216 protein-coding genes, 7 tRNA genes, 3 rRNA genes and 1 riboswitch (1 of these 227 running past the window's edge) are annotated in these 230,686 nt (G+C 35.8%); of the genes, 113 read left to right on the top strand and 113 right to left on the bottom strand.

The genetic code is table 11. The features are described 5' to 3' along the window. From BST93_RS05160 to BST93_RS05150, 3 genes are all read left to right on the top strand, one after another. Positions 1-444, top strand: the 3' portion of a protein-coding gene (locus tag BST93_RS05160) for an HlyD family secretion protein (RefSeq protein ID WP_042280063.1). Its footprint begins 912 nt before the window's first position; 444 of the gene's 1,356 nt are visible here — the last part of the coding sequence; its start codon lies off the left edge, out of view; the stop codon is at positions 442-444. Positions 445-447: 3 nt separating this feature from the next. Further along, the gene (locus BST93_RS05155) at positions 448-1,896 is read left to right on the top strand and encodes a TolC family protein (protein ID WP_105018329.1); all 1,449 of its coding nucleotides are present in this window, start codon (positions 448-450) and stop codon (positions 1,894-1,896) included. Between the two features lie 63 nt (positions 1,897-1,959). Beyond that, positions 1,960-2,352 (top strand): DUF4870 domain-containing protein, encoded by a 393-nt coding sequence (locus BST93_RS05150; RefSeq protein WP_105018328.1) that lies wholly within the window; start codon positions 1,960-1,962, stop codon positions 2,350-2,352. A gap of 89 nt (positions 2,353-2,441) precedes the next feature. Here BST93_RS05150 and BST93_RS05145 read toward each other — a convergent pair. The 8 genes from BST93_RS05145 to BST93_RS05110 form a co-directional block, all read right to left on the bottom strand. Further along, positions 2,442-2,516, bottom strand: a tRNA-Val gene (locus BST93_RS05145). A gap of 61 nt (positions 2,517-2,577) precedes the next feature. After that, positions 2,578-3,750 (bottom strand): bifunctional folylpolyglutamate synthase/dihydrofolate synthase, encoded by a 1,173-nt coding sequence (locus BST93_RS05140; RefSeq protein WP_105018571.1) that lies wholly within the window; start codon positions 3,748-3,750, stop codon positions 2,578-2,580. A gap of 43 nt (positions 3,751-3,793) precedes the next feature. Then, the gene (locus BST93_RS05135; RefSeq protein WP_105018327.1) at positions 3,794-4,615 is read right to left on the bottom strand and encodes an energy transducer TonB; all 822 of its coding nucleotides are present in this window, start codon (positions 4,613-4,615) and stop codon (positions 3,794-3,796) included. Positions 4,616-4,618: 3 nt separating this feature from the next. Next, positions 4,619-5,008, bottom strand: coding sequence for an ExbD/TolR family protein (locus tag BST93_RS05130; protein ID WP_105018326.1), 390 nt, complete (start codon positions 5,006-5,008; stop codon positions 4,619-4,621). A 2-nt stretch (positions 5,009-5,010) separates the two neighbouring features. Next, the gene (locus tag BST93_RS05125) at positions 5,011-5,703 is read right to left on the bottom strand and encodes a MotA/TolQ/ExbB proton channel family protein (RefSeq protein ID WP_105018570.1); all 693 of its coding nucleotides are present in this window, start codon (positions 5,701-5,703) and stop codon (positions 5,011-5,013) included. Between the two features lie 89 nt (positions 5,704-5,792). Further along, positions 5,793-7,280: a sodium/proton antiporter NhaB gene (gene nhaB, locus BST93_RS05120; RefSeq protein WP_105018325.1), complete on the bottom strand. Its 1,488-nt coding sequence runs from the start codon at positions 7,278-7,280 to the stop codon at positions 5,793-5,795. A 2-nt stretch (positions 7,281-7,282) separates the two neighbouring features. Beyond that, positions 7,283-8,509, bottom strand: coding sequence for a Glu/Leu/Phe/Val dehydrogenase dimerization domain-containing protein (locus BST93_RS05115; RefSeq protein WP_042280030.1), 1,227 nt, complete (start codon positions 8,507-8,509; stop codon positions 7,283-7,285). A 65-nt stretch (positions 8,510-8,574) separates the two neighbouring features. Beyond that, the gene (locus BST93_RS05110) at positions 8,575-9,627 is read right to left on the bottom strand and encodes an anhydro-N-acetylmuramic acid kinase (RefSeq protein WP_105018324.1); all 1,053 of its coding nucleotides are present in this window, start codon (positions 9,625-9,627) and stop codon (positions 8,575-8,577) included. A gap of 78 nt (positions 9,628-9,705) precedes the next feature. Here BST93_RS05110 and BST93_RS05105 point away from each other — a divergent pair, with 78 nt between their 5' ends. Then, positions 9,706-10,848, top strand: a complete 1,143-nt coding sequence (locus BST93_RS05105) for an acyl-CoA dehydrogenase (protein ID WP_060523164.1) — start codon at positions 9,706-9,708, stop codon at positions 10,846-10,848. A 99-nt stretch (positions 10,849-10,947) separates the two neighbouring features. After that, the gene (gene galE, locus BST93_RS05100) at positions 10,948-11,964 is read left to right on the top strand and encodes a UDP-glucose 4-epimerase GalE (protein ID WP_105018323.1); all 1,017 of its coding nucleotides are present in this window, start codon (positions 10,948-10,950) and stop codon (positions 11,962-11,964) included. On the opposite strand, the gene BST93_RS05095 is transcribed toward galE, so the two are convergent. Beyond that, entirely contained in the window at positions 11,961-12,416 is a 456-nt protein-coding gene (locus tag BST93_RS05095; protein WP_105018322.1) for an XrtF-associated fRMsr-like GAF protein, read from the bottom strand. The two genes, galE and BST93_RS05095, sit on opposite strands and share 4 nt — an antisense overlap. Positions 12,417-12,488: 72 nt before the next feature. Here BST93_RS05095 and xrtF point away from each other — a divergent pair, with 72 nt between their 5' ends. Next, entirely contained in the window at positions 12,489-13,040 is a 552-nt protein-coding gene (gene xrtF / locus BST93_RS05090; RefSeq protein ID WP_105018321.1) for an exosortase family protein XrtF, read from the top strand. Then, a complete protein-coding gene (locus BST93_RS05085; RefSeq protein WP_181072546.1) occupies positions 13,024-13,464 on the top strand; it encodes an exosortase F system-associated membrane protein in 441 nt (146 codons plus the stop codon). Before xrtF ends, BST93_RS05085 begins: the two co-directional genes overlap by 17 nt. Here BST93_RS05085 and BST93_RS05080 read toward each other — a convergent pair. The 9 genes from BST93_RS05080 to BST93_RS05040 form a co-directional block, all read right to left on the bottom strand. Continuing rightward, positions 13,450-14,187, bottom strand: a complete 738-nt coding sequence (locus BST93_RS05080; RefSeq protein ID WP_105018319.1) for a hypothetical protein — start codon at positions 14,185-14,187, stop codon at positions 13,450-13,452. The genes BST93_RS05085 and BST93_RS05080 overlap by 15 nt on opposite strands. Positions 14,188-14,327: 140 nt before the next feature. Continuing rightward, entirely contained in the window at positions 14,328-16,853 is a 2,526-nt protein-coding gene (locus BST93_RS05075; protein WP_105018318.1) for a zinc-dependent metalloprotease, read from the bottom strand. A 78-nt stretch (positions 16,854-16,931) separates the two neighbouring features. Next, positions 16,932-17,039: ribosomal RNA gene (rrf, locus tag BST93_RS05070) — 5S ribosomal RNA — on the bottom strand. An 80-nt stretch (positions 17,040-17,119) separates the two neighbouring features. Continuing rightward, a 23S ribosomal RNA gene (locus BST93_RS05065) occupies positions 17,120-19,932 on the bottom strand. Between the two features lie 140 nt (positions 19,933-20,072). Further along, positions 20,073-20,146, bottom strand: a tRNA-Ala gene (locus BST93_RS05060). 133 nt (positions 20,147-20,279) lie between these two features. Further along, positions 20,280-20,353, bottom strand: a tRNA-Ile gene (locus tag BST93_RS05055). Between the two features lie 116 nt (positions 20,354-20,469). Continuing rightward, positions 20,470-21,995 (bottom strand): 16S ribosomal RNA (locus BST93_RS05050). Together the 16S, 23S and 5S rRNA genes with 2 tRNA genes alongside form the textbook arrangement of a ribosomal RNA operon. Positions 21,996-22,441: 446 nt before the next feature. Then, positions 22,442-23,941 carry a sensor histidine kinase gene (locus BST93_RS05045; protein ID WP_105018317.1) on the bottom strand — a complete coding sequence of 500 codons (1,500 nt, stop codon included), beginning with the start codon at positions 23,939-23,941 and terminating at the stop codon, positions 22,442-22,444. Continuing rightward, positions 23,941-24,642 (bottom strand): response regulator, encoded by a 702-nt coding sequence (locus BST93_RS05040; RefSeq protein ID WP_105018316.1) that lies wholly within the window; start codon positions 24,640-24,642, stop codon positions 23,941-23,943. Before BST93_RS05040 ends, BST93_RS05045 begins: the two co-directional genes overlap by 1 nt. 123 nt (positions 24,643-24,765) lie before the next feature. Here BST93_RS05040 and BST93_RS05035 point away from each other — a divergent pair, with 123 nt between their 5' ends. Beyond that, a complete protein-coding gene (locus tag BST93_RS05035; RefSeq protein ID WP_105018315.1) occupies positions 24,766-25,662 on the top strand; it encodes an anti-sigma factor in 897 nt (298 codons plus the stop codon). A gap of 84 nt (positions 25,663-25,746) precedes the next feature. Here BST93_RS05035 and BST93_RS14155 read toward each other — a convergent pair whose 3' ends face one another. The 3 genes from BST93_RS14155 to BST93_RS05020 all read right to left on the bottom strand — a co-directional run bounded on the left by BST93_RS14155 (position 25,747) and on the right by BST93_RS05020 (position 29,043). Next, entirely contained in the window at positions 25,747-26,643 is an 897-nt protein-coding gene (locus tag BST93_RS14155) for an early set domain-containing protein (protein WP_181072544.1), read from the bottom strand. A gap of 48 nt (positions 26,644-26,691) precedes the next feature. Beyond that, entirely contained in the window at positions 26,692-27,642 is a 951-nt protein-coding gene (locus BST93_RS05025; protein ID WP_105018314.1) for a hypothetical protein, read from the bottom strand. Positions 27,643-27,759: 117 nt separating this feature from the next. Next, positions 27,760-29,043: a multidrug effflux MFS transporter gene (locus BST93_RS05020; RefSeq protein WP_105018313.1), complete on the bottom strand. Its 1,284-nt coding sequence runs from the start codon at positions 29,041-29,043 to the stop codon at positions 27,760-27,762. A 108-nt stretch (positions 29,044-29,151) separates the two neighbouring features. Between BST93_RS05020 and BST93_RS05015 the strand changes: the two genes are divergently transcribed. The 4 genes from BST93_RS05015 to BST93_RS05000 are packed head-to-tail and all read left to right on the top strand — an operon-like array spanning position 29,152 to position 32,938. Continuing rightward, positions 29,152-29,850 (top strand): selenophosphate synthetase, encoded by a 699-nt coding sequence (locus BST93_RS05015; RefSeq protein ID WP_105018312.1) that lies wholly within the window; start codon positions 29,152-29,154, stop codon positions 29,848-29,850. Then, positions 29,843-31,105, top strand: a complete 1,263-nt coding sequence (kynU, locus tag BST93_RS05010) for a kynureninase (protein ID WP_105018311.1) — start codon at positions 29,843-29,845, stop codon at positions 31,103-31,105. Before BST93_RS05015 ends, kynU begins: the two co-directional genes overlap by 8 nt. Positions 31,106-31,124: 19 nt before the next feature. Further along, entirely contained in the window at positions 31,125-32,522 is a 1,398-nt protein-coding gene (locus BST93_RS05005; RefSeq protein WP_105018310.1) for an FAD-dependent oxidoreductase, read from the top strand. 2 nt (positions 32,523-32,524) lie between these two features. Next, a complete protein-coding gene (locus tag BST93_RS05000) occupies positions 32,525-32,938 on the top strand; it encodes a RidA family protein (protein WP_105018309.1) in 414 nt (137 codons plus the stop codon). A gap of 78 nt (positions 32,939-33,016) precedes the next feature. Here BST93_RS05000 and nqrF read toward each other — a convergent pair whose 3' ends face one another. From nqrF to BST93_RS04970, 6 genes are read right to left on the bottom strand one after another with little or no spacing between them, the layout of a single operon-like run. Further along, on the bottom strand, positions 33,017-34,303 hold the full coding sequence (nqrF, locus tag BST93_RS04995; RefSeq protein ID WP_105018569.1) for an NADH:ubiquinone reductase (Na(+)-transporting) subunit F: 1,287 nt from the start codon (positions 34,301-34,303) through the stop codon (positions 33,017-33,019). Positions 34,304-34,332: 29 nt separating this feature from the next. Further along, complete coding sequence (nqrE, locus tag BST93_RS04990; protein ID WP_042275862.1) at positions 34,333-34,947, bottom strand: NADH:ubiquinone reductase (Na(+)-transporting) subunit E; 615 nt, start codon at positions 34,945-34,947, stop codon at positions 34,333-34,335. Positions 34,948-34,967: 20 nt separating this feature from the next. After that, positions 34,968-35,663 (bottom strand): NADH:ubiquinone reductase (Na(+)-transporting) subunit D, encoded by a 696-nt coding sequence (locus tag BST93_RS04985; RefSeq protein WP_042275864.1) that lies wholly within the window; start codon positions 35,661-35,663, stop codon positions 34,968-34,970. Between the two features lie 53 nt (positions 35,664-35,716). After that, positions 35,717-36,442 carry a Na(+)-translocating NADH-quinone reductase subunit C gene (locus BST93_RS04980; RefSeq protein WP_105018308.1) on the bottom strand — a complete coding sequence of 242 codons (726 nt, stop codon included), beginning with the start codon at positions 36,440-36,442 and terminating at the stop codon, positions 35,717-35,719. 2 nt (positions 36,443-36,444) lie between these two features. Then, entirely contained in the window at positions 36,445-37,620 is a 1,176-nt protein-coding gene (locus BST93_RS04975; protein WP_105018307.1) for an NADH:ubiquinone reductase (Na(+)-transporting) subunit B, read from the bottom strand. A 3-nt stretch (positions 37,621-37,623) separates the two neighbouring features. After that, a complete protein-coding gene (locus tag BST93_RS04970) occupies positions 37,624-38,964 on the bottom strand; it encodes a Na(+)-translocating NADH-quinone reductase subunit A (protein ID WP_105018306.1) in 1,341 nt (446 codons plus the stop codon). Positions 38,965-39,146: 182 nt separating this feature from the next. Here BST93_RS04970 and BST93_RS04960 point away from each other — a divergent pair, with 182 nt between their 5' ends. From BST93_RS04960 to pruA, 4 genes are all read left to right on the top strand, one after another. Beyond that, complete coding sequence (locus BST93_RS04960; RefSeq protein WP_258150479.1) at positions 39,147-40,406, top strand: type IX secretion system plug protein; 1,260 nt, start codon at positions 39,147-39,149, stop codon at positions 40,404-40,406. A 23-nt stretch (positions 40,407-40,429) separates the two neighbouring features. Beyond that, positions 40,430-41,608 (top strand): DUF3667 domain-containing protein, encoded by a 1,179-nt coding sequence (locus tag BST93_RS04955; RefSeq protein ID WP_105018303.1) that lies wholly within the window; start codon positions 40,430-40,432, stop codon positions 41,606-41,608. Next, on the top strand, positions 41,605-41,991 hold the full coding sequence (apaG, locus tag BST93_RS04950) for a Co2+/Mg2+ efflux facilitator ApaG/CorD (RefSeq protein WP_042275874.1): 387 nt from the start codon (positions 41,605-41,607) through the stop codon (positions 41,989-41,991). The genes BST93_RS04955 and apaG overlap by 4 nt, the downstream gene beginning before the upstream one ends. Before the next feature lie 144 nt (positions 41,992-42,135). Continuing rightward, positions 42,136-43,764: an L-glutamate gamma-semialdehyde dehydrogenase gene (gene pruA / locus BST93_RS04945; protein ID WP_105018302.1), complete on the top strand. Its 1,629-nt coding sequence runs from the start codon at positions 42,136-42,138 to the stop codon at positions 43,762-43,764. Between the two features lie 69 nt (positions 43,765-43,833). On the opposite strand, the gene BST93_RS04940 is transcribed toward pruA, so the two are convergent. Beyond that, on the bottom strand, positions 43,834-44,865 hold the full coding sequence (locus tag BST93_RS04940) for an Omp28-related outer membrane protein (RefSeq protein ID WP_105018301.1): 1,032 nt from the start codon (positions 44,863-44,865) through the stop codon (positions 43,834-43,836). Positions 44,866-45,028: 163 nt separating this feature from the next. Here BST93_RS04940 and BST93_RS04935 point away from each other — a divergent pair, with 163 nt between their 5' ends. Together BST93_RS04935 and BST93_RS04930 are read left to right on the top strand one after the other, a co-directional pair. Next, positions 45,029-45,505, top strand: a complete 477-nt coding sequence (locus BST93_RS04935; protein WP_105018300.1) for a TlpA family protein disulfide reductase — start codon at positions 45,029-45,031, stop codon at positions 45,503-45,505. Positions 45,506-45,526: 21 nt separating this feature from the next. Next, entirely contained in the window at positions 45,527-47,167 is a 1,641-nt protein-coding gene (locus BST93_RS04930) for a DUF6029 family protein (protein ID WP_105018299.1), read from the top strand. Positions 47,168-47,226: 59 nt separating this feature from the next. Here BST93_RS04930 and rsmG read toward each other — a convergent pair whose 3' ends face one another. Then, entirely contained in the window at positions 47,227-47,868 is a 642-nt protein-coding gene (rsmG, locus tag BST93_RS04925) for a 16S rRNA (guanine(527)-N(7))-methyltransferase RsmG (protein ID WP_042275879.1), read from the bottom strand. Between the two features lie 95 nt (positions 47,869-47,963). On the opposite strand from rsmG, the gene BST93_RS04920 reads away from it, so the two are divergent. Next, positions 47,964-49,151, top strand: coding sequence for a pyridoxal phosphate-dependent aminotransferase (locus BST93_RS04920; protein WP_105018298.1), 1,188 nt, complete (start codon positions 47,964-47,966; stop codon positions 49,149-49,151). 46 nt (positions 49,152-49,197) lie between these two features. On the opposite strand, the gene BST93_RS04915 is transcribed toward BST93_RS04920, so the two are convergent. Together BST93_RS04915 and trkA are read right to left on the bottom strand one after the other, a co-directional pair. Further along, complete coding sequence (locus BST93_RS04915) at positions 49,198-50,694, bottom strand: TrkH family potassium uptake protein (RefSeq protein ID WP_105018297.1); 1,497 nt, start codon at positions 50,692-50,694, stop codon at positions 49,198-49,200. Further along, the gene (gene trkA, locus BST93_RS04910; protein WP_042275885.1) at positions 50,694-52,043 is read right to left on the bottom strand and encodes a Trk system potassium transporter TrkA; all 1,350 of its coding nucleotides are present in this window, start codon (positions 52,041-52,043) and stop codon (positions 50,694-50,696) included. Before trkA ends, BST93_RS04915 begins: the two co-directional genes overlap by 1 nt. A 199-nt stretch (positions 52,044-52,242) precedes the next feature. Between trkA and ubiE the strand changes: the two genes are divergently transcribed. Both ubiE and porT read left to right on the top strand, forming a co-directional pair. Next, positions 52,243-52,977 (top strand): bifunctional demethylmenaquinone methyltransferase/2-methoxy-6-polyprenyl-1,4-benzoquinol methylase UbiE, encoded by a 735-nt coding sequence (gene ubiE, locus BST93_RS04905; protein ID WP_042275886.1) that lies wholly within the window; start codon positions 52,243-52,245, stop codon positions 52,975-52,977. Between the two features lies 1 nt (position 52,978). Beyond that, positions 52,979-53,680 carry a type IX secretion/gliding motility protein PorT/SprT gene (gene porT, locus BST93_RS04900; protein WP_105018296.1) on the top strand — a complete coding sequence of 234 codons (702 nt, stop codon included), beginning with the start codon at positions 52,979-52,981 and terminating at the stop codon, positions 53,678-53,680. On the opposite strand, the gene BST93_RS04895 is transcribed toward porT, so the two are convergent. Further along, positions 53,667-54,404: a TrmH family RNA methyltransferase gene (locus tag BST93_RS04895; protein WP_105018295.1), complete on the bottom strand. Its 738-nt coding sequence runs from the start codon at positions 54,402-54,404 to the stop codon at positions 53,667-53,669. The genes porT and BST93_RS04895 overlap by 14 nt on opposite strands. A gap of 24 nt (positions 54,405-54,428) precedes the next feature. Here BST93_RS04895 and tamL point away from each other — a divergent pair, with 24 nt between their 5' ends. The 3 genes from tamL to accD all read left to right on the top strand — a co-directional run bounded on the left by tamL (position 54,429) and on the right by accD (position 59,115). After that, positions 54,429-56,987 carry a translocation and assembly module lipoprotein TamL gene (tamL, locus tag BST93_RS04890; protein ID WP_105018294.1) on the top strand — a complete coding sequence of 853 codons (2,559 nt, stop codon included), beginning with the start codon at positions 54,429-54,431 and terminating at the stop codon, positions 56,985-56,987. 103 nt (positions 56,988-57,090) lie between these two features. Further along, positions 57,091-58,158 (top strand): class II fructose-bisphosphate aldolase, encoded by a 1,068-nt coding sequence (gene fbaA / locus BST93_RS04885; protein ID WP_042275893.1) that lies wholly within the window; start codon positions 57,091-57,093, stop codon positions 58,156-58,158. Positions 58,159-58,257: 99 nt separating this feature from the next. Further along, positions 58,258-59,115 (top strand): acetyl-CoA carboxylase, carboxyltransferase subunit beta, encoded by an 858-nt coding sequence (accD, locus tag BST93_RS04880; RefSeq protein ID WP_042275894.1) that lies wholly within the window; start codon positions 58,258-58,260, stop codon positions 59,113-59,115. 82 nt (positions 59,116-59,197) lie between these two features. Here the strand turns inward: accD and BST93_RS04875 are convergent, their stop codons facing one another. After that, complete coding sequence (locus tag BST93_RS04875) at positions 59,198-60,778, bottom strand: 4Fe-4S binding protein (RefSeq protein WP_105018293.1); 1,581 nt, start codon at positions 60,776-60,778, stop codon at positions 59,198-59,200. 4 nt (positions 60,779-60,782) lie between these two features. After that, positions 60,783-62,075, bottom strand: coding sequence for an NAD(P)/FAD-dependent oxidoreductase (locus BST93_RS04870; protein ID WP_105018292.1), 1,293 nt, complete (start codon positions 62,073-62,075; stop codon positions 60,783-60,785). 294 nt (positions 62,076-62,369) lie between these two features. Between BST93_RS04870 and BST93_RS04865 the strand changes: the two genes are divergently transcribed. Then, positions 62,370-63,332 carry a glycoside hydrolase family 113 gene (locus BST93_RS04865; RefSeq protein ID WP_105018291.1) on the top strand — a complete coding sequence of 321 codons (963 nt, stop codon included), beginning with the start codon at positions 62,370-62,372 and terminating at the stop codon, positions 63,330-63,332. A gap of 47 nt (positions 63,333-63,379) precedes the next feature. After that, complete coding sequence (locus tag BST93_RS04860; protein ID WP_105018290.1) at positions 63,380-65,032, top strand: M1 family metallopeptidase; 1,653 nt, start codon at positions 63,380-63,382, stop codon at positions 65,030-65,032. Here the strand turns inward: BST93_RS04860 and BST93_RS04855 are convergent. From BST93_RS04855 to BST93_RS04840, 4 genes are read right to left on the bottom strand one after another with little or no spacing between them, the layout of a single operon-like run. Beyond that, a complete protein-coding gene (locus BST93_RS04855; protein ID WP_105018289.1) occupies positions 65,029-65,919 on the bottom strand; it encodes a TIGR01777 family oxidoreductase in 891 nt (296 codons plus the stop codon). The genes BST93_RS04860 and BST93_RS04855 overlap by 4 nt on opposite strands. A gap of 12 nt (positions 65,920-65,931) precedes the next feature. Continuing rightward, positions 65,932-66,339: a hypothetical protein gene (locus BST93_RS04850; RefSeq protein WP_060523197.1), complete on the bottom strand. Its 408-nt coding sequence runs from the start codon at positions 66,337-66,339 to the stop codon at positions 65,932-65,934. A 1-nt stretch (position 66,340) separates the two neighbouring features. Beyond that, positions 66,341-66,682: a hypothetical protein gene (locus BST93_RS04845; RefSeq protein WP_105018288.1), complete on the bottom strand. Its 342-nt coding sequence runs from the start codon at positions 66,680-66,682 to the stop codon at positions 66,341-66,343. Positions 66,683-66,732: 50 nt separating this feature from the next. Next, positions 66,733-67,239, bottom strand: a complete 507-nt coding sequence (locus BST93_RS04840; RefSeq protein WP_105018287.1) for a GbsR/MarR family transcriptional regulator — start codon at positions 67,237-67,239, stop codon at positions 66,733-66,735. A 102-nt stretch (positions 67,240-67,341) separates the two neighbouring features. Between BST93_RS04840 and BST93_RS04835 the strand changes: the two genes are divergently transcribed. From BST93_RS04835 to BST93_RS04825, 3 genes are read left to right on the top strand one after another with little or no spacing between them, the layout of a single operon-like run. Beyond that, positions 67,342-67,998 carry an HD domain-containing protein gene (locus BST93_RS04835; protein ID WP_105018286.1) on the top strand — a complete coding sequence of 219 codons (657 nt, stop codon included), beginning with the start codon at positions 67,342-67,344 and terminating at the stop codon, positions 67,996-67,998. Between the two features lie 18 nt (positions 67,999-68,016). Then, positions 68,017-68,832 (top strand): tRNA pseudouridine synthase A, encoded by an 816-nt coding sequence (locus BST93_RS04830; RefSeq protein ID WP_105018285.1) that lies wholly within the window; start codon positions 68,017-68,019, stop codon positions 68,830-68,832. 51 nt (positions 68,833-68,883) lie between these two features. Then, positions 68,884-69,468: a DUF2911 domain-containing protein gene (locus tag BST93_RS04825; protein ID WP_085774105.1), complete on the top strand. Its 585-nt coding sequence runs from the start codon at positions 68,884-68,886 to the stop codon at positions 69,466-69,468. 68 nt (positions 69,469-69,536) lie between these two features. On the opposite strand, the gene BST93_RS04820 is transcribed toward BST93_RS04825, so the two are convergent. The 6 genes from BST93_RS04820 to BST93_RS04795 form a co-directional block, all read right to left on the bottom strand. Further along, complete coding sequence (locus BST93_RS04820) at positions 69,537-69,860, bottom strand: 2Fe-2S iron-sulfur cluster-binding protein (RefSeq protein ID WP_105018284.1); 324 nt, start codon at positions 69,858-69,860, stop codon at positions 69,537-69,539. 6 nt (positions 69,861-69,866) lie between these two features. Beyond that, positions 69,867-70,937 carry an NAD(P)/FAD-dependent oxidoreductase gene (locus tag BST93_RS04815; protein WP_060525006.1) on the bottom strand — a complete coding sequence of 357 codons (1,071 nt, stop codon included), beginning with the start codon at positions 70,935-70,937 and terminating at the stop codon, positions 69,867-69,869. A gap of 272 nt (positions 70,938-71,209) precedes the next feature. Beyond that, on the bottom strand, positions 71,210-71,620 hold the full coding sequence (locus BST93_RS04810; protein WP_105018283.1) for an RrF2 family transcriptional regulator: 411 nt from the start codon (positions 71,618-71,620) through the stop codon (positions 71,210-71,212). Between the two features lie 40 nt (positions 71,621-71,660). Then, a complete protein-coding gene (locus BST93_RS04805; protein ID WP_105018282.1) occupies positions 71,661-72,743 on the bottom strand; it encodes a homoserine dehydrogenase family protein in 1,083 nt (360 codons plus the stop codon). A gap of 13 nt (positions 72,744-72,756) precedes the next feature. After that, the gene (locus BST93_RS04800) at positions 72,757-73,740 is read right to left on the bottom strand and encodes an alpha/beta fold hydrolase (protein WP_105018281.1); all 984 of its coding nucleotides are present in this window, start codon (positions 73,738-73,740) and stop codon (positions 72,757-72,759) included. A gap of 1 nt (position 73,741) precedes the next feature. Next, positions 73,742-75,031: an O-acetylhomoserine aminocarboxypropyltransferase/cysteine synthase family protein gene (locus BST93_RS04795; RefSeq protein WP_105018280.1), complete on the bottom strand. Its 1,290-nt coding sequence runs from the start codon at positions 75,029-75,031 to the stop codon at positions 73,742-73,744. Positions 75,032-75,153: 122 nt separating this feature from the next. After that, a riboswitch (SAM riboswitch) is annotated at positions 75,154-75,260 on the bottom strand. Between the two features lie 377 nt (positions 75,261-75,637). Here BST93_RS04795 and metK point away from each other — a divergent pair. Next, the gene (metK, locus tag BST93_RS04790; protein WP_105018568.1) at positions 75,638-76,894 is read left to right on the top strand and encodes a methionine adenosyltransferase; all 1,257 of its coding nucleotides are present in this window, start codon (positions 75,638-75,640) and stop codon (positions 76,892-76,894) included. Between the two features lie 69 nt (positions 76,895-76,963). Here metK and BST93_RS04785 read toward each other — a convergent pair whose 3' ends face one another. After that, a complete protein-coding gene (locus BST93_RS04785; RefSeq protein ID WP_258150478.1) occupies positions 76,964-79,264 on the bottom strand; it encodes a sodium-translocating pyrophosphatase in 2,301 nt (766 codons plus the stop codon). Positions 79,265-79,493: 229 nt separating this feature from the next. On the opposite strand from BST93_RS04785, the gene BST93_RS04780 reads away from it, so the two are divergent. Continuing rightward, the gene (locus tag BST93_RS04780) at positions 79,494-80,336 is read left to right on the top strand and encodes a bacteriorhodopsin (protein ID WP_105018567.1); all 843 of its coding nucleotides are present in this window, start codon (positions 79,494-79,496) and stop codon (positions 80,334-80,336) included. A 127-nt stretch (positions 80,337-80,463) separates the two neighbouring features. Here BST93_RS04780 and BST93_RS04775 read toward each other — a convergent pair whose 3' ends face one another. Beyond that, positions 80,464-82,977, bottom strand: a complete 2,514-nt coding sequence (locus BST93_RS04775) for a DUF5686 and carboxypeptidase-like regulatory domain-containing protein (protein WP_105018279.1) — start codon at positions 82,975-82,977, stop codon at positions 80,464-80,466. 137 nt (positions 82,978-83,114) lie between these two features. Between BST93_RS04775 and BST93_RS04770 the strand changes: the two genes are divergently transcribed. Then, on the top strand, positions 83,115-83,966 hold the full coding sequence (locus tag BST93_RS04770; protein ID WP_105018278.1) for a phage tail-like protein: 852 nt from the start codon (positions 83,115-83,117) through the stop codon (positions 83,964-83,966). A gap of 47 nt (positions 83,967-84,013) precedes the next feature. On the opposite strand, the gene BST93_RS04765 is transcribed toward BST93_RS04770, so the two are convergent. Continuing rightward, the gene (locus tag BST93_RS04765) at positions 84,014-84,994 is read right to left on the bottom strand and encodes a pyruvate dehydrogenase complex E1 component subunit beta (RefSeq protein ID WP_105018277.1); all 981 of its coding nucleotides are present in this window, start codon (positions 84,992-84,994) and stop codon (positions 84,014-84,016) included. A 259-nt stretch (positions 84,995-85,253) separates the two neighbouring features. Here BST93_RS04765 and BST93_RS04760 point away from each other — a divergent pair, with 259 nt between their 5' ends. The 15 genes from BST93_RS04760 (at position 85,254) to BST93_RS04690 (ending at position 97,624) form a co-directional block, all read left to right on the top strand. Continuing rightward, positions 85,254-86,000: an electron transfer flavoprotein subunit beta/FixA family protein gene (locus BST93_RS04760; protein ID WP_105018276.1), complete on the top strand. Its 747-nt coding sequence runs from the start codon at positions 85,254-85,256 to the stop codon at positions 85,998-86,000. Positions 86,001-86,072: 72 nt separating this feature from the next. Then, positions 86,073-87,041, top strand: a complete 969-nt coding sequence (locus BST93_RS04755) for an electron transfer flavoprotein subunit alpha/FixB family protein (RefSeq protein WP_042275934.1) — start codon at positions 86,073-86,075, stop codon at positions 87,039-87,041. A 98-nt stretch (positions 87,042-87,139) separates the two neighbouring features. Continuing rightward, complete coding sequence (locus BST93_RS04750) at positions 87,140-87,751, top strand: bifunctional nuclease family protein (RefSeq protein ID WP_105018275.1); 612 nt, start codon at positions 87,140-87,142, stop codon at positions 87,749-87,751. 12 nt (positions 87,752-87,763) lie between these two features. Then, positions 87,764-89,191 (top strand): NupC/NupG family nucleoside CNT transporter, encoded by a 1,428-nt coding sequence (locus BST93_RS04745; protein WP_105018274.1) that lies wholly within the window; start codon positions 87,764-87,766, stop codon positions 89,189-89,191. 72 nt (positions 89,192-89,263) lie between these two features. Further along, complete coding sequence (locus BST93_RS04740; protein WP_105018273.1) at positions 89,264-89,665, top strand: thymidylate synthase; 402 nt, start codon at positions 89,264-89,266, stop codon at positions 89,663-89,665. A 102-nt stretch (positions 89,666-89,767) separates the two neighbouring features. Then, positions 89,768-90,592: a thymidylate synthase gene (locus BST93_RS04735; RefSeq protein WP_105018272.1), complete on the top strand. Its 825-nt coding sequence runs from the start codon at positions 89,768-89,770 to the stop codon at positions 90,590-90,592. Next, positions 90,576-91,175: a hypothetical protein gene (locus BST93_RS14030; RefSeq protein WP_157539236.1), complete on the top strand. Its 600-nt coding sequence runs from the start codon at positions 90,576-90,578 to the stop codon at positions 91,173-91,175. Before BST93_RS04735 ends, BST93_RS14030 begins: the two co-directional genes overlap by 17 nt. An 81-nt stretch (positions 91,176-91,256) precedes the next feature. Beyond that, positions 91,257-92,414, top strand: coding sequence for an ergothioneine biosynthesis protein EgtB (gene egtB, locus BST93_RS04725; RefSeq protein ID WP_105018271.1), 1,158 nt, complete (start codon positions 91,257-91,259; stop codon positions 92,412-92,414). Then, positions 92,411-93,373, top strand: a complete 963-nt coding sequence (locus BST93_RS04720; RefSeq protein WP_105018270.1) for an L-histidine N(alpha)-methyltransferase — start codon at positions 92,411-92,413, stop codon at positions 93,371-93,373. Before egtB ends, BST93_RS04720 begins: the two co-directional genes overlap by 4 nt. A gap of 3 nt (positions 93,374-93,376) precedes the next feature. After that, a complete protein-coding gene (locus BST93_RS04715; protein WP_172792945.1) occupies positions 93,377-93,658 on the top strand; it encodes a DUF427 domain-containing protein in 282 nt (93 codons plus the stop codon). Between the two features lie 213 nt (positions 93,659-93,871). Further along, positions 93,872-94,327, top strand: a complete 456-nt coding sequence (rplM, locus tag BST93_RS04710) for a 50S ribosomal protein L13 (protein WP_042275954.1) — start codon at positions 93,872-93,874, stop codon at positions 94,325-94,327. Position 94,328: 1 nt separating this feature from the next. Continuing rightward, positions 94,329-94,715, top strand: a complete 387-nt coding sequence (gene rpsI / locus BST93_RS04705) for a 30S ribosomal protein S9 (RefSeq protein WP_042275957.1) — start codon at positions 94,329-94,331, stop codon at positions 94,713-94,715. A gap of 181 nt (positions 94,716-94,896) precedes the next feature. Then, positions 94,897-95,658 carry a 30S ribosomal protein S2 gene (gene rpsB / locus BST93_RS04700; RefSeq protein WP_042275960.1) on the top strand — a complete coding sequence of 254 codons (762 nt, stop codon included), beginning with the start codon at positions 94,897-94,899 and terminating at the stop codon, positions 95,656-95,658. 20 nt (positions 95,659-95,678) lie between these two features. Beyond that, a complete protein-coding gene (gene tsf, locus BST93_RS04695) occupies positions 95,679-96,641 on the top strand; it encodes a translation elongation factor Ts (protein ID WP_105018269.1) in 963 nt (320 codons plus the stop codon). 77 nt (positions 96,642-96,718) lie between these two features. Continuing rightward, entirely contained in the window at positions 96,719-97,624 is a 906-nt protein-coding gene (locus BST93_RS04690) for a hypothetical protein (RefSeq protein ID WP_105018268.1), read from the top strand. On the opposite strand, the gene BST93_RS04685 is transcribed toward BST93_RS04690, so the two are convergent. Then, positions 97,621-98,103, bottom strand: coding sequence for a rhodanese-like domain-containing protein (locus BST93_RS04685; protein WP_105018267.1), 483 nt, complete (start codon positions 98,101-98,103; stop codon positions 97,621-97,623). The genes BST93_RS04690 and BST93_RS04685 overlap by 4 nt on opposite strands. Then, entirely contained in the window at positions 98,100-98,669 is a 570-nt protein-coding gene (gene ruvC / locus BST93_RS04680; RefSeq protein ID WP_060523217.1) for a crossover junction endodeoxyribonuclease RuvC, read from the bottom strand. The genes BST93_RS04685 and ruvC overlap by 4 nt, the downstream gene beginning before the upstream one ends. Between ruvC and BST93_RS04675 the strand changes: the two genes are divergently transcribed. Continuing rightward, entirely contained in the window at positions 98,668-99,576 is a 909-nt protein-coding gene (locus tag BST93_RS04675; RefSeq protein WP_105018266.1) for a lysylphosphatidylglycerol synthase domain-containing protein, read from the top strand. The two genes, ruvC and BST93_RS04675, sit on opposite strands and share 2 nt — an antisense overlap. Then, positions 99,573-100,715, top strand: a complete 1,143-nt coding sequence (locus BST93_RS04670) for a glycosyltransferase (RefSeq protein ID WP_105018265.1) — start codon at positions 99,573-99,575, stop codon at positions 100,713-100,715. Before BST93_RS04675 ends, BST93_RS04670 begins: the two co-directional genes overlap by 4 nt. Here the strand turns inward: BST93_RS04670 and BST93_RS04665 are convergent. Continuing rightward, the gene (locus tag BST93_RS04665; RefSeq protein WP_146104976.1) at positions 100,696-101,178 is read right to left on the bottom strand and encodes a hypothetical protein; all 483 of its coding nucleotides are present in this window, start codon (positions 101,176-101,178) and stop codon (positions 100,696-100,698) included. The two genes, BST93_RS04670 and BST93_RS04665, sit on opposite strands and share 20 nt — an antisense overlap. A gap of 23 nt (positions 101,179-101,201) precedes the next feature. Beyond that, positions 101,202-102,332 carry a tetratricopeptide repeat protein gene (locus BST93_RS04660; RefSeq protein WP_105018263.1) on the bottom strand — a complete coding sequence of 377 codons (1,131 nt, stop codon included), beginning with the start codon at positions 102,330-102,332 and terminating at the stop codon, positions 101,202-101,204. Positions 102,333-102,373: 41 nt separating this feature from the next. Here BST93_RS04660 and BST93_RS04655 point away from each other — a divergent pair, with 41 nt between their 5' ends. Continuing rightward, positions 102,374-102,898 (top strand): dihydrolipoamide dehydrogenase, encoded by a 525-nt coding sequence (locus tag BST93_RS04655; RefSeq protein WP_105018262.1) that lies wholly within the window; start codon positions 102,374-102,376, stop codon positions 102,896-102,898. A gap of 59 nt (positions 102,899-102,957) precedes the next feature. On the opposite strand, the gene BST93_RS04650 is transcribed toward BST93_RS04655, so the two are convergent. Continuing rightward, positions 102,958-103,770 (bottom strand): Cof-type HAD-IIB family hydrolase, encoded by an 813-nt coding sequence (locus BST93_RS04650; protein ID WP_105018261.1) that lies wholly within the window; start codon positions 103,768-103,770, stop codon positions 102,958-102,960. Between the two features lie 170 nt (positions 103,771-103,940). Here BST93_RS04650 and BST93_RS04645 point away from each other — a divergent pair. Together BST93_RS04645 and BST93_RS04640 are read left to right on the top strand one after the other, a co-directional pair. Continuing rightward, positions 103,941-104,014: transfer RNA gene (locus BST93_RS04645), tRNA-Asp, on the top strand. Positions 104,015-104,264: 250 nt separating this feature from the next. Next, positions 104,265-105,350, top strand: coding sequence for a heparan-alpha-glucosaminide N-acetyltransferase domain-containing protein (locus BST93_RS04640; RefSeq protein WP_105018260.1), 1,086 nt, complete (start codon positions 104,265-104,267; stop codon positions 105,348-105,350). 51 nt (positions 105,351-105,401) lie between these two features. Here BST93_RS04640 and folE read toward each other — a convergent pair whose 3' ends face one another. Both folE and BST93_RS04630 read right to left on the bottom strand, forming a co-directional pair. Next, positions 105,402-106,109, bottom strand: coding sequence for a GTP cyclohydrolase I FolE (gene folE / locus BST93_RS04635; RefSeq protein ID WP_105018259.1), 708 nt, complete (start codon positions 106,107-106,109; stop codon positions 105,402-105,404). Positions 106,110-106,387: 278 nt separating this feature from the next. After that, positions 106,388-106,469: transfer RNA gene (locus BST93_RS04630), tRNA-Leu, on the bottom strand. Between the two features lie 111 nt (positions 106,470-106,580). Between BST93_RS04630 and BST93_RS04625 the strand changes: the two genes are divergently transcribed. Further along, on the top strand, positions 106,581-107,966 hold the full coding sequence (locus tag BST93_RS04625) for a dipeptidase (RefSeq protein ID WP_105018258.1): 1,386 nt from the start codon (positions 106,581-106,583) through the stop codon (positions 107,964-107,966). Positions 107,967-108,055: 89 nt separating this feature from the next. Here BST93_RS04625 and BST93_RS04620 read toward each other — a convergent pair whose 3' ends face one another. After that, positions 108,056-109,507, bottom strand: a complete 1,452-nt coding sequence (locus BST93_RS04620; RefSeq protein ID WP_105018257.1) for a phage tail-like protein — start codon at positions 109,505-109,507, stop codon at positions 108,056-108,058. A 391-nt stretch (positions 109,508-109,898) separates the two neighbouring features. Between BST93_RS04620 and BST93_RS04615 the strand changes: the two genes are divergently transcribed. From BST93_RS04615 to BST93_RS04605, 3 genes are all read left to right on the top strand, one after another. Then, complete coding sequence (locus tag BST93_RS04615; RefSeq protein WP_105018256.1) at positions 109,899-110,264, top strand: BlaI/MecI/CopY family transcriptional regulator; 366 nt, start codon at positions 109,899-109,901, stop codon at positions 110,262-110,264. Positions 110,265-110,266: 2 nt separating this feature from the next. Further along, complete coding sequence (locus BST93_RS04610; RefSeq protein ID WP_105018255.1) at positions 110,267-111,964, top strand: M56 family metallopeptidase; 1,698 nt, start codon at positions 110,267-110,269, stop codon at positions 111,962-111,964. A gap of 110 nt (positions 111,965-112,074) precedes the next feature. Continuing rightward, positions 112,075-113,175 (top strand): DUF4407 domain-containing protein, encoded by a 1,101-nt coding sequence (locus BST93_RS04605; protein ID WP_105018254.1) that lies wholly within the window; start codon positions 112,075-112,077, stop codon positions 113,173-113,175. Positions 113,176-113,291: 116 nt separating this feature from the next. Here the strand turns inward: BST93_RS04605 and BST93_RS14620 are convergent, their stop codons facing one another. Genes BST93_RS14620 through BST93_RS04595 form a run of 3 tightly spaced genes read right to left on the bottom strand, consistent with a single transcriptional unit; the run spans position 113,292 to position 115,574 of the window. Beyond that, positions 113,292-113,783 carry a phosphatase domain-containing protein gene (locus BST93_RS14620; protein WP_308736855.1) on the bottom strand — a complete coding sequence of 164 codons (492 nt, stop codon included), beginning with the start codon at positions 113,781-113,783 and terminating at the stop codon, positions 113,292-113,294. Continuing rightward, positions 113,774-114,319 carry a hypothetical protein gene (locus BST93_RS14615; protein WP_308736854.1) on the bottom strand — a complete coding sequence of 182 codons (546 nt, stop codon included), beginning with the start codon at positions 114,317-114,319 and terminating at the stop codon, positions 113,774-113,776. Before BST93_RS14615 ends, BST93_RS14620 begins: the two co-directional genes overlap by 10 nt. A 19-nt stretch (positions 114,320-114,338) precedes the next feature. Continuing rightward, positions 114,339-115,574 (bottom strand): ABC transporter permease, encoded by a 1,236-nt coding sequence (locus tag BST93_RS04595; protein ID WP_105018566.1) that lies wholly within the window; start codon positions 115,572-115,574, stop codon positions 114,339-114,341. Between BST93_RS04595 and BST93_RS04590 the strand changes: the two genes are divergently transcribed. After that, complete coding sequence (locus tag BST93_RS04590; protein ID WP_105018253.1) at positions 115,555-116,823, top strand: exo-beta-N-acetylmuramidase NamZ family protein; 1,269 nt, start codon at positions 115,555-115,557, stop codon at positions 116,821-116,823. The genes BST93_RS04595 and BST93_RS04590 overlap by 20 nt on opposite strands. 11 nt (positions 116,824-116,834) lie before the next feature. Next, positions 116,835-117,278 (top strand): DUF1569 domain-containing protein, encoded by a 444-nt coding sequence (locus BST93_RS04585; protein ID WP_105018252.1) that lies wholly within the window; start codon positions 116,835-116,837, stop codon positions 117,276-117,278. Between the two features lie 5 nt (positions 117,279-117,283). On the opposite strand, the gene BST93_RS04580 is transcribed toward BST93_RS04585, so the two are convergent. Genes BST93_RS04580 through BST93_RS04570 form a run of 3 tightly spaced genes read right to left on the bottom strand, consistent with a single transcriptional unit; the run spans position 117,284 to position 120,187 of the window. Beyond that, positions 117,284-118,042: a hypothetical protein gene (locus BST93_RS04580; RefSeq protein WP_105018251.1), complete on the bottom strand. Its 759-nt coding sequence runs from the start codon at positions 118,040-118,042 to the stop codon at positions 117,284-117,286. Beyond that, positions 118,012-119,028, bottom strand: coding sequence for a GTPase ObgE (obgE, locus tag BST93_RS04575; RefSeq protein ID WP_105018250.1), 1,017 nt, complete (start codon positions 119,026-119,028; stop codon positions 118,012-118,014). Before obgE ends, BST93_RS04580 begins: the two co-directional genes overlap by 31 nt. A 58-nt stretch (positions 119,029-119,086) precedes the next feature. Continuing rightward, positions 119,087-120,187 carry an adenylate kinase gene (locus tag BST93_RS04570; protein ID WP_105018249.1) on the bottom strand — a complete coding sequence of 367 codons (1,101 nt, stop codon included), beginning with the start codon at positions 120,185-120,187 and terminating at the stop codon, positions 119,087-119,089. A 72-nt stretch (positions 120,188-120,259) separates the two neighbouring features. Between BST93_RS04570 and BST93_RS04565 the strand changes: the two genes are divergently transcribed. Next, positions 120,260-121,405, top strand: coding sequence for a 5-(carboxyamino)imidazole ribonucleotide synthase (locus BST93_RS04565; RefSeq protein ID WP_105018248.1), 1,146 nt, complete (start codon positions 120,260-120,262; stop codon positions 121,403-121,405). 78 nt (positions 121,406-121,483) lie between these two features. Here BST93_RS04565 and BST93_RS04560 read toward each other — a convergent pair whose 3' ends face one another. Together BST93_RS04560 and BST93_RS04555 are read right to left on the bottom strand one after the other, a co-directional pair. Continuing rightward, positions 121,484-121,930, bottom strand: coding sequence for a ferritin-like domain-containing protein (locus tag BST93_RS04560; RefSeq protein WP_042276014.1), 447 nt, complete (start codon positions 121,928-121,930; stop codon positions 121,484-121,486). 167 nt (positions 121,931-122,097) lie between these two features. Then, complete coding sequence (locus BST93_RS04555; RefSeq protein WP_042276016.1) at positions 122,098-122,664, bottom strand: DUF3109 family protein; 567 nt, start codon at positions 122,662-122,664, stop codon at positions 122,098-122,100. A 140-nt stretch (positions 122,665-122,804) separates the two neighbouring features. Between BST93_RS04555 and pyrH the strand changes: the two genes are divergently transcribed. The 4 genes from pyrH (at position 122,805) to BST93_RS04535 (ending at position 125,691) form a co-directional block, all read left to right on the top strand. Beyond that, complete coding sequence (gene pyrH / locus BST93_RS04550) at positions 122,805-123,509, top strand: UMP kinase (RefSeq protein WP_042276018.1); 705 nt, start codon at positions 122,805-122,807, stop codon at positions 123,507-123,509. 46 nt (positions 123,510-123,555) lie between these two features. Next, positions 123,556-124,110: a ribosome recycling factor gene (gene frr, locus BST93_RS04545; RefSeq protein WP_085774069.1), complete on the top strand. Its 555-nt coding sequence runs from the start codon at positions 123,556-123,558 to the stop codon at positions 124,108-124,110. Between the two features lie 157 nt (positions 124,111-124,267). Then, positions 124,268-125,416 carry an Mrp/NBP35 family ATP-binding protein gene (locus BST93_RS04540; protein WP_105018247.1) on the top strand — a complete coding sequence of 383 codons (1,149 nt, stop codon included), beginning with the start codon at positions 124,268-124,270 and terminating at the stop codon, positions 125,414-125,416. Beyond that, positions 125,416-125,691: a NifU family protein gene (locus tag BST93_RS04535; RefSeq protein WP_042276023.1), complete on the top strand. Its 276-nt coding sequence runs from the start codon at positions 125,416-125,418 to the stop codon at positions 125,689-125,691. Before BST93_RS04540 ends, BST93_RS04535 begins: the two co-directional genes overlap by 1 nt. A 74-nt stretch (positions 125,692-125,765) precedes the next feature. Here BST93_RS04535 and BST93_RS04530 read toward each other — a convergent pair whose 3' ends face one another. The 6 genes from BST93_RS04530 to BST93_RS04505 all read right to left on the bottom strand — a co-directional run bounded on the left by BST93_RS04530 (position 125,766) and on the right by BST93_RS04505 (position 130,285). Then, complete coding sequence (locus tag BST93_RS04530) at positions 125,766-126,263, bottom strand: hypothetical protein (RefSeq protein ID WP_105018246.1); 498 nt, start codon at positions 126,261-126,263, stop codon at positions 125,766-125,768. A gap of 92 nt (positions 126,264-126,355) precedes the next feature. Further along, positions 126,356-127,132: a DUF3050 domain-containing protein gene (locus BST93_RS04525; RefSeq protein ID WP_042276029.1), complete on the bottom strand. Its 777-nt coding sequence runs from the start codon at positions 127,130-127,132 to the stop codon at positions 126,356-126,358. 71 nt (positions 127,133-127,203) lie between these two features. Continuing rightward, entirely contained in the window at positions 127,204-128,388 is a 1,185-nt protein-coding gene (locus tag BST93_RS04520) for an acyl-CoA dehydrogenase family protein (RefSeq protein ID WP_042276030.1), read from the bottom strand. Positions 128,389-128,499: 111 nt separating this feature from the next. Then, a complete protein-coding gene (locus tag BST93_RS04515; RefSeq protein ID WP_105018245.1) occupies positions 128,500-129,240 on the bottom strand; it encodes a tRNA1(Val) (adenine(37)-N6)-methyltransferase in 741 nt (246 codons plus the stop codon). Beyond that, positions 129,240-129,767 carry a ribosome maturation factor RimM gene (rimM, locus tag BST93_RS04510; RefSeq protein ID WP_105018244.1) on the bottom strand — a complete coding sequence of 176 codons (528 nt, stop codon included), beginning with the start codon at positions 129,765-129,767 and terminating at the stop codon, positions 129,240-129,242. The genes BST93_RS04515 and rimM overlap by 1 nt, the downstream gene beginning before the upstream one ends. Positions 129,768-129,778: 11 nt before the next feature. Beyond that, positions 129,779-130,285 carry a 30S ribosomal protein S16 gene (locus BST93_RS04505; protein WP_042277229.1) on the bottom strand — a complete coding sequence of 169 codons (507 nt, stop codon included), beginning with the start codon at positions 130,283-130,285 and terminating at the stop codon, positions 129,779-129,781. Between the two features lie 141 nt (positions 130,286-130,426). On the opposite strand from BST93_RS04505, the gene BST93_RS04500 reads away from it, so the two are divergent. Continuing rightward, the gene (locus tag BST93_RS04500) at positions 130,427-131,233 is read left to right on the top strand and encodes a DUF6252 domain-containing protein (protein WP_105018243.1); all 807 of its coding nucleotides are present in this window, start codon (positions 130,427-130,429) and stop codon (positions 131,231-131,233) included. 72 nt (positions 131,234-131,305) lie between these two features. On the opposite strand, the gene BST93_RS04495 is transcribed toward BST93_RS04500, so the two are convergent. Then, on the bottom strand, positions 131,306-131,743 hold the full coding sequence (locus BST93_RS04495; RefSeq protein WP_042276039.1) for a retropepsin-like aspartic protease: 438 nt from the start codon (positions 131,741-131,743) through the stop codon (positions 131,306-131,308). Between the two features lie 73 nt (positions 131,744-131,816). Here BST93_RS04495 and BST93_RS04490 point away from each other — a divergent pair, with 73 nt between their 5' ends. From BST93_RS04490 to BST93_RS04475, 4 genes are all read left to right on the top strand, one after another. Further along, entirely contained in the window at positions 131,817-132,584 is a 768-nt protein-coding gene (locus BST93_RS04490) for a TatD family hydrolase (protein ID WP_105018242.1), read from the top strand. A gap of 17 nt (positions 132,585-132,601) precedes the next feature. Continuing rightward, the gene (locus tag BST93_RS04485; protein WP_105018241.1) at positions 132,602-133,723 is read left to right on the top strand and encodes a 1-acyl-sn-glycerol-3-phosphate acyltransferase; all 1,122 of its coding nucleotides are present in this window, start codon (positions 132,602-132,604) and stop codon (positions 133,721-133,723) included. Beyond that, positions 133,723-134,787, top strand: a complete 1,065-nt coding sequence (locus BST93_RS04480) for an asparaginase (protein WP_105018240.1) — start codon at positions 133,723-133,725, stop codon at positions 134,785-134,787. Before BST93_RS04485 ends, BST93_RS04480 begins: the two co-directional genes overlap by 1 nt. 53 nt (positions 134,788-134,840) lie before the next feature. Next, a tRNA-Ser gene (locus tag BST93_RS04475) sits at positions 134,841-134,928 on the top strand. A 279-nt stretch (positions 134,929-135,207) separates the two neighbouring features. Here the strand turns inward: BST93_RS04475 and BST93_RS04470 are convergent. From BST93_RS04470 to BST93_RS04425, 10 genes are all read right to left on the bottom strand, one after another. Further along, entirely contained in the window at positions 135,208-136,050 is an 843-nt protein-coding gene (locus BST93_RS04470) for a universal stress protein (protein ID WP_105018239.1), read from the bottom strand. A 103-nt stretch (positions 136,051-136,153) separates the two neighbouring features. After that, the gene (locus BST93_RS04465) at positions 136,154-136,534 is read right to left on the bottom strand and encodes a DUF2237 family protein (protein ID WP_105018238.1); all 381 of its coding nucleotides are present in this window, start codon (positions 136,532-136,534) and stop codon (positions 136,154-136,156) included. Between the two features lie 77 nt (positions 136,535-136,611). After that, positions 136,612-136,950, bottom strand: coding sequence for a DUF4286 family protein (locus BST93_RS04460; RefSeq protein WP_042276080.1), 339 nt, complete (start codon positions 136,948-136,950; stop codon positions 136,612-136,614). 2 nt (positions 136,951-136,952) lie between these two features. Next, positions 136,953-138,749 carry a tetratricopeptide repeat protein gene (locus tag BST93_RS04455; RefSeq protein WP_146104975.1) on the bottom strand — a complete coding sequence of 599 codons (1,797 nt, stop codon included), beginning with the start codon at positions 138,747-138,749 and terminating at the stop codon, positions 136,953-136,955. A 3-nt stretch (positions 138,750-138,752) separates the two neighbouring features. Beyond that, positions 138,753-140,024: a serine--tRNA ligase gene (gene serS, locus BST93_RS04450; protein WP_105018237.1), complete on the bottom strand. Its 1,272-nt coding sequence runs from the start codon at positions 140,022-140,024 to the stop codon at positions 138,753-138,755. Positions 140,025-140,086: 62 nt separating this feature from the next. Then, the gene (locus BST93_RS04445; RefSeq protein ID WP_105018236.1) at positions 140,087-141,424 is read right to left on the bottom strand and encodes an HTTM domain-containing protein; all 1,338 of its coding nucleotides are present in this window, start codon (positions 141,422-141,424) and stop codon (positions 140,087-140,089) included. Next, positions 141,405-142,340: a bifunctional riboflavin kinase/FAD synthetase gene (locus tag BST93_RS04440; RefSeq protein WP_105018235.1), complete on the bottom strand. Its 936-nt coding sequence runs from the start codon at positions 142,338-142,340 to the stop codon at positions 141,405-141,407. Before BST93_RS04440 ends, BST93_RS04445 begins: the two co-directional genes overlap by 20 nt. Positions 142,341-142,441: 101 nt before the next feature. Next, entirely contained in the window at positions 142,442-143,008 is a 567-nt protein-coding gene (gene pth / locus BST93_RS04435; protein WP_152557365.1) for an aminoacyl-tRNA hydrolase, read from the bottom strand. Between the two features lie 166 nt (positions 143,009-143,174). After that, a complete protein-coding gene (locus BST93_RS04430; RefSeq protein WP_105018233.1) occupies positions 143,175-143,804 on the bottom strand; it encodes a 50S ribosomal protein L25/general stress protein Ctc in 630 nt (209 codons plus the stop codon). 20 nt (positions 143,805-143,824) lie between these two features. Beyond that, complete coding sequence (locus BST93_RS04425) at positions 143,825-144,766, bottom strand: ribose-phosphate pyrophosphokinase (RefSeq protein WP_042277238.1); 942 nt, start codon at positions 144,764-144,766, stop codon at positions 143,825-143,827. A 129-nt stretch (positions 144,767-144,895) separates the two neighbouring features. Here BST93_RS04425 and BST93_RS04420 point away from each other — a divergent pair. The 7 genes from BST93_RS04420 (at position 144,896) to BST93_RS04390 (ending at position 149,263) form a co-directional block, all read left to right on the top strand. Further along, a tRNA-Leu gene (locus BST93_RS04420) sits at positions 144,896-144,977 on the top strand. Between the two features lie 209 nt (positions 144,978-145,186). Beyond that, complete coding sequence (locus BST93_RS04415) at positions 145,187-145,966, top strand: MotA/TolQ/ExbB proton channel family protein (protein WP_105018565.1); 780 nt, start codon at positions 145,187-145,189, stop codon at positions 145,964-145,966. Between the two features lie 26 nt (positions 145,967-145,992). Beyond that, complete coding sequence (locus BST93_RS04410; RefSeq protein ID WP_042276090.1) at positions 145,993-146,466, top strand: hypothetical protein; 474 nt, start codon at positions 145,993-145,995, stop codon at positions 146,464-146,466. 3 nt (positions 146,467-146,469) lie between these two features. Then, positions 146,470-147,102 carry an ExbD/TolR family protein gene (locus BST93_RS04405; RefSeq protein ID WP_042276092.1) on the top strand — a complete coding sequence of 211 codons (633 nt, stop codon included), beginning with the start codon at positions 146,470-146,472 and terminating at the stop codon, positions 147,100-147,102. Positions 147,103-147,104: 2 nt separating this feature from the next. Further along, on the top strand, positions 147,105-147,590 hold the full coding sequence (locus BST93_RS04400; protein ID WP_042276095.1) for an ExbD/TolR family protein: 486 nt from the start codon (positions 147,105-147,107) through the stop codon (positions 147,588-147,590). A 194-nt stretch (positions 147,591-147,784) separates the two neighbouring features. Beyond that, positions 147,785-148,405 carry an ExbD/TolR family protein gene (locus BST93_RS04395; protein WP_105018564.1) on the top strand — a complete coding sequence of 207 codons (621 nt, stop codon included), beginning with the start codon at positions 147,785-147,787 and terminating at the stop codon, positions 148,403-148,405. 135 nt (positions 148,406-148,540) lie between these two features. Then, positions 148,541-149,263 carry a porin family protein gene (locus BST93_RS04390; protein WP_105018232.1) on the top strand — a complete coding sequence of 241 codons (723 nt, stop codon included), beginning with the start codon at positions 148,541-148,543 and terminating at the stop codon, positions 149,261-149,263. Positions 149,264-149,269: 6 nt separating this feature from the next. On the opposite strand, the gene BST93_RS04385 is transcribed toward BST93_RS04390, so the two are convergent. The 8 genes from BST93_RS04385 to pepE all read right to left on the bottom strand — a co-directional run bounded on the left by BST93_RS04385 (position 149,270) and on the right by pepE (position 159,190). Further along, entirely contained in the window at positions 149,270-149,866 is a 597-nt protein-coding gene (locus tag BST93_RS04385) for a hypothetical protein (protein ID WP_235783925.1), read from the bottom strand. Continuing rightward, positions 149,866-151,320 (bottom strand): RNA polymerase factor sigma-54, encoded by a 1,455-nt coding sequence (gene rpoN / locus BST93_RS04380; protein ID WP_105018231.1) that lies wholly within the window; start codon positions 151,318-151,320, stop codon positions 149,866-149,868. The genes BST93_RS04385 and rpoN overlap by 1 nt, the downstream gene beginning before the upstream one ends. 79 nt (positions 151,321-151,399) lie before the next feature. Next, positions 151,400-152,836, bottom strand: a complete 1,437-nt coding sequence (gene asnS, locus BST93_RS04375) for an asparagine--tRNA ligase (RefSeq protein ID WP_105018230.1) — start codon at positions 152,834-152,836, stop codon at positions 151,400-151,402. 88 nt (positions 152,837-152,924) lie between these two features. Continuing rightward, entirely contained in the window at positions 152,925-155,312 is a 2,388-nt protein-coding gene (locus BST93_RS04370) for an efflux RND transporter permease subunit (RefSeq protein WP_105018229.1), read from the bottom strand. 78 nt (positions 155,313-155,390) lie between these two features. Then, positions 155,391-157,565, bottom strand: a complete 2,175-nt coding sequence (locus tag BST93_RS04365) for a DUF5686 family protein (RefSeq protein ID WP_105018228.1) — start codon at positions 157,563-157,565, stop codon at positions 155,391-155,393. Positions 157,566-157,641: 76 nt separating this feature from the next. Beyond that, on the bottom strand, positions 157,642-158,202 hold the full coding sequence (locus BST93_RS04360; RefSeq protein WP_105018227.1) for a GNAT family N-acetyltransferase: 561 nt from the start codon (positions 158,200-158,202) through the stop codon (positions 157,642-157,644). Beyond that, complete coding sequence (locus BST93_RS04355; protein ID WP_258150476.1) at positions 158,181-158,465, bottom strand: GNAT family N-acetyltransferase; 285 nt, start codon at positions 158,463-158,465, stop codon at positions 158,181-158,183. The genes BST93_RS04360 and BST93_RS04355 overlap by 22 nt, the downstream gene beginning before the upstream one ends. 11 nt (positions 158,466-158,476) lie before the next feature. Then, the gene (pepE, locus tag BST93_RS04350; RefSeq protein ID WP_105018226.1) at positions 158,477-159,190 is read right to left on the bottom strand and encodes a dipeptidase PepE; all 714 of its coding nucleotides are present in this window, start codon (positions 159,188-159,190) and stop codon (positions 158,477-158,479) included. A 179-nt stretch (positions 159,191-159,369) separates the two neighbouring features. On the opposite strand from pepE, the gene BST93_RS04345 reads away from it, so the two are divergent. From BST93_RS04345 to BST93_RS04315, 7 genes are all read left to right on the top strand, one after another. Continuing rightward, the gene (locus tag BST93_RS04345) at positions 159,370-160,290 is read left to right on the top strand and encodes a carboxypeptidase-like regulatory domain-containing protein (protein WP_105018225.1); all 921 of its coding nucleotides are present in this window, start codon (positions 159,370-159,372) and stop codon (positions 160,288-160,290) included. Between the two features lies 1 nt (position 160,291). Then, positions 160,292-160,837, top strand: coding sequence for a hypothetical protein (locus BST93_RS04340; RefSeq protein ID WP_105018224.1), 546 nt, complete (start codon positions 160,292-160,294; stop codon positions 160,835-160,837). Between the two features lie 50 nt (positions 160,838-160,887). Further along, positions 160,888-161,406, top strand: a complete 519-nt coding sequence (locus BST93_RS04335) for a DUF6702 family protein (RefSeq protein WP_105018223.1) — start codon at positions 160,888-160,890, stop codon at positions 161,404-161,406. A 58-nt stretch (positions 161,407-161,464) separates the two neighbouring features. Further along, entirely contained in the window at positions 161,465-163,771 is a 2,307-nt protein-coding gene (locus tag BST93_RS04330) for a M1 family metallopeptidase (protein WP_105018222.1), read from the top strand. Between the two features lie 116 nt (positions 163,772-163,887). Continuing rightward, positions 163,888-164,697 (top strand): hypothetical protein, encoded by an 810-nt coding sequence (locus tag BST93_RS04325; protein WP_146104974.1) that lies wholly within the window; start codon positions 163,888-163,890, stop codon positions 164,695-164,697. 84 nt (positions 164,698-164,781) lie between these two features. After that, entirely contained in the window at positions 164,782-165,057 is a 276-nt protein-coding gene (locus tag BST93_RS04320) for a Sec-independent protein translocase subunit TatA/TatB (protein ID WP_042276117.1), read from the top strand. After that, positions 165,057-165,638, top strand: a complete 582-nt coding sequence (locus BST93_RS04315) for a phosphatase PAP2 family protein (RefSeq protein WP_105018219.1) — start codon at positions 165,057-165,059, stop codon at positions 165,636-165,638. Before BST93_RS04320 ends, BST93_RS04315 begins: the two co-directional genes overlap by 1 nt. Here BST93_RS04315 and BST93_RS04310 read toward each other — a convergent pair. The 3 genes from BST93_RS04310 to trxA all read right to left on the bottom strand — a co-directional run bounded on the left by BST93_RS04310 (position 165,588) and on the right by trxA (position 168,057). Next, on the bottom strand, positions 165,588-166,244 hold the full coding sequence (locus BST93_RS04310) for an O-methyltransferase (RefSeq protein WP_105018218.1): 657 nt from the start codon (positions 166,242-166,244) through the stop codon (positions 165,588-165,590). The two genes, BST93_RS04315 and BST93_RS04310, sit on opposite strands and share 51 nt — an antisense overlap. Before the next feature lie 64 nt (positions 166,245-166,308). Continuing rightward, complete coding sequence (locus BST93_RS04305) at positions 166,309-167,697, bottom strand: alpha/beta hydrolase family protein (RefSeq protein ID WP_105018217.1); 1,389 nt, start codon at positions 167,695-167,697, stop codon at positions 166,309-166,311. A 60-nt stretch (positions 167,698-167,757) separates the two neighbouring features. After that, on the bottom strand, positions 167,758-168,057 hold the full coding sequence (trxA, locus tag BST93_RS04300; protein WP_105018216.1) for a thioredoxin: 300 nt from the start codon (positions 168,055-168,057) through the stop codon (positions 167,758-167,760). Positions 168,058-168,452: 395 nt separating this feature from the next. On the opposite strand from trxA, the gene uvrC reads away from it, so the two are divergent. The 12 genes from uvrC (at position 168,453) to BST93_RS04235 (ending at position 186,716) form a co-directional block, all read left to right on the top strand. Further along, positions 168,453-170,252 (top strand): excinuclease ABC subunit UvrC, encoded by a 1,800-nt coding sequence (gene uvrC, locus BST93_RS04290; protein ID WP_105018214.1) that lies wholly within the window; start codon positions 168,453-168,455, stop codon positions 170,250-170,252. Continuing rightward, positions 170,242-172,524, top strand: coding sequence for a patatin-like phospholipase family protein (locus BST93_RS04285; RefSeq protein ID WP_105018213.1), 2,283 nt, complete (start codon positions 170,242-170,244; stop codon positions 172,522-172,524). The genes uvrC and BST93_RS04285 overlap by 11 nt, the downstream gene beginning before the upstream one ends. Positions 172,525-172,619: 95 nt before the next feature. Further along, complete coding sequence (locus BST93_RS04280; protein ID WP_105018212.1) at positions 172,620-173,777, top strand: homogentisate 1,2-dioxygenase; 1,158 nt, start codon at positions 172,620-172,622, stop codon at positions 173,775-173,777. A 38-nt stretch (positions 173,778-173,815) separates the two neighbouring features. After that, positions 173,816-174,430 (top strand): CCC motif membrane protein, encoded by a 615-nt coding sequence (locus BST93_RS04275; RefSeq protein ID WP_105018211.1) that lies wholly within the window; start codon positions 173,816-173,818, stop codon positions 174,428-174,430. Positions 174,431-174,507: 77 nt separating this feature from the next. Then, entirely contained in the window at positions 174,508-175,686 is a 1,179-nt protein-coding gene (gene hppD, locus BST93_RS04270) for a 4-hydroxyphenylpyruvate dioxygenase (RefSeq protein WP_105018210.1), read from the top strand. Between the two features lie 53 nt (positions 175,687-175,739). Beyond that, positions 175,740-176,534 (top strand): DUF3108 domain-containing protein, encoded by a 795-nt coding sequence (locus BST93_RS04265; protein WP_042276134.1) that lies wholly within the window; start codon positions 175,740-175,742, stop codon positions 176,532-176,534. 90 nt (positions 176,535-176,624) lie between these two features. After that, entirely contained in the window at positions 176,625-177,623 is a 999-nt protein-coding gene (locus BST93_RS04260) for a tryptophan 2,3-dioxygenase family protein (RefSeq protein ID WP_060523266.1), read from the top strand. A 3-nt stretch (positions 177,624-177,626) separates the two neighbouring features. Continuing rightward, positions 177,627-178,871 (top strand): M23 family metallopeptidase, encoded by a 1,245-nt coding sequence (locus tag BST93_RS04255; RefSeq protein ID WP_105018209.1) that lies wholly within the window; start codon positions 177,627-177,629, stop codon positions 178,869-178,871. A gap of 14 nt (positions 178,872-178,885) precedes the next feature. Then, the gene (pgi, locus tag BST93_RS04250; protein ID WP_105018208.1) at positions 178,886-180,514 is read left to right on the top strand and encodes a glucose-6-phosphate isomerase; all 1,629 of its coding nucleotides are present in this window, start codon (positions 178,886-178,888) and stop codon (positions 180,512-180,514) included. 123 nt (positions 180,515-180,637) lie between these two features. Further along, the gene (locus BST93_RS04245) at positions 180,638-183,949 is read left to right on the top strand and encodes a TonB-dependent receptor (RefSeq protein WP_105018207.1); all 3,312 of its coding nucleotides are present in this window, start codon (positions 180,638-180,640) and stop codon (positions 183,947-183,949) included. Between the two features lie 90 nt (positions 183,950-184,039). Then, positions 184,040-184,477: a hypothetical protein gene (locus tag BST93_RS04240; protein WP_042276145.1), complete on the top strand. Its 438-nt coding sequence runs from the start codon at positions 184,040-184,042 to the stop codon at positions 184,475-184,477. A gap of 184 nt (positions 184,478-184,661) precedes the next feature. Beyond that, positions 184,662-186,716: a YCF48-related protein gene (locus BST93_RS04235; RefSeq protein WP_105018206.1), complete on the top strand. Its 2,055-nt coding sequence runs from the start codon at positions 184,662-184,664 to the stop codon at positions 186,714-186,716. A 24-nt stretch (positions 186,717-186,740) separates the two neighbouring features. Here the strand turns inward: BST93_RS04235 and mfd are convergent, their stop codons facing one another. Further along, on the bottom strand, positions 186,741-190,085 hold the full coding sequence (gene mfd, locus BST93_RS04230) for a transcription-repair coupling factor (RefSeq protein ID WP_105018205.1): 3,345 nt from the start codon (positions 190,083-190,085) through the stop codon (positions 186,741-186,743). A gap of 104 nt (positions 190,086-190,189) precedes the next feature. Between mfd and BST93_RS04225 the strand changes: the two genes are divergently transcribed. After that, complete coding sequence (locus BST93_RS04225) at positions 190,190-191,527, top strand: dihydrolipoyl dehydrogenase family protein (protein ID WP_105018204.1); 1,338 nt, start codon at positions 190,190-190,192, stop codon at positions 191,525-191,527. 4 nt (positions 191,528-191,531) lie between these two features. Here the strand turns inward: BST93_RS04225 and BST93_RS04220 are convergent, their stop codons facing one another. The 6 genes from BST93_RS04220 to gdhA all read right to left on the bottom strand — a co-directional run bounded on the left by BST93_RS04220 (position 191,532) and on the right by gdhA (position 200,007). Then, positions 191,532-192,401, bottom strand: coding sequence for a TspO-related membrane protein (locus tag BST93_RS04220; protein ID WP_105018203.1), 870 nt, complete (start codon positions 192,399-192,401; stop codon positions 191,532-191,534). 51 nt (positions 192,402-192,452) lie between these two features. Next, positions 192,453-193,088 carry a ligase-associated DNA damage response endonuclease PdeM gene (gene pdeM / locus BST93_RS04215; RefSeq protein ID WP_105018202.1) on the bottom strand — a complete coding sequence of 212 codons (636 nt, stop codon included), beginning with the start codon at positions 193,086-193,088 and terminating at the stop codon, positions 192,453-192,455. Between the two features lie 3 nt (positions 193,089-193,091). Next, positions 193,092-195,494 (bottom strand): TonB-dependent receptor, encoded by a 2,403-nt coding sequence (locus BST93_RS04210; protein WP_105018201.1) that lies wholly within the window; start codon positions 195,492-195,494, stop codon positions 193,092-193,094. Continuing rightward, positions 195,491-196,213 carry a DNA repair protein RecO gene (gene recO / locus BST93_RS04205; RefSeq protein WP_105018200.1) on the bottom strand — a complete coding sequence of 241 codons (723 nt, stop codon included), beginning with the start codon at positions 196,211-196,213 and terminating at the stop codon, positions 195,491-195,493. Before recO ends, BST93_RS04210 begins: the two co-directional genes overlap by 4 nt. Positions 196,214-196,218: 5 nt before the next feature. Continuing rightward, positions 196,219-198,504 carry a type IX secretion system anionic LPS delivery protein PorZ gene (gene porZ / locus BST93_RS04200; protein ID WP_105018199.1) on the bottom strand — a complete coding sequence of 762 codons (2,286 nt, stop codon included), beginning with the start codon at positions 198,502-198,504 and terminating at the stop codon, positions 196,219-196,221. 153 nt (positions 198,505-198,657) lie between these two features. Beyond that, positions 198,658-200,007: an NADP-specific glutamate dehydrogenase gene (gene gdhA, locus BST93_RS04195; protein WP_105018198.1), complete on the bottom strand. Its 1,350-nt coding sequence runs from the start codon at positions 200,005-200,007 to the stop codon at positions 198,658-198,660. Positions 200,008-200,242: 235 nt separating this feature from the next. Here gdhA and BST93_RS04190 point away from each other — a divergent pair, with 235 nt between their 5' ends. Further along, positions 200,243-201,016: a THC0290_0291 family protein gene (locus BST93_RS04190; protein ID WP_105018197.1), complete on the top strand. Its 774-nt coding sequence runs from the start codon at positions 200,243-200,245 to the stop codon at positions 201,014-201,016. Between the two features lie 28 nt (positions 201,017-201,044). Here BST93_RS04190 and BST93_RS04185 read toward each other — a convergent pair whose 3' ends face one another. The 3 genes from BST93_RS04185 to trmB are packed head-to-tail and all read right to left on the bottom strand — an operon-like array spanning position 201,045 to position 202,670. Next, positions 201,045-201,383, bottom strand: a complete 339-nt coding sequence (locus tag BST93_RS04185) for an MGMT family protein (RefSeq protein ID WP_105018196.1) — start codon at positions 201,381-201,383, stop codon at positions 201,045-201,047. Continuing rightward, the gene (locus BST93_RS04180) at positions 201,370-202,002 is read right to left on the bottom strand and encodes a LysE family transporter (protein WP_060523280.1); all 633 of its coding nucleotides are present in this window, start codon (positions 202,000-202,002) and stop codon (positions 201,370-201,372) included. Before BST93_RS04180 ends, BST93_RS04185 begins: the two co-directional genes overlap by 14 nt. Then, positions 202,002-202,670, bottom strand: coding sequence for a tRNA (guanosine(46)-N7)-methyltransferase TrmB (gene trmB / locus BST93_RS04175; protein ID WP_105018195.1), 669 nt, complete (start codon positions 202,668-202,670; stop codon positions 202,002-202,004). Before trmB ends, BST93_RS04180 begins: the two co-directional genes overlap by 1 nt. A 70-nt stretch (positions 202,671-202,740) precedes the next feature. Between trmB and BST93_RS04170 the strand changes: the two genes are divergently transcribed. After that, on the top strand, positions 202,741-203,850 hold the full coding sequence (locus BST93_RS04170) for a glycosyltransferase (RefSeq protein ID WP_105018194.1): 1,110 nt from the start codon (positions 202,741-202,743) through the stop codon (positions 203,848-203,850). Here the strand turns inward: BST93_RS04170 and BST93_RS04165 are convergent. Both BST93_RS04165 and BST93_RS04160 read right to left on the bottom strand, forming a co-directional pair. Further along, positions 203,754-204,848, bottom strand: a complete 1,095-nt coding sequence (locus tag BST93_RS04165; RefSeq protein WP_105018193.1) for a sensor histidine kinase — start codon at positions 204,846-204,848, stop codon at positions 203,754-203,756. The two genes, BST93_RS04170 and BST93_RS04165, sit on opposite strands and share 97 nt — an antisense overlap. After that, positions 204,838-205,524 carry a response regulator transcription factor gene (locus BST93_RS04160; RefSeq protein ID WP_042276185.1) on the bottom strand — a complete coding sequence of 229 codons (687 nt, stop codon included), beginning with the start codon at positions 205,522-205,524 and terminating at the stop codon, positions 204,838-204,840. Before BST93_RS04160 ends, BST93_RS04165 begins: the two co-directional genes overlap by 11 nt. A 232-nt stretch (positions 205,525-205,756) precedes the next feature. Here BST93_RS04160 and BST93_RS04155 point away from each other — a divergent pair, with 232 nt between their 5' ends. Then, the gene (locus BST93_RS04155) at positions 205,757-207,475 is read left to right on the top strand and encodes a T9SS type A sorting domain-containing protein (RefSeq protein WP_105018192.1); all 1,719 of its coding nucleotides are present in this window, start codon (positions 205,757-205,759) and stop codon (positions 207,473-207,475) included. 66 nt (positions 207,476-207,541) lie between these two features. Then, complete coding sequence (locus BST93_RS04150; RefSeq protein WP_105018191.1) at positions 207,542-208,519, top strand: LuxE/PaaK family acyltransferase; 978 nt, start codon at positions 207,542-207,544, stop codon at positions 208,517-208,519. On the opposite strand, the gene BST93_RS04145 is transcribed toward BST93_RS04150, so the two are convergent. After that, complete coding sequence (locus BST93_RS04145) at positions 208,516-209,880, bottom strand: saccharopine dehydrogenase family protein (protein WP_105018190.1); 1,365 nt, start codon at positions 209,878-209,880, stop codon at positions 208,516-208,518. The two genes, BST93_RS04150 and BST93_RS04145, sit on opposite strands and share 4 nt — an antisense overlap. Before the next feature lie 53 nt (positions 209,881-209,933). Between BST93_RS04145 and BST93_RS04140 the strand changes: the two genes are divergently transcribed. Both BST93_RS04140 and pckA read left to right on the top strand, forming a co-directional pair. Beyond that, positions 209,934-210,320, top strand: a complete 387-nt coding sequence (locus BST93_RS04140) for a DUF423 domain-containing protein (protein WP_105018189.1) — start codon at positions 209,934-209,936, stop codon at positions 210,318-210,320. Between the two features lie 67 nt (positions 210,321-210,387). Next, a complete protein-coding gene (gene pckA, locus BST93_RS04135) occupies positions 210,388-212,004 on the top strand; it encodes a phosphoenolpyruvate carboxykinase (ATP) (RefSeq protein WP_105018188.1) in 1,617 nt (538 codons plus the stop codon). A gap of 82 nt (positions 212,005-212,086) precedes the next feature. Here the strand turns inward: pckA and BST93_RS04130 are convergent, their stop codons facing one another. Both BST93_RS04130 and BST93_RS04125 read right to left on the bottom strand, forming a co-directional pair. Next, complete coding sequence (locus BST93_RS04130; RefSeq protein ID WP_042277252.1) at positions 212,087-212,830, bottom strand: uroporphyrinogen-III synthase; 744 nt, start codon at positions 212,828-212,830, stop codon at positions 212,087-212,089. Between the two features lie 12 nt (positions 212,831-212,842). Further along, positions 212,843-213,475 (bottom strand): DUF4271 domain-containing protein, encoded by a 633-nt coding sequence (locus BST93_RS04125; protein ID WP_105018187.1) that lies wholly within the window; start codon positions 213,473-213,475, stop codon positions 212,843-212,845. Positions 213,476-213,556: 81 nt separating this feature from the next. Between BST93_RS04125 and BST93_RS04120 the strand changes: the two genes are divergently transcribed. From BST93_RS04120 to BST93_RS04110, 3 genes are read left to right on the top strand one after another with little or no spacing between them, the layout of a single operon-like run. Beyond that, complete coding sequence (locus BST93_RS04120) at positions 213,557-214,288, top strand: polyprenol monophosphomannose synthase (RefSeq protein WP_042276199.1); 732 nt, start codon at positions 213,557-213,559, stop codon at positions 214,286-214,288. Next, complete coding sequence (locus BST93_RS04115) at positions 214,285-215,625, top strand: dihydroorotase (RefSeq protein ID WP_105018186.1); 1,341 nt, start codon at positions 214,285-214,287, stop codon at positions 215,623-215,625. Before BST93_RS04120 ends, BST93_RS04115 begins: the two co-directional genes overlap by 4 nt. Continuing rightward, positions 215,622-216,047, top strand: coding sequence for a DUF4296 domain-containing protein (locus BST93_RS04110; RefSeq protein ID WP_105018185.1), 426 nt, complete (start codon positions 215,622-215,624; stop codon positions 216,045-216,047). Before BST93_RS04115 ends, BST93_RS04110 begins: the two co-directional genes overlap by 4 nt. Here the strand turns inward: BST93_RS04110 and BST93_RS04105 are convergent. After that, positions 216,044-217,042, bottom strand: a complete 999-nt coding sequence (locus BST93_RS04105) for an NAD-dependent epimerase/dehydratase family protein (RefSeq protein ID WP_105018184.1) — start codon at positions 217,040-217,042, stop codon at positions 216,044-216,046. The two genes, BST93_RS04110 and BST93_RS04105, sit on opposite strands and share 4 nt — an antisense overlap. A gap of 84 nt (positions 217,043-217,126) precedes the next feature. Between BST93_RS04105 and tyrS the strand changes: the two genes are divergently transcribed. Further along, entirely contained in the window at positions 217,127-218,425 is a 1,299-nt protein-coding gene (tyrS, locus tag BST93_RS04100; RefSeq protein WP_105018183.1) for a tyrosine--tRNA ligase, read from the top strand. Positions 218,426-218,490: 65 nt separating this feature from the next. Here tyrS and BST93_RS04095 read toward each other — a convergent pair whose 3' ends face one another. Then, entirely contained in the window at positions 218,491-219,186 is a 696-nt protein-coding gene (locus BST93_RS04095; RefSeq protein ID WP_060523291.1) for a zinc metallopeptidase, read from the bottom strand. A gap of 101 nt (positions 219,187-219,287) precedes the next feature. On the opposite strand from BST93_RS04095, the gene BST93_RS04090 reads away from it, so the two are divergent. The 3 genes from BST93_RS04090 to BST93_RS04080 are packed head-to-tail and all read left to right on the top strand — an operon-like array spanning position 219,288 to position 221,066. Beyond that, the gene (locus tag BST93_RS04090) at positions 219,288-220,226 is read left to right on the top strand and encodes a 2-hydroxyacid dehydrogenase (protein WP_105018182.1); all 939 of its coding nucleotides are present in this window, start codon (positions 219,288-219,290) and stop codon (positions 220,224-220,226) included. Next, the gene (locus BST93_RS04085) at positions 220,219-220,614 is read left to right on the top strand and encodes a VOC family protein (RefSeq protein ID WP_308736853.1); all 396 of its coding nucleotides are present in this window, start codon (positions 220,219-220,221) and stop codon (positions 220,612-220,614) included. Before BST93_RS04090 ends, BST93_RS04085 begins: the two co-directional genes overlap by 8 nt. Positions 220,615-220,649: 35 nt before the next feature. Continuing rightward, a complete protein-coding gene (locus tag BST93_RS04080) occupies positions 220,650-221,066 on the top strand; it encodes a TM2 domain-containing protein (RefSeq protein WP_042276214.1) in 417 nt (138 codons plus the stop codon). A gap of 52 nt (positions 221,067-221,118) precedes the next feature. Here the strand turns inward: BST93_RS04080 and BST93_RS04075 are convergent, their stop codons facing one another. Genes BST93_RS04075 through BST93_RS04065 form a run of 3 tightly spaced genes read right to left on the bottom strand, consistent with a single transcriptional unit; the run spans position 221,119 to position 224,768 of the window. Beyond that, positions 221,119-222,948, bottom strand: coding sequence for a GNAT family N-acyltransferase (locus BST93_RS04075; RefSeq protein ID WP_060523295.1), 1,830 nt, complete (start codon positions 222,946-222,948; stop codon positions 221,119-221,121). Positions 222,949-223,008: 60 nt separating this feature from the next. Next, positions 223,009-224,292, bottom strand: a complete 1,284-nt coding sequence (locus BST93_RS04070) for an aspartate kinase (protein ID WP_105018181.1) — start codon at positions 224,290-224,292, stop codon at positions 223,009-223,011. Continuing rightward, positions 224,292-224,768, bottom strand: coding sequence for a GNAT family N-acetyltransferase (locus tag BST93_RS04065; protein ID WP_105018180.1), 477 nt, complete (start codon positions 224,766-224,768; stop codon positions 224,292-224,294). Before BST93_RS04065 ends, BST93_RS04070 begins: the two co-directional genes overlap by 1 nt. Before the next feature lie 108 nt (positions 224,769-224,876). On the opposite strand from BST93_RS04065, the gene fbp reads away from it, so the two are divergent. From fbp to BST93_RS04040, 5 genes are read left to right on the top strand one after another with little or no spacing between them, the layout of a single operon-like run. Beyond that, entirely contained in the window at positions 224,877-225,884 is a 1,008-nt protein-coding gene (gene fbp, locus BST93_RS04060) for a class 1 fructose-bisphosphatase (protein WP_085775611.1), read from the top strand. 43 nt (positions 225,885-225,927) lie between these two features. Further along, positions 225,928-226,281: a hypothetical protein gene (locus BST93_RS04055; protein ID WP_042276221.1), complete on the top strand. Its 354-nt coding sequence runs from the start codon at positions 225,928-225,930 to the stop codon at positions 226,279-226,281. A gap of 11 nt (positions 226,282-226,292) precedes the next feature. Continuing rightward, a complete protein-coding gene (locus tag BST93_RS04050) occupies positions 226,293-227,117 on the top strand; it encodes a cell envelope biogenesis protein OmpA (RefSeq protein ID WP_085775610.1) in 825 nt (274 codons plus the stop codon). A 1-nt stretch (position 227,118) separates the two neighbouring features. Next, a complete protein-coding gene (locus BST93_RS04045; RefSeq protein WP_042276225.1) occupies positions 227,119-227,601 on the top strand; it encodes a Rab family GTPase in 483 nt (160 codons plus the stop codon). Beyond that, positions 227,598-229,085 carry a hybrid sensor histidine kinase/response regulator gene (locus BST93_RS04040; protein ID WP_105018179.1) on the top strand — a complete coding sequence of 496 codons (1,488 nt, stop codon included), beginning with the start codon at positions 227,598-227,600 and terminating at the stop codon, positions 229,083-229,085. The genes BST93_RS04045 and BST93_RS04040 overlap by 4 nt, the downstream gene beginning before the upstream one ends. 1 nt (position 229,086) lies before the next feature. Here BST93_RS04040 and BST93_RS04035 read toward each other — a convergent pair whose 3' ends face one another. Both BST93_RS04035 and BST93_RS04030 read right to left on the bottom strand, forming a co-directional pair. Further along, complete coding sequence (locus tag BST93_RS04035; RefSeq protein WP_105018178.1) at positions 229,087-229,515, bottom strand: TerB family tellurite resistance protein; 429 nt, start codon at positions 229,513-229,515, stop codon at positions 229,087-229,089. A gap of 40 nt (positions 229,516-229,555) precedes the next feature. Beyond that, a complete protein-coding gene (locus BST93_RS04030) occupies positions 229,556-230,509 on the bottom strand; it encodes an NAD-dependent epimerase/dehydratase family protein (RefSeq protein WP_105018177.1) in 954 nt (317 codons plus the stop codon). Positions 230,510-230,686 lie beyond the last annotated feature (177 nt).

Below are 230,686 nucleotides of genomic sequence, written 5' to 3'. Positions count from 1 at the left end.
AAAGGTGGTATAGGAGAAACTTTTAAAGAAGGTGAAAAACTTGTAGGGATCATGCCTGCAGATTATGATCTAGCCGTAGAAACCTTTGTAGAGCCCTTGGACTTGCCTCTTATTCATCTAGGTGAAGAGGTTCGTGTACAATTCGATGGATGGCCAGCAATATTTTTTAGCGGTTGGCCCAATGCATCTTTTGGAACGTATGGCGGTAAAGTAGTGGCTGTAGAAACTTTTATCACTCCAGAAAATGGGAAATTTAGAGTTCTAATTGCTCCAGATCCTCAAGATCACGAGTGGCCAGAAAACCTAAGAGTTGGTTCTGGTGCTTATACTATCGCATTGTTAGAAGATGTACCTATTTGGTATGAAATCTGGAGACAGCTCAACGGCTTTCCTCCTAATTATTACCAGCCCGACGATAAATCAGACTCCAAAGACAAGAAATAATTTATGAAACGTCATATACCACTATTGTTTTTTGTTATTCTCGCTTTCGCGAAAGCGTACTCTCAAAACTTTCTAGATCAAGCCGGCAATTACACTCCCGTATGGCAAGTACAACCAGCGGATTCACTTGATTTAATGAGTTTTCAAGAGTATCTAGCTTTTGTAAAACAACATCATCCAGTTATGAAGCAAGCAAACTTGCAGCTAAATATGGGTGAAGCTAACTTATTGAAAGCACGAGGAGCATTTGATCCCAAAATTGAAGCGATAAAGGACCGCAAGAAGTTTAAGAACACGGAATACTACGACGAGTTCTATGCAGCATTTAAAATACCAACCTGGTATGGAATTGAATTAAAAGGAACTTTTGAACAAAATACAGGTACATTTTTAGACCCTAGTCTTACCGTTCCAGATGATGGACTCTATGGAGCAGGCGTTTCTTTTTCACTAGCGCAAGGTCTTTTAATCAATGAGCGCATGGCCGATTTAAGAAGAGCGAAATTCTTTATTAATCAAACCAAAGCAGAAAGAGATCTAATTTTAAACGATCTCATATTTGAAGCTAGTAAAGCTTATTTCAGGTGGTTACAAGCAAGTAATGAACGTTTAATTTATGAGAACTTTCTGGAAAATGCCGAAATTCGATTCCAAGGAATTAAAAGACAAGTTGAGGTAGGTGACAAAGCCGCTATCGATAGTGTTGAGGCTAAAATAGCCTTTCAAAATCGCGTTCTTTTACTAGAGGCCGCAAAATTAAAACAGCAAAAAGCGAGACTAGAAGCAAGTAACTTTCTATGGATTGATAATGTTCCAGTAGAACTTAGAGAAGATTTAAGACCTGTTGTACCGCAACGAGAAATGATAGCTGCAAGTTTGCAATTAGAAGGTATTACTGTATCGACCGATAGTTTAGACCAACATCCCAAAATACGCAGTATTGATGCTAAATTAAATGGTTTACAAGTTGATCGCAGGCTTAAACAAAACAAACTATTACCTAAGATAAATCTTGAGTATAATTTTCTCACACCTGACGGAGGCGAATTAAACAGTTTTAATACCAGTAATTACAAGTTCGGTCTTAACGCTAGCTTCCCTCTTTTTTTAAGAAAAGAACGTGGAGACCTTAGATTGGCTTCTATCAAAATCCAAGATACTGAATTAGAAAGAGCTGCTACCCAGTTAGAACTTAGAAATAAAATAGAAGCTGTAAGCGTAGAAATCACTTCTCTGGACGAACAGAATAGGCTTATCAACGAGATTGTATCCAATTACCAAGTAATGCTCAATGGTGAGCTACGTATGTTTCAAATAGGAGAAAGTAGCGTGTTCCTAATCAATACAAGAGAACAAAAGCTAATTGAAGCAACCTTAAAAGCCAATGAACTTTTGATCAAATCCTACAACGCCACAGCAAGTTTATATAATGCTCTAGGTATAGTCGAATAAGGTACGAGTCTATTAGACTGTAACAAAATCATTTTTTTACTACATATAAATAAAAAAAGAATCATGAATCAACCTTATCAAACTACATCAGAATATCACTCTCATTCCTATAAGCCGTGGGGAATGGAACAAAATCAATTTTGCTTACTTATGCACTTGTCTCAATTTGCAGGGTGGATTGTTCCTTTTGGTGGAATTATTTTCCCTATAATCATGTGGTCCACAAATAAGGATTACAGTCAAAAGGTGGACTTACACGGTAAAGAAATACTTAATTTTATGATATCTTATTTTCTGTATAGCATCGTAAGTATTTTCCTTATGTTCTTTATCATAGGATTTATTACCATCTTCTTGGTAATGATATGCAGTTTTATATTTACTATTATAGGAGCAATAAAAGCCAGCAATGGTGAATTATATAGATATCCATTGACGATTCGTTTTATTTCCTAATGAATCAAAGCAAGCAGATAACTATTCACTGAAAAATAAAACTTAAATAAATAAAAAAGGTCTTCATTTCTGAAGACCTTTTTTCTCTGTGGGCGCGAAGGGATTCGAACCCCTGACCCCTTGGGTGTAAACCAAGTGCTCTGAACCAACTGAGCTACGCGCCCTAAAGCGGTTGCAAATATACAACCCTTTTTTGTTTCTCCAACTATTTTTTAATGAAAAAAATTAAAAAATTTCTGCCACCACAAAAGTGCTTCCTGTAACTATCACAGCATCACTCTCCTGCGCTTTTTCAATAGCTACTTTTTTTGCTGTTTTCACATCATTTATTACTTCAAAACTTCTATTAAGTTCCTCAAAGTATTTAGAAAGAACCTCAACCGGCATTGCTCTACTTACTGTTGCTTGTGTAAGAATATAATAGGCAGTAGGTGGTAATAACTTTATAACCTTTAAAGCATCTTTATCGCTTACCATACCTATTACGATATATAGCTTATCGAATTGCTCTTTGTTGATTTGTTTCATCAACGCCTTAACTCCTGCTACATTATGGGCAGTATCGGCAATTACTAAAGGATATGAGCTTAATTTAGTGTATCTACCATAAAAACTAGTGTTAATAGAAACCTTATTACAACCCTTCTTTATGTGATTCTCATCAATGTTAAATGCGTAAAGAGTATCTAGTAATTTGAGTGTAGTTAAAGCTGTACGCAAATTATCTTTTTGATACCAGGCAGAAAGATCACTTACAGGAGCTTTTAATTTATGGTTTACTTGATGATAAGGAGCGTTTATGTTTTGTGCGCTTTCGCGAAAGCGAGATCTTAATAGACTTCTACGTTCACCTACAACAACAGGAACATTAGGCTTGATAATACCTGCTTTTTCCATAGCAATTTTAGGCAAAGTATTACCCAATATTGCGGTGTGGTCCTTGTCTATACTAGTAATGACAGAAATCAATGGAGTAATGATGTTAGTTGAATCTAATCTACCACCCAATCCAACTTCAATTATCGCAATATCAACTTGTCTCTCCTTAAAATATTGAAAGGCCATACCTACTGTCATCTCAAAAAAAGACAACTGATTGGACTCAAAAAAATCTTTATTTAATGAAATAAAATCAACAACAAATTGCTTTTCACAAGGTTTACCATTGATTTTAATACGTTCTCTAAAATCGCGTAAATGAGGTGAGGTATAAAGACCAACTTTATAACCAGCTTCTTGCAACACACTAGCTAGAATGTGACAGGTACTTCCTTTACCATTAGTTCCTGCTACGTGAATACTAGGAAATGAGTGATGAGGATGTTTTAAATGTGTATCTAGTTTTTGGATATTAGATAAGTCGGCCTTGTAAGCGACCTTACCTACCTTTTGATACATCGGTAATTGGTTGAACAACCAATTTAACGTCTTTTGATATTTACTACTCACCTAATTTAAAGATGACTTCTATGAAACCTATTTGAATTTCTTTAGTAGCGTCTGGAGCGGCAGTAAACTTCCAGGTTTTAGCAGTTTTAGTTGCAGCGTCTAACAAACACTGTGCTCTGTTTGAAGTTCCTCTTTTTCCAGCTGTTGCCTTTACAACTTCACCAGATCTATTGACTTCAATTTCGACAATTACCTTTCCGCTCTCATTACATTCTGGCGGTACTCCTTGACCACGTATTTTACCTCTTCCTTTAAGACCGTAACCCTTACCACCTTGACCTAATCCCGGATCTCCATAATAGGTATTTGCATATGGATCTCCGTTCAACTGACCTTTGTTCCCAGGACCATCACCTGGTCCTTCACCATTATTATTTTCTCCATCAATTTCATCGGCTCCGGTTACAGAACCTATAGCATTAAGAACATCAGAACTAGGTTTAGGATCTTCCTTTACCGGCTCAGTTTGTGGTTTGGGGTCTGTTTTCACAGGTTTGGTTGATGTTTCTACATCAGGACTGCTATTAATAACAGGCGCATCTTCAATTTCTTGAGTAGCGATATTTTCCTCACTAGACTGCGCAGGTTGCGGTTGTGAGGTTTGAGTAACTGGAGTAACCTTAGTAGGTTTTGCAGGTTCTACTGGTCCAGATCCTACTGCTGTGTTTCCAAAGTTTACAGCGATTCCACTTTCTGGCGGTGGATCAAGTTCTTTTAAAACCGTCACAAAAGTAAACACCAATAACAGCACACTCATCAAAATACTTGTAATGATGAAAGACTTACGTTTTTCTCTGGTGTCTAAAAATCCCATCTTTTAAGGTTTTACGGCTAAAATTATTTTGTACTTATTACGATTTGCGATATCCATAACCGTGACAGCTTTTTGTAAAGCTACTTCATTATCTGCTCTTAATATAATGGTAGGATCTTCTTGATTTTCCATTATAGAAAGTAGCTCTTGCTCAATCGCATTTTCCTCTACTTGTTTACTGTTTACAAAAAACAGACCATCTTTAGAAATACTCACCGAGGCGTTTTGAACATTGGAGGATTTACCTTTTGCCTTTGGTAAAATTAAATCCAGAGCTTCTGGTGTGATGGATGGCGAAGTAAGTAGAAAAAATACTAGCAATAGAAATACGATATCAGTCATCGATGACATCGAGAATTCAGGACTTACTTTATTTCTTCCTCTTAAATTCATAATTAAGCTGGTTCATTTAGTAAATCAAGGAAATCAACTGCGTTTGCTTCCATTTGATGAACCACTTTATCTGTTTTAACAACTAAATGATTATATCCTATGTAAGCGATGATACCAACAATTAAACCAGCTACAGTCGTGGTCATTGCAGTATAAATACCTTCTGCTAGTGTTCCCATTTCAGCTTGTCCACCACTATTTGCAAGAGTATGAAAAGCAAGTACCATACCTATTACAGTTCCCAAAAATCCAATCATTGGAGCAGCTCCTGCAATAGTAGCCAAAATACTTACATTCTTTTCTAATTTGTATACTTCTAATTTACCAGCATTTTCTATAGCGCTATTGATATCCTCGAGCGGTGACCCTATGCGGCTTATACCTTTCTCCGTCAACCTTGCTACAGGAGAATCTTCTTTGGCACATAGCATTTTTGCAGCATCTAAGTTTCCATTAGTAACTTGATCTTTAATTTGAAGCATAAAGTTTTTATCAATCTTACTAGAAGCCTTGATCTTAAATAAACGCTCAAAGTATATATAAAGTGCTACAAAAAGTAACACTATCAATATAGCAATTACGATAGTTCCTGCCACTCCACCGCTTACAATAAGGTCATAAAGAGATAGGGTTTTCTCTTCTATTACTGGTTCTACAGCGTCAGTAATTCCTGCTGATTCTTGAATCATACTCATTAATATATTGTTTGATTGATAACGTAGGATAAACATAAACATTATACACCTACTTAAAACAAAGTCTAAAATTAGTTATTTACAAGGTTTTAAAGAGTAAGAATCACACAAGTTAAACCTACTATCGTTAAAACTATTGTGTAAGGTAATGCCATTTTTACCATTTTACCATATGATAAGTTAATTACCGGAGCTAATGCCGATGTCAATAAAAATAAAAACGCTGCCTGACCATTAGGTGTAGCCACACTTGGTAAATTAGTTCCTGTATTAATTGCAATGGCAAGATGTTCATATGTTTCTCTATCAATAACACCGTTTTGATGAGCAGCTGCCACTTCATTAATGTAAACAGTGGCCACAAATACGTTATCTGATATCATACTTAAGAATCCATTAGCCAGATAGAAGATCGCAGGTTGACTGCTAGGATCTTGGTGTAAGGCCCAATCAATTATTGGAGCAAACAAATGTTGATCGTGTATCATTGCTACAATCACAAAAAACACAACTAATAAACCTGTAAAAGGTAACGCCTCTTCAAAAGCTTTTCCTAGGCTGTGCTCATCTGTAATTCCCATAAATGCAGTTTGAATTACGATTAAACCTAAACCTATAAATCCTACTGGCGCAATATGCAAAGCTAGCCCTGTTATCAATAGTACCGCAGACACTGCTTGAACGATCAAAGCGTACTTTTCTTTTTCGGTACGTTCAGAATCACGTTTTTCCATCCAGCCTTCAATAATTTGTCTTACCACTGGTGGCATTTTTTCACCAAATCCAAATGTTTTGGTAGTTTCTAATAATACGGTTGTTAATATACCAGCGATAAATACTGGAATAGTAATCGGTGACATTTTTAGGAAGAATTCAATAAAGTTCCAATCCATCTTGGCACCTATAAGCAGGTTTTGAGGTTCTCCAACTATGGTACACACACCACCAAGAGCGGTACCTACCACACCATGCATTACAAGACTACGTAAAAAGGATCTAAACTTCTCAAGAGTTTCACCACTTAATTGTTTCCTATCCAAAGTATCATCAGCATCAAGATCTAGGTCACTAGAATGAATCTTGTGGTAAACATTATAAAACCCTAACCCTACACTAATAAGAACTGCCGTCACGGTCAATGCATCAAGAAATGCACTAAGGACCGCACTCAAAAACACGAAGAATAGGGATAATAAAAGCTTAGATTTAATTTTAGTAAAAACCTTAACGAAAATGTACATAAGCAGCGGTTTCATAAAGTAAATACCAGCTACCATAAAGACTAAAAGTAGGATTACTTCTAAGTTTTGAGAAACTTCTGCATACACACCGTGATCAGATCCTGGATGACCAGGACTGGTGAGTCCTAATGCCAGTACCTGAATAGCCAGTAATCCACCAGATTGTAGTGGATAACATTTTAAGGCCATTGCCAGACAGAAAATAAACTCTGCAATAAACACCCAACCCATTACAGTTCCAGGTAAAATAAAGTAACCAATGGTATTGAAAACTAAAAAAGCTATCATAGTCCACTTAAACCAATGTGGACTGTTTCCTAAAAAGTTTTTAAACATAATTATACTAATTGTTTTAAAGCTAGCTCAAATGCGGTTGAGCTGATTTGTTGTTTTGAACTATTATGATCGTAAATGTTTTGAATTGCATTACGTATTGTCATACTAGTATCGTTAAAAATTGCATCGTCAGTCATTTGCACACGACGCTCCATAAAATAGGCAAACACTCTTGCCATACCACAGTTGGAAATAAAATCTGGAATAAGACTCACTTTCTCATCTGTATGCTCCATGATAGGACCAAAGAAAATTTCTTTATCAGCAAATGGTACATTTGCTCCACAAGAAATCACTTCAAGACCACTATCTATCATTTGATCAATTTGATTTTGACTTATTAATCTAGAGGCTGCACATGGTGCAAAAATTTGTGTATTAAGTTCCCAAATTTTTTCATTGACCTCTTCAAACGGTATAAGTGAAGATGCTCTTAAGGTATTCCCGTCTTTATTTAAGAATAATTCTCTTATCTCTTCAAAACTAAAGCCATCTTCATTAATTAAACCACCTACTCTATCTATAATCCCTACGACTTTGGCACCCATTTGAGCCAAATAATAAGCCGCAGCGCTACCTACATTACCAAAGCCTTGTACAACAGCACGCTTACCTTTAACATCACCACCAAAAATATTGTAGTAATGCTTAACAGCCTCTGCTACTCCGTAACCCGTTATCATATCGGCAACAGTATACTTACGAGAAACATCAGGTGAAAACTCTGGATTTTCAATTACTTTGATTACACCATGTCGTAATTGTCCAATTCTATTGATTTTATCAGCTTCTGTTGGAGAAAAATGTCCATTAAAAACACCTTCTTGTGGATGCCATACACCGCTGTCTTCAGTAATAGGAATTACTTCATGTATTTCATCAACATTTAAGTCACCACCTGTACCATAATAGCTTTTAAGAAGTGGGGAAACTGCTTTGTACCAACGTTCCAAAACCCCTTTTTTACGTGGATCTTGTGGATCAAAGTTGATCCCAGATTTTGCACCACCAATCGCTGGTCCAGAAACAGTAAATTTGATTTCCATCGTTTTTGCTAGCGAAAGCACCTCATTCTTGTCCAGACCTTGTCTCATACGAGTACCACCACCAGCTGCGCCTCCTCTTAGACTATTAATCACTGTCCAACCTTCAGCCTCGGTTTCTGGGTCGTTCCAGTGAAAAACTATTTCTGGCTGCGCTTCCTCGTAGCGTTTAAGCAATTCCTTCATATAGTTAGTAGAATTTGTACAAATATAATCTAGCTAGATGAAGAAAAAGCAGGTTTTACAATTTCTTAAGGAAGGTAAATTTGACCACTTGAATGATCATGTCGCGAACCTGTCACACTACTTAAACAATTTACTTGATTACGCAATCGAAGTACTCCTAACAGCCCAAAGATTAATGCTTCTTTATACTCTACTATCTTTGATTCTGGAATAACGAGATCACCGTCGTAATGATACCTAATTCTATCCATTAAATATGTATTAAATGCACCACCTCCTGTACAAATAATTCTTTTTTTAGACGTGATAACTTTTGTTATTTGTATCGCTACATGTTCTACAAAAGTGGCAAGAACATCCTTTATATCGTAATTCTGTAATAAAGGAAATACATATTGATTAACCCATTCTATACCTAGTGACTTCGGTGGATTCATCCCATAATAAGGTATATCATTCAATTTATCGAGTAAAGGTATTTGTACTTTTCCCGCTTTCGCGAAAGCGCCATCCTCATCATACTCCTTACCCAACAGCAACGAAAAATGATTGAGTACCGTATTAACTGGACAAATATCGTAAGCGATACGACCATCACTAGAATCATGACTAATATTTACAAATCCGCCTAAATTTAAACAGTAATCATAATCATTGAATAGGAGCTGATCTCCTATAGGAACCAATGGTGCTCCTTGCCCACCAAGTAAAATATCCTGAACTCTAAAATCGCAAACAACTCGATGACCGATAATAGACGCTATCTCTGGAAGATTTCCTATTTGAAGGGTATATCCTTGTTCTGGCTTGTGAAATATAGTATGACCATGAGAACAAACGGCAATTAAGTCTTCAATAGGATTTTGATCGAGGTATTTTTTAACAAGTTGACCTAAGTATAAGGTATATTCCTTATTGAGATTTTCAATTTCTACAGAAGAACTATGTACAGCCTGACTCAATCTACGTTTCCATTGAGCGGAATACGGAATACAAACTGCATTACAAATTGTAAAGGTCCACTGTTTTTCACGTACTAATTGAACGTGTGCAATATCTACACCATCTAATGATGTACCTGACATGACTCCTAAAACGTTATAGTACTGATGATTCATAGGTATTTTATGAGGTAAAAAGGTGTAAACAAGTTAAATTTGCAAACTTAAAAATAACTCAAACAATATAGAACTATCATGGATTTTGGCCTTACTGAAGAGCATTTAATGATTAGAGATGCGGCAAGAGATTTTGCACGTACAGAATTACTTCCTGGTGTTATAGAAAGGGATACTCACCAAAGATTCCCTGCAGAACAGGTAAAAAAAATGGGTGAACTAGGATTTCTAGGTATGATGGCCGACCCTAAGTATGGTGGTGGTGGAATGGACACAATTTCTTATGTCCTTGTGATGGAAGAGCTTTCAAAAATTGACGCAAGTGCATCTGTGATCGTATCGGTTAACAACTCACTAGTTTGTTGGGGACTGGATACTTACGGTAACGAAGCTCAAAAAGAAAAATACTTAACTAAACTTACAACAGGTGAATCTATAGGTGCATTTTGTTTAAGTGAGCCTGAAGCTGGTAGTGATGCAACTTCACAAAAAACTACTGCTATTGACAAAGGTGACCATTATGTACTTAATGGTACTAAAAACTGGATCACTAACGGAAGTACCGCAGACTATTACCTAGTAATTGCACAAACCGATCGCGAGAAAAAACACCGTGGAATCAACGCTTTTATTGTAGAAAAAGGTTGGGACGGTTTTGAAATCGGTGTTAAAGAAGATAAATTAGGAATTAGAGGTAGTGATACTCATTCATTAATTTTTAATGATGTAAAAGTTCCTAAAGAAAATAGGATAGGTGAAGATGGATTTGGATTCAAATTTGCCATGAAAACTTTATCTGGTGGTCGTATAGGGATTGCTGCTCAAGCCTTGGGTATAGCAAGTGGAGCTTATGAACTTGCTAGAGATTATTCTAAAGTAAGGAAAGCTTTTGGTACAGAAATTTGTAACCACCAAGCAATCGCCTTTAAACTGGCTGATATGTATACCAATATTACTGCAGCACGTCACATGGTAATGCAAAGTGCTTGGGATAAGGACATGGGTAATAACTATGATGTAAGTGGTGCGGCAGCAAAATTATTTGCATCGCAGGTTGCTATGGAAACTAGTGTAGAGGCTGTACAAATTCATGGTGGTAACGGTTATGTGAAGGAATATCACGTAGAGCGTTTAATGAGAGATGCAAAAATCACTCAAATCTATGAAGGTACAAGTGAAATACAGAAAATCGTAATTTCAAGAGCTTTACTTAGAGATTAATTTTCCCCTTATATTTTGATAAGAAATGCTGTTCCTGTGTGAGCAGCATTTTTTGTTTATGGTTACTTCATGTAGAGAAGTTCGTTTACATTTGCTTTTATGAAAATATTAGTAACAGGCGGTTTAGGATATATAGGTTCACACGTTGTTGTAGAACTACTGGAATTAAATTATGAGGTTGTAATCATCGATAATTTATCTAATTCTAGTAAAGATGTTTTGGATAGAATCAAGAAAATATCTAAAAAAGAACCTTCCTTTTATCAAATTGATTTAAGAGACAAAAATCAAGTTAACAATCTGTTTACTAAAGAAAAAAATATAGACGGAGTAATTCATTTTGCAGCGTCTAAAGCAGTAGGTGAAAGTGTAGAGAACCCTTTACTCTATTACGAAAACAATATTAATGCATTAGTAAATTTACTTCAACAACTTAAGGATAAGGACATCTCTTTTATTTTCAGTTCTTCTTGTACCGTATATGGACAAGCAGATGTTATGCCTATCACAGAAGAAGCTCCTATAAAACCAGCAGCTTCTCCCTATGGTAATACTAAGCAAATAGGTGAAGAAATAATTAATGATCTTTGTAAAACAAGTTCTACTTTCAAATGTATAAGTCTAAGATATTTTAATCCTATAGGAGCTCATGAGAGTTGCCTAATCGGCGAATTACCAAATGGCATTCCTCAAAATCTTGTTCCTTACATTACTCAAACTGCCATAGGAATAAGAGAGCAGCTTTCTATTTTTGGACAAGATTATCCTACTAGAGATGGAACTGCTATCAGAGATTATATCCATGTGGTTGACCTAGCCAAGGCTCATATAGCTGCACTTGAAAGACTATTGAATAATAATTCACAATCTAAATTTGAAACCTTTAATATAGGTACAGGCACTGGTAATACAGTACTAGAAGTAGTGAAAACCTTTGAAAAAGCAACTGGTCTAGAACTCAACTATAAAATAGTGAATCGTAGACCAGGTGATGTGATTGAAGCTTATGCGGATACCAGCAAGGCTAATAATATTTTAAATTGGAAAGCCGTGCATTCCTTGGAATCTGCATTATCCAGTGCTTGGGAATGGGAAAAAGCTATTCGCAAGGTTTAAATGATAGCTGCAATTTGTTCGTTTACCCATTCTAAAAAACGTTCGTCCTTTTCGTCAAATGCTTTTGGTGTATTGCTATCAATATCAATTTGACCTATATTCTTACCATTTTTAAACATTGGAATTACCACTTCACTTTTTACATATATGCTACAAGCTATATAATTATCCTGTGCAGTAACATCGTCAACTACAAAATTTTGATTAGATACAGCCACTTGCCCACAAATACCTTTACCAAATGGAATAACCGTATGGTCAGTAGGCTCTCCAGCTTGTGCCCATAAATGCAATGTAGGTTCTGACTCATGAACCATATAAAAACCAACCCAATCGTAAGTTTCCAGGTTAACTTGAAGCAATTCACAAACCGCTTGCATTTTATCCTTTACCGTACCATTAGAACTTCCTATGATTTTAAGAACAGCTGGTTTCAATTCGTTTATATTCATTGTAGTATTTTTGAAGCTACAAAACTAATATCCACAGCTGATTACTTAACAGTTTTAACATAGAATATACAAATGCTTTCATCACTTAGATCTTATATACCTGTGTTTAAATTTGTTGCCGTTTTTGGAGGACTGTATATCGGGCTCTCAATCATCTATTATTTCTATTTGAGTTTTGATTATGGCAGTTATCACTATCCTGATCCAATTACTTCTCAAATAAGTTTCCAGACACAAGAGTTATTAAGTTTAACAGGGTATAATGCGCAAACGATGAATAGTGCAGGACATCCATCTGTAGCTGTTTACTCTAATGAACAACTCTTATTTAGAATTATTGAAGGATGTAATGCAGTAAGTGTTATGATCTTGTTTTGCGCGTTTATTCTCGCTTTCGCGAAAGCGTGGAAAAAAACTATACTATTTCTATTAATTGGAGTAGTTATAATATACGCTATCAACCTTACCCGATTGGTGTTATTAGGAATTATCTATGCCGATTATCCGACCCTTACTCATGTGTCCCATGAGATAATTTTTCCAGCTATAATCTATGGAACCACTGTTTTATTGTGGTTGTATTGGCTCAAAAAACCAAAATCCAAACATGTACCAACTATATAGATACTTATTAATTATTCTATTAATCGGGTTATTAATAAGTGTAAGAGTTTTTGAAGATTTATTATTTATAGATGAATTAAAACAATTCTATCTATCAGATTTTCAAAACATGAGCTTGCCATCTATTAATATAGTTACAACAGGATTTTATACGACCCTGCGTTACGCTATTAATTCCCTTATTTCATTGGGTATTATTGGGCTTTTGTATAAAAAATTAGATTATATAAAGGCAGCGCTATGGGTTTATGTATTTGCCTATATTATTTTAATGACTTCCTTTATTACACTTTTACACATATCTCCAGACTCGTCAAAGATGATAATATTTTATATCAGGCGTTTTTTAATTCATCCATTATTACTCTTTGTGCTTACGGCAGGCTTTTATTTTTTATCAAATAAAAAGTTAGTGCAAGAATAGTCTAGTTCCATTTTCATCAGATGTTTTGTGGACAACAACAATGAATTTATTATTGTTATTAACCGCACATTGCGCCCAAGATGACTTTATAAGGGCTATTTGGATTTTTACATCAATTTCCCTTGATAGAGACTCAACTACTTCTGTTTTATTGATAGTTTGATCATCATTGAAAACGACTGCATAAATTCCAATCAATTTTGAATTAGATTTTATGAGGATATTTTGTAGAGTAGTACTAAACTGTATATTATCATTGAATTGAGTACAAAAAGTCCTAGAATCTGTAATCAGCTTATGATGTTTACGAAGCGTACGATACTTATTCAATTCTGTCACAAAACCTGAATCCATAGCAAACTTATTTCTTAGACAAGGCTTAGAAATTAGTTGCCCGTTATCCAAATTTCCGAATATCAAAAGTTCATCATTTGCTTTTAGATACAATCTACATTTATCGTTATTGATGTTGTTACCAACTTCTTGTTGTATAATCATAGAGTTGTTTTTTGGACCTTTTAATATTTCTAAAATATCAAAACGTACGTAATCTTGATTCTCAATAGGGTAGTTATAGTACACTTCATTTATGCGTACATGAGCGATAAAATCAACATTTTTGTAATCTGTAGCAATATTTTCTCTAAAACAAACACAAGATTGAGAAGCGCCGTAGGCGGAATAAAATATACTCAAAAAAAAGGCGATAAGAGCTTTGTTCAATATTTTAATATTTATAAGAATGAATTACATTTAAAAAATACCACCATAGGACAAGTTAAGCCTTAAATACAAATAAATACATTGTTAAATTAAAAAAGGTATGATTTTCATCATACCTTTTTTTCTAGTAAAATTTAAAACTAATCATTTGGATTAAGAATATCATCTATTCGTTCTTTCAAATCATTTAGATGGTATTTAGTCATCTCGTCTGATGTTCGATTAGAAGCTCTTGTAACATCTCTTAATAATGTTTTAAGTTGAGCTCTAACAATTGGTCTTATATCACTTTGAGAAACATCAACACTACTTTGACCAGCAAACGCTCTTACTCGAGCTGGTAATTTAGGTTGTTCGTTATTCATTATAAATTCTAAACGTTCTATATAAGCACGTTGTAAGTTACGTCTATATCGATCTATTTTTTGTCCGCGTTTCAACTCACTAAACAATCCCGATCTAAGATCATTCATCATTTCTAATAAACCATATCCGTTTGAACCATTAACCTCTTCATTCTCCATTAATCTTGACATTCTACCAAAATCCAATAAATTATTAAGGGTTCTAGTTTGAACACCTCTAATTCTTTCTATTGCACCGTCAGATTCAATTTTATTGAAAATATTTTGATCAATTAACCACTCTGGTGTTGAAAATAATTGCTCGTTTAAGAACTTCATAGCTCTCGTTTGCTTATCTCTACTCGCATGCTCATATACAGCTCCGTCTTGTTGACCATAAGCTTTATATGTTTCTTTTACCCCACCAATATTGGCAGTTACGTGGCCCATGTATCGATTATACTGTCCTAATAACTGATCGTACATAGATTTTAATTCACTATAATTTTCACCTTCTTCACCCGTCCATTCGATTAGATTAGGAACAATGCGCTGTAAATTTTTGATACCGTATTCACTAGCTCTCATAGAGTCATCACCAAGATCTTCCGTTTGACTAGTGTGATCAACAACACCGAATTGCTGTCTTCCGAAACGGTACATAGGATCGCCTGCTTTTTCATTTATCCAGGAATCTAATATTTTCTTCTCTTCTTCGGCTGTCTTATCTAAAATTGGTTTATAACCCCACATGATTGAATATTTATCATACGGACCAATATTAGGCATAAGGGCAACATCACCATCTTCCGGTTGAGCTACATAATTAAATCTTGCGTAATCCATTATAGATGGTGCAGTACCATATTTTTTGGTAAATTCTGCATCCCTTAAATTTTCAACAGAATAAGCTATTGAACTTCCCATATTATGTGGTAGTCCTAACGTGTGACCAACCTCATGTGCACTAACGAATCTTATGAGCCTACCCATAACTTCATCATCAAATTTATTCATTCTGGCATCAGGATTAATTGCCGCAGTTTGAATGAAGAACCAATTATGTAAAAGAGTCATTACATTATGATACCAGTTAATATCACTTTCAAGAATCTCACCACTTCTAGGATCACTCACATGAGGTCCATTAGCATTAGGTATAGGTGATGCTAGGTATCTTACTGTTGAAAAACGCACGTCCTCAGGACTCCAATCCGGATCTTCTTCTTTACTTGGTGGGTCTTTAGCGATAATTGCCTCTTTAAACCCAGCTGCCTCAAATGCCACTTGCCAGTCTTCAATACCCTGTTTGATAAATTTTCTCCATTTCTGCGGAGTGGCCGGATCTATATAATAAACAATTTGCTTTTTAGGAATAACCAACTCTCCATTAAGGAATTTTTGCCTGTCTTCCTCTCTAACTTCTAATCTCCATCTATCTAAATAGCGAACAGTTTTGGTTTTTTGTTCATCTAATCCATAATCTTGTTGACCTCTTGCAAACCATCCTACACGTTGATCAAAATAACGACGCTTCATAGGCGTTTTAGGTAACAAAATCATTGAATTACTAATTTCAAGTGATATTGATTGAACACTTGAATTAGATGGTGGATCAGAGGAAAAATATGTTTTAACATGCCTCGATTCTATATTGAGTGGATAAGATCTTAAGGTGTCAATATAAGAACGACTATCATCTAACCTAGTTATTTTGTAGCGTTTTCTAGAGTTTTGAGGAAATCCAATCGCCTTAACATCCTTATTGAAAAAATTAGTAACATCAATGACTAGGTTATTAGATAAACTATCCTTTTTAATTGCCTTAATTGGAAAACTGTAAAGGATTGGTTCAAAATTAGAATTTTCAACCGCTAAACTTACTGGTAAAGAATCGTTAGCTACAATCTGATGAGAAACAACTCTTAGCAAGATATCATTTTTATTTCGTTGCCATCTCAAGGTTTGAGTATTTTGTTTACCGCCACCAAAACCAATTCCAGAAGCAGTTTTTGCAATCCGCGTCACCATCAACATCTCTCTATTTAATAAAGAATCGGGTATTTCATAATAGTATTTATCCTCCAAAAAGTGTACAGAGAAAAGACCTGGGTCGGTTTGAGCTTTAGAGGTAATTACCTTGTTGTAAGGTTGCATACCTCCTTTCTTTTTGCTTTTAGAACTAGCAACAACTTGAGATTTTGAGCCTTTTGCTTTCGAAGAAGTACTACAGCCTTGGGTAGTAATCAATACTAAGGAAAGTAAACTCAAAAAAGATATTTTTTCATGAATTATAAATTTCAAGAAAAATACACCATACATATTTAAGAAGTTCCTAAGATATCGTTAACAAAGTTTACCACAACAAAAAACCCTTATCAAATTGATAAGGGTTTTAAAAGAAGGCGGCGACATACTCTCCCACAAATGCAGTACCATCTGCGCTAATGGGCTTAACTTCTCTGTTCGGAATGGTAAGAGGTGAGCCCCATTGCTATAACCACCTTAAAGGTTTCAGTTAAATTAAAATAATCCAACTGTATATGTTGACATTTTGAAAAGTTCAAAATCAATACAAGTAGATAGAGGTATCTAAGCTTACGGGTAATTAGTATCACTCGGCTATGACATTACTGCCTTTACACCTATGACCTATCAACGTGGTAGTCTCCCACGACCCTTTAAAGAAATCTCATCTTGTGATGGGTTTCGCGCTTATATGCTTTCAGCGCTTATCCCTTCCCGACGTAGCTACCCAGCAATGCCCCTGGCGGAACAACTGGTAGACCAGCGGTCAGTCCAACTCGGTCCTCTCGTACTAAAGTCAGATTCACTCAAATTTCTAGCGCCCACTACAGATAGAGACCGAACTGTCTCACGACGTTCTGAACCCAGCTCGCGTGCCACTTTAATGGGCGAACAGCCCAACCCTTGGGACCTTCTCCAGCCCCAGGATGTGACGAGCCGACATCGAGGTGCCAAACCCCCCGTCGATGTGAGCTCTTGGGGGAGATCAGCCTGTTATCCCCGGCGTACCTTTTATCCTTTGAGCGATGGCCCTTCCATGCGGAACCACCGGATCACTATGCTCTTGTTTCCAACCTGATCGACCTGTATGTCTCTCAGTCAAGCTTCCTTATGCCATTGCACTCTACGCACGGTTACCAAGCGTGCTGAGGAAACCTTTAGAAGCCTCCGTTACTCTTTTGGAGGCGACCACCCCAGTCAAACTACCCACCAAGCAATGTCCCCATTTCTGGGTTAGATTTCAAATAAGCAAAGGGTGGTATTTCAACAATGACTCCACAACGCCTGGCGACGTCACTTCATAGTCTCCCACCTATCCTACACATTACTTATCCAAAATCAATACTAAGCTATAGTAAAGGTGCACGGGGTCTTTTCGTCCCGTAGCGGGTAATCGGCATCTTCACCGATACTACAATTTCACCGAGCTCATGGCTGAGACAGTATCCAAATCGTTACACCATTCGTGCAGGTCGGAACTTACCCGACAAGGAATTTCGCTACCTTAGGACCGTTATAGTTACGGCCGCCGTTTACTGGGGCTTCAATTCAGATCTTCGCCGAAGCTAAACCCTCCTCTTAACCTTCCAGCACCGGGCAGGTGTCAGGCCCTATACTTCATCTTTCGATTTTGCAGAGCCCTGTGTTTTTGATAAACAGTCGCTTGGATCTTTTCACTGCGCCCTATTAAATAGGGGACCTTTCTCCCGAAGTTACAGGTCTATTTTGCCTAGTTCCTTAGCCATGAATCACTCGAGCACCTTAGAATTCTCATCCCAACCACCTGTGTCGGTTTACGGTACGGGCTGCTTCACTTGCTTTTCTTGGAAGTTGCTCCTCTGGATTATCCACGTAGCCGTAGCCTTGTGGTACTATCCCAACCTTAACAGTTGGTTCAACGTACATTTCCGTCAGTACGCACCAAATTCACACCTCCGTCACTTTTATTGTGAGCAGGTACAGGAATATTAACCTGTTATCCATCCACTTCCCCGTTCGGGTACGCGTTAGGACCCGACTAACCCTCAGCTGATTAGCATAGCTGAGGAAACCTTGGTCTTTCGGTGAGGGGGTTTCTCGCCCCCTTTATCGTTACTTATGCCTACATTTTCGTTTCTAATCGTTCCAGCAAACCTCACAGTTCACCTTCAACACAATTAGAATGCTCTCCTACCACTCTCAATGGAGTCCATAGCTTCGGTAGTATGTTTATGCCCGATTATCATCCATGCCGTACCGCTCGACTAGTGAGCTGTTACGCACTCTTTAAATGAATGGCTGCTTCCAAGCCAACATCCTAGCTGTCTAAGCAGTACAACCTCGTTTTTTCAACTTAACATACATTTGGGGACCTTAGCTGATGGTCTGGGTTCTTTCCCTTTCGGACATGGACCTTAGCACCCATGCCCTCACTGCTGATCATCATTTTATAGCATTCGGAGTTTGTCAGGAATTGGTAGGCGGTGAAGCCCCCGCATCCAATCAGTAGCTCTACCTCTATAAAACTAAATCAACGCTGCACCTAAATGCATTTCGGAGAGTACGAGCTATTTCCGAGTTTGATTGGCCTTTCACCCCTACCCACAGGTCATCCGAAGACTTTTCAACGTCAACCGGTTCGGGCCTCCACTGTGTGTTACCACAGCTTCACCCTGCCCATGGGTAGATCACACGGTTTCGCGTCTACCACTACTAACTATAGCGCCCTATTCAGACTCGCTTTCGCTACGGCTCCGTGTCTGAAACACTTAACCTTGCTAGCAACGGTAACTCGTAGGCTCATTATGCAAAAGGCACGCCGTCACCCGAAGGCTCCGACCGCTTGTAAGCGTATGGTTTCAGGTTCTTTTTCACTCCCTTATTCAGGGTTCTTTTCACCTTTCCCTCACGGTACTGGTTCACTATCGGTCTCTCAGGAGTATTTAGCCTTAGCGGATGGTCCCGCTAGATTCATACAGGGTTTCCCGTGCCCCGCACTACTCAGGATACTACTATCAATAACTAAAATTACCAATACAGGGCTATCACCTTCTTTGGCTCCTCTTTCCAAAGGATTCTTATTCTTTTAGCATCAAATATTGTAGTCCTACAACCCCAATTAGGCCGTAACCTAATTGGTTTGGGCTTTTCCGCGTTCGCTCGCCACTACTGACGGAATCACTATTGTTTTCTCTTCCTCCGGCTACTTAGATGTTTCAGTTCACCGGGTTTGCTCCATTACTGGTGACATGTCTTCAACATGCCGGGTTGCCCCATTCGGAAATCTGCGGATCACATCGTATGTGCCAATCCCCGCAGCTTATCGCAGCTTATCACGTCCTTCATCGCCTCTGAGAGCCTAGGCATCCCCCATACGCCCTTATTTGCTTATGATACCTATTACTATACAACGATATATAGTAATATTATTTTTTCTATCTTGTATTAATCCTAATTAATATTAGAACTAATGCTCGTTTTGATCTTTTCAAAATGTCAATGAACGTTTAATGATTAATCTCTACTAATCATTCGTGGAGAATATCGGAGTCGAACCGATGACCTCCTGCGTGCAAGGCAGGCGCTCTAGCCAGCTGAGCTAATTCCCCATGACGAATCCTAAATACTGAATTTAGAATATCGAATTTAGAATCCTCAACCTCTAGAATTTCCATTAAAATTCTATAAATGAACTTTATCTCTTAGCTATAATTATCTACTCAATAACTACCTAAGACATCGTAGTCTCAGGCAGACTCGAACTGCCGACCTCTACATTATCAGTGTAGCGCTCTAACCAGCTGAGCTATGAGACTGAGTGTCTTGCGACTATTTCTTGATTGACTTGCTTTTTAAAATAAACACACACTAATTGAGTGTTAAAGGTCTTGAAACTATCCCTTGTTTCGTTCCATTATTTCAGGAACTCCAGAAAGGAGGTGTTCCAGCCGCACCTTCCGGTACGGCTACCTTGTTACGACTTAGCCCCAGTTACTAGTTTTACCCTAGGCAGCTCCTTTCGGTCACCGACTTCAGGCACCCCCAGCTTCCATGGCTTGACGGGCGGTGTGTACAAGGCCCGGGAACGTATTCACCGCATCATGGCTGATATGCGATTACTAGCGATTCCAGCTTCACGCAGTCGAGTTGCAGACTGCGATCCGAACTGAGATAGGGTTTGTAGATTCGCTCCTTCTCGCGAAGTGGCTGCTCTCTGTCCCTACCATTGTAGCACGTGTGTAGCCCAGGACGTAAGGGCCGTGATGATTTGACGTCATCCCCACCTTCCTCACGGTTTGCACCGGCAGTCTCTCTAGAGTCCCCACCATTATGTGCTGGCAACTAGAAATAGGGGTTGCGCTCGTTATAGGACTTAACCTGACACCTCACGGCACGAGCTGACGACAACCATGCAGCACCTTGCAATATGTCCGAAGAAAAATCTGTTTCCAAATCTGTCATACTGCATTTAAGCCCTGGTAAGGTTCCTCGCGTATCATCGAATTAAACCACATGCTCCACCGCTTGTGCGGGCCCCCGTCAATTCCTTTGAGTTTCATTCTTGCGAACGTACTCCCCAGGTGGGTTACTTATCACTTTCGCTTGGCCACTCAGATCTCAATCGATCCAAACAGCTAGTAACCATCGTTTACGGCGTGGACTACCAGGGTATCTAATCCTGTTCGCTCCCCACGCTTTCGTCCATCAGCGTCAATATATTGTTAGTGATCTGCCTTCGCAATCGGTATTCTATGTAATATCTAAGCATTTCACCGCTACACTACATATTCTAACCACTTCACAATAATTCAAGATAACCAGTATCAATGGCAGTGCCGGAGTTGAGCCCCTGCATTTCACCACTGACTTAATTACCCGCCTACGGACCCTTTAAACCCAATGATTCCGGATAACGCTTGCACCCTCCGTATTACCGCGGCTGCTGGCACGGAGTTAGCCGGTGCTTATTCTTACGGTACCGTCAAACAATCACACGTGACTGTATTTCTTCCCGTACAAAAGTAGTTTACAACCCATAGGGCCGTCTTCCTACACGCGGCATGGCTGGATCAGAGTTGCCTCCATTGTCCAATATTCCTCACTGCTGCCTCCCGTAGGAGTCTGGTCCGTGTCTCAGTACCAGTGTGGGGGATCTCCCTCTCAGGACCCCTACCTATCGTTGCCATGGTGAGCCGTTACCTCACCATCTAGCTAATAGGACGCATACCCATCTATTACCGTAACCTTTAATTATTAAATGATGCCATCTTATAATACTATGAGGTATTAATCCAAATTTCTTCGGGCTATCCCTCAGTAATAGGTAGGTTGTATACGCGTTACGCACCCGTGCGCCGGTCGCCATCAGATAGCAAGCTATCTATGCTGCCCCTCGACTTGCATGTGTTAGGCCTGCCGCTAGCGTTCATCCTGAGCCAGGATCAAACTCTTCATCGTAGAATCTTTTAAAGATCATTTATTAGAATAACTCCAAAAACCTCTTTTAAGAACCCTCAATTAGCGTACATGTGTCTATTTTTATTTTCTTACCAATACTTGCCTTTGTATTAATCAATACAAAAACAGTATCGCTGTGCTGTCAATCATTATTTTCAATGAACTACTTCAAAATATCTAGACCGAAAATTTGATGCGAAATCCTCACAATCCGCTACAAATATTTCCAACCTTTTTGAAGAACTATCGCTTTATGTAAACATCATTGTTTCCCAAAGCGGGTGCAAATATACACACACTTTTTCTTACCAAACAAACTTTTACGACAAAAAATTTGAAAAAAATCACAACCCGTCCTCAAACACCTTCAAATCATTTACTTACAAAATAAAAAAATCAAAATTTTTATATTACCGTAAATAAACTGTTTAAAGCGTTCTTATAATTTAATTCATTTGAAGATGAAACGTAAACTTTGTGCCTTTACCAATCTTACTGTCGACCCTAATAATTGAATCATGTAGTTCAAGAATTTTTTTAACGATCGACAATCCTATACCTGCACCTGTGAATCTATTTTGAGAATCATTTTGCGTAAATCGATCGAATATCATCAATTGATCACTTTCTTTAATTCCTATGCCAGAATCGCCAACAGAAATTTTTATTTTATTTTGTGACTTAGATTTATCCAAATCTAAAGTAATTACCCCACCGGCCTTTGTAAATTTAAAAGCATTGTCTATTAGATTCTGTAAAACCCGTTCAATTAATCCGATATCAGCGTACACTAGAATATTTTCCTTTTTTTCAATATTAAATATTAAGTCAATATTTTCCGTTTTGGATTTTAATTGGTACTTAGATACTAAGTCTAGACACAAATCGGTAATTGAAAACTTTACTTTTTCTGGTTTCACCTGTTTAGCCTCTAATTTAGAATACTCAAATAATTGTTCCACTAATCTAGAAAGCTTATCACTATTAGAGTTGACAATTTCTAAATATTTCTGTTTCTCTCCTTCTGAAAGCAAATGTTTCTTTTCTAATAATGTTTCTGAATAACCTTTTAATATTGCTAATGGTGTTCTTAAATCATGTGACACATTCGCTATAAGCTGCCTTCTTAATGAATCAACTTTTTTAACTTCCTCAATATTTTGACAAATCGTGTCAGCCATTGTGTTGAATGTATTTGCCAAAACACTGATATCAGATTTATCTGCGTTTTCTATTCTCGCATTAAAATCCCCTTCCTTAAATCGTTGGACTACAGAGGTGATTTTTCTTAAGTTTTTAGTTAAAAACCAAATAGAAACAAAACCTACCAACAAAGTGAAGAAAGTTGTCAAGCCTATAGCACCCAATCCAAAACTTTTTATGTATTTCTGAAAAATATTGTTGCTCGCCAATTGATAAGCCTCTCCTGATAGTATAATATATATGTAACCATCTTTGAGTTGGTTGGTTAATCTGGCTGCTGAGAAAATTTTTCTTTCTCCCGTAGCTCTAGGGTCATCCCCTAAACAAAAATTTTTACCGTTAGTATTTACAAAATTTTCAATCGGAGCAACATCAACATACCTAGATGGTTCTCCAGGACTATGATCTAGTACCACAGAATATAATACTTCACCATCTAGACCCAGCAAGTAAACTTCAATACTTCTATTCACTGCCATCATATCGTGCATTAAACTCCCAAAGACCTCCTTATTAACAGAACCATCCTGATTAAAAGCGGAAGTTGTGGCAAACTTTTCTTCTATTAAATGCTGGGCTAATGGAGCGTGAATCTCTTGTTGCGTAGCTTGATGATGTTGATTTGAGTAATAATTAGTAATCACAATAAAACAAAATGCCATTCCTATGATTAACCCTGAAAGTGCTATCCATAGTTTAAATACTAGTCGTGGAGTTAATGTAGATTGTTTACCAGTAGTCATTACACTTCTTCATTAAATCTATAACCTATTCCCCAAGTGGTCAATACATATAATGGATTTGACATATCCGGTTCAATTTTGGCTCTCAATCTATTGACATGACTATTTACTGTATGTTCATAACCAGAAAAGTTATAACCCCAAACAACATCCAGTAACTCTGATCGACTGTAAGACCTACCAGGATGACTTGCTAATAAAATTAAGAGATCAAATTCCTTAGGTGATAATTCCACTTTATGCCCATTTAAGGTTACACGTCTCATTTCAACATTTAAAATTAAATCACCAAAAACCATTTCATTACTTGAGGCATTTTCTGTTTTCTTATTACTTATATCAGTTCTTCTCATAACAGCTTTTGCTCTAGCCTTCAATTCTCTTACTGAAAATGGCTTGGTTATATAATCATCTGCACCAATTTCTAAACCTAGGACTTTATCAATCTCCTCGGATTTTGCAGTAACCATAATTATAGGAGTGTTTTTAGTTTTTCTCAATTCCTTGCAAACTTCTATCCCGCTTAATTCAGGTATTGATAAATCCAATAGAATTAAATCATAGTCGAACTCCATTGCCTTTCTCAAGCCAAGCCTACCATTATCTGCGACATGCACATTTGCATTTAGATCCTTCATGTGAATAGTAAGAAGATCTATTATCTCTATATCATCTTCTACGATAAGAATTGTATACTCCATAATTCAAATTAAACTTATCCTTATCACAAAAGAATCACATAAAAAATATGAAAGTTGAATTTTACGTGACAGGATTGAGATAACATTATCATTAGTTTGTAGAGTAAAATTAAACTTTTAATCATGAATAAAAACTTCTCATATCTTATCCTGGGCTTACTCTCGATAGTAGGCTGTTCAAATGACGATGATTCAAATGCTGAACTTCAAACAAAAACATTAACTATTAATCTTCAAGGATTAGAAGATTTAGGAAACGATTTTAAATATGAAGGCTGGGTTATGGTAGATGGTACTCCTATAAGTACAGGTACATTTGATGTTGATGCTAATGGAGACTTAAGCCAAAACGAATTCGAAATCGATTCAAATGATTTGGACGCTGCAACTGCCTTTATCCTTACCATTGAGCCTGATCCAGATCCAAGTCCCAATCCTGCTGATAGTAAATATATAGCTGGCGCATTCACTGGGACAACAGCCCTTGTGGACACTAACTTTGGACCAGCTCCTGGAGATTTTACTAATGCTAGTGGTTCCTTCTTCCTGAGAACTCCTACCGATGAGACAATGGGAAACAATGGTAATGACGAAAGCGGTGTATGGTTCGGTCTACCTGGAATGCCTCCAACTGCCGACTTTACATTACCCGTTTTACCAGGTGGATGGATTTATGAAGGTTGGGTAGTAGGCGACGCCGGTCCTATATCAACAGGAACCTTTACCGATTTTGATACTAGAGATTCAGGCAACCCGTTCTCAGGAACTCAAAACAATGCAGGTCCACCAGTTCCTGGAGAAGACTTTTTTAACAATTTACCAATGGGTGAGTCTTTACCATTTAGCGTAGTTGGAAGAAATGTTGTAATTACTGTAGAACCTGTTCCAGACAACAGCCCTGCTCCATTCACTCTAAAACCTCTTGCGGCAATTGCCAATTCTATGACAGCACCCAATACACAAAACTTTAATAATAATGTTGCTGCAACATTTCCTACTGGGAGCGTTGTACGTGAATAATTAATTATTGGTTGGTTAGTGAGAAAACGTCTTTCAACACCTCCGTTGAAAGGCGTTTTTGATGTTATATAAAGAAGAAGAGTTTTACTTAATAAGAATTACAGAGTTAACATGATCATGTTTATCATATTGAACACTTTTATTCATGGGATCAACTATCCAAATATCATCCACTATAAACTTATAATGATGAACGCCTCGTGTTAATGGTATTTCTATTTCCCAAAACCCATTAATCAAATTCATTTGAAGCTTGTTATTTTGCCAGTCTGTAAAATCACCTGCTAAATATACCTTTTTAAAATCAACGTTTTTCAATCTAAATTTTTGTAATTTTCTTTTAGTTATTACACTATTAAATTCATTGTATTCATTGGGCTTCTTCTTAGGGTTATGAGGATCTCTCATCCACTGGCCATCTACAATATATCGGTACTCATGCGTTCCTATTGGTAGATCTAAGGTAAGTTCCCAGTAACCGTCTTTACATTCCAACTCAAATTCATTTTCATCCCAATTATTAAATGTACCTGTGACAACTACCCGTTGAGCGTTTGAATAACCGTATAAATAAAATGTATGATTTCCATTTTCAGACTCCTTAATCTCATTCAATTTTAAATTATAAACACTTACAAAAATATCATCCAAGGTAAGCTGCTCACGATTGGGCGCAATGGCAGGTGGCTCAACCCAAAACTTATCATTAATTACGAATTTAAATGAAGCTCCACTATCGGTATTTAAATATTTAATCTTTTTCCTCAATTCATAAACACCGTTTTTTATATTCTTGAGTTTCCAGTCGTTCTTAGCCCATTTATTAAAGGTTCCAGCTACCGCTACTTTCTTTATGTTTATATCAGAAAGATCAAGTTTAACTTGTGTATCATTTATAGTAACCATCGAATAGTCCCGTACATCAAATTTAAATACGATATCCTCACCATCAATTCTATAACCATAATCATCTTGTCCCATAATCATGAGACTGATAAAAAAAATTAAAAGAGTGATAAACAGCTTCATTTATTCAGGCCACTTTGTAAAAAACAATTTCTTTTTACGATAATTAATTAAAACTCTACGATTTCTTAAAAACCAAAATCCTAAAACACCATCCACTTGAGTCCCGTATGCATTTGCTGCATAGGTCATAGTTGATAATACAGTTGGCATTTCTTCATTCTGTACAGCATTAGTAAACTTTAGATTTTTGAAAACTCCAGCAATCACTTCTTTCTTACCACCATCCATTCCCATTAACTCCAATCTTTTGAGAGGTTGAAAATTTTTATAAACTAATGAATCTAATTTGTTGCTTAATTGATTTATTTCTGCTCCGGTATCCAAAACAAAGGTAACATCTATCTCATTAATATTGGAATCAAGAATAATCGAGTGCTTGCGCCGTTTAAAACTTAAGGAGTCTACTATTTGTTCGGTTAAATATTTCTCATCAATACGATTGCCTTTTCTATCGATCTTAAAAAAGGTAATCTGTTCCAAATAAAAGTCAATATATAGTTCAAATCGTCTAAATGTATCGTATCCTATTATACCATTAATAGCGGTATGTTTTTCTTTTTCAATATGGCTTAAATCTACTACATCTGCATTTTTGGAATTAATTTTAAAACCATCAATATTAAAACTGTATACCGCAATTCCCTGTACATTGGGAATTTCTCGTTCAATAGAATACGTTGTTCTACCTGCCGTAGCTATTTTATTATAAATTCGTTTATTAAGTACCAGTCCATAGGATGCTGTATCAATAATAAAAGGACCCGACTCTCCATTAACCTTTGCTTGTACAGTTATCAATCTTCCAGCAAATTTAAATGGCATGCGCAAGGTGTTATCACTTAGTTTCGTTGCCTCTGGGAATGAAATTTCTTCAACAATTAAATCATTGGAATATGCTTTACAAACACACATCCATGTTGTCATAAACAACAACCACGGTAATATTTTCATATCTAGTCTTTTGGTACTTTAAAGACTAGAGCTGTTATAGATTGTTACATCTATATTTCATATTCCTAGTATTTATGCTAGGGATTAGTTTAATAGTACGCTTTCGCGAAAGCGTACTTAAGAATAATTATCTTCTCGTTTGATTGCTTTGTAAGGGTGTTTGAGGTAGTTTTTGGCAAATTGATAACCTCGAGCATATTTAATTCTAAAAATCTCGACAGCAAGGTGACCAAAAACAGCACAACCCAACAGTAATAATGCAAGAGGCAAAAGAGCATCATTGACAAATTTAGACACATACCAACTAGCCAGTGAACCGTAAATCATACTAACGGCTCCTACAAATGCGCTTGCACTACCAGCCTTTGCAGTGAATGGCTGAAGAGCCAGAGCAGTTGCATTGGGGTTTTGAAATCCGATAGCCGTCATCATTAAGAATAAAGATGGGTATACGATCCAAAATTCAGGTGTCATAGTCGCCAAATGTATTGTCAATACACCTGTAAAAACAATGAGTAAAACACTCACCACATACGTTATCTCAAAAGTCGTGTATCGTTTTAAAAATAAACGATTTATTTGACTACCTGCAATTAGACCTGCAGCATTGCTACTAAAGGCAAATGCAAATTCAGTCTTTGACATTTCAAAAAACTCCATAAAAATAAAAGGAGCTGCAGCCACATACCCAAGTAGAGCTCCTATGATAAATCCACGTGTGGTACTGAAGAGAAAAAAGGCTTTATTTTTATAAATAGTCCAATATTCTCTAAGCACAGGAACCGGTTTTAAACTAGTAGCACGATTAGGAGTTACACTATCTGGGAGAAAAAAGATAATATTAAACAACATAAGTGTTGCAAAACCTGCTAGACCATAAAAAATTATTTGCCAGTGAAAATGAGTCACTACCCATCCACCTATTCCAGGGGCAATCACAGGTGCAATACCCATGATTAACATTAAATTGGACAGCACGCTAGCGACTTCCTCTTCATCAAATAAATCTCTTACTATCGCTTTACTAGCTACCATACCTGCACATGCACCTAGTGCTGTAAAAAATCTCAATGTTGCGAGAGCTATCACGTCATAGGCAAAAGCACTAGCTAGACTTGTACCTATATACAAAACAAGTCCAACAATGAGAGGTTTACGCCTACCAAAACGGTCCATCAATGGCCCGTAGGCGAGCTGCCCTAGACCTATACCTATAAAGTAGGTAGTTAACGTAAGACTTATAGCATTAACATCTACCTTAAAGTCTCCAGCTATTTGTTTAAAAGCAGGTAAATATGCATCGATAGAAAAAGGTCCAATAGCGATTAAACTACCTAACACCAGTATAATACCCAGTCTTCTACCTGAAGATAATTGCCCTTTATATACTCTCTTTGCCATAAAGTACAAAAGTACTTTTTTGACATAGCTTACTCTTGGTAATTAATAAAGCTTTACCATTTCATAAACTATCGTTCTTTGTATTTTTAGACAATCAAAACAGATACTATGAGAATTGTATTTTTTGCTCTTGTGGCAAGTCTTTTATTAAGCTGTAAAAATAATAACAGCAACGTGGATGAAACATTGAAGACTAACAATGAAGAAACCAGCTTAACTCCTGCACAGCAAATCGCACAGTCTACCGGATTATCAGTTTGGGATGATGTTGAAGAAATACAATTCACATTCAATGTAAGTCGCTTTGGAGAAAAGATAATGGATAGAAATTGGACATGGAATGTTAAATCAGGTCTCATCAAATTAAAATCCAAACAAAAGGAAGTCGTTTACTATAGAAATAAAAAAATGGATAGTACAGCCCTAAACGCTGATCAAGCATTTATCAATGATGTGTATTGGCTATTACCACAATTCAAATTAGTTTGGGATAAAGGAACGACCTTATCAACTCCTATTATTAAACAAGCTCCTATATCAAAGGATAGCCTGAACATGATCACCATTTTATATGATAATAAAGTAGGTTACACACCAGGTGACGCCTATGACCTGTATTATGACCAAAATAATACCGTTCGAGAGTGGACCTATAGAAAAGAAAATGATAGTTTACCAACCATGCAAACTACTTTTGAAGACTATCAAAGTTATGAGGGATTAAACATCGCCACAAACCATATCACTTTAGATGGCGACACAAATATTTATTTTTCAGATATTAAGGTAATCAAATCAAATGAATAAAGATACCAGCCTAACCTACGCACTAGAATTAGATCAACAAGATGAATTATCTCGCTTTCGCGAAAGCTTTCACATACCTAAACACACCGATGGCACAAACAGCATATATTTTTGTGGAAATTCTCTAGGGTTACAACCTAAAGCCACAAAAGGTCAGTTAAATCAAGAACTTGAAGATTGGGCAAGTCTAGGAGTTGAAGGTCATTTCCATGCCAAAAATCCATGGATGCCTTATCATGAGTTTTTAACTAAGAATATGGCAACTATTGTGGGTGCTCATCCACATGAAGTAGTAATAATGAATACACTTACCACAAATTTACATTTGATGATGGTGAGCTTTTATCGACCTACGCCAAAACGTTTTAAAATAATTATTGAAGCCGATGCTTTTCCCAGTGATCGATATGCTGTGGCATCACAAGCAAGCTTTCATGGATACGATCCTAACCTAGCTATAATTGAATGGAAACCTAGAAAGGGAGAGCACACTCCTCATCTAGAAGATTTAAAACATTTGCTAGAGACGAACAAAGATGAAATCGCTCTTATAATGGTAGGTGCGGTAAACTACTACACTGGACAGTTCTTTAATTTAAAGGAAATTACTCAATTAGGACATCAACATGGAGCATTAGTAGGTTTTGACTGTGCACATGGAGCCGGTAATGTTGATTTACGACTTCACGATTCTGGTGCCGATTTTGCTGTTTGGTGTACTTACAAATATTTAAATAGTGGACCAGGAAGTTTAGGTGGTTGCTTTGTACATGAAAGACATGCTCAAAATAATGAACTGCCCAGATTTACCGGATGGTGGGGACACAATAAAGAAACTAGATTCAAAATGCGTGATGATTTTGATCCCATCTACGGCGCCGAAGGCTGGCAACTTTCAAATCCTCCTATATTAAGTATGGCTGCGGTAAAGGCGAGCTTAGAATTATTCAATAAAGCAGGTTTTCATAATCTGAGAAATAAGTCAATTCAACTTACCAATTATCTAGAATTCTTGTTAACACAAATCAATTCAGATAGAATAAGCATTATAACACCTACACAATCCAGTCAAAGAGGTTGTCAATTATCACTAGCTGTTAAGAATGCAGATAAATCACTATTTGAATCTATAAGTGCTCGCGGTGTGATAGCTGACTGGAGAGAACCCGACGTAATACGTATAGCACCTGTTCCCTTATATAATAACTATGAGGATTGCTGGAAATTTGTAAATATTCTTAAAGAAGAAATGTAAAAACAGTAGGCATAAGCTTATGGAAATAAACAATAAAGACACAAAAATATTAATCTCTGGGGCTGGTCTATGTGGCTCACTATTAGGGTTACGTCTAGCACAACGAGGATACAAGGTTGACATTTTAGAAAAACGACCAGACATGAGGTCTCAACAAGTTGATGGTGGTAGATCTATAAATCTTGCTCTTTCTGATCGTGGCCTCAAAGGTTTAAAACTTGTAGGTCTTGAGGAAAAAGTCAAGGATTTATGTATTCCTATGCACGGCAGGTTAATACATAATATAGATGGTAGCACATTTACTTCAAATTACAGTGGTCGAGAAGGTGAGTACATCAATTCGATATCTCGTGAAGAACTCAATAAATTATTATTGGATGAAGCAGATAAGTATGACGATGTGCAAATTGACTTCAATGATGAAGTTTTACAAGTAGATTTAGAGAACACTACTATCACATATCATGATAGCGAGTCAAACGAAGAAAAAACATGGAAGGCTGATTTAATTTTTGGTGCTGATGGTGCTGGGAGCGCCGTTCGTAAGGCTATGGTCAAACAAAGAGATTTTTTGTTTTCTCATAGTATTGAATGGTTACCTCATGGTTATAAAGAATTAAGTATTCCTCCTGCAGAAGATGGAAGTTGGCGTATAGAAAAAAATGCCTTACACATTTGGCCTAGAGGTGGTTTCATGCTTATTGCGTTACCTAATTTAGATGGAAGCTTTACACTTACTTTATTCCTAGATTATAAAAGTAAAGAAGGGCCTTCGTTTGAAGATTTAAAAAATGATCGCAGTGTTATTGAGTTTTTCAATACCTATTTTAGTGATGTTGTTCCACACATACCAGATCTTGTCGAGCAATTTAATAATAATCCTACTCCACCGTTAGGTACTATCAAATGTAATCCGTGGGATGCTTACGGTAAAAGCCTTTTAATTGGTGATGCTGCACATGCCATCGTACCATTCTATGGACAAGGTATGAATGCCAGTTTTGAAGATGTAGTTGATTTTGATTTGACATTAGACCGTAATAAATATTGGAGCAAAGCATTCAGTGATTTCGCTGAAACAAGAAAACCTAATACTGACGCGATAGCAGATCTTGCTCTTGATAATTTTATTGAGATGCGTGATAGTGTAGCAAACAGTGACTTTAAGAAAAAACGTCAAATTGAAATGCTATTGGAGTCTCATTTTGCCAAAGAAGAATATCAATCTAAATATTCACTAGTTACATTTCCAGTAGAAGGCATCTCATACCGAGAAGCCATGCTTCAAGGAAGAGCGCAAGACAGAGCTATTTTATACTTATTAAAAGAAAATATTATCAGTCCAGAGGATCATGAAAACGATTTATTATTTGAAATATCTCGTAAGACTAAGGATATTCTCTGGTTTAGAAATTAATTATGGGAGTAATAGAAGGAAAAGCAAAGCCACGTGGTAAATATCCACATGTAAAGAGAGTTGGAGACTTTTTATACGTTTCAGGAACGAGCAGTAGACGATCAGACAACACGTTTGCAGGTGTTGAAGTGGATGAAATGGGAACCACAAATCTCGATATTAAAGAGCAAACCAAAGCAGTTCTAGAAAACATCGATAGCATCTTAAAGACTCAAGGAGCTAGTTTGAAGAACGTAGTTGATATCACAACGTTTCTCGTTAACATGAACGACTTTGGTGGTTATAACGAGACTTACGCTCAATATTTTGATTATTCTGGCCCTACTCGAACCACAGTAGCCGTGCATCAATTACCGCATCCGCACTTGTTGATAGAAATTAAAGCAGTTGCTTACTTACCTGTACAATCGGAGTAAATAAATTCCATATTCGCATTTTAATGAAATAAAAAACCCAGCTTTAAAAGCTGGGTTTTTTAATATAAATGAGAAGTATTAACCTCCAAAATCGTCAAATCTGATATTTTCATCAGGTATTCCAAAATCCTCACCCATTTTTTGAACCGCTTGATTCATCAATGGAGGACCACAGAAATATAGCTCAATATCCTCTGGTGCTTCATGCTTAGATAAATATTGATCAATTACCACCTGGTGTATGAAACCTTGGAAACCATCACCTTCACTATGGATATCATCTTTAAGCTTCCAATTATCTTCTTCCATTGGTTCACTTAAAGCCATGAAGAACTTAAAGTTTGGAAATTCTCTTTCTAACTCACGGAAATGCTCAATGTAGAATAATTCACGCTTTGAACGACCACCATACCAATAAGTAACTGTACGACCAGTTTTCAAGGTTTTGAATAAATGGTACAAGTGAGATCTCATAGGTGCCATTCCTGCTCCACCACCTACGTAAAGCATTTCTGCATCACTGTGATTAATAAAGAACTCTCCATAAGGTCCTGATATCACAACCTTATTACCTGGTTTCTGATTAAAAATGTAAGAACTAGCTACACCAGGGTTTACATCCATCCAACCATTTTTAGCTCGATCCCATGGCGGCGTAGCAATACGCACGTTAAGCATTACTTCTCTACCTTCAGCAGGGAAAGAAGCCATCGAGTAAGCACGTTCTACAGTTTCAGGGTTTTTCATTACTAATGGCCATAAATTAAATTTATCCCATTCTGCCTGAAATTTGTCTGGCGTGTCATGCTCCTCTGGGTGAGCAGTGATATCCATATCCTCAAAACGAACTTCACATTTAGGAACCTCGATTTGAATGTATCCACCAGCTTCATAATCCATATCTTCAGGAAGACGTACTACGAACTCTTTAATAAAAGAAGCTACATTGTAATTACGCACAACCTCTGCCTCCCATTTTTTAATTCCAAATACCTCTTCAGGAATTTCGATTTTCATGTCTTGTTTTACCTTAACCTGACAACCTAATCTCCATCCATTTGCAATCTCTTTACGAGTAAAATGTGGAACCTCAGTTGGTAGGATAGCACCACCACCTTCAGTAACAATACATTTACACTGAACACAAGTTCCACCACCACCACAAGCTGATGGTAAGAACAATTTATTATTACCCAAAGTACCTAATAAAGTTCCTCCAGAATCAGTAGTAATATCTTTTTCACCGTTTACATTAATGGTCACAGGACCTGACGGTAAAAGCTTTGATTTTGCTCCTAAAAGCAAAGATACTAGCAACAGAATAAGTGTTAAGAAAATAACAACTGCTGCAATTAATGTAATCATATTAGAATCCATAATAGCTGTTTCTAAAATTATATTTCAATTCCCATAAAACTCATAAACCCTAGAGCCATAAGTCCTGTTATTATAAATGTAATACCTAGTCCTCTAAGCGGTGCAGGTACATTTGAGTAAGCAATTTTCTCACGAATGGCAGAAATCGCTAGAATCGCAAGGAAAAATCCTACTCCAGATCCTAAACCATATACAGCAGACTCAGTTATACCACTGAAGTCTTTTTGTTGCATAAATAAAGAACCTCCCAAAATCGCACAGTTTACCGCAATAAGAGGTAAAAATATACCTAGAGCACCATACAAAGCTGGAGCAAATCGTTCTACGACCATTTCAACTAATTGTACCATACTTGCGATAACTGCAATAAACATGATAAAACTTAAAAAGCTTAAATCAACGTCTGCATAACTAGCATCTAACCAAGTTAAAGCACCAGGCTTTAGTAGGTAAGTATCTAGTAAAAAGTTGATAGGAACTGTAATTCCAAGTACAAATACAACTGCGGCACCTAGACCAACAGCAGTCTTAACCGACTTAGATACCGCTAGATAAGAACACATACCTAAGAAATAGGCAAAAACCATGTTTTCTATGAAAACGCTTCTTACAAAAAGATTAATTAAATCCATGATATATACTATTTCTTAGTTTAGTTTTCTTCTATTAATGCTCTGTTTCTACTTCTTTGCACCCATATAATGATTCCTACCGTTATAAGTGCCATAGGCGACAATAACATCAAACCATTATTGGAATATCCAAATTCATAGAAAGAATCTGGGATCACTTGATAACCAAAAAGTTTCCCAGCACCTAATAACTCTCTGAAAAATGCTACCAGTATAAGTATGAAAGCATATCCTGCTGCATTTCCTATACCATCAAGAAATGATTTATAAACACCATTACCTAATGCAAATGCTTCAAGACGACCCATTACAATACAATTGGTAATAATTAAACCTACGAATACTGATAATTCTTTTGAAACATCATAAGCATAGGCTCTTAATACTTGATCTACAAGAATTACAAGTGCAGCAACCACAACAAGTTGAACGATAATACGTATTCTTGAAGGAATAGAATTTCTAAGTAATGAGATAATCATGTTACTGAAAGCCATTACGGCCATTACAGCAAGACTCATTACAATCGCAGGCTTCAATTGAACTGTAATTGCAAGTGCACTACAAATACCTAATACCTGTACGGTAATAGGGTTGTTATCGGTAAGAGGATCAGAAAGAAGTTTACGATTTTTCTTTCCCAACAATCCTTCTCTTTCATCTGTATCAGATAGAAAAAGGATTAGTTCTTCTTTTTTGTTTAGTTCTTTTGACATAAAATTTGTTTTTATCTCGCTTTCGCGAAAGCGTAACAACAGTAAGCACCGGCTTACTTCATAGCCACTTTTATGTTAGTATTTTTCTCGAAATAAGGAAGGTAATTCTTAAGTCTTTCTGAAATCATATCAGTAACACCATCACCTGTAATGGTAGCTCCCGAAATGGCATCTACTGCGTTATCGTCCTTATTATCTCCACCTTGATATCCTTTAGCAACAGATACACCTATAAAATTACCATCACCATCAAAGATTTTTTCTTCTTCAAATCTTTTACGGAACCATCCTTGAGTAATTTCGGCACCTAGACCAGGAGTTTCACCCTTGTGATCAAATACAGCACCTTTAATGGTGTTCACATCATCTTTAAGAGCTATGTAACCCCATATTGCATCCCAAAGACCTTTACCTCTTAAAGGAACAATATAATATTTTGAGCCTTCAACATTTGCCACGTAAAGTGGAAATGCTTGTTCTTCTACAGGCTTCTTAAGTTCTTTTTTAAGATCTACCTCAAAAGCATTTACATCAGCCTTAGGAGTACCATCATTAGAAAGTGCAACCTGATCTACAATATATTTATTGAACAAAACCTGAGCACTATCTCTAGAAGTCTCAATTCCTACTGTACCTAGGATGTTTTGCATTTTTTCTTCTTTCACGTTTTTTGCTTGTGCTGGTTGTAGACTAGTAGCTGCAAATGCTAGAGCACTAGCAACAACTGCTACAAGAGCAATAGCAAACAAAAAAGTATAAGCGTTTGAATTTCTATCCATGACTAAGCGGTTTGAAGATTAGCCTTAGCTTTTGCCAGGCGTTTTTTACGTTTACTCACATTTGCTTGAACCACGTAATGATCAATGGTTGGAGCAAACACATTCATTAATAAAATAGCAAGCATAATTCCTTCTGGATACGCTGGATTGAATACACGTATCATAACCCCAAAGAATCCACATAAGAAACCATAAATCCATTTACCTTTAAAAGTTTGAGCAGCACTCACAGGATCTGTTGCCATAAATACTAGTCCAAATGCCAATCCGCCAACTACTAAATGCATGTACCAATCAAATGACATTAGAGCATTTGAACCAAAGGCATTAAAAATCAATCCCATTACAGCAGCTCCTATAAATCCACTTAATATGATTCTCCAGCTTCCTACCTTAGTAAGGATTAAAATGGCAGCTCCTATTAAAATCATAAGAGTAGATGTCTCTGACACTGATCCTGGTATAAAGCCTATGAAAGCATCAGAAAAACTATAAGCCACTTCTTTACCTTCAGCTAGTGATCCTAAAATCGTTTCACCAGAAATAGAATCGGTACTACCTTCATGAACCCATATTTGATTACCTGACATGTATAATGGGTAAGCAAAGAACGCAAATGCACGCGCTGTTAATGCTGGGTTTAAGATATTCATACCTGTACCTCCAAAAGCTTCTTTACCTATAAGTACGGCAAAAGCAACCGATATAGCTAACATCCACAATGGAATATCTACCGGAAAAATCATAGGTATAAGCAAACCAGTTACTAGGTAACCTTCATTCACTTCGTGACCACGATAAATCGCAAAAATAAATTCGATGGTCAATCCAACTATATAACTAACTGCAATAAGAGGAAACACTAATATTGCTCCTTCAGTTAATGCTTCCCAAAAAGGAACATCAGTCACACTACCAAGGTTTCTTTCTTGATAAAGGTATTGAGCTCCTGCATTCCACATACCAAAAATTAAGGCTGGTATAAGCGCAATTACAACCGTAATCATAGTACGCTTAAGATCCACAACGTCACGTACGTGAGCACCTTTCTTTGTAGTGTGATTTGGGGTAAATAAGAAAGTATCAAATGCATTAATAGCAGGTGCATACTTCTCTAATTTCTGACCTGGTCCAAAAGGCTTTCTAGCCTGATCCAGTTTACGTCTAATCCATTTCATAGTTTATCCTACTTCTGTTATCATTAAGTCCAAACCGTTGCGTATTATTTCTTGCGCTTCAAGTTTGGAAGTATTAGTAAAATCAACAAGTGCAAAATCCTCTGGTGCAACCTCGTAAATACCTAGATTTTCCATTTTTTCAATATCACCTGACATACAAGCCTTGATCAATTGCATTGGATAAATATCCATAGGCATTACATCTTCCATTTCACCGGTAACAACTAGAGCACGTTCCTCACCGTTAAGGTTTGTGTCTACTTTTCTTTTACCACCTAACAACCAGGATAAAGAAGTTCCTGCATTTGAAGGTACTTTGTTACGTGTAAATGGCAACCAACCCATAAACGCATACTCATTTCCTTCAGGAATTAAAGTAAGCGTGTTATGATAATAGTTAATAAATTGTCCGTTCTCTAACTTATCACCAGTAAGAACATCTCCAGATATGATTCTCGTATTTTCGGTATCTACGTTCCCACCTGTAAGACTATCAACTTGCGCTCCTAGAATAGTTCTGTAATACTTTCTAGAATCCTTATCAGCATCAGTACCCACAAGAGCTACAGTACGTTGTGCAGAGAATACTCCAGTGGTAAAAACATCTCCAATAGTAGCTACATCTTCAAAACCAACTGTCCACACGCGCTCACCAGCATTAAGTGGTAACACCTTATGGATTTGCACACCTACGTTACCAGCTGGATGCTTACCTTTCACTTTATAAACAGTAGCATCTTTAACAGTGGCAATAGGCGAGTTTTTACCTACACCAATATAAACTGGAGCTATTTTACTTAGTGCAGTTACACCATTTTGAAAAGCTTCTTTCTTATCTGCGAGTATTACATCTGCATCACCGGCTAATGGCGCAGTCGTGTAAGCCGAAATAAAAATTGCTTTTGGTGTATCTTCTGGACTAGCAACAATGCTGTAAGGACGCTGGATGATAAACGGCCAACAACCGCTTTCAAGTAAAATCTCACGCACCTGTTCTGCACTGGCTTGTGAAGGATTCACAACATCATGTTTAACTACATCATTACTTCCGTTAGGAGTAATTTGAACTTCTAGAATTCTGCGTTTTGCACCACGTAAAATTTTAGTCAATGTTCCAGAAACTGGCGACACAAATTTTACCTTTTCATCATACTTTGAATAAAAGATGACCTCTCCAGCTTTAACTGAAGCACCTTCCTTAAGCACCATTTTTGGTACTACCGCATGAAAATCAGCAGGTTTGATTGCATAAACAGAAGACTTTGAAGCATCTACGATCGCATTATCTGCTTCTCCTTTGAGCTTTAGATCAAGCCCTTTTCTTACTCTAATGTCTTTTGACATAGGACGTTATTTTAGTCTTATTTTTAAGGTCTGCAAATTTAAGGATAAAAGGTCTTTTTTAACTCTAACTTATTTATTTAGAAAGGTTCTAAATTGTTGTTTAAGCAAGTTTTTGGCACTGCTTTCGCGAAAGCGTAATAAAAACAGCATCATACCTTATATTTATCCCATATTTGACCATTATGAAGTCGTATTTATTGTTATTCTTTACAGTTTTTTTCAATGCTTTTTTCTTGCAATCGCAAGAGATGAATGAACTTGTTAATGATCCAGATTACATAAAAACTGTTGTATTTAATGTTCCTGCCGAAAATATGCTACCTATATTTAATATGGGTGATACCATCAAACTAGAATTTGATGATATTATAGGTGACGAAGCAGACTATTATTATCAATTTGAACACTACGACCACGACTGGAAATCTAGTAGATTGTTTAAAAATGAATTTCTAGAAGGTATCGATGATATGCGTATCTTCAATTATCGCAATTCCTTTACCACATTACAACCTTATTCCCACTATACATTAACGATACCTAATCAATTTACACAAGGTTTTAAAGTGAGTGGCAATTACATGATTCATATCTACAATGATGATAGGGAACTTGTTTTTTCAAGGAAATTTATGATCGTAGAGGATATAGCTCAAGTAGGTGTTGCCGTGAGAAGAGCTCGAGACTTAAATTACGTTAATACTCAACAACGAGTTGAGTTTAACATAGATAGTAAAGAAGTAAATTTTATAAATCCTAATGAGCAATTAAAGGTTACTGTAATTCAAAACTTGGACTTAACAAATACGATTGATCAACTGAAGCCACAATTTAATTTAGGAAACAAACAAGTATATCGATATGATGAGAAATCAAGCTTTTGGGCCGGTAATGAATATCTAAATTTTGAAAATAGAGATTTTAGAGCACCTAATGTAAATATCGATTACGTCATTAAAAAAGATCTCTATGAGGCTTTTCTATTTGTAGATTTACCCAGAAAAAACAGAGACTACACTTTTTTCCCTGATATAAATGGTGGATTCAAAGTAACTACAATTGACAATGAAGACAATGCTGTACAAGCAGAGTATGTAAAGATCCACTTTAGCTTAGACACAAAGGATATAGAAATCCCTAGAGGATCTACCTTACATGTTATGGGTAATTATAATGGATTTCAAGTGAGTGATGAAAACATGATGATTCCTAGTGAGAACGGTAGTTCTTACAGCACCACACTGACTTTGAAACAAGGGTTTTACAATTATAAATATGCAGTTGTCCATCCTGATGGCCGCATAGATTACGGATTCGTAGCAGGAAATAATTGGCAAACAGAGAACGAGTACACTGTCTTGGCATATTTTAGAGAGATAGGTGGCCGTTATGATAGGTTAATAGGAAAAGGGTCTGCGAATAGCAGAAACATTACAAATTAAATCATTAAGCCACATTTGATTTTATGAAACCTACCAACCGATCACTTATAAAATATAGAGGTCAAGAATGTTTGAACTGCGGCACTCCGCTTGAAAATATTGACAAGTATTGTCACCAGTGTGGTCAATTAAATACCACGAAACGTCTTGCGCTTAAAGATTTCTTTCAAGAGTTTTTCTCCAATGTATTTTCGTATGATTCTAGATTGTGGCGCACTATTAAACATCTATTATTCAAGCCAGGGCACGTTACTAAAGAATACTGCGCAGGCAAGAGAATATCCTATGCAAATCCTTTTAGGTTTTTCCTATCTGTTACCATCGTATTTTTCTTACTCGTACAACTTTTAATACTAGCAAGCTCATATGTTGACAAAGATCAATCTAACCAAGATCCACTTAAATTCACTGTAAAACAAGAGGATCAAAACCCATTCAATATAGAAATCGATAGCAATGTTGTAAACAAACAAGACTTAATTAATAAAATCAAAAAATCTAGGGACAGCCTGTATGGATCACGTAACATGATTGAGAATTTTGCAATAGACCAATCTATAAAAGTGCTTGAAAAGGATTCTACTAAAATCAAACTGAGTAAAGAATATACTACTCAATCAAAACTAGATAGTATAAATTATTTTTCAGGCTTCTTTAAACAAATGGATGATTACTCCCATTATTCTAAAAAACATCCCGAAGCAAGTGCTGTAAGTGCATTGACAGCACTTGAACATAGAATCGACGCTTTCAATATTAAACGCTATAACAACTCTAGAAAATTTGAAAATATTTCTGACAGTCCATTAGAAATACTAGGTGTCATAATCCCAAAAATTCCAATATTTCTATTCTTTTTTGCACCATTTATTAGTCTGTTTTTTTGGTTGATTTATGCACGAGGACCGTGGAATTATATGGAACATATGGTTTTCAATTTTCATTTACTCACATTTGTGTTTTTATGCCTTTACCTAGTACTATTAGAAACCTTAATTTTTAATACAAGTATCGTTTCCAGTATCCTATTCTTGTTGGTTGGTCCCTTTTATCTATATAAGTCTTTACGCAAGTTTTATGGGCAAAGTAGGATTAAAACTCTTATAAAATTTGTTCTTATCAATTTTGCATTTTTCTTTCTTCTTAGTATCGCCAGTAGCTTATTTTTAATCTTTAGTATCTTTGCATCAGTAGATTTATGATACAACAAGTCACTAGAGGTATAAAAATTTCTGTTCAAACGAGTTTTGAAGGTACATTTTATAAGAATTATAAAATGCACTATGCCTTTGGTTATAAAATCACCATTGAAAATCAAGGTAAGGACAGTGTACAATTAACCTATAGACACTGGCGCATTAAAGATAGTCTATCAAAAACAGAACATGTAGATGGTGAAGGCGTGATAGGAAAAAAACCCGTTCTTAAACCAGGAGAAAGACACAGTTATCAAAGCGGCTGTTTACTAACCTCACCATTCGGTAATATGAGCGGTCATTACACCATGGTAAATTTCACCACTACAAAACAGTTTAATGTAGTCATTCCTACCTTTAAACTTAGCGCTCCATTTGCGTTAAACTAGTCTAGTATTTATTACGCTTTCGCGAAAGCGAGATTACACACAATCAACTTTCCATTCATTCACATTAATTTATAATCAGGCTTTTATTCAAGCCTGAATAAAGTTGTATTTTCACACCATAATTAAAAGTATAAATTTCACAACATGGGAAAAGGATTTTTCAACGTACCAGTTGCAGTTAATGAACCAATAAAAAGCTATGAACCAGGCTCTAAAGAAAGAGAAGAAGTTCTAGCTGCATATAGGGAATTGTTTAACGCCAATACAGAAATACCATTATTTATCAATGGTAAAGAAATAAAAACTGGCACGACAGGAACGGTACGACCACCACATGATCACCAGCATAATGCAGGTACTTACCACATTGCAGGCAAGGATGAAGTACAGCAAGCTATTGCGGCAGCACTTGAAGCGCGCAAAGAATGGTCACAAATGAGCTGGGAAAACCGCGCCGGGATCTTCCTAAAAGCAGCAGAACTAATTGCAGGACCTTATCGTGCAAAGATTAATGCTGCCACCATGATCAATCAATCAAAAACGATTTATCAAGCAGAAATTGATAGCGCTTGTGAATTAATAGACTTTTTGAGATTCAATGTAGAATACATGACAGAGATCTACTCTGAGCAGCCTGAGTCAACAAGCGGTGCATGGAATCGTTTAGAATACCGACCGTTAGAAGGTTTTGTTTACTGTGTAACTCCTTTCAACTTTACCGCAATTGCTGGTAATTTACCAGCGAGTGCTGCCCTTATGGGTAATGTTACTGTATGGAAACCTAGCGACCATCAAATGTTGAGTGCAAAAGTTGTTATGGACGTCTTTAGAGAAGCAGGTGTTCCAGATGGAGTAATAAATATGGTAAACGCAGATCCAGTTATGATGACTGAAGAAGTGCTTGCTCATCCAGACTTTGCTGGAATACATTTTACTGGATCAACAGGAGTATTCAAAAGTATTTGGGGACAAATAGGTGCAAATATTAACACTTACAAAACCTACCCTAGAATTGTAGGTGAAACAGGTGGAAAAGACTTTATAGTTGCACATAAAAGTGCTATACCCCAACAAGTAGCTACGGCTATATCAAGAGGTGCTTTTGAATTTCAAGGTCAGAAGTGTAGCGCTGCATCTAGGGCTTATATTCCACAAAGCATGTGGCCAGAGGTTGAAAAATTAGTACGCCAGGACTGTGACAGTTTTAAAATGGGTAGTCCTGAAGACATGAGTAATTTCATTACAGCAGTTATACACGAAGGCTCATTTGATAAAATAACTTCTTACATAGACCAAGCTAAAAAAGATTCTAATGCCGAAGTAATAATTGGTGGTAACTATGATAAATCAAAAGGATATTTTATTGACCCTACGGTTATCGTAACTACTGATCCAAAATACCCAACTATGGAAACAGAGTTGTTTGGTCCAGTAATCACAGTGTATGTATATGAAGATGAAGATTTTGAAGCTACCCTAAAGTTAGTTGATAGCACAAGTGAATACGCTCTTACCGGAGCTGTTTTTTCACAGGATAGATATGCACTAGGTACAGCCGTAAAAGCATTAGAAAACTGTGCAGGAAACTTCTATTTAAACGATAAACCTACTGGTGCTGTTGTAGGTCAACAACCATTTGGTGGAGCTAGAGCCTCTGGAACCAACGACAAAGCAGGTTCAAAATTAAATCTTTTGCGATGGGTTTCTCCTAGAATGATTAAAGAAACATTTGTAAGTCCTGTGGATTACAGATACCCTTTCTTGGGTGAATAGTTATAAAACTAGATGTAAAAAAAGCCGATTCAATAAAATTGAATCGGCTTTTTTTGTGTTGAAATTTAATTAATCAAAGTCAACATTAGTACCAACTTGTGCCTTTTGCACGTTTACTACTTTACCCGAAGCGTCTACCACAAATGCAACAATCTCCATATCATTTTGATTTGCAACTCCAGCCACACTAGATGTAAGCGTTACAGAATACTCATTTCCTCCGGCCTGTTGATCTGCTGGTATAGGATCTCCAAAAACATCAGTAAGATTCTTTGATAAAACATGCTCATGAACAAATCCTTGTATAGGATCTACTCCTCCGTAATTATTTGTATAATTACTTTGGTTCGCTATGATTCCATTCTCTAAAGCATAAACAACAAGATATAATCCTGATTCGTCTAAATCAAATCCTACTTTTACTGTTGCAGAAAGTAGATCATTACTGATCGAAGAATTAATCGCTAAACCAACTGGCTGTACTCTATTTAAATACACATTTGGCTGGGTTAAGTTCATTGAACTTCCCGATGTTGAACTCCATGTTTGATCTCTATTAAGTATTCCGGTCGGAAAACCGTTTACCCCAAATTGTTGTCTCATTTGACCTTCCAATGGAAAGGCCATGGAATCACCATTATGAATCGCAACAGCAATAACATTAGGGTTTGATCCTGTTAAATCTTCAATCCCTTGAGAGATTCTAGGGCACCATCCACACCAAGCACCGGTATAATCCTCTATTAACATTTTTGTGGAGTACGAAGGTACAATTACCTCAACATCAACATTATTAGTACTAGCACCATCATATTCGGCAGTAACTACCTTTGATCCGACAGTTGATAATAAAGCAGAATTGCCACTGATAGGAGTTCCATCCAAGGAAATCGTGGATTGAGAAGTTACATTAGTACTACCGTTCATTACTGTGAAAGTCACGACTGTATTTTCATATACTCTAGTCTTATTTGCAGATAGCACTAATTCACCATTGCCATTACCATTGCCTCCTCCATCATCTGTAGATTCTGATGAACACGAGGTTAAGGTTACCGCAACTAAAAGCAAAAAGATCTTTAAAAAGTTAGCTGTTTTCATAATTTAAGTTGTTTTAACGATTATTTAAGAATAACCAAATATAAAAACAATGTTTTAAAAACCTAATACATTGATTTTTAATAATGAAAAGTTTTAACTAAAATGCAGTTTGGCACATTATTTATTAAAGAACTGTTATAATTGCATTTCAAAACTTAATTATATGAAAAAACTTATTCTATTAGCTTTATTGATATTTTCATCAATAAGCTATTCTCAAACCGAACTTCCAGAAATCATTCTTAAGGATCTCAATGGCAAAAAAGTAACTCTCTCTGAGCTCAGTAAGGATAAACCAGTAGTATTTTCATTTTGGGCAACATGGTGTACTCCTTGCATGAAAGAGCTAGATGCTATTAAATTAGATTATAACGAGCTGCAAGAAGAGATCGGATTTGAACTATATGCTATAGCAACTGACGACGCTAGATCAAAACCAAGGGTAAAAACAGAAGTAAATGGTAGAGCATGGCCCTATACAGTTTTGTTAGATAAAAAAAATGAAATTATCAGGTATCTAGGCAATCCTAACATTCCTCTCACCTTAATCGTAAAGGACAATAAAATTGTATACCGCCACTCTAGCTTCACACCTGGAGCTGAGGAAGAACTTTATGAAGAGTACAAAAAACACATTTAAAATTCAATCCAACACTGATTTATGAAAAATTATCTGCTATTGGCAGCACTTGTAATCGCTTTTAATATAAACGCTCAAGATGGGACATTTTCTGGTGGTTTGGAATCCAATTCCCAATGGTATCAAGATGATGACGGAATACTTAATGGTGTAGCTCCTCAAGATCAATTTCGTTCAAACAACTATCTCAAGATTCAATATACTCAAGGTAAATTTACTGTCGGCGCTCAGTATGAATTGTATCAACCTTCTCCTTTATTAGGTTACTTTGAAGGATTTGAAGGAAATGGAATCGCAACCTATTTTGCGACTTTTAAACATAAGGATCTGGAAATCACAGCTGGTAATTTCTATGATCAATTTGGTAGCGGATTAATATTTAGAACCTGGGAAGATCACACCTTAGGTATCGATAATTCGATAAGAGGAATAAGAGTCAACTATGCCTTTAATGATTATCTTGAAGCTACAGGATTCATTGGGAATCAAAGAACTGGCTTTGAATTATCTGAAGGTACAGTACAAGGTATAAATTCAGAATTTGATTTAGGAGAACTATTAGATACGGAAACTGGAATAAATATAGGTGCTAGCTATGTAGGACGATATCAAGTAAACACATCTGCAGATCCAGATTTCCCATCGACCGTCAATGCATATAGTATGAGAGGAGATCTTTACTTTGACAAATTTAACTTACAAGCAGAGTATGTTTACAAGGAACCAGATGCAGTTATTGTTGGTGGCACACCTTTATTAGGTAACTACTTTGACGGGCGTGCGTTATTACTAAATTTAGGATACTCTATTCCAGGTTTAGGAATAAATACAACTTTAAGAGCTACCGAAAATATGGGCTTTTTCTCTGACAGAGAACAAGCAGGTAACCCTTTTTTAAATCAAACTATCAATTTTGTACCAGGATACACTAAGCAAAGTAGTTACATGGTACGCAATATCTATGTATACAATCCACAAGTATTCTTAAATCCAGATGAAGAAGAAGCCGGAGAAATTGGAGGACAGTTAGACGTAGTTCATACAGCAAAACCTGGTTCTCTATTCGGATTTAAACATGGAACTACTTACTCTTTAAACTACTCAAATTGGGCAGGTTTAGACTCATCATTTGACGTACCGAACAATGATTATGATGCAAGCTTGTTTTCTAGAGGTAAGAAATACTTTGAAGAGTTTAGCTTTCAATTAAACACCAAATTTAGCAAAGCGCTTTCTGCGAAGTTTACAGCCGCTCAAACTTATTACAACGCTAAAAATATTGAAGGTGGAAATTTACTAGATGGACAGTCAGAACTTAATGGTACTGCATTTGTAGCAGATCTTCTCTATGATTTAGGAAAGGGAAGATCAGTTAGATTTGACGCTCAACATTTATCTGCAGATGCTGATAGAGGTAACTGGGCAGCAGCAACATTGGAATACGCTTTTAACACGTCACTTTCTCTTTACGTGGCCGACTTGTACAACTATGATGATACCGAGATTCACTACTATTCAGTTGGTGGTTCTTATACCAAAGGCCGTACGAGAGTAGCCCTTAATTATGGTAGACAGCGTGGTGGACTGATTTGTGTAGGTGGTGTTTGTAGGTTTGTTCCAGAAAATACTGGTCTTACACTTAATCTCACGACTAATTTTTAATCCGAGATTTTAAACATAAAAAAACCTGCTATATGCAGGTTTTTTTTATGTTAAACACTTTATAAAGGTAGATGAACCACTTTTTTCGTTTCAAAAAACTCATCTTCAAAAACCTCATCAAGATTATACTGATAAGCATTTGGAAATGGTTTCAGTTCCTTGGTTAAGTCTCCACCTTTTAAATATAAAATGCCATTCTCAATGCTGTGATAACTATCCTTTCTAATTTTATTACGAGTCCATTTAACAAAATCTGGCATATTTGTTACAGCACGACTTACAACAAAGTCAAATCTTCCCTTCACTTTTTCTGCTCTTCCATGTTCAGTAGTCACATTTTGTAAACCCAAAGCCTCTACTACCGCGTTAACAACCTTTATCTTTTTGCCAATCGCGTCTATAAGATGAAATTTAGTTTTTGGAAACATAATTGCAAGCGGTATTCCAGGAAAGCCTCCGCCAGTTCCTACATCAAGCACCCTTGTTCCTCCTGGAGTATTGGGTAAGCTTTCGCGAAAGCGTACTACAGAAACAATCCCTAAACTGTGTAAAACATGCCTTGTGTAGAGCTCGTCTATATCTTTACGTGAAATTACATTAATCTGACTGTTCCATTCCTTATAAAGGGATTCTAGCGCCTGAAATTGAGAAAACTGTTCATCAGTAATGTGAGGAAAATAATCTTTTATGATTTGTGCCAAGGTGTAAAATTTTTGTACAAAAATAGAACATTATCTTAGCCTGTTAGGTATATTCTTATCACCTTGGTTATTTTTGTATTTAAACATCACTACTAATGAAAGAGCATCTATCTAACAGGATCAACAACTTACCTACAAGTGCAACTCTCGCAATGGCTGCAAAAGCTAGAGAATTAAGAGAACAAGGGAAAGATATAATAGGATTAAGCCTAGGTGAACCTGATTTTAATACACCAGATTTTGTTAAAGATGCTGCTATCCAGGCAATCAATGAAAATTATAACAGCTATACACCTGTCGATGGATATACTGAATTAAAGGATGCTGTAATCGAAAAGTTTAATAGGGATAATAATCTTACGTATAACCGCGATCAAATTGTAGTCTCTACTGGAGCAAAACAATCTATTGCTAATGTAGCAATGGTCTTGCTCAATGAAGGTGATGAATGTATTCTACCTGCACCTTACTGGGTAAGTTATGCGGCAATCGTGCAACTAGCAGAAGGAGTCCCGGTAGAGGTAAGAGCTGGAGTAGAACAAAATTTCAAAATAACTCCTCAACAATTAAAAGATGCTATAACACCTAAAACTAAAATGGTTTTGTTTTCATCGCCAAATAATCCTAGTGGTGCCGTTTACAGTAAGGAAGAGCTAGAAGGTCTCGCTGGTGTATTAAAAGACTACCCTAATATTATCGTGGTGAGTGATGAAATTTACGAACATATTAATTACACAGGAACCTACACTAGCATGGCCGAGATTGATGGAATGTATGAAAGAACTGTTGTGGTGAATGGTGTTTCAAAAGCTTTTGCGATGACTGGTTGGAGAATTGGTTATATAGGAGCTCCTTCCTGGATCGCTAGAGCGTGTAATAAAATGCAAGGCCAAATCACTAGCGGTGCAAATTGTATCGCACAACGTGCTGTAATTACTGCATTAAAAGCTCCAGTGAGCAAAATACAATACATGATAGATGCATTTTCTAAACGCAGAGATCTAGTTCTCAGTTTACTTTCTGAAATAGAAGGTTTTGTAACTGATACTCCAGATGGTGCGTTTTACGTATTTCCAGACGTGAGTTCATTTTTTGGAAAGACTATAAAAGGTCATGTGATTAAAGATGCTACAGATTTTTCTTTAATGATTCTGGAGGAAGCAAATGTAGCAACAGTCTCTGGCGATGCGTTTGGAGCTCCTAACTGTATTAGAATATCCTATGCTGCAAGTGAAGATCAAATTAAAGAAGCTTTACAAAGAATAAAAACTGTACTTTCTTAATCTAGAAAGTACAGTTTTTTTCAATTATATGATAAGCAAATCTTAATTATCGATTACGCCAAAAGAAAGGCGTGAAAAGGATAAGTACTGTAAATAACTCTAACCTTCCAATAAGCATAAGGAAGCTACACCACCATTTTCCTAAATCTGGTAAACCCGCAAAATTATCTACAGGAGAAAGATCACCAAAAGCAGGCCCAACGTTACCCAAACTACTAAGCGCTCCTCCAATAGCTGTATCAAAATCAAGCCCTAATGCAGCAAGTACTACTGCACCTATAATAAAGGATAGCATGTAAAGAATAAAAAAACCTAGAACGCTAAATACATTATTGCTAGGGACCGCTCTTCCGTTATAACGAACAGGAATTATAGCACTAGGATGCAAGGTCCTTTTAAATTCCATAATTCCATTCCTTATCAAAATGATGTGCCTAACTACTTTTACTCCACCAGATGTAGATCCTGCACTACCGCCGAGAAAGAAGAGACCAAAGAACATTATGGTTAAAAACGGAGTCCAAAGCGTATAATCTGCAGTCACAAATCCAGTAGTGGTCATCACTGCCAAAACTTGAAAAACCGCATGCCTTAATGAGCCTTCTGCTCTTCCTGCAACTAATGGGTGAGAAATTGTTGAGGCAGTTAAATCTGCTTGATAATAAATAAGAACAGCAGAAATTAATGTAAATAATAAAACAAATCCTGCGTACCATTTAAATTCAGTGTCCTTTAAAATCCTACTGAATCTTCCCTTGAAAGCAAAATAACTAAGTACAAAATTAGTTCCTGCAATAAACATGAAAACAATGATGATCCACTGTACCGCTGGATTATCATTCCAATACGCCATACTAGCATTTTTTGTAGAGAATCCACCTGTAGATAAAGTACTTAAAGCGTGGTTAATAGCATCAAACCAATTCATTCCTGCTATTCTAAGTAGTATTGTTTCAATTCCTGTAAAACCTACATAAATAAGCCATAATCTTTTTGCTGTGTCGGTGATTCTAGGATGTAATTTATCAGCACTTGGACCAGGTGCTTCTGCGGCAAATAATTGCATACCACCAATTCCTAATAAAGGTAAAATAGCAACTGCTAGTACAATAATACCCATTCCACCAATCCAATGTGTGAGACTACGCCAGAATAAAACACCTTTTGGCATTATTTCTATATCATTCATTATGCTAGCACCAGTAGTAGTAAAACCACTCATTGTTTCAAAAAAAGCATCGGTATAATTATCCAAAGCACCTGAAAAAACATAAGGCATAGTTCCCGCAAAAGCCATAATTAACCATCCCAATGAAACAATTAAATAGCCTTCTTTTTTATGTAAAACACGTTGATGTTTACGAGTTAGATACATAGAAATAGCACCTAAAATTATAGCTACTACTCCAGCCATAAGTATATCAATGCCTTCTGGCTCTCTATAAATAGCACTTACAGCAGCACTCAAAAACATAAAACCACCGTTAAACAATAACAGTAGTCCCATGATGTAAATAATTATTTTGTAATTAAGTCTAGTCATTACAAGAATAATTTTTCAACCTTAGAAATGGATCTAGGTAGACAGCATACCACTACTCTATCACCTGCTTCAATTTTAAAATTTCCTAGAGCAATATTTCCGATCCCATTTCTTATTACACCACCAACGATTGCACTTCTAGGCAAACCTGCTTCAACTAGGTTTTTATTGCAGATGTCACTGTCTGGTTTTACAATAAATTCCAGCAGCTCGGCATTCATGTTATTCAGCTTGGTCATAGCAACCACTTCGCCTTTTCTCACATATCTAAAGATATTGTTTGCTGCAAGTAACTTTTTATTAATTAAGGTATCAATACCTATACTATGAGATAATTGAAAATAATCCATATTCTCAACAAGTGCTATTGTCTTATTAACACTTTTACTTTTAGCCATTAAGCTAGAAATAATGTTTGTCTCACTATTACCAGTTACAGAGATAAAAGCATCCATTTCATGTATACTCTCCTCTTGAAGTAGTTCAACATTCCTTCCATCTCCATTAAGAACGAGAACATCTGGCAACTGATCTGCTAGGTCAAAGGCTTTAGCTGGATTTATTTCTATTAACTTAACATTTATTCCTGCTTTTGAAAGTTTTTCGGCACTTTGAATTCCTATTTTACTTCCTCCTAAAATCATTAAGTTCTTTACAGTATGTTTGGTTTTACCCGAAAGTTTGTAAAGCTCTTCGACACCATCTGGAGTGGTAATAAAATAAACCTGATCTCCTTCTTTAAACTTAGTATCACCACGAGGTATCAAAGTGTATTGTGTACCAAATCTTTGAATCGCAATTGGCATGAAATGAACTTCAGGAAATATTTCACCAGCTTGTTGTACTGTTTTTCCAACCATTTGAGCATTTCTAGGAAGGTTTACACCTACCATAGTCAATGCCCCATTCTCAAATTCATAAGAATCATTGAAAGCACTTTGATTAAGTAATAATTCAATTTCTTTACTAGCTAAACTTTCAGGACTGATTAATTCATCAATACCAAAATTTTTAAAACCTAAATTGTCTTGATGTTCTAAAAACTCGGTATTAGAAATTCTGGCTATGGTACGTTTTGCTCCTAATTGTTTAGCAAGAACAGATATGGTAATATTAGTAGTTTCACTCGCTGTTACAGCTATAACAAGATCTGCAGCATCAATTTTGGCATCTTGAAGAATTTTGATAGATGTTGCATCACCTCTTAAGGTTCTTATATCTAGATGTGAGTCTGCATGATATAGATTCTCCTTAACAGGATCGATAAGTGTAATATCCTGTGATTCAAAGGACAGCAACTTAGCAAGATGAAAACCTACCTCACCTGCACCTGCAATAATGATTTTCATAAAAACAATGTTCTATACCTCAAAGATAGGAGAATGCAAGGAATAAGTCTCATAAATAACCATAATTAAAAGCCTGTTTAGGAATAAAAACTATTGTTACAAAAAACAAAAGTTTACATCTTGCTTAACAGTTAATCCTAATAATCATAACAATAAGCTCTTTTATACCTATTATCTTTGCATAATAAATCTGTATCAATTGGCAAACGAAGTTAAACCATACAAAAACAATCAGACCGGTAAAAAACAACAAGTCACAAAAATGTTTGACAACATTAGTGGTGAATACGACGGTTTGAATAGAGTTATCTCTTTAGGATTAGATCAAAAATGGAGAGATAATGTTGTAGATCTTGTAGCTCAATCAAAACCAGATGTAATAATGGACATCGCTACAGGGACTGGTGATCTGGTTATTAAAATGGCTCAAAAGACCAATGCTACTAAATTAATAGGACTGGATATCTCTAGCGGTATGCTAGAAATAGGAAAAATTAAGGTTAGTAAAGAAGAACTAGATGACCGTATTGAAATGGTACTTGGAGATTCAGAAAACCTAAAGTATGATGATAATTCAATTGATGCAATTACCGTAAGTTACGGCGTAAGAAACTTTGAAGATTTAGAGAAAGGGTTATCAGAAATACTAAGAGTTTTAAAACCTGGTGGTATTCTAGTTGTTCTAGAGACCAGTGTTCCTACCAAATTTCCTTTTAAGCAAGGGTACTATTTATATTCTAATTTAATTGTTCCTACTTTAGGAAAGCTTTTTTCTAAAGATAAAACTGCATATGGATATCTTTCTAAAAGCGCCGCACAATTTCCTCATGGGGAAGCTTTCAACAATATTTTAAAGAAAGTTGGGTTTAATGAAGTAGATAATTATTTACAATTTTACGGTGCTTCCACCATTTATAAAGCTACAAAAGGATAATATGAGAATATTCATTATCACTATAGTGCTATTATTGAGCGCTCAACTATCTAATGCTCAACTTTTTTCTAAAGAAAAAATTTTAAATAGAGAAAATTTTGACAAACAACGATACACTTGGGGTTACTATTTAGGCTTTAACTCATATGATTATAAATTTGATTATAATGAATTAACCGAGGAAATTAATACCGAAACAAGTGTTGGTTTTAATGTAGGTCTTGTAGGCGATGTCAGACTAAATGACTATTTCAATTTAAGACTTGAACCTGGGATTGTTTTTGTAAATAGAACACTTACTTTTCCAGATACATCTTTAATGACGCCTGCTCAACAGGAACGAGAGGTGGTATCTACTTACATCAACGTACCCTTATTACTCAAATTTTCGACAAAAAGAAAAAACAATTGGAAACCCTTTGTCGTAGGTGGCTTTTCATGGTCGTCAAACTTATCCAGTAATGAAGAAAATCCTGATGATAATTCTGCTGGACAGTTTAGACAGATGACTAATGTATTTAACTATGAAATAGGAATTGGTGTTGACCTGTACCTATTCTACTTTAAATTCTCTCCATCTATACGAGGTGTATTTGCTATGACGGATGAATTGGTTCCTGACATGGATGTAAACAGTCCATGGACAGGAAATATTTCGAGTATGCAATCTAGAGGTATCTTTATCAATTTTACTTTCCAGTAAAAGACAAACTCTTTTTCCAGTGAGCCGTAATTATAGCGGCTGCGATAGCTACGTTTAAACTTTCAGTCGCACCATGTGTACTATGAGATGGGATACTAATTGGTGTTCCTAATTGCTTAACCGAATCACTTACACCATGAGACTCGCTACCCATAACTATGGCAGCGTTTTCAGGGATTGAGGTAGAATATAACGACTCACCGTCCATATGAGCAATATATACAGATCGTTGTGTTTCACTTAGGAATTCTTCAATATTCCTATAATACACTTGTACTCTTGCAATAGATGACATCGTTGCTTGGATACATTTTGGGTTAAATAAATCAACAGTATCACGAGAACAAACTATATGAGAAACGCCATACCAATCTGCTAGTCTTATTATAGTGCCTAGGTTCCCTGGATCCTTAACACCATCCAGCACTATTATTCCACCATCATGTGGAATAGTAGATTGCTTAGGTATTTCAAAAACGGCTAAATATCCAGGAGGCGTTGTTAAGTTTGAAATTGTCTTCATCTCCTTTTCTGTAACAACCGTAAGCTCTAGATGATCAAGCTTGTGATTTCCAGAAGTTACAAATACACTCTTGCAATCAAGACCAGATTGGTATAACTCTTGAATAGACTTATAGCCTTCAACTACAAACAATCCATGAGTATCTCTTCCTTTTTTACGAGAAAGTGATTTTATGAGTTTTATATAGTTTCTAGTAAGCAATTATTAATACTTTTGATTTTTAGAATGACAAAGAAACGATTTACTCTACATATAGCAGCCATATGCACTCTATTATTACTTATCGTTTCTTGTAATGCGGTAAAAAGAGTGCCGCAAAACAAAAATCTACTTGTTAAAAATAGAATTTTAGTTGATAGTCTAGCGCCAGATGATCCTAGAGTAAAAACTTTACCAGCACTACAACCTAATACAAAACTACCACTTATAGGTTACCCACTACGATTACATATTTATAATTTAGCAAGACCCAACAAAGACTCTCTTGTCGCTGCCTGGAAGAATAGCCATTCTGGTACTGATGAGTTTTTGGAAAATACGCTTTCGCGAAAGCAAACTAACAAACTATACAATTCATTAATCGATTTCAATAAGTGGTTAAAACGTACTGGAGAATCACCGGCGATAATAGACAAAGAGCTCGTCACAAAATCCGAAGAGCGTTTAAAAGCCTGGTACTGGAATCAAGGATATTTTAACACAGAGGTTTCTCATGAAATTATAGAAAAGTCCAGAAAAAAAAGAGCTGAAATTTTATATAAAGTTGAGCGCAATCAACCTTATATAATTGACTCAATTAAATCCAAAATAGAATCAACAGCTATAGATTCATTATATCAAATTACAAAAGGGAAAAGTTTTGTCGTAGCTGGAGAACAATATTTATCCCAAAATTTTACTGACGAACGTGATAGACTAAACACCTACTTTAGAAACCATGGAGCCTATCACATGGAAAAAGAATATATAAAATTTGAAGGCGACACTGTTAATACCGATTATAAAGCAAACATCACGCTTATTATCAAAGACAGAGAAGAACAATTAGGCGATTCTACCTATACAACCCCATTTAGAGTTCATAAAATAAGTAAGGTAAATATTATTCCAGACTATACAAATGAGCTAGATAGTATTCCAGCAGATACCACTAGGTATGAAGATTACAATATCATTAGATATGGAAAACGTAAATACCGCAGTAATACATTAACTGATGCTGTGTTCTTTCATGAAGGCGATATATATCGTGATCTGGATCGAGATCGAACTTATAAGCGCATTACTGAGCTACAGAGTTTTTTGTATCCACAAATACGCTATGTATCAGATCCTGCAGATTCAACTGGTCGTGATCTGATAGCCAATGTTCTTCTTACCTCAAAGAAAAAGTTTAATGTAAAAATCGCACCAGAGGCTACACACAGCAACATTCAAACATTAGGTATTGGTTTAAACACTTCATTACTCATACGTAACTTATTTAAAGGAAGTGAGTTGTTAGACATCTCCTTTAGAGGAAATATAGGAGCAAGTTCAAATGCAGCAACAGGAGATTCTAGATTTTTTGATTTACAAGAATTTGGCGCTGATGCGCGATTGTCATTCCCTAGGTTATTTGTACCCTTTGAAACAGATGGTTTCATTCCTAAGTACATGTCACCATCTACCGATTTTACCATTGGATTTACCAGTCAAACTAACATCGGTCTAGACAAACAAAGTTTACAAGGTGCATTAAGGTATAATTGGCAGCAAACGCCAGTAAAAAGTACCATTTTTGAATTGGTGAATGCACAGTATGTGCGCAATTTAGATCCAGGCAACTTTTTCAATGTCTATCGCAGCAGCTATGGTAGTTTAAATGATATTGCAAATGATTTAAGCCTGAGCAGTCCTACCTATGTAAATGATGAAGGTGATCTAATTGTACCTGATGGAACTTCTCAATTTATTCAAGATGGATTAAATGGCACTTTATCTACAACTGCAGAACAGCAGCAAGTAATACGTAATATAAGAGAAAGAAGACAACGTTTATCTCAAAACAACCTTATAATAAGTTCTAGTTACAACTGGATTCGTAATAATAGGCAAGGAATCTATGATGATGATTTCTCACGAATAAGCGTTAGAGTGGAACTCGCAGGAAATGTCCTTGCCGGAATTTCAGATTTAGTTGGGGTTGAAGAAAACAGCAATGGACAAAAAGAGGTTTTTGGGGTTGAGTTTTCACAGTATGTAAAAACAGAGTTTGATTATGTAAAACACTGGCAATATTACAACGGTCATGTGTTGGCAATAAGAACCTTTGCTGGTATTGCAATACCTTATGGAAACTCGGACAACATTCCATTCATAAGATCTTTCTTTGCAGGTGGTCCCAACGACAACCGTGCTTGGCAAGCTTATGAATTAGGTCCAGGAAGAACTGGTGGAATTAACGATTTCAATGAAGCCAATATGAAAATTGCTTTAAATGCAGAATATCGATTTCCTATTACCGGTGCGTTTAAAGGTGCCGTTTTTGCCGACATCGGTAACATATGGAATGTGCTAGATAGTGAGGACGATCCAGATGCTATATTTAATGATTTTTCTGACCTAGGTGCTCTTGCAATAGGTACTGGTGTAGGATTACGTTATGACTTTGGATTTTTCGTAATGAGATTAGATGCTGGTTTTAAAACATACAATCCTGCTGCCGATCCAGGTGAAAGATGGTTCAAAGAAATGAAATTTAATCGTGCTGTTCTTAACGTAGGGATTAATTATCCGTTCTAAAACGTTGTAGGACATTAAACTGCAAATAGTTGACACACTCATTGGTATATTAAGGATAGCTGCTTATAATTACCTATTTTTGTTAACTTAAGAATTGAAACACATGAGTCACAACATAAAACCAGGAGTTGCTACTGGCGACCAAGTTCAAGAAATTTTTAACCATGCTAAAGCCAACGGATATGCCTTACCAGCAGTAAACGTTGTAGGGTCAAATTCTGTAAATGCCGTTTTGGAAACTGCTGCAGAATTGAATTCGCCTGTCATCATACAGTATTCAAATGGTGGAGCTCAATTCAATGCTGGTAAAGGTCTAAGTAATGAGAACCAGCGTGCAGCCGTATTAGGTAGTATAGCAGGTGCTCAACATGTTCATCAACTGGCAGAAGCTTACGGCGCAACGGTTATTCTGCATACTGACCATTGTGCAAAAAATCTATTACCTTGGATCGACGGACTATTAGATGCTAGTGAGGCTCGCTTTCGCGAAAGCGGTAAAAGTCTATTCTCTTCTCACATGATTGATCTAAGTGAGGAACCTCTAGAAGAAAACATAGAAATATGTAAAAGGTATCTAGAGCGCATGGAGAAAATGAACATGACACTGGAAATCGAATTAGGGATTACCGGCGGTGAAGAAGATGGTGTAGATAATAGCGATGTGGATGAGTCAAAACTATATACCCAACCTGAAGAAGTTGCTTATGCTTATGAAGAATTAAGCAAGGTTAGTAATCGTTTTACGATTGCTGCTGCTTTTGGAAACGTTCACGGTGTATACAAACCGGGTAACGTAAAACTTACTCCAAAAATCCTTAAAAATTCTCAAGAGTACATCTCAAACAAATATGGAGTAGAAAACAATCATATAGATTTTGTTTTCCATGGTGGTTCTGGATCTACATTAGAGGAAATAAGAGAAGCAATAGGATATGGTGTAATTAAAATGAATATTGACACCGATTTACAATGGGCTTTTGCCACTGGTATCAAAGGGTATATGGATACTAACAATGATTACCTGCTTTCACAAATAGGAAATCCAACTGGAGCCGATGCGCCTAACAAAAAGTATTATGACCCACGTAAATGGTTGCGTGTAGGTGAAGATTCTTTCAAAGCGAGATTAAAACAAGCTTTTGAAGACTTAAATAATATAAACACTCTTTAATCTGATTTTTGAGGATTAATAGATAACACTAAACTAAAAAACGGTAGTTTTGAGAAGAGAATACTTCTCACCTTACAACCCTAAAATCATAACTTAATTATGGCTTGGTTTAAAAGAGATAAAAAAGGTATAACCACACCTACTGAAGCTAAAAAAGACACACCTAAAGGATTGTGGTACAAGTCACCTACTGGAAAAATAGTAGATGCAGAACAACTTAAAAACAACTTCTACGTAAGTCCAGAGGATGGATATCATGTACGTGTAGGAAGTAAAGAATATTTTGAAATCATGTTTGACAACAATGAATTCAAAGAACTTAATCCAGATATTCTTTCTAAAGATCCTCTAAATTTTGAGGATACTAAAAAGTACACTGACAGACTAGAAGCAGCTAAGAAAAAGACAGGTCTAAATGATGCTGTGCGTACTGCTGTTGGTAAATCAAATGGACACGACCTTGTCATTGCTTGTATGGACTTTTCTTTCATTGGTGGTTCGATGGGTAGTGTCGTAGGTGAAAAAATTGCTCGTGCTGCAGACTATTCGTTAAAGAACAACATTCCATTTATGATCATTTCAAAATCTGGTGGTGCTCGTATGATGGAAGCTGCTTTATCCCTAATGCAACTTGCAAAAACAAGTGCAAAACTTGCTCAACTTGCTGAAGCTGGTATACCATACATCTCATTGTGTACAGACCCAACGACCGGTGGTACAACCGCTTCATTTGCAATGCTAGGTGATATCAACATTGCAGAGCCTGGTGCACTTATAGGTTTTGCTGGCCCTAGAGTTGTTCGTGACACGACTGGTAAAGAACTTCCTGAAGGTTTTCAAACAGCCGAGTTTGTATTAGAAAAAGGATTTCTAGACTTTATCGTTCCTAGAAGTGAATTGAAGAAAAAAGTTAATCTATATCTAGGATTAATTTTAAATAGGGCAATAGCTATTTAAGGTTTCAACCTCATCTTATCATAAAAAAACGTTCTAGTTGATTCTAGAACGTTTTTTATTTAAACAGGTTTTCTAATTACTCTTATTTTTTCAACAGGTCCATTAAGTCTACATCTTGTCCTAACAGTACATCCTGTGGATTTATACGTCCTTCTAATGGGCCATTCTCTAGTTTAAGAACACCACGTGGACATACAGCACTACAAACTCCACAGCCCACACAACTTGCTCTTACTATGTTCTCACCTTTTTGCGCATAGGCACGAACATCAATTCCCATTTCACAGTATGTAGAACAATTACCACATGAGATACATTGACCTCCATTTGTAGTGATTCTGAATTTAGAAAACAATCGCTGCTGTAAACCTAAAATTGCTGCCATCGGACAACCGAATCTACACCATACCCTACTTCCCATAATTGGATAAAAACCTGTTCCTACAACTCCGCTAAAAATAGATCCAATTAAAAATCCATACGTAGATCTTACTTCATGAGATTTGAAGAAAAACAAAGCATCTGTTTGAGAAAAGAAATGCATTGCTATAAAAGACAGTATAATCACAAGAAAACCAACCGCTCCAAATTTTGCATCTTTTTTTAATTCTTCTCTTTTAAATATCCATATAAACGCAAGCAACAACGTCAAGAAAACTGCTACTCCTATTAAAAAGGTTGTAGCGCTCAACCAATATTTTGAGCCATCGCCTAAATACGAATGTATTACTCCCGTTGTGCTTATAACGGCGAAAACCAGCACCGTGTGAACCAACCAACGTTCTACTTTCCAAGCCTTCCTTGATTTATCCGATAGTTGTCTGAATGCATCACCAGCGGTTTCTGCAAGTCCACCGCAACCGCAAACCCAACTGCAGTACCATCGTTTACCGTATTTATAAGTTAAAATAGGAGTAATTACAAAAATGGAAACAATTCCCCATAACAGCAAGGTAAGACCTACACTGCCATTTGCCAGCAATCCGTTTACATTCCATTGATCAAACAGATAATAATTAAGTGGCCAAACATTTTTAAGATCATAGTACGGCAAGTCACCGTTTAATCCAGCCATTATTTCAGGTATTAAAAATGCAAATGCTGTTTGAAAAAACATAACGCTATAGGTACGTAATCGTTCATACCTATTGTGACGGTATTTCATCAAAAACTTTATCCCAAAAGATATTATAGCTATAGTATAAAGAACACCATAAACAAACCATTGACTTGCAGGTTGACCCTTTAACAAATAAGACAATGGATCAAACAATCCAATTAGTCCTGTATTTGCTGCCCCATCTGAACCTTGTCCTAAATATTGAGGATAGAAATAAAGGACTATATAAAAACCACATAAGCCTACCGCAGATAACCATCCTAATAAACCACGACTTGATATAGATTTAAACCAGACTCCATTATTTTTAATTCCTGGCTGCGTGTTTTTATATTGAGAACGGGCAAACCAGATTATCCCACCTGCAATCATTGAGAGACTAATAGTAAGCCATAGAGCTTTATTAGGAAAAGTGATATTGAATATTGATAATCCCAGTATTCCCAAACCAAACAAACCAATCGCAGATCCTACTTTTTGACCAGTGTTCAATGCTTTAGGCGGCTCACCTGTTAAAGCCATATTACGTTGATACGTACTCATAATATTAGTTTGTTAATAGATTAGAAAATTGACTTTTTATATCGTGATAAGGTTCTTTAAAAAACTCTGGATTAAAGCAAGCATCCCTTAAGTTATAAACAACGTGATCTATAGTTTGTTCTTCATTAAGCCACTTATCAAAAACCTCATGACGCATGCGTATATTAAACGTATTAATACCGATAAATTTACGTGAGGCTATTTCATACTCAATAGTTATCATACTACGTCCATCATTACCATTCCATGTAAAATGATCATTTCCTTCCTTAGGGTTATTCCATACCCAACCATAGGTTTGGTATTCAATCTCAAAAAATTTAGCACTATTAAACCAGTGACCAGGATTCCATTTTACAGGATTTCCACAAATGTTTTGAGCTACTACCTCACCCATCATCCTTCCTGTATACCATACAGCCTCAACCGCTTTACGTTCACCAACAGGTTCTCGCTGTTCTGCACAGTCTCCTATGGCATATATATTTGAAAAATTGGTTTGAAGATTACGATTAACCATGATACCACGATTATATTCAATACCGCTTTCTTTTAAAAATTCAATTTGCGGTCTTACTCCGGCACATAATCCTACAAGGTTGCAAGGAATTTCCTCACCCTTTTTTGTAATCACAGCTCTTACATGACCATTATCATCCGATAAAACCTCTTTGAGTTCTTCTTCTTCGCGCAAGTCTATGTGGTGCTCTTTTATATGATTAGAAATCATTGTAGCATTAGGCATCGGTAACACACCTCTCCAAAATCCTTTTTCCCTAACTAAAAAAGTTACTGGTATTTCACGAGTGTGTAGCATTTCTGCAAGCTCTACTCCTATTAAACCACCACCGATAATTACTGCTCGCTTACAAACTTTATTATTTGGTGCTGTTTGTTCTAATTGTAATAAATCTTGTTTACTTACCAAGCCTTGAACACCTTTTAAATCTTGTCCTGGCCAGCCAAATTTGTTAGGGATACTACCCGTAGCAAGAATTAACTTGTCGTAGGTTAAGTGACTACCATCCTCAAACTCTATCTTATTCTCATCAGGAAGTATTTTGTTGACATAGGCATTCATTAATTCAATCCGATTCTCTTTCCAAAACCAATTTTCATAAGGTTGTGTGTGCTCAAACTTCATGTGTCCCATATAAACATACATAAGTGCTGTACGAGAGAAAAAGTAATCCGTTTCGGCCGAGATAATTGTAATGCGCTTATTCGAGTTTTTTCTAATATGTCTAGCTGCAGTAACACCTGCAATCCCATTACCTATTATAATAATATGTTCCATAGATGGCGATTGTGTTTACAAAGTACGATTAATTACGCTTTCGCGAAAGCGTAAACTATTCCCACCACATTACACATATTTCCTATTTAATGCTTAATGAACCCATGTATTTTTCAATCTATCGATAAAAGCAACTAAAAAGGAACGATTTATGTACCTTTAATTTTTCGTACAACTTAGTTAATGAATAAAGTCGCTACATATAAAAGTTTATTAAACTTTCTGATAATAGGTTGTTCTCTTCTTTTATTAATGTCCTGTTTGAACTCATCACAGTCAAACCAGACCGCCTTTTTGAACTCAAACTTACCTCAAACAATTAATAAAATAAATGGTATCTCATTTGTTGCTACCCGTAATCCTATTGATAAAAATGACGTACAACCACTAGTTCAATACAATGCTAATTATGTAGCTGTTATACCCTATGCCTGGATGCGTTCAATTGATAGTCCACAAGTTATATATGACCAAGATCACGGTTGGTGGGGCGAAAAACCGCATGGTGTATCACAAACCATTGACCTAATGAATGATCAAAATATAGAGGTAATGCTCAAACCTCAAATTTGGATAAACAAAGGAACCTACACCGGTACCATTCAATTAAAAACAAATGAAGATTGGCAAATTCTCGAAGACTCCTATCGTGAGTATATTTTGAGATTTGCTCGTATCGCACAAGAAAAAAAAGTAGGGCTATTTTGTATAGGAACAGAACTTGAATCCTTTGTAACTGCTAGACCAGACTACTGGAGACAATTAATTGAAGAAATCCGTACTATTTATAGAGGTGAAATCACCTATGCTGGTAACTGGGACAGTTATAAACAAGTTACATTTTGGGATGAATTGGATTTTATAGGAGTAGATGCTTATTTCCCTGTTTGTAATAAAAAAACACCCGATATTGATAACATAAATCAAAGTTGGGATAAATGGAAAAAAGAATTAAAATCTTTCTCGACTAGCTTTAAAAAACAAATCCTGTTCACAGAATATGGTTATATAAGCGCAGATTATGCCGGAAAGGAACCATGGAAAAATGCCCAAGATCACCATGAAGTAAATGAAAAAGCTCAAGATATTTTATATCAATGCTTATTCGATAAGGTTTGGGGAGAATCCTGGATGGCAGGCGGTTTTTTATGGAAATACCATGCCGAAGATAGTAGATGGCGAGGTTTTGCAAAACGTTTTACGCCACAAGGAAAAATGGCTCAAAAAACAATTACTCAAGCATATCTTGAGCATTAAAAAAACATTCATATAACAGATGGTATCGCATCTATAATCAATCTTTAATGAAGATAAATAAAACGTCGTTATACAAGGTAATAACCCTAATTATATTTTGTTTAATTGGAATTCAAGCACAAGCACAGTTACTCCAAAATAAAAAACAATTTACAAGACAAGATAGCTTGAGAGGTAGTATTACTCCAGAACGTGCATGGTGGGAATTACAACGTTACGACCTAAACGTTAAGGTAGAACCTGATGAAAAATTTATTTCTGGCAGCAACAATATAACCTATAAGGTGCTTGCAAGTAATAATAAAATGCAGATTGATCTACAGGAGCCTATGCTCATTACCAAAGTAGTTCAAAATGATAATGAATTAAAGTTCACCCGTGATGGTAATGTCTATTATATTCATTTACAAGACAAGCAACAGGTAGCTACCACAAAAACTATTACGGTATTTTTTAAAGGACATCCCAGAGAAGCAAAAAATGCTCCATGGGACGGCGGCTTTTCATGGAAAAAAGACGAAAAAGGGAACCATTTCATCGCAACTTCAAATCAAGGTTTGGGAGCAAGTGTATGGTGGCCATGTAAAGATCATATGTATGAAGAAGCAAAAGGTATGACAATATCAGTAAACGTACCTTCTAATTTAATGAACGTGTCCAATGGTAGATTAATTAAGGTTAAAGAACTCATTGACAACACTACAACATATACCTGGCAAGTGACAAACCCTATAAATAATTACGGAGTCAATATCAATATAGGTAACTACACCCATTTCGGTGAAGTCTACTCTGGTGAAAAGGGTGATCTACATATGGATTATTATGTTCTAGAACATCATCTAGAAAAAGCAAAAAACCATTTTACCGATGCCCCAAAAATGATGAAAGCTTTTGAACACTGGTTTGGACCTTATCCTTTTTATGAAGACAGTTTTAAACTAGTTGAGGTTCCCTATTTAGGTATGGAACATCAAAGTTCTGTCACCTATGGAAATAAGTTTAAACAAGGCTATTTGGGTAGAGATTTATCGGGTACTGGCTGGGGTTTGAAATTTGATTTTATTATCATTCATGAAGCTGGTCATGAGTGGTTTGCAAACAGCATAACCAATAAGGACATTGCAGACATGTGGATTCATGAAAGTTTTACAGCCTACAGTGAAAGTTTATTTCTAGACTATTATTATGGCAAGCAAGCTGCACAAGAGTATATCATAGGTACTCGCAGAACTATTCAAAATGACAGACCTTTAATAGGGCATTATAACGTTAATCATGAAGGTAGTGGCGACATGTATTACAAAGGAGCCAATTTATTACATACCATACGCACACTAGTAGATGATGACGATAAATGGAGATCAATACTGCGCAATATGAATAAAACTTTTTATCATCAGACAGTTACGACTAAACAAATAGAGGATTTTTTAATTGAAAAAACGGGCATTGCGCTACAAAAGGTTTTTGATCAATACTTAAGAGATACTCGTATTCCTAAATTAGTTCTTAAAAGTAAAGGAAATAAACTTGTTTATTATTGGGAAAATACGGTCGATGATTTTAGCATGCCTGTAGATGTTTATATAGGTAACAATAAACAACGTATCATACCGACTACAAAAAAACAAACCATAAAATTGTCGTCTAAGTTTAACGAGGTCAACGTAGACGACAATTATTATATACAGAGTTAAATCAAATCTTGTACAGCAGCATCATGGGTATTGTAGTCCCATTTAAAACCAGAATTTTCTAATTTCTCTGGTAATACAAACCTACTTTTTAGGACTAGCTCAGTCTCAGTTTTCATGAAAAGAGCACCTAGCTCTAGCAACCATCTAGGTTGTGATATGGCAATAGGTATTCTTAAACTCTTTTGTAGGTTAAACATAAAATCTTTGTTGCTCACAGGTTTGGGAGCCGTAACATTGACCACACCTTCCAATTCTGATTGAATTAAAAAGTCAACAGCGCGGCAAAAATCATCCACGTGTATCCAACTAATCATTTGTTGTCCTTTACCTTGCATTCCTCCTAATCCCACTTTAGTCAAACGTTTTATTACAGGAAAAGCGCCACCTGTAGCTCCTAAAACAATTGAAGTACGCATAGCAATCTTGCGAGTACCAGGCAATTCTTTGTTAAAGAAAACACGCTCCCATTCTTGAGCTACATTGGTAGAAAAGTCATCACCTAGCACACCTTCTTTCTCCGTGTTTGGCCTGGTTTCAGAATGTCTATAAATAGTAGCGGTACTAGAATTTAACCAAACTCGTGGACGATTACTGCACTTTTCAACTGCTTTATGTAACACAGCAGTACTAGACAATCGGGACTTTAGAATTGCTTTCATATTAGCAGGATTGTACCTACAGTCTACGCTCTTACCTGCTAAATTTATGATAACATCAACGGTTTCCAGTTCCTTTTCCCATTCTCCCAGATTCTCACCATCCCAGTAGAGTGACTTAGAATCACGCTTTCGCGAAAGCGTAATCACCTCATGACCTTGTGCTTTTAAATATCTTGATAAAGATTTACCTAAAAACCCTGTTCCTCCTGGTATCAAAATTTTACTCATAATTCTTTATGTTTACTTAGATTCAGGTGATAAATAAATGGGTGTTTTTACGACAGTTTTTGATTGTTTGCTTTTTCTGCGACCTCTAAAAAAGAAAAACAGATTGATGAAAAGCATGACACCTAAATAGATAGAGAATCCACCAATCTTTGCGCTTAATACCTCTATAAGATTCTGATACGTGTTGTGCCATTTATAATCTGATATTTCTAGAATCCATAACCCAAAACCCAAATTCAACAGGTAAAATCCTATTTGAAAAAGATTGTTTGTTGAGGTTGCGATATCGTTTTTACCATGAAAAATATCGAGCATAAAAATCTTTGCATTTTTAAAAAGCGTACGCGATACATAATAGGTAAGTCCCAGCATGATAGGTACATAAATAAAATAACCGATGATAATTTTTGAAGTTTCCATATTATTTGAATTTAAATTGATAGATAAGTTTAATAATGAGTAAATTGCTATAATGCAAGACAGCAAGTATGAGTAGAATCATTGAAAAGTGACTCGTTACGGATTGAACAACTCCTATGATATTTTGAACGTCTTCCCAGGTCGCAACGACAGTTACTCCATAACCTAGATTGATTAAATAATAAGCCACCAATAACACATCGTTGATGCTTTTTGAAAACTCAGCATCGGTAGGAAAAAAAGCATCGGTGTATACCCGTCCATGACGGTAACACAAATGTCCAATGCGTAAAATCACTGTCACTAGTAATACGGTGTAAATGGCATAAGCAATTAAGTTCATAATTTTTATATTTTCAGAAATTATTGAAAGTTATAATGAAATAAAAAAGACTATGAAATAGCCTTTATCATTTTCTTCAGGTAACTATTGCTATTAATCCTGCTTGCAAGATTCAATAAATTTTCCATTTGCGCGACAAATTCTTCTAGGTCTTTTATCAATGCCTGAAAATGTTTCACCTCATCATCCTTACCTTCTAATTCTGTTTTCTTTAGATCTTTTAATAAAGAAAGTACAGGTTCCATCTCCCTACGTTTTCTTTCCTCCATAATATGCTGTGCCATAGAATATATGTCATGAATGGCCTCAAAAAACTCTTTGCGCTCACCTAGTACCGTCTTCTTGCGCACAAGACGCCAGTTGATCAATTCACGTACATTGGTATTCACATTTCCTCTAGAAAGCTGTGTACGACCCATGATGTCATCAGTACTTAAACCATTGGGCGAGGCCAGTAGTAAAGCGTGAATTTGCGCCATACTCTTAGAAATTCCCCATGAGCTGCCTAATGAGCCCCATGCTTGAATAAATTGACCTTGTGCTTCCTGTAATTTCATAGTTCAAATATAAACTTATTTTTTATATTTTCAATATTTTCTGAAAGTTTAATTTTATTTTGATTATTCCGCTTTCGCGAAAGCGCACTACCTTTATCCCTTATGAACTACACACCTATCATTGAACAAACTATAAGTTTTGTCAAATCTGAATTACACGACGCAGAAGGCGGTCACGACTGGTTTCACATTGAGCGAGTGTGGCGTAATGCTCAACTTATTGCGGCGCAAGAAAATGACTGCGATAAACTAGTAGTAGAACTGGGCGCTTTACTTCATGATATTGCAGATTCAAAATTTCATGATGGCAACGAGGAAGCTGGTCCTATCAAAGCAACAACTTTTCTCAAAGGATTAGGTGTTGACGATTCTATTATAGCCCACGTGGCGCGAATAATACGTCATGTTTCCTATAAAGGTGGACATACTACCGGATCCTTTAACAGTATAGAGCTACAAATAGTTCAAGATGCCGATAGGTTAGACGCATTGGGTGCCATAGGAATTGCACGTACCTTTAACTACGGCGGTTATAAAAACAATGTTCTTTACAACCCAGAAATTCCTCCCAATCTTACTATGAGTAAAGAAGAGTATAAAAAGGGTAATAACCCTACTCTCAATCATTTTTACGAAAAACTACTGCTACTTAAAGACCTTATGAACACCTCTACTGGTAAGCGACTGGCACAATCACGACATAATTTTATGGAAAACTTTCTTGAGCAATTCTATGCAGAATGGAATGGAGAGCAATAGTCAAAAGTAAAAGATCTTATGAAAAAGAATGATCCCTTTTTACAGCTAAGCAGACAGTACTTTCTGATCAAATTGCAATATTTAGGTTTTAGATTTCACGGATGGCAACAACAACCTAATGATATTCCTACAGTCGAACGCATGATTAATAGAACGCTTAGGTTTGTTTTTGACCATAATGATTTTAAAGTAGTTGCAGCTGGTAGAACAGATTCAAAGGTATCTGTTAATGAAACCTGGGTAGAACTTTTTCTCGATGCAAAGGAACCTTTAAATCAAGAGCACTTTTTAGAACAATTTAATTTAAACTTACCTAGTGATATAAGAGCTTTAGAAATAAAGAAAACCACTGCAGACTTTAATGTTATCCAGCATCCTAAAATTAAAGAGTACATCTATTTATTCTCTCATGGAGAGAAGTTTCATCCTTTTTGTGCGCCATTAATGGTTTACATGAAGGATGAACTCAATATAGAGCTCATGCAACAAGCTGCCCAGATGTTTGTAGGAACTCATGATTACTGGTCCTACACCTATAAACCTAAACCTACTACAAATACAATTTGCACCATCGAAAGTGCAGTGATTGAGGAGAATGAATTGTACACAGCAAACTTTTTTCCTGAAATCAGTTATGTTTTTCGAGTACGAGGCAGCGGTTTTAAAAGGTATCAAATTAGGCTTATGATGGGGATTCTCTTTGATATAGGGCATGAAAAGATTTCACTTAATGAGTTCAAAAAAACATTAAGAGGAAGTAATAGAATTCATTTGAGTCATGTTGCTCCACCTAGTGGTTTACAACTGTTTAAGACAGATTTAACAAGGCAGTGATACTTCTGTGAGAACAATTCATTTAGTTTAGACCTTTTAAAACTCGATATTATGAAAACAAAAATTCTATTAATGGCATTTTTAATAGGTGCTGGAAGTTTATTCGCCCAAGAATTGGATGATAAACTTGATAAAAGTCCTATGGATGCTACTTTTTATCCAGCTGAAGCTGCTAAGAGAGCGTTTAGAAAGGGCGTTACTGCTCCAAAGGTTAGAGTATTATATTCAAGACCAGCATTAAAAGGCAGAGAAATATTTAAAAAAGAAAAAGAAGATAAAGGTATCACCATGTATGGTCAAGCATGGCGATTAGGAGCTAATGAGAGCACCGAATTATTATTAATGCAAGATGCAATGATAGGCGGTAAAAAAATTGCTGCTGGTAGATATACGATTGTGGTAACTCCACATGAGGATTATTGGGTATTCCACATCAATTCAGAAAACGATGGATGGGGAAACTATGGACATAAACCGGAATTAGATCTTGTAACTGTAAAAGTTCCAGTAAAAAATGTTGAAAATAGTCTAGAACATCTTACAATCGCATTATACTCTCCTAATGAAGACAATGTAATTCATTTAAAAGTGGGTTGGGGAACTTACCGTGCTGAAATGCCAATTACGCTCATGTAATTGAAGTAACATTAACAAAAAAAGCTGACTTAAAAGTCAGCTTTTTTTGTTAGTAATTTAAACGGTTATTATTCTTCAGGAGCTAACTCAATAACTAGACCATCAAGCTCTTCGGTAATTGGAATTTGACAACCTAATCTAGAGTTATCTTTTACAAAACTAGCTTCCCATAACATAGCTTCTTCGTCATCATTGCGTTCTCCTAGATCATGATCACTGATTATATAACATTGACAAGTGGCACACATTGCCATTCCACCACATGTAGCCTGTACAGGAAGTTCGTATGACTTACAAATTTCCATTACATTCATATTCATATCTGTAGGAGCAAGTAGTTCATGCTTCTCTCCTCCTCTATCAATCACGGTAATAGTTACATCGACTGCCATAGTGCATTAAGCTTTTTGACCTATTTTTTTTACAACAGCTTTTTCAGCAACCTTATGCGATCCATCAAAACCAGATACACCACCTACCGTGGTATATTTCATAACATATCTTTTGTCTGGAAATATACGTTGATAAGCACTTTGACACATTAAAGTTGCCTCATGAAAACCACAGAGTATTAATTTCAATTTCCCTGGATATGTATTAACATCACCAATGGCATAAATTCCTGGTATGTTAGTTTGATAATCTAGAGTGTTGTCAACCTTAATAGCATTTTTTTCAATCTCTAATCCCCAATCGGCGATTGGACCCAATTTTGGAGCAAGCCCGAACAATGGAATGAAGGCATCACATTCAATCACCTCCATTCTTTTTGCTTTGTCATTATGTTGAATCTCAACAGACTCCACTCGACTCTCACCATTTATTGCCTTCACTTCTGCAGGGGTAATTAACCTAATTTTATCCTGCTCAACTAGTTCTTGAACTTTTTCAACGCTATCTAATGCACCTCTAAATTCTTCTCTCCTATGAACTAGTGTCACTTCACTAGCAACATCGGCCAAATAAATAGTCCAATCCAAAGCACTATCACCACCACCAGCAATTACTACTTTTTTATCGCGATAATCCTCTGGATTTTTTATCATGTAGACTAGACCATTGTCTTCATACTTGTCTAGATTTTCGATAGCTGGTTTACGCGGTTCAAAGGATCCCAATCCACCAGCAATCGCCACTATTTTTGTGTGATGCTGCGTTCCCTTATTTGTAGTAACTATAAAGGAACCATCTTCTTGTTTCTCTATAGTTTGTGCTCTTTCTCCTAATGTAAAACCAGGTTGAAAAGGCTCTATTTGTTTCATTAGATTATCGATCAAATCACCAGCAAGAACATCTGGAAAGCCAGGAATATCATAAATGGGTTTTTTAGGATATAGTTCGGTAAGCTGCCCACCTGGTTGCGCAAGTGCATCAATTATATGACATTTAAGTTTAAGTAATCCAGCTTCAAAAACCGCAAATAATCCTGTGGGACCAGCACCGATAATAAGAATATCGGTTGTAATCATTTCTTTACTCATGATTTGATTTGTATTATACTACAAAGGTCGCTATCAACGTATTGCTATCCAAATAAAAGCAGACAATGTTAAAAAGAAATGATCTTAAAGTTTTGAGAAGAAAACAGTCAAGGAAGCGAGTGTAATAAAAAGAAAACAGCCCATCTTAATATCGTCAGATCACTCGCTTAACATGACCTTTCAAAACTATCGGTTAAAACTTAACGGCACGAATATACTTCATAAAGTAATACCCTACCAAAATAGTAGGGTATTATTTTTTACTTTAATAAATCTGCTAATGTTTGATTTTCTAATATAGCGAGTGTATTATCCCTTACTTGAGCCATAAGTCTATTCACACTGCAGGTTTCTTCGTCTTTACAGTCTTCGCACTTTTCATAAAAATTTAAACTTACACAAGGTAACATAGCAATAGGCCCTTCCAATATTCGGTGGACCTTACTCATTTTTATTTCATCAGGTGTAGTTAACAACAAGTATCCTCCACCTTTTCCCTTACGACTTGTAAGAATGTCCTGCCTACGTAATTCAAGCAAGATGCTTTCTAGAAATTTATGTGGGATGTTTTCTGCTTTGGCAATCGTCGATATAGCTATAGGCTTTTCATTGCCGTTTTTTGCTAGATATGTGAGTGCTTTAATCCCGTATTTTGTTTTTCTGGATAACATAACTGCTTAATTTTACGCAACGGTAAATATAAAAAACCTTTTATCTTAAAACCGGTTGTCCAGCGATCATTGCTACCTTTATGATATCTGATAATAGACCGCGAGCTGTCACCTGTTTACCAGCTCCAGCTCCTTGAATGACTAAGGGTTGTTTTCCGTAAGATTTTGTGTAAACCTCAAAAAAACCATCACTGCCTCGTAATAAACCAGCAGGCGATTGTTTATCTACTACTTCTAACTTTACTGTAAGACTTTCTTTTTTAAGATCAAGAATACCTAGATGGCGTAATACGCTATTTTCACCTAGATTCTTCTTTAAATTTTGAAAAGGTGTGTCAAGTTCGTTGATACGGTCAAGGAATTCTTGCTTTCCAATATTCCTTAATTCAACTGGTACTAGATTATCGACCTCAATATCATCCAATTCAATCACATACCCTGCTTCACGTGCCAATATCAATAGTTTTCTAGCAACATCCATTCCAGACAAATCATCTCTAGGATCAGGCTCGGTATAACCATCTACAAGTGCGTCATGTAACAACTGTGAAAATTGTTTCTCTTCTTGAGAAAAACGTGAAAAAATATAGCCTAGAGAACCAGAAAAAACTCCTGATATTTTCACGATCTCTTCACCGCTTTTATACAATTGCTTTATCGACTCTACAATAGGTAAAGCTGCACCTACATTAGTCTCGTATTCAAACCGTAAATCCTTAAAAGCCGCTATTTCACGAATTTCTTTGTAGTAGGTATAATTTAATGTGTTTGCAATTTTATTAGCTGTCACGATATGAAAACCCTTTGATAACAACTCTACGTAATAAAGGCTTAAATCTTTACTCGCGGTAGCGTCTACGGCAATTTTAAAATCTGGAATAGTGGCAAACGATTCATAAAAAGCATCGGGCTTGCGATCCATACCTTTAGATTTAAATTCATTTTGCCAGTCCTCATCAACACCCGATTCCTTTAAAACAGTATGTGTGCTGTTGGCCAAACCTACAATTCGTAGATCTAATTCGTGTTTTTCTTTGAAGAAGGTATGGGATTCAAGAACCTGTTCTATTAGAGTTTTACCCACATTTCCTATTCCAAAAATATATAAGTGTACTAGTTTCATCCTTTTAGTATTTTTAAGCAAGTGCTTTTGTTTCTGAAACCAAATGAAGTTTCACGCGTTTTTTTACAATCCGTTTTAAAATATTAATTAATTGATCGTGTTCAATGAGAAATGCATCGTGACCGTGAACAGATTGTATAATATTCAATGACGATGGAACCTTGTTTTTAATGCTTTCATACGTAGCTATATCTTCCTCAGCAAGGAAAAAACCGTCACTATTTATACAAATAATATCGATACTAGCTTTAGATTTAACAGCGATGGACTCAATATCATTGCTTCCACTTGTGACGTCAAATTGACTTAACAAATGATTTAAATGTCTGTATGCTGGTAGTGTAAATCGTTCTTGTAATGCAAGACCATGATAATTTAACCATGCTTGTACAGTTCCAGCATCTTTTTCAAATTTTTGATTAATGCCTGCTGGCGATCTATATAACGTCATCGCATGTTGTCTAGCTGTTTCAATAGGTTTATCACTATTTTCTAAAATAGTTTGTTGTACATGACAACACGCTTGTAACCATAAAGTAGACTTCCAGTCTGCAGCAATAGGAACAATACTTTTAATTAGGGACGGCGCAATCGTAATTAACTCCCATAGTACAGCTCCACCTATACTTCCTCCTAAAGCTAGGTCAATGGTTGAGATGTTTAAGGTGTTGATCGCTTTCGCGAAAGCGTATCCCACATCTTTTAAATTCCAATCTTGATAATTAAAGATAAGCTCATCAACTTCTTCTGAGTATCCGTTTCCCGGTATATCAAAAGCCAATACCGTATAACGATCAAGGTCGATGACCTTTCCCAAACCTACCAATTGTGGCCACCAAGAAGTAACATTTGAATTGCCCGTAAGTGCATGAGTAATCAGAATTATGGGCGCGGTATGTAGTTCACGCCCAAAAATCTGATAGGAAACACTAATATCTTGAATTTTACCAGATACTGTTTTAAAGTCTGGAATTCTCACTTTTTTTAACTGTGACATATTAAATTTTTACAGTTTGTGATACTTTTTCAAAAGCAGATTCTAGATCGGCTATTAAGTCATCAACGCTTTCTAGACCTACCGAAAGTCGAATTAAATCTTTTGAAACACCTGTACTTAATTGCTGTTCATCAGACAATTGTTGGTGTGTGGTACTGGCAGGATGTATTATTAGAGATTTAGTATCGCCTATATTGGCTAAAAGCGAAAACAACTCCGTTTTATCGGCAATAGTTTTTGCTCCTTCAAAACCAGACTTTACTCCAAAGGTGACGATTCCACTTTGTCCTTTAGGCAAGTACTCTTGGGCAAGCTGATAATACTTACTCGATGATAGACCAGGATAATTAACCCAGGCAACTTCTTCCCTTGACTCTAACCAATTTGCGATTTTAAGGGCATTCTCAGAATGCTTTTGGATTCGTAACTCTAGAGTTTCTAGGCCTTGTATGATTTGCCAAGCATTGAATGGTGAAATTGCCGCACCTAAATCTCTCAAACCTTCAATTCGCACCTTGGCAATAAATGCTGCCGCTTCTAAAGCCTCACTATACACCAGGCCATGATAGCCCGGTGAAGGCTCTGTAAATTCAGGGAATTTGCCATTTGTCCAATCAAACGTTCCTGCATCTATAATAATTCCTCCTAGCGCTGTTCCATTCCCATTTATGTATTTTGTAAGTGAGTGGATAACAATATTTGCACCATGTTCAATTGGGTTGAGTAAAAAAGGTGTTGCGACAGTATTATCAACAATTAACGGCACCTTTGCTTGTTGAGCTTGTGAACTTATTTTTTTAAGGTCGAGCACATCTAATTTGGGATTTCCAAGCGACTCTACAAAAACAGCTCTAGTGTTTTCTTGTAACGCATTGATAAAAGAATCTGACTCATTAGGATCTACAAAAGTGGTAGTAATCCCAAGTCTTGGTAGGGTTACTGATAGTAGGTTATAAGTACCACCATAAAGAGAATTGCTTGCAATAATATGATCACCAGCTCGCAATAAAGTTAGTAAGGTAGTTGATATCGCACTGGTACCAGATGCTGTGGCTACAGCAGCAATACCACCTTCTAAGGCAGCTAATCGCTGTTCAAGAACATCAACTGTAGGGTTGTTAATCCTAGTGTAAATAAAACCAGGTTCAGCTAGTGAAAATAAATTTGCAGCATGATCGCTGTTGTTAAAGACATAGCTTGTGGATTGATACAAAGGTACTGCTCTAGTACCAGCATTTGCTTTAAAATCATGACCTGCGTGTAATGAAGTTGTTGAAAATTTTTGTGACATTGTAATTGTTTAAAAAAATTAATTAAATGCCCAAAACCGCATGAAATAGATATCCTCTTGCTCTATGCAAGAATCGATAAATCAAAAAAGAAACGTAATGGAGTAGTTACCTACTGGCCTGCGTATCATCTCTCCTATTAACTAGGCAGAAAGTAGCACCTTCTTAATTTAGAATTAAGGGTTGCTAAGGAGTCATCGGGTCTGTTCCCTCGTCCTTTCTTGATAATTTCAGTATGGTAATGAACGTGAGTACAAATATTCAAAAAGAAATTTTACAATTCCAAAGTTTTAATGAAATTTAATCCCTATTAATTTACTAGGATTTACAAATAGCTGTTCTTAAACATATTACACTTAATTAAAATAAAGTTAAACTCTCAAATTGTTAATTTAATATGAACTCTTAATAACTATTAATTTAATAACTCTTACATTTGTTGCCGATTAAACGAGGACAGATTTGGCTGATTGCGACCTCGAATTGAGATTTCTTAATTCATAAACGCTAAAACAGTAAGACTATCTAACTATACAGCCCAATTTTGTTCTTAATTATTAATGCGTAGTATGCTTTAAGGTATGCTTTCGCGAAAGCGTAATAAAAATATGCCCTATTTATTTACAAGTGAATCTGTGAGTGAAGGTCACCCAGATAAAGTCGCAGATCAAATAAGCGACGCTTTATTAGATAATTTTCTTGCTTTTGATCCAGAATCAAAAGTTGCTTGTGAAACTCTTGTCACAACTGGTCAAGTAGTTCTTGCCGGCGAGGTAAAAACTGATTCTTACATTGATGTTCAACACATCGCGCGAGATGTAATTAACCGTATAGGTTATACTAAAGGAGAATATCAATTTTCTGGAGATTCATGCGGTGTTATTTCTTTAATACATGAACAATCTCAAGACATTAATCAAGGTGTAGATAGAGCTACAAAAGAAGAACAAGGAGCAGGTGACCAAGGAATGATGTTTGGTTATGCTACGAATGAAACTGAGAATTTCATGCCACTAGCACTGGATATCTCGCACAAAATATTAATCGAACTAGCAGCCTTACGCAGAGAAAATAAGGATATTACTTATTTAAGACCAGATGCAAAATCACAAGTAACTATTGAATACAGTGATGATAATGTACCTCAACGTATAGATGCTATAGTTATATCTACACAACACGATCCGTTTTCTAATAACGATAATGAGATGTTATCGAAAATTAAAAAAGATCTTGTAGAAATTTTAATTCCTAGAGTTATCGCCCAGCTGCCAGAATATGCTCAAAAGCTGTTTAACGATGATATCACCTATCACATCAATCCGACTGGAAAATTTGTAATTGGTGGTCCTCATGGAGATACTGGACTTACTGGACGTAAAATAATTGTAGACACTTATGGTGGTAAAGGAGCTCACGGTGGTGGAGCGTTCTCTGGTAAAGATCCTTCTAAAGTAGATCGCAGTGCAGCCTATGCTGCTAGACATGTTGCAAAAAATTTAGTTGCGGCAGGACTTGCAAGCGAGGTGCTTATACAGGTAAGTTATGCAATAGGTGTGGTAGAACCTACCTCAATCCTAGTAGACACTTATGGAACAGCAAATGTTGAATTGACTGATGGTGAGATTTCTAAAATCGTAGCCGAGATATTTGATATGAGACCTGCGGCAATAGAAAGTAGGTTGAAATTACGTAACCCGATTTATGAAAAAACAGCGGCTTATGGTCACATGGGTCGTGAACCTTATGTTGAAAAACGTGTTTTTGAAAGCCCTTATAAAGGTCGAGTAGAAAAGGAAGTTGAATTTTTCACTTGGGAAAAACTAGACTATGTAGACCAAGTTAAAGAAGCTTTTAATTTATAAGCTTTATAAGTGTTTCAAAAAAAAGGGTAGCTTTTAAAAGCTACCCTTTTTTTATTGAGATATAATTTTTTATCTGTATTCGATGGTAACTACCTCTTCTTTAACAGGCTCAACAATTAATTCCTTTTTAGTCTGATCCTCGTTATTAACTTGTGCATCTTCAGAATGACCGCCTAATATAGGAGCCACTACTAAACCGATTAAACAAGTCAATTTTATCAAAATATTCATGGACGGACCAGATGTATCTTTAAATGGATCTCCTACTGTATCACCAGTTACTGCAGCCTTATGAGCATCTGACCCTTTGTATGTCATTTCACCGTTGATTTCAACACCTGCTTCAAAAGACTTTTTAGCATTGTCCCAAGCGCCACCAGCATTGTTTTGGAAAATTGCCCAAAGAACACCACTTACCGTTACACCAGCCATATAACCACCTAGCATTTCGGCAATAGCAAGATGATCCATTCCAAATATCATAGGGACAAATGCAATAATCAATGGGAAACCTATGGTTAACAAACCAGGTAGTAACATTTGTTTTAAAGATGCCTGAGTTGATATAGCTACACATTTATCGTACTCTGGCTTTCCAGTTCCTTCCATTATTCCAGCTATTTCCTTGAATTGACGACGTACCTCATATACCATTTCCATAGCTGCCTTACCTACCGCATTCATGGCAAGTGCGCTAAATACAACTGGCACCATGCCTCCTACAAATAACATCGCAAGAACAGGAGCCTTATAGATATTGATACCGTCTATTCCTGTGAATGTAACATAGGCTGCAAACAAGGCTAATGAGGTTAATGCTGCCGATGCAATTGCAAAACCTTTTCCGGTTGCTGCCGTAGTATTACCTACTGAATCCAATATATCAGTACGTTCTCTTACGATAGGGTCTTGTTCACTCATTTCGGCAATACCACCAGCATTATCAGAAATTGGTCCAAAGGCATCAATTGCTAATTGCATTGCAGTTGTAGCCATCATTGCACTTGCTGCAAGCGCAACACCATAGAAACCAGAAAAAGCATAAGATGCCCAAATCGCTCCGGCAAATAAAATTACTGAAGGAAAGGTAGAAATCATTCCCGTAGCTAGACCTGCAATAATGTTCGTTCCTGCACCTGTTGAAGATTGTTGTACAATCTTAAGAATAGGTCTTTTTCCCAAACCAGTATAATATTCTGTAACCGAGGATATAACTGCACCTACTACTAATCCAACAAGAGTTGCTAGAAAAACATTAAAAGAAGACACCTCAACAGGGTTTGTTATACCAAAGAAATCCATTTTCATCGTTTCTGGCAACATCCAGGTACACAGGCCATAACAGGCTATTGCTACAAGAACAATAGATGTCCAGTTTCCTATATTTAAAGCACCCATTACCTGAGCTTCTTTAGCCTCATTACTTTTAATTTTAACAAGCATTGTACCTATTACAGATATGATGATTCCTACACCTGCAATTGCCATAGGTAATAAGATAGGACCTATTCCTCCAAACCCTTCACTAGTTATATCACCACCCATATCTCTAATTACATAATTTCCTAAAACCATAGCTGCTAGAACCGTTGCCACGTAGGACCCAAAGAGGTCTGCACCCATTCCTGCTACATCACCTACATTATCCCCAACATTATCTGCAATGGTTGCTGGATTACGAGGATCATCCTCGGGAATGCCAGCTTCTACTTTACCTACTAGATCTGCTCCAACGTCGGCTGCTTTAGTATAAATTCCACCACCTACTCTAGCAAACAGTGCAATCGATTCTGCTCCAAGTGAAAAACCTGCTAGTGTTTCCAGTACAATAGTCATAAGATCTCCTGCTGTTCTTGTTTCACCCATAAATTCTGTTGCAGCCCATTCCCCATTCATAAATAACTGGAAAAACAAGATAAAGAATGCTGTGAGTCCTAATACAGCTAGACCAGCTACTCCTAGACCCATTACAGTTCCTCCACCAAACGAAATTCCAAGAGCTTTAGGTAAGCTCGTTTTTGCAGCTTGCGTAGTTCTAACGTTAGTTTTTGTGGCTATCTTCATCCCAATATTACCAGCATAAGCAGAGAAGACGGCTCCGAAAACAAAAGCAATAACAATCATCCAGTGTGTGGTAGGGACAACTACTGATACAATCGCCAGTAAAACACTGACAATGATTACAAAAATGGAAAGCAGTTTGTATTCTGCTTTTAAAAATGCGAGTGCACCTTCATAGATATGATCCGAAATTTCTTTCATCGTTCCATCTCCAGCATCTTGTTTCATAACCCAAGATTTTTTGATGACCATATAAACGAGGCCTAAAAGCGCCAGTGCAACTGGCAAATAAATCATGTATGATTCCATAAGTAATAAAATTGTTTGGTTTAAAATCTTGCTAATGTAACAAATAAATGTTAAGAAATCGATTGAGTAACTTAAATCTAATAGCCTTAATTATTGAAATAATGAAATAAATGTTAAAGCTTCAAACGACCTTAAAAGGAGATTCCATAAAGTTTTCTTATTTTTTGTTTAATTTTTATCTAATCAGGTTAAACAAAAAGACATGTGTGAGTACTTTTATAAAAAAAAGATGATACAAGATTTAGGTAATTCCAACTTTGAAAATTATGTAGGGGCGACAGAAGGTTTCTCCGAAATGGCCTACCAAATGACCTCACATGTACTTACTCTAGGATATGCGGTAATGTTTGCAGGGCTTCTGTACTTTATCCTCACCATTAAAAACGTTGATAAAAAATATAGAATGTCCAACATACTATCGGCAGTTGTAATGGTTTCTGCGGCATTATTGCTATACGCACAAGCAGGTAACTGGACTTCTAGCTTTTCCTTTGATCCAGAAGCAGGTAAGTATTTTTTAAATCCAGATGGAGACTTGTTTAACAATGGATACAGGTACCTTAATTGGTTAATCGATGTTCCTATGTTACTTTTTCAAATTCTATTCGTGATTACATTAACTAAATCTAAAGTTAGCTCTGTGAGAAATCAATTTTGGTTTTCAGGAGCGATGATGATTATAACCGGTTATATAGGTCAATATTATGAGGTAACAAATCTTCCTGCCTTTTTCATTTGGGGTGCTATCTCAACGGTATTTTTCTTCCATATATTATGGTTAATGAATAAGGTTATTAAAGAAGGTAAAGAAGGTATTCCAAAAAAAGGCCAAAAAATACTTTCTAATATTTGGATATTATTTTTAATCTCATGGTTTTTATATCCAGGAGCGTATTTAATGCCTCACCTAGCAGGGATAGAAGGTTTCTTATACAACGAGTCTGGTGTAGTAGGTAGACAGATCACTTACACCATTGCAGACGTTTGTTCTAAAGTTATTTATGGTGTTTTACTAGGTAATTTAGCTTTAGTCTTAAGTAATAATAAAAAAATGATTGAGACAGCTCAATAGTAGTTGGTTGTTTGTTGATTGAAAAAGCCGATACTTTAAAATAAGCATCGGCTTTTTACTGTTTAATTACTAGGTATGGGTTTGTAGTATGCCACGCTTTCGCGAAAGCGCACACCTATATTTACTATTAAAAACTAAAACCAAAACTACCGGTTATCGCCATCGACCTAGCATCGGGTAAGAAGTTATAACTACCTCTAAAACTAACATCAATGCGCAATATTTTAAAGATATTACCTATACCTGCGCTATATTCCCAGTAAACATCCTCTGGAGCGCGGTACATTAAACCACTGCGATTTATAGCCCTGTTTTCATCACTGATAGTTCCATATACTGCCTTTACACCTACCAACTCTCTAAGCTGTAAATCTCTTAATCCTGGTATACGAGAAAACAAACGACCATTGAAATTATGATCTAAATGTATGGTGGCGTATTGATCTGTAACGAACTCGTAGAAATCCATCGTATTAAATGTTCCTTGTATATTAAAATAAGTTTGATTTCCTGGAACTACATTAAGTAAGGATAATGGAACGGTTCCAAAAGTTTTACCAGCTTCAACCCGAGCAGTCAATCGTCCAAAAGCACCTATTTGAAATGGGTGAGAATAATAAAAAGAAAACTTATCATAATTAAAGTCACTATTCAAAAGATCTTTAATCCCTTTGGTATAATTCATATACAAAATTGGATATGCGCCCTCATTTATTAATGTTCTATCAACTCCATAATTGGACATTTTTCTGCCAGGCGTATAAGTGGTGGTTACTGTTATTGCAGATTGTTTTACTTCACCTGATACCTCACCTGTGTCAGGATCCAAATAATCCAAACTAAAAACTCCTGGATTGGCAGTTTCTATGGTCCTATAGCTACCGTTTAATCTAACCTCAAAATTATAAACCGGTTCAAAACTTACACCTACGGTACTTAAGTTAATGTTAGATAATCTGTTATTGTTACCTGCACTTATCAGTGCGCTTGAAGCTAGACTGCGACCTAGTACGTCGTTTGTATTTGTTAAACTCGCTCCTAGTTGTTCTACATCTCTTCTATTTCCTGCGTATACAGTAAGCCTGCTACGCTTGTCTAATAACGCTTTTCCAGAAATCCCATATTTAAACTTGTCGTCTCTAAATCCATAGGCGGTATATCCTTCAATACGCCACGGGTCATTGGAAGTAAAAAAAGTTCTTCCACCAGCTCTTAGTCTTAATCCTTCAACATCGTTAAATCCAAAGATTGAAAATATAGGTCCAATATCGTAACCATCCATTTCATAGTAACCAGATGCGAGTATGGTCCCTAAATTGTATAGTCGCTTAAATTTCTTATTCTTTTTAAGCGTGTCCAGCATTACATAAATTTGTTTCTCGTCTTTATTGAGTTTTTCCAATCTATTTTGATCCCAATACGCCTCGTCACGGTTATAAACTTCTGGATCAAAATCATTGACCCTACGCTTGTAAAAGTCTGCTGGTTTTTCAATATCAAATTGATAATTATCATAAAGGGTAGTGCGCTTACCGTAAATACCCTTGGATTTTTCTTTTTTATTGAGTGCAAAATCACTCATGAAATAATCTCTGGTGATTAAGAATAAACTGTCATTGAGAACGTCAAATTCTTGCTCTATATAAATCTCTTTTACCCAATTAATATTAGCACTTTTAGTGGCTTGCATATTTATTTCTTTGATAGCATAGGATTCTGAAGCCACCCAAAAGTCACCTTTAAAAGTAAGTTCATTTTTACGTCGAGGATAGTAGATAATATTATAAGATTCGACACCATCAACTAAAGCGGTATCTCTCAAGACGTAATTATAAGTATCAATACCTGCTTTACCTACTGGGCTAGCAAAGCTCTTATCAAAGAATTTTAAATATCTATCGTAGACATCTATATCATTGTACAGATCTTTTACGAATGCGATTATAGTTTGATTGTTTGAAAAACCTGAGTTTTTATTAGCCTTGACATCTTCCTTTTTTTTATTTAATTGATTATCTCCGTATACCTTAGCGAGTGACTCATTAATAAAAATAGGCAAGTAAGTTTTACCTGTAACCCTACTTGTATCTGCATAATCAAAAATAAACTCCATCCCTCTAAAAAGCTTAGAATTAATCATGGCACTATCGATAGTGTTCATATCAAATTCTAATTTCTCGTATTTATCATATTGATACTGCTTAAATTGAGCTAGACCATTCTTACGTCTATTCTCCCATACTTTTCTCAAAATATCTATGGCAGGATTATTCTTTTTTGAAGTTTTACCAGTGTATACAACCACTTCATCTAACGAAGCTGTTTCAGTTTCCAAAGTGATAGTTAAATCTAGGGAAACTTTAGCATTAAGTTTTATAACTTGGGTTTTATAACCGATAAAGGATACTTCTATACTGTCAAATGAATTATCAGATTGTAGGTAAAATCTTCCGTTGTCATTAGTGATTGTACCTTCATTGGAATTTGGAAACACCACATTTGCAAAAGCAACTGTTTCTCCTAGATCATCATAAACTACTCCACCTACTTTAGTTTGAGCCATGGAATAATAAGAACATATAAAAATGGAAAACAGTAATAAATGTAGACTTCTCAATAAACAGGTAGGTAATTTTTCCATGACAAGTGGGATAGGTGTCAAATTATATAATAATAGAAGAAACGAATATAAGTAAGTGAAGTTATAAGTCTATTACTTTTTAATCACGAAGTGTTAACCTTTTAATTTAAAAACCCATAAACGAGAAACCAATTCTCATGAAAAACTTACTAATTTCATTGTTTTTAATTATTAATACCGTATGCCTAAGTCAGGTTGGTATAAACACCACAAGTCCTAATGCAAATCTTGAAATTGCAGCAGGAACAACTGCTGAATACAACGGTATTTTATTACCGAAAAATGATGAATTTCCAACTTCCGTAACTTCAAACCAAGATGGCATGATGATATACATAACAGGTAACGGATCTGTTACAAAAGGTTATTGGTATTACGATCATGGTAGTGGCTGGAGAAAGCTAATTCAAGGAGAAAATGAAGGTTTCTTAAAAACATATTTAAATCCCAAATTCCCAGATGGAATGAACGAACTACAACCAGTTACTGTAAACTTGAGCTTAGGAAGCTTTACAGTTCCTACTGGAAAAAATTTATATATTACCTCTGTTTATCGCGGGAATGCCGCCCTTACTTTACAAGCATTTGATTTTTCACTATCCTTATCTTATACATTAATAAGCAACACTCGCGCTACCTACGGATTTCCGACATTTAATAATCCTATTATCATAGGACAACAAGATTACGCGTTAGGTAATTGTGTAATCAATGGTTTTTTAGTAGATGCCACTATAGTACCTATCTATGCAAATACGTCGTATACTGTTCCTGCAAACAAGGTATTCGTTTATCTAACTTCCAATCAAACCAACACTAACCCTATAAATGAAATTGAAATTGACGGATCCTTTGTTACCAATACAGGAACAAATAATAGTAATTTTGGCAGTGCAGAAGCTTCCACCATGCCTCTATTTGTTGATGAAGGTCAGATAATAAGGTTAAGAAATGGAGGAATTATGAATGGTTACTTAATAGACAAATAAAAACCCAGCTAGAAAGCTGGGTTATAAACTCTTTAAGTTATAGAAATCTATTTTCTATACATCACTTTTTTGACACCTTCTATCACATCCTCGTGATTAGGTAACCATTCCTTTAAAAGTACTGGTGAATAGGGTGCAGGAGTGTCTTGAGTATTAATTTTATAAATAGGAGCATCTAAGTAATCAAATGCTTCAGCTTGAACCATGTGCGAGATCTCTGTAGATACATTTCCAAATGGCCATGCTTCCTCAAGAATAACCAATCTATTCGTTTTCTTTACCGATTCAAGAATCGCTTCTTTATCATATGGTCTCACTGTTCTTAGATCTATGATTTCACAAGAAATACCATCCTTCTCAAGCTCTTCTGCTGCTGTATACGCTTCTTTAATAATTTTTCCAAATGAAACTATCGTAACATCAGTTCCTTCTCTTTTTATATCAGCAACACCTAGTGGCAATACATATTCATCCTCTGGCACCTCACCTTTATCACCATACATTTGCTCAGATTCCATGAAAATTACTGGATCATCATCTCGAATTGCAGCCTTCAATAAACCTTTGGCGTCATAAGGATTTGACGGTACAACAACTTTAAGCCCTGGACAGTTTGCAAACCAGCTTTCAAAAGCTTGTGAGTGAGTCGCAGCAAGTTGTCCGGCACTAGCTGTAGGTCCACGAAAAACGATTGGGCATTTAATTTGTCCACCTGACATCTGACGGATTTTTGCAGCATTGTTTATAATTTGATCAATACCTACCAGAGAGAAATTGAACGTCATAAACTCAATAATAGGACGATTACCAGTCATGGTAGACCCTACTCCTACTCCTGCAAAACCTAACTCAGATATTGGTGTGTCAATAACACGTTTAGGACCAAACTCATCCAACATTCCTTTTGATGCCTTGTAAGCACCGTTATATTCTGCCACTTCTTCACCCATTAAATAGATAGACTCATCACGTCTCATCTCTTCACTCATGGCCTCACAAACGGCCTCACGGAATTGTATTGTTTTCATAGAACTGTTTTAACAATAAGGACAACAAAAATAAAGCACTACTATCAATAAAAATGCTAAAAAGCGTTATAAAATATTTGATATTTTATATCCTTACAGACTACAACGTTTGAGAATAGCGTATATTTGAAGCACTACTACCTTCAATTCAAGTTAAAATTCCATTTTTTTGTAAAAATTTATTATGCACGCATAGTTTTTTTACCGATTTTATCGTAATTTCGCAAACGTTTGAAAAAGACGATAAAAGCATATAAATATGAAGATTTTAGTTTGTATAAGTCATGTTCCAGACACGACTTCAAAAATTAATTTTACCGATAACGATTCAAAATTTGACACTAACGGTGTACAATTTGTAATTAATCCCAACGATGAGTTCGGTCTTACTCGTGCCATGTGGTTTAAAGAAAAACAAGGCGCAAGTGTTGAGGTTGTAACAGTAGGTGGTGTCGAGGTAGAACCTACCTTAAGAAAAGCACTTGCTATAGGTGCCGATACTGCAATTAGAGTAGATGCTCCTGCAACCGATGGTTATTCTGTAGCTCAAGAACTTGCGGCAGTAGTTAAGGAAGGTGGTTATGATCTAGTTATAGGAGGACGTGAATCGATCGACTATAACGGTGGTATGGTTCCTGGAATGGTTGCTGCAATGACAGGTGCTAGTTTTGTAAACACTTGTATCTCTCTAGAAATCGATGGGAATAACGCTACTGCAATACGTGAAATCGATGGTGGTAAAGAAACAGTAACCACTACACTTCCTTTAGTTATAGGTGGTCAGAAAGGATTGGTAGAAGAAAGCGACTTACGTATTCCTAACATGAGAGGAATTATGATGGCTCGTAAAAAGCCTTTGAATGTAAAGCCAGCTGCTCAAGGTTCAGAAGAAACAAAAACTGTTTCATTTGAAAAACCAGCTCCTAAAGGTGATGTTAAGTTAGTAGATGCAGACAATCTTGATCAGCTTATCGACCTTTTACACAACGAGGCAAAAGCTATTTAAATAAAACATTAATGTGGTAGAGTTTACGCTTTCGCGAAAGCGTAATTACCACAAACTTTAAACACAACACATATGTCAGTTTTAGTATATACAGAATCAGAAAACGGTGCATTCAAGAAAAATGCATACGAAGTGGCTAGTTATGCAAAAGGTATTGCAGACATGCTTGGTACAGATGTTGCTGCAGTTGCATTTCATGCAAACGGCGCTGGTGATCTAGGAACTTATGGAGTGAATAGATTACACAATGCAACAGACAGCTCTTTAGAAAAATTTAATGCAGGCGCTTATGCCAAGGCTATTGCACAAGCTGCTAAAGCAGAAAATGCTCAAGTAGTAGTTATAAGCTCTAGCGCAAATTCAAAATACCTAGGATCCCTATTAAGCGTAGCTCTTGAAGCTGGATACGTTACTAATGTAGTAGGATTACCATCTAGTAGCTCTCCATTTACAGTAAAGCGTAGTGTTTTCACAAACAAAGCATTTGCCAATACAGAAATCACAACCGATGTTAAACTCGTAGGACTTTCTCAAAATGCTTATGGCCTTAAAGAGAATGCAGTTGAGTGTACGGTAAATGAACTTGCTACTCAAATTGAAGAATCAGATCTTAAGGTGCACGTGCAGTCTGTAGATAAAGCTACAGATAAAGTAAGTATCGCAGATGCAGAAATCGTAGTAAGCGCAGGTCGTGGTCTTAAAGGTCCAGAAAATTGGGGAATGATTGAAGAACTTGCAGAAGTTCTAGGAGCCGCTACGGCTTGTTCAAAACCTGTATCTGATATGGGATGGAGACCTCATGGTGAACACGTAGGACAAACTGGTAAGCCAGTTGCTACAAACCTATACATCGCAATTGGAATTTCTGGTGCGATACAACACCTAGCTGGTATTAACGCTTCAAAAACTAAAGTTGTTATTAATACAGACCCAGAAGCACCTTTCTTTAAAGCTGCTGATTATGGTGTAGTAGGTGACGCTTTTGAAGTTGTACCTGCTCTAATTGAGAAATTAAAGGCTTTTAAAGCAGCAAATTCATAATTTCTAGATTATTTCTTAAGAAAATCTTAGATTTAAGGCTGTGCAAAAGGAGAAAAACCTCATTTTTGCACAGCTTTTTTAATTCATGAAATAAATTTATGAGTCTAAAACGACTTAGCATACGAGGAATATCTTACAGCCAAACACAAAATGGCGCTTATGCACTCGTATTAAAGGAAGTAGACGGCACTAGACAATTACCTATTGTCATAGGAGCTTTTGAAGCACAAAGTATTGCCATAGCACTGGAAAAGGAATTAAGTCCACCCAGACCACTTACTCATGATTTATTTAAAAACTTTGCCGAACGCTATAGCATTGTTGTTAAACAAGTAATTATACACAAGCTAGTCGATGGTGTTTTTTACAGTAGTTTAATCTGCGAAAGAGATAAGATAGAAGAAATAATTGATGCAAGAACTAGTGACGCCATAGCACTTGCAGTACGTTTTAAAGCTCCTGTTTTTACTTATGAAAACATATTAGATGAAGCAGGGATTCAACAAAACATTACACCAGACAAAGAATTATCTCAAGATCCTGTAGACAGTGATGAGGTTGTTGAAGAATTGATGAGCTCCACCACAAATACAAAAGAAGATTATAGCAATTACAGCTTAAAAGAACTTAATAAAATGCTAGGCGATGCTGTTTCAAGAGAAGACTACGAATTGGCAGCACAAATAAGAGACGAGATCTCAAAACGATAATCCAATCACCACATGACAGCTCTAACAGCAAAACTTAAATACGTTTTACCTATTTTATTGTTTTTGGCACCCGTTTTTGGACTTGCTCAAACGGAAAGTACCACCGCGGCATTTGAATCCACTAAGGCTTTTGGGATAACATTTGAAAGTCTCTATCGTGGACTCATAGGAATGATTTTTATAATTGGAATCTGCTTTTTATTAAGTTCCAATCGCAAACAAATAGATTGGAAACTAGTAGGGATAGGTCTGGCCTTGCAAATATTATTTGCCATAGCAGTACTTAACTTTGAAACAGTAGCTATCATATTTGATGCAATATCTACCGGTGTAGTAAAATTTCTTAATGTTAGTGAGGCTGGTGCCGAGTTTGTTTTTGGGAGTTTTGTTGACGATAAACAATCATGGGGTTACATTTTTGCATTTAAAGTTCTACCTACCATAGTATTCTTTTCAGCTTTTACATCACTCATGTACTACCTAGGTATTTTACAAAAAGTGGTATTTGTATTTGCATGGGTAATGAGTAAAACAATGAGACTAAGTGGAGCAGAATCACTTGCTGCCGCAGCAAATATTTTTATTGGACAAACCGAAGCACCTCTTGTCGTTAAACCGTACTTAGAAAAAATGACTAAGTCAGAAATACTGTGTTTAATGGTAGGTGGAATGGCAACCATTGCCGGTGGTGTACTTGCAGCTTTCATAGGGTTTTTGGGACAAGGAGATCCAGAACAAGAAGTATTTTTTACAAAACAATTGCTCACAGCATCTATTATGAGTGCCCCAGCAGCAATTGTAATAGCCAAAATGCTATTTCCTGAAACTAATCCTGAAAAAATTGATCGATCATTAAAAGTATCTAAAGATAAAATAGGAACTAATATACTTGATGCTATTTCACGAGGTACTACCGATGGTTTAAAGCTAGCTGTTAATGTAGGTGCTATGTTATTAGTATTTACAGCACTTATCGCCGTTGTAAACTGGACATTAGGCGATTTAATAGGTGAATGGACAGGACTTAATGTGGTAATTAACGATTACACTAACGGTCAATACGAGAATTTATCAATGCAGTATATATTAGGGAACATTTTTGCCCCAATAGCATGGATAATTGGAGTTCATAGTGACGATATTGTATTGATAGGACAGCTACTTGGTGAAAAAACAATACTTAATGAGTTTATTGCATATGGCTCATTGAAAGATCTCAAAGAAGCCGGTAAAATCGCACACCCTAAATCGATTATTATAGCTACCTATGCATTATGTGGATTTGCAAATTTTGCTTCGATTGGAATTCAAATAGGTGGAATAGGCGTACTTGCTCCTAGTCAAAGAGCAACTTTAGCTAAATTCGGAATCAAAGCATTGATAGGTGGAACTTGCGCAGCATTACTTACTGCTACCATAGCCGGAATGCTTTACGGTTAATTAACACTAATTTTAGCTACACCTTAACATTTCTTTAATAATTTGTATAAATTTGCAGACGAGTTTAAAACAATGACGTCTACAAATTATTTCAAAAAATATGAATACCCTAATGCCGAGTTGCTCTGCTACGACAACTACGTCATTGGCAAAGTTCATGAAGGCGCGACCGTAGATACTGAGCTAGCGATGCGCATGCTTACAGATGTTAATGAGTCTTATAAGGATAAAAAAGTAATTTTCATCTCAAACCGACAATTTGGCTATTCCGTTGACCCAAAAGTGTACAAACTAGTTAATCCGAAAAAGTTAATTGGTATTGCAATTGTAGGTCACACCAAGGAGCAAAAAATTCAGGCTACAATTGAACAAACTCTATATTCAGGATCCTTTGGTTTTTTTGATTCTTTAGATAAAGCAATCGCATGGGCTCACAGTTTTTTCCCAGAGTTAAGAAATTCCTCTGCTGGTTAAAACCACAATTAATTAGTTGTCTTTATATTTGATTGTTGGCATTTCGCTTTCGCGAAAGCGAAATATAACTAGTAGTAATTTTACACAATAACATTTTAATACATGAAGCAATATCACGACTTACTGCAATTAATTTTAGACCAAGGTATAGATAAAGGAGATCGCACCGGTACTGGAACTCGCAGTATTTTTGGACATCAGCTTCGATTTAATCTTCAAGAAGGCTTCCCGTTAGTAACAACCAAAAAAGTACATCTTAAATCAATAATTTACGAACTGCTGTGGTTACTTTCTGGAGACACAAATATTGCCTTTCTAAAGGAAAACAATGTACGTATTTGGAATGAATGGGCCGATGAGAATGGTGATCTAGGTCCCGTTTATGGTCATCAATGGCGTAACTGGAATAGTGAAGGCATTGATCAAATAAAGGATGTTATCCATACCTTAAAAACAAATCCCAACAGTCGACGTATGATGGTAAGCGCCTGGAATCCTAGCGTTATGCCAAACACTAGCGTAAGCTTTTCAGAAAATGTAGCCAATGGAAAAGCTGCATTACCACCATGCCATGCTTTTTTTCAATTTTATGTAGCCGATAATAAGTTGAGCTGTCAACTTTATCAACGCAGCGCCGATGTTTTCTTAGGTGTTCCCTTTAATATAGCTAGTTACGCCTTACTTACCATGATGGTTGCACAAGTGTGTGGATTTGAATATGGTGATTTTGTTCACACATTTGGTGATGTTCATATATACCACAACCTAATGGATCAAGTTAAATTACAACTTACTAGAGAACCTAGAAAATTACCTGTCATGAAGTTAAATCCAGAAATTACTGATATTTTTGACTTCAAATACGAAGACTTTACTCTTGAAAATTACGATCCTCACCCAGCCATTAAAGGTGTCGTTTCTGTATAGCCTATTCTTTTTAGGATTATGCCAACTTATAAGTGCTCAAGGCACATTAACCGATCCTTTTGAAAACTACAGAAGTATTGACAATACACAATACAAACACTCTAAGACCTTATATGTATTTGATCTTAACATAAAGCCGCACAAGGACTCGACGCTGGCTATTCTAGAATGGCGGTCACATCCTAATTTGTATAAATACATGATAGAGATGTATGACCAACCAGGCGGAGAATTAATCTATAGACAAATTCATAGATCCAAGGAAAATTACATGCCAGCTTCTGGACATTTTGTAGTTTATCCAATAACTGGAAAACTGTCTGGAACACCCTTAAGCATCAATTTAAACGAAGCCAAGGAACGAGAATTTGAGCCCAAGAACACCTCTAGATATCTACAAATAAAAAAACGTGAAGCCGAACAAAGGGAAATAGACAAAAGAAGAGAAGCTAAAGAGGCTCAACTGGAACTAGAGCGTAATTCAAGATTAACACCTCAATCTTTTTTAATGGTGCTGTACATTCTGATTATAGCAATCTTTGTTACTGTAGTAGTCCTGATTTTCAAAAATTCAGGAAAGTAATGCACTAGCCTACTTCATAAGGTATTCATAAAAAAAGCACCTTGAGTATCTTAATTCAAAAAAGGTTATAAATTTGAGTCGATGTCCGAACTCAAAGAACTATTTCTATCTACTAGACAACAAACTGAGAACATATGTAGGCCTTTAAAAACTGAAGACTATGTGGTTCAACCTATTGTTGACGTATCGCCACCTAAATGGCATCTAGGACATACTACCTGGTTTTTTGAAGAATTTGTATTGTCCAAATTTTATAAGGAATACAAAAGGTTTCATGATCACTATGCTTACGTATTTAATAGTTATTACGAAAGCGTAGGAAAAAGAGTAGTTCGTACGGATAGAGGAAACCTATCTAGACCATGTGTTGAAGATATTTATAAATACCGTTCCTATGTGACTAATCATATGAATGAGTTTTTAAATCAAACCTTAACTAAGGAACACACAGAGATCATAGAGATAGGAATTCATCATGAAAAACAACATCAGGAATTATTACTTACCGATATCAAATACATATTAGGTAACAACCCTTTACTTCCTGTTTATGATATTGATGCTACAGATGCACTTGTAGAGCCTCAAAACCAGGAATGGATTGAAGTCCAAGAAGGTATTTATAAGATAGGCCATTCCAATGAAGGTTTTTCATACGATAATGAAAAACCACAACATAAAGTTTATGTTGAGCCCTACTCAATTTCTAACAAATTAGTTACGAATGGCGAATGGCTTGAATTTATAAATGACAATGGGTATAATCAAGTCTTACTTTGGCACACCGAAGGCTGGGATTGGGTTCAAAAAAACAACATTTGTGCACCACAGTATTGGTTCAATGAAAACAACCAGTGGAAACATTACACACTTAATGGTGTTCAAAATATTAATCCTAAAGCTATAGTAACGCACATAAGTTACTTTGAAGCATTTGCATTTGCTCAATGGTGTAAAAAAAGAGTACCTACAGAATTTGAATGGGAAATTGCAGCACCTAACTTTAATTTTGGCAAAAGATGGGAATGGACTGAAAGCGCCTATCTTCCCTATCCCAATTATCAAAAACCACCAGGAGCAATTGGTGAGTACAACGGTAAATTCATGGTGAATCAAAAAGTGCTACGCGGTTATTCGATCGCTACACCTGATCATCATGCCCGTTTAACTTACCGTAATTTTTTTCACGCACCACTTAGATGGCAATTTACTGGCCTTAGACTGGCCCAATCGATATGACAAAACAAGAACGTTTTCAAAAAGAATTTCAAGAACACGTAAAAGAAGGATTAACAGCTTATCCCAAATATTTAAGCTCGAGATATATTTATGATGAAAAAGGAGATGTACTTTTTCAAAAAATCATGGCCCTACCGGAGTATTATTTAACTCAGGCCGAATACAATATAATAGACCAACATAAAGATGCTCTTGCACAAATCGCTATAGATGAGAAGGGAATAGACCTTATTGAATTAGGAGCTGGTGATGGTAAAAAGACTAAGGTTTTACTTAAGCACCTAAACGATCGTAACGCAAATTTCACTTACATCCCTATTGATATATCGCAACACTCCATAGACGAACTCACCAGCAGTATTAAAGATCTATGGCCAGATATGGATGTGCAAGGAGAGCAAGGAAGGTATTTTAGCGTATTAGACAAACTCGCTTCCTACAATAACAGACCAAAGTTAATCATCGTTTTAGGTTCTAATATTGGAAATCTAGAACATCCAGAAGCTATTAAATTTCTGGAGCACATCCAGAACAGTATGAGTGATAAGGACTATCTATTCATGGGGTTTGACCAAAAGAAAAATCCTCTTACCATTCAAAATGCTTACTCAGATAAAACAGGAGTCACCCAAGAATTCAACAGGAACCTACTACATAGAATCAACAAGGAAATGGATGCAAATTTCCCTGTAGACACCTTTGAACACTGGGAATCCTATGATCCAGAAACAGGGACTGCTAAAAGTTTCTTATTAGCCACACAACCTTGTACGGTAAAGATAAACGCTATAGAATTAGATATCAATTTTGATAAATGGGAAACCATTCACACGGAGATTTCACAAAAATACGATGATCGCACGGTAGAGTGGCTAGCGCAGCAAGCAGGTCTAAAGATTAAAGAAATTTATGAAGATAACGACCAATTGTTCAAAAACTATTTATTTATAAAAAATTAAATCATGAAAGCTATTTGGAACAACACTGTTATTGCTGAGAGTGATCAAACTCTAGTTATAGAAAACAATCATTACTTTCCTCCTAATTCAATTAAAAAGGAATTTTTTAAAGAAAGTAATACACAAACAAATTGCCCTTGGAAAGGTGTTGCAAGTTATTACAGCATTGACGTTGATGGAAAACAAAACAACGATGCTGCTTGGTATTATCCTGAAACAAAACACGCTGCTAAAGATATAGAAGGCTACGTGGCATTTTGGAAAGGCGTAGAAGTTGTCGAGTAATAGTGTTTACAACGCTTTCGCGAAAGCGTAATCACCAAAAATTACTAGAGTAACCTTCAAAAAAATAATTTAGCTCAAAGGCAAAGTGCAATAAAAGATAAGAATTAGTAAAAATATTTTAAAGAGCTGCTTGTCAATCTAAATATAAATATTACTTTTGCACTCCGATTTTAGTTAGAAAAAATCGTAATAGAGAATTAAAACAGTTTCATAGTGAATACTTTAAGTTACAAAACGATATCAGCAAACAGTGCTACAGTCAATAAAGAATGGGTACTTATAGATGCGGCAGACCAGCCATTAGGACGTATGTCGTCAATTGCTGCAAAGTTTTTAAGAGGAAAATACAAGACAGACTTTACTCCTCACGTAGATTGCGGTGATAACGTGATTATCATAAACGCAGACAAAGTAAAGTTAAGCGGTAACAAATGGAGCCAGAAGACTTACATTAGACACACTGGATATCCAGGTGGACAGCGCTCTTTAACTGCACAGGAACTTTATGATAAAGATCCAAGCCGTGTAGTAGAAAAGGCGATAAAAGGTATGTTACCTAAAAATAAATTAGGTAGTGCGATTTTCCGCAACCTTAAAGTATATTCTGGTGCAGAGCACGGTCATGAAGCTCAGCAACCTAAAACTATTAATCTTAACGAGGTAAAGTAATATGGATACGTTACACAAAATAGGTAGAAGAAAAACAGCTGTTGCGAGAGTATACCTTAATGAAGGTTCTGGTAACATCACTGTTAACAACAAAGAATTAAATGCATACTTTACCACTGCACCTTTACAGTACAAGGTAAAGCAACCATTTTCTCTTACAGAGAACGTTGACAAATACGATGTAAACGTAAATGTAAATGGTGGTGGAATCACTGGACAAGCAGAAGCTGTTCGTCTAGCTATTTCAAGAGCACTTGTAGAAATAGATGCAGAAAATAGAACTGCGCTTAAACCTGAAGGACTTCTTACTCGTGACCCAAGAATGGTAGAACGTAAGAAATTCGGTCAGAAGAAAGCAAGAAAGAAATTCCAGTTCTCTAAACGTTAATCAACAAATACTCATCCCACTTGTTTTTCAAGTGGGATTTGTTCTTTTTTTATTTTCAATAATTTGCTGTCAAGCCTGGTTGCCACCAGAGCGTAGTTTAGCATCTAAATGAAATAGGCGATTGATTCATTTTCAAGACCACTAGTTCATTGCTATCTGACAGAACGTAAACTAAATTAATATGGCAAATCAAGTTGAAGTCAAGTCGTTACTTGACGCTGGTGTACACTTTGGACACCTTACCCGTAAGTGGGACCCAAACATGGCTCCGTACATCTACATGGAGCGTAATGGTATCCACATCATTAATCTTTACAAAACAGCTGCAAAGCTAGATGAAGCATGTGAAGCATTGCGTAAGATCGCTGCATCTGGTCGTAAAGTTCTTTTTGTTGCTACTAAAAAGCAAGCTAAAGATATCGTTGCAAAGCATGCTGGTGAAGCAAACATGCCTTACATCACAGAAAGATGGCCAGGTGGAATGCTTACTAACTTTGTAACTATTAGAAAAGCCGTTAAGAAAATGGCTCTTGTAGACCGCATGAAAAAAGATGGTCGCTATGAGACATTATCTAAAAAAGAGCGTTTACAAGTAGACCGTATGCGTGATAAGCTAGAAAAGAACTTAGGTTCTATTGTAGACATGACTCGTATGCCTGCTGCTTTATTTATTGTTGACACAGTACGTGAACACATCGCAGTAAAAGAAGCTCTTAAATTAGGTATTCCAATTTTTGCAATGGTTGATACTAATGCAAATCCACGTAATATCGATTACGTTATTCCTGCAAATGATGACGCATCAAAATCTGTAGATATAGTTGTAAAAGCTGCTGCCGATGCTATCAAAGCTGGTTTAGAAGATCGCAAAAAGGAGAAGAACGCAGAGCAACCATCTCCAAAAGCTGCTAAAAAAGAAGCTTCAAACGAAGAAGAAGAATAAACATTTAAAAACACACAATCATGTCTAAAATTAGTGCTGCAGACGTAGGTAAGTTAAGAAAAGCTACCGGAGCTGGAATGATGGACTGTAAAAAGGCCCTTGTTGAAGCCGAAGGTGACTTTGATAAAGCAATTGAAATCCTTAGAAAAAAAGGTCAAAAAGTAGCTGCAAAGCGTGCAGACCGTGATTCTTCTGAAGGACTTGTTGTTGCTAAAGTTAATGATGATAACAATAGAGCTGTTCTTATTTCTTTAAACTGTGAAACTGACTTTGTTGCAAAGAACGATTCATACAAAGAATTAGCTAATCAATTCGTTGATATCGCTTTAAATCACAACTCTAAAGAGGAGTTTCTTAAAGCAGATTTTGATGGAATGACTGTTGAGGAAAAGCTTATCGAACAAACTGGTGTAATCGGTGAAAAAATCGAAATAGGTAGCTTTGAAGTTTTTGAAGCTCCATTTATCGGTTCTTATGTTCATGGTGGGAAAATTGGTGCTGTAACTGGTCTTTCTACAAATAGCGACAACAAAGAAGAAGTTGCTAAAAACGTATCAATGCAGGTAGCTTCAATGGGTGCTACTACTTTATCTTACAAGGATTTTGATCCTGAGTTTGTAAAGGCAGAAACTGAAGCTCGTATTGCTGCTATAGAAAAAGATAATATTGAATTAGGTCGTTTAGGTAAGCCACAAAAAAATGTTCCAGAATTTATTTCTAGAGCACAACTTACTGACGATGCTATCGCTGCTGCCAAGAAACGTTTTGAAGACGAACTTGCTGCAGAAGGTAAGCCTGAGGCTATTTGGGATAGAATTATTCCTGGAAAGATCGATCGTTACATTTCAGACAATTCAACTCTTGACAAAGAGCAAGCTCTTCTAGACCAAGATTTTATCATGGATGACAAAAAGACTGTTGCTCAGTACGTAGAATCTAAAGGTGCTGAAGTAGTAGGATTTAAAAGAGTTTCTCTTTCTTAATTAAAGAGATCTTTATACAATCAATACCGCTTAGTAATCTAAGCGGTTTTTTTGTGCTTTACAATTATCTTTATATCATGAAGAAATTACTCCTAATTATTACTCTCACACTGATTTGTAATTGCTCAAAAGTACTTACTTCCAGCTCTTACTCTCATGAGAGTGACACAAGGTATATATTTACTACTATAGGTACTTTACCTTCATCCATCAATGAAAGCTCAGGGATAATAGCTCATAATAAACAACTATATACCCATAACGATTCGGGTGATACACCGTCACTTTTTAAAATTGACACTACTGGTCGGATTCTAAATAAAACCACCTACCAAAACATAAACAATTATGATTGGGAAGACATTTCTAACTCTGAAAACCACGTATATATTGCAGATATAGGTAACAATGCTGGCAACAGGAAAGACCTTACCATTTATCAGATAAACATATCAGATATTGAAAATAGCGCAGCTGTTTCTGACAATCTACACATTGAATATATAGATCAAAACGATTTTAGCATAAGAAATCAACAGCATCCTTTTGATGCAGAAGCAATCGTATATGTTCAAGACAAATTGCTCTTGTTTTCCAAAGATTGGAAAAACTTTACCACAAATGTTTACAACGTACCGCTTGAAGTTACCTCGTCATCATTAAAAGCAACTCATACTTTAGCTATCAATGGTCTTATTACGGGTGCTACTACCAACAATCAAGGTACAATTACCCTTTGCGGTTATAATTCAAATTTAGAGGCGTTTGTTACATTCATTAAAATAGATCAAAAAGGCTATACGATTTTGGATAGATACAACCTACCGTTAGAAGGAGCACAAGTTGAAGCTATAACCTATTACGACTCTAATGAAAAGTACGACATTTACTATCTTACAAGTGAAGCGGTAAGTATCAAACTAGGCGATGAAGAAGCAAATAGTCTTGGTGAATTATATAAGTTAAAGGTAAAAAGAGACTAATACACCTTATCCCCATTCTTAATATAGTCCGACCATTTCTTGCTGTACGTATGAACTTTATGGGTAGTGTTCCCATTTAAATCCACAACTTTATAACCAGTGTCAAACCACGTAAACAAGCCTCCTTGCAAATTATAGACAGTCTTAAATCCTTGTTCTAGGAGTTTTTCACCGTAATTCTCTGACCTTACCCCTATTGAACAATATACTACCACCATTTGAGATTTATCTAAATTCTCAATTCGTGAAGATTTAAAAAATTGACCTACCCAAATCGCATTCGGTAAGTGACTCACTTCAAATTCCGCACGTGTTCTCGTATCTAAAAGGATATAATCGCTCAAATTGTTGGATAATGTGTCAACTGTAATATAGGGTACAGTGTCATCATTGTATTTCTTTAATGCATCCTGAATTTGATCATTCTGAGCTAGTGCAATTGTAGAAATTAAAAAAAATAAAGCTGTTAGGTATCTCATTTCTTGATGCGTTTTTCATTTTGCTTCACAAATGAAGCCCAACCAGAATAACTTTTGCTCACTTGGGGTTTCCCACTATTATAGAAATGACAAACAGCTGCTGCCAGCCCATCAGTACTGTCTAAATTCTTAGGAAGTTCCTTTAATCCCAGAAGACTTTGTAACATGCGAGCCACTTGTTCTTTACTAGCCTGACCTCTTCCTGTAATAGCCTGTTTAATACGTAATGGAGCATATTCTACAACAGGAATATCTCTAGATAAACCTGCAGCCATAGCTACGCCTTGAGCTCTACCTAGTTTGAGCATTGATTGAACGTTTTTACCAAAGAATGGCGCTTCTAGCGCTATTTCATCTGGATTGAAGGTATCAATAAGTTCGATCGTGCGCTCAAATATTTTTCTTAGCTTGATATAAGGATCCTTTATTTTCCGCATATCAAGCTCGTTCATTTGAACAAAACTCATCTTGTTTCCCACCACCTTTATCACTCCAAAACCCATTATAGCAGTTCCTGGGTCAATCCCTAATATTATCCTCTCAGTTTTGTCGTAATTTGCGATCATGATCTCCTTATCCTACAAAACTAAACAATTACTAAGCATCCTTTTAAAAACGGCTGTCTTTTTAATAAGTATTGTATGGATCTACTTTACATGGAAGGACCGTTCCATGAATTTTAAATGGTTTATAGACTCCATAAGTCTGGAAATGATAAGTTGGATTATTCTTATGATTGCAATAAGCTTAATTAGTTGGCTTATCGAGAGTCGCAAGTGGCAATACCTTGTAAAAGAGTTTTATGAATTACGCTTTCGCGAAAGCGTACTACAAAACTTAACCAGTCAAGCTGCAAGTTTTATAACTCCTTTTAGGTTGGGAGAGTTTGCACTCAAATCACTTTTTTTTTCCAAAGCACACAGAAAAAACGTCGTTAGCAAAGTGTTCTGGGCCAATTTTAGTCAAATGGTTGTCACCTGTACATTTGGAATTGCATCAATAATTACCCTATCAAGCATAAATGACAAGCTAGATATTTATTTCATATTACTCGTCTTAAGCATACTCATAATAGGATTATTCTCTGTAAGATTTATAGATAAAAAATTGCAAATTAGCACCGCTCCTCAAACACAGCTGGTAATCACTATAGGCTATTCCTTATTAAGATATTTAGTTTTTGCAAGTAATTGGATAATAGTATTATGGACGCTTAATTATGATTTTGAACTCATTGATGTAATGTCAAAAATAGGCCTTTACTACCTACTAGTCTCTGTTGTTCCCGTCCTACAATTATTAGATCTTCCTGTAAGGTATACGGTTGCGAGTATCGTTTTTGAATCTACATTACAACAAGAAGAGGTAATATTAATCGCTAGTACTATAGTTTGGTTTACTAATACCGTTATACCTACTATATTCGGTTGTGCCTTATTACCTTTTAAATCATTCAAACTAGCACAGGCATGATCGTTCTAATCTTGGTCGTAGTTTTAGGATACTTTTTTATAATAACAAGTCTTTCTCTCGAGGCACACTCCTATCGGCCAGAAAGGCATTTCAATCATAAAAAATTAAAGTTAAATCCACCTACTGGCTTTAGTGTGCTAATTTGTTACCGTAACGAAGCTGGAAATCTATTGAAGCTCCTTAACGCCTTAGTTGATTTAAATAAAGATCGTCTAGACGTAGAATTTATTTTTATAAATGATGAATCCACAGACCATAGTGAGTCTATTATCAATAAATTCTCTTCCCGATTAAATATGATTAACTTAAATCGTGTAAAACAATCAGCAAGCGGTAAAAAGGACTGTATTGAACAAGGAATAGCAAAAAGTAAATTCTCACATATAGTAACGATTGATGCAGACTGTACTCCTCATAAAAATTGGTTACAATCTTACAAACAGTTCTACGACAATTATCCTGAGGCTCATTTTGTAAGTGGCCCAGTTGAAATCAGATCTAAAAATACGCTGAATGAACAGTTGCAAAGACTAGAAATGAAAGCCCTTCAATTAACAGGAATAGGTGCGTATGGATGGAAAAAACCTTTCCTTGCAAATGGAGCTAATATGAGCTTTACTAAGGAGGTTTTTTATCAAGTAAATGGATATGCTGGTAATAACCATATTTCTAGTGGCGATGATATATTCTTACTAGAGAAATGTTGTGAAGTTGATAGTGCAAGATGTTATTTTATTAGAGATAAAAATGCCTTAGTCTTCACAGAACCAGTACAGACCTTTCGCAACAACATTAATCAACGTGCAAGATGGGCACAAAAAGGAACTCATACTAGCAGTATGCTGAATAAACTTGTTGCAGTACAAGTATTGTTCATGAGTGTGTTGTTCATATTAGCCCCATTTCTCTTATGGATGCAATTAATATCAATAGAGCTCTTCCTAACGATATATTTTCTGAAACTAATAGCTGATTACATCTCAAACTTTATCTACGATCATCACTTTAAAGATCACAAAGAATGGAAGTGGCTACTACTGGTGTACTTTACCTATCCGTTTTTGGTTTTATTAATAACCTATAAGAGTTTATTTAAAATTACATGGCGAGGACGATCCCTTAATACTCAACCTCAATAGGTTCAAACACCACTGGCACAATAAAACTTGATGTAACTGGAATATCTTTTTTTAAAGCGCTATTGATACGAGGTAATTCGGTTAATGCTTCTGATAGAAATAAGGTGATTTGATCACTATTTACATGATGAGCATGTGTAACTAGACTATCATATTTGATGTTACCTTCTTTCGTTACCGTTATAGAAATTGATATACTATCCTGTTTAATGAGTTCGATTTTGTTTGTTGACGACGCAAGCTTTTTATGAATAAGGGAATGCAGTTCACGAGAAAAACATTCTTTATTATCTAACATTTCATCACAATTAGGAAATAAAGGATATTGATCAAGCTTTGAAAGATCTACTTTTTCAAACTGTTGTTGTGCAATTTTAGAAGCACGTTGTTGCCTTTCTTGCTCATTCATACAAGAACTTGAAAGAACTATCAATAACACAAGTAAAGACAACCTGTAAATCATAGTGCTAATTTACAATTAGTTTACTATTCCTTAGCCTCCATAAAATCTATCTTTCTCAAATCGCTCAATCTGGCTTGTGCCATTTCTTTAAATGAGCTTTTTGGGTGTGCTTTTATGAAGTTCTCGTAGTATTTGATAATTGTTTTTTTGTCTTTGAAATATTCATCTGCGGCGATAACTAATTGGTAATGGACAAGATCATCGTTTTTATTTTCTTGATAAGCCTTCTTTATAAAATTAAAAGCTTCTTTTTCATTGCGCTGACCTCTGTAAATGGTAGCCTTTTGTAAAAATTCATTTGACAAGGCCGGTCTACGAATTTCAATGGATCTATCTATCATTTCATGGGCCATTTCCCAGTTTTCCATTCTAGAATATGCCTTAGATAAATAGAAGTAAGATAAAGCACTTTCCTTTTCAAACATTTCGATATATGTTTTAAGCCACTCTATTGATTTTTCATATTGTTGCGATTCAAAATAAGCAATACCGATAGTTCGTGTCGTATAGTCTGTAACCTTACCATTTTGAATTAATAATTCAAGTTCATCAACTGCATTTTCATACAGCTTACTATTGTAAAAAGCCTGAGCTAGATATAACCTTGCTTTATTATTCTCAGGATGTTTTTTTAATATCTCTCGAGCATATTTAATGGCATAAATTTCATTACGTGTTTTAATATAAGATGCTATAAGTGCATAGTAACTATTTAGATAATCTTCATTTAAAGCAATAGATGTTTTAAATGATTCGGTAGCTTTTTCCTCTACACCTAATTCTTGTTGCGCTTTTCCTAGGTAATAGTAATAAGTAGCATTTTCTGGAAAACGTTCTGTCAAGTTTATAAAAAGAGTAAAGGCTCTTGCTGGATTATTTGACAATTCTATTTTCCCCAGTTGAAATTGCGCTTGAACGTGTTTAGAGTCTCTTAAAATAGACTGTGAAAGGTAAAAAACAGCTTGCTCTCTATTTCCTAGTTGCTGGTATATGCGCCCCAATTTATAAGCAGAATCAGCATCTTCTTTTACCTGGTATAAGGGAATTGCTTTTTTAAATTCACCTGCCTCGTACAAGCTGTCAGCTTCACTTTGTGAAATGGAAAAATTGATATTAAAAACACAAACAAGTAAAAGAAATATTAGACTTTTCATTTTTAGGCACGCTTATTGAAGAAAGATAAGAAACTTTTACCATGAAAAAAATAATACTTTTAGTAATTGCAGCAGTAACATTTGCAGCATGTGAAGGACCACAAGGTCCACCGGGTTTTGATGGATTAGATGGAGTTAATGTAACAGCCCAGTCATTTGAAATTACAACTGACTTTTTTGCACCGGATTATGCACAACTAATTCCTTTCCCAAATAACATTCAAACTTTCCCAGATGACATGGTACTTACGTATTTATTGTGGGATGAAGTTCCAGGAAATAACGGCGGCACAGTTGATGTATGGAGATTACTACCACAAGTATTGTATACTGATTTTGGTGAATTTCAATATAATTACGATGCAACAAACGGTGACGTAGAGTTGTTTATTGACGCTCCTGCAACGACCGATTTGTCGCAGCTTGCTCCTGCAGACTTACAAAATCAGACATTCAGGATAGTAATTTTACCTGTCGAATTAGCTGGTACTGTAGATGTAACCAATTATCAAGAAGTAATGAGCGCAGCACAATTATCTACCAATGATATTATAGTAATCGAATAGTAATTGACTGTACAACTTATATGAAAAGGCGGTCTTCACCATGTGTGAGGCCGCTTTTTTTATTGGAACAAACGAGAATTTTTTATTAACCAATTTGCAACACCATCTTGTTTATGATGGTCAGTAACTTCGACAGCAACCTCTTTCACCTTGTCTCTTGCATTATCAACCGCTATCCCATAACCAACTTCTTTAATCATGGTAACGTCGTTGTAATTATCTCCAAAAGCAACAACCTGTTCAACAGTTACGTTGGAAAAATCGTGCTTTAAAAGCTCCTTCAATGCTTCTATTTTGGAAATTCCATTTGGTGTAATTTCGGTATATGTGTTTTTTGATCTGTATAAGTGTACGGGTAATTTTTTAGATTCCGCTTTCGCGAAAGCGAGATCCATAAACTCCTCGTCACCCATCAACATTATTTTATGGGCACCACCTTTATGTCTAGTCTGATTGAAATATTCTAACGTACGCCCGTAATCCTGAACAACTGGCTCTACCTTTGTATTATTGATTTCTCTATTTGCCCAGAAATCCAACTCAGGAACAAACCACTCCTTACCTCTATAAATACTACAATGTAAATTATGTATTCTGGCAATTTCGACAAAATCAGAAATGGTATTAAAAGGTATCGTTATATCAACTATTGACTGATCCTTTGAGATTACAAGCGCTCCATTGTAACAAATCATGGGATGATCTGTGATTTTTAAATCTTCTTGTAGGTGAGTCATGGCTTGAGGCATGCGTGCAGATATCAAAATTTTAGGAATATGAAGATCTTTAAATGCCTTTATAGTTGAAGATGAAACCTCTCGATTATCATTCAAAAGAGTCCCATCTATATCGGTAGCTAATAATTTTATCATAGCGTAAAAGTATCTAATCACCTTTAAACAAAGCTGTTTAGAATGCTATCATAAGGTTAAAAAATAAATTAATTGAAAAAAGTAAAAAATTGTTTGTGCAAAACTAAAAATGAGTATATATTTGCAACCGCTAAAGCAGAAAGCTGCGATAGCAAAGTTCTTTAGAACACGGTCTGGTAGTTCAGCTGGTTAGAATACATGCCTGTCACGCATGGGGTCGCGGGTTCGAATCCCGTCCAGACCGCTTTTCTTTTTAAAAGAAAACAAATCAAGTTGTGTGGTCTTCAATTTGAAGACAGAAAGTGTGAAAACACTTTGTGAGAAGCTTTTCCAAAAGGAGAGGCTTTTTTGTTTTACGGCTATTTTGAATTGAATCCATTTCTACATTTTATTCTACCGATTACAACACCATTAAAACATTGAATACTCTAGATAGTACTTTTGAGTTAATGTTTATCATTAATTTTGCTATACATCAACTATTAAACTAATCAGTGAATCCTAAAAGAATTTTCTTTATTGATGCAGTAAGAGCATTTGCTATTTTAATGATGTTACAAGGGCATTTCATCTCTACCTTACTGGCGCCAGAATTTCATGTACAAGGAAACTTTTTTTACGAGATATGGAATTATTTTAGAGGAATAACCGCGCCTACCTTTTTCACGATCTCAGGATTAATATTTTCATTCCTTTTGTTAAAATCTAAAAAACAAGGAATAGCAAATGAACGCATAAAAAAAGGGTTTTATAGAGGTTTACTTTTAATAGGAATCGGCTACTCTTTACGTATCTCTTTATTTACCTGGCTAGATGGAAGACTAGGTACTAATTTTTTACGGGTAGATGTTTTACAGTGTATAGGTCTATCACTTATTATTACTGTAGGATGTTATTATCTAGTTCTTAAAAATTCTCTTGTTTTTTCCCTAATTCAATTTATTCTGGGTGTAAGCATCTTTCTACTAGAACCGTATTATAGAGAATTAGATACCAGCCAGCTGCCTGTTTTTATAGCCAATTATTTATCAAAAAATAATGGTAGCATCTTTACTATTTTGCCTTGGTTAGGATATATGTCCATAGGTAGTTTTATTGCCTCTATTTTTTATAAATATCATTTGAAAGAAAAGTTCAAGTCCGTATTAATTATCGGATTTTTTGTGGTTGGTATTTTATTGATTTATCACTCTAGCTGGTTTTTAATGATCTTATACCGCACTACTGATATTGAGCTATTTAAATCGGTCGCCTACTACAATTACCTTATTACTAGATTAGGAAATGTTTTTATTCTTTTCGGTACTTTTTATGCGCTCGAAAGGTTTTTTAAAGACTCTAAGCTTTTGATAATTGGGCAAAAGACTCTTTCTATATACGTTATCCATTTTATAATTATTTACGGGTCTTTTACTGGTTTTGGACTGCATCAATTGATAGGTAAAACATTAAATCCGTACACTGCTATTATTGGAGCGTTTACCTTTATACTTATCGTTTGTGCTCTGGCATTATACGGTGCTCGCACCAATAAATTTTTATATTCAAGAGCTAGAGAATACTTTAAAACAGAGTCATAAAAAAACTTCCCTCGGTTAAGGGAAGTTTATATTATTGACGACTCAATTATTTTATTGATTGTAAATGTAATTTTGAAGCTGTCTTATTTTTTCATCATCATTAAATTTGCCTCCATAAAAAGCAGTCACGGTAGACGACGTATCATCCTTTACTCCTCGAGAAGAAACACACAAATGTTTAGCGTCTATCACAACTGCAACATCTTCTGTATTCAGAATCTCTTGTAGATCTGTCCCTATTTGATTTGTCAATCTCTCTTGGACCTGTGGGCGCTTTGCATAATACTGTACAATTCGATTAAGTTTTGACAAACCTATCACCCTGCCAGATGAAATATAGGCCACATGAGCTTTACCTATAATTGGAACAAAATGATGTTCACAGTTGGAATAAAAAGTAATATTCTTTTCAACCAACATTTGATTGTATTGATACTTATTATCGAATAAAGCAATTTTGGGTTTATTTGCAGGATTAAGACCTGAAAAAATCTCGTCTATATACATTTTGGCCACTCTTCTGGGTGTTCCTTTGAGTGAATCATCAGTAAGATCAAGACCCATGACATCCATAATTTGAGAAAACAAATTGGCAATCTTATCCTTTTTCTCATCATCACTCATCACAAAAGCATCAGCTTTCATAGGTGTTTCCATTCCAGTAAATAAGTGATCGTCTCCTATTTCATCAAAGGTTAAATTGTTAAGTAGATTATCATTAGTAATCAACTCATCAACCTCAAGTTCTTTGTTTTTCATACGTTTTAATTCCAGTGAGTTTAATAACTCCAGTTCAATTAATTTTATCTAAAGATAATATTTTGTTTAATTTATAATGTTAATTATTAAACAATTTAAAATCCCATAGATTAGTAGTAAGAATTTTACAAACTTACACGTACATAAATCAAGCCAATTATTAAGTAGCCAATAATTGGTGATTGCTATAAGATATATTAAAAACTAGATAAAATTAAAAACTGCAACAGCAGATATTTGACATAAAAAAAGCCCGCTTAAAGCGAGCTCTTCTTTTGTGCGGATGACAGGAATCGAACCTGCACACCTTGCGGCACTAGATCCTAAGTCTAGCGTGTCTACCAGTTCCACCACATCCGCATTACTGATAGTACCCTTACGGGACGGCAAATATACTAACTTTTCACATATTACAAATTCTTTCAGATAAATATTTTACCTCTTCCTTATCTTTACCTAAAACAACAACACATGAACACTAAACCTTATATAGAAAAACACAAGGATAGATTCATAAATGAATTGATTGAACTACTTAAAATTCCGTCCATTAGTGCTGATCCTGCTTATAAGAATGACGTGATAAAAACTAGTGAACATATCAAAAAGTCGCTTGAGGATGCTGGTTGTGATCAAGTAGAAATTTGTGAAACCCCAGGATACCCAATCGTCTATGGAGAAAAAATAATAAATCCAGATCTTCCTACTGTTTTGGTTTACGGTCATTATGACGTACAACCACCAGACCCTATTAATCTTTGGGACAGTCCGCCATTTGAACCGGTAATTAAAAAAACAGAGCTTCATCCAGAAGGAGCAATTTTTGCTCGTGGTGCTTGCGATGATAAAGGACAAATGTACATGCATGTAAAGGCGCTTGAATATCTTACTGCAAATAATGAGTTGCCCTGTAATGTTAAATTTATGATTGAAGGTGAAGAAGAAGTAGGAAGTGAATCTCTAGGTTGGTTTTTAGAAAACAACAGGGAAAAACTAGCCAATGATGTTATTTTAATCTCTGACACAGGTATGATATCAAAAGAAGTTCCTAGTATCACTACAGGTCTAAGAGGATTAAGTTATGTTGAAGTAGAAGTTACGGGACCTAATCGTGATTTACATTCTGGCCTTTATGGTGGTGCAGTAGCAAACCCTATTAACATTTTGTGCGATATGATAGCACAATTGCATGATGAGAACAACCACATTACTATACCTGGATTTTATGATAAGGTCGAAGAATTAAGTAAGGAAGAACGTGCCGAAATGGCCAAAGCTCCTTTTTCGCAAGAGGACTACAATAAAGCCCTAGACATAGCACAGGAACACGGTGAAAAAGGATACACTACAAACGAACGCAATAGCATACGTCCTACTCTAGATGTGAATGGTATTTGGGGTGGCTATACTGGTGAAGGTGCAAAAACTGTCATTGCAAGCAAGGCCTATGCAAAAATTTCAATGCGACTTGTCCCAGATCAAGATTGGAAGGAAATTACCGATCTTTTTCAAAAACACTTTGAAAGTATTGCTCCTAAAAGTGTAAAAGTTAAAGTTTCACCTCATCACGGTGGTACTGCCTATGTTACCCCAATTGATAGTGTAGGATACCAAGCAGCTAGCAAAGCCTATGAGGATACTTTTGGTAAAACTCCTATACCACAACGCAGTGGTGGATCTATACCTATCGTAGCTTTATTTGAAAAAGAATTAAATAGTAAATCTATTCTTATGGGATTTGGATTAGACAGTGATGCTATCCACTCACCTAATGAGCATTTTGGTATTTGGAATTATTTAAAAGGGATTGAAACAATTCCACATTTTTATAAACACTTTGCAAAGATGAGTAAATAAATCACTTATATTGCATTAAAAATCCCATTCACTTACTGAATGGGATTTTTTTATTGACGCTTTCGCGAAAGCGAAATATTTAAAACTATTTATCGTACACTAACGTTCTCTGAAAAAACAACCAATCCATCAGTTCCTGAACCGGTTAACCTATCAGCGAAAATCTCGATCCTATCACCAGGTTCAAGGGTTAATATCCCATTCAAGGCAACATTTTGAATTTGAGTATTGCTAGCAATTTGAACAACACTATTAGTTTCTAAAACGAGACTACCGTTTTTTGCAATCGCAAAAGCGTAAAAATCATTCACAGCATCAGTAACACGAATACTAAGTGAAACATTTATCTGAACATTCCTCCGTTTTTTACCCTCATAAATTAGGTCATTATTATTATCCTCTGCTCTAAATCTAAAAAGGTCGGTAGCCACAAAATCAGTAGCGCTTTTAATTTGTACAGGAGCACCACTAGATATGGTCTGTGGGTAACCTGTCGTTAATGTACCACTATAATAAATATTCCCAGCTGCTACCTGATCGGACTCAAAGGGTATACCAGAACAATTTACATTCCAATCTTTTGTGAAACTAAATCCCGTATAAGAGCCTGTAGTATATCCATCAACAAATTGCCCATCACCTACAAAACTTAGTTGAGATAATGTGGCATCGTTTACAATGGTAGGATTTGCGCTTACATCAATTCCTATCTCAGTTCCGTTGGACTCTATACGACCACCATTCATTTGTAAATTGCTAAAAGAACCTGTAAGCTCCATGAACGTACCTGTATTGGATTGTGTCCAGAAAATATTACTTACAAAGAAGTTAGTAATATTATTGATAGTAAATCCATCATCATTATCAAGATATTGTGTTACGCTAAAAAATACCGTGCTCAAACCAGTTAATGTTCCAACCTTACTGGCATTGGCAACAATAGTATTGTTAATAAGTAATAATTCTCCAGCAGTTGCATTGATATCAAATATTTGTGTTTTTGTTCCAGCTGGTAAAGAGCCTGAAAGTGTTAAATTACGCAATCCACCACCCTTAGTACCTTCAAATAGACTACCACTAGAAACATTAATCAAAATATCTTCAGATGAATCTACTCCTTCTACATAAGCTCCGTTCAAATCAATAGGAAAGTCAACCAATATCGCACCATTAATTTCGTAAAGAAAATTAGTATTGAGAAGATACTTAGTACCACCACCAGCTACCAATTCATCCGACAGGTCGTCAATACTTTTTACCAATTTGTAATTATCCCTTAATTGCTTTGAACCTAAAGAAACCCAAACAGTACCGTCAAAATACTGGAAAGCATTTAAATCAGTATCAAAAACTAATAATCCCGTTGCTGGACTTGTAATAGCATCCCGTTGGGCAGTAGTCATTCTAGGTGTGAGAAGACCTTTATCAACTGAATCTATATCCAGCATCGCACTAGGGTCTGGAGAATTAGTATTTATACCTACTTGTGAGTAAGCTATACTAACCAATAGTAGAAAAAACAGAAAAATAATTTTATTCATTACAATTGAATTTGAGTTAATAAAAAATAATGAATTCGACCGCAAGAATAATTCAAATTATAATTAATTTAACAATGGGTAATCTTTTTTAACAAAAAACGAGTCGTTTATCGATAATAAGTGTGTTACAATTTCTCTTCTAGCTCTCAAAGGAACGGTATTTTATTATACAAGAGCTTGATATTGAGGCAAGCCTAGCTCTATAAACAATTATTACTGAATTATATATTTTTTATATCGACTTCGTAGAATACGTATTACATCGGCAATGAAATTCGATTTTGATCGTAACCTGATAAAATTTGTCACTAATTTCAAAAAACATACTTCTACACTTGTAGAATATAAATTTATTTCTACATTTGTAGAGTTAACTCTAATTATGTAGAACATGAAACTGTCAAAAAGTGAAGAAGAACTAATGAATCACCTATGGGAACTTGACAAAGCCTATATGAAAGATTTATTAGAAAACTATCCAGAGCCTAAACCAGCAACAACAACCGTTGCTACCTTATTAAAACGAATGACCGATAAAGGTTTTGTAGGTTTTAAGCTTTTTGGTCGTAGTCGTCAATATTATCCACTAATTAAAAAAAGTGATTATTTCTCTAAACATGTAAATGGCTTGATTAAGAATTTCTTTAATGACAGCGCTTCACAGTTTGCCTCTTTTTTTACAAAAGAGACGAATCTAAGCCAGGAAGAATTACAGGAATTACGGGATATTATAGATAGTGAAATTAAAAAGAAGTAGTTATGGAACATTACCTTATCAATAGCACTGCTTCTTTATTTGTACTATGGTTGTTTTACAAACTGACACTTGAAAATACGTCATGGCATCATGTTAAAAGATATTACTTGCTTTTAGCAACAATTTTCTCTTTGTTAATTCCTTTTGTAGTTGTAAACACAGTCGTTTTTTCAGTTGATCGTGCATCTGCTTTCCTGGTAGAGCAACCAATAATAACTGATTTACATAATGAGCAACCAACTGAAACCTTCGATTGGACCGCAGTTCTATTATCTGTTTATGCAGTTGGAATTCTCATCATGTCATGGCGATTTGTAAAAAACATCATCAGATTTAGGGTTGAAAACGAAGATGAGATTAAACCTTACAATAACTATCAATTAATACTTCGTCATGCATTTACAGTCCCACATTCTTTTATCAATAGAATATTTGTATCTAAAAATCAGTATGCTAACGATCAAATACCTGAACTCGTTTTAGAACATGAAAAAGTACATTTGGATCAACGTCATTCAATAGATGTTTTGATGGTTGAACTGTTATTAATTCTTCTATGGTTCAATCCCGTTTTATACCTTTTACGATATTCTATAAAATTAAATCATGAGTTTCTTGCCGATAAAGCTGTATTGGACCAAGGTGTAGACACCACAGAATACCAAGAAACACTTTTGAATTATAGCCAGCATAGTCATTATACCTCACTAGCTAACACCTTTAACTTCCCAATCATTAAAAAAAGATTCCGCATTATGAAAACTAAAACATCTAACACAAGCTTGATCATTAGATCACTTGCATTAATTCCTTTACTTGCAATTTTAATAATCAGCTGTGGAAAAGAAGAAACTAAATTCCAGGAAGTTGAGGAAGTAGAAATACCTGAACAAAACCAAAAGCTAATTGTTGTAGATGCTAACACTACAGAAGGTTATTTAAAAATACAAGGTGATGATTATTTCTATAAAATCAATGATGATCAAATAGATATTTATAACAAATTCGGAGAACTGCAAGATTTTGAAAAACAAGGATATACAGTATCTAAAGAAATAGTGGTAGAAAAAGAAGTAATTGAGGAATTAGGTAATCTAAGCGCGATTGAATACATCAATCAACATAAAGAAGAGCTTAACTATTACTTAAGAAATGATCAAATAGATGCAGATAATGCGATTTCCATCATTGAAAAAGTAGGTCAAAATGGTGTTGAAATAAGTCCAGACAGCAATGGAATCATGTCCATAAAAATTTTGGAAACGAATGATAATAAGAAGCTATTGCCACCACCGCCACCACCACCGCCATTGACTAAATCAGGTTATATTAAAGTAGATAATAAAATACATTACTACACCACAAAAGATAATGACGGTAAATTATATGATAGAGCTGGTAACATCATTGTCGTTAAAAACAAAAAAATTGAACAAATAGATCCAAAGGATTTACCGCCACCACCGCCACCGGCGCCAGAGTATGAAGACTTGGTAAAATACAATTTGTGGGCAAAAGAAATCAATGCAAAAAATAAACTAGCTACTGAAAACGGTAACGCTGAATACCCAATTGTTAAATTAAAGGAAGTGGAAAAATATAAGGCTATCTACAATAAACTAACCAAAGCTCAAAAAGCAAATGCCCAGCCATGGCCCAACTTACCACCACCGCCACCTGCTACGAATGATAAAATGTAAATTCAATAAACAGCCAAATAACTAGAACATTTTCAATTTTAACTTCCTATGTAACATTCCACAATTTCAAGCGTTTATAAGATAACCTCAACTTGTAAACGCTTTTTTTTATGCAATCCTTTTTCATATTCTGCAGCGGCGCCGATGCCGATCTCCTAGACCAGTGTACAGCTGGTGAACGTAACAAATACGCCGGTATAGGTGCCACCGTTTTCTTTACCGCTCTTATGGCGTTTTTTGCTGCTAGTTATGCGCTCTTTACCGTTTTTGATAATTACTGGATTGCGGGCTTTTTTGGCTTTATTTGGGGTTTACTCATCTTCAATTTGGATAGATACATTGTTTCTACCCTAAAGAAAAGTGATAAAAAAATTAATGAAATATGGCAGGCAACACCGCGTATATTATTGGCCATTATAATCGCAATGGTGATTTCAAAACCGCTTGAACTTAAAATCTTTGAAAAAGAAATTGATCAAGTCTTGCTAGAAGAAAAAAACGCGATGACGCTAGAAAATCAGGAGCAAGTCGCTGCATTATATGAGGTTGAGGAATCCGCTTTCGCGAAAGCGATCCAAGATCTAAAACAAGAGATTACAGATAAGGAAAGTGAGGTAAATGAACTCTACAACACTTACATCGCCGAAGCGGAAGGACGAGCAGGAACCAACTTGCTAGGTAAAGGTCCCGTTTATAAGGAAAAACGAGAAAAACACGATGCAGCTCTAGCAGAGTTAACAGACCTAAAAGCCACTAATGCAGAAAAAATTGAGGCCCTAGAAACTCAAATGGCCACACTCGCAGAACAAGAGAAAGCACAAATCGCAAGCACTCAACCCATCATAGACAAATTTGACGGACTTATGGCTCGAATTGAAGCATTAAATCAATTACCTTTTATTACATCATTTTTCATCTTTCTACTATTCCTAGCCATTGAAACATCGCCTATTATAGCCAAACTTCTCTCACCACGAGGTGAATATGATTTAAAGTTAGAAGAACGACTAGCAGTAGTGGAGAATTGGGTAGCACAACAACGTCAACAGCATGCAATCTTATTACAAACTGATCGCGAAGTAAACAATAGAGTTTATGCAGATATTGCCGAGGAGGACGCCCTATACAACCATCGTAAACGTGTAGCCCGAGAACTCATGCAACAACAAGCAGATGCGTTTTATAAGAAAAATAAAAAGGTGCTTAGTTAAGGCTTTATTATTATAAAACCAGATGTTGAATTATATCTATTTTAGTCACTTGTTCACCCGAAAATTAATGGGATTAGTATGAATTAAAGTTCCTAGATAAAGCAATAAAAATCATTTTATACAATCCATCCATGTTGTCTAGCGTGTTTTACTGCTTCATTTGACTCTTCAACTAGGATCATAGGACAAATGGTAAAGGAGTTTGCAATGGCTTTTACTCGCGCCATTTTCTTACTGTGTTTAACTGATCTTAAATAAATAGCCAAGATTCTATTTGGGAACTGTTGCGCAACCTCTTTATAATAATCGGCATCATGCTCACCGCTATCGCCTATCAAAATGAATTTGAGATCGGGATAATGTTTTAAGATATTTAGTAATTCATGGGCTTTATGTGGCCGTTTAAGCTTTGGCGTGCGATCCCAAGGAGTAGGAAAATCTCTTAATAAAATAGGCCCTTTTGGAAATCCATGAAAATCCAAAAACTTTTCTAGATACTTGTATAGATTCCACGGACTATTGCTCAAATAAAACATAGGATTGTGATCATTTCCTCCCATACCTCGATGTAGCAATTGATACAAACTGGCAGCACCCTTTAAAGGCACACGCCTATCATAATTTTTAAAAAAGTATTAAAAGCAACACGCATTTTCAAAAAACTAGTCACACCAGTATGCATGATGGTATCGTCGATATCGCTTATAATTCCGTAAGACGAAGTTTCTTTAGGGATTAAAATCTCACCGCTAAATCGGTTGATAGCAATACGCTTTTGAGTTTTTGCTTTCGCGAAAGCTGCATTATCCTCGTGAAAACTTACCACGACAGGCAAGTAACCAGACTCATCTACCAGATCGAGCAAATTGTAATCAACTTCTAAATTGAATAAAAAGTATCCTTCATGATCGGCTTGCGTTTCAAACTTATCACCGTTTGACAAGGTTAACACTACTAAAGCATTGCGAATTTCATCGGTAGCAAAAGTGCGCCAGGTGTTACGTAAGGTTTGATAGAAGGTTTGTTGTTCATAGTGTTTAAGAGGTTGATCCTCAAGCGCCCTACCACGCACGTATAAGTGATGCTCGCCGCCGTAAGTACGGTAAACATCTAGAATCCAAGGATCTCTTTTGAACAACGCCATAGTGTGAATTTAGATAATCTTATTCAAATCTCATGGCTTTTACCGGTGATATCTTACTAGCGACGTAACTAGGCAACAATAAAGATAACAGGCAAACTACAAATGTTCCTGCATTTAGTAAAAGGACATGGTACCAACTTATGTACACAGGTGCCTGTGTAACGTAGTAATTTTGTGGATCTAGAGTTATCGGGCTGAAGAAATATTGAACAGCTATTAAACCTATTCCTAATATATTGCCTATTATCAATCCTTGTAGAACAAGGTTCATAGCATTGTATAAGAAAATTTTACGCACGGTCCAATTGCTGGCGCCTAGAGATTTAAGAACGCCTATCATACGAGTACGATCCAAAATAAGCACTAATAACGCTGTTATCATATTTATAATTCCTACAACTAGAATAATTCCTATAATCCCATAAATATTTGTATCTAATAAACTTAACCACTGGAACATACTTGGGAATTGCTGTGTGAGCGTTCTTGCATTAAGGTTAAAAGGTGTTTTAGATTGTATGAGTTTACCGGCGTCATCTAATTGATCAAAATCTGCAATAAACACTTCAAAATTACCTACCTCATCCTCGTTCCATTTATTGATTTTTTGAATATGACGTAAATCTCCTAGAACAAATTTAGAATCGTATTCCTCTAGTCCACTGTCATATATACCTGAAACCACAAACGCCTTAGCTATTGGAGTAGATCTATCTGACCTCATAAAGAATGTAGGAGCTTTATCTCCTACCTCAAGTTGCAATCGTCTAGCAATATCGTCAGAAATCAATATTTCTTTGGATGCTTTATCAGTATCTAAATCAGGAGCTTGTCCCGAGATAATAAAATCACTAAAGTATTCCCATTTATAATCAAGCCCTATTCCTTTAAATATTATGCCTTCAAAATCCTTTTCAGTACGAATCATGGCACCTTTAGTGGCTACAGCTTGTATGTGCTCTACTTGTGGTGCTTCATTAAATTTAGGATAAAAGTCTTGATAAATACTTATAGGTTTTACTGTTGTGATGGAATTATTTCTGTCAAATAAGGCAATGGTAACATGACCATTAAAAGCACTCACTTTTTCCTTTATTTTTCGCTGTAATCCAACTCCAGTGGCTATGGCAATTAACATTACAATTACACCTATTGCAATTGCTGCTATGGCAATTTTAATTATAGGTGCACTTACACTATTTTTATAAGCGGTACTACTTTGTATTCTTTTAGCTATGAAATATTCTAAATTCAAACTTTCTTTTTCTGCAATCAAATATAGCGTTTTACTGCTTTTACTAGTGTTTACAAACTGCAAACCTAAGATAGAAAAAGTCGTTGCCATAAATGACGCTGCGATTGAAACCGCTGTTGACTCATCGATAAGTGTTACCTATCCCAAACCTGCTGCAGATCGTATTGGAATTTGGGGTCGCGGTTTTGTAAACAAAACCGTTGCTGTAGTAGGAAATCAAACCAGTGTAGTTCAAAAAATTAAAGGCCAGGACACCACTTATGTACATCTTGTAGACACTTTACTATCGCTTGGAGTCAAAGTAAAAAGGGTGTTTGCTCCAGAACATGGGTTTAGAGGTACTGCCGATGCTGGCGCAACCATAAAGGATGGAATTGATGCAAAAACAGGTGTACCAGTTATATCGCTTTATGGAAAAAACAAACAACCTAAAGACGAACACATTACCGATGTGGATTTTGTCATTTTTGACATTCAAGATGTAGGTGCTAGATTTTATACTTACATAAGTACTTTACATTATGTAATGCAAGCTTGTGCAGCAAACGATCGAAAGTTATTTGTTCTAGATCGGCCTAATCCAAATGGACATTATGTCGATGGACCTGTTTTAGAAAAAGAACATCAAAGTTTCGTCGGCATGCATCCAATTCCGGTTGTACATGGAATGACTATTGGTGAATATGCTCAAATGATCAATGGTGAAGGTTGGTTAGATTATAAGTTGCAATGTCCTTTGTCTATTATTAAAATGAGTGATTACAGTCATGACAGTAAGTATTCAATACCCATAGCTCCTTCTCCAAATTTACCCAACGATAAATCCATCAATTTATATCCTAGCCTTTGCTTTTTTGAAGGAACAACGGTTAGTGTAGGTAGAGGTACGGATAAACAATTTCAAATTTTTGGAGCTCCTTATTATAAAAATGATTACGAATTTTCCTTTACTCCACAATCAAATCCAGGAGCACAATATCCAAAACATGAAAATAAAACTTGTTACGGTATGGATTTACAAGAGAGCAAGTCATTAAGCAATCTAGATCTTGAATATTTAGTTACCGCTTACGCGAAAGCGCCCAACCAAAGTGAATTCTTCAACTCCTTCTTCACCAAGCTCGCTGGAACAAAAAAGCTGCAAGAACAGATTCAAGCTGGCTTAACGCCTGAGGAAATTAGAGACAGTTGGCAAAATGACCTTAATGCCTTCTTGAAAATCCGTAAGAATTATTTACTATACCCTTAACTATAACCACTATGGAATCATTTTTTAATTCTCAATCCTATCATCAATTACTTGAAAGACTGGATTCTATTAATCCTGACAACGCACCTTTATGGGGTAAAATGACGACGGCACAAATGATGAATCATTGTCAAGAGCCCTTAAAGATTGCTCTGGGTTATAATGATAAAAATCTGAAATCAAATTGGGTCGTCAAATTATTATTCAAGAAGATGCTTTACAGCCCAAAACCTTTTAAAAAAAACGCTCCTACTCCACCTGCATTTCGATCAACCGCTACTTTTAATTTTGAAGAACAAAAAGCAGAATTAAAGAAATGGATGCAAGAATTGTATAACGATAGGCATAATCCTAATAGGGCACCTCATCCTGTTTTTGGTACATTTACGGAAGAACAATGGGGAATTTTACAATGGAAACACCTTAATCACCACTTTGAACAGTTTGGAGTTTAAAGGAATTATTCAGTTACTTCTACCATATAGAAAATGTGGCCTTTTTCTAAATCTTCAATTAGTAAGCTGCTATCAGTTTGTTGGTAAACAGCCCATTTTTTAAAAGATTGATTTTTACTTTCTATCAATATAATTCCTTTATCTTCAGTTGTTTCCCATTTAAGTTTAGCGTCCATAAACAAAACTTTAGTCGAAACAATTTCAGGAGATAAAAAGTGTAATGAAAAATCAAGAAGTAGAAGCTCTTCCCTAGAAGACTCTGGTGATTGATCGCGCATTCTTACCTCTTCAGTTTTCCATTTTTTAAGAAGTTTGACCGTATCAACTTCAATGGTAGCATACTCTAATTTTTTAATATAAGAGTAATTCACTTTAGTATTAGCTACCTTTCCTTTATGCATGATGAGATGTGCATTTCCAGAAACTAGCACTCCTGTTTCATCACCGTTCCAGTAGAATACTCCACTTTTATCACTAAACCTAATTACATTTTCTTCAATCTCATAGGTTAAGTTGTACGATTTTCCAGCAAAGTTAAGGACAGAGCTATTGTCTTTATTCAATTTAAAAGATAGGTCTTGAAACATCCTAGCTAATCTATTAAGTTCAACAGCTGTTGGTTTTACACCTTGAATGGCTGTCGTATCAACTTCCTTAAAGCTCCACTCTCCTAAATACTCTTGAGCTGTGAGCTCAATAGAAAAGAAAAGAATAAGAAATAATGAACAAAAACTTATTCGGCAGATTTGTTGAGCATGCTCCATAGTTGATCCTTTAACTCGGTTAGGTTGTAATGTGTAGCGCTAGAAATAAACATATAAGGCCTTCCTTGGAAAGCTCCTTGATCATCTAGTGATTCCCTCATTTCTATCATAAGTTCATCATCTAGCATATCAGATTTTGATATACAAATAAAGCGCTCTTTATCTAATAGTTCTGGATTGTATTTTTTCAACTCATTTACTAGTACATCATATTCTGCACTGATATCATCCGCATCAGCCGGAATTAGAAATAATAAGGTTGAATTACGCTCTATATGTCTTAAGAATCTATGCCCTATTCCCTTACCTTCTGCAGCGCCTTCAATAATACCTGGAATATCGGCTATGACAAAAGTTTTGAAATCACGATATTCTACAATTCCTAAATTAGGCTTAAGAGTAGTAAACTCATAATTGGCAATTTTAGGTTTAGCCGATGTTAGAACTGATAATAAAGTAGATTTACCTGCATTAGGGAATCCTACTAATCCAATATCTGCAAGAACTTTAAGTTCAAAAATCACATCCAGTTCCTCACCTTCGGTACCAGGCTGCGCATATCTAGGAGTTTGATTGGTAGAACTTTTAAAATGCCAGTTACCACGACCACCCATTCCTCCTTCACAGATGATAAACTCCTGACCATCATCTAGAATTTCGGTAATGACCTGGCCTGTTTCAGCATTTTTAACCACTGTTCCTATAGGAAGTTCAATGGTTACATCCTGACCATCCTCACCAGTACGACGTTGCTTGGCACCATTTCCTCCTGCGCCGGCTTTAAAATGTCGTTTGAATTTAAAGTGATATAAGGTCCAAAGATTTTTATTACCCTTAAGAATAATATGACCACCACGACCACCATCTCCACCATCTGGACCACCTTTTTCTACATACTTTTCCCTGTGCAAGTGCGTACTACCTTTTCCGCCTCGACCAGATTCTAAGTGTATCTTAGTATAGTCTACAAAATTTCCTTCGGTCATTTTTTCAATTTCTTATTTAATTAATAATGCTTATCGCATTTTTAGAGTGAGGTCAATGTTATAACTTATCAAACTCTACACTCAATCGCTGTGTAATTTCATCAATAGCTCCTACTCCATCAACTCCATAATACTTGTCTTGAGCAGCATAGTAGTCTTTAAGTGGTGCTGTTTGCTTATAATAAACTTTTACTCGGTCTCTAATAACATCTTCATTAGCATCATCGGCACGACCGCTTGTTTTTCCTCTTTCAAGTAAACGCTTTACTAAAATTTCATCTTCTACTTCTAGTGCAACCATACCGCTTACCTCAGTATCCATGGACTGCAATAAGTTATCAAGTGCCTCGGCTTGAGCGTTTGTTCTAGGAAACCCATCAAAAATAAAACCTTCGGCTTGAGGATTTTTTTCGACTTCGGCTTTAAGCATTTTGATCGTTACCTCATCAGGAACCAAATCTCCTTTATCTATATAAGATTTTGCAAGGGTACCTAGTTCTGTTGCATTTTTGATGTTGTATCTAAAAACGTCTCCTGTAGAAATATGAACGAGGTTGTATTTTTCCTTTAAACGTTCTGCTTGAGTTCCTTTTCCAGCACCAGGAGGACCGAATAATACGATGTTTTTCATTTTATTAGTTTGTACGTAAAGCTGGGGTAATTCTCTCCCCAAATTATTATAATCCATGCCGTATCCCACGACAAATTTGTTTTCAATATTAAGACCTACGTAGTCTATTTTAAGTTCTTGTTTGTAAACATCAGGTTTTAAAAACAAGGTAGCTACTAGTAGTTCTTTGGGATTTAGTTGTGTTAGCTTTCGCGAAAGCGTGACCACAGTAAGTCCAGTATCTACTATATCTTCTACTACCACGACTGTCCTATTGGATAAATCTAAATCCAATCCTTCTAACTTTACTTGACCAGTACTTTGTGTTCCGTCGTAACTTTTTGCCTTGATAAATGCTATTTCACAAGGATGCTGAAATTTGCGCACCAAATCTGCAAGGACCATAAAACTACCATTCAGAATCCCGAGAAATATTGGCTTTTTATCTGCTAAATCACGATTAAGTTGATAGGCAAGATTATCAACCGCGCTATCAATTTCCCTAGCGCTCATAAAGGGTTTAAAATAAAGGTCGTGTAGTTTGATCAACTCGTAGCTTTTATGCAAAGATAGTTATAATGAAAATAGCCAATTTCTATTGAACGTGCTTATTTTTGAAGCATGGAACAAACTTATTTTTCTTCAGACTTTAGATTAGGGATTTTGGGCGGTGGCCAATTGGGCAAGATGATGCTTTATACAACGCGCAAATGGGACATTCAAACCTATGTCATGGACGATGTTGAAACGGCTCCGGCGTTTGAAGGAAGTACCGTTTTCTTTGTAGGCGATATAATGAATTACGATGCTGTGATGGAAATGGGAGAACAAGTGGATGTTCTTACTATTGAAATTGAAAACGTCAATGTACAAGCACTTCAAGATTTAGAAGATAAGGGCATTGCAGTTTCACCTAGTGCCAGCGTACTTAATTTAATACGTAATAAATCTAGACAGAAAGAGTTTTACCGCTCACAAAATATTCCTACTAGTCCTTTTGAAACCTATGACTCTCCAAAAATGGATCACGGTCGTGAATTCCCGTTTATTTGGAAAAGTGCCGAAGGCGGTTATGACGGTAAAGGCGTCAAAGTAATTCGAAATCAAGATGATTTAAAAGAGTTACCTGAACAACCATGTTTATACGAGGACATGATTGATTTTGACCTAGAGCTTGCGGTTATCGTAGCACGTAATGCAAGTGGTGAAATGAAAACCTATCCTGTTGTTGAAATGGAGTTTCATCCAGAGGCTAATCAAGTAGAATACGTGTTGTGTCCGGCAAGGATTAGTGACGATATTTCTAATAAGGCACGTGAAGTGGCTTTAAAAGTGAGCGAGGCTTTTAATCATGTAGGCTTACTCGCGGTAGAAATGTTTTTGACTAAGGATGGAGAAATACTTGTGAATGAAGTAGCTCCACGACCTCATAATTCTGGTCACTATTCCATAGAAGGCTCTATGACCGATCAGTTTGAACAACATATAAGATGTGTTTGCAACCTTCCATTAGGTGATACAGAAAGTGTTATAAGTAGCGTAATGGTAAATCTTGTAGGTGAAGAAAATCATACTGGCGATGTTATTTATGATGGAATTGAAGAAATTCTATCTATGCCTGGAGTAACTCCTCATATTTATGGTAAAAAACAAACTAGACCTTTTAGAAAAATGGGGCACGTTACCATAGTTAATAAGGATATAAACGAGGCACGTAAAATAGCCGAAGAGGTTAAAAAGAAAATAAGAGTTATTGCAGCAGAATAACCAATTATATTTTTAAAGAAAGAAAGCCCCAATTACAAATGGTAATTGGGGCTTTTCATCAACCAAACAAAAAATATTTTAGGCAATATTCTCCATTGCATTCACTCGATTAAGTGCAGTTTGAATGTTGTCTCGGTGTTTAGTTAAAATTGTTCTTGTAGAAACTGGCAGCGATGTTTCGGCTAGAACTTCATTGTACTCCTCTACAGCCGCTTTTTCTCCACGTATGGCTTCTTCAAGTATAGTTTCTTCCTTATCAGATGAGAAGGTAGACTTTATATTCATCCATGCTCTATGGGCATCACCAGTGATACTTGTTCCTTTATCTGGTTCTTGACCAAAACTTCTTATTTCAGATTTTAGCTCATGACCAAAATCATATCGTTCTTGTGCTTGTTGAGAAAAGAAATCTTTCAATCTACTGCTATCTACCTGGTCTTTTGCTTCCTTGTAACCGGCTTCGGCGTCGTAGTTTTTCTCTAATAAATCGTTTAACTTGTTGGCAACTTTTTCTGTGTAACTCATAGCTTTTGTTTTTTAATTTGCCTACAAGTTAGCACGATCATAGGTTAGATACAGGTCACTTCACAAAGCTTTAGTAGGATATTAAAATCATTTTTTGAAATAGAATCAATAACCTACTAATTATGTTAAACCTGCTGTAAAATAAATGCCAGAGCATTAACATAACCCTACTTATAGTTCTGTGCGATGTCCTCTAACTCTTCATACCATTGAGCACCAAATTTTCGTATCAAAGAATCCTTCAAAAATTTATAAACTGGAACCGACAATTCTTTACCCAACTCACAAGCATCATTACAAATTTCCCATTTGTGGTAATTCACTGCGCTAAAGTCGGTGTATTCTTGTATACGCACAGGATACAAATGACAAGAAATAGGTTTGTAAAAAGGTGTTTTACCTGCATGATAGGCTGCCTCGATACCACATTTTGCAGTTCCATCCTCATTAAAAATGGTATAAGCACACTCGGCACCATTTACTAAGGGCGTTTCCAATTCACCATTCTCACGCTCGATCCAGGTACCTTGTTCCTCTATTGCGGCCCTACCTTTATCATTTAAAAAGGGTTTGATATTTTCATACTCGTTATCGAGAATTTCCAATTCCTTTTGCTCGAGCGGCGCGCCTGCCTCACCAGCAACACAGCATATTCCTTTACAAGCGCTTATGTTACAAACAAATTCCTTTTCTAATAGATCGTCCGACACTATGGTTTTCCCTAACTGAAACATCTTCCTTACTTTTTTGCAAAGATACTTCAGTCGTACTATTGATGTAATTTTTTTAGATACGCTTTCGCGAAAGCGAACTCACACCTATTCCATTCCTATTTACTTTCAATTATATTTGCACAACTTTGTAAAAAACACCCATGGAATACAAGAGAATATTACTCAAACTATCAGGAGAAGCGTTAATGGGAGATCGCCAGTACGGTATAGACCCAAAACGTCTTGCAGAATATGCCCAAGAAATTAAAAAAGTCACTGATATGGGTGTAGAGGTAGCCATTGTAATTGGTGGCGGTAATATTTTTAGAGGTGTAGCAGGTGCTAGTGCAGGAATGGATCGCGTGCAAGGTGATCATATGGGAATGCTAGCAACGGTTATTAACGGTTTGGCCTTACAAAGTGCTTGTGAAGATGCAGGAATACCTACTAGACTGCAAACTGCAATTAAAATTAATGAGGTGGCAGAACCTTTTATACGTCGCAAGGCAATACGTCATTTAGAAAAAGGACGTGTCGTAATTTTTGGCGGTGGTACTGGTAATCCCTATTTCACAACAGATAGTGCTGCTGTACTACGAGCTATTGAAATTGAAGCCGATGTAATCCTTAAAGGAACAAGAGTTGATGGAATTTACACTGCAGATCCAGAAAAAGACACTAGCGCCACTAAATTTGACTTAATAAGCTTTGAAGAGGTTCTTAATAAAGGCCTGAAAGTAATGGATACCACAGCGTTTACTTTAAGTCAAGAAAATAAATTACCAATAATTGTATTTGATATGAATACAAACGGTAATTTAGTAAAGCTTTTAAATGGAGAAAAAATAGGAACAAGAGTACAATAATTGAAAACGGCAATATATTTGTACAAGTGCTCAATAAATTGACATCATGAACGAAGAATCAACTTTTATTTTAGATACAGCTAAAGAAGCTATGGATGGTGCTATCAAGCACTTAGAAAAAGAATTACTTAACATACGAGCTGGAAAGGCTAGTCCTGCTATGTTAGGAAGCGTGACTGTAGACTATTACGGTAGTCAAACGCCACTTACCCAGGTTGCAAATGTAAGTACTCCCGATGCGCGTACTATAAGTGTACAGCCATGGGAAAAAGCAATGATTCCTGAAATCGAGAAAGGTATCATGATTGCAAACTTAGGATTGAATCCTATGAATAATGGTGAGAGTATAATCATTAATGTTCCTGCTTTGACAGAAGAACGTCGTCGTCAACTTGCAAAACAAGCTAAGGCAGAAGGAGAAGATTCAAAAGTAGGTGTGCGTAATGACCGTAAAAATGCTCTTAATGATTTAAGAAAACTTGATTTATCAGAAGATGAACTTAAAAATGCAGAACAAGAAGTTCAGGTTCTTACTGATAAGTATGTTGCCAAAATTGATGAAATGATCGTGGTTAAAGAAAAAGAAATCATGACTGTTTAAAAATATCTTTTATAGTATTTAAAAAAGCGAGCCTTTCAAGGCTCGCTTTTTATTTTTAAGTATAATTAAATCTTATCACACCGCTCTATCCTTTTATACAGTTTCTCCTTTTTAAAGTCACTAGGTTGTATCTTTGTAATCAGATTAAGTGATACCCATGAAAATAGAGAAAAAAGATGTTCTCAAGGCTCTTGAAACTATATCAGTTCCTGGTGAAGGACAGAATATGGTAGAAAGCGGAGCCATTAAAAACGTTATAGTATTTGGAGAAGAGGTAGTGGTTGATGTTACTATAAACAATCCTAGCTTACAAGCAAAAAAGAAAACTGAAGTTTCCATCCTACAAGCTATTCACAAAGAGGTTTATCAAAAAGCTCAAGTGAAAGTTAATTTAAAGGTTGAAGCACCAGTTCAAGAAAATAAAGCTCCTCAAATTAAAGGAAAACCTATACCAGGAATTGATAATATCATAGCAGTAGCAAGTGGTAAAGGTGGTGTAGGAAAATCTACTGTAACAGCAAACCTTGCTGTTTCATTGGCAAAAATGGGATTTAGTGTCGGATTATTAGATGCCGATATTTACGGTCCTAGTGCTACGATTATGTTTGATGTGATTAACGAAAAACCACTTTCTGTTAACGTGGATGGAAAATCCAAAATGAAACCAGTGGAAAGTTATGGTGTAAAGGTACTGTCCATCGGCTTTTTTACGCAACCAGACCAGGCAGTAGTTTGGCGTGGCCCTATGGCAGCAAAGGCTCTTAATCAAATGATTTTTGACGCTGCATGGGGAGAATTGGATTTTTTACTAGTTGACCTTCCTCCAGGTACTGGTGATATTCATTTAAGCATAATGCAATCACTACCTTTAACGGGTGCAGTAGTAGTATCAACTCCTCAAAATGTAGCATTGGCAGATGCCCGCAAGGGTGTTGCTATGTTCCAACAAGAAAGTATCAACGTTCCTGTTCTAGGAATTATAGAAAACATGGCTTATTTCACTCCGCCTGAATTACCTGAAAATAAATATCATATCTTTGGAAAGGATGGAGCACGTAATCTTGCAGAAGATTTACAAGTAAGATTTTTAGGAGAATTACCATTAATGCAAACGATAAGAGAAGCCGGCGATGTAGGTAGACCTGCAGCCATGCAAGAAGATACTCTAGTTGAACAAGCATTTATTGATATTACTCGTAATGTAGTTGAAGAAACAGTTAAACGAAATGAAAACTTACCACCTACTCAAGCTATTAAAATAACTACTATGGCTGGATGTAGTCCGGTGAACAAACAAAAGCAATAATGACAGGAGCAGCATTACAAGCAGCAGTTGAAGCTGGATTAGAGGAAATCCGACCATTTCTACAAAGGGATAATGGAGATATTGAATTGGTTGAGATAAAAGACGATAAACATGTTATTGTTAGATTATTGGGAACTTGTGTAGGTTGTCACGTAAATCAAATGACTTTAAAATCTGGTGTTGAACTTACCATCAAAAAACACGCACCACAAATAGAGAAAGTTGAGGATATTTCTGGAATCGCAGAAAAAGAAGAATCACGAGATACTTTATAACTTTTATAAAATACCAAAAAAAAGCGCTTCATGATCATGAAGCGCCTTTTTTTATTTAATAACTTGAATGTTCTCTATTGCTTAGTAAAGCGTATTTCCAACTCATAAGAGGAATCACCATCCACTTCATCAAGTGAAAGTGTCATGTTTGAACTTGTGAGTGTTTGCACCTCAAAAGTCTCATCTGCATCAGACAAGTAAATTGAATTTCCAACTACAGAATAAGTCCCAGAACTGGTTAAGGAATCAATGTCTGTATCTGTATCTACTACTACACCATTTACTTGCTCTTCATAATCATAAGTATAAGTACCAGAGCTCGTGTAAGTACCATTAGCATTAAATACAAAAATGGCGTTGTTAAAGGCAGTACCTTCTTCTAGGTATACCCTTGTTACTGTACTACCATTTACCGTTTCGTTGTAGGTTTCTTGAGATCTAAAAAAAGTCAAGGAATAAGTTCCAGCAATATTCTCAGCATTTACCGGTAAATTTTCTGGTCCATCATCATCACCACATGATATGGTTGCAATTGTTAGTAAAGACAGAAATAAAATTTTTAAAGTTTTCATATCGTTAATTTGATTGATTAATTCTTCAAAAATATCTATTTCATTAATTACTCTATATTTTTATAAGTTAAATACTGCTAATTGTTAAGCAACTAGACTAATTCTGGAACCCCAATAGCTGCATAAATACCATCAAATAACTCAATACGTTTTTGTAAGGATTCATTTGCGACATGTGCTGCTTGTTCCCATTTCACACTATCATCGCCACACAAAAGAGCCACCATTTTATGCGCCATTGGGCCGTGCTCATCACCATCTAACTCAATGTGTCTATCAAAATAATATCGTATAGCAGTAAGATCTACTCCTTCTTCTACTCGCATTCCTTTAAGAATTTCAGTAAACATTTCAGGAATTAAATCTTCACGGCCATAAGTAAATGCAGCAGCAATTTCGTGAGGTTGATTACGCTCAATAATTTCAAATGTGAAGGTCAAAAATCTTTTGACAAAATCAGGTATGTCCGTTTTTGAAATTTGTTCAATAGGATTATTATGGTTAGAAATCGTTACAATTTGATTTACTATCAAATCTGTATCAACATCTAGTCCTTCCATGGCATTTAAATACATTTCAAAATGACTCAATCTATTACCATCTTGATCAAGATCAGATTCTTCAGCCAGAACAATTTCATTAATTAAATATCTAGTATCATTACTACCTTTAGGAAACCACGGAGTAGTTGTACAGGTAAGTTCTCTTTGTAGAGCTTTGAGCAAAGACATAAAATCCCAAACAGCAAAAACATGATGAGATGTAAAAACCTGTAAATCTCCTAAATTAGAAATAGCATTGTATAAAGGATGACTCAACAATCTTTTACGATTGTCACTAATTCTAGATTCAATTATAGTTGTATTCATAGCTCAATTTGTGCAAAAATAAAAGGCTGCCTATTGTTGTAGGCAGCCTCTATAATATATTTAACGATTACCTACTTAAAAGCATTTTCTCCAGTAATATCAAGTCCGGTGATCAACAAATGAATATCGTGAGTTCCTTCATAAGTAATAACACTTTCTAGATTCATCATATGTCTCATGATACTATATTCACCTGTTATTCCCATTCCTCCCAAAATTTGTCGAGCCTCACGAGCAATCTTAACAGCCATTTCAACATTATTACGCTTTGCCATAGAAATTTGAGCGCTTGTTGCCTTTCCTTCTTCACGCAACACTCCTAATCTCCATGCTAGTAGTTGTGCTTTGGTAATCTCAGTAATCATTTCGGCAAGCTTCTTTTGCTGTAATTGAAAAGCTGCAATTGGTTTCCCAAATTGGATACGTTCTTTTGCATATCTAAGCGCTGTATCGTAGCAATCCATTGCAGCACCTATAGCACCCCATGCAATACCAAAACGAGCACTATCTAGACAACTAAGAGGAGCACCTAGACCAGAGCGACCTGGTAAAATATTACTTTTTGGAACTTTTACATCCTGAAAAATCAACTCACCTGTAGCACTTGCTCTCAAAGACCATTTGTTATGAGTCTCTGGAGTAGAGAAACCTTCCATGCCTCTTTCTACAATAACTCCATGGATACGACCTTCTTCATTCTTAGCCCAAACCACTGCCACATCACAAAATGGGCTGTTTGATATCCATAACTTGGCTCCATTTAAAATAATATTTTCTCCATCTCCAGCATCTTTAAAATTAGTAGTCATTCCTCCTGGATTACTACCGTGGTCCGGTTCAGTAAGACCGAATGAGCCCATAAATTCACCACTTGCTAGTTTAGGTAAAAACTTTTTTCTATGTTCTTCACTACCGTATTTCCATATAGGATACATAACTAGCGATGACTGGACTGATGCTGTACTGCGCACACCACTGTCACCTCGTTCTATTTCTTGCATGATCAAACCATAAGAGATTTGGTCCAATCCTGCACCACCATATTCTTCTGGAATATAAGGACCAAAAGCACCTATTGATGCTAATCCTGGTATAATACTCTCAGGAAACTTGGCATCCTGTGCTGCTTGTTCAATGATAGGTGAAACATCACGTTTAACCCAAGAACGAGCTGCATCACGTATCATTTTGTGTTCCTCGGTAAGTAACTCATCTAGGTTGTAATAATCTGGTGCTTCAAATAGATCTGGTTTCATAGATATAATTTGTATAGAGTAACTACATCGTTTGAGTGTAGTTCCAATAGTTTTTGAATTGGTCGTAAAAATAAGAGAATGCTCACTTATTGCCCAGAAAAATGATAAGGATTACATTTTTAAATAAAAGTCCTTTGTAAGTGCGATATACTCATCGGTATACTCATGCCTAGAATGTTCAATTACCATATGCTGGGTAACTAGTTTTTGATTGGATTTTATTACGCTTTCGCGAAAGCGTAATTCCATAAACACTCTTTTAACAGGACTATCCACAGTTCCACGTACGTACATTTTACGTGTAGGCATCATGGTGAAGTAATCGGCAATTTCAAGAACTCGTTCTTCTCTATCTACAGGAAATACGAGTGCAAAAGTACCATCGATAGCAAGAAGCTTATAAACACCATAGAAAAGCTCTTCAAAAGGTAAAGCATCGTCAAATCTTGCTTGTTGCCTACGACTCTCTATTTGATCATCAGATTTAATTGACTGAGCATTATAAAATGGTGGATTACTCACCATAAAATCATAGCGCTCATCAACCTCATCATAAAACTCTTGAAAGCTAGCATGATATGCATATAGTTGGTCTTTAAACTTGCTAGATTCAAAATTGGATGCAGTTTGCTCAAAGGCATCGTGATCGATCTCTATAGACTCAATAAACGCTTGTGGAAACCGTTGAGCGCACATTAAAGAGATGAGCCCTGTTCCTGATCCTATATCTAATATTTTGTGTGGTTGCTTATCAAGACTACACCATGCTCCTAAAAGAACACCGTCGGTACCTACCTTTTGAGCAACCTTATCTTGAACGATGTCAAACTGTTTAAAAGAGAACGTACTCATTACTCTAAATACAACTCAATTAAACCTGGTGGTGTTTCTACTAAAATTTGTTTGTTGTCACGGTCTACACTTAAAATAAACTCGTCGTGAACTGGTATAAGAATTTCTTTCTCACCTTGCTTTATTTCAAAAAGAGCTTGTGAGGTTGTATCGTTAACACCATCTACAATTCCTACCTCGCCATAGTTAGAATCAACAATGGTAAAACCTATGATTTCATGGTAGTAAAATTTATTACCTGTAAGCGGCGGTAATGCAGTAAGAGGCAAATACAGGTCCTTCTGAAGCAAGGAATCTGCCGTAGGTTCATCGTCTACATCTTCAAATTTGATACGCAGTAATGCAGATTTGTGTAGTTGACTGCGTTCAATAAAAAATGGAATCAAGTTTTTGCCTACTTCGACAAAAACTGATTCCATTTCAAGAAAAAGATCCGGTTCATCAGTGTCTAACTTGACAAGGATTTCACCTTTAAAACTAAATTTGTTTACGATCGTACCTACGTAAAAACAGTCTTTTTTACGCATGTTATATCGATTTACTCTTCTTCTCCTGTTGCGTCTTCGCTAGCTGCAGCTGGCTCTTCCACTTCTGGTTCTGGAGCATTTGCTGCGATACGAGCTTCGTTTACTGCTTTTTCTGCTTCTAGAGCTTCAGCTGCAATTTTATCTGCATCAGCCTTAAGACCAGCAGCTTTGTTTGCAATTTTTGCTTCTTTTTCAGAAACCCAAGCTTGGAATTTTTCTTCAGCTTGTTCTTCAGTGATCGCACCTTTTTTCACACCACCTTTAAGGTGCTTTTTAAGTAACGCACCTTTGTAGCTTAAAAGAGCACGAGCTGTATCAGTAGGCTGCGCACCATTCTCTAACCATTGTACAGCACCATCTACATCTAGGTTGATAGTTGCAGGGTTAGTGTTAGGATTGTAAGTTCCTATTTTTTCAAGGAATCTACCATCTCTCTTTGCGCGAGCATCTGCTGCTACGATCCAGTAAAAAGGCTTTCCTTTTTTACCGTGTCTTTGTAATCTGATTTTTACAGGCATAACATTAAAGTTTGCGGGAACACGTCCCTTTTTATTAATTTAAGGCTGCAAAAGTACCATTATTTTAATAATGAGCATCATATATAAAGATTTAATTCTTATTAAATCCTTACATTTACCCCAAACTTAATGAAATTACTGATGAAAAAACTAATTGTAGCTGTCCTTACTTTGATTGCCATTGTAGGATGTGAAAAAAATCTAGATGAAGATAACAGCCCTGCAATCCAAGCTGTGCGTAATGGAGAATTTTTCAAAGCGCAGGATATGGCTGCTTCAATCGACATCGATGGAAGACTGATTATTCAAGGAACTAATCAATTAGAATCTCTAACAATTTCTCTAGACGACAGTAGTCCTGGAACCTACATTCTAGGTCAAGGTGCATCTAGTGAGGCTACTTATGTTTTTAACAACTCTCAATCTTTTTCTAGCAACGCAAATGATGGCCGTGGTGAAGTTACGATCACCTCTAGTTCTAATTCAGGTTTTGTATCTGGAACCTTCGATTTTGTCACCTACACTGCAAATGCTGCCGACTCGCTTTACATGAGAAAAGGTGTGATTTTTGAAGTCCCATTAGGAGGAACTATTAACCCAGGAAATGGCAATACAACAAATTCTTTTGCTGCCGATGTAGATGGACAAGCTCTTAATCCATCACTTATATCGCCTAATGTATCATCTGGTACGATTCTAATATTTGCTAGTAACCAAAACATAAGCTTATCTATTTCATTCCCTGATACTATCGTTCCAGGAGTTTATTCATTCCCAACGGATGCTACAGGATTATATGCTCAAGGTACTTCTGGTGAGACTGCTCAAAGCGGGACAATTGAAATTCTAACTCACGATACAGCAAACAATTCAATTACAGGTACATTTAATTACACTACTACTGGTGGAATTGTAATTGACAATGGAAGTTTTGATGTACAATATTAAAACTAACTAGAAACACTCATAAAAAAAAGCTGCTCGTGGAGCAGCTTTTTTTATACGCCTTACTTTCATCTATCACTTCATGTAAATATATTTTCCTTTATAATCAATAATCGCCTGTGAACTTATCAAAAAGTCTGCACCTAACAATCCCTGGATAGAATGCATGCGTTCACTTTTAAGCGCGGTATTAATAAAGGTCATATCCATTGATAAAACCGTCACATCTTGATCTTCCCAATCACCCAGTTCTAGTACATTATGATGAGCTATTCTTGGACGCAAGGAACCACTCGCGGTACCTATTGCTTTATCCATAAACTCTGTATTCAATTGAAACTCTTTATACAAATCTTGATTTACACAAGTTGCGCTAGCTCCAGTATCAATAATAAATCTGCCCTGATATCCATTTAACACAGCTTTGGTTACAATGTGACCGCTTTTTTTGGATAATCGTATTGGATGTGCCGTATAACCTTGACTGACGAGCCATTTTTTTAATGATTTCATATTCTTTGAATCTGGGTTTAAAGATATTCCGCTTTCGCGAAAGCATACCTACAACAAGCCTTATTTTTGCAGTATGATTTTAACTGATACGCACACTCATTTATACAGCGAGGCCTTTGATGAAGATAGAGATGAAATGATCTCGCGTGCCAAGGCAGCAGGAGTTCAACGATTTTTTGTACCAGCTATTGATTCTGAGTATACAGATCGCATGTTACAATTAAAAGCAAATTATCCTAGCGAAGTGTTTTTAATGTGTGGTTTGCACCCTACGCACGTAAAGGAAAATTATAAAGATGAGCTAAAGCATATTTCTCAAATGCTAGAACAACATGAGTATGTCGCTATTGGAGAAATAGGTGTTGATTTATACTGGGACAAGTCCTTTAAAAAAGAACAACTAGAAGCATTTCACACTCAAATCAAATGGTCATTGGACCGTGACTTACCCATTGCTATTCATTGTAGAGATGCGTTTGATGAAGTTTTTGAAGTTTTAGAGGACTATAGAAACACTTCTTTAAAAGGAATTTTTCATTGTTTTACGGGAACGATTGATCATGCAAAGCAAGCTGTGGATCTAAATTTACACCTGGGAATAGGTGGCGTTGCTACATTTAAAAATGGCAAAATTGATCAATTTTTAAATAAGATCGACCTACATCACATCGTGCTAGAAACCGATGCTCCTTACCTTGCTCCTGTGCCTTACAGAGGAAAGCGCAATGAAAGTGCTTATACTAAACTTGTTGCGGATAAACTTTCTTTGATTTACGATGTTAGTGTGGAAGAAATCGCAAGAATCACTACGGATAATAGTAAAAGAATTTTTGGGATATAAGTACATTTGCGACTAGAATGGAAGTTTACGACGACATACGATTTTTTAAGGATGATGAAGTGCAAACTGTCTTACAAAGTGCAGTAAGGCATCCTATGATTAAAACCTTATTCCAATATACATTTCCAGACAAATCCGACGATGAGATTAAGGATATCGTAACTAGATGCACGTCTATAAATGAGTTTCAAAGAGAAGTTATAAGTAAAACGGTAACGCGTGTAATCGACACCACAAGTGCTGGCATGACTAGTAGTGGTTTTGACGAACTAGATACTAATACATCCTATTTATATATATCAAATCATAGAGACATCGTACTAGATACCTCGTTGCTCAATCTTATTTTATTTGAAAAGAACTTAATAAGAACAGCAAGTGCTATAGGTGATAATTTAGTACAGCGCCCGTTTGTAAACATGTTAAGTAAACTTACTCGTAATTTTATAGTAAGAAGAGGTGGATCACCTAGAGAGACATTACTTAGCAGTATTAAACTTAGCGATTACATCTTTCACCTATTAAAGGAAGAAAATCGCAGTGTATGGATCGCTCAAAGACAAGGTCGAACGAAAGATGGAAATGATCATACGGAGCAAGGTGTTCTTAAAATGATAGCACTAGCTGCTGGTAAAAAAGACATTGCAAACTATTTGAACGATTTAAAAATAGTACCCGTTTCTATTTCTTATGAGTACGACCCTACTGACGCCTTAAAAGTACCTGAATTGCTTGCCAAAGCCGCAGATCAAGAATACGTAAAGTCTGAAAACGAAGATTTTAACAGTATCATGTATGGTGCACTAGGACAAAAGAAACATATTCATATACACGCTTCAAAACCATTGGAAATAGTAAAAATAGATGGTGAAAAAACAAACAAAACTTTACAACGTGTTGTTGACCAATTAGACACCACGATACAACTTAATTATCATTTGTGGCCAACTAATTATGTTGCACACGATTTATTACATGTTTCTAGAAAATACAGCAAACATTATAGTGAGCATGATATGGCTCAATTTGAGAGACGATTGAGACTACGTGTTGATGTAGAAGATCAAATGACTGTAACTAGCTTTTTGAAAATGTATGCCCAACCTGTAACTAATAAAGAACTCCTAAACGCAGAATAATGAAACCAAATATCCTGCTTATCTACACAGGTGGAACAATTGGAATGATGAAAGACATTAAAACAGGTGCTTTAAAAGCATTTGATTTTGACAAACTTCTATACCACATTCCAGAGCTTAAACAACTAGACTGTACAATAGAAACCATTTCTTTTGAAACACCTATCGATAGTTCTGATATGAATACGGAAGAATGGCGCTTGATAGGAGACATGATTTATGATCGTTATGACAATTATGATGGGTTTGTTGTTTTACACGGCAGCGACACTATGTCGTTCACAGGCAGTGCACTCAGTTTTATGTTTGAAAACTTGACAAAACCTGTTATCCTAACAGGATCTCAACTGCCTATAGGCGATTTAAGAACTGATGCAAAAGAAAACTTAATTACAAGCATACAGATAGCTACGTTACGCAAGAAGAAGAAGCCCTTAATAAGGGAAGTTTGCATTTACTTTGAATATCAGCTATACAGAGCAAATCGTACCGCAAAAATGAATGCAGAACATTTTGAAGCCTTCAGTTCGCCTAATTTTCCACCTCTCGCTATAAGTGGTGTGCATTTAAATGTTGATGAAGATCTTTTATGGAAAGGATACAAAAACCGAGAGGTTCAAGTACATAGAGTCATACCTCGTAGTGATGATAGAATGCATTATCGACCACAAATGATAGCCGATGTCGTTGTACTCAAATTATTTCCTGGAATTACAGAGACCACCGTACAAGCCATATGTAATATTCCAAATCTAAAAGGTATTATCCTTGAAACTTATGGAAGTGGCAACGCTCCTACTAAATCATGGTTCATTGATGCAATGAAAGATTGCTTGTCAAAGGATATACGTATTGTTAATGTAACACAGTGTCGTGGTGGATCAGTAGATATGGGTAAGTATGAAACAAGTCGTGCTTTGAAGGAAATGGGTATGATAAGTGGTAAAGATCTAACTACTGAAGCTGCTCTAGCCAAAATGATGTATTTACTTGCTTACATCGAGGATGATTTGATGTTTAAAGATTGTTTTGAAACAAGTTTAAGAGGTGAGATAACTAATTAGAAATTGGTAAACATAAAGTATTACGGTATTTTTGCGATCAGTTTTACAAAAATAGTGAGGTGGCCGAGTGGTCGAAGGCGCACGCCTGGAAAGTGTGTAAACGGCAAAACCGTTTCGAGGGTTCGAATCCCTTCCTCACTGCTAGAACCGTTGTTATCCCTTTGATAGCAACGGTTTTATTTTTTAAAATTAAAATTTTGTCAATCCTTCCCCTTAGAAACCTCTCTTTTTATAAAATCAAGTAGGTATTCCAACATGGTTAAAACAATCAACGGAATACACAATATTAAAGACCCATAAAGCAATTCTAATTCTACATTCCCTAAAATGTTTATTGATAGCGACAACACATTGAAATACGCAAGCAAAGCAAGAACTATGGAAAAAAGCAGAAACTTAAAAACTTTATTTTTTTGTTCATTACTCAGGTAAAATAAGTAAAGGCACTTGACTTACTTTACCGATTTCCATTACCATATTAGTAGAAAACCAACTTGTAAATAGATTGTGTTTGCGATTTACGATTGCCACCATGCTACTATCCCTACTCTCTACAAAATGTTTTACAGCTAGGTTTACATCGCTACCCGTTAAAACATGAAAACTATGCCTGTTGTTGGATAACGCATCATCTAAAATTTGTTTATTATCTTCTTGAACTGTTTCTAGGCCGCTACTGGTATCAACATGTAAGACACAGATAGCTGCATCTTGAATAGTTGCAAGGTCTATTAGGCTTTGCAATCTTAAACTACTATAGGCACTTTTATAATCAGTAGGAAAAACTATTTCTTTTATTTCTTCTACCTCTGAGTCTTGTGGAACAGTAAGAATAGTACAACTACCAGCCTCTTTCATGGTCGCTATTGTATTACTACCAAATACACTTTTTTCATAATTAGTTATTCCTTTACTACCCATTACTATCAAAGAGATATTTTCAGTAGATAAGGTTTTTGTAACCGCAGTGGCTACATCATCATGCATTAAGTGTGTTTTATAGGTATGCTTTTCATTAGCACATTCTAATGCAATCTTTTCAAGCATTTTATTAAGTAAAACGTCACCTTTATCCTTTGGAGATTCATAAGTGAATGAAGCATCGTTGCCTTGTTTTAATTCATTGCGGCTATGATATTCAGTATCATAAGCATGCAATAAATGAAACATACAAGTTTCATCTTTAAAAAGCGTTGAAACATAAGTGAATGCGTGCCATGAATTTGAAGAAAAATCTGTTGCTACGAGGATATTTTTTGCCATAAAAACGGGTGTTTTCGTATTAAACCTATAGGTATAAATTTAATAAAAAAACAAAGGTGTTTAGCATAAACTACAGCTTTATTTCAAGCTTTATTATACCTGATTAGGCATCGATCGCATAAACTTTCAATGTTTCCAAATTTGTAAATTTCAATGCGTTACTATCAGTTCCTTTTAGAATAATATGGGGCGCACATCCAGCTTTTTCTGCTTCGATCCATCTTAATACACACAAACACCATTTATCACCTGGTTTAAGACCTGGAAATTGATATGCAGGTATGGGTGATGTAAGGTCGTTCCCTTTAGACTTTGTAAACTCTAGAAATTCTTCCGTCATAACAGCACATACCACATGGGTACCTACATCTTGTATCGACGTCCTGCAGTATCCATCACGCCAATAACCTGTAATCGGATTGGTACAACAGGACTCTAAAGCAGTTCCTAGAACGTTTTTGGGTCGCGTGTTATTTTGAGACATAGTTACCAAACATTTGGTTTAAAAATTAGTAAGTCGTAATTATGTCAAATTCCTATTATTATAAAAAGAAGACCCATTTAATTCTGAGACTCTTCCTTGCGGCGCACTGTATATTCATCTACCACTTCAAGCTCTGTACGGAAACTCAGAACCTTATCTGCCCATTTTTCAAGACCGTCTTTTTGTAACGCTTCAGAATGTTTGTCTTTATACTCCTGCAAGGCCTGTGCGCTATAAGCTTTGTATTGAATTGAGTAGGTATGGGAACCGTCTTGCTCTTTGACAAGCACTTTAGTAAACCTAGCTTCCATAAATAGCCCTGTTCCCAGCACTTGTGGTATATGTTCACGCATCCATACTATCCATTGATCATGAACACTAGAATCTACATTACAGGTTACATTATAAATTACCATAATTAAAAAGCTTTTTCATTAGTATCACCACGCAATCTGCGGTATCGACGTCTAGCATCTGTGAAGTAAATGCTATCTGCGTGTGAGAAAATTATTTGTTCAAAATATTCTTGTGCTTTTGCAGGATCATCAAGTACTTCTTCATATAACTTTCCTAGCTCGTAAAGCGCATCATCACTCAAAATACCATCACCATGATTTTTGATAATCCTAGTGTAATTCTGGATAGCATTTTGTGTATCTCCTTCTACCTGATATAGCTTTGCCTGTCTTAACAATGCCTCATCCTCAATGTCGTCACCTGCATGGTTTTGCAGCACATTATTGTAGGCTTCAATAGCCTGCTTTCTTTTGTTTTGATATTGTTTTAATTCCGCTTTCGCGAAAGCGGACAAAGCAACATACGTAGTATCTTGTCCAGAGTGGTCAGAAATCGTTAGACTCAATTGCATGGCATCATTTGCTATAAGCTTACTGCTAGCGCTACGTAATACTTTTAATTGAGTAAGTGCCCAAGGAAAATCTCCTTTATAAAAACTGGTACGAGCTACTCTATATTGAGATTCCTGAGCCAATAAATCATTGGGCAAATCATTTTGAATTTGACTGTATAAAATAAGGGCTCGATTAAATTGCTCTTGAAGAACAAGGACATCGGCTAGTAACATTTTTACCCTAGCCTTATCAAATTGAGAAAAATTAGCTTTATTGAGATCTGCCAATAAATCAATGGCTAGTGGTGCATTGTCATTTTTGAACGCCAAGAACCGAGCATAATCTAATTGTAACCTAAAACTGCGTTGATCACGACCGTAGAATTCAAGAAGCTGCTCATATTCTTGCTTTATTTGAGAATATTCATCAACTGAAGCTCCATTAGAGCGTAATTTAAGTTTGAGTACCTGAGCATTGTATCTAGTAAAGGGAGATTGAGCATTCTCAATCATAAAGTCCAGTATGTCAAATGCAGCAGGAATATCATTTTCCTCGACTGCGACCTCGGCAAGGTCCTGCAAGTTGTCCATACTTTCTTTATCCCTATTGTAAATTGCCTTTTCTTGAATAAAAGCATTTTTAAAATCCTTTTGCTGCACAAACAACCATGAAAGCAATTGATTGTATAAAACATCTGGATTTGAACGTAATCTTTTAAGAAGTACTTTACGCAATATCGTATTAGTCTCGGACAATGCGTCGTCAGTTATATATTGAGAAAAAAGAGCTTGTGCTCTTGCCCTGTAAGCGACATTTTTTTCAATGAGTTTAATGTTTTCCTCAAACATTTTCTCCATATCACCTAGTTCACCATACAATCTAGCCAACTGAAAACTATAATTTGCTTGTGGCCTAAGCTGGGTTCCTATTTCATAGACTTGTACAGCCTCATCCAGTTCTGTACGTTTTTCAAACCTACTTGCGATACTGTAAGTAAGCTCTGGCTTTTCTTTTACTAGATCGATTGCTTGTTGATAATAGCTACTAGCTATCGAATCATTTCCTTGCAATACTTGATTATAACCTTTTTCTATTAGTAGGGTTTGTTTGTATGCAAAAGATGTAGATACCTTTTTATCAATTAAAGAATCTACTTTACCGTATTCTTCTAATTGGTGATAAGCATCAATTAAAGAAAATACGGTATTGTAGTTCCTATTTTTCTTATCGTTGACTAATTTTTCATATATGCTGGCTGCCTTACTGTACTCGCCTTGGTCCATGTAGTTTTGCGCCAACTGCAAACTTTGGGCCGTTGACCACGTCACTAAAGACAAAAAAAGAAGCGTTACAGCATATTTCATAAATTATTGTATCATATCAAAACCGCAGTAAGGTACAAGAACTTCAGGGATCTTAATACCATCAGCTGTTTGATAGTTCTCCAAAATTCCTGCCATTATTCTAGGTAATGCTAGTGCACTCCCGTTAAGAGTATGTAACAGTTCTGTTTGTTTTTCACCTGCACGGTATCTTAATTTCAAACGATTTGCTTGAAAGGTTTTAAAATTAGAAACACTACTTACTTCTAACCATTTTTCTTGTGCCGTACTATAAACTTCAAAATCATAAGTAAGTGTTGAAGTAAACCCAAGATCACCACCGCACAATCTAAGAATACGATAAGGCAATTTCAATTCATCAAGAATATTCTTTACGTGGCTTACCATATCATCAAGAGCCTGATCACTTTTATCAGGATGCTCTATTCTTAAAATTTCTACTTTATCAAATTGATGTAAACGATTAAGACCTCGTACATGTGCTCCATAACTTCCTGCTTCCCTTCTAAAACAAGGAGTATAACCAGTCATTGCAATAGGAAGGTCTTTTTCTTCTAATAGATCACCTCTATAAAGATTAGTAATGGGAACCTCGGCAGTAGGAATTAAATACAAATCATCATTACCTACATGGTACATTTGACCTTCTTTATCGGGCAGCTGACCTGTGCCGTATCCGCTTGCCTCATTAACAAGGTGTGGCACTTGCATTTCTTGATAACCTGCTGCTGTATTTTTATCTAGAAAGTAGTTTATTAAAGCTCTTTGAAGTCGCGCTCCTTTATTTTTATAAACAGGGAATCCTGCTCCGGTAATTTTATTACCTAGTTCAAAGTCAATAATATCGTATTTTTTAACTAGTTCCCAGTGCGGTTGAGCTTGTTCATCTAGCACTGGCACGGCACCATGCTCCTCAACAACTTCATTATCCTCGTCTGTAGAACCTGCTGGAACACTTTCTTGAGGCACATTAGGAATGTTGTACAACAACTCTTGTAAGTCATTTTGAGCAGTTTGTAACTGCTCAGCAAGATTCTTTGAAGATTCTTTAAGCTCGCCAGTTTGTGCTTTTAGCTCATTAGCCTCTTGTGCTTTACCAGATTTAAATAATTCTCCTATTTGTTTGGACAACTTATTACTTTGAGAAAGTGTTTCATCTAGTTGAGCTTGCAAACTTCTTCTGCGCTCATCTACTTCGATAGCTTGTTCTAGCATAGGCATGGCATCAATATTACGCTTGGTAAGTGCCTGAGCAAATGCCTCTTTGTTTTCTCTGATTGCTGCAATTTGTAGCATTGAAATAAGTTTTAATTATTTAAGCCGATAAAATTACTGATTCTCCTTGTATTAAACGAGAATCAAGGTCGGTTTGTTGGCGTATCTTGTAAAGGTGACGGCATTAACCAATTTGCGTGTTTAAATTGAGACCATGGTTGTGATGCGATGTCAATAGTATCATTTGTAAACTTTGATCTAGGTCTACCATTTATAGAAACACTTGAAGAGATATAAACAGCTACATCTTCACCTTTATCAGCATACTCTTTTTTAAGCCTTTGAGCCAGTTGCCACATGAAATCTGGCTTCGTATTTGCCGAATTAAATTGCTTTCTAGACAATCTTTCTTTGATATTTACGCGTTCACGCTTACCAGTTTCTTTATTCTCCACATAATAAACAGCTCTTCCAGAACGACTGCGCAACATCATGCGCCAGCTTAATCGATGACCTTCTTCAGTCCATAATACATCATCCTCTATCACCCAATGACGCAATGGAAGAACTAGCATAACAAGCAGAAAACTAATAGTAAACACTTTTATAATACCTGCGTGTTTTGGTACAATCACCTCTCGTGCAGCATAAAAAGTTTTTTTACTTAAAAATCTTTTATGAACGGTTTCAGTGGTAAGAAAAAACAATAAAAATGATAGTGCGAGATAAGGGAAAACGCCAATCTTAAAAACTATAGAGTTGAATAAATGGAAGAATACACTTGCTATAATTGCAATCCACCTAGTTCGTTTCCACAATAACAATGGGACAATAATTAAATCGAAAAGCAGCCCATAGTATAGAATAGCAACATGAGCCCAATCTTGTTGAAGAATCTCATAATCACGTCCACGAGTAGACATTAAAAATTTCTCAAAACTTCCATCCAACCAGTCTGGGTAAAACTTAGCTATACTGGCATAGCTGTAAACGATCCATACAAACCCGATAATTAGAATATAAATCCATCGACTCATGTGAATTTTCAATAACTCTTTGTTCTTATTAGCATCAATAGATCCAGCTTTATGAGCAGGTAAGAAAACAAGTAACCAATTAAGTAACATAATCAAATAACAATGATTATTGTAACTAGATTTTTGAAGTAAATAAACGTAAGTCCATGTAATCGCATAAAACAGCATTGCCATCCTATACTTGTACCCTAACATAATAAAGATACCTGCTATTCCCATAGCACTGTATAGAACGTACATGCCATATCCTGGCAATGGCTCTAAAAACTCAAAACCTATGAATGTAAATGTAAACTCAGTATCTATAAATAAACGTTTAACAGCACCCAAGGCAATACTTCCAAAAGCCTCGCAAGTAAGAATGATTCCATAGACCATTCTAAAAACAACAAGAGCAGAATTATCTACTTGGGTAAAAAACCATTTATTTATCGTCTCTCGCATAATCTTGTGTACGCTTTAAATCATCATCCATAGCACTTACGAGTTCCTGCATGGTATCAAACTTCTTTTCATCCCTTAACCGTTTATGAAAAAACAGCTCCATTGAAGTATCATACAAATCACCATCAAAATCTAAATAATAGGTTTCAATGGTACGGTAGTTTCCATTCCCAATGGTAGGGTTAACACCTATGTTAGTCATACCAAAAAAGTGTTTCCCGTCAATACAACTAGATGTTATATAAACTCCATTTCCTGGAATTAATTTGTACTCTTGGTGAACATGTAGGTTTGCAGTTGGGTAACCAATAGTTCGGCCTATTTGTTTACCAGATCTTACATGACCTTTTAAACTATAAGTTCTATTCAAATAGCGATTTGCTCGTTCTATCTCGCCGCTTTCTAGCGATTGTCTCACTTTAGTACTGCTTACTGCAACCTCTTCTACTTCTTCCTTTGAGATTTCAATTATATCAAAATGGTACTCACTAGCATATTCTTTAAGCTCATGAATGCTTGCACTACGATTACGACCAAAACGATGATCATAACCTATAACGACAACACTAGCCTTTAATTGATCAACCAGTATTTCCTTAACATATTCCTGTGCGGTAGTTCTTGAAAACTCTATTGAGAAAGGGTGAATGACCATGTTCTCAATTCCTTGATCTTTTACAAGTTCAGTGCGTTCCTCGATACTATTAATTAATTTCAAATCATGGTCTGGTTGCAATACCATTCTAGGATGAGGAAAAAAGGTAAGAAGCACACTCGTCAAATTGTCTGCTTGAGCACGATTAACCACACGTTGTAAAATTTTTTGATGTCCATGATGCACACCATCAAATGTACCAATGGTAACCACACTCTTTCTATCTGATTTAAATTCGGATATGTTATTATATATTTTCAATTCGCAATTAGTCGATTACTTTATTAAGTCTAGTATACTATTTTTTCACCTTGATGATTTAAGTTTTGTACGCTTTCGCGAAAGCGTACTAACTCTACTCACTACTTACCATTAAATTCATTCATAGCATTAGACAATCCTGCATGAATAAAAGCCAAAGCAGCATTTGAAGCTTTGTCAATACGTTCTGGTAAAGCTGCTTGTTCTTCCTTATTCCATTCTCCCAACACATAATCAACCTGTCGCCCTTTACCAAACTGGGCCGATATACCGAACCGAAGCCTAGGGTAATTAGGAGTATTCAACGTAATTTGAACATCCTTGAGACCGTTATGACCACCATCACTACCTTTTCCCTTCATGCGAATTGTCCCGAACTCCAGATTAAGATCGTCTGTAATAATTAGGATATTCTCTTTTTCTATTTTTTCCTGTTTCATGTAATATTTCACCGCCTTACCACTCAAATTCATAAAGGTATTAGGTTTAAGGAGCACCACTTTCTTTCCTTTATGTGTAGTAGTTGCTACGTCGCCTAACTTTAGAGTCTCAAAGGTAACATCTTTCATAGCAGCAAGTTCGTCTAGTATCTTGAAACCTATATTATGTCGTGTTTCTGTATATTTTGAACCTGGATTTCCTAATCCTACAACTAGAAATTTTTTCATATCACTTTCATGAGTTTTTACTTTATTACCTAGTAATTTTTGCAACCATGTAAACATCTTTCAAAGCTATAAAAACGAGACGATCTTTTTGTTATAAGTTTATAAAATGCTGGCACAAAAAAAGCCTTGAGAACTCTCAAGGCTTGTAATTTAGGTTTAAGAAAATTTATGCATCTTCCTTAACTGCTGCTACATCGCTAGTTTCAGTAGCTGGCACATCTTCATCTTCATCATCGTCATCTGCAACAGCATTACGAGATGTTTTAACCATTACAACAACCATTGTATCTGGGTGCATAATTTCATAAGAATCAGAACGCAATTCCTTAACCTGTCTCTTCATACCAATTTTAAGGTCTGAAATTTCTACATTAATGTAGTCAGGTAAGTTTGCAGGTACTGCTTTAACTCTAAGCTTACGGTTAGGGAATTTAAGTACACCACCGTTAAGCACACCACGTGAATTACCGTGTAGTTTCACAGGGATTTCCATAGTCACTGCTTTATCATCAAAGATTTGATAGAAATCAGCATGTAATAATAATTCTCTTACTGGGTGCCATTGTAAATCTTGAGCAATAGCATTGTAAGTACCGTCTTCTCCTAGATCGATCACTACAGTGTGAGCATCTGGAGTATAAACAAGGTTTCTGAACGCATTTTCGTGCGCTGCAAAGTGTACTGGCTCGTCTCCTCCGTAGATGACACAAGGAACCATACCAGCATTACGTAGGGCTTTAGTTGCCTTTTTACCCACGCTTTCTCTTTTAGATCCGTTGATCGTGATTGACTTCATTTATTTAAATTTAAATTAATTTACATTATAAAATTATCGCTGATGGACTCATTTTGTTGCACGCTTTTCATCACAGTCGCAAACAGTCCTGCACAGGATAATACTTTTATTTTAGAACTCTCCTGTCTTAAAGGAATAGAATCGGTTACAATTAACTCTTCTAATTGAGAGTTCTCAATTCTCTCATAGGCTTTACCGGAAAGAATTGCATGAGTACAAATAGCTCTTACACTTTTTGCACCGCGCTCCATCATTACATCAGCAGCTTTAGTTAACGTTCCGGCAGTATCTACCATATCATCAACTAGTACCACATTCTTACCTGTCACGTCTCCAATTAACTCCATGTGAGAAATAACATTGGCCTTTTGACGTTGTTTATAACAAACTACCACATCACTTTCTAGAGTTTTGGCATAAGCATAAGCTCGTTTAGAACCACCCATATCAGGTGAAGCAATAGTAAGATCCTCTAAAGCTAATTCCTTCAAGTGAGGTACAAATAAAGAGCTTGCAAAAAGGTGATCTACTGGTTTTTCAAAGAAGCCTTGAATTTGATCAGCATGTAAATCCATTGTAATGATTCTTGTTGCACCTGCTGTCTCAAGCACTTTAGCAATCATTTTTGCTCCTATTGGAACACGTGGTTTATCTTTTCTATCTTGTCTAGCCCATCCAAAATATGGAATTACCGCTGTGATGTGTCTTGCACTTGCTCTTTTTGCAGCATCTAACATCAATAACATTTCCATAAGGTTATCGCTACTAGGCTGTGTTGATCCTATGATAAAGATACGACGACCTCTTATAGATTCTTCAAAGCTAGGTTGAAACTCACCATCACTAAAGGTAGAGAAGTTAACCTGACCTAACTCGGCACCATATGCCGTAGCAATTCTTTTGGCAAGGTCCATACTTTGCCTGCAGCCGAATAATTTTGCGTCCTTAAGTGCGTAGCTCATTTCTCTAGTCTTTATAGGATGTTGGTTTTGAGCGTGCAAAAGTACAATTATATATTGAGTTGTCCATATTTATCAATAATAATATCGCTACAATGATTACTTTTATTACTTTTGCGCTCTCTACTTATTGCCTCAGTGGTGGAATTGGTAGACACGTTGGATTCAAAATCCAATGCTTCACGGCGTGCCGGTTCGATTCCGGCCTGAGGTACAAAAGCCCATCCTTAAAAGGTTGGGCTTTTATTTTACAATAAATTTTCGCGTTTAAAGTTGACTATATATTAAGGAACACTAACATAGGTATAAATGTTAAGTTAATGTCATTTTTTACGATTGTTAGCCCTTTGCTTGTATAATCTGTTTGAGATATTATATATTTACCTCCTTAACTTGAAAATTCAAATAAATCAATATCTAAAAATGAAACGATCACTTTCAATTTTACTCGTTGCAGTTATGATGATGCTAGGTATGGCAAACACTTCAACTGCTGCTACAACAACGACTACTAATGCTGCGATTACTACAATTGTTACGCAAAATGCTGACCCTGTAGAAAAGGTAAGCTTTCACCAAGAGCTTAAAAAGCGATTCATAGAAGGTGGTCCTGTGTTTATGGCGATTGTATTACTTTGTCTTATCTTAGGTCTAGCTATCGCTATTGAAAGAATTATTTATCTAAACCTTTCCACAACAAACTCTAAGAAATTAGCTGCAAACGTAGAAGACGCTCTTAAGAGTGGTGGTGTTGAAGCTGCTAAGGAAGTTTGTAGAAACACAAAAGGTCCTGTTGCTTCTATCTACTACCAAGGTTTAGACCGTGTAGATGAAGGTATAGACGCTGCAGAAAAAGCTGTAGTTGCTTATGGTGGTGTTCAAATGGGCCAATTAGAAAAAAATGTTTCTTGGGTATCTTTATTCATCGCACTAGCACCTATGCTTGGTTTCATGGGTACAGTAATCGGGATGATCAAATCTTTCGATAGTATCGCAGAAGCAGGTGCTATGGAACCATCACTAGTTGCAACAGGTATTAAAGTTGCGCTTCTTACAACTGTATTTGGTCTGATTGTTGCTATTATTCTTCAAATCTTTTACAACTACATCATTGCTAAAATCGATAGTATTGTAAATGACATGGAAGATGCATCAATTACATTGATAGACATCTTGTCTGACTACAAAAACGGTAAACTTTAATAGTAGAATCTTAAAAAACTAAAACCATGGCATTACATAAAGTAATAAAATATCTTGTACTCTTGCTAGGTTTAGTGGCTTTTGGATTCTTTTTCTACACCCTTGCTGTGGGTGATGAGGCTATTGAACTTAATGAGAACGGAGTTCAAAGCTCTACAGTAACACCAATGATGTATCTATCTTATATCATTTTAGGAATAATCATATTATCTGTAGTAGTATTTGTACTTAAAGGACTATTTACAAGTCCAGAAACTCTTAAAAAGAGTTTGATCTCAATAGGTCTACTCGTAGTAGTAGTTCTAATTTCTTATTTTGCATTTGCTGATAATTCAGTAGTAAATGCACAAGGAGAAGCTATCATGTTAGACGACGGCGAGCAGTTAACTGCGAGCACCTCACAATGGATCGGAACATCTTTATATGTATTCTACATACTAGCAATAGTTGCTGTAGGTACTATTGTTTGGTCTGGAGTGAGTAAAGTTTTAAAAAGATAAATTATGGCTAGAAGATCAGCACCAGAAGTGAATGCAGGTTCCATGGCTGATATAGCGTTTTTGCTACTTATCTTCTTCCTAGTTACAACAACTATTGAAGTTGATAGTGGTATCAAACGTAAGTTACCGCCACCTGCGCCAGAAGAGCAAGAAGCTCCACCAATTAAGGAAAAAAATATCTTCCAAGTACTGGTTAATAAAAACGACCAGCTACTAGTAGAAGAGAAACCTATGGAAGTTAAAGATTTAACTAAAGCTGCTATAGAATTCCTAGATAATGGTGGTGGAGACACACCTAGAACTGCTTGTGGATACTGTCAAGGTAAAAAAGATCCAGCATCATCTGATAATCCAGATAAGGCTGTGATTTCACTTGTAAATGATAGACAAGCTAGCTACAGTATGTACATCACCGTAATGGATCAATTAGTAAAGGCTTACACAACACTTAGAAATCGTGAAGCTAATAGACTATATGGTGTATCTTACGAAGAGCTAAAAGCAGAAAAGGACGGTTGGCCAGAAACAGAAAAGGAAGACAATCCTGATTATGAAAAACTGGTTGAGAAAATCGAAAAAGTAGAAGAGTTGTTCCCTGGTAAATTATCAGAAGCAGAACCTCAAAAAGCAGGATAATTATGTCAAAGTTTAAAAAGAAAAAGAGTGGTGATTTACCAGCGATTTCTACGGCTTCGCTGCCAGATATCGTATTTATGCTTTTATTCTTTTTCATGGTTGCTACGGTAATGCGTGAAAATGAATTAAGCGTTGAAAATAATCTTCCACTTGCAGGTGAAGTAGAAAAGTTATCCGACAAAAACAAAGTAGCTTTCATTTACATTGGAAAACCTAACGAAAAAATGCAAAAGCAATTTGGTACTAATGATGTAGTACAACTAGGTGATAAAATCTCAAGTGTCAAACAAGTTCAAGACTACGTTAACACTAAGAGAAATAAAATGAATGAAGACGAAAAGGATGAATTTTTGGTTTCACTTAAAGTAGATAGAAACTCTAAAGTTGGTATTCTTACTGATGTTAAACAAGAACTTAGAGATGCCTATGCACTCAAGGTTAATTACACTTCTAAAGAAGGTAATTCAATGAAAAACATTAAGAAGTAAATTTCACTTTAATACAAGTTAAAAGCCAGTCCTAGGGACTGGCTTTTTTTGTTTTATTGCATTTCATACAATTGCCTGATAATCAGTGGCACGACCTTTGATTTTGGTTACAGGAGTACTTACGAATTATAATTAAGCTTTATCAACTTATTGCTTCGTAATTCTCATTAATGTTAACCTTAAATTTTATCAAAATGGCAAAACGAAACGCACCAGAAGTGAATGCAGGCTCAATGGCAGATATAGCATTCCTGTTACTTATCTTCTTTCTAGTAACAACAACCATTGAAACAGACACCGGAATCTTAAGAAAATTATCTAAGCCTAACGACACACCTGCGGTTAGTATTCCTGAAAGAAACATTTATCAAGTAATAGTAACATCGGACAATCAAATAATGGTTGAAGGATCACCAATGGAGATAGAAGACATCACAACAAGCGCTATTGCCTTTTTAGACAATGGTGGCGGATCTGGAAATAAAACCTGTAATTATTGTCAAGGAGAACGAAATCCAGAGTCCTCTGACAATCCAGATAAGGCAGTGATCTCACTGGTAAGTGACCGACAAACCGATTACAAGACCTATTTGACAGTTACTGATCAACTTATCAAAGCATATAACCATTTACGAGACAGAGAGGCCCTAAGACTTTTTAACACGAGCTACAAAGCGTTGAAGCTAGAACGTCAAAATTGGCCACAAAACGATTTAAACTCACCTGAATTTCTCGAATTGAAAAGGAAAATTGAACTGGTTGAAGATCTCTTTCCAGGAAAGCTATCGGAGGCTGAACCTGTAAAAATTGAATAATCTCAAATCAATAACAATACGGCTAATATGTGACTTTAATATATTGTACAATCCTTGCCTTGTCAAATAATTACAATTTTATAGTCACATATTTTCTTTTACTATTAGTAACTTGCTTACGGCAAAACAAACCTTATGAGAACATACTCGCTTTTACTAATTATCTTTCTTGTTAGTTATATCTCTTTTGGACAGGATACCACTGTTCAAACACAAGAATTTGAGAAAATACCAGAAAGCGTAAACGATTCATTGTATAGAGAAGATCAAATATATGTAGGACTAACTTTTAATCTAATTAACAATGAACCCGATGAGTTTTCTCAAAATGGATTTTCAGGTGGTCTACATTTAGGGTTTATTAGAGACATGCCAATTAATAAAAGAAGAAATATTGCCATAGGTATAGGTTTAGGATACAGCACAAATAGATATAATTCCAACTTATTTATTAATACCGATGAAAGCGGTAAAACAACTTATCAAATTATTGATGACGACATTGATGTGGATCGCAATCGTTTACACACCAATCTAATAGAGATGCCCATACAATTTAGATGGCGCACTTCTACTCCTACAGAATATACCTTTTGGCGTATCTACACCGGTGTAAGACTAGGGTATATCTTTCATCACAAATCCGACTTTCAAGGCGAAGGAGTTACAAGAGTCCTAAAAGACATTCCAGAACTAGAAAAATTTAGATTTGCTGCAACCTTAAGCATCGGTAATGGAAGTTTTAACGCTTTTGTGATGTATAATCTAAATCCATTATTCAATGAAAACGCACAAATAAATAACGATCCTATCAATCTTCAACCGATAAAATTTGGAATAGAATTTTACATTCTATAATACGTATTAAACCCCAATATAAATTTGTGTAATCAAACCGGTCAAAAAGCCAAATATTATTTCGTGATTAGAATGTGCTTTTAAATATAATCGTGCAGACGCTGTAACCCCAGCTATTATACTTATACCAGCTATTAAATACAACAACGGTAGATTCATAGTGAATAAAAGAACAAACACAAAACCTAGCAATCCACCTATTCCCATCATATGCAAACTTATTTTATACCTCATAAAAGAGAGAACTGCTGCGATAAATGAAGCGACTACAATCCCGATAAAGAAATAATACAATGGTGTATGAAATCCATCTCTAAAGCCACCACGTGCTACGATCACAATCAATATCGTATAACAAATAAGTGGCCAGGTGCGTTCCTTTGATGTTTTTAAATCTATAGATTGAACTATACCAAGTATTTTTAATATTACATAAATCAACAACGGGATAATAATGGTAAGCAATCCTATCAAATACAACTTGACATCAACTTGCTGATCATTATCATAGGTATTATAACTAAGAAACCAAAACGATACAACAAAAGGAATCCATAAGGGATTTGTCACGACGCTCCATATCTTAAAAAAGCGTTCTTGCATTAGATCTCTTTACGCAATCTTGCTACGGGAATATCTAGCTGCTCACGATACTTAGCTACCGTTCTTCTGGCTATAGGATAACCTTTATCCTTAAGGATCTCAGCTAGTTTTTGATCCGTAAGAGGTTTTTTCTTATCCTCTTCATTAATCACAGTTTCTAGTATTTTCTTTATTTCCCTAGTAGAAACCTCTTCTCCGTCTGTATTAGTCATGGATTCCGAGAAAAATTCCTTGATCAACTTTGTTCCATAAGGTGTATCCACATACTTTGAATTTGCCACACGGCTCACGGTAGAAACGTCCATACCAATTTCATCGGCGATGTCCTTTAAAATCATAGGACGTAAGTTACGTTCATCACCTGTAAGGAAATATTCCTTTTGATAATGCATAATGCTAGACATCGTTACAAACAGTGTTTCTTGTCGTTGCTTTATTGCCTCAATGAACCACTTTGCACTATCCAGCTTTTGTTTAATGAACATCACAGCGTCCTTTTGAGACTTAGTCTTCTCCTTTGCCTCTTTATAACCTTTAAGCATGTTAGAGTAGTCTCTAGACACGTGTAGCTCTGGAGCATTACGACCATTTAGAGTAAGTTCTAACTCGCCGTCTTTAATTCTAATTGTAAAATCTGGAACAACTTGCTCTACGATTTTTGTACTGCCGCCAGCGTATGAGCCTCCAGGTTTTGGGTTTAAATGCTCTATTTCTTCAATAGCATCACGCAATTCTTCCTCACTTACATTGTATTTAGAAAGTAATTTTTTATAGTGCTTTTTACTAAAAGCGTCAAAACTGTCTCTAATCAACTTAATTGCAAGCTCAGTATCTGGGGAATTACGCTTTCGCGAAAGCTGAATCAATAAACACTCCTGCAAACTACGGGCTCCTACTCCGGCAGGATCTAGCTGTTGTACGATACGCAACACCTTTTCTACCTCATCCACATCGGTGTAAACGTTCATGGTAAAGGCTAGGTCATCTGCAATATCCTCCAATGATCTGCGTATGTAACCGCTACCATCTATGCTACCTACTAAAAATTGCGCGATACTAGCTTCTTGATCGGATAATCGCCTAGTATTAAGCTGATCAAGAAGGGTTTGAGTAAATGATTTTCCTGCCGCATAAGGAACACTTTTCTCGTCTTCATCCGCACTGTAGTTATTAGATTGCGTACGATATTCTGGTATCTCGTCGTCGCTTAAATATTCATCAACATTGATATCTGCCTCGATGGTTTCATTATCTTGATCAAAATCGTCGTTAGTAAGTGAGTCATACTCATCTTCTGATTTTTCCTTGCCACTATCAAGTGCAGGATTTTCCTCAAGTTCAGATTTAACTCGTTGTTCAAATGCCTGTGTAGGCAGTTGAATCAATTTCATGAGCTGAATTTGCTGCGGAGACAGCTTTTGAGAAAGTTTAAAATTGAGTGTTTGCTTAAGCATTTACAAATATTCTTACTTGTAAAAATAAAAAAAGCCTGTGTGATCACAGGCTTAAGTTTGATTTTTGTGAATTATTTAGTTAGAATTCAGCATTTCCTGGTGTGCGAGGATAAGGAATTACGTCACGTACATTACCCATTCCTGTAACAAACATTACCAATCGTTCAAATCCTAATCCAAATCCGCTATGTACTACACTACCGAATTTTCTCATCTCTAGATACCACCAAAGTTCCTCTTCTGGAATTCCCATGTCATCCATTTTTTGTTTAAGTACATCATAACGCTCTTCACGTTGAGAACCACCAACAATTTCACCAATTCCAGGGAATAAGATATCCATGGCGCGCACAGTTTTATGATCATCATTTAACCTCATATAAAAGGCTTTAATTTTTGCAGGATAATCAAAAAGAATCACGGGACACTTAAAATGTTTTTCAACTAGATAACGTTCATGTTCCGATTGAAGATCTGCTCCCCATTCTTCTATGACATAGTTGAACTTTTTCTTCTTATTAGGCTTAGAGTTTTTAAGTATATCTATCGCCTCGGTATAAGAAACTCGTTTAAAGTTATTTTTTAAAACAAACTCTAACTTTTCACGTAACGGCATAGGACTACGTTCTGCTTGAGGCTTGAGCTTATCTTCGTTAACCAATCGTTGCTCTAGAAATTCTAAATCATCGGCGCATTGTTCAATGGTATACTTAATTACTTCTTTAATAAAATCCTCGGCAAGATCCATGTTTGCATCTAGATCATTAAACGCTACTTCAGGTTCAATCATCCAAAATTCGGCTAAATGTCGAGATGTATTTGAATTTTCTGCTCTAAAGGTAGGTCCAAAGGTATATACTTGACCTAATCCCATGGCATAAGTTTCTGCTTCTAACTGTCCTGAAACAGTTAAGTTGGTTTCTTTACCAAAAAAATCTTTTGAGTAATCTATTTCCCCTTCTTCTGTAAGCGGAGGATTTTTTGCATCTAAGGTAGAGATACGAAACATTTCTCCAGCTCCTTCAGCATCACTACCAGTAATGATTGGTGTATGAGCTTGATAAAATCCTTTTTCTTGGAAATATTTATGAATAGCAAAAGATAAGGCCGCTCTTACACGCATTACCGCTCCAAAGGTATTAGTACGCACGCGTAAGTGAGCTTGTTCTCTTAGTGTATCCAATTTATGCCTTTTAGGAGACAAAATTGTTTTTGCTACTTCTTCAGAATCTGCGGTTGCAAGAATCTCTACCGAATTAGCTTGTAGTTCTACACGTTGTCCTTTTCCTTCACTTTCGACTAAATTACCTGTAACTGCCACAGCAGATGCTACTGTAATTTGATCTCTTACAGCTTGATCTATTTTTTCAGGATCTATTACTGCTTGCAAATTCTTTATGGTCGAACCGTCATTAATCGCTATAAATCTATCGTTTCTAAAACTGCGCACCCATCCTTTAACGGTAATTTCAACCATACTAGGATCGTCCTTTAAAATATCTACTATTCTTTTCATTTCTAGGAATAACTTGAATGGCAAATATAGATTTTATGCACTCTATGAACAATAATTGCTGCAACGAATTACACTAGAGATACGCGTCCTATTCTTCCTCGTCAGATTTTGGTGCGATAATAGGAATGGCTGGTTTTTTAAATGTACGTTCATTTGCGATGCTGCGTTCTAGTGATAACAACATACTAGGCAACAACAAAAGATTGGACAACATAGCAAATAACAAGGTTGCACTTACTAAAGCTCCTAATGCAACAGTACCTCCAAAACTCGATATGGTAAATGTAGAAAATCCAAAAAATAAAACGATACTAGTATAAAACATACTAACTCCAGTTTCTTTTAAAGCGCTATAAACAGACTTCTTAATTTTCCAATTATTTGCCATAAGCTCTTGCCTATACTTAGCTAAGAAGTGAATAGTATCATCAACAGAAATTCCAAAGGCTATTGAAAAAACCAAGATGGTTGAAGCTTTTATAGGCACACCTATGAAACCCATTAATCCAGCAGTCATTAACAAAGGAAGTAAGTTAGGTACAATCGAAACAAAAATCATCCTAAGCGACTTAAACATAAACGCGATAAACAATGCTATTAATAAAATGGCCAAGGATAATGACAAAATCAAATTATTAATTAAGTAATTGGTTCCTTTTTGAAATACAAGCGCTTTACCCGTTAAGGTAATTTCATAATCTTCAACAGGAAAAAGGGTTTCAAGTTTTGCTCTTAAATTTTCTTCTACATACTCAAGACGTTCAGTAGGCATATCTTTCATGAAAGTTGTCACGCGTGCGTATTGACCTGTACTATCCACATAACTTTTCATTAAACCTACTTCTCCATTACTATTCTTGAGAAATTTAGCCATAAATAAACGTTCATTGCTTGTTGGCAGATCAAAGAACTCGGGATCACCTTGATAGAAAGCCTGTTTTGCAAACTTAATTAATGAAATTACCGACATTGGTCTGGACAACTCGGGTGTTTCAATGATATGCTCTTCTAACTTGTCAATCTTTTTAAGCGTTTTTGGTTTATTAACACCTTTCTTTTTCTTGGTATTGATGACAATTTCAACAGGCATGACACCATCAAAACTTTCTTCAAAAAATTTAATATCCTTGTAAAAGCCCATGCTTTTAGGCATATCCTCAATTAAACTTCCAGAAACTCTAATTTGATACATCCCAATGAAGCTGAGAATAAGGACAACAACGCTGGTAATATAAATAGCGATTCTATAGTTCTTCACCATAACACCTAACCAATTGGCAAAACTGTTGATCCACGTTTTTCCTAAATGCTTAAGATGTTTTTCCTTAGGCAACGGTAAATAGCTATAAATGATAGGAATAATCATCAAGCTTAAAACGAATATGGTAACGATACAGATACTTGCTACAATACCAAATTCTTTAAGCAATTTACTTTGCGTAAAAATAAAAGTTGCAAATCCACTTGCAGTGGTAAGGTTAGTCATTAAAGTAGCATTACCTACCTTAGTAATGACTCGTTGTAAAGAGAGAGCTTGATTACCGTGTTTCCTGATTTCCTGCTGGTATTTATTGATTAAGAATATGCAATTAGGTATCCCAATTACAATAATTAAAGGAGGAATGATAGCTGTGAGTACAGTGATCTCAAATCGAAATAGACCCAAAAATCCAAATGCCCACATCACTCCTATTATTACGGTGACAATAGATATAAAAGTTGCGCGCCACGATCTGAAAAAGAAAAAGAATAACCCAGAGGTTATAAGCAATGCTGCTAACAAAAACATACCTATTTCATCAACAATATTTTGTGCATTTAAGGTACGTATGTAAGGCATTCCTGATGTTCTAACATCTAGTCCATTATTTCTATAAGAATCTATTAAAGGAACTAATTCATTAAGAACAAACTCTTTTCGAGTGATTGTATTTACAATGTCTTTCTTTAAATAAACAGCGGTACGTATTACACTATCCTTTTCACTATAAATTAAATTTTTGTAAAACGGTAAATCGGTAAATAGCTTTTTCTTAAAAGTGGCATAGTCTGCCTCGCTTTTTAATTTTGTAGGCAGTAATTCGTTTACTTTAAAACTAGAACTAGGTTCATCTAATTCAAGAACAGGTAAGTTACTGGTAGATAAAACGAAGTCGATTTCCTCAAATTTTGAAATACTATCTGCCAGTTGGTTCCAAGCATTTAATTTCTCGTAAGTATTAAGAGTCTCTTGGGTAGCTCCAAGAATAATTAAATTCCCTTCTTCACCAAATTGTTTAATAAACTCATCATACTCAATATTCACTGGATGATCATCAGGAAGCAAATTAGCCTCAGTATGAGAAAACTTCATGTATTTCCACTGAGTTCCTAGGGCAATTGTTGCAAGAACAATAAGTCCGAGAATCACCTCACGATTGCGCAGTATTAATCGCGCTAAACTATTCCAAAAGCTGAAACTAAATAATTTATGCATAGGTCTTTACCGATGGGCTGCAAAGGTAAATCTTATACACGTGATAATCCTTATTTCAAGTGTAAACTATTCTAAAGGCTACAATTCTAAATAAAAGGTAAATTTTAACGCAAGATTGTCCTCAATATCAGGCAAATGATAAGCCCCATAGCGGTAAGAAAAGCTTAATCCAAATCCGAAAAGGAGTTTATTTAATTCAACACCACTTTCAAAATAACCGTGTTCTAGAGTGTCAAACCCAATTCCTATATGCTCTTCAGTATTGTTCATACTACCTAAGGCTGCCCTAGTAATAAAGGCAACTTCAGGCTTTAAAAACGATGCAATGTTAAGTGCAGGGAATCTATGCTTTACTTGTGCTGTGATCAATCTATCAGAAAAGAACTCATTGAAATACATGGTTTCAAAACTGCGCCTACCTGCAACTGAAAACCTTTGCAATAATTCATCTTTTGTAGGTGAGTTAGGGTAAGCATGATAAAGATGGGTAAGAGGAATATCGCCACGGCCGTAGTGACCTTCTACTTGCAATTCAGTAAAAGAATTGTCCTTCCAGGGTTGAAAATATACCGCTTTGGCAGACAACTTTCCGTAATTAAAGTTTGATCCATACAATCCTTTTATTCCTTGTGTGTATTGAGCACTTAATATTGGATAACCTCGTGTTATTTCTTGATAACCGCTAGGAGTAAGCATAAAGGTGCTTACTGGACTATACCTCGCACCTATAACCACTTCAGATAAGGTATAGTTAGTAAAACTATTATCCCTAGGCCTGAATTCATAAAATGTTGTTTGAGTAATTCGCTTTCGCGAAAGCGAGATCTCACTTATCAACGAAGGGAATAATCGCTGTTGTAGTGAGGCTCCTACACTATTGTATTTAAAGAAAGTTGGAATATTGATAAGTCTAGGCTCAAAAAGACTATAAACACGTGCATCAGTCAAGAATTTTTCGGCACCTATTTCAGCAATATCCTCACTTTTATATAGGTTGAGCCATGTGTTTTTTTCTTCGTCAATTCTAAATCCTGCGCTTATTTTATATTTAAATCGATCATCCTTAGTACCGTAGGCCACGTAACCACTTAACCTCCATTTTTCACTTAATTTCTCATTAGTTTGACCACCAACTCCCAATCTAAACGCCTCGTAATCATTGTATTTTACTAGATACTTTAAATCAATATCAAAAAATCCTGCTGGATAATAGCCCACCTTAAACTTATCAAGTGTTTCTAGTTTTCTATTAATCTTGGTCGCGGTAACCACACTATCCAAGTTTGTAAATTGAGCTAGTTGTGTTGTTGTATAGGCCTCTTTTGAATCTCGATATTCATCCCAATATGATTCTGGCCGACCTATTGCCTCGTCAGGGATTTCAGTAAGAATACCCTTCTTTCCAAAATCTACCGGTATATTTAATTCATAATTGAAGTAATCCACTTCTAGAATCATATACAAATCTTGTCCTGTTTGATTTTCAGACGGAGATTCGTTACCTACCTCTAGCCTACCACCAAAAAGCTCCAATTCCTTTTTAGTTTTCTGCTTTTTTACATACAAAGATCTTTTTAAAGGAACCCAAACTCCGGCTTTTGTATTGTAGGTAAAGCTATGAAGAGTCTCTATATTGAGTTCTCCTGGTGTATCAATTTCAAAGAGAACAACATCATAATTAACAGCATCTATGTAAACGGTACCTTCTAATAAATTGGGGATTTCTGCAAGAGGTTGTGGTTTAAAATTTACTTTATAGACAGTTCTGTTCTCTATTACGGAATCTTTTTCGATTTGATAATCGTAGAATTCAGTTCTTGAAGAATGCAATGGATTTTTAAATCGTTGATCAAGTATTATATAATCCTTTTGATTTAAAAACTGGGATTGAAATATGATAGTATATACAGGATATACAGGTTTTTCAAAACCTGGCATTTGAGCTGCTGTTACTACCTCTTTATATCCTTTTATTGAATCGTATACATGCAGGATGGTACGCTCTGAAAAAAGTACTTGCGTTTTTTTTAAAGTCTTACGTAATTCGGTTTTTTTATAACCTGGACCTGTTAAAGCCTCTGGATCACCAGTTATTTTAAAATTCTCATAAGACTCATAGCTAAAGCTATTTACTTGATTAAGCAGTTCGTTTTGTGATAATCTTTCGGCTGCCTTTTGAATGATAAAAGGTGTAGACTCTTGCGCCATCATTATAAATGGCAAGAAAAAGACGAACAAAAAACTGTTTCTCATAGCAATGGCATAGACGCGGTGTAAAAGTAAATAACTGTATGAGTAATCCACCTATAATTATTGTTATTGTTAAACACTACAGATTGTTTGCCTTAAAGGTTGATTTACTCATTGTATAAAACCTACCGGGAATAACGCCTTCCCATAAAAACCTATGATGGATTTGCATTCCCAACCTTTCTGCAACAATTTGAGATCCTATATTTTCCTCGGCTATATGTGCTGCTATTGAATCAAAATTTCTAGTATTGAATCCATGATCTAGAAGAGCTTTACAAGATTCTGTTGCGTAACCTTGACCCCAAAATTCCTTTAAAAATTTATACCCTATCTCAATAATGTTTTTAGATTGAGTATAATTCAAACCTGCGCTGCCTATTTTTTTTCCTGTAGATTTATCAATAACGGCATACCTTCCTAATTGGTATGAAGCGTATTGACCTTTTTCTGGATGCAATATTTCATCTAATAAGAGTTTTGCCTCTAGAACAGTTGTCATAGGTTGTTTTCCTGTAAACTGCATGACCTGAGGATCCTTGTGCAAGTCAAACACAAATTCTTTATCAGAAATCTCAAACGGCCTTAATAGTAATCGTTCAGTTTCTAATGTTGGCATCAAACCCTTAGATCGCTCCATTGGTCGTTTTCATCAAATAAAACTTCAGCAAATGGACATAAAGGATGAACCTTCATATTATTTTTTTGAGCATACTCAACCGCCTTATGAACTAATTGAGTTCCTATTCCATTACCTTCTAAATCTGGATTTACTTCGGTATGATCAATGGTCATAACATTATCCTCATGAGAGTATGTAAGTTCGGCCATCGTTTTTTCCTCCTTTTTATAAAAGAAGATTCCTCTACTATCGTTTTGATTGTGTTTTATATCAATATTCATAGGTTTAAGATTTAAGTTAATGTAGCAAAATCAAAATCTGGTGAGACCTCAACCGGTTTATTATCTTTTTTAAAAACTCGTGCGGTCAATTCACCTTTGAGCAATTCTTTATCTCCTAGCACTCTTATGTAACTACCTTCTCGCAATCCAACTACCGGTATCTGATGGTACGTGTGAAACTCGTTGATTCTTGTTTCTCTCGTTTCACCCATGTGAGTAGATCCTGAATCCGGATCTAGATAATGTGGATTAATATTATAACCTATTACGCCTAATGCTTTGAGACTCGGAGGATGAACAATAGGCATATCATTAGTATTATTAACTGTGAGGCCACACAAATTGCTACCAGCACTAGTTCCTAGATAGAAGGTTCCTGAAAATATCGCTTTTCTAAGAGCAGTTAAAACATCTCGTTTGTAAAGCTCATTAAGTAATACAAAGGTATTTCCACCACCGGTAAAAATTGCTTTGGCCTCAAGAATAGCCTTTTTAGGATCCTGCACTTCATGCAAACCAACTACCTTAATACCGGTGTCTTCTAGTGCTACTTGCACTTTTTTAGTATAATCTTCATGCGTAATTCCACCAGGTCTTGCGAATGGAATAAAGAGTAGACTTGTAGCTTCAACTTCTTTGAGGGCTGTAAGAACATCTTCTTTAATATATTCTAAATATCCAGATCGATGTATCGTAGATGTACTAGCAATAATAAGATTGCGCATAAATTTTTACCACTTTAAGAATAACAATTATCATCAAAATTACAAGTTAATCTCTCCTTGTATTTGTAAATTAAGTAAACTTTAATGTAAAGTCTTTTTACAAACATTAACTTAAAGCTTAATTTAAGTGTGTCATACAGTAACAAGTATGAGTAACTTTGTTTTAAATAGAATAAGCTATGAAAGCAATTATTAATATCGGTCTCCTATTATTTTCAGTCCTTTTATGGTCACAAAATAATCGAACTCAAATAGAAGGAAAAATTCTAAGCGCAACAGAAGAACCGCTATCTGGAATTACCATTTTTAATAATAACAGCATTGATGGTACTGTCACTAATGATGATGGTATCTTTTATTTGAATGTAAAAGCAGGTGATAAACTCACCTTGAGAGCTGTACAATATGAACCTCTTACTTTAGTGGTCACTGAGCAAACTGTTGAGGATAAAAAAGCTACTATACAACTTAGGCAAGGAGTAAACGTTCTAGATGAGGTTGTTATTAATGAAAGCTTGATGCTTATAGATGTAAAAGAAGTTACCAACGTCGATCCCAAAATAGACGAAGTAAGTGAATTTAATGTACGTACAAGAGCGGTAGATCGTATTGACAACACCTTTTCTGATCGTCAACGTCAACCAGAAGAATACGCTATAAGGCATGAAGCCATGGCCCAAAGTATGCCCAGGTTTAATATGTTTAACCTAGTAGGACTACTAGGTGCGGTTGTTCTCAACAGTACTTTGAGCGCTCTTGATTTAAACTCGGGACCAGTAGAAGAAAAAAAAGAGTTTGACGTGATTTTAATTAAAAATAAATACCAAACTAAGTTCCTAACTGAATTCTTGAAATTAGAAGAAAAATACCTCTATGAATTCATGTATTACGCCAAGGACAGAGGATTAAATGAAGAGATGTTCTCTAAACAAAATGAGTTAGATTTACTTCAGTTTCTCAACATGACCGCAACAGAATTCAAAAGAAAAAAGAATCTACCTGACTATCATCCAACTGAATCAACACAAGAAACCAATATTCAATTTAACTCAATGTCCACAGACTCTTTAAAAATGAAAGAAACCATTAAAAAGCAATAAAATGACTACAAAAAACTTATTCCCAATAAAGTTAGTGCTATCCTTATTCCTAATTATAGGGATCAACTCTTGTAGCAATGATGATGATTTGCCAGAATTGCCACCCATTACCTTTAATGTTTTTTGTTACGGTCCCGATCTTCAAAACAATCAAGGCGTAAGACCGGCTTATCTTGAAGAATTTTTACAAATTTCTAGCGACACTTATTCCACACAATTATTGATTACCGACGAGAATATCACAGAAAATTCTGGTACGCTTTCAGGTACAGGCTTTGCCATTGATCTCGAGTTTTTTGGCAATCGAAACATCCCATTACAAAGTGGTACTTATGAAATCAACTCAACACAAGAAATTGGTGATGTGAATGCAGGTTTTTCAGAGAATTATGATACCGGTAACAACCTCAATGCGATTACCGCATTTGAATCAGGTTTTATACGAGTAAGTCCATACAGCACTGGATTCTACATTGAAATAGATGCTGTTTATAATACTGATGAGCGCTTTCACGGCATCTTTCTAGGTAACGTGACACAATTATAATTTTTGGAACATAACTTGTAACATTTAAGTGCAAAATTTATCTAGTAAGTATGAAATACCTTATTCTAATTGTAACCAGTAGTTTGGTGCTGTTTACGCTTTCGCGAAAGCATACTAAACAAAACGATCATAAATACTATTTATCAGTTTCCAATGTCGCTTATAAACAAAAGGCTAGCGCACTTCAAATGACCAGTCGATTTTTTATAGACGATATGGAAGATGCCTTACAAGATCGTTTTGGCAAGGAAGTGAAGCTAGATGGAATTAAGGATTTAAAAACTGTAAATTTTTATTTAGAAAAGTATTTTCAAAGTAAAATTGAAGCCACTGTAGATGGTAAGGAACTAACTGTAAACGTATTGGGCGCAGAGTTTATTGATGATCAAATTGTGCTTTACATAGAATTACCGGTTACCAAAATGCCAGAAACTATTAAAATGAAATTCACTGCTCTTTTTGAGGTGTTTGATGACCAAAAAAATATGGTACATTATAAAATCAACGACAAAAGAAAGAGCATGGTAATGACAAAAGAACGCCCACAAGAAACCTTAACTTTTTCTTAATCTTTATAAAAGGTGCGTATATTTCTTATTTTAGCAATCCTTAAACCTAATTTGCAACATGAAAACTATTAAATTTTTGTTTTTCAGTTTGTTAATGATTTCCTTCGGTTTACAAGCACAGGAAACAGAACAACAAGAAGAACCAAAAGCAGAGGAACACTATAACATCAACAAGTTCCGTCAACTGTACCAAGAATTTTCCACTCCTAACCAATACCGCAGTGCAAGTGGAGCACCTGGTCCTGCCTACTATCAGCAACGAGCAGACTACAAGATGGACATCAAATTAGATGATGCCAATCATCATATTTATGGTTATGAAACGATTACTTACACTAACAACTCACCAGATGCATTAGACTATCTATGGGTGCAGTTAGACCAAAACGTAAGACAGAAGGATACTAAGTCTGCACTTATTGAAGGTGGTGGCGTTAATCCATTCATGCGTCCGTCTGATTTTGCATCTCAATATATGAAAGAACCGTTTGATGGTGGTTTCAATATAAAGAAAGTATTAGATTCAAAAGGTAACGCTCTTCCATACATGATTAATCAAACTATGATGAGAGTTGAATTACCTAAAACGCTAAAAACAGGTGAGAAATTTAGTTTTGATATAGAATGGGACTACAACATCAACAACCACGTTGATGGTAGAGGACGTAGTGGATATGAGCAATTTCCTGATGGACATAGAGCCTATGTAATCGCTCAGTTTTATCCTCGCATGTGTGTGTATAACGACGTTGAAGGATGGCAGAATAGTCAATTCTGGGGTCGTGATGAGTTTGCATTACCATTCGGAACTTTTGAAGTAAACCTTACTGTACCAGAAGATCACTGGGTTGATGCAACTGGTAAGTTAGAAAACAGAAAAGACGTTTATTCTAAAACAGAATTAAAGCGTTATGAGCAGGCTACAAAAAGTTATGACAAACCTGTTATAATAAGAACTCAACCAGAGGCTGAGAAACTTGCAATGATGCCAGGTGCTACTAAAACTAAAACTTGGGAATTCAAGGCTGATTATGTACGTGACTTTGGATGGACTTCATCTCGTCGTTACGTAGCAGATGCTATGGCTGTTAAGGTAGGTGATAAAGATGTTATGGCTGTTTCTATATATCCGCCAGAAGGTAATCCATTATGGGAGCAATGGTCCACATATGCAGTAGCGCAAACTTTAAAGTCCTACAGTAGAATGACTTTTGACTACCCTTACCACAAAGCAATATCGGTTCACGCAAAGAATCAAGGAATGGAATATCCAATGATTTGCTGGAACTACGGTAGACCAGATGCTGAAGGAAACTACACAGATCGTACTAAATTTGGTATGATTTCAGTAATTATCCACGAGGTTGGACACAACTTCTTCCCAATGATTGTTAATAGTGATGAGCGTCAATGGACATGGATGGACGAAGGTCTTAATACTTTTGTACAATACGTTGCCGAACAAGATTTTGGTGAAAATTATCCAGCTGCTATTGAAGGTTTAGATGCGTACCCATCTCGTCGTGGACCTGCTGCGAAAATTGTTCCTTATATGGCAGGTGATCAAAGATACATCGCTCCAATTATGAGTAAAGGTTTAAATACGTATCAATTTGGTTCAAACGCTTATAGTAAGCCTGCTACTGGTCTTAATATCTTAAGAGAAACCGTAATGGGTCGTGATCTTTTTGATTATGCATTCCGTACTTATTCTCAAAGATGGATGTTCAAGCACCCTACACCAGAGGATTTCTTCCGTTCTATGGAAGATGCAAGTGCTATGGATCTAGACTGGTTCTGGAGAGGATGGTTCTATACTACTCGTTTCAATGATATGGGACTTAAAGAGGTTAGTAAATATTATGTTTCAAATGAAATGAACCAAGCTATGAAGGATTATGCTAAAGAAAACGGCATTCCTGTTGAACGTATTAAAGAAGCTGGTCTTGTTTATATGGTAAAAGAAGATAGCGAAGACTTTAACGCTGCCTTGAAAGGTAAGCAACCAGGAGAAGTAGTAAGTGGTATAGATGATTACTTAAAAGAAAATTTCACTGCCGAAGAAAGAGCTAGAATGAAAGCTCCTAAATACTTCTATGAAATTACTGTTGAAAAACCAGGAGGATTAGTTATGCCTATTATCATTGAATACACGTTTGCAGATGGTACTAAAGAACGTGTCACTCATCCAGCAGAAATTTGGAGATACAATGATAAAGAAGTTGGTCTAAGTAAAGCAAGCGATAAAGAAATCGTAGGTATTACTATAGACCCAGACCTAGAAACAGCTGACATTGATGTGTCAAACAACAGCTGGCCACAACAGCCTAAAGTTGATAAGTTTGAAGAAATGAGAAAGCAATAATCTCTGTTTTATAAACGTTTAAAAAGCCAGTTTCAATAGAAACTGGCTTTTTGTTTTACCATAAATTGTACTTTTACTCTATTGTAAAACTATCAATCCAATTCAATCGCTTTTACGTGAAATATTTATATACTCTATTAATTCTACTTTTGGTTTCTTGCGATGAGGATCCTACATTGTCCGATGATCAAAATCAAGGAGATGACGATATTACCACTATTGACGATAAAGTAAGACTTAGTTCAATTCAAATAGCAGAAAACACAGCTAGCAATATTGTAACAAACATTGATATAGTATACGATAATGAAAATCTTATATCTGAGATCGTATTCTCTGGTCAACAATCAAAAACATATCAATTTCAATACGCACCAAACAACCAAGTAATCAATTATACAAAGATTGAAAATCAAAGTACTAGTTCTTACAGTATAGAATACGATGAAAATATCATTACAAGCAGCAATGTTTCAAACCCTAATCAAATACAACAATTTGAAATAGATAATTTTAATCGTGTAGATGAAATTCTTTCTATAACAACCAGCTCTAATGGTTTAGTGATACAAGAAAATAGCGAGGTATTTAATATCAATGCAAACTTTAATATTGAAAGAATCACCTATCTAGAAAATAACAACACGACAGGATTTAGCGACTTTACTTATGAATTAAATGACAATCCTTTTAAGGATATGAATGATATAATAAGGTTACTTGTTTTTAAAGATTTTATTCCTTCATCAAGATTTTTACCTTTAACTCAAGAAGAGTACGACACGAGTACTGGCTCAATACAGCTTGTTCAAGAAATGATTTACACCTACAACTTGAATTCTGAAGGTATGCCTGTGAGTAGAGAAATTTTTACCACTAATAATGGTATTTCTAGCACTAGCTATAACCTATTCTCTTATTTATAAAATTAGAAAATTAATTACTTAAGAAGTGTACTGCATTAACATTATGTAATTGCACACGATATACTATAAATGTATCTTTGTCGCATGATTCATCATGTACTTTTTATAAGCACACCAGAACTATTCTTAGTAGGATTAGTTGTGTTATTAGTATTTGGAAGTGACAAGCTTCCAGAAATAGCTCGTGGTCTGGGAAAAGCCATAAAAACAGTTCGCAATGCAACTGATGACATTAAACATGAAATCACTAAAACTGCTACTGATGACTTTAGTTCTAAAGAAGTAGAACATTTCAAAAAGCAAATCGAAGAAGTAAAGGACAAAATTGAAGAAACTGGTTCCATTAAACGTAAACTTTAATGTGGGAATCTCTTCTAGAAATTGATCGGGAATTACTCAAACTACTCAATAATTCTTTTCTTAACAACATACCAGAATTTTGGGAGTTCATAACGCATCCAGAACGATCTATACCTATCTTTCTTTTTTTTAGCTTCTTGTTGTACAAACAATATAACAAACCTGAGAGTTACTATCTCATCGTTTGTTTGCCAGTGATAGCTGGAATAACTCTTTTCATTACTAACTTGGTAAAAAATGCTGTGGAAAGATTGCGACCAAGCAATGAACCCGTTTTACTAGATAGTATTTTAATAAGTCAACGTCCAGAAAACTTTAGCTTTTGGTCAGGACACAGCGCAGTGAGTTTTGCTGTCACATTTTTTGTTTATTTAATGTTGTTTGGGCCTACAAAAAATCACTTTTTGAAACTCTTGTTTCTATGGCCTATTTTATTTGCACTATCTAGAATAATGGTTGGTGTACATTATCCTGCCGATGTTATTGTAGGTGCTATCGCAGGTAGTATTTTAGGTTGTCTAGGTTATAAACTAGCTCTTTATTACACGAGAAAGAGTAAGACCATCACGCACCGACAATAGAACAGTTTGCAACCTAGGATCTTCCTTCAACAACTTATTATACTCGAGAAGCACAGGTGTCGATAGATCTTTTTTCTTTACAGTTTCGACCACTTTACCGTGCCACAAAACATTATCAGAAATTATTAAAGAACCAGGCCGCACTTTCTTCATAATTTGATGAAAGTAGTTTACATAGTTTGGCTTATCAGCATCAATAAACACTAAATCAAAATAGCCTTCTAATTCGGGTATAATATCCAGCGCTGGACCTATTTTTTGAATGAAATTAATTTTCTTTACGCTTTCGCGAAAGCGTAAAAAATACCTACTACATAAGGATTCTAACTCTTCATTGATATCTATGGTAACTAGATCGCTGTTTTCTGGCATACCTTCGGCAAGACATAGTGCAGAATAACCTGTGAAAGTACCAACTTCTAGCACACGTTTGGGGCTTATCAAACTAGAAATCATACTTAACACTCGACCTTGATAAGGACCAGAGAGCATTATAGGCTGAAGCACTTTTTGATACGTTTCTCGACTAAGATCTTTTAAAATTTGAGGTTCATTTTGAGAATGAGCTACTATATAATCATCTAGATCTTGAGGTAAAAAAAACATGCTAATACTTTGGAATTATATTCACGCAAAAGTACCGATTACGTGTAAGAGTTTTGCAGCAACATTAAAATCGTTTGTTAATCCAAGTCGCCATGGTTTCTAAGACTACTGGCGCTATTGTCTCCTCGATTTCAAAATATTCTGATCCTGCACCGGTAGTAGCATTTTGGAACAAATGATTTAAACCAGGAAAAATTTTAACTGTAACATCGTTGTTTCCAGATTCTTTTAAAGCTTTTTCAACTGGCGGCACATTAATTTCAGGTATTACTTGGAAATCTATCGAGCCATTCATTATTAAAGTTGGTACCTTAATTTTTGCAACGTCGTCAACAGGATTATAATTCATGAAATACACAAACCAATCAGTGCTGAATTGATCGGCAAGAGATTGTGCTGTTTGATCAGAGTATTCTGCAGCAATCAAAGGATCAACCTGACTCCTTTTAGTCTCAATCGTTTTAAGGATAATTTTCTTTCTTTGATCAATAGATAAATCCTTTACTCCTTCTTTAGCCATTTCATCAATGACAGCATCCATTATTTTCATTCCTTCTTCAACAGCTGCTTCAGGTTGACCTTGTAACAGCGCCGATTTACGTATTTGTGTTTTTAGAACTTGTACACCAGTAGTTCCTGTTCCTGCCATCGATATGAAAAATGCAATGTCTTTAGGATGATCGGCTATAACCATAGGCGCTATCATACCACCTTCACTGTGACCTATCAATCCTATTTGTGAGGTATTTATATCCTTTCTCTTCTTAAGAAATGCTACTGCAGCGTATGCATCTGTGGCAAAATCGGCGCTAGTGGCAGTACTGTGATCACCTTCAGATTTGGCCGTGCCGCGATCGTCATAACGTAAAACCGCGATTCCATTTTTTGCAAAATAATCTGCAATAACCGCAAATGGTTTGTGATCTAACAACGTTTCATCGCGATCCTGTGGACCTGATCCTGAAATTAAAATTGCAACAGGAGGATTTTTAACTTTTTGGGGTAATGTAAGCGTGCCTGATAATTTAATATCACCTGCTGTTTTATTTTTAAAAGAAACTTCTTCAACCTTATAATCAAATGGTGCTTTGGGTGTTTGAGGCCTTGAGGCTTGATTTAAATACAATCCTTTTTTTAAGCTTAGTGCATTTGACATTCCACCTTGTGTAAAGGTACCTTCGATTAAATCACCTTTTTTTATTCCTTTGTACACGATTTGAAAAGCACTTAATTTGAATGAGATACTATCACCGTTTATTTTGACCTCATCTAACGAAGCGTAATTTTTAGATTGCTTAGGACTTTGTAATTTACCTACATACCCTAACTCCACCTGCTCAAAATTTAGGTTAAGGGGTAATGGTCCTAGTTGCCCATTCCAGTTACCCGCAAACTCTTGTGCGTTCCCTATCAATATAGATAATAATCCTAAAAGAAGTACTTTATTTTTCATAGCAGGTTGTTGATTAGTTCATTGATAGGTAGCTTTTTAGATTAAAAAGTTACAATAAATTTAATTCATATGTTTGGACAATTGACTTTTAAGCTCGTGTAACGGTTGCACACCACTACCGCGCCATTGCTGGGTTCCATTTTTAAATATCATAAAGGCAGGTACTCCTCGTACTTGAAATTGTGCCGCAAGGGCTTGATTTTTATCAACATCAATCTTTAGGATTGTCACTTTCTCTCCTAGATCCTTTTTAAGTTGATCGAGCACTGGCATCATGGTTTGACATGGTCCACACCAGGTGGCATAAAAATCTATAAGTACCGGTGTATCTTTATTAATGAGTTCAGAAAATTTTGCCATAATTAGTCTATTAAATGATTAAAAAAAAGATATGCGGTAAAACAAATTACCAAAACAGTTTTAAACAACCATGAGAAGGTAATTTTTCGATATTGCTTTAAAGAATACAACATTAGATAAAGGGAGAATACTGAAATAAATAAAGTTATAATCCATATCCAATCCCATCCATAATCCTTACCCAGCTTATATAATAAAAAATTACCAATCAAACTGGTGCTTGCCCATTCTTGGATTTCAAGTGATTTTGAATGTTCCACAACCATAATTTTCACTAAGTTAAATTTCTTCTTGTAGCGAGAGTTTTAAAGAAATGATAAAAGTGAGTGAGAAATGGATATATATTTCGCTTTCGCGAAAGCGAAATTTTAAAAAGATAGTACCTTTACCTAGCTATGAATAGTGCTCCCTTAGAAGTTCAGATTAAAACATTACCGCTATCACCAGGTGTATATCTTTATTACGATAAAAAAGATAAGCTGCTTTATGTAGGTAAGGCAAAAAAACTTAAAAAAAGAGTACAATCTTATTTTACAAAAAATCATGATAGCCACCGAATACGCACTCTGGTTAAAAACATAGCTCGTATCGAGCACATTGTTGTTCAAACTGAAACAGATGCGCTCTTACTAGAAAATAGTTTGATTAAATCTCGTAATCCACGATACAACATCATGCTACGAGATGACAAGACTTACCCGTGGCTATGTATTAAAAAAGAGAGGTTTCCTAGAGTTTTCCTTACTCGTAAAATGATTAAAGATGGTAGTGAATACTTTGGACCTTTTACCAGTGTGCGTACAGTAAAAACATTACTCGAACTAGTTAAATCATTATATCCTATACGTACTTGTAATTATGATTTGCAGCAAGACAAGATAGATGCTGGCAAATTCAAATTATGCTTGGAATATCACATAGGTAATTGTAAAGGACCCTGTACAGGTCTACAGTCAGAAGTAGCCTACAACCGAAATATTGAGGCGATTAGACAGATCGTGAAAGGAGATTTTAAACAAGCTGTAAAATATTTTGAAGAACTCATGATGGAACACGCTGAGGCTATGGAGTTTGAAGAAGCACAGCGTATAAAGGAAAAATTAGATGTGCTAACTAGATATCAAGCAAAATCTACTATCGTAAACCCTAATATATCTAATGTGGATGTATTTACCATTATTAGTGATGAAAGTGCTGGATATGTAAATTACCTACAAATAAATCATGGTGCCATTACTCGTTCACATACTATGGAGCTTAAAAAGCAGTTAGATGAAACCGATAAAGAATTACTTGAGCTCGCTGTTGTCGAAATACGTAATCGATTTGATTCTCAATCTAGAGAAATCTATACACACCTAAATATTGATGTAGGAGAAGAGCTTAAAATAACCATCCCAAAATTAGGAGACAAGAAACGAATAGTTGAATTAAGTCAACGTAATGCTAAGTTCTATCGACAGGAGCAATTTAAAACCATTAAAATTGTAGATCCAGAACGTCATGTAAAAAGATTGATGGCTCAAATGAAGGCTGATTTAAGGTTAGATGAAGAACCACGTCATATGGAATGTTTTGACAATTCAAATATTCAAGGAACTAATCCGGTTGCCGCATGCGTAGTGTTTAAAAACGGGAAGCCTAGCAAGAAAGATTACAGGCACTTCAATATTAAAACTGTTGAAGGACCTGATGATTTTGCTAGTATGGAAGAAGTGGTTTATAGACGCTATCGCCGATTGTTAGAAGAAGATGAACCGCTACCACAACTTGTTATTGTTGATGGTGGTAAAGGTCAATTGTCTAGTGGTGTAAAAGCCTTGGATAGATTAGGATTAAGAGGAAAAGTCCCAATTATAGGAATTGCAAAACGACTAGAAGAATTGTTTTACCCAAACGATCCTGTACCTTTATACCTAGATAAAAGATCTGAATCATTAAAAGTGATTCAACAAATGAGAAATGAAGCTCACCGCTTTGGGATTACTCACCACCGTAACAAAAGAAGTAAAGGTGCGATAGAAACCGAACTGGATAACATTCCTGGTATAGGAGAAAAAACTGTGGTTGAGTTATTAAAACATTTTAGAAGTACCAAAAGAGTTAAAAAGGCTACTAAAAAGGAATTAGAAGAAGTAATAGGATTGTCAAAAGCTCAAAAAATTATTGATTATTACAAAAAACATGAAGATTAGCGTTACTTTTTTATGTTCCTTGCTTTTGCTCGTAGCTCCCATTTTAACCGAAGGTCAAAATGCTATTCCTGCAGATTCTATATTGAAACCTACTCAACCAACTAAAGTTGATAGCATTCTGCAAAAAGTACAAAATCCCAAAATAGGTCTTGTCCTTTCTGGTGGTGGAGCTAAAGGATTGGCCCACATCGGCACACTTAAAGTAATTGATAGTTTAGGTATTAAAATAGATTATATAGCAGGAACATCTATGGGAGCTATTATAGGTTCTCTTTACGCTTCTGGATATTCAGGCAAACAACTAGACTCCATTTTTTACGCTACCGATTTTGATAAAATTATAAGTGATGATATCCCAAGACGTGCAGAAACTTTTTACGAACGTAAGGACCGGGAAAGATATGCTGTGACTTTACCCTTTAAAGATTTTCAGGTAAGTCTTCCTAGCTCGTTGAGTAAAGGTCAAAACATATACAATTTCTTATCCAAGTTGATGGGTCCAGTGAATCAGATTGATGACTTTTCAAAACTTCCTATTCCATTCTTTTGTATTGCCACCAATGTAGTCACAGGTGAAGAAGTAGTTCTAGATAAAGGTAGCCTGCCTAAGGCTGTAAATGCAAGTGGTGCATTACCTAGCTTGTTTGCACCTGTACAAATCGATAATATGTTATTAATTGATGGTGGTGTAATCGATAATTATCCTATTGAAAAGTTAAGGAAAAAGGGAATGGACATAATCATAGGAGTAGATGTTCAAGATGATAAAAAGGAAGAAGAGGAATTACAAAATGCACTTGACATATTATCACAGATAAATAATTTCCGCACGATTAGTGATATGGAAATAAAACGTCCCAAGACAGATATTTATATTCAACCTGATATCGAACAATTCACTGTCATTTCTTTTGACGAAGGTCAGGCCATAATTACAAAAGGTAAAGAAGCCTCCTTACAAAAAATTGACGACCTTATAAAAGTCGCAACAGGTTATAGGAGACCTGATCTAAAAAATATCGCAAGTGATAGTTTATACTTAACTCGTATAGAAATAAAGGGTAATAAACAATATTCAAGAGCTTTTATAAGTGGGCGATTCAAATTGAATGCTCCAGAAATGATAGCTTATGATGATATCTCTAACGGGATTAACAACTTACAAGCGACTAACAATTTTAAAAAGATAAACTACTCATTAATCCCTGAGTTATTAGGTTATGCCCTAGAGATTGAAGTTGTTGAATCTGATGTACGTAATTATTTAAGACTAGGAATCCACTACGATGAATTATTGCGCAGTAGTGCTTTGATTAATCTGAGTAGAAAAGGTGTTTTAGTGAGCAACGATGTCATAAGCGCCGATGTTATCGTTGGTGACAATATTAGATACAATTTAGATTACTACATAGACAAAGGACGTTATTGGTCAATTGGTGTTAATAGCAATTATGTTCAATTTGATCAAGATATTCAAGCTGATTTTGTAGCAGATGTGGACAATACTAACTTAGGAGTAAACAGTATTGAAGTAAAATATAAGGATTGGACCAATCAGGTGTTTATGCGTTCTAGATTTAATAAAAATCTGTACTTAACAGCTGGATTAGAATTTAAATACCTTGATATTTTTACGAGTACAATTTCAGATCCTAACAGACCGAATGAGGATCTTACTTTTGATGATAGTTTGTATACTAGCTTGTACGGAGAAATCCTAGTAGACAGTATGGATAATATGTTTTTTCCAAATGAAGGTTGGCGTATTAACGGAGATTTCCATGTTTATCTAGCAAACTCTGAACAAGAAGACTTTAGTAGTTTCAGCATTGCTCAATTACAAGTACAAAGAGCTTTTAGCTTTGATAAATTAAGTTTTATTGGAGATGCTCAGGTGGGAATTGCAATAGGAAATCCAGCAAATAGTAGTCTTGATTTCTATTTAGGCGGCTATGGATCGAGGCCCATAAATAATTTTGTATCATTTTACGGATATGACTTTGTCAGTATAAGTGGTGATACCATGATTAAATTTGGGATCACGGCAGACTATGAAATATTCAAAAAAAACCACATTAATTTCACCGCTAATTATGCCAATGTAGATGATGAACTTTTTGAACAAGATGACTGGTTTAGTCAAGCAAGATATACTGGTTATGCAATTGGCTATGGAATAGAAACCTTTCTGGGACCAATTGAAATCAAGTATAGCTTCTCTCCGCAACTTGATGACGATCAATTTTTTGTTTCTTTAGGTTATCGTTTCTAATTAATTCTAGAAAAACATTCAGATTCAAAAAAGATCCATATATCTATGGAATGGTCTGAAGAATTTCCGAAATTTAGGGCAGAAAAGTTAAACGCATGCCCTTTTATCACAAACTAGGAAAAATTCCACCTAAAAGACACACTATTTTTAGGAAAGAAAATGGTGAATTATATTACGAACAATTGTTTGGAACTATTGGATTTGATGGAATGTCAACAAATTCATATCACGTTTACCGCCCGACAATGGTGAAAGAAATTTCGGGTCAATATTCTGTAAAGCCAGAAATAGCAATTCCCAATAATATGAAAAGCTATCGTTTTAGAGGATTTGAAGTGACACCCGAGTTAGATTATCTAGATTCTAGGAAGATTGTATTAACAAATAGCGATTGTAACATTACACTTGCTTCACCGCAAAACAAAACTCAGGACTATTTTTATAAGAATACCGATGCTGATGAACTCCTATTCATTCATAAGGGATCTGGGAAATTGCGTACTCATTTAGGAAATTTGGATTTTAAATACGGTGATTACTTGCTAATCCCAAGAGGGATTATTTACAAAATTGATTTTGATACCACTGACAACAGGTTGTTTATTGTTGAAAGTCGAAGACCTATTTATACCCCAAAACGATATAGAAATTGGTTTGGACAATTATTAGAACATTCTCCTTTTTGTGAAAGAGACCTTAGACAACCACAGGAGCTAGAAACTCATGATGAAAAAGGTGAGTTTTTAATAAAAGTGCGCAAGCAAGATGAGATTTTTGATATGGTGTATGCATCCCATCCATTTGACGTTGTAGGATACGATGGTTATAATTATCCGTACGCCTTTTCAATACATGATTTTGAACCGATCACTGGACGTATTCATCAACCACCACCAGTTCATCAAACCTTTGAAACTGATGCATTTGTTGTATGCAGCTTTGTTCCTAGATTATACGATTATCACCCGCAAAGTATTCCTGCACCGTACAATCACAGTAACATCGATAGTGACGAAGTACTATATTATGTAGATGGTGATTTTATGAGTAGGAACGATATTGCTCCTGGGCACATAAGCTTGCATCCTGCTGGAATTCCACACGGACCACATCCAGGTGCTGCCGAGCGCAGTATAGGGCAAACGGTTACAGAAGAACTCGCAGTTATGGTAGATACCTTTGCACCATTGCAAGTAACTAATGAAGCAATGAAAGTTGCAGATGAGAGTTATCACAAAAGTTGGTTAGAATAACCGACTATATTTGTCTATAATTTAAATAAACCTTTACATTGGAAAATAATAACGACTCGCAGAATCCTTTTGGAAATCAACAATCATCAGCTGGTTACGAAAGTACACCTACACATCATCAACAATCCTATTCTGATGGAGGATTTGATAATAGGATACAACAATCTGTCCCTGGTGATCCTGCAGCACTTGTTATTGGGATAATTTCTATTGTCTTTTTCTTTATTTCATGTTGCTTATACGGTATAGGAGCACCATTATCCTTAATAGGTGGAATCATAGGTTTAGTGATAGCCAATAAAGGAGTAAGAGCCTATAAGTCGGATCCTAGATCCTATTCACAATCATCATATAAATCAGTTAATGCAGGGAAAATCATTAATATAATTACCATTGCAATATCTGGAATAACCACTCTTATCATCATCTTATTTGTTGCTATTATAGGTCTTTCTTTAAGTGAACTTGCCGATGGAGATTTTAGCAATTTTGGACAAGAGTATGAATATGAAAAGGAAGAAACTATAGAAGATGATTGGTATTATTATGAGGAAGATATTGACACATTAGATCAAAAAGTAGACTCTTTAAATACAGAAGGAATAATTGAGATAGAAGAGTTAATTGAAGAAGAAAATGAGCAAGATCAATAACAGTAAATTGGAATGTGCTGCACACATGAGAGCCATGTGGTAATTATTTTTATAACAGCCACAATTAAAAATTAATTATCAAAAAACAACATCATGCCAGCAGAAATAAAAAATCTAAAAGACTTAAAAACACAGAATACTCGCTCAAAAAATTATTTAAAGAAGCAGAAGATTTTCTACCTCTATTAGGGACAGACTATGTAGAACTATATGTAGGTAATGCAAAACAAAGTGCACACTTCTATAAAACAGCCTTTGGTTTCCAATCAGAAGCCTATGCAGGACTTGAAACGGGTTTAAAAGACCGCGTTTCATATGTACTTAAGCAAGATAAAATACGACTAGTTCTTACATCACCACTACAGAAAGACGGACCAATCAACGACCACGTAAACTTACACGGTGACGGTGTTAAAGTGGTGGCTTTATGGGTAGAAGATGCTCGTAAAGCTTTTGAAGAAACAACCAAAAGAGGTGCAAAACCCTACCTAGAACCTACTGTTGAAAGCGACGAACATGGTGAGGTTGTGAGGTCTGGAATCTATACTTATGGTGAGACCGTTCATATATTCGTCGAACGTAAAAATTACAATGGCGTTTTCTTACCAGGATTTGAAAAGTGGGAATCACACTACAATCCAGAACCAGTTGGACTTAAATTTATTGATCACATGGTCGGTAACGTAGGTTGGGACCAAATGAATACATGGTGTAAATTTTACGGAGAAGTAATGGGCTTTGCTCAAATCATATCTTTTGCCGATGATGATATCTCTACCGAATTCACTGCTCTCATGAGTAAAGTTATGAGCAATGGTAATGGTCGTATAAAGTTCCCTATTAATGAACCAGCAGAAGGAAAGAAAAAATCTCAAATTGAGGAGTATCTAGACTTCTATAACGGTCCTGGTGTACAGCACATTGCAGTCGCAACGGACGATATTGTTGCAACTGTAAGCGCTATGAGAGATCGTGGAGTAGAGTTCCTTTACGTACCAGACACGTACTATGATGATATTTTAGAGAGAGTAGGTGATATAGATGAAGACGTTGAACTCCTTAAAAAACATGGAATTCTTATTGATCGAGACGAAGAAGGATACCTTTTACAACTATTTACAAAAACAGTTGTAGACAGACCAACCATGTTTATAGAAGTAATACAACGTAAGGGTGCACAGTCTTTCGGAGTTGGTAATTTTAAAGCCTTATTTGAAGCTATAGAAAGAGAACAAGCAAGAAGAGGAACCTTATAACAAAATGGTATAACCTTTGTAATACATCATGTGAAACGATTAATCCATAAATCATGAGACATATTCTTTCTTTATCATTAGTAGTTGTTTTGTTTTTGAGTACCGCTTTTACTAGTGCTACCTATAACAATTCTCTACAACAAACATTTCAAGAAGGAGAATGGTTTAAGTTTAGAATTCACTACGGTATTTTCAATGCAAGTTATGCAGAACTAGAGGTCATCGACAGTCAACTTGAAGGTAAGGATGTATACCATATTAAAGGACATGGTAGATCAACAGGACTACTAGATCTCTTTTTTACGGTAGACGATCATTACGAATCTTATATTGACAAAAACGAGGTTAAACCCTATAGGTTCATAAGAGACATCAATGAAGGTGGATACAAAAAGGACATTGTGATAGATTTTGATCACGAAAAAAATGAAGCACTAGTTCACGATAAAAAACGTAACACAAAAAGTACCGAAAAAATAAAACCTGGTACACAGGATATGGTGAGCGCCTTCTATCATTTACGAGATCAAATAGACACTAAAACTCTTAAAAAAGGAGACGAATTTATTTTACCCATGTTTTTTGACAAGGAGAATTATGACTTTAAACTGAAGTTTTTAAAACGCACTACAGTAAAAACTAAATTTGGTAAAGTTCCTGCTCTAAAATTCAAACCTTACGTTCAATCTGGTCGTGTTTTTAAAGAACAAGAAAGCCTTACCGTATGGATATCTGATGATGAAAATAAAATTCCACTACGCATTAAAGCAAAGTTGGCTGTAGGTTCACTAACCGCAGATTTAGAAGCTTTCAAAGGATTAAAACACAGTTTTAAAATTATCCCATAATTAGTTAAAACTAATTAACACTTAAGCCGTATAAACATTGAACAGTTTATACGGCTTTGTTATTTTTGTAAATCCACCAAGATTCAATCTATGTCACAAGAAATTAGTCCAGAAATCGCAAAGCGTATCGAACTTCTTCAGGAGAAGTTCAAGAATTCTGGACAGGATATGTTATCCTACCTCGATGGTTTGTTATACGACCAGTACATTACTTACTGGGATTACATAAGACTAGACACACTTTTGAGCCTACAAGTTCCTGCTACACATTTTCCCGATGAAATGATATTTATCGGTTATCATCAAATAACTGAACTGTATTTTAAGCTTATCATTCACGAGCAGAAACAAATTATAGAAAATGAGCAGTTAACAGGTGCTTTTTTTGCTGAAAAGGCAAAGCGAATTAATCGTTACTTCACAGTCTTGATCAATTCATTTGATGTGATGGTACGAGGAATGGAACGTGAGCAGTTTTTAAAATTCCGTATGTCGCTACTTCCTGCAAGCGGTTTCCAAAGCGCTCAATTTAGAATGATTGAATTTTACAGCACTGATCTTATCAACCTGGTCCATCCTACTGTGCGTGATAACTATCGCAATAAAGATAATGTGCAGGATTACGCTTTCGCGAAAGCAGAATCAGTAACAAATCAAGAACTATACGAAAACATCTACTGGAAAAAAGGCGGTATTGACATGCATACCGGTGAAAAAACACTTACCTTAAAACAGTTTGAAAAAAGATATACCCCACGTTTTTTAAGAATCGCAGGTGAAGTTCAAAATACTAATTTAAACCAGCAATTTTTACAATTACCAGATGAAGAAAAAACAGAGGACCTTATAGAGGCCTTGCGCATGCTAGATCAAAATGCAAATATCAACTGGTTACTCATGCACATGGGTGCAGCGCACAGGTATTTACGCAAAGAAGGACAAGCTGTTCAAGCAACTGGTGGTACAAACTGGAAACAGTTCTTACCGCCTAGTTTTCAGAAAATTAGTTTCTTCCCATCGTTATGGACACAGCAAGAACACGACGAATGGGGTAAGCAATGGGTTACACACGCACTTAACACAAAATAATACATGAAAAAGTATCTTATAGGTTGTTTATCTGTTTTATTACTATTTATTTCTTGTGACAAGAAAAAACAAAAGCAAATACCTGTTAATCAAATAACACCAGTAGCGCCAAAACCGATAATGAAATATGGGTTTAACCTTACTGATTTTGAAGTAGTGGAAGACACTGTAAAGTCAGGTGACACCTTTGGTGATCTATTAGACGATTATTTGGTTGAAGGTCAAAGCACCTTTAAAGCAGCCCAAGAATTTAATGAAGTATTTGACGTGCGTCGTATACAAACCGGCAAACCGTTTAAAATTTTAAGAAAAAAAGACAGTATAGGAACTCCTGCCGCCTTTGTGTACGAGCCTACTAGACTAGACTATGTAGTTGTAGAATTGACCGATAGTCTTAATGCTTATCGAGACAAACACCCTATTTCATTCAAACGTAAAACCGCTAGTGGAGTAATAACCTCTACACTTTCAGAAGCAATGGAAGAAGAAGGTTTAGGATTGAGTGCAATCTATGAATTATCTGATATCTATAGATGGTCCATCGATTTCTTTAGATTACAAAAAGGCGATCGTTTTAAAATGATTTATAACGAACGTTACATAAACGACAGCATTTTTGCAGGTATTGAATCTATAGAAGCAGCAGTGTTTGAAACTGATGGCAATCCTTACTATGCTTTTGATTACCAAACTGATTCCATAGCAAACATTCATGATTATTACGATGAGACTGGTAAAACATTGCGCAGTTTCTTCTTAAAAGCACCGGTAAATTACACCCGAATTTCTAGTAGATTCACAAAACGTAGATTTCATCCAGTACAAAAAAGATGGAAAGCACACAAGGGAACAGATTATGCAGCACCGCGAGGCACACCTATCGTTGCAACTGCAAATGGTGTCGTTACTAAATCCAGCTACACACGAGGTAACGGTAATTACGTAAAAATTAAGCACAATGGCACCTACTCAACTCAATACCTACACATGACTAAGCGTAAGGTAAAGGTAGGTCAACGAGTTAAACAAGGTCAGGTAATAGGTACTGTAGGTAGTACCGGTCTTGCAACAGGTCCACACGTATGTTATCGTTTTTGGGTAAACGGCGTACAGGTTGATCCTTACAAACAAAAACTACCTGCTGCTGACCCATTACCAAAAGAAAAAATCAATAACTACCTAGAGTTCATCGACCCATTAAAGGAGGAAATAGATCAGCTAGCTTTTAAAAATGACGACATTTTATAACAGCCGCCATTACTATGAAAAACATCAATCCTACTCAAACTGAAGCTTGGAAAAAGCTAGAAGAACATTATAATAACAACCAAGGTTTAAACCTGAAACAGGCTTTTAAAGACAACAGCAATAGAGCTCAAGAATTCACCACAATTTTTGAAGATTTCTATGTTGACTTTTCAAAAAACTTATGGGATTCAACTACAAAAGATCTATTAGTTCAACTTGCTCGTGAAACTCATCTAGATGCAGCCATAGAAGCGTATTTTTCTGGCAAGCCTATTAACGCAACTGAAGGAAGGTCGGTCCTTCACACTGCTCTACGAGCACAACAAGCTCATGAAGGAGCACAACATTTCGTGGACGCTGCTGTTACAAGCAAACAGAAAATGTTTGAATTTGTAGACAAAGTAATAAGCGGCGAATTTAAAACTGCTAGTGGGACAGCTTTTGATACCGTTGTAAATATAGGAATAGGTGGTAGCGATCTAGGTCCAGTAATGATTACTGAGGCTTTACAAGCCTATAAGAATCACCTCAACCTTCTTTTTGTTTCTAATGTTGAAGGTGATCACGTAGAAGAAGTTTTAAAAACGATTAATCCTAGTACCACACTCTTTGTAATAGTTTCAAAATCCTTTGGGACTCAGGAAACCTTATCCAATGCCACTACTATACGTAATTGGTTTACACAACAAGTGAATCAAGATGCTGTAGGAACACATTTTATAGCAGTAAGCAGTAATGTAAATAGAGCTGTAGATTTCGGTATAGAGGAAGAAAATATTTTTCCAATGTTTGATTGGGTAGGTGGTAGATTTTCTTTGTGGAGCACGGTAGGAATGAGTATAGCATTGAGTGTGGGCACTCACAACTTCCAACAACTACTTGATGGAGCATCACAAATGGATGAACATTTTAAAACAGCTTCATTTGAAAATAACATACCTGTTCAATTAGCTTTATTAACTATTTGGTACAACAACTTTTATAAGGCTCAAAGCGAGGCAGTAATTCCATACACTCAATATTTACATCGATTACCAGCTTACCTACAACAGGCTATAATGGAAAGTAATGGTAAAACTATAGATCGTAACGGTTCTAGAGTGAATTATGAAACTGGTAATATCGTTTGGGGAGAACCTGGAACAAATTCTCAACATGCCTTTTTCCAACTTATTCATCAAGGATCAAAACTGATTCCTGCTCATTTTATCGCTTTCGCGAAAGCGAAATACCAACATCAAGATCATCACAATAAGCTTATGGCAAACTTTATTGCACAAACAGAAGCATTAATGAATGGTAAGACAAAAGAAGAAGCCTTTGACGATCTAAAAACTGCAGGAAAAAACCAAGACGAGATAGAATTTCTATTACCATACAAAGTTTTTGAAGGGAACAAACCTACTACTACCCTACTTATAGATGAGCTTACACCAGCTAGCCTAGGCAAATTAATAGCGATGTATGAACACAAAATCTTTACAGAAGGTGTTATATGGAACATTTATAGCTATGACCAATGGGGTGTAGAATTAGGAAAAGTTCTAGCTGATGCTGTTTTACAAGACATAGAGAACGTCTCCACTGGCCAGCACGATGCTAGCACACAACAAATCTTGAGTAGATTCTACCAATTTCAATAACATAATTAATTAGAACCATAAAAAATAAGTGTTAAAAAGTGTAATTTAATGTTAGCTTAATATTGGAAAGGGATTTAGTACGGACATTTGCAAAAATTTTAACTCAAGCTAATTCATACCCAAATGAAGAAACAATTACAATTTTTAGCAACGCTAGCAATGTTTTTTGTTGCGCTAGTGGCCACTGCTCAGGTTACAACCTCGAGTATTAATGGTCGAGTTCTAGAAGCTGGTGACGAACCACTTTTAGGCGCTACAATCGTTGCTGTGCACGGACCTACAGGTACAAACTACGGTTCTGCTACAGACATCAATGGTTACTACCGCATAACAAACATGCGTGTAGGTGGTCCTTACACCATTACTTTCTCTTACGTTGGAAAGAAGGATGAAGTTTTTGAAAACATTTTCCTACAATTAGGTGAATCAGAAACTTTTAATGTAACCTTATCTGATGAGGCTAATGCTCTAGACGAAGTTGTTATTAAAGCAACACGTGATGGTATTTTTGATTCAAACAATACAGGTCCAGAGACAAACATCTCTACTCGTGAAATCAACACGTTACCTACAGTAACTCGTGGTATTGATGACATTTTGAGAAAAACTCCACAAGCACAAGTAACAGAAGGTGGTTCTATCTCAATTGCTGGTCAAAACAACCGTTACAACTCTATCTTTATTGATGGTGCGGTGAACAACGACGTTTTTGGTCTTGCAGGTACAGGTACTAATGGTGGACAAATTGGTATCAATCCTATTTCTCTAGATGCTATTGAATCATTCCAAGTAAACATTGCTCCTTTTGATGTAAGACAATCAGGTTTTACTGGTGGTGCTATCAATGCAATTACTCGTTCTGGTACTAATAACTGGGAAGGTAGTGCTTACTGGTTCAATAGAAATGAAAAGCTTGCAGGTAAAACACCTCAAGCAGTTATCGATGAAATAGACGATAGAAACGGTAGTGACCCAGCTCCAGATAGAGAAAGATTAGATGAATTCTCTACTAACCTTTACGGTTTTAGAGTAGGTGGTCCCATCATCAAGAACAAACTTTTCATGTTTGTTAATGCAGAAATTGAAAGAGAAGAAACTCCTAGACCTTTTGATTTTAACCAATATGTAGGTGATGCAAGAAATGCTGCAGGTGACACTAACTTACCAGCAGACCCAACAAGGATTAACAACTTAAGAGATAACCTAATTAACTTATTCGGTTATAATCCTGGTAGTTATGAAAACACGAACAGAACATTAGATACTGATAGATTTACTATTCGTTTAGACTACAACGTTAATGATAAGAATACTCTTGTACTTAAGCACAACTATGTACGTGGTGAGTCTACTTCACCAAGTACAAGTAGCGCTACTTCTATCAACTTTGCTAACGCAGGTGTTTTCTTCCCTTCTGAAACTAATTTCACAACTTTGGAGTGGAACAGTCAAATCAACAATAAATTATCTAACAATTTAATTGCTAGTTACACTACTGTAAGAGATGACCGTGACCCAATAGGTGGTGCATTCCCTAGAGTAAGCATCAATGACGGTGCTGGTAGCATTACATTTGGTTCTGAAGCTTTCTCTACAGGAAACATTCTTGATCAAGACGTATTCACTATCACAAATAACTTCCAAATTGCTGCCGGTGCTCACAACATTACTTTAGGTGGTAACTTTGAATCCTATGATATACGTAACGTATTCATTCGTCAAAATTTTGGACAGTATAGATTTAATTCCTTAGCTGATTTTGAATCTTATTTTGACAATGATCCTTCAAACGACGTTGCTCCTACTGATTACGACTACTCTTATTCTTTACTAGATCCAGCAGGAACAACAGGAGACGATGCGACAGCAGCGGCTGCACAATTCAACTACTCTCAGTTAGGTCTTTATGCTCAGGATGAGTGGAAATTAACTAAGGACTTTAAATTATCGTACGGTGTAAGAGTTGATGTACCATTCTTTGAAGAAGGTACTGCAAACGATGACTTCAACACAAGAACAGTTGCTTTATTAGAAGCGGCTGGTAAAGATCTTCAAGGTGCTAGAGTTGGTAAGAAAATAAAAAGCCAAATTCATGTTTCTCCACGTTTAGGATTTAACTGGGATGCTTTTGGTGACAAAACAACTCAAGTACGTGGTGGATTAGGAATCTTTACTTCACGTATCCCATTAGTATGGCCAGGTGGTGCTTACAACAACAATGGTATCTCTGTAGGTGGAGTTAATGAGAATGACTTTGATTCAGGAACATTATTCTTTGAAGCTGATCCATTTAATCAACCTATTGGAAACGGTCCAGCACCAGGTAGTGGTACAATCGGTGGACAAATCGATTTATTTGCACCAGACTTTAAATTACCTCAGGTAGCTAAATACAGTCTAGGAGTTGACCAAAAATTAGGTGTATGGGGATTAATTGCTAGTGCAGACTTCCTATACAATGAAACAATCAATAATGTACTTTACCAAAACTTAAACATTGGTGAACCAGTAGGATCTCTTAACGGTGCAGATACTCGTCCACTTTGGAATGACAGTCAGCGTATAGATAGTGAGTATTCTCGTATTATCTTAGGAACAAATACAAATGAAGGTTGGTCATACAACGCATCATTCGTATTAACAAAGCCATTTGACAATGGATTCTCTGGACAAATCGCTTATACATACGGACAAGGTAAATCTATCTTTGAAGGTACTTCTTCACAAAACAGTTCTCAATGGAGAAACGTAGTTACTGTAAACGGTAAAAACCGTGCAACTATTGGAAACTCACAGTTTGCATTAGGTCACAGAATTACTGCAAACGCTTCTTACCAAATGGAATGGAGTGAAAACTTTGCTACTACAGTAAGTTTATTCTATAACGGTCAACAAGGTGGTACTTTAAGTTACATCTATGATGAAGGAGCTGATCTTTTAAACGACGACTCTAGTGATAATGCTTTATTCTATATTCCTAGAAACCAGAGCGAGATTAACCTAGTAGATGCAAACGGTGTATCGGCTGCAGATCAATGGGCTGCTCTTGATGCGTTTATTGAAGGTAATGACTACCTAAGAGAAAGAAGAGGACAATATGCAGAGCGTAATGGTGACCGTGGACCATGGAACCACATTGTAGACTTAAAAGTTCTTCAGGACTTTAAATTAGACTTTGGTGGTAAAAAGCACACTTTCCAAGCTTCATTAGACATCTTCAACTTCTTCAACTTCTTAAACAAAGACTGGGGTGTTCAAAAGAGAATCACAGGAAGCTTTGGTGAAGTTGAAATCGTAGAAACTGAAAGAGGTGGACCAGACCCAGAATTCTCATTTGATCCTGATTTTGCAGAAGGATTTGAGCAAATTGATGATGCTGGAATACGTTCTTCAAGATGGCAAGCTCAAATAGGACTTAGATACATCTTTAACTAAGAACTATTAAATAAATTGTTTTACAATAACCCTATCTAGAGAGATAGGGTTATTTTTTTGCCTTATTTTTGATTTCAAATTAAGAGATCTATGTACAATATTATTCAACATGCACATTCCGGTTGGGCTTATCTATTACTATTAGTATTAGGTATCGCAACGATCAATTCACTAATCGGTTGGTTAGGAAAAAAAGAATTTGGAAATAAAGATTTCAGTCTGGCATTAGTAGGGTTAATTGTAACTCATATTCAATTACTTCTAGGGATTGTTCTTTGGATAGTTTCTCCATATTCCAGCATGCTTTTTAATAACACAAGTGAAGTGATGGGTAACAGTGGACTGCGATTACTAGCCCTAGAACATCCTTTAATGATGATAATAGGTGTTACACTTTTAACCATCGGTTATTCAAAACACAAGAAAAAAGTTATAAGCAGTGGCAAGTTCAAAATGCTAGGTATATTTTACACCTTGGCGTTTGTTGTTGTTCTTAGTCGTCTTCCATGGAGTCAATGGTTAGCCTAGAAGATAACCTCTATAATATAAGCCAGGTCTTTTTGATCTGGCTTTTTTTGTTTCTACGCTTTCGCGAAAGCGTAAAATCAAATATCATAATCAAACTGAAAATCACTCGCTACCTCAATCATCTAATTACCTTAAGTTCAAACAGTAACCCTTTGAATAGACTCTATGTAATATCTTTGTTGCTATGAGAACAGCGCTTTTATCATTTATTGTTTTATTAACTACAACAACATTTCGAGCTCAACAACCAGATTGGGTATTTAGAACTCCTATAAAAAACATTTCCGAAATTACGGAAGTTGAAGTATCACCAGATGGTAGTATATTCTTGTTTGATGAAGTCAATCTTCTTAATCGTATGTATATAAGTGAAAACGATGGTAACTCTTATAGACTAGAAGGTAATGGACAAGGTTTTGATCTACAGGTCCTGCGTAATGATCTCGCTTACATAGTAAATAGAAATCGAGTTATAAAATCAAATGATAAATTTAGAAGTACTATCAATTATAATCTACCCAGCAGCGGATTTTCTACTTTATATTTTCTGAATGAGAATGAAGGCTATGTTGCTGGTGGTAATGGTAAACTTATCAAAACTATCGATGGTGGTAGTAATTGGACTACTCTTAATGTAGGAACAACTGAAACGATAAGAGACATTCACTTTATTGATAGTAATACCGGATTTGTAGTGGGCGACGACATCACCTTCTATAGAACCGACGATGGCGGTACCACATGGACTAGTATAGCATTACCTATTCAAAATTTTTGGACCATAACTAAAATTGATTTTAGAGATTCTCTCAATGGGATAGTTATCGCATCAGGCGGTTTTATTTTTTATACTAACGATGCAGGATTAACCTGGAACCAATCTACATCTGGAACTAACGAGCGACTAAATGATCTAGTTTTTCATAATAATACCTATTACGTTGTGGGCAACGATGGAAATATATTGAGTTCAAATGATCAGGGCCTTTCATGGAGCCTACAAGATATAGGACGAGATGATCTTTTAAGCATTGATGCCAGCGCAACTAAATTATATATTGGATTAGAAGGAGCTGTACTAGAATCTATAGATGGAACTACATGGAACAGTCATTTAAATGATTTTATACCAAGCTCACTAGAACAAGCCTCATTTGGTAATAATGCTACAGGATTAGTAGTAGGTCTAGGTAATAATGGTAGTGCGGTATTTAGAGATGTTATGTATCGTACTACAGATTATGGCGTAACATGGGACCGCAAGACAGTTTCTGGCGGCTATAATGCCGTTCACCTAAAGCCTAATGGTGAAGCACTTACTACGCGTGGAAATATAAGTCGAGTAAGTTATTCTAATGATTATGGTGACACCTGGATTAACATAACGGGACCTAATATTACCCAACAGTTTATTGCAAAAGACGTTTGGTTAAAATCTAGAGATGACTTTTTTGTGGTAGGTGGTAACTTCTTTGCAAGCGATGGAATTTATCGTTACCAAACTGGTTCTGGATGGAGCCATATCACTACTACAGGTAATACTGAATACATCGTTTTCCTCGATGATTTGATAGGTATTGCGACTAATACCAGTAATCAAGCTTTTAAGACAATTGATGGTGGTGCATCCTGGAATCCTATCAATTACACAGGTGGGAATTTTGAAGGAATACAATTGATTGATGCAAACACATTTTATATAGGTCAACAGGTTTCTTATGATGGCGGACAAACCTTTCAGTACAATAATTTCCCAGGATTTATAGGTACCTTCAAATTCTTTACTCCATCTTACGGAATAGGAATTACAACCTCAACTGGAGATTTATATCTCACAACAGATGCAGGTACCACCTGGCAACTGTTACTGAATACGATTGAGGATGGTGCTGGAAATTACTTTATCACAGAAGAAATGATTTATGGTTTTGGATCTAATAGCGACATTGTTACATTAGATATAAGCGGTTTATTAAACTATGAAAATGCACCAAACACGCGATCTCAAATCGAACTTTACCCAAATCCCGCAAGTGACCAGATTAATATAGCGTGTTTAAATAACACTATAAACAGACTAGAAATCTACAACCTACAAGGTAAGCTTGTGAAAAATTGCAAGCTTGGTCCAGATCAATTGAACAACATATCCATTCAAGAATTAGGAAAAGGCGTTTATTTTTTCAGATTATTGAACGATCAACAGGTAATTGAAATACATAAATTGATAAAGAAATAATTTGGGCTAAAGCTTCTGCTTTTATTAAGCTTTTTCATGGACCGGCAATGGTAATATTTTATTTAAAGCTTCAAATGCTTCATCAACTGTTTTAATATCTGGTATAGTGAGTAATAAACGTAATCCAGCTCTTGTTTGTTTCTCCTTCATCTTAAATTGTCTAGGATGAGATTGAACTGCCTGTAACACCTTTCCAAATGCTGGTGATTGATAAAAATCACTTTGTTGATCACTTACAAAGTAGCCTACGAACTTTCCGTTTTTCATAACAATTTTTTCAAGCCCCATATTAGCAGCAATCCACTTTATACGAATACTTGTAAGTAAGTCTTCTGCTTCATCTGGTAATTCTCCAAAACGATCTACTAATTCTTTTCGATAATTTTGTAACTCATCCTCGTTTTCAACCTCATTCAATTTTGAATAAAGCGATAATCTTTCTGTAATGGAGTTGATATAATCATCTGGAAATAATAATTCAAAATCAGTATCTATATTGACATCAGTAACAGGTTTTTTATCTACTTCATCCTCAATATAAAGATCCTTGAATTCATTTTCTTTTAATTCAGAAATAGCTTCGGCAAGGATTTTTTGATAGGTATCAAAACCAATTTCATTCATAAAACCGCTTTGTTCACCACCTAAAATGTCTCCAGCTCCACGTATTTCAAGATCTTTCATTGCGATATTGAAACCACTTCCTAAATCAGAAAATGTTTCAATTGCTTGAATACGTTTACGTGCGTCATCAGTCATAACCTCATAGGGTGGCGTTATGAAGTAACAGAAGGCTTTTTTATTACTACGCCCTACTCTACCTCTCATTTGATGTAGATCAGACAAGCCAAAGTTATTAGCGTTATTTATAAAAATCGTATTAGCATTTGGGACATCCAGACCACTTTCAATTATGGTTGTTGAAACGAGTACATCAAACTCACCGTTCATAAATGAAAGCATGAGTTCCTCTAATTTTTTACCATCCATTTGACCATGACCTATACCAATTTTTGCATCGGGTACTGATCTTTGAATCATTCCTGCTACTTCCTTTATATTCTCGATTCGATTATGGACAAAAAACACTTGTCCGCCTCTTGAGATTTCATAACTCACAGCATCACGAATTACCTCTTCACTAAAACGAACCACCTTTGTTTCGACAGGATGTCTATTAGGCGGTGGTGTTTTAATAACACTTAAATCACGAGCAGCCATTAATGAGAACTGAAGTGTTCTAGGAATAGGTGTCGCTGTTAACGTGAGCGTATCGATATTTTCTTTAAGGGTTTTTAATTTATCTTTTACTGCAACTCCAAATTTTTGCTCCTCATCAATAATCAAAAGTCCGAGATCCTTAAAACGAACAGATTTATTTACAAGTTGATGGGTGCCTATTACGATATCGATACTTCCATCGGCAAGTCCATCAAGAACTGCTCGTCGTTCTTTTGCTGTTCTGAAACGGTTTAAGTAATCTACCTTCACAGGTAAATCCGACAATCGTTCTTTAAAAGATTTAGCATGCTGAAAAGCTAAAATAGTTGTAGGCACAAGAACAGCGACTTGTTTTCCATTAACCGCTGCTTTAAAGGCAGCTCTTATGGCTACCTCTGTCTTACCAAAACCTACATCACCACAAACCAATCTATCCATTGGTTTATCGCTTTCCATATCGGCCTTTACATCGGCGGTGGCTGCACTTTGATCTGGTGTATCTTCATAGATAAAACTAGCCTCGAGTTCATTTTGTAAATAACCATCTGGCGCATACTGAAATCCTTTTTTCGATTTACGTTTTGCGTAAAGTTTGATAAGATCAAAAGCAATTTCCTTTACCTTTTTCTTAGTTTTTTGTTTCAGTTTCTTCCAGGCTGGACTACCTAATTTGTAAATTTTTGGTGGTTTACCATCTTTACTTGAAAATCGGGTAATTTTATGTAAGGAATGAATTGATACATATAAGATATCTCGTTCACCATAAATAAGTTTAATGGCCTCTTGTTGTTTACCATTTTGATCGACCTTTTGTAATCCACCAAATTTCCCTATTCCATGATCTATATGAGTAACATAATCTCCAATCTCGAGCGAGTTAAGTTCCTTTAAGGTAATCGCTTGTTTTTTTGCGTATCCATTTTTGAGATGAAACTTATGATATCGTTCAAATATTTGATGATCGGTATAACATGCAATACGCAAATCATAACTTATAAATCCACGATATAAAGGAGCTACTACGGTTTCATACTCGACGGTAGCATTCATGTCGTCAAAAATGTCATGAAAACGTTTTGCTTGTTGTGCGGTACCACAAAAGATATAGTTCTTGATACCATCTGCCTTGTTAGTTTCAAGATTTTCAATCAATAACTCAAACTGCTTGTTAAAAGATGGTTGTGGCTGTGTCTTAAATGCTATTTCTCCTTGATTGGCAACAAATTCAAAGTGATTATACTCTTTTAGCTGCTTTTTGATAAGCTCAGAATTTGCAAAAATTTCCTGTGGCGATAATTGACGTATTTCGCCTTGCAAATTGTTATATTCTTGTTCCGCTTTCGCGAAAAGCGAGTCTAATCGACCGTAGAGTAGTTCTAAGTGAAAAGCAAAAATACTGGTCTTATTAGACAGGTATTTAAGGAAACTCTCTCTAGTTTCTTCAAGTTTTTTGTGTTCAACATTTGGAATAATTGAGATTTTTTTAACCTGTTCCTTACTTAATTGGGTTTCAACATCAAAAACTCGAATGGAATCGATTTCATTTCCAAAAAACTCAATTCGATAGGGCTCGTCGTTACTAAAAGAGAACACATCTAATATTCCTCCTCTTAGGGAAAATTCTCCTGGCTCAGTCACAAAATCAACTCTTTTAAACTCGTACTCGAATAAAACTTCGTTAGCAAAATCAACGGTGATTTGATCGCCAACCGAAATTTTAAGGGTATTTTTTTCAAGTTCTTTCCGAGTCACAACCTTTTCAAACAAAGCATCTGGATAAGTGACGATTACCGCTGGTTTTTTTCTAGAGTTTATCCTATTGAGGACCTCAGCTCGTAACAATACATTGGCGTTGTCAGTCTCCTCAATTTGATAGGGCCTGCGATAACTACCTGGATAAAATAGCACGTGATCTTCTCCTATACTCTGTTCTAGATCATTTAAATAATACGCTGCTTGTTCCTTATCATCACATATAAGTAAAAACGGTTTTTCTGCCTGATCAAAAAGAACCTTTATCAACATGGAATAACTACTACCGTTTAATCCACTAATAGTATGATAGCCCTTTGCATCTTGAACTAGGTCATTTAAAACGTTGGTTTGTGATAAGCTTTTAAAACGCTCTAATATAGAAGTATAACTCAAAATCCTTGTATTGAGTCGCAAAGATAGGTCGCTCCCTGAGTTTTAGAAAAGCTTTGGATTGAGTTTAAGAGCATTTAACAGTATCTAGGTTTAACTTGCTTACTATGAAAACATATGATGTATTTGTAATAGGAACTGGAACTGCAGGACAGTTAGTAGCTACTCAATGTGCCAACTCTGGAAAAAAAGTAGGAGTTATCGATATAAGAGAATATGGAGGAACATGCGCCCAACGTGGCTGTGATCCCAAAAAAATTCTTCTTGCAGCAATTGAAGCTCAAAATTTAAGCGGTGACTTAAAGGGAAATGGGATATCTAGAACTGCTACAGCTTCTTGGGAGCAAATGCTGAATCAAGTTGAATCTTATCGTGACAACATACCGCAGCGTACCGAAAATAAATTTAAAGAAGCAGGGATAGATTGTTACCACGGTAATTCCTCTTTTGTAGATAAAAATACACTAGATATTGAAGGAGAGAAGATATACTCTAAAAAGTTTGTGATAGCAACTGGAATGAAAACTAGACCTCTAGATATTCCTGGTGCTGAATATACGTTGTCCAGTGGCGACTTTTTTTCAATGAAACAACTTCCCAAGAAAGTTCTTTTTATAGGTGGTGGATATATAGGAATGGAATTTAGTCACATTCTTCACAGATTAGGGTGCGAAGTAACCGTACTGCAAAGAAGTGAACGCATTCTAAATCCATTTGAAGAATACACGGTACATCATGCTCAACAGTTAAGTATAAAATTAGGAATTTCAATACAACTTAATTCTCAAGCCAGCTCCATTGAAAAGATAGATGAAAAACATATTGTTTACTATCATCAAGATGGTATTCAACATCAAAAAACGGTCGATGTGGTTTTTAACACATCGGGTAGAGTGCCATCCATTGACGATTTAAAATTGGAAAATGCTGGTGTAGTGACAAATCGTAATGGTATCGTCGTAAACTCTAAATTACAAAGTGAGAGTCAAGAAAACTTCTACGCTTGTGGTGATGTAAGTATTAAAACCCTACCCTTAACTCCTTTAAGTGGTATTGAAGCACAAGTTGTAAGTGAAAATATACTAGGGAATAATAAAGAATTAAAAGTCCCAGCAATTCCTAGCGCTGTTTTTATGATTCCTACAATTGCTGGAATAGGCCTTACAGAAAAACAAGCTAATGAAAACGGGCTAAACTATGAGGTTATTGAAAACGATGCTTCCTCCTGGTTTAATAACAGACGCTTACAAGGAATTAAATATGCATACAAAATATTACTAGATAAAAGTAACAATGAGATTGTAGGAGCTCATATTATAGGTCCAGAGGCATCAGAACAAATAAACATGTTTGCAGTTGCCATGAATGCTGGAATGACATTTGAAAATTTAAAAAACACCATTTTCACGTATCCAAGTTGGGGTAATGATATACGCAGTTTTTAACTTATTACTTTCTTAGAGATTTATATTCCTTGTACTTCATTATTGGACTTGTTTCTTTATTTCTAGAACCATGAATTCCAGCCGCAATAAATAGAACAACTGCTCCTAGCAAAGAAGTATAAGCAATCCATGTAACCTCTTCAAAGTGTCTAACTGCAATAGCTATTAATGCCCATACTCCAACTAATGCAAACTCGCGCATATTACGTTTTACAATCATAAATAGATTGATAACAACTGCTACAGCAACCATTACAATGGTTATTGTAATTTGTTCATCAATAGTAAAATCAGTCACACTTACAAGATAGGATGCCACATTTGCAATAGTTGCAACACTTATCCATCCCGCGTACAAACATAGCGGCCACCATACAAAAGCAATAATGTGAATAGGAGCATCCCAAATTTCAAGATCCAAACGTTTTATGCATATAAGTAGACTACTTAATAGTCCAAACATTATGAGAACGGATACTAAAATCATTTCTTCTAGCCAAAATGCTACCCATAAGGAACACAAGACGTTTGCTATAAAGAAAAATGGAGCGGTGGTTAGAATGAAGTCAGTTCGGTTTATAAACTTTTTCTGATTGTTGCTTATCAAATCAGAACTACATAACCTCCTAAGTAAATCTCTATGTTTATCATTAAAAGCATAATAAAGACCATAAGCGCAAAATATCAATAGGGATAAAAAAATAAGGCCCCAAATGGAAAAGGCATAACTAGCAGGAGTAAACAGGTTATTATATTCTGCACTGAGCTCACCTACATTCTTTCCATTAAAATTACCTGAATTTGCATATCCATTCCAGCCTATTAAAACAACTACTATAATGGCATTGAGTATTGCGTAAAGTTTTCTTCTCATAGTACTAAGGTACTAACAAGAAAACGATAAAGAAGTTTCTTTTGTAAAGGCTTAACGCATTTCAATCACTTTATTGTCGGCAACAACAAATACTCGATCTCCTTTTTTAGGCTGAATAGTATAGGTTCCAGTGAAATCGCCGAATGCTGGCAGGACCATTCCCGTCTCACATACATGAAAGCAAGGTAATTTCATAGATTGTTTTCCGGTGCCTTGTAATTTCACACTAGGGTGAATATGTCCAGCGATATTAAAAAAGCCTTGTTTAATTTCTGGATGATGTGTTAAGAAAATAGAATCCATTCTAATTGCCTCATAGGTCTTTAATCCTATACGGTTGAATTTTTTTTTTGAAATCACATCATGATTTCCCATAATAAGAGCTATATCAGCAGTTTGAAACCTCATCCATTGTTCAAAAAAATGCCATTCAGCATTTTGATATGAGTGAAATAAATCACCTAAAAACCACAATCTACTTGCCTTGTATTTATGAATAAGGTTGGTAAGCTTGTCATATTCTTTATCATCGGCAGTAGCAGGAACTGCCATCCCATTTTTTCTAAAATGAGCACTTTTACCTAAATGGACATCGGCAATTAGCAACACATCTTGTTCTACCCAATAAACCGCTCCAGTAGGATCTAATTCAAATCGCTGACCATGTATAGAAGCCCGTGTACTCAATCCTTAAAAGTCAAATCTAAGTGCAACAATCAAATTGCGACCTGCAGCAGCAATACCACTAGAGTAAGTTCGATAACGTTGATCGGTTATATTTTCAATAATTACTGTTGCCGTTATATCGTCCTTTAACTGGTAATTACCTCGCACATTAAACGTGTACCATCTAGGTGAATAAGGATTACCATCTTCATCTAGAGCGTACAAATAAGGTCTATTGCGTTGTGTAGGGTCTAGATCGTTAAATCCTAACTCTCCATTGAACATCACCCAAGCAGCTGCATTCCATCTAGAGCCAGTTTTCTCAATTTCAAGTCTTCCAAAATCTGGTGCAACATGCCTCACGTTCTCTTTACTACCATCCTCTTCTGTTTGCTCACCATTTACATGAGTATAAGTTCCTTTAATGGACCAGTTATTCTCTAAATTCCATTTACCTGCAACTTCGATTCCCCAAATCCTAGCCTCTTGCCCATTTTGGATAGCAAATACGTTTCTAGTTTCCCCTTGATAATCAATTTGATCTTGACCATTAAAAGAGAAAGGTCTAGGCACCAAAGCGTCTTTCAAGAAGGTATGATAGCCTGCTATCTCGAACTGTACGTTTTTCCATTTTCTTTTTACACCCAGTTCGGTATTATAGGAGTATTCAGATTCTACGTCAGGATTTGGTACAATAAGAGTTCCCGGATCTGGGTCAAATATTTTTCCAACATCATCTACGTTTGGAGCTCTAAATGCCGTACTAAAATTTGCTCGGAGTTCCCATGATGGATTAGGTAAGTATGTTAATCCAGCTGCACCGGTAAGTGCTCCTGTGTTAACTGTTGCGCTTTGAAAAGGGAAATCAAAAAACCTTTGATCAAAATCTGCATTAAGCCAGATGTGATTATAACGCAATCCAGATTGCAATGTTAGATTTTTTTTGATGCTCCATTGATAGTTAAAATACGCAGCGAGTGAGCGCCATGAGGCACCATCAGGATATCTAGAGGCCGCAGCCTGGACCTCATTAGTTTCTATATTAACTTCACTACCCTTAGAATTTACGCGGTTGTGAATAAACTCGACACCATAGAAAAGAACATTATTTTCTCTATCTCGTCGCTCTGCATCTACACTGGTGCTCCAAATATTTACCTGTTCTTTATTTCGGAATAACGAATTACTTTGGAACGATCTAGTATTACGACTTTCTTCAGCTTTTTGAAAGGACTGGCTGATAACCAATTTATCATACCATTTCCCATTACCTCTGTGCGTAGCAACTCCATGTGCGAGCAACCATTTTTGTGGCCCATAATACCATGCCGCATTTCTGGGTTCTCCGCTTTCGCGAAAGCGTGTCAATGCATCATACCTAGAATAGTCACTAGTAGCTGTGTAAATAAGACTGGCATCTAATCGCCATTTTAAACTAGGCTCATAACTTACTTTTTGTAATAAATTGATTTGATCATAACCACTAGAAATTTGTACTCTGGAGTCTGGATTATCAACTACTACATCCTGCTGATTTGCTCTAGTTTGATATTGTAATCTTAAATAATCGTCTGGACCGTGTTCTCCCATGCGTAGATCATCAAAATAATTTAAGCTTATACTAGTAGCAGTGGCCCATTGATCACCGTGATAATTAAACCTAGCATGAACGGTATTTTCATTATTTGCCGATGAATATCTTCCCATTACACGACCACTTACCATGGAAGAATCTTGAGCAAATTTGGGTTGTGCTGTATAAAAATTCATTACACCACCTATAGCATCACTACCATACACCACGCTGCCTGGACCTAGAATCACCTCGCTGCGATCAATGCTTAATGGGTCTATTGATATGATGTTTTGAAGGTTTCCTCCTCTAAAAATCGCATTGTTCATGCGCACTCCATCAACAGTAATTAATAATCTATTAGTTGAAAAGCCTCGTATCATAGGACTACCACCACCTTGTTGAGATTTTTGCACAAATACTTGTCCTGTTTGCTCCAAAAAATCTGCTGTGGTTTGTGGTTGATACTCTTGAACTTTTAAACCTGGAATAGCTATTATTTTTTGAGGTATGTCTCTCTCTCGCTGTTCAAATTTTGAAGCAGAAATAACAATAGGATCTATAGTCTCTGATCTAGGTGTAAGTCCTACTAAATTATCATTTGCAATAATTTGATTTTTTGTCAATCGTATAGTCAAGTAAGAAATAGCTTGAAAATATAAATTTTCATCTAGATCAAATTTATCCAGTCTAGCTTTACCATCAATATTAGTATAGGTGCTTAACTTCTTTGATTTATTATAGATGGCAACATTTACTGCAGGTTCACCGGTCTCACTATTAACAACAGTAACTGTTTGAGAAAAAGCATTAAATGCACTTAAAAAAACTAGTAAAATTATTATTCTAATCAAGAATCAAACAGCTGTTTTAATATCGCCAAGGACGATGGTTTTTTAAAGACTTGCAAATGTATTTGAAAATAGTCGATCACCAAACTAAGTAAGGAATTACGACTAGATCTATTCATTTTTATAGTACCTAGCTCATCAAATTTTATGCCCATAAATTGTTTTATGAGACTGGCCTCACTTTGAGTAGTGTGATGAGGTTGTAATCCATTATCATCAAAAACACCAGTAAGCAAATTAAGGTAGGGTTGATCGTTTGAAGCCTGATCAATACCAAATCCCATTATAACACTTGTATCCAGAAGAACTTTGATAGAAAAATTTGCGACATGATCGGTCACGTCTAAAAATTCAAAAGCGTAGTTTAAATAATCAAAGAGGGATTCATCTGGTTGATCATTTATCAATAACTGACTGAGCACCTCGCTGAAAAACAAAGCAATACTGCCTTTGACAATATCAGTGTGAATATTTGAATACGGTACTCTTACCCCAGCTTCTTTAATATACTCTAAATTACCCTTTCCTTTATGATTGGTTTGAATCTCTAATTGTGTAAGTGGTTGAAAGAATGAAATACGCAACTTGCCTTTACGCGATTTGCGCACTCCTTTTATCATATAGGATTGAACTCCTAATTCACGAGTGAATAATTTTGCTATGATATCGCTTTCACCATATTTGACCGTAGAAAGCACGAGTGCTGCAGTGTTTACTAGCATACTGGTTATCTAATAATCATCAATTTAGTAACCGTCGTTTCTATGTTATCATCGGTTGAAATGAGAAGTAAATAAACGCCACTAGCAACTTTTACTCCACCAAAATTGCGTTGATCCCAGGTAATGCTTCCACCTTGTGAAACTTCCTCGTATACTAGATTACCTTCTACATCGGTAATTTTTACCCGTGCACGATCTGTCAATCCATCAATAGTGACATTACCATTGAATCCTGGTCTAACCGGATTAGGGAAAACGAAAACATTTTCTAAATTTTCTCTAGGTTCACTAGAACGATCACCTTGAAAAGCTACAATACCGTTGTTCGTTGCAAAATATACTTTACCTGTAGCACCATCTATTGCAATATCATTAATCACATCACTAGGTAATGGAGAGTTTTCCTTTGTAAATTGAAAAATTGTTTCCCTACCACTAGGAGAAAACAGGAAAGCACCTGATCCTGCGGTAGCTATCCACTTTCTATTGTTTCCATCTATTTCTATGTCCAAAATGGTCACACCATCTAACAACTCTCTAGGAATATTGTTTGAATCCTCTATAACTATTGGTCTAGCATCAGTCACTTGATCTTCAAAAATACTATTAGCATTAAACAATACTCTTAAACCTAGATTTGAGCCTATCCAAAGTGCATTATTTTGATCCAGTCGTACAGCACTTACATAATTATTTACCAAGTTACCTTCTTGAATATTCTCATTTAAATTCCCAAAGGTTCCATCAGTTGGATTATAAGCATATAATCCGGCTCCTGTGGTACCAAAGAACAAATTACCTGTACTAGACACATCTATTTTTGTAGCGCTGGTTAATTCTAATTCTCCAGGATAAGGCACCGAAAAATCTACAGCAGTCCAATTATCTGTAGGAGATTTTCTATTAATCGTAGTATTAGTAATAGAATTAAGAACCCATAAATCACCAGAACTATCAAATACACTGCTAGGAATCCTTGTACCGTTATTTGGGTTTCCTCCAATTTGAGTCATTGACGTATTACTCTCAGTAAATTGTTGTACCGCAACATCATCTGTAAATTCAATAAGGCCGTCAATCATTGAATTCAAATAGACTTGATTTGTATTTGACGGGTTTATTGTAATACTTGCGATTGAACGAGCGTTTAAAACATCGTCAAATTCATGATTAATCCAAGACTCATTCACTAGGTGAGAGACACCAAATGATTCTAGTGGAAACGGATTATAAAAAATATCATAGTCGCCATAGGCTACCCATAATTCATTAGGAACAGCACTTATCGAGAAAGCAGAATTTCTTGATGGTCCATCAGCAAGCACTTGTTGTGCAGTTATAAAATTTGATTGGTCGAAAATCAACATACCGTTATTTTGTGTTCCTAAGTAAAGTTGAGAAGTATCAATCACACCTGCATTATAATTAAAAGATTCTCCATTTACCAGATCAACAGTACTTACTATATTCAAGTTAGTATCATAAAGAAACGATCTATTATTCCCTACAAATAAAATAGTAGAATCTGTAGTATCAACATCTTTAACCAGTTGAGGCACTCTAATTCCTGTAGATACTAATGAAGATCCGTTATATATAAATATGAATCTACCTTCAGTCACGGCGTAAATTTCACTATCAAACGGAAAAACCTCAACCCAAACATCACCGTTTGTCTGGGTCCAATTTGCAAAATCAATTAAAAAAGGATTTGTGATATCGGCAATTCTAAATCCTCCATCCTGTGTAGCTGCAAAAAGCGTGTTATTTGATACTGCTATAGAATTTACCTGTATTTGACTTCCATTATCTCCTATAAAGTATGTGTCATCAAACTCTAGGTCTTCAAGATTATAAATTGCAATACCAAAGTTTGTCGCGATGTAAAGCAAATCACCTCGTTCAAGAAATTCATTGACTCTTTTATTTTCTTGAGAGATTATTGCTTTGTCTCTTATAGCTACCTCGGTAGTGATATCTCCAGTAGACTCTACAATCTGTAACAATCCATTTTCAAATGCAATCACTAGCACATCCTTATCCTCACTATAAAATATTTGACTAATTCGCTCACCACTCAAACCATTGATAGTAGTGATAGTAGAAATTTTCCCTGAAGCTATATTGTACGTAAAAATTGAATTGGAAGCAGCTGCATAGATGACTTCATCAGTACGTTCTAGATCTATAATTTCATTAAATGAGAAAAAACCTTCCCATGAATTTTCGAAGTTTTGAGCCTGAAGCCTAATAGACAATACAATCAGTAAACTAAAAAAGAAATATTTCATATAGAAAGGATAACGCTATTTTTAAACCTTGCGTATTTATTTATACAAAAATAGGTATAAGAAAAAAACCCTGAACCATTGCTGGTAAAGGGTTTTAAAATTTATGATTTGAATAACGCTTTCGCGAAAGCGTAATCACTAAAAGCGATGTTATTAAACCACGCCTTGTGCTAGCATTGCATCAGCAACTTTTACAAAACCTGCGATGTTTGCTCCTTTTACATAGTCTACAAAACCGTTTTCATCTTTACCGTATTCAACACATTGTTCGTGAATACTGTTCATGATGTCTTTCAGCTTGTTGTCTACCTCTTCTTTAGTCCAGTTGTATCTCATTGAATTTTGAGACATTTCTAGTCCTGAAGTTGCTACACCACCAGCATTACTTGCTTTTCCTGGTGAAAAAAGGATTTTATTATCAAGAAATACTTCAATAGCTTCTGGAGTACAAGGCATGTTTGCACCTTCACCTACTGCTTTACATCCATTCTCAACGAGTGTTTTAGCCTCGTCACCGTTTAACTCGTTTTGAGTAGCACATGGTAAGGCGATATCACACTTAACACTCCATGGACGATCTCCTTCATGGAAGGTAGCATTTGTGTACTTATCAGTATATTCTTTTATACGACCTCTCTTGTTATTTTTAAGGTCCATAATGAATTCTAGCTTTTCTGTATCTATACCGTCTTCATCGTAAATATATCCACCAGAATCTGACATAGCTACTACCTTACCACCTAACTCTAGAATCTTCTCGGCAGCAAACTGTGCTACATTTCCAGAACCAGAAATCACTACAGTTTTTCCTTCGATTTTATCATTTTGAGTGGCTAGCATGTTTTGAGTAAAATATACGTTACCGTATCCTGTAGCTTCTGGGCGCATAAGCGATCCACCATAAGACAAACCTTTACCAGTAAGAACACCAGTAAACTCGTTACGTAATTTCTTATAGTATCCAAATAGGTAACCGATTTCTCTTGCTCCTACTCCAATATCTCCAGCAGGCACGTCAGTATCTGCTCCTATAACGCGTTGTAGTTCTACCATAAAACTTTGACAAAAACGCATTACCTCACGGTCTGATTTTCCTTTTGGGTTAAAATCAGAACCACCTTTACCACCACCCATAGGCAATGTAGTAAGGCTATTTTTAAATACTTGTTCAAAAGCGAGGAACTTAAGTATACTAAGATTTACCGATGGGTGAAATCTTAATCCACCTTTGTATGGTCCAATAGCACTATTCATTTGAATACGGTAACCACGGTTTACATGTACATTACCTTGGTCATCGGTCCACGGCACTCTAAACATGGTTACACGCTCTGGCTCTGCCATACGTTCAAGCAAATTATCTACTTGGTACTTTGGATTTTTTTCGATGAATGGGATTACAGCCTCTGCAACTTCAGTTACAGCTTGAATGAATTCTGGCTCATTAGGATTTTTACTCTCTATAAGGTCAACAAATTCTTGAACTTTTTTTCCATTATTGATATATAAATACGTTTAAGAAAACGTTTTCGTTAACGATGCAAATATAGGATAGTCCATTTACGTGAATGCATTTTTAGGTTATTTTTAGGTATGCGAGCATAATAAAAAGTAATAAGGATTGTAGTTCGTCTATGGGATAGGTTATGTTTGATTGATATTTGCGCTGTGAAAGCCTAATTAACTCATAAAGTGGTATATATTTTTATATATTTGACGCTTTACAAAGTCTTCCTACATGACACCAAGTATTAAGAAAATTCTAGTCCTTCTTCTATTTGTAACATCATTGCAAAGTATAAATGCTCAATTGGGATTCTCTCACGAACTAGGTTTTATAACTGGACCTGTTGCTTTTCAAAGTGATTATGGAGAACGATATGATTTTGACACTAACTCAGGTAATGTAGGTATAGGTGTAGGACTGGTACATTACATAAATTTTGCATATCGAGCAGACTGTAATTGTTATAGTCGCGACACATACTGGAATGATCATTTTAAAATAAGAAGTGAGGCTAGTTATCACGTTACCACTCTTAACCATTTAAGTGAGCTAGCTGACAGACCATCAATAGCTGGTTTACAATTGCGCTCAATGGAAGGTAAAGCTAGAGTGTTTGAAATAGGAGCCCATTTAGAATGGTTTCCTTGGAGTATAAGAGATTTTCAATCTGGAAGCCCAAAGGTGGCTCCATATTTAGGTTTCGGCGCACATTATGTAAGTTATAGACCAGAAGCTACAAGTTCCCTAGGACCTTTGAACAATCCTATTACAACGTATCCAACTTTTTTAGATCGTATAGACACATCGCAAGGTAGTGCTATTGCGCTAGTAGGTGATATAGGAATGAGATATAAACTTGGACCATTAAGTGACTTATTAATCTCTTCAAAATGGCATTATTATGTTAATGATAACTACGTTGACGGTCTAAGTCCTTTAAACGAGAACAACCGTGCCAATGATTGGATATGGTGGTTTAATGTAGGATATATTTTGTATCTATAATTTTAGAAAACCTGTAATCTAAAAACGATTAACGCTCTAATTCAATATTAGGATCCCAAAACACCTCATCAAGGTTTTGGACTTGATCATCAATAATATCTAGCCCTTCATTTTCTAATAATTGTTGCATAAGTTTTGTACCAGGAAAATGGTGTTTACCTGTAAGAACACCGTTACGATTCACCACTCGTTGCGCTGGCACATCATCTTGTGTGTGACTGCTATTCATTGCGTATCCAACTACCCTACTACTGCGAGGCGCTCCTAAAAATCTAGCAATAGCACCATAACTAGTAACCCTACCTACTGGTATTTGCCTTACCACATCGTACACCTTATTAAAAAAATCGTCTTTAGAAGATGTCATCTCTCATTTTAATAAGTGAAACCAGTGCTATCAAGAATGTCAATCCACTTAACAAATAATTGATATTTCTCGCAAAATTCACACTATCAAACCCGAATTTCTTGACATACTTCACATAGGCCAACAACATTAAAAAAGTCCCTAGACAAGCTCCAAATATGAAAAAATGAGCAGTAGGTGATTCAAATTTGAATAAATCTCTATCAGCCAAAAAAGAACTAAACCCTATGTAAAAAGGAATAGGAAATACATTAAGTGTAGAAAGAATAATACCATGACCTAATAACTTATAGCCAGATTTTTCAACGGCTTTTACTTCAGTAGCTGTATCTAATCTAGCTTTAATAAAAAAGAAAATAGATAAAGCAAAGAATGCAATAATAGCAAACCGTTCTAGAGCAATTAGCACTTGTTGATTATCCGTAAGAAGCTTTGAAAAAAACACACCTACATAGACCTGGGCCACAACAACTAGTGAAGCTCCTACACAAAATAAAACCGCAGCTCTACGACCTTGATTAACACTAATTTTTGCTGCAGTCAGATTTAATAATCCTGGTGGAATAACACCTATAAATCCAACTGAAAAACCAAAAACAAAGTGCCAAAACGAATCCATTACTTAATCTTAAATTTCAAATAAGTAATAGGCTTTCCTACTTCTAAGTATTGTTTTTCATAAAAGGTTTGTGTAGATACTACCTCTTCAGGAGCCTCAGTATTTGAGTAAATATCATGATGAGCATAAAGAATTTCATCACCACGACCATGTAACAATCCTATGGTGTAGCCATGCATAAACTCTGAATCTGTTTTCAAGTGCATCACACCGTCTTCCTGTAAAACATGCTTGTACTTGGCTAGAAAAGCATCATTTGTCATGCGGTGCTTAGTTCGTTTGTATTTAATTTGAGGATCTGGAAATGTGATCCAGATTTCTGCTATTTCCGCTTTCGCGAAAGCGCAATCTACTAATTCAATTTGAGTACGTAAAAAAGCTACGTTATCTAATCCTTCTTCCAGAGCAGTCTTTGCACCACGCCAAAATCTAGCTCCTTTTATATCGATACCAATAAAATTACGATCTGGATATTTTCTTGCTAGTGCAAGAGTGTATTCACCTTTACCACAACCTAATTCAAGAGTTATGGGTTTATCATTACCGAAGTGTTCATTCCACCTTCCTTTAAGAGTAAAATTGTTTAACATTTCATCCCTAGTAGGCTGAATTACATTGTCAAAGGTCTCATTTTCTTTAAATCTCTTAAGCTTATTTTTACTTCCCAAATACAATAATTTAAAGGTTACTTAATGCCTACAAAGATATCAGATTCCAACTGTTAGGTATCTTTGATTCGTGCGAAATTACAAAAACATACTTGTTGCTCCACTTAATTGGGGATTAGGTCATGCCACTAGATGTATACCTATTATCAATGCGATTATTGATAATGGGGACAGACCAATTATAGCAAGTGATGGCGACGCACTTAACCTGCTGAAAAAGGAATTTCCAACTTTAACGTTTATCGAGTTGCCATCCTATGAGATATCCTATCAAAACGAGCGAGGATCTCTAAAGTTGAAATTGATCAAGGATTCTCCTAGAATATGGCAAGCTATAAGATCTGAACACAAAGCATTGCAGCACCTGATTATCAAGTATAAACTAGACGGAATAATTTCAGACAATAGATTAGGGCTTTATACTAATCTAATTCCTACCGTATTTATCACTCATCAATTGCAGGTTTTATCTGGAGGAACCACTTGGTTAAGTACACAACTGCACTTACACTATATTAAGAAGTTTGATCAATGCTGGATTCCTGATGTTAAATCTTATCCTAACTTAAGTGGGAAATTAAGCTATAATGAGGATAGTGATTTAAAGAAAATCTATTTGGGTCCACTATCTCGTTTTGTACCAAACAACGCTCAAAGTCACACCTATGACTTAATGGTCTTACTATCTGGACCAGAACCACAGAAATCAATTCTAGAACGTCGTTTAAAAAAAGAGTGTGAAAAGTTTAATGGTAAGGTCCTTTTTATTTCTGGTAAGGTAGAAAAAGAACAGACTATTGTTAAAAGTGGACACATTACTTATTGCAACTACCTAGATACACAGGGATTACAGAAGGCCTTTGACAGAAGTAAATTAATTTTATCACGTAGTGGTTATACCACCGTAATGGATTTACAAAAATTAAAAAAGAAGGCTTTTTTCATCCCAACACCAGGTCAATTTGAGCAAGAATACCTCGCAGAACATTTACAAAAAGCTGGATTTGCTCCTTATTGCAATCAGGATGAGTTTGACATCAATATGCTTAAAATGGTAGATGAATATAAAGGACTAGTTGAGAGTTATTCTTCAACTACTTCAATATCTTCTAGCCTAGACGAAGCTTTTTCTAGAGTAAATGAAAACTCAGAACCGATTCCTAATTCACTGTCAACGTAGATGCTTTCTCGATGAGCGTCGATAATATGTTTAACAATAGCAAGTCCTAAACCAGAGCCTCCTTCTTTACGAGAACCCGTTCGGTCAACCCTAAAGAAGCGCTCAAATAACCTAGGAACAAACTCCTTGTCAATACCTTCACCATTATCAGTCACTCTAATAATCACCTTGTTATTTACTAGATCTTCTATAGCAATCTCAGTAGTTCCATTGTTTCTCCCATACTTGATGCTGTTTACAATCAAATTAGCAATTACTTGCTGAATACGTTCTTGATCGGCTCTTACCATTATTGGTGAATCGTAATTCATATCTAGTGCAAGCGTAATATTTTTTTTACCTGCCTTCATTTCGAACTGATCAAAGACTTGTTTTATCAAGGCAACAATATCAAATTCTTTTTTATCCAACGACATATCACCTACCTCTAGTCGAGTGATCATATCCATGTCATTAATAATATAAGTAAGACGCTCTACTCCTTTTTGAGCTCGTTGCAGGTATTTTTTCCTAATTACCTTGTCTTTATGAGCGCCATCCAAAAGGGTGTCAATATAGCCTTGAATAGTAAATAACGGAGTTTTAAGCTCATGAGAGATATTACCTAGAAACTCTTTACGATAATTCTCACGCACCTTTAAAGTTTCGATTTCTATTTTTTTCTTACGAGCAAATTTTTCAACTTGATTTTTCAAGGTCCTCATATCGGTAGTCACCGGTTGCTCGATAAGAGAAGTGGATTCTAAAATACTTATCTCATCATATATTTTTTGAATACTCTTGTAAATGTATTGCTGGGCCCTGTATTGAACGACCAAAAAAGAAATAACAAAAAGTAAAAATGGAAATACAATACAAAATACAAGAGGTAATTCTGGATGAAAGAGAATCTCGTATAAAATAATAAGAATAGCTGCAATACTGCTTATAAATAAAGATGATCTAAAAGCAAACCTATAACTCTTTCTATTTTGAGAAATTGGATTGTTATTTGACATATTTATAGCCTACTCCTTTTACGGTTTTAAAGCTCTTCTCTCCTAGTTTTTCTCTTAATTTCCTAATGTGAACATCTATAGTGCGTCCTCCAACTACAACCTCATTTCCCCAAACGACATCAAGAATTTCTTCTCTTTTAAACACTTTACCCGGATTACTTGTCAGCAAAGACAATAATTCAAACTCCTTTCTAGGTAGAATCATTTCTTCCTTCTTGTAAAAGATTTTGTATTGATCTTTATCGATTACTAAATCACCAAGTTTTACCACATTTTCATCAGACTCAACTTCCTTTATTTTTCTTCTAAGTAATGACTTTACCTTACTTATAAGTAATCTAGGTTTAACGGGTTTTGTAATATAATCATCGGCACCTGCATCAAATCCAGCTATCATAGAGAAGTCCTCGCCTCGAGCAGTGAAAAAGGTAATAATAGAATTATCCAATTCAGGAATTTTTCTCATTTTTTCACAAGCTTCAATCCCATCCATAATAGGCATCATAACGTCTAGTATGATAAGATCCGGCTTCTTTTTCTTGGCTTTTTTAACACCTTCATCGCCGTTCTCTGCTGTGTAAACCTGATATCCTTCATTCTTAAGATTATAACCAACAATTTCTAGGATATCTGGTTCATCATCTACTATTAAAATCTTCTCTTTTAAGTCTTTCATGTTGAATTGTAAGTAAAGTTCGAAATTATATCGAATGGTTTAAAAGCGTTTTAAGGTTGTGTTAGGTTTAGGTTAATTTAAACCACGTGGAAAATTACAATTATTATAGCAGACTTGAAATGAGGAAGTTTGGAAAGAATTTCTTTCAAATGTTATCTTAATATTAAATCCTAGATTATCAAACAGATACCTTAATTAATCGTGGTATCTTTGCACAAAATTTATATCAATTATGAAACAAATTTACTTTTTAGTAGCCTTATTTGCTGCTTCTTTTTCTTTTGCTCAACAACCTATTATTACATCAATAATGGACGGTACCTGTTCAGGTGGTACTCCTAAATTAATTGAGATCTATGCTGATGGAACAGTTGATTTCACACAGTATACTTTAGAAAAATCTGCAAATGGTGGTGCTTTCGGTTCTCCTTTTGACCTAAGCGTTTTTGGAACTAGAACAGATTCATTTGTCTACGTGTACTCAGGTACCGAGGCTACCTTAAATTTGGAATTTCCAAATATTCCTGCAACTGATTATGCTAGCGCCAGTGCTGCAAACAACAATGGAGATGATGCTATTCGTATTATTGAAACTGTAAGTACAAATGTGGTAGACACATACGGTACTATGGTTGATGGTACCGGAGAAACTTGGGAATATCTAGACTCTTATGCAAAAAGAGTTGATGGCACTGGTCCAGATGCTACTTTTAATCAAGCAAACTGGAATACTACTGCCCCTAACACTCTAGATAATCAGTGTGGTACAACAACTTTTGAATCTATCATCAATGTAGGGTCTTATACCACTACTGCAAATACTAACCCAACATTGAGTATTACTGCTCCTGCAAATGGAAGTACAGTAACTAGCAATGTAGATGTTTCATTTGTGGTAACCAATTTTAACGTAGCATCAGCTGGTGGTGATGGTTATGTTCAATATGAATTAGACAACAACGGCTTTGTTGATAAATTCGACACTACAGATATTTCATTTACAAGTTTAAGTCCTGCTACTTATACCGTAACAATTCAACTAGTAGATAATGTAGGTGCTCCTTTAAACCCTGCTGTTTCTCAATCAGTAAGCTTTACAGTTCCAGGTGCTCAACAAGTTCAAGACCTTGCTGCATTAAGAGCAATAAGCCTTCCTACTTCTGATGTTATAACTGTTGCCGGAGAAGTAATAATTACTCATACTGAAGGTTTCAGAAACCAAAAATGGATACAAGACGCGACTGCTGGTGTTTTAATTGATGATAATTCTGGAATTATTACAACTGCTCTAGTAAGAGGTGATGGAATCACGGGAGTTACAGGTACTCTTAGTGAATTCAATGGACTACTTCAATTCACTCCAACTGTAGACACTGGAGCTCCAACGAGCACAGGAAACACAGTTGCTCCAGAAATAGTTACTCTTGCGCAATTAAACGCAAACCCAGAAGACTACGAATCTGAAATTGTACAAATTGATAATGTTACTTTTGACAATGCAGATGGTACTCTAGCATTTTCAAACGGTGACGAGCAACCTATTTCTGTTGGAATGGACAGCTTTTCTCATAGAGCTCTTTTCAATGTAGATTATATAGGATCAATATATCCTACACAACCTACAAGCCTTATTGGTTTTATTACTCAAAGAAGTAATGGTTACCACATTCAAGCTAGAGATCTTACTGATATCACTATCCTTTCTAACGATACGATTGACTCAGCAGATTTCAACATTTATCCTAATCCTAACAGTACTGATAAATTATTTATCAATACTTCAAACGGACAACCAGTTAACGTAACTGTATACAGCACATTAGGACAACAGATACTTAATGTACAGAATGTTACAAGAGAATTAAACATTTCTAGCCTTGATGCTGGTCTTTATATTGTAAGAATTTCTCAAAATGAAGTTTCTCAAACTCGTAAACTAATCGTTAAGTAAACTACGATCACATTATAGAATAAAAAGCACTGCGATACGCAGTGCTTTTTTATTTTTGCCTTTAATATGAATACTACTAGAAAAAATCCTTTTACTATAAAAGACCATAAGGAATTTAATGAACAATGTATTCATCAATTCAACTATCAGTACAACAACAATCCCGTTTATAAAAGGTACTGTAATTACCTCTTAGGAAACAAACAAGTTCACCAGATAGAGGAAATACCGTTTTTACCAATTGAATTTTTCAAAACTCATGATGTGGTAATTACAGGAAAACAAATACAACAAACATTTACAAGTTCTGGTACAACAGGCAGCACAGTCTCAAGACATCTAGTACATTCGATAGAAGATTATCACAGTAGTCTAGATCTATCTTTCAAAGAAGTATATGGCAATATTGAAGATTATGTAGTTCTTGGCCTCTTACCGCATTATCTAGATCGCACTGGCTCGTCTCTAGTACACATGGTTAACAGATGGATCCAACAAAGTAAACATGAGAAAAGCGGCTTCTATTTAAGAAACATGGAAGACCTCATTATAATCCTTCAAGAATTGAAGGATAAAAAAGTAATATTAATTGGTGTTACGTTTGCTCTTTTACAACTCGCTGAAATGTGCCCGATGGATTTACCTAATACAATAATCATTGAAACTGGAGGAATGAAAGGGATGAGAAAGGAGATTATTAAGTCTGAACTTCATGATATACTAAAGATCTCTTTCTCAAAGGCTCAAATTCACAGTGAGTATGGAATGACAGAATTACTGTCACAAGCATATTCATCTGATGGTAGGCTATTTAAAACTCCAAATTGGATGCGTGTATCTGCCAGGCAACTCAATGATCCGTTGAGTAGTCAAGATTACGGCAAGACAGGTGGCTTAAACATTATCGACCTTGCTAATTATTATTCTTGTAGTTTTATTGCTACCCAAGATCTAGGAAAGGTTTACCAGGACGGTACCTTTGAAGTTCTTGGTAGGTTTGACCACAGCGATATTAGAGGCTGTAACCTTATGGCTACTACCTAACGATGAATAGGATTATAACCTAGGTATTTTGTTTCGCTTTCGCGAAAGCGAATATCATAAGACTCTAATTCTTTTAAAATTGGTTCGTAAACAGAACTGCAAATTGGAATTTGCACACCTGGATTTGTAATTTCTTTATCAAGTATTTTTAAAGTAGCAATTGCAACTGGTAATCCCACTGTTTTGGCCATTGCTGTTTTATAGTCACCTTCACCCAGACAAACCATGGTACTATCTATTTGTTTGCGCTCACCATCAAGTTCATATCCAAATTTGTGATACATAACTATCATGTCCTTTTCACCTTCTTCCAAGGTCCAAGAATCCTGTAAGATATATTGAAGAATTTGTGCAGGAGTTGCATTTTTTAGACTTATCATTTTAGTAGAACTAAAAAGATCTAGCTCTAATAGTTTATCCCACATTATATCATCTTGATCAATTTTAAGCTCATTGCGCATTTTGAGCTCTACGCTATCAGTTGGTGAATACGGTAAAAAGCTATTTACAAAATCTCGATAAGACATGTTTTCAGAACCTTCCATGAGGTAAGTATCATCGGTCATTCCCAGTTGGACAAACATATTCCAAGCCCTACTAAATCCTACTCTTCTCATAGTACCACGATATAGAGTAAGAACGTCGTCTAAGCCATAAATTTCACGATAATGCAAGCTATTGCGGTTTGCATAAGCTTCAAACCTTCCATAATCTTCTACATCAAGAAACTCGGTTCTCCTAAAAAGTCGGTTATAGGGTATGTATTTGTAAGTTCCTTCTTGTATAAATTTTGCAGCACCACCTTGACCAGCAGTGACCACATTTCTAGGATTCCACGTGAACTTGTAATTCCATAAATTATCATCATGTTCTGGTGCAACTAATCCACCAGTAAACGATTCAAAAAGCAACATTTTTCCACCTTGTTTTTTGATTTTATCGATAACCTGCATGGCGCTCATATGATCAATTCCTGGGTCAACACCAATCTCATTCATGAACACAAGTCCCTTTTTCACCACATCATCGTGAAGTTCTTGCATTTCTTCACTCACATAACTTGCGGTAACCATATTTTTCTCGAGCTTCAAACAATCCTTTGCCACTTCAATATGAAATCTAGCTGGCAACATAGAGACAACGATATCAGCCTTTTCAATTTGCGTCTTTCTATCTGCGGCATTAAAAACATCTAGCGCTATCGCCTCACAGTTTTTATGTCCGTGAGTCAACCTCAATGCCTGGTCTATATCCTTATCACCTACAGTGATAAACAATTGATGAGTTTCAGATTTTTCTTTTAAATAATCTAATAGGACACCTGTTGATTTTCCTGCTCCGATTACTAAGATATGACGCATATGAGTTGTAATTTTAGACCAAAGTACATAGATAATAATCAAAAGAAAATTTTGTGAGAAAGAATTTTTTAGTCACAGGAAGTGTATTTATCCTTATCGGAGTGATACTAGGAGCATTAGGTGCGCATGCTTTAAAAGAAGCACTTACACCAGAACAATTGGCAAGTTTTGAAACAGGAGTTAGATACCAAATCTACCACGGATTTGCTTTATTAATTATGAGTTTAATCGATCAAGCAACCGCTACTCACAAAAAAACCGTTTATTATTTATTCACTATAGGAACCATTTTCTTCTCATTTAGTATTTACCTACTTAGTTTACAGGAAATACTGGGAATTACATTAAAGTTTCTAGGACCAATTACACCAATTGGTGGGCTGCTTTTAATCATAGGATGGGCTGTAAACGTGTACAATTTTTTAAAATTAAAACGTTAAAAAGGTTGTACTACAACGTTATAGTGCGTTACTTTTGCATCAAATTTTAACTCCCAAACCACACAACATGGGTTCAAATACACTAGCTATGAGAACTATCTCACTAGAAAAATGGGGAATCACAGATTCTCAATTACATTACCAACTTGCACCAAAAGATCTGCAAGAAATCTCCGTAGAGCGTTTCAATGGTAAGGAAACTAAAAACGGTACCCTAGCCGTAAACACAGGTGAATTTACAGGACGATCCCCAAAGGATCGTTTTATCGTTAAAGACGATGTAACATCTGACAAAATTTGGTGGGGTGACATCAATATTCCTTTTGAACCGGATCATTTTGATGCTTTATTAGAAAAAGTTACAGCATACCTAAATGGAAAAGAGCTCTTTGTGAGAGATGCTTATGCATGTGCACATGATGACTATAGACTTAATCTACGAGTGATTAATGAATATCCATGGTCTAACATGTTTGCTCACAATATGTTTTTAAGACCTGATGAAAGCGAATTAGACAACTTTGATCCAGAATGGACGGTAATTAACGCTCCAGGATTTATGGCTAATCCTGAGGTTGATCATACCAGACAACATAATTTTGCAATTTTGAATTTTTCAAGAAAAATTGCTTTGATTGGAGGAACAGGATATACAGGTGAAATCAAGAAAGGTATCTTCAGTGCCTTAAACTTCATTCTTCCTGTAGACAAAAACACATTACCTATGCACTGTAGTGCCAATGTAGGTAAGGATGGAAATACAGCAATATTCTTTGGTTTAAGTGGAACAGGAAAAACTACTTTATCGACCGATCCTAATAGAGCGCTTATCGGTGACGATGAGCACGGTTGGACCTCAAACAATGAAGTTTTTAACTTTGAAGGTGGTTGTTATGCCAAAGTCATAAACCTAGACCCAAAGGGTGAACCTGAGATCTATAATGCGATTAAACCAGGAGCTATTTTAGAAAATGTGATTTTCAATGAGGATGGCACCGTTAATTTTGCAGATACTAGTATTACTCAAAACACCAGAGTAAGCTACCCTATTTATCATATTGAAAACATCAAGCAACCATCAAAAGGAAAGAATCCTAAAAATATATTCTTCCTTACAGCAGATGCTTTTGGTGTGTTACCTCCAATTTCAAAACTTACGCCAGGACAAGCTGCATACCACTTTATTAGTGGATATACTGCAAAGGTAGCTGGTACTGAAGCTGGAGTAAATGAACCACAACCTAGTTTCTCAGCTTGTTTTGGAGCTCCTTTTATGCCTTTACATCCAACTAAGTATGCTGAAATGTTGAGCGCCAAAATGAAGGAAACTGGCACCAACGTTTGGCTAGTGAACACTGGATGGACTGGTGGTCCTTATGGAGTTGGCCACAGAATGAAGCTTAAATATACAAGAGCGATGATTACCGCAGCCCTTGACGGAAGTTTAGAAGAGGCAAATAAAGACAATTATCACATACACTCTATGTTTGGCGTGGCGCAACCTAGAACATGCCCTAACGTGCCTGACGAAGTTTTAAGCCCGAGAAAATCATGGAACAATGATGAAGGTTATTATAAGACCGCACATAAATTAAGAGATTACTTTATGAATAACTTCAAAAAATTTGAAAGTTATGCTAGTGAAGAAATCCTTGCTGGTGGTCCACCAGTAATTAGTGAATAACACAATTAAAAAAGGCTTCTCATTGAGAAGCCTTTTTTGTTTTTATTAAGTTTCGCTTTCGCGAAAGCGAAAACTCTACCTTTTATTTTCCTTTAATATAATTCTCGATCGCCATTGACATAGAAGGCGATTCTGGAGTAGGTGCCTGAATATCTATTCGAAGACCTTTTTCTTGCGCTGCTTTCATCGTAGTGTTACCAAAAACAGCAATACGAGTTTTATCCTGTACAAAGTCAGGGAAATTCTTGAACAAACTCTCTATACCACTAGGACTAAAAAATACTAGAACGTCGTATTTTACATCTGCAAGGTCAGAAAGATCACTAATTACTGTTCTAAAGAAAACAGCACTCTTCCAATTCACTCCTAGCGAATCAAGCTCTCTAGGCACATCATCCTTTAATTTATCAGAACTAGGAACTAAAAAAGATTCGTTTTTATGCTTTTTGATAAGAGGAGTAAGCTCTGCAAAAGTCCTTTTACCTACATAAATTTTACGCTTTCTATAGACTACATATTTTTGCAAGTAATAAGCTACAGCCTCTGACTGACAAAAATACTTTAGAGAGTCTGGAATTTTAAAACGCATTTCTTCAGCAACGCGGAAAAAATGATCAACGGCATTTCTACTAGTAAGGATGATAGCACTAAACTTAGAAAGATCAATTTTTTGTTCTCTTACCTCCTTAGCACTCGCGCCTTCCACGTGAATGAAAGAGCGAAAATCAATCTTCACCTTAGTACGATCTACAAGATTTTGATAAGGTGAGGTTTCAGCCTTTGGTTGTGGCTGTGAAACCAGAATTGTTTTCACTTTGTTGTCCATATGCAATTTCAATTATCCACCCTTAACATACTTATACAAAAGTAAGTAGGGTGCGATTTCAAGGGCGCAAAGGTACAAAATAAAATAAAACCAATTGTTTAAAAGAACCTTCTTTAACTTAACTATAATTAAAATACTGATAAGTATTTCCATGAATACAGCTGTAATTCCCGCTATAACAAGGATATCGTGCTGCAAACTTTTAAACGCTGCTACAATAGCAAATAAAATAGCAACAATAGCAAACCCATTTCTCATAAACCACCTATAGTGCCAGCCTAAATAAACAACATCCTCTGTCTTTGTTATTACAGAACAAATTTTTGACACAAAGTATTGAAAACTATAAAACAAGATGATTAAAAGCAGTTTCATTACCCATTCCTTACTTATAAGGTGGTTATCACCCCAAACTAGTTGGGCTATGGTTGTAAGAGCAACAAAATAGCAAATGATTAAGGCTGCATGAATCCATCTGTAAGTTTTAGGCTCGTCCAAGGTTACTTTTATTATTTTGTCATTTATAAAAACAGATAAGTAATCGGTAATTTGAATACTAGACATGTAACGCGCAATCACCACAAAAACGAGTAATGTAGTAAGTACTATAAAAAACCAATCAAAATTTTGTGCGAGTGGACTCATAAGCAAGTGAACACAAAAATAAGCTATTCAACTAGTCGTTTAAAATAGGGTAGAATATTTGAGTATTTTTGCGCCTGCTATATGAAAAAGACTTTAGTCATAATACCTACTTATAATGAGATTGAAAATATCTCATCCATTTGTAATGCAGTATTACTTTTAAATGATGACATTCATTTATTAGTCGTAGACGATAATTCACCAGACGGCACTGCAAATGAAGTAAAACAGATCCAGAAAAACTTTGACAATAGACTGCATTTAGAAATTAGAAAAAATAAAGCTGGTCTGGGAACGGCCTATATCCATGGGTTTAAATGGGCTTTAAAAAGAGAATATGACTTTATATTTGAAATGGATGCTGATTTTAGTCATAATCCAGCTGATCTTCCTATTCTTTATGAAGCATGTGCTACACATGGCGCGGACCTCGCTATAGGTAGCCGTTATGTCAAAGGTGTCAACGTGGTTAACTGGCCTATGAGTCGCATATTACTATCTTATTTTGCATCAAAATATGTGAGATTCATAACTGGTATGGATATCCATGACACGACAGCAGGATTCAAATGTTATAAATCAAGTTTATTAAGGAAAATTAATTTAGATAAGATTAAATTTGTGGGCTATGCTTTCCAAATTGAACTTAAGTTCAAAGCCTACTTATTGAAAGCAAAAATTGTTGAAATACCAGTCATTTTCACTGACCGCTCAAAAGGTGAATCTAAAATGTCGAAGGGAATAATAAGCGAGGCTATTATTGGTGTAATAGCTATGAAAATAAAGAGTGTACTAGGGAAATTAGAAATATGAAAAAGACTTTAATTAAGAATGCTAAAATTGTCAATGAAGGAACCGTTTTTGAAGGAGACATATTCATTGAAGGTGATACTATTCTTGAAATCGATGAATCAATAAGTGCTAAAGATCCTAACACCATTATTATTGATGCCGAAGGAAAATATGTTCTACCAGGTGTAATTGATGATCAAGTACATTTTAGAGAACCAGGTCTTACTCATAAAGGTAACATCGCTTCAGAAAGTGCTGCTGCTGTAGCTGGTGGTATAACCACCTTTATGGAACAACCTAATACAAAACCACAAACCATCACTATTCCAGAGTGGGAAAATAAAATGGCTATTGCAGCAGCAACTAGTCATGCTAATTATGGTTTCATGTTTGGTGGTACTAATAACAACCTTGATGAAATACTCAAAGTGGACATTAATAGAGTACCTGGTATTAAATTGTTCTTAGGATCATCAACAGGGAATATGCTGGTGAATGACGAGGAAGTTCTTAAAGAAATTTTTTCTAAAGTAAAGCTTAGAATATCGCTACACTGTGAAGATGAAGACACCATAAAAGCAAATTTACAAGAGGCTCTAAATACATATGGTGAAGAAATTCCAATAACCGAACATCCAAAAATACGCAGTGCAGAAGCCTGTTATAAAAGTAGCTCAAAGGCCGTTGAGCTTGCTAAACAAACTGGTGGGAGAATTCACGTTTTTCATTTGTCAACCGGTAAGGAAACCGAGCTTTTTGATAATAAATTACCTATAGAGCAAAAACAAATCACTGCCGAGGTTTGTATACATCACTTGTGGTTTAGTGACGAGGATTACAAAGAAAAAGGAGCGTTTATAAAATGGAATCCTGCGGTAAAAACAAAAAGTGATAGAGATCAATTATGGGAAGCGCTATTGGATGATAGGATTGACGTAATAGCTACAGACCATGCGCCACATACTATTGAAGAAAAATCAAACACTTATACAAACTGCCCTAGTGGTGGTCCTTTAGTTCAACACGCTTTACCAGCCATGTTACAATTTGTACATGAAGGAAAAATCTCTATTGAAAAGGTGGTTGAAAAAATGTGCCACAATCCAGCGAGATTATTTGACATCGAAAAACGTGGCTATATAAGAAAAGGATATAAAGCAGATTTAGTTATTGTAGACACCAATAACCCATGGACTGTCACCAAAGATAATATTCTTGCGAGCTGTGGATGGTCTCCTTTTGAAGGTGTTACTTTTAAAAGTAGAATTTCACATACTATCGTTAATGGTCACATAGCCTATCACAACTTTAAAGTAAGTGCAGAAAGAAATGCCCAAGAATTAAGTTTCAATCGATGAAAAAAATAATTTTCATACTCTTTATCACAATTGTAGGTTGTGTTAATATCAATAAAGTGGAACGTCCAGAATCCTTTCTTGATATTGAGAAGATGTCTGATGTTTTTGCCGACTTGTATTTGATTGAAGGTGCGATAGGAACAAATCGTGATAATTTTATGAAAACAGGCACTCTTCCTACAGCCTATATTTATAAGAAACATCAAATCGACAGTCTTGTATTTAAAGAGAATTTGGAATACTACAACCAAAGACCTGATGAATATATGGAAATGATTGAGCTCACTCAATCTAAATTAAACACCATCAAGGATAGCATTGCAGCACGTCAACAACGTGAAAATAAATTAGGTGAATTAAAAACACCCTTAAACACACTATTAGAAAGGGATAGTATCAATAATTTAAAAGAAGAAAATTAATTTAGATTCTTATAAAAAGTTGTAACCCTTTGTAGGGTTTGATCAAAATGCTTGGTCTCATAATTCGGGAAGACAGCTTTTATTTTATCGTTACTATAATACGTTTCACTAGTGAGACTCTTAACTGTGGCACTAGTTAAACTTGAACCTCCTAACCAGCCTATAGGCTGAGATAGTATAGATAGAAACTGTAAAAACCATGCGCTTAATTTGATATTAGGCTTTTTTACCTTTAAATGACCTGCTATTTGATCAAGAACAGTTTTGTAATTAAGATTGTTAGACACTAGGATAAAACGCTCATTTTCCACATCACTTTCCATGAGATTAACCATGTAATGCACAACATCACGTACATCTATAAAACCACTACTACCCGTAGTATAAAATTTATTCCCGCCAGCTGTTCTAGATATTAACTTACCCGATCCTGAATTAAAATCACCTTCGCCTAGAATAACTCCAGGATTGACAATTATAACCTTCATACCTTCTTGAGTAGCACGCCAGGCCTCCATTTCGGCACCATATTTTGTAATGCCATAATCACTATTAAGTCCGTCCAAATTAAAGAAGTCTTCCTCGCTAGTTGGTTTTCCTGCCAGAGCATCTCCTAAAGCGGCTATACTACTAACGTGACAAAATTTTTCTACTTTGTGGTGCAATGCCGTATTAATAACATTAGCAGTTCCAGTGACATTTATCTTTTCAAGTTCTTCAAAATTATTTGCTTCAATAGCCGCTGCACAGTGATATACTTGATTAACATTGTTAAAGACAAGGTTCAAACTAGGCACGTCCAAAATATCAGCCTTTACCCAATTAAAATTTTCAATAAGATGTCCACTTTCTTTGTCGTACGATTCAAAAATGCGGCGTACTTTATCCTTGCTACTCTCTGTTCTAAAAATGGCGATTATTTGTGTTGCGCTTTCGCGAAAGCGATATAACAAATGTCCTCCTAATAATCCAGTTGCTCCTGTGATAAGAATCATGTTGTAAAAGTAATGAATACATCACGATCACAGTGCTACAAAACTGCCAAAACCCCATATATTTGCAGGTCAAAACACAAGCTTATGTCCTACGATTTTGTAAATGAATTGAGATGGAGAGGAATGATACATGATATCATGCCCGATACTGAAGAACTACTTAACAAGGAAACTGTTACTGGTTATATAGGTTTTGACCCTACTGCAGATTCTCTTCACATAGGAAGTCTAGTACAAATCATTTTACTCATGCACCTACAACGATCTGGTCACAGACCGGTTGCACTTGTAGGTGGAGCCACTGGTATGATAGGTGATCCAAGTGGTAAAAGCAGTGAGCGTAACTTACTTACCCAAGAGATTCTAGATAAAAATATAAAAGGTGTCAAAAACGTAATATCTAGATTTGTTGATTTTGAATCTGGTGATGAAAGTACTCGTGCAGTTCTAGTGAATAATTACGACTGGATGAAAGAATTTAGCCTGATCGATTTTGCTAGAGATATTGGTAAACACATTACTGTAAACTACATGATGGCCAAGGATAGCGTGAAAAAACGCTTTACGGGTGAAGTGGATGGCATGAGCTTTACAGAATTTACCTACCAGCTGTTTCAGGGATATGATTTCTTACATCTCTATGAAACAATGGGTTGTAAACTGCAAATAGGTGGTAGTGACCAATGGGGAAATATCACCACTGGTACAGAGTTAATACGACGTAAGGCTGGTGGAAAAGCTTATGCACTTACTACTCCTTTAGTTACTAAGGCTGATGGTACGAAATTCGGTAAAACAGAATCGGGAAATATATGGTTAGATGCAGACAAAACAAGTGTTTATCAATTTTACCAATTCTGGTTTAATGCTACGGATGCCGATGCTGAAAACTGGATTAAAATTTTCACTTTTCTAGACAAGGAAACATGTGAACAATTAATCGAAGAACACAAGCAGGATGCAGGCCGAAGATCTCTTCAAAAACGCCTAGCTGAAGAAGTAACCGTTATGGTCCATGGTAAAGAAGCTTATGAAACAGCTGTAGAAGCTTCACAAATTCTATTTAGTAAAACGGTGACACCAGAGCAATGGAACAAATTTGACAAAGCTACTTTACTCGAGATTTTTGAAGGTGTTCCGCAAGTAGAAGTAGATCGCAAAGTGGTTGAAAATGGGATAGACCTAGTTCAATTCTTTGCAGAGACTACTGGATTCCTAAAATCTAATAGTGAAGTAAGAAGAGCTCTTAAAGAAAATAGTTTATCCATAAATAAAAATAAGATAACCGAGGAAAGATCTATAAATGAAGACGATATTATTGCTGGTGACTTAATGCTTTTACAGCGAGGTAAGCGTAATAAGTTTCTAGTTATTTTAAAATAAAAACTTCTTTAACCCAATCAAAAAAAGCCTCTGAAATATCAGAGGCTTTTTTAATTTGAGAATTTTTAATCTCTTCTTCCTAAATATATAGACAAGAAGTATAAAAGTGTGGCGAGTGAACCTACAGCAGCAACCAGATAGGTACGTGCTGCCCATTTTAAGGCATCCTTGGCGCCTTCATGTTCTTCTCTAGTAAGCATATTGTTCCCTTCTAACCAAGCTAGAGCACGATTACTAGCATCATACTCAACTGGCAAGGTGATAAAAGAAAATAAAGTTCCTGTAGCATACATTAGAATACCTATTAATAGTAGAGTATTTCCAAATTGAGTAGTCGCGGCAAGTGTGATCCCACCGATAATAACCCATTGTGAAAATCGTGATGCGATGCTTACTACAGGCACTAGTTTTGACCTCATTCCTAACCATGAGTAAGCTGTAGCATGTTGTATCGCATGACCTACCTCATGAGCCGCAACAGCAGCGGCTGCTGCGTTACGTTGAGAGTACACCACATCACTCAAATTAACCGTTTTATTAGCCGGATTGTAGTGATCTGTTAATTGACCTTTTACAGAAATTACTTTTACATCCGTTATGCCATTATCGTCTAGCATTTTTTGAGCTATTTCTGCCCCAGACATTCCATTACGTAAATGAATTTTTGAATAGTGCTTGAATTTAGATTTCAATTTATTACTTACATACATACTTACCAGCATTACCAATCCTCCGATAATGTAGTACCCCATTAAACCCATTCTTTTTATGTTTTAAATTATTAAATAAAAGTAGTTTTTTATTCTTAATTACAAGAACCGCACCATTATGAAATGATTATTTTTACCCTATAATTTGCCCTATGAAGGTTTTACATCTAGACGAGAACCACCCTATTTTGATTCAGAAACTGTCTGATTTTGGATTTCAAAATGAATGTGATTTTAACTCTGCAAAAGCAGAAGTTGAAAAAACAGTTGAACAGTACGATGGATTAATCGTACGTAGTAGATTCCCTATTGATCAAACCTTTCTAAAGAAGGCCAAGAATCTTAAGTTTATAGGAAGAATAGGTGCTGGATTAGAAAACATTGATCTTGAAACCGCAAGCAAGTTGGGAATAGTATGCTATAACGCACCTGAAGGTAACCGCAATGCAGTAGGTGAGCACTCACTAGGAATGTTACTAGCCCTTTTTAATAAACTACATACGGCAGATCATGAGGTGCGCAACGGCCTTTGGCAAAGAGAAGAAAATCGCGGCATCGAGGTAGATGGAAAAACCATTGGATTAATAGGTTACGGGAATATGGGTAAAGCATTTGCCAAAAAACTTAAAGGGTTTGACTGCAAGGTGATTTTTCATGATTTAAAGTCAGGTTTACAAGATGAAAATGCCAGCCAGGTAACCCTTGAGGAATTACAGCAACAGGCAGATGTTCTCTCATTGCACACACCACAAACTGATCTAACGATAGGAATGGTGAATGAAGATTTTATTAACGCTTTCGCGAAAGCGTTCTATCTAATTAACACTGCAAGAGGAAAGGCGGTTGTCACTAAGGATTTAGTCACGGCCTTGAGGAGTAAAAAGATATTAGGAGCTGGATTAGACGTACTAGAATTTGAAAAGAGTAGTTTTACATCATTATTTGAAAATGATACCATGCCACCAGAGTTTAAAGAGCTTATAAGTATGAAAAATGTGATATTGAGTCCTCACGTGGCTGGATGGACGATTGAATCAAAGTATAAATTGGCAGAAGTTATTGCCGATAAAATCATTAAGAATCATGGCTAAAGTAACTGGATTAGGAGGAATATTTTTTGTTTGTAACGATCCTGAAAGAACAAAACAATGGTATCAAAAACATTTGGGATTAAATACTGATCAATATGGATGTACTTTTTTTATGTCAGAAGAAGTAAAAAGAGAACCCAAAGCTAGTCAACAGTGGAGTCCTTTTCCTGCAGATACTACTTACTACCCAAAAGAGCAAAAATTCATGATTAATTATCGTGTTGATAATCTTATAGAATTATTAGCAGACTTACAAAATTCTGGCATTCAACAAGAAGGAGATATGCAGGAATTTGATTACGGTAAATTTGCTTGGATCATAGATTGTGATGGTAGGAAAGTCGAATTGTGGGAACCTAAGCAAGAAGAATTATTTGAAAAACAGTAATATTGTAACATTAACAACCTTAATAACCAATAATTATGAGCGAGGAAAACAACCCCTTTGACAAGGCAAAAGAATCTGCATCGGATGCCTATGACAGCACAAAAGAAACATTTAATGAAGCCGCTGATGCTGCAAAAGAAAGTGCACGAGACTTTCAACGTGGCTTAAATGACACGGTAAACAATGGAGATAATAAAAAATTACTTGCAGGACTTCTAGGAATTTTCTTAGGTAGTTTTGGGGTACACAAGTTTATTCTAGGTTATCAAAAAGAAGGGTTCATTCTTGCTGGACTTACCGTGATAGGATGGATTACGACCTGTCTGTTTTTTGGTATATTCATAGTTATGGCTACTTATGCAGTAGGTTTAATAGAAGGTATTATTTACCTGACCAAGTCAGATGAAGAGTTCTACAACACTTATCAAGCAGGCAGAAAACCTTGGTTCTAACAAATAGAATCATTTCAATAAAAAACCGCCATTTTAAAGATGGCGGTTTTTTTTATTCAGAATAGGTAGATTTTGAATCTCCGTTTTTAAAATATTTAGACTCCATTTCTGCTTGAAATTCCTCCATCACAGGTTTAACTGTGCTTTCTGGCAAATCAGCAATTCGTATATACATAAGACCGTCAATAGCGTCATTAAATAAAGGATCTACATTAAAAGCTACGACCTTAGCATTTTGCTTTACATATTTTTTAATGAGTACTGGCAACCTTAATTCATTAGGCTCTAGCTCATCAATAAGCTTATCAAATTTATTTAAATCAGCCTGAGATTCGTCAAAAATGAAATCCTTATCAGCATCGGCCAGCTTAACTTTAAATTCTTTTTTAGGCTTTATATATTGTGCGATATAAGGATCGTAATAATTACTTCTCATAAATTCAATCATTAATGATTTTGAAAAATTTGAGAATTTATTGCTAATACTCACTCCGCCAATTAGGTACTTGTGCGACGGGAAACGTAGTGTACAATGCACAATTCCTTTCCATAATAAAAACAGTGGCATAGGCTTTTGTTGATAGTCCGATGTAATGAATGCTCGTCCCATCTCTATACTCTCGCTCATCATTTTATGTAACTCGTTGTCAAACCTGAAGAGCTCATTTAAGTAAAAACCTTCGATACCATATTTCTTGTAGATCTGTTGCCCCATTCCCATACGATAAGCACCAGCGATACATTTTGCATCCTTGTCCCAGAGAAACATTTGATGATAATAGGAATCGTATTTGTCTAAATCAATAGATTTATTCGTTCCTTCACCTATTTTTCTAAAAGTAATTTCACGCAGCCTACCAATTTCATGTAAAATCTTTGGAATAGATTTACTTTCAGCTAGAAATACCTCATAGTTTTTAGAGATCAATAACCTCTTGTCGTTCTCTCTTAGGTATTCGATTTCCTTTTCCATATCTTCAGGCTTAACGTGACCTACGATACGCTCAGGAGCTTTAGGAAGTTTTATGCTTTTAGGTAAATCAGTAAACTTTTTACCTGATTCATCGTATGCTCTAGAAAGCATGTATGTCTTTTTTCTAAGAAAATCAGTAAACTCTCCTAGATCGGTATACTCTTGCTGATGTTTTACGTGGATTGCGTTTCCTACTCGCACTTTAATAACTCTCTTTTTCTGAGTTAATAATTCACTAGGAAGCTTTGCCGTACGCAATGTGTCAGAAATCTTTGCAAGTCTATAGAATAACCTGCTGTTCTTTGCATGAAAATAGATTGGAATAACAGGTACTTGAGCACGATGTATGAGTTTCATTGCCGCCTCTTCCCATTCTTTATCTACCACCAATTTACCATCTCTATAAGTTGAAACCTCACCAGCAGGAAAAATCCCTAGAGGTTGATCTGCTTTTAAATGCCTGATGGCTTGCATAAAACCTGCTGTGCTGCTTTTTGCATCCTTATGATTTTCAAAAGGATTTACAGGCATTACATAGGGCTTTAAGGGCTCTATACGATGTAATAAAAAGTTTGCAACAATTTTAAAATCGGGTCTTCTATCTAGAAGTAATTTTAGTAATAATATACCGTCAATTCCACCCAAGGGATGATTGGAAATAGTTATAAACGGTCCTGTTTTTGGTATACGTCTTAAATCCTCTTCTGGAATCTCAAAGGAAATTTGTAAATCATCCAGTAAGGCATTCAAAAATTCTGAACCTTGCAGATGTTTAAATTTATCATACTTTCTATTTAAAGCAGAAAGTCTCAAGATTTTCATCAACGACCAACCGCCTAAAGTACCTAATGCACCGTATTTATCAATATTTATCGCTTTTGCGACCTCTTTGGCAGTTACAAGTCCCATAAAATAAAGTCCTGGTCAATTAATAGATTGACTCACAAATATACTATAAATGTTAAGTCACTATTGTTTAACGACAACCTGCAAGGTTTCTTGTGTGCGTTGTTTTAGTAATACCTGCTGCTCATTTTCAATACTAGCTACTTTTTCACCATTATAATGTCTAATCGTATATAAAGCAACATTCTTTACCACGCTTACGTCGTAACGTTCTTGTAATCTAGACAATAGAACATTTATTAGACTGTATTTATCTTCAACACAAATTGAAAAACTTATTGCCGAATTTTGTAATAAACCTACCTGCATTTTAGCCTCGCTCAACTCGTGAAATATTTCCGAAATATTTCCTTCACCTATAAAGCTAAAATCTCTAGAAGAAACTCTTAAAAAAATCAAATGCTTACGAACGATATAGCAAGGAATTTCAGGTAATAAGGTATTTGAGTGAGTAATCGTTGACCCGTTTTCTTTAGGATTTAAAAAGGACTTCACATGTAGTGGTATACTCTTTCTTTGTAAAGGCTGTAAAGTTTTAGGATGGATGACACTCGCTCCATAAAATGCTAATTCAATAGCCTCGTTGTATGGGATTTTTTCTAGCAAAACAGTGTCATGAAACACTCTAGGATCTGCGTTTAGAACACCAGGAACATCTTTCCATATAGTGACACTTTCGGCATCCAGACAATATGCAAGGATAGCAGCTGTATAATCGCTTCCTTCTCTACCTAGCGTGGTTGTAAAACCATTGTCATCGCTTCCTATAAATCCTTGAGTAAGGAACGAGGAGCCACTTATATTTTTAATAGCATTTTCTGTTTCCTGCCATTGCACTCCAGCATCCCGGTACTTAGTATCAGTTTTAATTAATTCTCTTGCATCCACCCATTGCACAGGAATGTTACAGGCATTTAAAAAAGCTGCAACAATTTTAGTTGAAATAAGTTCTCCATGACTTACGACTTGATCGTATAAAAAACTGTAGTTCTTTGTTTTATTACGTAACAACTCGCCCTTTAAAGCTTCAATAATTCCTTTAAGTTTATTTTTTATTCCGCTTTCGCGAAAGCGTAATACCTCATCCTCATTTATGAAATCTGTAACCTCTTCTAACTCTACAATAACTTCATTATGTTGCTCGTAGAGTTTATCAATCAATTTTAGATAAGAATTATCATTTTTTTGATATCGTGCAAGTATTTCTTCAAGAGCGTTTGTTGTTTTACCCATTGCTGAAACTACCACTCCTAAATCACGAAATCCAGTAATACGCAATACGTTAACTACATTTCTTACACCATTTGCATCTTTAACCGATGCTCCACCAAATTTGAATATCCTCATTACTGTTTGTCAATATAAGCCGTTAAAGAACCGTGATCCATTTGAACAACTCGCCACTCGTCAAATACGGTTGCTCCAGTATTCTTGTAAAAATCAATAGCGTGTGTATTCCAATCCAGCACTACCCATTCTACTCGCCTTGCACCCTTTTTTAACGCGTGTTTAAGAACTTCGTTATATAAGGCTTTTCCTAAACCAACTCCTCTCATTTTTTGAGTAACAATTAAATCTTCTAGATGAATGGTAACACCTTTCCATGTCGAAAATCTGGGATAGCACAATGCCATTCCTTCAATATTACCTTTATATTCACCTACAAAGCAAGTAAAAAGAGGATTATTTCCTGTCCCGTTTTGAATTAAATCTTCTATTGAAATTTCAACTGCATCGGGCTCCTTTTCAAAAAGGGCTAATTCATTAATTAATTCAAGAACTCTAGAAAAATCTTGTTGGGTGGCCTGTCGAATGTTTATCATGGTTTTTTTGCTAAATTAAAGTCTAGTAGAGTATAATTCAAAAAAGTTAGCACTACATCGTTGTAGTTACTTGCATTTATTAAGATATTTGCAGCAACGATATAAAATATGGCTACCAAAAACCAATCCCTAGGAGAATTTATCATAGAACATCAAGCTGCATTTCCTTATAGTAGCGGTGAATTAAGTAGACTTATCAACTCGATAAGACTAGCAGCAAAGATGGTTAACCACGAGGTTAACAAGGCTGGTCTGGTAGACATTACTGGTAGTATAGGTGAAATCAATACCCAAGGTGAAGACCAACAAAAATTAGATGTTTTTGCAAACGATACTTTTATAAGGACATTGACTAATAGGCAAATCGTTTGTGGTATCGCAAGTGAAGAAAATGACGACTTTATAACTATTGAAGGTAACGATGGTAACCACGCAAGTAAATATGTGGTACTTATGGATCCACTTGATGGTAGTTCAAACATCGACGTAAATGTGTCAGTAGGAACTATCTTTTCCATCTACAGAAGAGTAACACCACCAGGAACACCGGTACAACTGGAAGATTTTCTTCAGCCAGGTAATCAACAAGTTGCAGCTGGATACATTATATACGGAACATCTACAATGCTAGTTTACACTACAGGTCATGGTGTAAATGGATTTACTCTAAACCCAGCGCTGGGAACCTATTACCTTTCACACCCTAACATGCAATTTCCAGAAGATGGAAGAATTTACAGTGTCAATGAAGGTAATTATGTGCATTTTCCACAAGGGATTAAAGATTACATAAAATACTGCCAAAAGGAAGAAGGAGATCGACCTTACACTAGTAGATATATAGGAAGTCTTGTAAGTGATATTCATCGTAACATGATAAAAGGCGGTATTTATATGTACCCTAAAAGCAGCAAGGCAAGTAATGGAAAACTACGCCTTCTCTATGAGTGCAATCCCATGGCATTTATTGCCGAACAAGCTGGAGGAAAAGCCAGCGATGGCCACACAAGAATCTTAGATCTTAAACCAGAAGAACTTCATCAAAGGGTACCATTTATTTGCGGAAGCAAAAACATGGTTGAAAAGGCTGAGCAGTTTATTCAAAGAATACCATAATTTAATAAAAAATGGTATTTTAGCTAATTGAAAATGTATTGTGATGGCCCAACCTGAAAAAAACACCCCTAACGAAGCTGTTGTTGATAGTAATTCAAAATTAGAGGCTATAAAAAACCTCATTTTTGGAGAAAACATACAACAATATGATTCTGAATTTGAACTACTTAAAAAAGATCTTCAGAAAAAAAAGCAGGAACTTCAAGATTTAATCGACGATGCTAGAGAAGAGCTATCAAAAAGTATTGATAGTTTGTCTACTGATCTAAACATTCGTCTTACTGATCTTGAAAGCAAGATGGAAGACCGACTAGACGAGCTAGATGATGCTAAAACAAGTCGAAAAATGCTTGGAGATTCATTAATAGAACTTGGGGAGAAAATTAAAGCCCAGTAAAAGGTTCCTTGATGAATACCGATGAGAAATTAGAACTACTAAAATCTCTCTTACTTACTGACGAACGTGAATATGCACAGAGCATTTCTGTAAAAATCAGTAAGCTGGAAGAAACTTTGCGTGAACGTGCTAAACTTTCAGAAAAGGTATCTCCAATAATACAAGACGAATTACTAGAATTTACCGAACGTATTCCTCAAGAATTAGGACCAATTATTACCGAGACTTTAAAAACTCAAATCGCCGAATCAAAAGATCAAGTAGTTGAAGCCCTATACCCAATTATGGGGCAAATGATAAAAAAATATATCGCACAAGAAATTAAAATTTTATCTGAGCGTATAGAGCAAACTACTCAGGACGTATTTTCAGTTCAAACCATTAAAAGAAAAATAAAGAGTATGTTCACAGGTGTCAAGGAAGAAGAACTTATCATAAGCGATCTTGCCGAGGCAGAATTAGAACAAGTTTTTATAATTGAAAAAGGCTCCGGAATATTATTAGGAAGTTATCAAATTAAAGCAACCCTGGATGAAGATATGATTAGTGGCATGTTAACAGCAATTAAAGCATTTGTAGAAGATGCTTTTAAAACATCCACCCGTAATTTACAGTCTATAGAATATGATTTATATGAAATTCATCTACATAGTTTTCACCAGTACTACATAGCCAGTGCGATAAGCGGTACATTTACTGAAAACTTGCAAAATAAATTAGAAGACCATAATTTAAAGGTCAGTCAAAACATTAATAAAAATAAACTTATTTCAAAAAGAGAAGAATTACAGCAATTTCTCATAAAGCAATATTCCCAATTTGAATTAGGAAATTAATATGGTATCAAAAAAGATTGTAATAGTAGGAAGTTTTGGAGTTGGTAAAACATCCCTGATAAGAAGGTTTGTAGAAGATCAGTTTTCTGAGGACTATAAAGTTACTATAGGTGTCCATATCATGAAAAAACAACTTAATTTAAATGATAATGATGTTAATCTTATCATTTGGGATACAGAAGGAACAGATGATATTGAAGAAGTGAGACCTGCATACCTCCTTGGAACTCATGGGTTTATATATGTAGCAGATATTAGTAGACCAAAAACTTTTAGTAAAGTTGATGAACATTTAAACTTTCTTCAAAATAAATATCAAAAAACCCCTATCTTAAAGGTCGGAAATAAGTCTGACCTAATCCCTAAAGGTATGATGGCCGAAAAGAAAGATGAATTTGATTTTTTAGATATTTTGGTAAGTGCCAAAGAAGGTAATAATGTGCAGCGCATGTTTGAAAGAATCACAAAAATGATGCTTACATGACACCGCACCTAGACATCAATCCCCAAAATTCTCAAATAATTGTCCTTGATGAGAACTTTCAAGTAATTTCATCAAACGATATTATTTTTAATCTAAAAGAAGGAAGTAGCATAGAGCAATTCCATCCTTTTTTTACACAGGTTGATTTATACTTTGAATCAGAGGAAAAAAAACTAAACTGTGTTGAAATACATGACAAGCTCTTAGACATAAGCTTCAGTAAGAATGCTTCAAATAGAACGATTCAGCTTGTAGATAACAGCGTATTTTATTCTAGACTACAAGAAATTGCTCAAAAAAGAAATGAGTCTTACATATTCAATGAAGTTCTAGAACTTAAAAATGATATGTTAGAGGAGGCTGCCTCCTTCAAAAACAAATTTATTTCAAACTTTTCTCACGAGATGAAGTCACCGCTTACACTAATAAGTGCGTTCTCATCTATGCTAGTGAAAAGTGATTTGCCGCTAGAGCAAAATAAGCTTGTAGAAGCTATCTATGAACAAAGTGAAAACTTAAAGAAGATTCTTGAAGATATTATTGAGTTGTCTTTTCTTAAAAGAAATCAGATTGAGCTCAATCCAGAAACAATCAATTTTATAGAATATCTTGAGAATTTTAAGTTTAAATACACAACCAAAGCATCTAATTTAGGATTTTCATTTTCCTTAAAAATAGGTTCTCAAGTACCTGAATACATTGAAATTGATAAGCGTAGGTTAGATCAAATATTGACAAACCTTATAGAAAACGCGATCTATTTTAATAATGGAGAAAACATAGTTTTAACCGTTAAAGAAAATCAACGACGTGCTAGTAAAGCAAGTCTGCGATTTAAAATTTCTGGAGAAGGTGTTATTCCAGAAACGGTAGCGTCTAATAATCTTCCTGAACTCTCTAGTGACATTCAGATTAAAGGTTTGGGATTCTCAATAGCCAAAGAACTTCTAGATGTTTACAATGGAAGTCTATATATCGAAAAAGACGAATCAGGCAATAGTGTACAAGTAGCAAATTTGAGAGTGAAAGTTCCTTTGAATGTTGATATTCCTAAAGCAGCTCCAACTGAATCTCCAACAAAGCCCACGTTTTCTGAAAAAGCAAAAATTATTATTGCAGAGGACAACGGAATTACACAATACACAGCCATTAAAGTTCTTGTAAATGAAAAGAACTTTAATACAATAGTATTTTCTGATCCTAGAGATTTATTAAACGCCGTTGAAAACAAGGACTATGACCTTATTTTAATGTCATCAAGTCTATCTCAAGTGGACGCGATTGAACTCCTTAACATGATTAAAGAGTTTGCAAATGATCACAATAAAAAAATCCCGGTAATCGCTCTAACGACAGAATCTGACAAAAAGCGAATATCGGAATTTAAGAAATCTGGATTCAAACAAGTGGTTCAAAAACCATATACTGACGACGAATTATTAGAATCCGTATACAGCAACTTGAAGATCAAAAAATTTATTTAGACTACCTGTCTTTATTTAAAAGGTATCGATAATCTTCAAGAGCTAGATGTCCTGAGAAAATTTCGATACTGCGCTTTACTAGATATTCAGCATCGGCATCATTGTATCCTATGGCTGTTGCATATCTTTTTAGTAATCTGTACTCATCCTCGTCCATACTATGATCGGCAAAGACAACTTTAAAAAGATCGTGTAACCATTGAATGCGCTCCTCATTTGTAGTAGGCGGATTAATTGGGTATTTAGATGGATTTTTTATAATAGCCTCAAAATCAGAATCTGCTATACTCAATTTAGTTTTAATACGTCCCAGTATAACTAATTCCTCATCAGAGATTACACCGTTTGTAATTGCAATATTTACTAATGAAGCTAAATGGCTTTTATTTCTAGTAGATTCTCCTGATTCAAATAAACTTGAAAATGACATAGATTAAATTTAGGCTACAAATATACTTATATCTTAAACTCTAGAAATAAGATTTTTTAGGAAGATGAACTATCATTTCCTTAACCATATTTTCTAAATCAAAATGGTGTTCCCAGCCCCAATCTTCACGCGCCTCTTTATCATTTATTGATGCTGGCCAGCTATCAGCAATGGATTGTCTGAAATCTGGTTCGTACGCAATTTCAAATTCTGAAATATGTTTCTTAATTTCTTGAGCGATTTGTTGTGGAGTAAAACTCATTGCACTCAAATTGTAGCTTGAACGGTCCTTAATTTTATCATTAGGCACATGCATTATATCAACTGTCGCTTTGATAGCATCATCCATATACATCATAGGTAGTGCAGTGTCTTCTTTTAAAAAACACGTATATTCTCCTTTGTTGATGGCATCATGAAAAATTTCAATGGCATAGTCAGTAGTTCCTCCACCAGGCATTGTCTTCCAGGATATTAATCCTGGGTAACGTATGGATCTAACATCTACACCATATTTGTTGTGATAGTATTCGCACCAGCGTTCCCCAGTTTGTTTACTTATACCATATACGGTACTAGGTTCCATTACTGTTTTTTGCGGTGTATTGTCCTTTGGTGTAGTAGGTCCAAAAACAGCTATACTACTAGGCCAAAAGATTTTCTCTATTTTACCTTCTTTACCTAGATCTAGGACATTAAATAAACTATCCATATTTAGATTCCAGGCTTTAGAAGGGTATTTTTCAGCAGTTGCACTTAACATTGCAGCCATTAAATAGACATCTGTTATTTCATAATGTGCACAAATATCCTCTACTGCATCAGCATCGGTAGCATCAAGAACTTCAAAAGGACCTGCCTCCATCATTTCTTTATCTCCTTCTCTTATATCGCTTGCTATTACCGCTTCAGCACCGTGCAGTTCACGTAGTTTTGCCGTTAACTCACTACCTATTTGACCACAGGCTCCTATTACTAAAATCTTTGTTGCCATGAATTATAACGTTTGCGCAAATATAATTGCACCAGCTTATCAGATTACTTAACGAATAGGTAAATAAATAAGAAATTATCAATCTTATGTAAGAATTAATTCCGCTTTCGCGAAAGCGAAGTAGAAAAAGCTCTATTTTTTAACAAAACATCTAATAATAACTAAACAGAATTACAA

The organism is Nonlabens tegetincola (assembly GCF_002954355.1).
GTDB lineage: Bacteria > Bacteroidota > Bacteroidia > Flavobacteriales > Flavobacteriaceae > Nonlabens > Nonlabens tegetincola.
Note: the sequence above shows the minus strand (reverse complement) of the source record. Positions and strands in the feature narration are given on the sequence as shown.

Excerpts from the sequence above, each read along its gene's own strand:
- BST93_RS05110 (WP_105018324.1), bottom strand. The coding sequence starts at position 9,627 with ATGAATCATCAGTACTATAACGTTTTAGGAGTCATGTCAGGTACATCA.
- BST93_RS04345 (WP_105018225.1), top strand. The coding sequence starts at position 159,370 with ATGAAAGCAATTATTAATATCGGTCTCCTATTATTTTCAGTCCTTTTA.
- BST93_RS04810 (WP_105018283.1), bottom strand. The coding sequence starts at position 71,620 with ATGTTATCCAGAAAAACAAAATACGGGATTAAAGCACTCACATATCTA.
- BST93_RS04685 (WP_105018267.1), bottom strand. The coding sequence starts at position 98,103 with ATGAGATACCTAACAGCTTTATTTTTTTTAATTTCTACAATTGCACTA.
- BST93_RS04130 (WP_042277252.1), bottom strand. The coding sequence starts at position 212,830 with ATGGACAACAAAGTGAAAACAATTCTGGTTTCACAGCCACAACCAAAG.
- BST93_RS05025 (WP_105018314.1), bottom strand. The coding sequence starts at position 27,642 with ATGAAAATATTACCGTGGTTGTTGTTTATGACAACATGGATGTGTGTT.
- BST93_RS04560 (WP_042276014.1), bottom strand. The coding sequence starts at position 121,930 with ATGAGTTACACAGAAAAAGTTGCCAACAAGTTAAACGATTTATTAGAG.
- BST93_RS04165 (WP_105018193.1), bottom strand. The coding sequence starts at position 204,848 with ATGTCAAATAACAATCCAATTTCTCAAAATAGAAAGAGTTATAGGTTT.
- BST93_RS04185 (WP_105018196.1), bottom strand. The coding sequence starts at position 201,383 with ATGACATCTTCTAAAGACGATTTTTTTAATAAGGTGTACGATGTGGTA.
- BST93_RS04335 (WP_105018223.1), top strand. The coding sequence starts at position 160,888 with ATGAAATACCTTATTCTAATTGTAACCAGTAGTTTGGTGCTGTTTACG.
- uvrC (WP_105018214.1), top strand. The coding sequence starts at position 168,453 with ATGAATAGTGCTCCCTTAGAAGTTCAGATTAAAACATTACCGCTATCA.
- BST93_RS04860 (WP_105018290.1), top strand. The coding sequence starts at position 63,380 with ATGAAGATAAATAAAACGTCGTTATACAAGGTAATAACCCTAATTATA.
- BST93_RS04800 (WP_105018281.1), bottom strand. The coding sequence starts at position 73,740 with ATGTCACAGTTAAAAAAAGTGAGAATTCCAGACTTTAAAACAGTATCT.
- BST93_RS04690 (WP_105018268.1), top strand. The coding sequence starts at position 96,719 with ATGAAGAAATTACTCCTAATTATTACTCTCACACTGATTTGTAATTGC.
- BST93_RS04675 (WP_105018266.1), top strand. The coding sequence starts at position 98,668 with ATGATCTCCTTATCCTACAAAACTAAACAATTACTAAGCATCCTTTTA.
- BST93_RS04315 (WP_105018219.1), top strand. The coding sequence starts at position 165,057 with ATGTGGGAATCTCTTCTAGAAATTGATCGGGAATTACTCAAACTACTC.
- kynU (WP_105018311.1), top strand. The coding sequence starts at position 29,843 with ATGAATAAAGATACCAGCCTAACCTACGCACTAGAATTAGATCAACAA.
- BST93_RS04840 (WP_105018287.1), bottom strand. The coding sequence starts at position 67,239 with ATGAAATTACAGGAAGCACAAGGTCAATTTATTCAAGCATGGGGCTCA.
- BST93_RS05020 (WP_105018313.1), bottom strand. The coding sequence starts at position 29,043 with ATGGCAAAGAGAGTATATAAAGGGCAATTATCTTCAGGTAGAAGACTG.
- BST93_RS05040 (WP_105018316.1), bottom strand. The coding sequence starts at position 24,642 with ATGGAGTATACAATTCTTATCGTAGAAGATGATATAGAGATAATAGAT.
- BST93_RS04070 (WP_105018181.1), bottom strand. The coding sequence starts at position 224,292 with ATGAGGATATTCAAATTTGGTGGAGCATCGGTTAAAGATGCAAATGGT.
- BST93_RS04720 (WP_105018270.1), top strand. The coding sequence starts at position 92,411 with ATGACAAAACAAGAACGTTTTCAAAAAGAATTTCAAGAACACGTAAAA.
- BST93_RS05130 (WP_105018326.1), bottom strand. The coding sequence starts at position 5,008 with ATGAATTTAAGAGGAAGAAATAAAGTAAGTCCTGAATTCTCGATGTCA.
- BST93_RS04820 (WP_105018284.1), bottom strand. The coding sequence starts at position 69,860 with ATGGCAGTCGATGTAACTATTACCGTGATTGATAGAGGAGGAGAGAAG.
- BST93_RS04425 (WP_042277238.1), bottom strand. The coding sequence starts at position 144,766 with ATGAGCTACGCACTTAAGGACGCAAAATTATTCGGCTGCAGGCAAAGT.
- rpoN (WP_105018231.1), bottom strand. The coding sequence starts at position 151,320 with ATGCTTAAGCAAACACTCAATTTTAAACTTTCTCAAAAGCTGTCTCCG.
- BST93_RS04145 (WP_105018190.1), bottom strand. The coding sequence starts at position 209,880 with ATGCGTCATATCTTAGTAATCGGAGCAGGAAAATCAACAGGTGTCCTA.
- BST93_RS04430 (WP_105018233.1), bottom strand. The coding sequence starts at position 143,804 with ATGAAGTCAATCACGATCAACGGATCTAAAAGAGAAAGCGTGGGTAAA.
- BST93_RS04740 (WP_105018273.1), top strand. The coding sequence starts at position 89,264 with ATGACGTCTACAAATTATTTCAAAAAATATGAATACCCTAATGCCGAG.
- accD (WP_042275894.1), top strand. The coding sequence starts at position 58,258 with ATGGCTTGGTTTAAAAGAGATAAAAAAGGTATAACCACACCTACTGAA.
- nqrF (WP_105018569.1), bottom strand. The coding sequence starts at position 34,303 with ATGATTACATTAATTGCAGCAGTTGTTATTTTCTTAACACTTATTCTG.
- BST93_RS05125 (WP_105018570.1), bottom strand. The coding sequence starts at position 5,703 with ATGAGTATGATTCAAGAATCAGCAGGAATTACTGACGCTGTAGAACCA.
- BST93_RS04525 (WP_042276029.1), bottom strand. The coding sequence starts at position 127,132 with ATGAATACAACTATAATTGAATCTAGAATTAGTGACAATCGTAAAAGA.
- recO (WP_105018200.1), bottom strand. The coding sequence starts at position 196,213 with ATGCTAGTAAACACTGCAGCACTCGTGCTTTCTACGGTCAAATATGGT.
- BST93_RS04495 (WP_042276039.1), bottom strand. The coding sequence starts at position 131,743 with ATGAAATCATTAAAAAAATGGCTCGTCAGTCAAGGTTATACGGCACAT.
- BST93_RS04395 (WP_105018564.1), top strand. The coding sequence starts at position 147,785 with ATGGCAAAACGAAACGCACCAGAAGTGAATGCAGGCTCAATGGCAGAT.
- BST93_RS04260 (WP_060523266.1), top strand. The coding sequence starts at position 176,625 with ATGTCACAAGAAATTAGTCCAGAAATCGCAAAGCGTATCGAACTTCTT.
- BST93_RS04365 (WP_105018228.1), bottom strand. The coding sequence starts at position 157,565 with ATGAGAAACAGTTTTTTGTTCGTCTTTTTCTTGCCATTTATAATGATG.
- BST93_RS04370 (WP_105018229.1), bottom strand. The coding sequence starts at position 155,312 with ATGCATAAATTATTTAGTTTCAGCTTTTGGAATAGTTTAGCGCGATTA.
- BST93_RS04750 (WP_105018275.1), top strand. The coding sequence starts at position 87,140 with ATGAGTCTAAAACGACTTAGCATACGAGGAATATCTTACAGCCAAACA.
- trxA (WP_105018216.1), bottom strand. The coding sequence starts at position 168,057 with ATGGCAAAATTTTCTGAACTCATTAATAAAGATACACCGGTACTTATA.
- rpsI (WP_042275957.1), top strand. The coding sequence starts at position 94,329 with ATGGATACGTTACACAAAATAGGTAGAAGAAAAACAGCTGTTGCGAGA.
- BST93_RS05015 (WP_105018312.1), top strand. The coding sequence starts at position 29,152 with ATGAGAATTGTATTTTTTGCTCTTGTGGCAAGTCTTTTATTAAGCTGT.
- BST93_RS04305 (WP_105018217.1), bottom strand. The coding sequence starts at position 167,697 with ATGAAAAATAAAGTACTTCTTTTAGGATTATTATCTATATTGATAGGG.
- BST93_RS04255 (WP_105018209.1), top strand. The coding sequence starts at position 177,627 with ATGAAAAAGTATCTTATAGGTTGTTTATCTGTTTTATTACTATTTATT.
- metK (WP_105018568.1), top strand. The coding sequence starts at position 75,638 with ATGCCCTATTTATTTACAAGTGAATCTGTGAGTGAAGGTCACCCAGAT.
- ruvC (WP_060523217.1), bottom strand. The coding sequence starts at position 98,669 with ATGATCGCAAATTACGACAAAACTGAGAGGATAATATTAGGGATTGAC.
- BST93_RS04150 (WP_105018191.1), top strand. The coding sequence starts at position 207,542 with ATGAATACTACTAGAAAAAATCCTTTTACTATAAAAGACCATAAGGAA.
- BST93_RS04540 (WP_105018247.1), top strand. The coding sequence starts at position 124,268 with ATGAAAATAGAGAAAAAAGATGTTCTCAAGGCTCTTGAAACTATATCA.
- BST93_RS04835 (WP_105018286.1), top strand. The coding sequence starts at position 67,342 with ATGAACTACACACCTATCATTGAACAAACTATAAGTTTTGTCAAATCT.
- BST93_RS04465 (WP_105018238.1), bottom strand. The coding sequence starts at position 136,534 with ATGTCTCAAAATAACACGCGACCCAAAAACGTTCTAGGAACTGCTTTA.
- BST93_RS04670 (WP_105018265.1), top strand. The coding sequence starts at position 99,573 with ATGATCGTTCTAATCTTGGTCGTAGTTTTAGGATACTTTTTTATAATA.
- porZ (WP_105018199.1), bottom strand. The coding sequence starts at position 198,504 with ATGAAATATTTCTTTTTTAGTTTACTGATTGTATTGTCTATTAGGCTT.
- BST93_RS04715 (WP_172792945.1), top strand. The coding sequence starts at position 93,377 with ATGAAAGCTATTTGGAACAACACTGTTATTGCTGAGAGTGATCAAACT.
- BST93_RS04225 (WP_105018204.1), top strand. The coding sequence starts at position 190,190 with ATGAAAACATATGATGTATTTGTAATAGGAACTGGAACTGCAGGACAG.
- BST93_RS04355 (WP_258150476.1), bottom strand. The coding sequence starts at position 158,465 with ATGAATATTGATATAAAACACAATCAAAACGATAGTAGAGGAATCTTC.
- BST93_RS04055 (WP_042276221.1), top strand. The coding sequence starts at position 225,928 with ATGGCCCAACCTGAAAAAAACACCCCTAACGAAGCTGTTGTTGATAGT.
- BST93_RS04505 (WP_042277229.1), bottom strand. The coding sequence starts at position 130,285 with ATGCCTGTAAAAATCAGATTACAAAGACACGGTAAAAAAGGAAAGCCT.
- BST93_RS04765 (WP_105018277.1), bottom strand. The coding sequence starts at position 84,994 with ATGAAAACAATACAATTCCGTGAGGCCGTTTGTGAGGCCATGAGTGAA.
- BST93_RS04565 (WP_105018248.1), top strand. The coding sequence starts at position 120,260 with ATGGAACAAACTTATTTTTCTTCAGACTTTAGATTAGGGATTTTGGGC.
- BST93_RS04735 (WP_105018272.1), top strand. The coding sequence starts at position 89,768 with ATGAAGCAATATCACGACTTACTGCAATTAATTTTAGACCAAGGTATA.
- BST93_RS04955 (WP_105018303.1), top strand. The coding sequence starts at position 40,430 with ATGAAACCTACCAACCGATCACTTATAAAATATAGAGGTCAAGAATGT.
- xrtF (WP_105018321.1), top strand. The coding sequence starts at position 12,489 with ATGCTTTCATCACTTAGATCTTATATACCTGTGTTTAAATTTGTTGCC.
- BST93_RS04775 (WP_105018279.1), bottom strand. The coding sequence starts at position 82,977 with ATGGAAAAATTACCTACCTGTTTATTGAGAAGTCTACATTTATTACTG.
- BST93_RS04340 (WP_105018224.1), top strand. The coding sequence starts at position 160,292 with ATGACTACAAAAAACTTATTCCCAATAAAGTTAGTGCTATCCTTATTC.
- BST93_RS04075 (WP_060523295.1), bottom strand. The coding sequence starts at position 222,948 with ATGGGACTTGTAACTGCCAAAGAGGTCGCAAAAGCGATAAATATTGAT.
- BST93_RS05085 (WP_181072546.1), top strand. The coding sequence starts at position 13,024 with ATGTACCAACTATATAGATACTTATTAATTATTCTATTAATCGGGTTA.
- BST93_RS04320 (WP_042276117.1), top strand. The coding sequence starts at position 164,782 with ATGATTCATCATGTACTTTTTATAAGCACACCAGAACTATTCTTAGTA.
- BST93_RS04520 (WP_042276030.1), bottom strand. The coding sequence starts at position 128,388 with ATGAAACCAGATCTATTTGAAGCACCAGATTATTACAACCTAGATGAG.
- BST93_RS04855 (WP_105018289.1), bottom strand. The coding sequence starts at position 65,919 with ATGAGTAAAATTTTGATACCAGGAGGAACAGGGTTTTTAGGTAAATCT.
- BST93_RS05135 (WP_105018327.1), bottom strand. The coding sequence starts at position 4,615 with ATGGGATTTTTAGACACCAGAGAAAAACGTAAGTCTTTCATCATTACA.
- BST93_RS04755 (WP_042275934.1), top strand. The coding sequence starts at position 86,073 with ATGTCAGTTTTAGTATATACAGAATCAGAAAACGGTGCATTCAAGAAA.
- BST93_RS04080 (WP_042276214.1), top strand. The coding sequence starts at position 220,650 with ATGAGCGAGGAAAACAACCCCTTTGACAAGGCAAAAGAATCTGCATCG.
- BST93_RS05035 (WP_105018315.1), top strand. The coding sequence starts at position 24,766 with ATGAATAAAAACTTCTCATATCTTATCCTGGGCTTACTCTCGATAGTA.
- BST93_RS04580 (WP_105018251.1), bottom strand. The coding sequence starts at position 118,042 with ATGGAGCATGCTCAACAAATCTGCCGAATAAGTTTTTGTTCATTATTT.
- BST93_RS05115 (WP_042280030.1), bottom strand. The coding sequence starts at position 8,509 with ATGAAGGAATTGCTTAAACGCTACGAGGAAGCGCAGCCAGAAATAGTT.
- BST93_RS04160 (WP_042276185.1), bottom strand. The coding sequence starts at position 205,524 with ATGAAAGACTTAAAAGAGAAGATTTTAATAGTAGATGATGAACCAGAT.
- BST93_RS04480 (WP_105018240.1), top strand. The coding sequence starts at position 133,723 with ATGAAACCAAATATCCTGCTTATCTACACAGGTGGAACAATTGGAATG.
- galE (WP_105018323.1), top strand. The coding sequence starts at position 10,948 with ATGAAAATATTAGTAACAGGCGGTTTAGGATATATAGGTTCACACGTT.
- BST93_RS04030 (WP_105018177.1), bottom strand. The coding sequence starts at position 230,509 with ATGGCAACAAAGATTTTAGTAATAGGAGCCTGTGGTCAAATAGGTAGT.
- pepE (WP_105018226.1), bottom strand. The coding sequence starts at position 159,190 with ATGCGCAATCTTATTATTGCTAGTACATCTACGATACATCGATCTGGA.
- BST93_RS04585 (WP_105018252.1), top strand. The coding sequence starts at position 116,835 with ATGGAATCATTTTTTAATTCTCAATCCTATCATCAATTACTTGAAAGA.
- rimM (WP_105018244.1), bottom strand. The coding sequence starts at position 129,767 with ATGCGTAAAAAAGACTGTTTTTACGTAGGTACGATCGTAAACAAATTT.
- BST93_RS04845 (WP_105018288.1), bottom strand. The coding sequence starts at position 66,682 with ATGAACTTAATTGCTTATGCCATTTACACCGTATTACTAGTGACAGTG.
- pth (WP_152557365.1), bottom strand. The coding sequence starts at position 143,008 with ATGAAAAAATTTCTAGTTGTAGGATTAGGAAATCCAGGTTCAAAATAT.
- BST93_RS04830 (WP_105018285.1), top strand. The coding sequence starts at position 68,017 with ATGAAAAAGAATGATCCCTTTTTACAGCTAAGCAGACAGTACTTTCTG.
- BST93_RS04035 (WP_105018178.1), bottom strand. The coding sequence starts at position 229,515 with ATGTCATTTTCAAGTTTATTTGAATCAGGAGAATCTACTAGAAATAAA.
- BST93_RS05140 (WP_105018571.1), bottom strand. The coding sequence starts at position 3,750 with ATGTATCAAAAGGTAGGTAAGGTCGCTTACAAGGCCGACTTATCTAAT.
- fbaA (WP_042275893.1), top strand. The coding sequence starts at position 57,091 with ATGAGTCACAACATAAAACCAGGAGTTGCTACTGGCGACCAAGTTCAA.
- BST93_RS04265 (WP_042276134.1), top strand. The coding sequence starts at position 175,740 with ATGAGACATATTCTTTCTTTATCATTAGTAGTTGTTTTGTTTTTGAGT.
- porT (WP_105018296.1), top strand. The coding sequence starts at position 52,979 with ATGAGAATATTCATTATCACTATAGTGCTATTATTGAGCGCTCAACTA.
- BST93_RS04590 (WP_105018253.1), top strand. The coding sequence starts at position 115,555 with ATGAAATATTCTAAATTCAAACTTTCTTTTTCTGCAATCAAATATAGC.
- BST93_RS04245 (WP_105018207.1), top strand. The coding sequence starts at position 180,638 with ATGAAGAAACAATTACAATTTTTAGCAACGCTAGCAATGTTTTTTGTT.
- BST93_RS04485 (WP_105018241.1), top strand. The coding sequence starts at position 132,602 with ATGGAAGTTTACGACGACATACGATTTTTTAAGGATGATGAAGTGCAA.
- BST93_RS04310 (WP_105018218.1), bottom strand. The coding sequence starts at position 166,244 with ATGTTTTTTTTACCTCAAGATCTAGATGATTATATAGTAGCTCATTCT.
- rpsB (WP_042275960.1), top strand. The coding sequence starts at position 94,897 with ATGGCAAATCAAGTTGAAGTCAAGTCGTTACTTGACGCTGGTGTACAC.
- BST93_RS14615 (WP_308736854.1), bottom strand. The coding sequence starts at position 114,319 with ATGGCGTTGTTCAAAAGAGATCCTTGGATTCTAGATGTTTACCGTACT.
- BST93_RS04980 (WP_105018308.1), bottom strand. The coding sequence starts at position 36,442 with ATGGATAGAAATTCAAACGCTTATACTTTTTTGTTTGCTATTGCTCTT.
- BST93_RS04490 (WP_105018242.1), top strand. The coding sequence starts at position 131,817 with ATGATTTTAACTGATACGCACACTCATTTATACAGCGAGGCCTTTGAT.
- BST93_RS04235 (WP_105018206.1), top strand. The coding sequence starts at position 184,662 with ATGAGAACAGCGCTTTTATCATTTATTGTTTTATTAACTACAACAACA.
- BST93_RS04330 (WP_105018222.1), top strand. The coding sequence starts at position 161,465 with ATGAAAACTATTAAATTTTTGTTTTTCAGTTTGTTAATGATTTCCTTC.
- obgE (WP_105018250.1), bottom strand. The coding sequence starts at position 119,028 with ATGACCGAAGGAAATTTTGTAGACTATACTAAGATACACTTAGAATCT.
- BST93_RS04920 (WP_105018298.1), top strand. The coding sequence starts at position 47,964 with ATGAAAGAGCATCTATCTAACAGGATCAACAACTTACCTACAAGTGCA.
- BST93_RS04930 (WP_105018299.1), top strand. The coding sequence starts at position 45,527 with ATGAAAAATTATCTGCTATTGGCAGCACTTGTAATCGCTTTTAATATA.
- BST93_RS04985 (WP_042275864.1), bottom strand. The coding sequence starts at position 35,663 with ATGTCAAAAGAACTAAACAAAAAAGAAGAACTAATCCTTTTTCTATCT.
- pgi (WP_105018208.1), top strand. The coding sequence starts at position 178,886 with ATGAAAAACATCAATCCTACTCAAACTGAAGCTTGGAAAAAGCTAGAA.
- BST93_RS04515 (WP_105018245.1), bottom strand. The coding sequence starts at position 129,240 with ATGAGTACGTTCTCTTTTAAACAGTTTGACATCGTTCAAGATAAGGTT.
- BST93_RS04095 (WP_060523291.1), bottom strand. The coding sequence starts at position 219,186 with ATGGGTTTAATGGGGTACTACATTATCGGAGGATTGGTAATGCTGGTA.
- BST93_RS05000 (WP_105018309.1), top strand. The coding sequence starts at position 32,525 with ATGGGAGTAATAGAAGGAAAAGCAAAGCCACGTGGTAAATATCCACAT.
- BST93_RS04090 (WP_105018182.1), top strand. The coding sequence starts at position 219,288 with ATGAAGGTTTTACATCTAGACGAGAACCACCCTATTTTGATTCAGAAA.
- BST93_RS04780 (WP_105018567.1), top strand. The coding sequence starts at position 79,494 with ATGATACAAGATTTAGGTAATTCCAACTTTGAAAATTATGTAGGGGCG.
- BST93_RS04960 (WP_258150479.1), top strand. The coding sequence starts at position 39,147 with ATGAAGTCGTATTTATTGTTATTCTTTACAGTTTTTTTCAATGCTTTT.
- fbp (WP_085775611.1), top strand. The coding sequence starts at position 224,877 with ATGGCTACCAAAAACCAATCCCTAGGAGAATTTATCATAGAACATCAA.
- BST93_RS04530 (WP_105018246.1), bottom strand. The coding sequence starts at position 126,263 with ATGAAAACTTTAAAAATTTTATTTCTGTCTTTACTAACAATTGCAACC.
- BST93_RS04085 (WP_308736853.1), top strand. The coding sequence starts at position 220,219 with ATGGCTAAAGTAACTGGATTAGGAGGAATATTTTTTGTTTGTAACGAT.
- BST93_RS05105 (WP_060523164.1), top strand. The coding sequence starts at position 9,706 with ATGGATTTTGGCCTTACTGAAGAGCATTTAATGATTAGAGATGCGGCA.
- BST93_RS04795 (WP_105018280.1), bottom strand. The coding sequence starts at position 75,031 with ATGTCACAAAAATTTTCAACAACTTCATTACACGCAGGTCATGATTTT.
- BST93_RS04660 (WP_105018263.1), bottom strand. The coding sequence starts at position 102,332 with ATGAAAAGTCTAATATTTCTTTTACTTGTTTGTGTTTTTAATATCAAT.
- BST93_RS04115 (WP_105018186.1), top strand. The coding sequence starts at position 214,285 with ATGAAAAAGACTTTAATTAAGAATGCTAAAATTGTCAATGAAGGAACC.
- BST93_RS04125 (WP_105018187.1), bottom strand. The coding sequence starts at position 213,475 with ATGAGTCCACTCGCACAAAATTTTGATTGGTTTTTTATAGTACTTACT.
- BST93_RS05150 (WP_105018328.1), top strand. The coding sequence starts at position 1,960 with ATGAATCAACCTTATCAAACTACATCAGAATATCACTCTCATTCCTAT.
- BST93_RS04610 (WP_105018255.1), top strand. The coding sequence starts at position 110,267 with ATGGAACATTACCTTATCAATAGCACTGCTTCTTTATTTGTACTATGG.
- BST93_RS04280 (WP_105018212.1), top strand. The coding sequence starts at position 172,620 with ATGCCCTTTTATCACAAACTAGGAAAAATTCCACCTAAAAGACACACT.
- BST93_RS04650 (WP_105018261.1), bottom strand. The coding sequence starts at position 103,770 with ATGATAAAATTATTAGCTACCGATATAGATGGGACTCTTTTGAATGAT.
- BST93_RS04050 (WP_085775610.1), top strand. The coding sequence starts at position 226,293 with ATGAATACCGATGAGAAATTAGAACTACTAAAATCTCTCTTACTTACT.
- BST93_RS04445 (WP_105018236.1), bottom strand. The coding sequence starts at position 141,424 with ATGCGAGAGACGATAAATAAATGGTTTTTTACCCAAGTAGATAATTCT.
- BST93_RS04620 (WP_105018257.1), bottom strand. The coding sequence starts at position 109,507 with ATGAATAAAATTATTTTTCTGTTTTTTCTACTATTGGTTAGTATAGCT.
- BST93_RS04400 (WP_042276095.1), top strand. The coding sequence starts at position 147,105 with ATGTCAAAGTTTAAAAAGAAAAAGAGTGGTGATTTACCAGCGATTTCT.
- BST93_RS04605 (WP_105018254.1), top strand. The coding sequence starts at position 112,075 with ATGCAATCCTTTTTCATATTCTGCAGCGGCGCCGATGCCGATCTCCTA.
- nqrE (WP_042275862.1), bottom strand. The coding sequence starts at position 34,947 with ATGGATTTAATTAATCTTTTTGTAAGAAGCGTTTTCATAGAAAACATG.
- BST93_RS04975 (WP_105018307.1), bottom strand. The coding sequence starts at position 37,620 with ATGAAATGGATTAGACGTAAACTGGATCAGGCTAGAAAGCCTTTTGGA.
- BST93_RS04460 (WP_042276080.1), bottom strand. The coding sequence starts at position 136,950 with ATGGTAATTTATAATGTAACCTGTAATGTAGATTCTAGTGTTCATGAT.
- BST93_RS04555 (WP_042276016.1), bottom strand. The coding sequence starts at position 122,664 with ATGTTTCAGTTAGGGAAAACCATAGTGTCGGACGATCTATTAGAAAAG.
- BST93_RS04655 (WP_105018262.1), top strand. The coding sequence starts at position 102,374 with ATGAAAAAAATAATACTTTTAGTAATTGCAGCAGTAACATTTGCAGCA.
- BST93_RS05005 (WP_105018310.1), top strand. The coding sequence starts at position 31,125 with ATGGAAATAAACAATAAAGACACAAAAATATTAATCTCTGGGGCTGGT.
- BST93_RS04110 (WP_105018185.1), top strand. The coding sequence starts at position 215,622 with ATGAAAAAAATAATTTTCATACTCTTTATCACAATTGTAGGTTGTGTT.
- BST93_RS04785 (WP_258150478.1), bottom strand. The coding sequence starts at position 79,264 with ATGGAATCATACATGATTTATTTGCCAGTTGCACTGGCGCTTTTAGGC.
- frr (WP_085774069.1), top strand. The coding sequence starts at position 123,556 with ATGAACGAAGAATCAACTTTTATTTTAGATACAGCTAAAGAAGCTATG.
- BST93_RS04625 (WP_105018258.1), top strand. The coding sequence starts at position 106,581 with ATGAACACTAAACCTTATATAGAAAAACACAAGGATAGATTCATAAAT.
- pckA (WP_105018188.1), top strand. The coding sequence starts at position 210,388 with ATGGGTTCAAATACACTAGCTATGAGAACTATCTCACTAGAAAAATGG.
- tyrS (WP_105018183.1), top strand. The coding sequence starts at position 217,127 with ATGTCCTACGATTTTGTAAATGAATTGAGATGGAGAGGAATGATACAT.
- BST93_RS05045 (WP_105018317.1), bottom strand. The coding sequence starts at position 23,941 with ATGACTACTGGTAAACAATCTACATTAACTCCACGACTAGTATTTAAA.
- BST93_RS04825 (WP_085774105.1), top strand. The coding sequence starts at position 68,884 with ATGAAAACAAAAATTCTATTAATGGCATTTTTAATAGGTGCTGGAAGT.
- BST93_RS04850 (WP_060523197.1), bottom strand. The coding sequence starts at position 66,339 with ATGGAAACTTCAAAAATTATCATCGGTTATTTTATTTATGTACCTATC.
- BST93_RS04935 (WP_105018300.1), top strand. The coding sequence starts at position 45,029 with ATGAAAAAACTTATTCTATTAGCTTTATTGATATTTTCATCAATAAGC.
- tamL (WP_105018294.1), top strand. The coding sequence starts at position 54,429 with ATGACAAAGAAACGATTTACTCTACATATAGCAGCCATATGCACTCTA.
- BST93_RS04105 (WP_105018184.1), bottom strand. The coding sequence starts at position 217,042 with ATGATTCTTATCACAGGAGCAACTGGATTATTAGGAGGACATTTGTTA.
- folE (WP_105018259.1), bottom strand. The coding sequence starts at position 106,109 with ATGAAAAACAAAGAACTTGAGGTTGATGAGTTGATTACTAATGATAAT.
- tsf (WP_105018269.1), top strand. The coding sequence starts at position 95,679 with ATGTCTAAAATTAGTGCTGCAGACGTAGGTAAGTTAAGAAAAGCTACC.
- BST93_RS04915 (WP_105018297.1), bottom strand. The coding sequence starts at position 50,694 with ATGACTAGACTTAATTACAAAATAATTATTTACATCATGGGACTACTG.
- BST93_RS04500 (WP_105018243.1), top strand. The coding sequence starts at position 130,427 with ATGAAAAAACTAATTGTAGCTGTCCTTACTTTGATTGCCATTGTAGGA.
- BST93_RS05075 (WP_105018318.1), bottom strand. The coding sequence starts at position 16,853 with ATGTATGGTGTATTTTTCTTGAAATTTATAATTCATGAAAAAATATCT.
- egtB (WP_105018271.1), top strand. The coding sequence starts at position 91,257 with ATGTCCGAACTCAAAGAACTATTTCTATCTACTAGACAACAAACTGAG.
- BST93_RS04040 (WP_105018179.1), top strand. The coding sequence starts at position 227,598 with ATGACACCGCACCTAGACATCAATCCCCAAAATTCTCAAATAATTGTC.
- BST93_RS04665 (WP_146104976.1), bottom strand. The coding sequence starts at position 101,178 with ATGATTTACAGGTTGTCTTTACTTGTGTTATTGATAGTTCTTTCAAGT.
- BST93_RS04240 (WP_042276145.1), top strand. The coding sequence starts at position 184,040 with ATGTACAATATTATTCAACATGCACATTCCGGTTGGGCTTATCTATTA.
- BST93_RS04415 (WP_105018565.1), top strand. The coding sequence starts at position 145,187 with ATGAAACGATCACTTTCAATTTTACTCGTTGCAGTTATGATGATGCTA.
- BST93_RS04190 (WP_105018197.1), top strand. The coding sequence starts at position 200,243 with ATGACACCAAGTATTAAGAAAATTCTAGTCCTTCTTCTATTTGTAACA.
- BST93_RS04285 (WP_105018213.1), top strand. The coding sequence starts at position 170,242 with ATGAAGATTAGCGTTACTTTTTTATGTTCCTTGCTTTTGCTCGTAGCT.
- BST93_RS04615 (WP_105018256.1), top strand. The coding sequence starts at position 109,899 with ATGAAACTGTCAAAAAGTGAAGAAGAACTAATGAATCACCTATGGGAA.
- BST93_RS05095 (WP_105018322.1), bottom strand. The coding sequence starts at position 12,416 with ATGAATATAAACGAATTGAAACCAGCTGTTCTTAAAATCATAGGAAGT.
- apaG (WP_042275874.1), top strand. The coding sequence starts at position 41,605 with ATGATACAACAAGTCACTAGAGGTATAAAAATTTCTGTTCAAACGAGT.
- BST93_RS04815 (WP_060525006.1), bottom strand. The coding sequence starts at position 70,937 with ATGATTACAACCGATATTCTTATTATCGGTGCTGGTCCCACAGGATTA.
- asnS (WP_105018230.1), bottom strand. The coding sequence starts at position 152,836 with ATGAAAAGAATAGTAGATATTTTAAAGGACGATCCTAGTATGGTTGAA.
- BST93_RS04045 (WP_042276225.1), top strand. The coding sequence starts at position 227,119 with ATGGTATCAAAAAAGATTGTAATAGTAGGAAGTTTTGGAGTTGGTAAA.
- BST93_RS04065 (WP_105018180.1), bottom strand. The coding sequence starts at position 224,768 with ATGATAAACATTCGACAGGCCACCCAACAAGATTTTTCTAGAGTTCTT.
- BST93_RS04940 (WP_105018301.1), bottom strand. The coding sequence starts at position 44,865 with ATGAAAACAGCTAACTTTTTAAAGATCTTTTTGCTTTTAGTTGCGGTA.
- BST93_RS14155 (WP_181072544.1), bottom strand. The coding sequence starts at position 26,643 with ATGGGACAAGATGATTATGGTTATAGAATTGATGGTGAGGATATCGTA.
- BST93_RS04360 (WP_105018227.1), bottom strand. The coding sequence starts at position 158,202 with ATGGAGCGATCTAAGGGTTTGATGCCAACATTAGAAACTGAACGATTA.
- BST93_RS04405 (WP_042276092.1), top strand. The coding sequence starts at position 146,470 with ATGGCTAGAAGATCAGCACCAGAAGTGAATGCAGGTTCCATGGCTGAT.
- BST93_RS04220 (WP_105018203.1), bottom strand. The coding sequence starts at position 192,401 with ATGAGAAGAAAACTTTACGCAATACTCAATGCCATTATAGTAGTTGTT.
- BST93_RS04805 (WP_105018282.1), bottom strand. The coding sequence starts at position 72,743 with ATGAAACTAGTACACTTATATATTTTTGGAATAGGAAATGTGGGTAAA.
- BST93_RS04770 (WP_105018278.1), top strand. The coding sequence starts at position 83,115 with ATGAAAAACTTACTAATTTCATTGTTTTTAATTATTAATACCGTATGC.
- BST93_RS04470 (WP_105018239.1), bottom strand. The coding sequence starts at position 136,050 with ATGGCAAAAAATATCCTCGTAGCAACAGATTTTTCTTCAAATTCATGG.
- BST93_RS05155 (WP_105018329.1), top strand. The coding sequence starts at position 448 with ATGAAACGTCATATACCACTATTGTTTTTTGTTATTCTCGCTTTCGCG.
- BST93_RS04535 (WP_042276023.1), top strand. The coding sequence starts at position 125,416 with ATGACAGGAGCAGCATTACAAGCAGCAGTTGAAGCTGGATTAGAGGAA.
- BST93_RS04180 (WP_060523280.1), bottom strand. The coding sequence starts at position 202,002 with ATGGATTCGTTTTGGCACTTTGTTTTTGGTTTTTCAGTTGGATTTATA.
- BST93_RS04385 (WP_235783925.1), bottom strand. The coding sequence starts at position 149,866 with ATGCAAGAACGCTTTTTTAAGATATGGAGCGTCGTGACAAATCCCTTA.
- BST93_RS04875 (WP_105018293.1), bottom strand. The coding sequence starts at position 60,778 with ATGAGTACGTATCAACGTAATATGGCTTTAACAGGTGAGCCGCCTAAA.
- pruA (WP_105018302.1), top strand. The coding sequence starts at position 42,136 with ATGGGAAAAGGATTTTTCAACGTACCAGTTGCAGTTAATGAACCAATA.
- BST93_RS04155 (WP_105018192.1), top strand. The coding sequence starts at position 205,757 with ATGAAACAAATTTACTTTTTAGTAGCCTTATTTGCTGCTTCTTTTTCT.
- BST93_RS04120 (WP_042276199.1), top strand. The coding sequence starts at position 213,557 with ATGAAAAAGACTTTAGTCATAATACCTACTTATAATGAGATTGAAAAT.
- BST93_RS04390 (WP_105018232.1), top strand. The coding sequence starts at position 148,541 with ATGAGAACATACTCGCTTTTACTAATTATCTTTCTTGTTAGTTATATC.
- BST93_RS04870 (WP_105018292.1), bottom strand. The coding sequence starts at position 62,075 with ATGGAACATATTATTATAATAGGTAATGGGATTGCAGGTGTTACTGCA.
- BST93_RS04970 (WP_105018306.1), bottom strand. The coding sequence starts at position 38,964 with ATGTCAAAAGACATTAGAGTAAGAAAAGGGCTTGATCTAAAGCTCAAA.
- BST93_RS04410 (WP_042276090.1), top strand. The coding sequence starts at position 145,993 with ATGGCATTACATAAAGTAATAAAATATCTTGTACTCTTGCTAGGTTTA.
- serS (WP_105018237.1), bottom strand. The coding sequence starts at position 140,024 with ATGCTACAAATTGCAGCAATCAGAGAAAACAAAGAGGCATTTGCTCAG.
- BST93_RS04745 (WP_105018274.1), top strand. The coding sequence starts at position 87,764 with ATGACAGCTCTAACAGCAAAACTTAAATACGTTTTACCTATTTTATTG.
- BST93_RS04760 (WP_105018276.1), top strand. The coding sequence starts at position 85,254 with ATGAAGATTTTAGTTTGTATAAGTCATGTTCCAGACACGACTTCAAAA.
- pyrH (WP_042276018.1), top strand. The coding sequence starts at position 122,805 with ATGGAATACAAGAGAATATTACTCAAACTATCAGGAGAAGCGTTAATG.
- BST93_RS04455 (WP_146104975.1), bottom strand. The coding sequence starts at position 138,749 with ATGAAATATGCTGTAACGCTTCTTTTTTTGTCTTTAGTGACGTGGTCA.
- nhaB (WP_105018325.1), bottom strand. The coding sequence starts at position 7,280 with ATGTTTAAAAACTTTTTAGGAAACAGTCCACATTGGTTTAAGTGGACT.
- trkA (WP_042275885.1), bottom strand. The coding sequence starts at position 52,043 with ATGAAAATCATTATTGCAGGTGCAGGTGAGGTAGGTTTTCATCTTGCT.